Origin of the sequence: Aeromonas sp. FDAARGOS 1419 (genome assembly GCF_019047045.1) — a bacterium.
Lineage (GTDB): Bacteria > Pseudomonadota > Gammaproteobacteria > Enterobacterales > Aeromonadaceae > Aeromonas > Aeromonas veronii.
Genome location: NZ_CP077209.1, coordinates 4,015,001 through 4,241,339, shown reverse-complemented (window position 1 = coordinate 4,241,339; position 226,339 = coordinate 4,015,001). Strand labels below are relative to the sequence as shown.

Genomic DNA, 226,339 nt, shown 5'->3' with positions numbered 1-226,339 from the left:
ATCGACTATCACTACCGCCCCGCCAATCGCCAGCAGTGGCTGGAGCCGCAGGTCGGCGCCGTGGTGCTCGAAGCGCTGGCCGAGCAAGATGGCAGCCTACTGGTCTTTCTGCCGGGACAGGGTGAGATCGAGCGGTTGGCGCAGTGGTTGGCAGACAAACTGCCGGACGACGTGACCCTCGCCCCCCTCTACGGCCGCCTCGACATGGCGGCGCAGCAGGCAGCCATCGAACCGGCACCAGCGGGCCACCGTAAGCTGGTGCTCACCACCAATGTGGCGGAGACCTCCCTCACTATTGAGGGGATTTCGGTGGTGATCGATAGCGGGCTGGAACGACGGGCCTCCTATGATCTGAAAAGCGGTGTCACCCGACTGGAGACCCGCCAGATAGCCAAATCCTCCGCCACCCAGCGGGCAGGCCGTGCTGGCCGTCTCGGCCCTGGTATCTGCTACCGGCTCTGGAGCAGCGAGGTGCAGGAGCGACTCGCCGAGCAGAGCCCGCCAGATATCCTCACTCAGGAGCTGACCGGCCTGCTGCTGGACGCCGCCCAGTGGGGGGCAAAGGTGGAAGATCTGCCGCTGCTGGACATGCCCCCAGCCGCTGCGGTGGCCAGCGCCCAGCGGCTACTGGTGGCCCTTGGCGCCATGAAGCCGGAGGGTGAGCAACAACTCACTCCCGCTGGCCGCGCCATGGCCGCCTTCGGTACTCACCCTCGCCTTGCACGCATGCTGCTGCGCGCCCGCGAGCTGGAAGCTGAAGGTCTGACAGGGATTGTCGCCGATGCCGCTTATCTGGTGGCGTTGCAGGAAGAAGATCTGCGAGGATCGGAGCGCCTCTCTGTGTTGTTCCACCGCCGTCAAAGCGCCCTGCGCCAGAACGCTGCCCGCTGGTTTGAACGGCTTGGCGCCCGCCCTGCCAGTGCGCAGGGTCAGTGGCTCGGGCTACTCTGTGCCCTCGCCTGGCCGGATCGCATCGGCAAACTGCGCAGCGGCAGTCGCTATCAACTCAGTGGTGGGGTGAGCTGCGATCTGGTAGAAGGTCATCCCTGTCAGGGACAAGCCGCTCTCATCGCCATCGAGATGGGGCAGAACGATCGCGGCAGCCGCATCTTTATCGCCGAACCGGTCGATCTGGACGAGCTGGTGCGCCTGCTGCCAGAACTGGTGAGCGAACGGCAGTGGTTCGACTGGGATGAGCGGGAAGAGCGAGTACGCGCCGAACGCCAGCAGGTGATCGGCGAACTGGTGCTGAGCCAGCGACCGCTGACCGAACTCTCTGACGAGCAGAAAGGGCGCTGCCTGCTGCAAGGCATTCGCCGCAAGGGGCTGCATGTGCTGCCGTGGGACGAGAGCAGCGAAGGGCTGCTGGCCCGCCTGCGCTGCGCCCGCGACTGGCTGCCCGATGAGGGGTGGCCCGCGATGGATGACGAGAGCCTGCTGGCCACGCTGGAACAGTGGTTGCTGCCAGCGGTGAGCGGCATGACCCGGCTGGAGCAGTTGAAAAAGCTCAACCTCGGCGACATCCTGCGCCAATCCCTGCCCTGGCCGTTGCCCAAACGGCTGGACGAGGCGCTGCCGAGCCACTTTGCGGCGCCCACCGGCAGCCGGGTGCGGATCCGCTATCAACCGGGGCAGGCACCGGTGATCCCAGTGCGCATTCAGGAGATGTTCGGGCAAGGTTCGACCCCCTGCGTGGCCGATGGCCGGGTACCGCTGGTAGTGGAGCTGCTCTCCCCCGCCCAGCGACCGCTGCAGATCACTGCCGATCTGGCCGCTTTCTGGGCTGGATCCTACGAACAGGTGAAGAAAGAGATGAAGGGGCGCTATCCCCGCCACTACTGGCCGGATAATCCGCTGGAGGCGATGCCGACCAGGGTCACCAAGAAGAAGATGGGCATCTAGGTTCGATGGGTTAATCCCGATCGGACGTTCGCGAATGCGACATAACAAGTAGAAAGGAAAGCAAAGAGGATTTATGGCAACCCAACGACGCAAGCGTGCCCCCAAGAAGGCAGCGCCCAAACGCACCATCTGGCGCAAGCTGTTCTGGCTTGGCTTCAAGCTCTCCCTGGTGGTGGCGGCCTTTATGGTGGTGTTTGGCATCTACCTCGATACCAAGGTGCGCGAGCGCTTCGATGGCGAGAAGTGGCAGCTGCCGGTGATGGTCTACAGCCGCCCGCTGGAGCTCTACCCCAGCCAGCGCCTGTCGCGGGACCAGATGCTGCGCGAGCTCAACATGCTGAGCTACAAGCAGGTGCGCCAGCCTCACACGCCGGGTGAATACACCATCAATGGCAATCGCATCGAGCTGATTCGCCGCCCGTTCGAGTTCTATGACGGCGCCGACGGAGCCCGTGGCCTGCGCCTCACCTTCAACGGCCCGCGCCTTGAGGGGATCCAGTCGCTGGAGAACCAGCGCCAGCTCGGTTACGCCCAGATGGACCCGGTGCTGCTCGATCGCCTCAATACCGAAGATCGGGAAGATCGCCTGCTGGTGCGTATCGCCGAAGTGCCCGACAGCCTGCTGGTGACCCTGCTCACCACCGAAGATCGCGACTTCTACCAGCATGGCGGCGTCTCGCCAGTGGCCATCATGCGCGCCATGTTCGCCAACCTGATCGCGGGTCGCACCGTGCAGGGGGGCAGTACCCTCACCCAGCAGCTGGCCAAAAACTTCTTCCTGACCCGTGAGCGCAGTCTGTGGCGAAAACTGCAGGAAGCCTATATGGCGGTGCTGATCGACTATCGCTACAGCAAGGACGAGATCCTCGAGTCCTACCTCAACGAGGTCTATCTGGGGCAGAACTTCTCGCAAGGGGTCTACGGTTTCGGGCTTGCCTCCTACTTCTACTTCGGCATTCCGGTCAACGAGCTGGATATCGATCAGGTCGCCCTGCTGGTCGGTCTGGTGAAAGGCCCCTCCTATTACGACCCATGGCGCTTCCCGGAGCGGGCCAAGACCCGCCGCGATCTGGTGCTGAAGCTGCTGATGGATCACGGCAGCCTGACCCAGGCCGAATATGAGCTGGCCAGCCGCCAGCCCCTTGGCATCATCGCCCGCGGCCAGATGAGCTATGGCCGCACCCCGGCCTTTATGGGGCTGCTCAAGCGGGAGATCCAGAGCCGCTTCGGCGCCGATCTGCTCAAGCAGTCTGGCCTCAAGATCTTCACCAGCCTCGATCCCATCGCCCAGCACGCGGCCGAGCGGGCGGTCGAATCGGGCCTCGCCGATATCGAGAAGCTGCGCGGCAAGAAGAAGCTGGAGGCGGCCATGGTGGTCTCCGACTGGCACAAGGGCGAAGTGGTGGCGCTGGTGGGTGGCCGCGATCCCCGCTACGCCGGGTTCAACCGGGCGCTGGATGCCCGCCGCCAGATCGGCTCGCTGGTGAAACCGGCGGTCTACCTCACCGGTCTCTCCAACGGCCTGACCCTGGCGACCCCGCTCAAAGATCAGCCGATCCGTATTCGCGGTCAGGATGGTCAGGTCTGGACTCCGCAGAACTACGATCGCAAGTTCCGCCAGAGCGTGCCGCTGATGGATGCGTTGGCCAGCTCCCTCAACGTGCCGACCGTCAATCTGGGTCTGCAAGTGGGACTGGAGAAGGTTGTCGACACCCTGCACAAGCTGGGAGTCCAGCAGGAGATCCAGCCCTATCCGTCGCTGGTGCTGGGGGCGGTCGCCCTCTCCCCGCTGGAGGTGAACCAGATGTATCTGCCCATCGCCAATCAGGGGCTCACCCAGCCGCTGTCGGCCATTCGCGCCGTGGTGAACGGAGATGGCAGCCTGCTCTATCAGCATGACCAGACCGCCAAGCGGGTCACCGACCAGCAAGCAAGCTGGCTGACCCTGTTCGCCATGACCAAGACGGTGAGTCAGGGCACAGCCCGCGCGCTCAGTGCCAAGTTCCCCGGCGCCACCATGGCGGCCAAGACCGGCACTACCAACGAGCTGCGCGACTCCTGGTTTGCCGGGATGGACAACAACGAGCTGGTCAGTATCTGGGTCGGTCGCGACGACAACACCCCGGCGGGCTTGACCGGAGCCAGCGGTGCTCTGCAGCTCTTTAGCGGCTACATGAGCCAGCGCGGCGTCAACAGTCTGGGATTGAAGATGCCGGAAGGGGTCACCTGGGCCAACTTCTCCCGCGCCAGCGGCACCCGCGTCACCAGCGACTGCCCGGGCAGCCTGCAGGTGCCGGCTAAAGCCTCCACCATGGGCTCCCCGGCCGGTTGCGCCAGCAGTGCGTCGCCGCGCAGTGCGCTGGATGACTGGTTCGGCGGTTTCTTCAACTAGATCAACGACACGGGCAGCACAGGCTGCCCGTTCACTATGCTGCTGACAAGGAAACACCATGACCTTTCCGCTGTTTGACGCCATCCACCATGTGGCCATCATCGCCAGCGATTACCCACGCTCGCGCCACTTCTATCACGAAGTGCTGGGGCTGCCCATCATCGCCGAGACCCTGCGCGAAGCGCGCCAGTCGTGGAAACTGGATCTGGCCCTGCCGGACGGCAGCCAGCTGGAGCTGTTCAGCTTCCCCTCGCCTCCCAAGCGCCCCTCCCGCCCCGAGGCGTGCGGCCTGCGCCATCTCGCCTTTCGGGTCAGCGATCTTGACCGGGTCATCGCCCACCTGCTGGCCCATCGGGTCGAGGTAGAGCCGGTGCGGGTGGACGAGCTGACCGGCAAGCGCTTTACCTTCTTCGCCGACCCCGACGGCCTGCCGCTGGAGCTCTACGAAGCGCCGCGCTGAGCCTGCATCGACCAAGCAATCAGCCAAACAAAAGCCGCCCGGTTGCAACTGGGCGGCTTTTCTTATTGCTCCAGGTTATCAGGCGGTAGTCAGCATAACGACAGCCAGCGCCATCACCATCATGCCAGCCCAGCCGATGGGCTTGAGCCGCTCACCGAAGAAGAGCAAACCACCCAGCGCCGTACCGACGATGCCGATAGCCCCCCAGGTGGCGTAGGCAACAGCCAGGTCAATCTGGCCGCCACTTACCGCTTCCGAGAGCAGGGTAAAGGCGCCGAGTACCAGCATGATCCCTAGGAATCCCCACCCCTTGTAACGAAACCCCTTGGAGCGGTTGATGGCCATGTTGGCGCCGATATCGATCAGTGCGGCGCCCAGTACAATCACAAACGGACTCATGCAGTGGCCTCCGCTTCTACTGACTTGTCTGCAGGCTCATCATGGGTCTCCCCCATGGTCACCATAACAATCCCCACTATCGCGAGAGCCAGGCCAATCAGCTCCTGAACGGTCACATCGTAACCAAGGAACATGACCGACACTATGGTGATCAGGGTGATCCCGAGCCCCTCCCAGAGCGCAAACGCAATACCAATGGAGATTGTTTTGGCGGCTTTCGCCAGCAACCAGTACGAGAAGCCGATCAACAGCCACATCGGGATGTAATTCATCCAGCCAGCTCCCTGCTCGGGGATCATGGCCATGCTGGAGGTACCGGCGACCTCGGTCACGATGGCGCCGGTCAAAAACAGCCGGGCCAGAAACATACGACTTAATAACATATAAGATGCCTTTGTTGCTTCGACGGGAGAGATGGTAAACGGGGAGAAGCAACTCGCGACAATCGCTCAGCGTCGATTATTCCGACGCCACAGGTTTGCCTTGCCTTGGTTCGGCACGCTAAGGTGATGGTGAAAAAATCCGTCATGGCCTGTAAAACATGAAGCTATATCAGATAGAACTCTTTGTAGAGTCAGCCAATAGCGGCTCTATTGCCAACACCGCCCGTCGCCTCGGCAAAAGCCGCAGCGCCGTCAGCACCGCCATCGCGGCGCTGGAAGTTGAGCTTGGCGTCGAACTTTTTGAACGAGGCGCCAATCAGAGTCGCCTGACCGAGATCGGCGAGCTGGTGCTTGATGATTGCACTCGCCTGCTGCAGGCAGCCAACAGCCTGCAGCAGAAGTGCAAACATTACGCCTCGGGGGCCGAAGTGGCGCTGCGGGTTGCCCGCGATGACGCCATTCCCGAGCCGGTGTGGCGCGAGATGCTGGCCAGCCTGCACAATCAGTTTCCCGGTACCAGTATCTCGCTGGTGCTCGCCTCCCCGCCCGAACTGCCGGCGCTGGTGGAAGAGGGATTCGTCGATGCCGCCTTTGGCCTTATTACCGAAGATCAGGAGCGCAGCGGCCTCAATATCGACATGCTCAACCCGATCCGCACCCTGATGGTGGTGGCACCCAGCCATCCGCTGGCCGGACTGAAGCGGGTCAAACAGCAGGATCTGACCGATCACACCCAGGTCACCCTCTCGTATGTAGATGAATTTTCGGTAAAAAGCCTGCTACCTGTGGGAGGCCAGCATATCGGTCTCTCCAGCTTCGAGTTGATGCGCAATGCGGTGCTGGACGGACTGGGCTGGGCGGTGCTCCCCTCGCCACTGATCCAGAGCCAGCTGCGACAAGGCTCCCTGCTGACTCTGAAACACAAGTTCAGCCTGCAGTGGCGGGATTACGGGGTCTATCTGGCGGAAAACGCCTATCACGGCAAGGTGTTGGCCTGGTTGAAGAAGTCGATCCAGGGGTATCTGGAACCTTTCGAGTAGCGATAAAGAGGCGGAGCCAGCTCACGATATCTACTTATCCTGATGATCCGAGCGGATGTGATCGTGCATACTGTTCACATACTCATTGAGCGCCGGAGGCGTAACCGATATGAGCAGTGCCCAAGACAAGGACGATATCTTGCTGGACGACGACATCATCGAACTCGATGATGAGGAGGTCGTGGTCCCCAAGGCACTCAACCCATGGCAAGTGCTGATCGTGGATGATGAGCCGGATATCCATCATGCCACCCGCCTGGCCCTCTCCAACATTCATTACAAATCCCGTCCGCTGGAGCTGCTCAATGCCTACAGTGGCGCCGAAGCTGGCCGTATGCTGGAGGCCAATCCCAGGATTGCACTGATCCTGCTCGATGTGGTGATGGAGACAGAAGACGCAGGTCTGCGGCTGGTACACCGGATCCGCAACGAAATGCATAACTCGCTGGTGCGGATCGTGCTGCGTACCGGCCAGCCCGGCCAAGCACCCGAGCAGCGGGTGATCCTCGATTACGACATCAATGACTACAAGACCAAGACCGAACTGACGGTACAAAAGCTCTACACCACCGTCATCGCATCCCTGCGTTCATACGAAACCCTCAGTGCCATCGACAAGAGCCGGCAGGGGCTCGGCAAAATTCTCGAAGGGGCGGGCGATCTCTACCATCTTCATTCACTCAAGGAGTTTGCCTCCGGCGTGCTGAAACAGATCAGCGCCATTCTCGATGTGGGCACCGAAGGGGCTATCTGTGCCGAGCGCCGTCCCGGCGAACAGGGGCTGGAGATCCTCGCCGCCACCGGCGACTACGAGACTCTGCTGGATGATGGCAAGATCACCGACTTTCCCACCCTCAATGACTCGGTCATGAAGGCTCTGGCGGCGCGCTGCAACCGCTTTGAACACCCACAGGACTCCCTCTATATCGCCGCCCAGAATGGTCGCGAGTTCGTGCTGAGTTTTACCCCGACCCAGCCTCTCGATCCCCTCGAATGCGATCTGCTGGATGTCTTCTGTCAGCGCATCTCGGCGGCCTACGACAACCTCTATCTCTACAACCAGTTGCTGCGCGCCCAGGAGGCCACCGTGGTGGCGCTGGCGGCGCTGGCGGAGTTTCGCGACTCCGATACCGGCGAGCATGTCTTGCGGGTGCAGAAACTCTCGGATGCCATCGTGGCCGAATTGAAGCAGATGGCGGCCTATCCCGAGCAGCTGACCCCGGAGTTTGTCGAAATGATCGGCATGGCCTCCATCCTGCACGATGTGGGCAAGGTGGGCACCCCGGACCATATCCTGCACAAGCCCGGACGTTTCGACCCGGAAGAGCGGGCCATCATGGAGCAGCACGCCGGTATCGGCGCCAATATCCTGCACAAGGCGGGTGAAATGGTGGAGGGAACCAGCTACCTCTCTCTCGGCGCCGAAATCGCTCGGGGCCACCATGAACACTTCGATGGCAAGGGCTACCCGCAGCAGCTGGCTGCTCAGCAGATCCCGCTGTCGGCGCGGATTGTGGCGGTAGTCGATGTATTCGATGCCCTGCTCAGCAAGCGCCCCTACAAGGAGCCCTGGACGCTGGCGCAGACCATGGAGTATATCCAGTCCCGCTCCGGCACCCAGTTTGACCCTCATGTAGTGACAGCCCTGTCGCGACTGGTCAACGAGTCGAGACTCCCCTACTCGCTCTGACCATCTTTGCTCGCAACTCCACATGCCCTGCCGGTGACCAAGGTCAGCGGCTGGGCATCAAAACAGCCGTTTTGTTGCATCCCGCACACATCAAAGTGCCGCAAAGCGGAAACATCCCCCTTCTTTGTTAGCGATAGCCGCTGAAATATGGTCATTTAACATCACATCGCTATAATATCGGCCTGCAAACCTGATACTAACAACGAAGGAATTATCATGAGCCTGAACCTGGTACCGGCCGGCAAGAGCCTGCCCGACGATATCTATGTCATCATCGAAATCCCGCAGAATGCCGACCCGATCAAATACGAAGTCGACAAGGACAGCGGTGCTATTTTCGTCGATCGCTTCATGTCTACCCCGATGTTCTATCCGTGCAACTACGGCTACGTGAACGCGACCCTCTCTCTGGATGGTGACCCCGTCGACGTACTGGTTCCGACCCCCTACCCGCTGCTGGCCGGTTCCGTCATTCGCTGCCGCCCGGTTGGCGTGCTGAAGATGACCGACGAATCTGGCGAAGATGCCAAGATCGTTGCTGTACCGCACTCCAAGCTGACCAAGCAGTACGACCACATCCAGGATGTGAACGATCTGCCGGAACTGCTGAAAGCCCAGATCCAGCACTTCTTCGAGCGCTACAAAGAGCTGGAAGCGGGCAAATGGGTCAAGGTGGAAGGTTGGGGCGACAAGGCCGCTGCCGAAGCCGAGATCAAGACCTCTGCCGAGCGTTACGCTGCCAAGTGAGCGTCACTCGGTTTGTAAAAAAAGGCGCCTTATGGCGCCTTTTTTGTCGGTGTTTGCGGCAGCTGACCGGTCGCATCTCCAGCAGGATTGCCCTGAATGTATATTTCACGACCATCTTTCTGGTAGGGACGATAGTAATCACCGCCACAGCGATAGCCGCCGCCCGGCTGGCTCATCAGCTCGCAGTTGACTGGCAACACCTCCAGCCACTTGATCGCCTGCTGGTAGCGCAGCCACTCCTGCCATTCGTGTTCGCGCGCCAACTGATCACGCAGGGCAAAGGTATCCGCAATGGACATCCCCTTGTTGACGATCACCTGACCCGCCATGGCTGGCAGGCTGAGCAGCCCAAACAGCACTATGATCCAAGGCTTCATAACCCCTCCAGAGTGACTTAATTTCACAATTAAATTAAAAGTCACATCAATCTGTTATCCAGATCACAAAACGAAACATCACCAAAGTGGTGCCGGCTCACCTAGTTGTTAATTATCGTCCACGGCAGGAAGCACCACCATGAAGCTGACCCCCGCGCTGTTGCTCAGCCTCACTCTCTGCACCACTCTTGGTGCTACAAGCAACGCCAGCGAAATCAACATGAGCTGGCAGTGGCAATCCACCGATGGCCAGCGCAAGCACTTCCAGCTGACCACCGACGATCAGGTGATGGCCGCCAGTCGCCACGAGATGAGCCTGCTGAAGGCCTCTCTCACCAATCCGCTGGAGACCCTTTACGCCTATATCAGCCCACGGCTCTACAACAGCATCAACCTGATCAATCAGAGCAGCCCCGAGACAGCTACCAAGTTTCGCAATCTGGAGCAGGCCTTCACCCTGCGGGACGACAGCATGGAGTCGCTGCTGTTCTGGCAAGCCTACCAACAGTATCAGGAGGATGCCTTCTACCAGATGAGGGTGATACCCTGCGTCCATCCTGCCAATCGCAAACTGCCTTGCGTACGCCCCGATTACTCCCAGCTCTTCTACCACTTCAAAGGGCACCTCAAGCCACTGGCGCAGCAGTTTGCCGCCAAGGATCTCGCCACCAGTGTCAGCCTGATGCAAGAGTGGCTAAACGCCATCCCCACCCAGCCGGAGCAGCTGGATCACTTCGCGCCGCCGCTGCAGGCACTGCAAGATAACAAGGCCGACAGCGATGAGAAGGCTCTGCTGATGGCCAGCCTGCTGGCAGAGCTGGCCCCGCAATATGTGCTCAGCATCATCTATCCGGATATCAGCATTGGCAGCGTCTCCCCTGCCTGGCTGGCCATTACGGCAGACAGTGGCGTACCCGGTGATGTGGTGGTGATCAACAATCAGCGCCATGTGCTGCTGACCGGTTCGTCCCTGCTGGCCCAGCAGATGACCATGGCCAAGATCCCCCTCATCAGCGAGTCGCTCTACTGACGCAGACAGCTCAGACCAGCTGCCAATTCATTGATTTTTATCGATGTCATGCCATCCTAGCCGCCCTTGCCAGCCAACCACCTGACTGGCGGGGCGCCGACGCTTCTGAATTGAGATCTTATTTAACACTTTTTAAACAGATCCGATCAGTTTAGGATGAAGCTCGCCCATTCCCTCAATCCGAAACTCGTTATAACATAACAAATGGAGTGTCATCAGGATGAAACATCTCGTACTTACTTTGGCGCTGCTGCCATCTCTGGTCTTTGCTCACAACTTCAAGGATGGCAACCCGGTGCCGCTGGTCAATGTCAGTGACAAGGGCGAGCTGGTACTGAATGGCAAGGATATCGGCTACCAGCCGTGGCAGAGCACCTCGCTCACCGGCAAGGTGTTTCTGATCCAGCATATTGCCGGCCGCTCCAGTGCCAAGGAGCTGAACGCCCCGATGATCGAGGCGATCAAGGCCGCCAAGTTGCCGCAAGACAAGTACCAGACCGTTACCGTCATCAACAGCAATGACGCCATCTGGGGCACCTCCGGCTTCGTGAAGAGCAGTGCCGAGGACAGCAAGAAAGAGTTCCCCTGGTCCGCCATGGTGCTGGATGCCAAGGGGATGGCGCGCAACGCCTGGGATCTGACGCCGGAAAGCTCGGCGATCATCCTGCTGGATAAAGAGGGCAAGGTGCTGTTTGCCAAAGATGGCCAGCTCGATGCCAACAACATTGCTACCGTGATGGGGCTCATCAAGTCCCATCTCTAAGTCAGAGAGAAAGGGCGCTGATGGCGCCCTTTCCATAAGGGTCTATGGGTCGTATCAAGCTGAAAATCTGGATCTTGCTGCTGGGCTGGTTATGGCTGCAGCCTGCCCTTGCCCAGCACCAGTTTGAATCTGCCCTGCCCGGCCACGACGACCATCACTGCCTGGTTTGCGCCCTCCATCTGGATGGCAAGCAGGTCATCACCGCCACCCCCTATTGTTTCCCCGGTTCGACCTCTGTTCTGCCCGCAGTTGCAATCATGCAACGCTCGGCGGATACCGCCACGCTTCACAGCTATGCCATCCGTGCGCCGCCCGCCTCTGTTTTTCTCTATCCCTTTGTTTAATTTCGCTATTTGTTTTGAAAAAAGGATTAAAGATGAAAGCAGTTACTCTGTTGCTGGCCGCAGCGGCCTTTGGCGCACACGCAAATCACGACGAACACGAGAGCCACAGCCACGGCGCCCACGAGCATGGCCACGGCCACCTCAATCTGGTGGTCGATGGCGACCAGTTGATGATCGAACTGCAGGCCCCTGCAGCCGATCTGGTGGGCTTCGAGCACGCCGCCAAGAGCGATGAAGAGAAGGCGCAGTATGCCAAGGCGGTCGCCCGCCTCAAGCAGCCTGACGCCCTGTTCCGCTTCGACCCGGCCGCTGGCTGCAAACTGACCCAGCAGGAGCTGCAAGCCGCCAAAGAAGAGCATGATCACGATCACGACCATGACCATGACAAGGCTGCCAGCGACAAACATGAAGACCACCATGATCATGACGAAGCGGGTCACGCCGACATGGGGGCCATGTACACCTACACCTGCGCCACCCCGGCCAAACTGACCGGCCTTGAGGCGACCCTGTTCAGCGTCTATCCGAGCCTTGAGAAGCTGAGCGTGCAGGGCATTCTGCCTACCGGCCAGACCGCGGGCGAGCTGACCCCGTCCGCCAACAAGCTGAGCTGGTAACGCCATGAAAAAAGCCGTGGTTGAGATCCGCGATCTGGCCTTTGCCTGGCCAGGTGGCGACGCTGTACTCGATCTGCCCGCCCTCACCATCCGCGAGGGTGAGCGGGTCTTTATCAAGGGTCCATCGGGCTCTGGCAAATCGACCCTGCTCGGGTTGCTGGCCGGGATCCAGACCGCCAACCACGGCACCCTGGAGGTGCTGGGCCAACCATTGGCCCGGCTCTCTGGCCGTGCCCGTGACCACTTCCGGGCGGCCAATCTGGGTTATATCTTCCAGCAGTTCAATCTGCTGCCCTTTCTCTCGGTGCAGGACAACGTGACCGCTGCCCTCACCTTTTCGCCCGCCAAACGGGCTCGCCTGCAAGGGAGTCCGGAGCAGGAGGCGCGCCGTCTGCTGGCGGAGCTGCAACTGCCGGATGACGCGCTGCATCGCCCCGTCCATGCCCTCAGCATCGGCCAGCAGCAACGAGTTGCCGCCGCACGGGCGCTGATCGGCTCGCCACCGCTGGTGATCGCCGACGAGCCCACCTCGGCCCTCGACACCGACAACCGGGCGGCCTTTATCAAGCTGTTGTTCGAGGAGTGCGACAAGCAGGGCTCGACCCTGATCTTCGTCAGCCACGACCCTTATCTCGAACCCCTGTTCCCGCGGGTCGAAAACCTGCAACAGCTCAACCGGAGGGCATCATGCTAAAGCTAGCCCTGCAAAGCCTCTGGGCCCGCCGCCTTACCGCCGGGCTCACCCTGCTGGCCGTCGCCATCAGCGTCACCCTGCTGCTCGGGGTGGAGCGAGTGCGCACCCAGGCCCGCGAAAGTTTCTCCAACACCGTCTCGGGGACCGACCTCATCGTCGGCGCCCGCTCCGGTCAGGTGAACCTGCTGCTCTACTCGGTGTTTCGCATCGGCAACCCCACCAACAATGTGGGGTGGGACTCCTATCAAGCCATCAAGCAGAAACCCGGCGTCGCCTGGACCATCCCGCTCTCCCTTGGCGACTCCCACAAGGGATTTCGGGTGCTCGGCACCAATGGGGACTACTTCACCCACCTGAAGTACGGTCAGCAGCAGTCGCTGCAACTGCGGGAAGGGCGGCCGTTCGAGACGCCGTTTGAAGCGGTACTCGGCGCCCAGGTGGCCGAGAAACTCGGCTATCACCTTGACCAGTCCATCGTCATCGCCCACGGTGCTGGCAACACCTCGTTCAGCCAACACGACAACCTGCCATTCAAGGTGGTGGGTATTCTGGCGCCGACCGGCACGCCCATCGATCGCACCATCCATGTGCCGCTGGCGGGGATAGAGGCGATCCATCTTGGTTGGGATACCGGCCGCCACAGCAAGAACGTGACACCGGAGCAGGCGCTGGCGCAGGATCTCACCCCTAAAACCATCACCGCCTTTATGGTTGGCTTGAGTAACCGGATCCTGGCGTTCCAGCTGCAACGCAGCGTCAACACCTATCCCAAAGAACCGCTGATGGCGATCCTGCCGGGCGCCGCCCTGCAGGAGCTGTGGAGCCTGATGAGCGTGGCGGAAACCGCGCTGTCGGTCATCGCCGGTTTTGTGGTGGTGGCGGGCCTTATCGGCATGCTGACCACCCTGCTGGCAGGGCTTAACGAGCGGCGCCGGGAGCTCGCTATTTTGCGATCCCTCGGCGCGGGCCCTGCCCACCTGTTCCTGCTGCTGGCGCTGGAGGCCATGGCGCTGACCACGGTCGGCATCGCCCTCGGGGTCGCCGTGCTCTATCTGGGGCAGGGGCTTGCCTCGCCCTGGCTGCTCAGCCACTATGGCCTGCAACTGAGTCTGGGGCTGCCGAGCACCTACGAGTGGCAGTTGCTGGGGGTAGTCTGGCTGGCAGGCATGGTGATCGGCCTGCTCCCTGCTGCACGCGCTTACCGCTACAGCCTGAGCGATGGCATGAGCATTCGCGTCTAGCGAGACGCCCAAAATAGAAACAGAAGGACAGATGATGAAGTGGAAAATTGTGGCGCTGCTCGCCAGCCTGCTGGTGCTGCCCGCCCTGGCCGCCGATTACAAGACCATCGACTGGGATGTGCTCATCCCGGAAGGGGAGAAACTGCTGCCACCGCCCCAGGTCAATCACGAAGATCCCATGTCGGTGCCGCAACCAGTGGGCGGGGTAAACAAGAAGCTGGACAACCAGGATGTGCGCATTCCGGGCTTCGTGGTGCCGCTGGAAGGGGATGCCAAGAAGATCACCGCCTTCCTGCTGGTGCCCTACTTCGGCGCCTGCATCCATGTGCCGCCGCCCCCCACCAATCAGGTGATCTATGTGAGCTACCCCAAGGGTGCGCCGGTGGATGATCTGTGGGATGCCATCTGGGTGAAAGGCAAGATGCGCACGGTCAGCTCCAGCCACGAGATGGCCACCGCCTCCTACTCGATGGAAGCGGTCGAGGTGAGCGTCTACGAGGAGTAATCCTTCCGTTGCAAAAAAAGCGGCCTCCACGGAGGCCGCTTTGTTATCTTGGCATCCCGGTTGGAGTAACATTCAGCTCCAGAACCTGTGCGAATGGAGTCAGCATGGCAGACCTCCCCCCCCCGAAAAAAGAGAGTTCGATCCTGAGCAGCCAGGAGCAGACCCTGCGTCTGGCCCGCAGCCGCGGTATCGACGGCATGCTCACCCGCAATACCGACAGCACCTTCGAACAGCGCGCCACCTTTCGCCATCTGGCGGATCAGGCCGCCCGCCAGCGCAATCTGGAAGCCATCATGGTGATGGCCTCCCGCCACTGCGAAGAGACCGCGGCTGGCGGCGAGATGGACAGCGACTGGCTGACCCGCTTCCTGCAACTGGCGGAAGATATCAGCATGGTGCCGATGCAGCAGCTGTGGGGGCGGATCTTCGCGCTGGAAGTCGCCACGCCGGGCCGCTTCTCCATCCGGGCGCTCGCCACCCTCAAAGAGATGACCCAGCGCGAGGCCCAGCTGTTTCAGCGCATCTGTTCACTGACTTGCCACTACACCGGCAGCGACGAGCAGCGACTGCTGCTGGGGCTGCACAAGGGGGCCACCCTGCTGAGTCGTGCCAAGGCAACGCGCCTTGGCCTTGGCAAATACCGACTGCCCTACAACGCCCTGCTGCAACTGTTTGAGCTCGGGCTGCTGCATCGCGCGGAGCTGGAATCCGGCCCGCTGCCTGCCGATGGGGTCGAGCTGGAGTTCGGCAACCAGCGCTGGCGGCTGCAGTGCAAGCAGAACAACATCACCCTGCTCTACTACCGCCTCACCCCGGTGGGCAACGAGCTCGCCCAGCTGCTGCAAGAGTCGCCGCTGGAGGAGTACCTGCAGGATCTGAAAACCGTGCTGGTGCAGGGGATCCAGATTGAAGTGATGCAGCTCGTCAGCGCCCCCTCCTCACCCGCTCCCGACCCTCTCCCCTGATCTCTGGCGGGGCAGCGGATGCCCCGTCGGTTCATGGCTCCTTCGCATCAAGCTGCTGGCTCCAAGCTTATGGGCTTGTCCAGAATAGGTTGCAAATTGCAGATGCCGCAGAGGCACACCCCGTCAGATCCGTTGCATATTGCAAACAACCACGCGCTTTTCCTCTCCAAACCTCGCTAATAACACATCAATCATTAGTTTTTGCCAGCTGGCCCGCCCCTTGCACATGTCTTGATGCAGATCAAAATTTAACCACCACAGCTCGGGAGCAAGGCCATGAGAATCAATCAACCGGTTACCCAAAGAGAACGTCTCTATCCAGACCACCAGAGCCTGATCTCCACCACGGATCTGGAGAGCCGCATCACCTACGCCAACGATGAGTTCTGCGAGATAGCAGGCTTCTCGCTCGACGAGCTGAAGGGGGAACACCACAATCTGGTGCGCCACCCTGACATGCCGAAACAGGCCTTTGCCGATCTGTGGGGTCACATCAGGGATGGCAAGAGCTGGATGGGACCGGTGAAAAATCGCAGCAAGAATGGCGATCACTACTGGGTCAGCGCCTTTGTCACCCCCATCAAGGATGCCAGCGGCCGGGTGGTGGAGTATCAGTCGGTGCGCACGGCCCCGAGCGAGGAGATCAAACAGCGGGCCGAGAAGGTCTATGCCGACCTGCGCAACAACAAGCTGCCGCTGGCGCTCAAGTTGCCCACCTTCTCCCATACCCTGACCATCAACCTCTGTCTGCTGCTGAGCCTGCTCGCCATGTTTGCCCTGGGCTACAGCCACGACATGAACTGGCAACTGGCGCTGGCCGCCCTGCCGCTGGCGATAGCGGCCATCACCCTGAATGCCCTCTCCCGTCGCCTCGGCAAGCTCAACAAGATGGCCCGCAGCCGCTTTGACAACCCATTAATGCAGCTGCTCTACACCAACAAGGTGGACAATATCGCCGCCATCGAACTCTCGATGGTGATGAATCAGGCCGAGTTCAACGCCGTGCTGGCCCGCACCCAACAGACTTGCAGCAAGATCCTGCAGGCCGCTGAGGGGGATCTGCGCAACGCCGAATCCATCACCGACAACCTGCAACAGCAGCAGGCCGAAACCAATCAGGTAGCGACCGCCGTGACCGAAATGTCGGAGTCCATTCGCGAGGTGTCACAAAGCTCGACTGACTCCTCCAGCCTGCTGGATGAAACGGCCGTGCTGTTCAAGAGCGGCAACAGTAGCGTGGCCGAAACCGTGGCTGCCGTGGCGGGCATGAACAGCGAACTTATCACCTCCAAGAGCGTGATCAGTGCGCTGGTCGGCCACTGCCGTGATATCGACGGCATCCTCGATGTGATCAACAACATCGCCAACCAGACCAACCTGCTGGCCCTCAACGCCGCCATCGAAGCGGCCCGGGCTGGCGAAGCGGGTCGCGGCTTCTCGGTAGTGGCCGATGAGATCCGCACCCTCGCCATCAAGACCCAATCCTCGACCAGCGAGATCCAGAAGATGATCACCGAGCTGCAAAACAGCTCTGGCGAGGCTGAGCAAGCGATGGAGAAGGGCTGCCAACTTGCCGACAGTTGCCAGCAGAAGGCCACCGCGACCGGCAACATTCTCCAGCAGATCAACAACATGTTGCAGCAGGTGGCCTCCGGCAGCAGCCAGATTGCCCAGGCGGTGCAAGAGCAGTCCCACGTTACCGCCGAGATCAACCGCAACGTGCTCAGCATCAAGACCCTGGCCGATGACTCCAGCGTTGGCAGCCAGCACGCCGTGCACGGCATCACCCAGCTGGTAAACCAGTTAAGCGATCTCGACCGGCTGGTACGCCAGTTCCAGAAGGGGGCTCCGGCAAGCCAAAGCCGCTACGAAGTGGCCGCCACCCGCGCCGTGCCGGTTCGCCAAGCCAGATAACCACTACCCAAACAATCACCGCAGACAAACCCTATGGGCCCTTGGGCCCATAGGGTTTTTTAATGCCCGCCAACAAGAGGACGACATCCTCGCTTCACTATCCGATTTCCCTCTGCGCTGATGGGCCCAAGTGGTTGAGTGACCACATTTAAACCCATTAATGATTAATTTATTGATCTCGCTCAGAAAACCGCCCGCTTGCGCTTTTCACCCCAGCCCCGTTCGGTAACATAGCCGCTTGGCAACCCCTCGTTGGAGTCAGCCATGAACCAAACCAGTGCCAAAACGCCGGTAAAAAGCAGCAAACTGGAGGCTGAAATTCAGGGGCGGTAGCGTGGTTTTTGCAGGTTGGCGCAGAACGTAGCGAAGACCAACAGACAAGTTCTTCAGCGTTAAAGGGAAAAATATGGATGTCATTAAGGCTTTAGAAATCATCTCAGCATTGTCAGAAGGTGTTAATCCTGAAACCGGTGAAGAGTTATCTGAAGAAAGCTGCTTCAATCAACCCAAAGTCATTCGAGCTTTATTTATCGCAAAACAGAGCCTCGAAGCATCAATCATTTCTGAAAAGCGTAAATCTGATTTACCAGAAAATGCTGGTAAGCCATGGAAGCCAGACGAAGATGAGATATTAGCAAATAGCTTTGACTCAGGCTTAGGTATTGATGAATTATCAAAAATCCACAAAAGAACAAAAGGATCCATTGCATCCAGGTTAGTTCGTTTAGGTAAAATAAATGAGCGTTCCGATATTTATACTCGGTAGCCTCGCTTTTGTTGGTCGGCGCAGAACGTAGCTAAGCCCAACATACGAGATATCATTGCTTCTAGTTGAATATTTTATATGTATTAGCATTAAATTACCCTCGGGATAATCAAATGGAAATAAACTCCGTTCAAGAGCTTCTTGAACAGCTTGAAAGAATAAAAAAAGACCAAACCAAAACAATTTGGTATAGAGGACAAGGCTCAAAAGAATGGTCTCTAACACCATATTATATGCGCCTTGACGGGACAAAATCCGAGTCTACTTTTCTTAAGCGATTCAAACAAAGTGCTGCAATGCTAATAGATACTAATCCAAAGGGCTCTTTTGATTGGTTATTTCTCATGCAACATTATGGCGTACCTACGAGATTATTGGATTGGAGTGAAAGTCCTTTAGTAGCCCTCTACTTTGCAGTTGAAAATTTAGAAAAACATGGCGCTGATGATGGAGCATTATGGTTACTATATCCATCTGAGCTAAATAAAAATGCTAGAATAAACAATAAAGAAGAAGAGGGCTTCATTCCTTCCTTTGATGATGAAGAACTAGAAAGCTATTCTGTCGAGAGCTTGAAAAACAACGCAAGAATTCAATTGCTCCCTGTAGCGACAATTGCAACTAGAAATAATCCAAGAATACAAGCTCAGTTAGGCGTTTTTACCATACATCATCATGAAAACATCCCTATAGAAGATGTAGGAGATAAATCACACACAATTAAGCTTGTTATTCCAGCCAAATCCAAGGAACATATTAAAAATCAACTAGCGCTTCTGGGATATACTAAATTCCAACTTTTTCCAGAGTTGTCTAGCATCGGCGATATTATTAAGGAAGGTGTAAAATGAGTTATATTGAGACCTCTCCTCTTAAAAACACAACAACAATGCTTATATATGCGGAAAGGGATGAGATAAAACTTGACCCACCTTATCAGCGGATGGGCGATGTATGGCCATTAGAAAAAAGACAATTACTGATAGATTCTATTTTAAATGACTATGACATACCTAAAATATATTTCCATATTTATGATAGAGAAGAGAAATCAGAAACAGGTATTTCATACTCGGTTATTGATGGAAGACAACGACTAGAGACAATCTGGAAGTTTATAGAAGGTGACTTTACTCTATCAGATGATTTTGAATATCAGAGAGACCCGACAATTAAATTATCAGGTCTAAGCTATGAAGATATAGCAAAAGAACACCCTAGGATTAGAATTCAATTCGATTCTTTCGTACTTCCTATTGTCGGTGTTAGTACTGATGATGAGGACTTAATTGAAGATATGTTTTCACGGCTTAATGAGGCCGTACCACTGAATGCAGCAGAAAAGAGAAATGCATTAGGTGGTGCAGTTGTACATGCTATAAGAAGTATAGGAAATCATGAGTTCTTTACAAGCAGAGTAAAATTTAAAAACAATCGCTATCAGCATATGGAAGTTGCAGGAAGAATACTTTTAACAGAACATAGCCTATCAACAACAAATAAATTAATAGACACAAAGAAAGCTTACTTGGATAGCTTTGTCAAAAGAAACAAGACAGAAAGCAAAGAGCTGTCACATGCATATGACAATGTCATATACATTATGAACCACATGACGAAATCATTTATCCAGTCCGATGACTTATTAAGAGCACAAGGTAATATAGTCCTATACTACATGCTATTTAAAAGAGCATTAGATTTAGGAGAAGAACATAAAATCACAAGAAGAAAACTAATCGATTTTAGAGAAAAACTATCGACAAATAGGAAAGCTGCAGAAAATGACTATTCTGAATCAAACTTTGACTTGTTAGAATATGATCGTCTATCACAACAAGGCACTAATGACGCATCCAATATAAGAGAGCGTTTCAGAACATTAGCAAGCGAAATGAATCTAAGCCACGTTGACATATAAAACTGTCCATATGTTCGAATAGCGCAGCGTATTCGGACAATAGCGAATAACCCCGCCGCGATATAAGCAAGGATCGGAAGATCCTTTTGCGGAGTTACGATCGACCCCCCTTGGGGTGGCTCAAGACTCGCCGGTGCCACTATAAGCTGGATTTATGGGTTTTCCGATAATGACCCAACTTTTGCTTATGGTGGCTGCCGCCAGTCCAGCAGCGCCTGTGATGGCCAACTGGCCAGCCGCCGGGCGCTTGTTATACGTTTTTCCGATCCAGCTACAGGTAGTTCCCCTGCCGCAGGGCGGTCAGCAGCTCATCCACCAGAACTTCCACCGATTTACCGGCATTCAGCAGATGAATTTCCGGACTTTCCGGTGCCTCATAGGCGGAGTCGATACCGGTAAAGTTGCGAATTTCCCCTGCCCGCGCTTTTTTATAGAGCCCCTTGGGGTCGCGCTCTTCGCAGATGGCAAGCGGCGCATCGACAAACACCTCGACAAACTCCCCTTCGCCCAAGAGATTGCGCACCAGCGCCCGCTCGGCACGAAATGGCGAGATAAAGGCGGTGAGCACGATAAGGCCCGCATCCACCATCAGTTTTGCCACTTCACCAACCCGGCGGATATTCTCCTGCCGCGCAGCATCATCGAAACCGAGATCGCCACAGAGGCCGTGGCGCACATTGTCCCCATCCAGCAGATAGGTGTGCTTGCCTTGTGCCGCCAGCGCCTGCTCCAGCGCCCCTGCCAAGGTCGATTTGCCCGCCCCCGACAGCCCGGTAAACCAGATCACCAGCGGCTTTTGTCCTTTAAGCTCGGCCCGGCTCTGTTTATCCACGGCATGCTTGTGCCACACGATATTACTCATCCAACACTCCTTGATTGGCGCTCACGCCTCAAAACTTAAACTGTCCGGCACCACGGGGAGCCGCCTCGTACTATCCGCCGACAACGTGCTGGTGCCATGGCATTGCTCATCCAACACTCCTTGATTGGCGCTCACGCCTTAAAACGGAAACAGCAGGGGCACCATCACAATCACCCCGAGGCTATAGGCCAGCGAGACCGGCAGGGCCAGCTTGAGGTAGTCCGGCATCTTGTAGTTGCCCGCGGCATAAACCATCAGGTTGGTCTGGTAGCCGTAGGGCAGGATAAAGCTGGAGCTGGCCCCGAACAGCACCGCCAGAATAAACGGCATGGTCGAGACATCCATGCTGAGCGCCAGCTGGTAACCCATGGGGAAGGCCAGCGCAGCGGCCGCGTTGTTGCTCATCAGCTCGGTCAGCACCAGGGTAAAAACATAGATACCGATAAAGGCGATGATGGGGCTGGCACCATTGAACTCCCCCATCAGCCAGTCGGCGATAAGCTTGGCCAGCCCGCTTTTTTCCAGCTGATCGGCGATGGCGAGCGCCCCGCCCACCACCAGCCAGATATCCAGCGGAAAGCGGCGGCGGATCTCGTCCAGGGTCAGAATGCGGGTGAGCAGCAGCGCCACCAGCATCAACAGCAAGCCCTTGAACAGCGGCACCAGCTCGAACACCGAGAGCGCCAACACCCCGAGAAACCCCAGCACCACGGCGGCGCTGCGCTTGCCATCGAGACGGGTGGAAGCTTCCAGCCCGCTCACCACCACAAACTCCCGCCCCAACGACTTGTTGCGGGCAAACTGGGGGCCGGGGGCCAGCAGCAGGGTATCACCGGCGTGCAGCTCAATCTGGCCGAGGCCGCCGGTAAGCTGGGTTTCGCCGCGACGCACCGCCAGCACCACCGCATCGAAGTGGGTGCGAAATTCGGCATCCTTGATGGTCTGACCCACCAGCCGCGAGCTGTGGCTGACGATCACCTCCACCAGATGCTGGCCGTTGAGGCGGTGCTGGCCGTAGAGATCCAGCCCCTTCATCTCCTGCAATACGCCGACGCTCTCCACGTCGCCGCAAAACAGCAGCACGTCCCCTTCGTGCAGTTCGTGTTCCGGCTGCACCGGGCAGATCACCTGCTCGCCGCGAATGATCTCCGCCAGATAGAGACTTTTCAGGCTGCGCAGGCCGTTCTCCTTGACGCTGCGCCCCGCCAGCGGCGAACCGGCGCCCACCTTGGCTTCGAGAAAGTAGCCGGATTCGCGGCTCATCTCGGTGTCCTGCTCCGGCAGGTGACGGGCAAACAGCAGCACGGCCACCAGACCGGTCAGCAGGGTGCCCGCTCCCACCATAAAGAAGTCGAACATGCCGAGCGGCGGCGCCCCCATCTTGATGAGGAAGCTGTTGACGATAAGGTTGGTGGAGGTGCCGATCAGGGTCAGCACGCCGCCAAAGGTGGCAGCGAAGCACATGGGCAGCAGCAGCCGCGACGGCGCATGGTTGGGGTTGCGTTTGACCGCTCCCAGCATGGAGGCTACCACGGCAGTGTTGTTGACGAAGGCAGACAGGAAGGCAGTGGAGAACCACACCTTCACCAGAACCTTGTTGAATGAACCCGTGCCCACCAGATTGGCGAACCAGCTCATGATGCGGGTCTTCTCCACCGCCAGCGACACCAGCAGCAACAGCACCAGCGTCAGCAGGGCGCTGTTGGTGTAGCCCGCCACCACGGCATTGATATCCGCCAGCCCGCTCAGGTAGGTGATGAGCACGGCGCCCGAGAAGAGCAGCGCCGGGCGGAGTTTGCCCTGGATCAGCAGGGCCACGAGAGCAGCCAGCAGACCCAGCACCAGGAATTGTTGCCAGGTCATGGGCTTACTCCTTGCTTGTGTCGTTACCGATGGCAAGGGCTTGCCAGTGCGGGAAGTGCTTGCGCACCAGCGCATTGAGCTCGATCTCAAACTCGCTGTAGTGCCCTTTTGCCACTTTCGCGGCCAAGCCCTCGACTATCATGCCCGCGCCGACGGTGACATTGGTCAGCCGGTCAATCAGGATAAAGCTGCCGGTATCGCGGATCTCCTGATACGGGTCGAACGCCACCGGGTCGGTGAGGCTCAGCTCGCACAGGCCGATCTCGTTGAGCTTGAGCTCGCTGGCGGGCAACTCGTCCAGCTTGTTGATCTCGATGCGGTGGCGGATGGCCTCCACCTGGCCGCGACTCTTCTTGGTGGCCAGCTTGACGTCGTAGACCCGGCCCGGTTGCAGGGACTCCTCCCCCATCCAGACGATATGGGCCAGCAGGTTCTGGGTCACTTGCGGCCGCTTGGCGGCATCCACCAGCAGATCGCCGCGGCTGATGTCGATCTCGTCGGCGAAGGTGACCGTGATGGCCTGACCCGGCAGGGCGTACTCCAGATCGCCGTCGAAGGTGACGATGCGGGTGACTGTGCTCTCTTTGCCCGACGGCAGCACCGCCAGCTTGTCGCCCACCCGCAGAATGCCGGAGGCCAAGGTCCCCGCGAAGCCGCGAAAATCGAGATTGGGGCGGTTCACATACTGCACCGGCAGGCGCACCGGATGACGCTCCAGCTCGCGCTCCACTTCAGCTGTTTCAAGCAGGGAGAGCAGGGTTTCCCCCTGATACCAGGCCAGCTTGTCGCTCGGGTTAACCACGTTGTCACCGTCCAGCGCCGAGACCGGCACGATATGGATGGTGTCGACGCTGAGCTTCTTGGCGAACTCGCGGTAATCGGCACTGATGCGCTCGAACACCTCCTGACTGAACTCCACCAGATCCATCTTGTTGACCGCCACCACGAACTGCTTGATGCCGAGCAGGCTCGCGATAAAGCTGTGGCGACGGGTCTGATCCAGCACCCCTTTGCGGGCGTCGATCAGAATGATGGCCAGATCGCAGGTGGAGGCGCCGGTGGCCATGTTGCGGGTGTACTGCTCATGGCCCGGAGTATCCGAGATGATAAATTTGCGCTTGGCGGTGGAGAAATAGCGGTAGGCCACGTCGATGGTGATGCCCTGCTCGCGCTCCGCCTGCAAGCCATCCACTAGCAGCGCCAGGTCCAGCTTCTCGCCTGTGGTGCCGAGCTTCTGGCTGTCGGACTCCAGCGCTTTGAGCTGATCTTCATAAATCTGCTGGGAGTCGTGCAGCAGGCGACCGATAAGGGTGCTCTTGCCGTCATCCACGCTGCCGCAGGTGAGAAAACGCAGCAGACTCTTGTGCTGCTGGGCGTGCAGATAGGCTTCGATGCCCTGTTCGGTGATGGCGGTCTGAATATGGCTGTTCATGCTGACGACTCCTTAGAAATATCCCTGACGCTTCTTCTGCTCCATGGAGCCGGCCTGATCGTGGTCAATCAGCCGCCCTTGCCGCTCGCTCGAAGTGGTGAGCAGCATCTCTTCAATAATTTCCGGCAAGGTGGTGGCATCGGATTCGATGGCCCCGGTGAGCGGGTAGCAGCCGAGGGTGCGGAAACGCACCAGCTCCTGCTTCACTTCGTCTTCCGGGCCTATGGGCATACGATCGTCATCCACCATGATCTTGATGCCGTTGCGCTCCACCACCGGACGGTAAGCGGCGAAGTAGAGCGGCACTATGTCGATCTTTTCCAGATAGATGTATTGCCAGATATCCAGCTCGGTCCAGTTGGAGAGCGGGAACACCCGGATACTCTCCCCCTTGTTGACCTGGCTGTTGTAGACGCGCCACAGCTCGGGGCGCTGGTTCTTCGGATCCCAGCGGTGGGACTTGTCACGGAAGGAGTAGACCCGCTCCTTGGCGCGGGACTTCTCCTCGTCGCGGCGGGCGCCACCGAAGGCGGCGTCAAAGCCGTATTTGTTGAGCGCCTGCTTGAGCGCCTCGGTCTTCATGATGTCGGTGTGCTTGCCGCTGCCGTGGACGAAGGGGTTGATGCCCATGGCGAGCCCTTCCGGGTTCTTGTGGACGATGAGATCCAGCCCGTACTTCTTGGCTGTCTCGTCGCGGAACTTGATCATCTCCTTGAACTTCCAGTCGGTATCGACGTGGAGCAAGGGGAAGGGGATCTTGCCCGGATAGAAGGCCTTGCGGGCCAGGTGCAGCATGACGGAGGAGTCCTTGCCGATGGAGTACATCATCACCGGGTTTTCAAATTCGGCAGCCACCTCGCGGATGATATGGATGCTCTCGGCTTCCAGCTGCTGCAAGTGCGTCAATCTTTCACGGTCCATGTTGGTCCTCGGGTCATTGCTTATGCGCCTGCTCGGGGCGCTGGGTGGTTCAGTGCGCGGCCGCACCAGCAGCCGCATCAAATATCTCTTTCTCGGTCAGGCCAGCTGCACCAGCTTGAGGTCGCAGCCATCGAGATCCGGGTTAGCGCGCTGCTGCTCGCCGCTTTTTTCTCCAAACCAGGCCAGCCGCTCGCGCAGGGCGACCACTTCGCCGATGACGATAAGCGACGGGCTCACCGCCTGTTTGGCCAGCTCCGCCAAATCGGCCAGCGTGCCGGTCAACACCCGCTGACGGGATGTGGTGCCGCGCTCGATGATGGCGATGGGGGTGGCTTGGCTTCGGCCGTGATCCACCAGCTGCTGCTGGATATGCTCGGAGCGCATCAGCCCCATGTAGATGACCAGGGTCTGACTGGTGGCGGCCAACTGCTGCCAGTCGGGCTCCTTGCCCTCTTTCTGGCAGTGGCCGGTAATAAAGACGGCGCTCTGGGCGTAATCACGGTGAGTGAGCGGAATGCCGGCATAGGCGGTGGCCCCGGCGGCGGCCGTGATGCCGGGCACTACCGAGAAGGGGATGCCTTCATCGGCCAGCACTTCCAGCTCTTCGCCGCCACGACCAAACATAAAGGGATCGCCCCCTTTCAGCCGCACCACCCGGTTGCCCGCCTTGGCGTATTCCACCAGCAGGCGATTGGTCTCCTCCTGCGGCACGCTGTGGGCACCCGCCTTCTTGCCGACCGACACCAGAGTGGCATCGCGGCGTACCAGATCGAGAATCTCAGGCGAGACCAGCTGGTCGTAGAGCACCACTTCGGCCTGTTGAATCTGTTGCAGCGCCTTGAGGGTCAACAGGCCCGGATCACCGGGGCCCGCGCCGACCAGCACCACCTCGCCCACTTCGCTTTTCGCCTGGTCGAGACCATCGCTCAGCCACTGCTCGGCACCTTGCCAATCCTCTTTCTCAATCAGGCTGGCGAGGGTGTTGGAGGCAAAGGCGCGCTCCCAGAAGCGGCGACGGTCGGATATGGAAGAGAGCACCCGCTTGGCCTTGTCACGCACCCGGCCGGAGAGCTCGGTCAGTCCGCCGAGATGGCGCGGCAGCAGGCTCTCCAGCCGCTCGCGCAGCAGGCGCACCAGCACCGGCGCCTTGCCGCCGCTGGAGACCGCCACCATCAGCGGCGAGCGATCAATGATCGAGGGGAAGATAAAGCTGGAGCGCTTGGGGTCATCCACCACGTTGACGAACAGACCCAGCTGGTTGGCGCTCTGATAAACGAGGGCGTTGACTTCGAGGTTGTCGGTCGCCGCCACCACCAAAATCTGGCCTGCCAGATGGGCCGGGGTGAAGCGCTCCGCCAGATGGGTAAAACGACCGGTGAATTCCGCAAATTCCGGTTCAAGCTCCGGGGAGACCAGGGTCAGCCGGGCACCGGCTGCCAGCAGCAGGCGCGCCTTGCGCAGGGCAACCTCGCCCCCGCCCACCAGCAGTACCGGGCGGCCTTCCAACTTGGCAAACATAGGTAAATAATCCATTTCGGCCCATCCCTCGGAACACGACTAATATGGGGCGACTATAGGCAGGGCAGCTTATCCCTCAAAATAATAAAAAATGCTTTTTAATGCGTTTTGGTAATTAGCAAAGCCAATTCATGACAAAGGCGTACAAAGTCACTTGTGGTACCTGACGCCAGACCATAGGCTAGGGACTGTGTTTCATAAGGAGCTAAATGATGAATGAATCATTGATTGTGCTAGGGATTTTCGTGTTCCTGGTGCTCGCCACCCTGAGCGCGGGCATCAAGATCGTGCCCCAGGGCTACAACTGGACGGTGGAGCGCTTCGGCCGCTACACCCGCACCCTGACCCCGGGTCTCAACCTGCTGATCCCCTATGTGGATCGGGTCGGCCACAAGATCATCATGATGGAGCAGGTGCTGGATATCCCGGCACAAGAGGTGATCTCCCGCGACAACGCCAACGTCACCATCGATGCCATCAGCTTTGTGCAGGTGGTGGATGCCCGTAAAGCGGGCTACGAGGTCAACGATCTCACCAGCGCTATCCGCAATCTCACCATGACCAACATGCGGACCGTGCTCGGCGCCATGGAGCTGGACGAGATGCTCTCCCAGCGCGACACCATCAACGAGAAGCTGCTGCGCACCATGGATGCCGCCACCGCCCCCTGGGGCATCAAGGTGACCCGTATCGAGATTAAAGATGTGCGCCCGCCGCTGGCACTGGTCGAGGCGATGAACGCCCAGATGAAGGCCGAGCGCCAGAAACGGGCCGAGGTGCTGGAAGCCGAAGGGGTGCGCCAGTCCAAAATCCTGAAAGCGGAAGGCGAAAAGCAGTCCCAGATCCTCAAAGCCGAAGGTGAGCGTCAGGCCGCCTTCCTCGCCGCCGAAGCGCGGGAGCGGGCAGCCGAGGCGGAAGCCAAGGCGACCCATATGGTTTCCCAGGCAATTGCGGAAGGAGACCTGCAGGCCATCAACTACTTCGTGGCTCAGAAGTACACCGAGGCACTGGCCCGCATCGGTGAAGGCCCCAACAGCAAGATCATCATGATGCCGCTGGAGGCGGGCAGCCTGATTGGCTCGGTGGCTGGCATGGCCGAGCTGTTCAACAAAGATGGCAAGGGCAGCAAGTCATGACAGCCCTGTTAGAGGGGCTGACCCACTGGCACTGGCTGGGGCTCGGCTTCATTCTGCTGGCCATCGAGGTGCTCGGCTCGGTGGGCTTTTTGCTCTGGACCGGCATCGCCGCGCTGGAAGTGGGGCTACTGCTGCTGATCTGGCCCTTTGGCTGGCAGGCGCAGTTGCTGCTGTTTGCGGTGCAATCCCTGCTCACCACCTGGGCCTGGTGGCGCTGGCAACACCAGCGTGACAACTCGGGTCAGGATGCCGCCAGCACCATCAACGAGCGGATGCAGAGCTATATGGGCCGCGAGCTGACCCTGCTGGATGATGTCGCCCAAGGCACCAGCCGGGTACATCTGGACGACACGGTCTGGACGGTGCGCTGCGACGAGTCGCTGCCAGCTGGCAGCAAGGTCAGGGTGGTGGGGGCCGACTCCCACATCCTGCTGGTTGAACCCCGCAACTGACGCAACTCTGCCATCGAGTCATAAAAAAGCCCGCGATCGCTCGCGGGCTTTTGTCTCTCTGGCGGCTACTCAGGTACGCAGCCGATCGAGCTGACTGGCCAGCGCCGTGGCTGCTTGCTCCAGCGCTTCGCTCAGTTGATGGCTGGAGCTGGCCTCCTGCCCGATCACGTTGGCGGTATCACCGATCCGCATCAGGTTCTGGTTGATGGTATCGCTCACCGCACTCTGCTGCTCGGCAGCGGTGGCCACCTGACTGATGTGGTCGTGGATCTGCTGGATCTGGGCCACCACCCGATTGAGCGCCTCGAACGCCTGCTCGGTGCCCTGCACCGTGGTGGTGGAGCGCTCGATGCCGGTATTCATCAGACGCTGGCTGCTGCTCACCTCGGTCTGCAAACTGCCAATCAGCTGGCCAATCTCGTCGGTCGATTCACGAGTTTTGTTGGCCAGCGCCCGCACCTCGTCCGCCACCACCGCAAAGCCGCGGCCCATGTCACCCGCCCGCGCCGCTTCGATGGCGGCGTTGAGGGCCAGCAGGTTGGTCTGCTCGGCAATGGCGCGGATCACATCGAGGATCCGGCTGATATTGGTACTGCGCTGGGCCACCAGCGCCACCGCTTTATCCGCCTCATGCATATCGCCGACCAGAGTATGGATCTCGTTGCGGGCATTGCTGAGGGTCTGCTGGGCGGTATTGATATGGTGGGTCGCCGCTTCCGACTCCTGCGCCGCCTGCTCGGCATAACCCGCCACGCTGACTGCCGTGGTGCTCATCTGATGCATAGCGCTCACCACGCTCTCCAGCTCCAGATTCTGCTCGTCCAGACTGTTGCGCATGGTGTCGGCGGTATGTTTCATCTCCCGCGCCTGCTGGTAGACCTGCTGGCCGATCCCCTTGCTCATTTGCACCATACCCCGCAGCTTGCCGAGGAAGGCATTGAGCTGAGAACCCAGATCGATCAGCTCCTGATGGGTGTCGATCTCCATCTGCTGGGTCAGGTCACCCTCGTTGCTGGAGAGATGGCCCACATGGCGGCTGATAAGAGAAAGCGGCGCTGTGATGGTCTGGATAAACCAGACCAACAGCCCCAGCACCAACAGGGTAATCCCGCCCATGGCGATGATCTGCTGCCGCTGGGCATCCACCAGCAGGGTGCCCAGTTCATTGCTGATGGCGTGCGCCTTGCTCAGCGCCAGCGCCTTGGGCACCTTGATCATCAACCACCACTGGGTATTGGCTGCCTCAACCCGGATGGGTTGATGAAGAATGAAGTCACTGTCGCTGCTGACCGGCTGACCGTCAGGCAGGGTCAGGCCCACCTCCTTGAGTGGACGGCCCAGCTTGTCGGCATAGCGGTTGCTGCCCACAATCAGCCCCATCTTGCTGACCAGGGTCACATCCGCCTTGTTGTCATAGAGGCTCTTGCCAAGGTTTTCAGCCAGTTGCTGGAAGATGGGCAGGTTCATATCCACCCCGGCCAGCCCGACAAACTTGCCGTCACGCAGCACGGGCACCGTCAGACTGGTCATCAGCATCTTGTTGCCCGGGCTGATTTCGTAGAGGTAGGGCTCCATCAGGCAGGGCTGGCGGGTATCGCGACCACAGAGATACCACTCGCTGTTGCGAATGCCGAACTCGTTGAGGGAGGTATCAAACTTGGCCTCGCTGGCGGCGGCGTCCACCGCTTGCTGAGCGACGGCCCCTCCCTGATCCTTGGTGAAATAGACCTCCAGACTCCCCTTGCCTGCCACCGAGTGGCTGGCCCCGCCCAGCCAGTTGCCATCCTCGCCATCATAGCCATCCGGTTCAAACTGGGCATAAATGGAGCTGATCCCGCTCGCCTGCTGCAGGCTGCTGCCGAGCAGAGACTCCACTTGGGGCCGCGACAACCGCAGTTCCGGTTTGGCCATACCGGCTTCAATCTGGGCGGTCACGGTCAGGGGGATCTGATAGGAGTTCTGCATCAGCGAGGCAATCTGGATGGCATAACGCTCTGCCTGATACTGCAGGCTGCGGGAGACCTCCTCTTCCAGTGCATCGCTGGTCTGGGTCATCACCATGTTGCGAAGGGAGCTGAAAGAAGCCGATTGCAACAGGGTCATGGCCAGCCCGGTCAGCAGAAACAGCCCCATGGTAAGGCACAACAACTTGAACTTGAGGGAACGTTGCTTCATGCGACAACTCCTTATGGCAGAATAACAACGAATTACTTGAGTATATTCGCCCACTTGCGCTTCACCCGATTTGTTGATGGGTTTGTGACAGGCTTATGGTTATAATTTTTGCCTTCCCGAGCGTTGATGGAACAGTCGCAATGAACAATGCACTGAGCAGTGTCCCGCCGGTAGTCGCGATGGACTACCCCTTTCCGGCCAAACCTCTTCCCCTGAGTGCCGAGCAGAGAACGACCTTGACCACAGAAATCAAGGCGCTGCTCAAGGAGCGCAAAGCGGTACTGGTTGCCCACTACTACACGGATCCCGAGATCCAGGCGCTGGCCGAAGCCACCGGCGGTTTCGTCGGTGACTCGCTGGAGATGGCCCGCTTTGGTCGCGATCACGAGGCGCAGACCCTGATTGTCGCCGGGGTGCGCTTCATGGGGGAAACCTCCAAGATCCTGAGCCCTCACAAACGGGTGCTGATGCCGACTCTGGAGGCCGAATGCTCCCTCGATCTGGGCTGTCCCATCGAACAGTTCTCCGCCTTCTGCGATGCCAATCCCGACCATACCGTAGTGGTCTATGCCAATACCTCGGCCGCCGTCAAAGCGCGGGCTGACTGGGTGGTGACCTCCAGCATCGCACTCGAGATCGTCGAACACCTCGACAGTCTGGGTCACAAGATCATCTGGGGCCCGGATCGCCATCTGGGTGCCTATATCGAGAAGAAGACCGGGGCGCAGATGCTGCGCTGGCAGGGCCACTGCATCGTCCACGACGAGTTCAAGGCCCGCGCCCTGCGCGAGCTGAAAGAGCAGAATCCGGATGCCGCCGTGCTGGTTCATCCGGAATCCCCCGCCTCGGTGATTGAGCTGGCCGATGCGGTGGGCTCCACCAGCCAGCTGATCAAGGCGGCCAAGGAGCTGCCCCAGCAGAAGCTGATCGTGGCGACCGATCGGGGCATCTTCTACAAGATGCAGCAGGCTTGTCCGGAGAAAGAGATGGTGGAAGCACCGACCGGTGGCGATGGCGCTACCTGCCGCAGCTGCGCCCACTGCCCCTGGATGGCGATGAACGGTCTGGTGGCGATCAAGGAAGCGCTCACCGATGGTGCCGAGCGCCACGAGATCCATGTCGATGAAGCGCTGCGGGTAAAGGCCCTCATCCCGCTCGATCGGATGCTCAATTTCGCCGCCGAACTCAAGCTCAAGACCCAGGGCAACGCCTGATTGCCGCCGTCACGAGATGCAAAGAGGGCTCCCGCGGGAGCCCTCTTTATTTATCTGAATCTCATCCTGCTCAGATGATCACGGTAGAGAGACTGTGCTCTTCATCCGGCGCAACGGTCACCCCCGCCTCGCCAGCGATGGCGGCCTCGACACACAACATAGTGCGATAGCCATCGTCGCTCATGTCGGCCATGGCGGTGGCCCCTTCCAGCCAGGGGGTCCAGACCACCACGCTGTCGTGGTTGCCGCTCACTACCCGGGTCTCACGCTTACCATCCTGCACGCTCACCAACGCCTCTGGCTGCCAGTAGACCCGATCCAGCGGCCCGCTCAGGGTCAATGCAGCCTGCTGCTTGGCATCCTGCCCGGTCAGCTTGTCGGCATAGGGCTCGCCCAGACCGGTGACGCTCACCGCTTCCGGCGCACTGATTTGCAAATAGGTATGCAGCGCACCGCTATAAGTCAGCGGCTGGCTACCGGTGTTGCGAGTGGTCAGCACCAGCGAAAGCTCTTTGCCCACCAGCACGTCCAGTTCCAGCTCGAAGGGGTGATCCCACAGGGCGCGGGTCGCATCGCTGTCGCGCAGGGAAAGATGAACAAGCGTGCCGTCAGCGTGATCGGAGACCCCGTCCAGCATCCAGAGGGTGGTACGGGCAAAACCGTGGGAGGGCTTGCCGCTACCGACGCGGGCGGGCGCCGGGCCAAACCAGGGCCAGCAGATCGGGATACCACCGCGAACAGGCTTGCTGCCATCCAGCACCGCCTTGTCACTCAGCCAGATGGAGGCCGGCTCGCCATGACGCTGATAGCTCAGCACATGGGCGCCAAACAGGCTGATCTCGGCCTTGGCATAGTCGTTATTAATGGTGAGAACCGGCAGGCCGGCCGCATTGTTGGCAAGCTTGCAATTGGCTGTCAGGGGACGAATGGATTGCATGTGGACTCCTGTCATCAGGGGAAACCGAAAAACAAAAAGGCGGCCAATGGCCGCCTTTTTCAAGCTACGCGATTGCGCATCCCAAATTACTTGGAGATGTGAGCGATCAGGTCCAGAACTTTGCTGGAGTAGCCCATTTCGTTGTCGTACCAGGATACAACTTTAACGAATTTGTCGTTCAGCTGGATACCAGCCTTGGCGTCGAATACGGAGGTCTGACGCTCACCCAGGAAGTCGGTAGATACAACTTCGTCTTCGGTGTAGCCCAGAACGCCTTTCATAGCGCCTTCGGAAGCAGCTTTCATCGCTTCGCAGATTTCTGCGTAGGTGGCAGCTTTCTTCAGGTTAACGGTCAGGTCAACAACAGACACGTCCGGAGTCGGAACACGGAAAGCCATACCGGTCAGCAGGCCTTTCAGTTCCGGGATAACTACGCCAACAGCTTTGGCTGCACCGGTAGAGGACGGGATGATGTTCTGAGCCGCACCGCGGCCACCGCGCCAGTCTTTGGCAGACGGACCATCAACGGTCTTCTGGGTAGCAGTGGTAGCGTGAACGGTGGTCATCAGGCCAGACTCGATACCGAAGGTATCGTTCAGAACCTTGGCGATCGGAGCCAGGCAGTTGGTGGTGCAGGAAGCGTTGGAAACGATGTCCTGGCCAGCGTAGGTAGAGTCGTTAACACCCATTACGAACATCGGGGTAGCGTCTTTGGACGGGCCAGTCAGAACAACTTTCTTGGCACCAGCAGCGATGTGCTTACGAGCAGTCTCGTCGGTCAGGAACAGACCGGTAGCTTCAGCAACAACGTCAACACCGATTTCGCCCCACTTCAGGTTGGCCGGGTCACGCTCAGCGGTAACACGTACGGTTTTGCCGTTTACAACCAGGTTGCCGTCTTTAACTTCAACGGTACCGTTGAAACGACCGTGAGTTGAATCGTACTTCAGCATGTAAGCCATGTAGTCAACATCGATCAGGTCGTTGATACCAACAACTTCGATGTCTGCACGCTCGCAAGCCAGACGGAATACGAAACGACCGATACGGCCAAAACCGTTAATACCTACTTTGATAGTCATATTTAGTTACCTAACTGTTCAGTAGTCAAAGAAAATTCCGCTTGTAAATTTACTAGAACTCTCCGGTGAGTCAACCAACATTCTGTCTGAAATTGCGCTATATCATGAAAAACTGTGAAATTAATTTTCTGTTTATGTAACTGATTACCACGTTTTGACGAAAAAAGTGCCAGATCGTGGCATCGCGCAGATATCAACAATAGTGCCTACTCGGTCACACAACCATTCACTGAGATATGTAAAAATGTGCGCGGTTTAGCATGGCCAAAGAGCCACTGTTCAAGTACCACCCCATAAAAATCAAACAAAATAGTATAGATAGAATCCACAGCGGGAATTCTCAAACTATGACCACCCTGATTGAACAGCTGGCTGCCGCAAAAGGTATCGCCAGCGAGTATGTCGATGCCTGGGGCCACCCGGCCCAGGTATCAGAAGAGAGCAAGGCCGCCATGCTGGGCGCCATGGGCTACCGCGTCGATGACGAGGCCGCACTGGTGCAGCAGCTGGAAGAGGAACATCGTCAGCACTGGCTGCGGGCGCTGGATCCTGTGATGGTGGTTCGCACCGGCGACGCAGTTACCCTTGAGGTTCGCCTCCCCATCGAATTCGTCAACGACGCCCTCACCTGGCAGCTCCAGCAGGAGCAGGGTGCAGTGCTGTCCGGTCAATTCACCCCCATCGAGGGTGAGCTGGTCGGCGTGGCCGAATTTGAAGAGATGGAGTGCCAGGCCTATCGCGTCACTCTGGATATGGCCCCGGAGCTGGGTTATCACCAGCTGGTGCTGCTGGAAGAGGGCAATGACGAGCCGTTGGCCACCATGCGCCTCATCGTTGCCCCCAAGGCCTGCTACAAGCAGGCGCCGATTGCCGATGGCCGCAAGGTATGGGGCCCGAGCGTGCAGCTCTACTGCCTGCGCAGCCGCCACAACTGGGGTATCGGTGATTTCAGCGATCTGGGCCAGCTGGTCGAGAAAGCGGCCGCCTGGGGTGCCCACTTCGTCGGCCTCAACCCTATCCACGCCCTCTATCCGGCCAATCCGGAGAGCGCCAGTCCCTACAGCCCCTCTTCCCGTCGCTGGCTCAACGTGGCCTATATCAATGTGGAAGCGGTGCCCGAATTCCAGCAGAGCGATCGCCTGAAAGCGGAAGTGGCAAGCCCTGCCTTCCAGCAACATCTGGCCGATCTGCGCGCCAAAGAGAACGTCGATTACACCGGCGTGATCCAGACCAAACTCGGCATGCTGCGTCAGGTGTTCGACGAAGCCACCCTGAGTGTCGAGCGTCAGGCCGCCTTAGATGCCTTCGTGGCCGCCGGTGGCGACAGCCTGCAACAGCAGGCAGCATTTGATGCCCTGCAGGCCCACTTCTATGCCAAAGGCGAAAATGCCTGGGGCTGGCCGGTATGGCCGCAGGAGCTGCGCGATTACCACAATCCTGCCGTTGCCGCCTGGATGGCCGCGCACCCGCAAGATGTCAACTTCTACCTCTATCTGCAGTTCCTGGCCGACGAGCAGCTGGCGCAAGCCGATGCCCGTGCAAAGGCTGCTGGCATGGTGATGGGGATCTACCGGGATCTGGCAGTGGGCGTCTCCGAAGGCTCCACCGAGATCTGGGCCAACCAGGATCTCTACTGCCCGAAAGCCTCGGTCGGTGCGCCGCCCGATATCCTCGGCCCGCTTGGTCAGAACTGGGGCCTGCCCCCGATGAACCCGAACAAGCTGTTCGAAGCGGCCTACCAGCCGATGGTGGACTTGTTCCGTGCCAACATGCGCTCCTGCGGCGCACTGCGCATCGACCACGTGATGGCCTTGCTGCGCCTGTGGTGGGTACCGCCCGGAGCGTCCGCCGCCAAGGGCGCCTACATCTACTATCCGGTCAACGATCTGCTGGGCATTCTGGCCCTCGAATCCCACCGTAATCAGTGCCTGCTGATCGGCGAGGATCTGGGCACCGTGCCGGAGGGGATCGACGTGACTTTGAAAGAGAACGGCGTTCACTCCTACAAGGTGTTCTTCTTCGAGCGCTCCAAGGAAGATGGCGGCTTTATCTCCCCGGCGCACTACACCGAGCAGGCGATGTCGGCCCTGACCACTCACGACATGCCGACCCTCAAGGGCTTCTGGCACTGCGACGATCTGGCACTCGGCCGTCAACTGGGTCTGTATCCGGATGAAGATGTTTTGAAGACTCTGTATGCTGATCGCCACCAGGCCAAACAGCGGATCCTCGACAGCTTGCATGCCCACAAGGTCATCTCTGACAACATCAGTCATGACGTGAACTGGGTCGGCATGAACACCGAACTCAACCACGGTCTGCAGATCCACATGTCCCGCGGCAGCTGCGCCCTGTTCAGTACCCAGCTGGAAGACTGGCTGGAGATGGACAAGCCGGTCAACGTACCGGGCACCAGTTACGAATATCCCAACTGGCGCCGCAAGCTTTCCGCTGATCTGGAAGATATTTTTGCCAATGAGGCACTCAAGGCACTGGCTGGCAAGATGAGCCAAGCCCGTGATGAGGCCAGTCGTTGAGACGCTGTCTCCCACAGCGCTCTCACCTAAATCCACTCCGGCTTCGGCCGGAGTGGATGCTCTGTCATGAAAGGAAATCTCGATGCTCGTTGAACGTTTGGTTGCTGCCCGCTGTTCCGATCCCTTCTCTCACTTAGGCCTGCAGGCCAATCCGGATGGGCCCGGCCTCAAACTGACCGCCTGGTTGCCTGATGCCCTCGAAGTCCGCGTCAAGGATCTCAAGTCGGGCAAAGTCGTTGCCACCCTGGCGCCCACCGATGAATCGGGTCTTTTTGAAACTGTTTTCACCCGCCGCAAAAACTCCTTCCCCTATCAGCTGATCGCCAGCTACCAAGATGCCACCACCGAGGTCATCGACCCCTATCAGTTTCAGGATGCCGCCTGGGCAGGCCTGGCTGAACTGACCGCCCAGCCGGAAAACCTCTACCACACCCTTGGCGCCCAGCTGCGCACCGTGGAACATCTTGGCCAGCAAGTGGAAGGGGTGCGTTTTGCGGTCTATGCGCCGAGCGCCACCGCCGTGAGCCTCATCGGCGATTTCAACTTCTGGGATGGCCGCCGCCACCCGATGCAGCGCAGCCTCTGCGGTCACTGGGTGCTGTTTGTGCCGGGCCTCAAGGCCGGGGATCGCTACAAGTTCGAGCTCAAGGACCCCATGGGCAACCGGCTGCCCCACAAGAGCGACCCTGTCGGTTTCTACTGTGAGCAGTATCCGTCGTTCGCCTCCGTGGTCTATGACCACGCCCAGTACCAGTGGCAGGATGCCGAGTGGATTGCCAGCCAGCACAACGACAAGCGCGAGCAGCCGCTCTCCATCTATGAGCTGCACGTCGGCTCCTGGAAACGCCACCCCAACGGCGACAGCCTGAGCTGGCGCGAGCTGGCAGTGGAGCTGGTCGCCTACGTCAAGAAGATGGAGTACACCCACATCGAGCTGCTGCCGGTCTCCGAGCACCCCTTCAGCGGCTCCTGGGGCTACCAGCCGGTGGGTATGTTCTCCCCCACCAGCCGCTACGGCACCGCAGATGATTTCAAATACTTCGTCGACCAGTGCCACCAGGCCGGCATCGGCATCATTCTGGACTGGGTGCCCGCCCACTTCCCGTCCGATGCCCACGGCCTGGCCCGTTTCGATGGCACCCCGCTCTACGAGTACGAGGATCCGCGCCGTGGCTGGCACCCGGACTGGAACTCCTACATCTATGACTTCGGCCGCGACACCGTGCGCCAGTTCCTGGTGGCGAGCGCCCTGTTCTGGCTCGACAAGTTCCACATCGACGGCCTGCGGGTGGATGCGGTCGCCTCCATGCTCTATCTCGACTACTCCCGCAACGCCGGTGAGTGGGTACCGAACGTCGATGGCGGCAACCACAACTACGAGGCGATCAGTCTGCTCAAGTGGACCAACGAGGAGGTCTACGGCAAGTATCCCCACGCCATGACCATAGCCGAAGAGTCCACCGCCTTTGCCGGTGTCTCCCGCCCCACCTTCCTCGGCGGCCTCGGCTTTGGCTTCAAGTGGAACATGGGCTGGATGCACGACACCCTCACCTATATGCAGAAAGAGCCGATCCACCGCCGCTATCACCACAACGACATGACCTTCTCCATGGTTTACCACTATGACGAGAACTTCATCCTGTCGCTCTCCCACGACGAGGTGGTGCACGGCAAGCACTCCATGCTCTACAAGATGCCGGGCGACGAGTGGCAGCAAGCCGCCAACCTGCGAGCCTACATGGGCTTCATGTACGCCCACCCGGGCAAGAAGCTCAATTTCATGGGCACCGAAATCGCTCAAAGCAACGAGTGGAACCACGACGCCCAGCTGCCGTGGCACCTGCTGCAATATCCCAAGCATGCCGGTCAGCAGCGGCTGATCCACGATCTCAACCACCTCTACCGTCATGAGCCTGCCTTGTATCAGGCCGATTATGAGCAGACCGGCTTCCGCTGGCTGGATCATAACGATGCCGACAACAGCATCTTTGCCTGGCTGCGGGCGGACAAAGAGGGCAAGCAGGCTATTGTGGTGGCTTGCAACTTCACCCCGGTGCCCCGTATCGAATATCGGATCGGCGTCCCTGCGGCGGGCCACTATCGGGTGGTGCTCAACACCGACAGCGAGTATTACTGGGGTAGTAACTATGATGTAGGTCTGGTGTTCGCTGCCGAGCCGACCCCCTGGCAGGGGATGGCGCACAGCATAGTGCTGGATCTGCCGCCGCTGGCGACCTTGTTTATCAAACAGGAGTCTTGATGCTTGTAATGGAAAAAGGGGTGGGCCACCCGCTGGGGGCCCGCCTTGACGAGAACGGTTGCCACTTCTGCGTCTGGGCCCCCCAGTCGGACAAGGTGGAGCTCTGCCTGTACGACGAGCAGGAGCAGGAGCTGGCGCGGCTGGAGCTGCCCGGCCGCCGTGGCCAGTATCGCTTTGGCTACGTGCGCGGCGTAAAGGCCGGTCAGCGCTACGGCTATCGGGTCTATGGCACCCCGCAGGAGGGGATGCTGTTCGATCCGCAAAAACTGCTGATTGACCCCTACGCCAAGGCGCTCAGTCGTCCCACCTACTGGGATGAAGCCCTCTATCAGGGTGACAGTGCAGGGATGATTGCCAAGTCGGTGGTAGTGGATGACAGTTTTGACTGGCAAGGGGTTGGCAAACCCGGGATCAGTCCGGCCCGCACCATTATCTACGAGACACACGTCAAGGGCTTTACCAAGCAGCACCCGGGGATCCCCAAAGCGCTGCAGGGCACCTACCTTGGCATCTGTCACCCGCTGGTTATCGAGCATATGAAGAGCCTCGGCATCACCTCGGTGCAGCTGATGCCGGTGGCCGCCTTCATGTCGGAACCGCGACTGGAGCAGCTGGGACTGACCAACTACTGGGGCTACAACCCCATCGCCTTCTTCGCCCCGGAGCCACGCTACAGCACCAGGGCCGACGAGGCGGTGACCGAGTTCAAGACCATGGTGCGCGAGCTGCACCGGGCCGGGCTCGAGGTGATCCTGGATGTGGTCTACAACCACACTGCCGCCTCTGGCTTCGACGGCCCTACCCTCTCGTTCAAGGGCTTTGACAACGCCGGTTACTACGCCTTCGAAGCAGGCCCCCACGGCCCGGACTACACCCGTCACGCCAACGTGACCGGCTGTGGCAACAGCGTCAATCTGGATCACCCCAACACCCTGCGACTGGTGCTCGATGCTCTGCGTTACTGGGTCACCGAGATGCAGGTGGACGGCTTCCGTTTCGATCTGGCGGTGACGCTGGCGCGGGAAGCGGGAGAGTTCGAGCCCATGGGAGCCTTCTTCAAGGCGGTGATGGCCGACCCTGTGCTGTCACAGGTCAAGCTCATCGCCGAACCCTGGGATATCGGCCCCTTCGGCTACCGGCTGGGTCAATTCCCGAGCCAGTGGCAGGAGATCAATGACCGCTACCGCGATACTGTGCGCGCCTTCTGGCGCGGTGATGCGGGCAAGATGGGGGACTTTGCCACCCGTCTGGTCGGCTCGCGAGATATCTTCCCGAAGAACTGGCGCTCGCCTCACAGCAGCGTCAACTACCTCTGCTATCACGACGGTTTCACCCTGGAGGATCTGGTCTCCTACAACCAGCGCCACAATCAGGCCAACGGTGAAGACAATCGGGACGGCCACGGCAACAACCTCTCCTATAACCACGGGGTAGAGGGGCCGACTCTGGATCCGCGGGTCAACAGCCTGCGCCAGCAGCAGAAGCGCAATCTGATTGCCACCCTGCTGCTCTCCCAAGGGACACCCCACTTCCTCGCCGGGGACGAGATGGGCCGCAGCCAACTTGGCAACAACAACGCCTACTGTCAGGACAACCAGATCAGCTGGGTCAACTGGCAGTGGCGACCGGAGGATGAGCGGCTGTTCGCCTTCACCCAGCAGATGATGGCGCTGCGGGCGGAGTCCTGCGTCTTCTCCAACCTGCAGCTGAGCGACGACAGCTGGAATGGCGCACCGTCCAGCTGCCATCAGGTCAACTGGTATCACCCGGACGGCCACCAGCTCACCGATCAGGATTGGCACGCCCCCATGGGGCAGGCGTTCGCCATGGATATCGGCATGATCAACTGTGTCGGCGAGCGCTGGTACGTGCTGTTCAACGCCAGCGATTATGACATCCAGTTCCGCCTGCCACCGCCGGGGGAAGGGCTGGAGTGGATCCAGACCATCGACACCGCCACCAACGATGGGCTGCCCTTCCTGCCGGATGACATCAAACGGCAGGTGGCAGTCGGCCGGGCCCACTCCCTCAAACTGCTGGAACGGGTGGCACTGGCCAGCACGGCGGAGGATGCCCAGCCACCGCAGCAGGAAATTCTCCCTGCATCCGGTGAGGAGATGGTTGCCACCTCGATCACAGATACAGGCAAAGCATAAGAGGCATGCTGGAGTCAGCTTTACGGAGCCGCTATGCTGGGCTCCGGTATGGATGGCAAGGAGTCGGTATGAGCAGTAACAATCCGGAACAGTGGCGCAGTAAACTGACCGCCGAGCAGTTTCACGTCTGCTGGGAGAAGGGCACCGAGAGCCCCTACAGCGGCGCCCTGCTCCACAATCGCAAGAGCGGCGACTACCTCTGTGTCTGCTGCAAGAGCGTGCTGTTTCACTCAGGAGCCAAGTTTGATTCCGGCTGCGGCTGGCCCTCGTTCGACAAGGCCATCGAGGGGACGGTGGAGTACACCGAGGACAACAGCCATGGCATGAAGCGAGTGGAGATCACCTGCCGCCAGTGCGGCTCTCACCTCGGTCACGTCTTCCCCGACGGACCGACCGAGACCGGCCAGCGCTACTGCGTCAACAGCCTGAGTCTGGATTTCGATCCCGACGCTTAAGCGGCTGACCCATTGCAATAAAAACGGCGCCTCCATCACGGAGGCGCCGTTTTTTATCGGGATTTCACCGGCTTCACGCCAGCAGGATAGCAGCCATCACCAACAGGGCCGCGATGGCCGGCACCGGCAACTTCAACACCCGCAGCAGATAAAAGCCGATGGCCGCCAGCGCCAGATCGGTCGGCGCCAGCACCGCACTCTGCCACACCGGCTGATAGAGGGCCGCCAGCAACAAGCCCACTACGGCAGCATTGATGCCGGTGACGGCCCCCGCCAGACGGGGCTGGGCCAGCCACTGCTGCCAGCAGGGGCCCACCGCCCAGAGCAGCAGAAAGCCGGGTGCAAAGAGCGCCAGAGTCGCCAACAGGGCCCCGATCAGCGGCATCTCGGGCTGCAGCTGGGCGCCAAGATAGGTGGCAAGGGTAAACATGGGGCCCGGCACCAACTGGGCCAGGCTGTAACCGGTCAGAAACTGCTGCTCGTTGAGAGTGTGGCCCACGCTCTCTTGCAGCAGCGGCAACACCACATGGCCACCGCCAAACACCAGACTACCGGCGCGATAGAAGTCGGCAACCAGTTGACCAAGCGGACTGCCGAGCAGCGGCAGACCGATAAAAAGGATGCCAAACAGCAGCAGAGTCGGCCAATGAGGCTGACTGCTGGCGGCAGAAGGCAACTCGGCGGAGGCTGGGCGACTCCCCGCCCCGCGCTGGCTGCGGGCGCAGATCAACGCAGCTCCCGCCAGCATCAACAGTTGAGTCAGCAGACCGGGCTGCCACCAGAGTGCAGCAGCGGTCACCACCATGATCCCTTGGGTCATTCCCGTGGCACAAAACTGACGACTCATGGTGAGCACTGCATCGGCCACCACGATGAGCGCCAACAGCTTGAGGCCGTGCAGCGCCGCATCGAGCCACAGATTGCTGCCCAGCTGACCGATGCCGAACGCAGCCGCCAGTAGCAGCAGAAATGAGGGCAGCGTGAAACCAAGAAAAGCTGAGAGCGCCCCGCCCAGACCGGCGCGATGACGACCGATGGCGAAACCCAGCTGGCTGGAGGCGGGCCCCGGCAGCAGCTGGCACAGCGCCAGCAAGCGGGCAAATTCGGCCTGTGTCAGCCAGCCGAGCCGCTGGACGAAGGTGCGCTGGAAATAGCCGATATGAGCGGCCGGGCCGCCAAAACTGATGCATCCCAGCCATAAAAACTGAATAAATACCTGTCCCACGCTCTTCTCCCTCATCCCTCTCCTCCCGATAGAGAGGGGATATTATGACAGCGCGATGATCGTTTTATGACAATCAGGCTGATTCGGCCGACACCATGGGCATATCACCCGGCAGATAGCAGCGCCCCGCCAGCCAGCAGGCGATGGACTGACGGCTGGCGTCGAAATGGGGCTCGGGCAACGCGCGCGGATCGCACCAGACCCAGCCTTCGCACTTCTCCGGCTCCAGCAGCTGCGGTTCGCCATCGGCCCGAGCATGCAGCGTCACCGAGATATAGTGCAGCCCGCTCTCTCGCCAGGTCTCCAGATTGTTGGTCACCGCCACCACCTCGGGCCCTTGGATCTCAAGTCCCGCCTCCTCGGCCACCTCGCGGATCGCCGCCGACTCGAAGCTTTCCCCCAACTCCAGATGACCACCCGGGATCGACCAGTAGGGGGCATGGCTCCCCTTGCGTTTGCCAAGCAGCACCTGGCCTTGGGGGTTGGTCAGGATGACGCCGACCCCGACGCGGGGATAAAGAGTGGACATGAAAACGCTCCTTCAATCAGGCAATAAAACGGCCCCACCTTAGGCCCAAGGAGGGCACAGGGCAAGCCCCGGCTGCACGGCACCTGCGCCTGTCTGTGGCCCCTCCCCTTGCCCCTTAACCGGTTATCACTGATGCTGGGGAGTGAAGCCCGGATGGAGAGGTCATCCCCATCCTCTCAGTCCCCCATCACCCCGAGGAGTCCGCCATGAAAAAATTGCTCCCCCTGTGCGCCCTGCTGCTCACGGCTTGCCAAACCACGCCGCCCCCCAACTCGCTCGCCATCGATGATGCCGACGCCTGGCAGGCTATTTGCAAAGATGGCACCCGGGTTCGCGCCGTGGTGGCAGAGGGGATCTGTGGGGATCATCGCGGGGTAGCCATGTGGACGAATAAGCCAAGAGCTGAACGGATGGCAGAAGAAGCCGCCAAATAGTGTGATCCAAGCACCATAAAATGACACTGCTGGCCAATTGGCCGGATTTTTTCGCGATCTCGCCAGCACTTTGCCACCTTGTTCATGGTGCGCTCAGTTTTCTGTTCCCATACTGGCCCTACAGTTCCAAAAGAGGAGAGACAAGATGCAAACATCCATCGTCGGGCTCTCCATTCTGTGGGGGCTAGCCAGTTTTGGTGTTCAGGGGGATTTCATCGAGAGCCGTGATTCCGTTGCGCCATCCTGGCAAGCCGAGTCCAGAGTGGAGATGGAAGGTTATCTGATTGAATCGCTTGGCGAAGATCGCTGGCTGTTCGACAACGGCAGCGAGAGCCTGCTGGTATCCCTGCCCGAGGGGCAGTGGGTGCCGACCGGCGAGCGGCTGCGGGTCAGCGGCGAACCGCAGCAGGAGCAGAGCGGCTGGCTGCTGCAGGTGGAAGACATCAGCCAGGTCAGCGTCTGACCACGGCAGTCACCCCGTCACCGCGACAGCTTATCCAGACCCGATAACCACGACCGAATAGCAAAAGAGGAGGCCACTGGCCTCCTCTTTCTGTTTATATAAGCGGTTTGCGCGGGCTCACCCCAGATGGTTGAGCGGCAGCGCCGTCTTGTGCTTGATGCGGCGCAGCACGAAGCTGGAGCGCACCCCGGTCACCCCCGGAATATGGGTCAGCTTGTCCAGCAGGAAGTGCTGGTAGTGCTCCATGTCGCGCACCACCACCTTGAGCTGGTAGTCGGCATCGTTGCCGGTGATGAGATCACACTCCAGCACTTCGGGCAACTCGCTGATGGCGCGATCGAAGTTTTCGAACCGCTCGGGCGTATGTCTGTCCATGGAAATGTGAATGTAGGCGGTGAGGGTGAGGCCAAGCTGGCGGGCGTTGAGCAGAGTAACGTGGGTGTCGATGAGACCGGCATCCTCCAGCGCCTTGACCCGGCGGGAGCAGGGGGACGGCGAGAGCCCGACCAGCTCGGCCAGTTCCAGATTGCTGATGCGGCCATTCTCCTGCATCAGCTCGAGAATATGTCTGTCTATGCGATCAAGTTTCAGCATTTACCCTTCCTCGTTGCAATGACTAATCCACTTTTCCTAGATTAAGGGTGAACTATTGCAAAAACAACCGAAATAAGTGGTTACTTTGCAACCACTCACCGGCACGGGAGGGATACTATGGTTACATCTTCCGGTGGCAAAGCAGATACCTGACCGGGTCTCTGCGGTGAAGGACCTTACCGGGTCAAGAGCCCCATCAGCCGTCTTACCTTATCGGGAAACGACGGGCTGGAACGAGAGAACCCCCTCCCCGAAGGCAACAAAGCAGGCATCCCGGCGCCTGCTTTGTTGTTTTTGGGCGTTTGACGAAATCAGAGCGCGGGCGGCGTGATGCGATAGAGGCAGCGATGCGCCCCCTCCAGCAGATATTGCTCCCGCTCTACCGTCGCTGGCGCCAGCAGCTGGCGAAACAGCGCCAGTTCGCTGCGACAGAAACCGCGGCAGGTACGCGCTGCCGCACAGATGGGGCAGTGGCTCTCCCACAGCAGCCAGCTGCCATCCTCTTCGCGGCGGATCTCCGCCATATAGCCCTCGCGGCTGCGCAGCTCCTTGAGCGCCACCAGCCGGCCAGAGAGGCCATGGGACCCCAGCGCCTCCTGATAGCGAGCAAGCATCTGCTGCTCCCGCTGCTGGATCAGCCGCTCCATCCCCTCCTCGCCAAACAGCTCGCGCACGTTGTCGATCAGTTGCACGGTCAGGTCGCTATGGCTATCGGGGAAGCGCTGCCAGGCCTGCTCGGTGAGCTGCCACAGCCGCACGGGACGACCGCGCCCGCGCGCCTCGTCGCTGAATGTGACCCACCCCTCCTGCTCCAGCGTGAGCAGGTGCTGGCGGGCGCCCATGGAGGTCATCTGCAACTGCTCCCCCAGCGCGGCGGCGCTCTGCGGGCCATGGCTCTTGAGCAGAAACAGGATCTTGTCGGTGCTTGCGTTCATGGTCTCATTATGGGGATCGCCCTTTATTAAATCAACAATTCACTTTACTTAATCCCATCTATGAATCAGCATAAATAAACCAATAACTTTACTTAATGGGTGCAACATGGAGAAACACGGGCACAAAAATCCCCTCTGGGTGCTGGTCATGACGGTCACGCTGGCAGTTGCAGGTTTCAGTCTCCCCTCCCCGGTGTTGGCACCTTTGCTGCTGGATCCGGCCCACGGCATGCTGACGCCGGATGCCTCCGACTGGAGCCGCAAGGTGTGGCTGGGGGTCATCATGGGGCTCTACCCGCTGTTCCAGCTGGTGGGCAGTCCCTGGCTCGGTCGCCTCTCCGACCACTATGGCCGCAAGCCACTGCTGTTGCTCTCGCTGGCGGGGGTGCTGGCAGGCTATGCCCTGATGGCACTCGGTATCGCCTGGCGCTCCCTCCCCCTGCTGCTGCTCAGCCGGATTGTGGAGGGGCTATGTAACGGCAACATCGCCATCGTGCAGGCGATGGCAGCGGATCTCGCCGGCAAGGAGCACAAGGCCCGCAGCTTCGCCTGGATCAACATCGGCATGAATCTGGGCTGGGTCGTGGGGCCGATGATCGGGGGCTACGCCGCGGTGATCTCGGGGGATTACAGTCTGGCCGCCTGGCTGGCGGTAGGAATGACCCTGCTCAACCTGCTGCTGGTCTACTGGCTGATCCCCTATAGTCCGCCGGTGGCGGTCGCCCGGGAGGCTGCGACCCTCTCCAGCCGCCAGTTGCTGCTGCAACCGGCCCTGCTGCCCTACTTCGCACTCACCCTGATCAGCTATGGCGCCGTGCAGCTCTATTTCACCTACTTCAATATCTGGCTGGTGGAGAGGCTGGCCTGGGATCCGGCCCAGCTGGCGCAGGCGGCGGTGCTGGTGAGCCTGCCCATGATGGCGGGCTCCTGGCTCGGCTCTCGCATCGCCCGCCACTGGCGCGGCAGCTCCCTCGGGATTGTCGGCCATCTGGTGATGGCGAGCGGCATGCTGCTCTTTATCCTGCCCGTGCACTGGTGGGGGCTGGCGCTTACCTTCGTTCCCGCTGGCATCGGCATGAGTCTGGGGGAGCTGGCCACTTCGGTGGCGATCTCCAACCGCAGTCACCCGGAGCAACAGGGGCAGGCGATGGGGCTCTACCGCGCCCTCGCCGTGGGCAGCGAGATCCTGGCGGTGCTGCTCGGCAGTCTGGTGCTGCTGGCCGGTACCGAGTGGCCCTTCTATCTCGCCACCCTCTGCTCCCTTGCCAGTGCCGCCGGTTTCTATCTGCTGCGCCGCCGTGCCGACCGTCGTCAACAGCTGGCCAGCTGCACCTGAGCCACGAAGGGATCACAGTTCGGCGCTTCGGCCACGGGCAAGACTTGCATCGGAGCGCCGGGTCTGGGACGGTAAGGCTCTTTGCGGATTTGTTCGATGCTGGAGGAGCTATGAGTGAGTACAAGGCCATCGCGCTCGATATGGATGGCACCCTGCTGACCCGGGATCACAAGATCTCGTCGGCCACCCGGGCAGCACTGGCGCAGGCCCGCGCCCACGGCATCAAGGTGCTGCTGGTCACGGGGCGCCACTACATGACGGCGCGTCCCTTCCACCACGAGCTGGCCCTCGACACCCCCCTCATCTGCAGCAACGGCGCCTATCTCTATGATCCGGTGCAGAACCGGATCATCAGCGGCGACCCGCTGGCGGCTGCCCCGCTTACCGAGCTGCTGGCCGCGGTCGAGGCACAGCAGATGGGCGCCCTGTTCCATCTGAGCGAGGGGATCGGCTACATCGGCTGTGAAGAGCATGTCACCCGCATCCGCCACTGGTCGGCCAATCAGCCGGATCACCTCAAGATCACCATCCATCCGGTTGAGGAGCTGGCAGGCTGGCTCGACAACCCGGTCTGGAAACTGGAGCTGTTCAATCAGGATCCGGCGCGCCTGCACACCTTTATGGGCGAGGTGGTCGAGCAGATGCCCTTTACCCGCGACTGGGCGGCCCCCTATGCGGTGGAGCTGGTACAGCCCGGTTGCAGCAAGGGCAACCGGCTTGCCCAGTGGGCCGCCAGCGAAGGGATTGAGATGGATCAGGTGGTGGCGTTTGGTGACAACAACAACGACATCAGCATGTTCGAGCAGGTGGGGCTGGCGGTGGCCATGGGCAATGCGGCCCCGCAGATCCAGAGCCATGCCCATCGGGTCACGGCCGACCACAACGAAGATGGTATCGCACTGGCGCTACAGCGCTGGGTACTGCCCTGAGCTGACAAGATGCAACATGGCCAGCACGCGGGCTGGCCATGAAGAGAGGGATTAACCGCCGAAGGAGAACTGGATCACCCGATCCGGATAACGCAGACGGTTGTACTCCCGGCGCAGGGATTCGTAGTGGCGAATGGCCCGATCGCGCTTGGCGCGGTAATAGTCACGCTGTTCAGTGTTGGTTTCGTTGCGGATGCTGCGCTCCAGCGTATCAATATCACGCTCGGTACGCTCCAGCTCGTCGCTGATCTCCCGCAGGCGAGCGGCCAGTTTGTACTCTTCGTAGCCACGCTGATACTGCTTGAGGAAGCTGGCGTCATTGGGGCATACCCCCAGATAGGCCTGCCCCTCCTTGCCCTTGCTGTAAGCCAGCTCGGGAATGCAGTAGAGCTCCAGCCCCTTGTCGTAGCCCCGTTTCCACTCGGCTTCATCCACTTTGAGGCCATATTCGCTGCAAGACGAAACGTAATCGCGGGTCGCCTGACGGGTTTTGCCCTCCGATCCATCCTGATAACCCAGGTTGTACCAACTCATGGTTCGGCACTCATCTTCTGACAGGGCACTGCATCCCGCCAGCAATACCGGCAGGGTCAGCAACAGGATTTTGGGGGACATGGACAGACTCCGGAAAAGATAGTGAGCGGCATTCTAGAGAGGATAAAAGGCCATAACAAGGGATGCGCTCCCGTGCGGTCTGGTGCGGTTTATTTGATGTTTTTGTCACTATTCAACGCCGTGCCAGACGGGCAGCCAACCCGCTTTCCTTGTTATCAGGTGCAAGGTAAACTGCGCCATCTTTTAACTGGCGCGCAACAAAAACAATGAAAGTCCTGACCGTCGATTACCGCTCACCCGATGCGGCCCAACGTTTCACCGAATCCCTGCGAACCACCGGCTTTGGCGTGTTGACCAACCACCCCATTCCGAAAGAGCTGGTGCAGTCCATCTACGACAACTGGTATCGCTTCTTCATGAGCGAGCAGAAGCAGGATTTCCTGTTCAACCGCGAAACCCAGGATGGCTACTTCCCGCCCTCGGTCTCCGAGGTGGCCAAGGGCCATAGCCAGAAAGACATCAAGGAGTACTTCCACATCTACCCCTGGGGCCAGATGCCGGAAGAACTGAAGGAGCAGGCGATGGAGTACTACCGCCTCGCCAACGGTCTGGCCGCCGAGTTGCTGGGCTGGGTGGAGCAGTACACCCCGGCCGATATCGCCGCTCACTACAGCTGCCCCCTCTCCTCGATGATCGAAGAGAGCCAGAAGACCCTGCTGCGGGTGCTGCACTATCCGCCGTTCGATGGCACCGAGGAGCCGGGTGCCATCCGCGCCGCCGCCCACGAGGATATCAACCTGCTCACCATTCTGCCCGCCGCCAACGAGCCGGGGCTGCAGGTGAAGGGTTCTGATGGCGAGTGGATGGACGTGCCGTGCGACTTTGGCACCCTCATCATCAATATCGGCGACATGCTGCAGGAAGCCTCTCGCGGCTACTACCCTTCCACCACTCACCGCGTCATCAACCCGACCGGTGGCAGTGCCAGCAAGTCACGTATCTCGCTGCCGCTGTTCCTCCACCCGCGCCCGGATGTGGTGCTCTCCGAGCGCCATACCGCCCACAGCTACCTGATGGAGCGGCTGCGGGAGCTCGGGGTGATCTAGTCCGCCGACGAGCAGTTGTCAGAGACCAAACCGGAGCAATCTCACTCCGGTTTTTATTTGGTGGCAGGATTGGGCAAAAAACAGAATTAAATTAGCCAATCGTGCCAATAAATCGCATTTATGCCTGATAACCGTCGTAGTGATTGCGCCGTGACCTCCGTAACATGAGCGCCATTCTGCCCCTGCCTAGGGGCGCTCGATTGGAGTTCTTATGAAGCAGTCCCAATGGTCATCCCGACTCGGCTACATCCTCGCCGCAGCGGGTTCCGCGGTCGGTATCGGCGCAATCTGGAAATTCCCCTATGTCACCGCCGTCAACGGCGGCGGCGCCTTCCTGCTGGTCTTTCTGCTGTTCAGCTTCACCCTGGGGGTGGCGGTACTGATGGGGGAAACCCTGCTCGGCAGCATGAGTCGCCGCGGGGTAGTCGGAGCCTTCTCCGATCTGCTCGGCAAACAGTGGCGCTGGGTTGGGGTAATGGGAGTGATCTCTACCCTGCTCATCTACTGCTTCTACAGCGTGGTGGGCGGCTGGACCCTGGGTTATACCGGCATGGCCCTCTCCGGTCAGCTCAACCATGGGGATGCGGCTGCTCTCACCGCCCGCTTCAATGACTATGTCAGCGGCGACGTCTGGCCAATCCTCACTCACCTGCTGTTTGCCGCCCTCACCTGGATGGTGGTGCAAGGAGGCATTCAGAAAGGAGTGGAGCGCACCTTGCGCTGGATGATGCCGGCCCTGTTCCTGATGATCCTGATGCTGGTCGCCTTTGGCCTCACCCTGCCCAATGCGATGGCGGGAGTACGTCACTTCCTGATGCCCGACTTCAGCAAGCTGGGGATGTCCGGCGTGCTCGATGCCATGGGGCTGGCCTTCTTCTCCCTCTCCATCGGTCTGGGCATTCACACCACCTACGGCGCCTATCTGCCGACCAGCGAAGGGGTTGGTCGCTCCAGCCTCTGGGTGGTGCTGCTGGCCAGCATGGTGGCGGTACTGGCGGGGCTGATGATTTTCCCGGTGCTGGCCTCGACCGGTATCGACCCGGCCTCTGGCCCCGGTCTCACCTTTATGACCATGCCGGCGGTGTTTCAGCTGCTGCCCTTCGGTCAGGTACTTGAGGTGATCTTCTTCGCCCTGCTGGTCTTTGCGGCACTCTCCTCGGCCATCTCCCTGCTGGAGCATTTGCAGTGCTTCCTGTGCGAGACCTGGGGCTGGTCACGCCGCACGGCCTGCAGCGCCATCACTGGATTCGTCATGGTTAGCGGTGTTCCGGTCAGCCTGTCGTTTGGCCCGCTGCAACACGCCACCCTGTTTGGCAAAACCATCTTCGAGCTGCTGGACTTTGTCACCTCCAACCTGATGATGCCGCTGTTCGGCCTGATGCTGACGCTGCTGCTGGGCTGGAAGCTGGGACGCAAGGCGCTGCCGCAGGGGATTGCCAGCCACTGGCATCACTTGCTGATGAACTGCTGGCGCTGGATTGCCCCCTTGCTGATCGGCGGGATCTTGATTCGCGGTCTGGTGTGACGGTTACTCTTCGCGGGTGGGCTCATCGGCCCGCCCCTGGGCGGCTCTGACGGCCTCCAGGGCATGCTGCCAACGGGTGATCTCGGCATCATCCGTTCCCTTGGAGAAGACGATATAGAGACCGGCCTGATGGAGCAGCACGCCACTGCTGACGATGCTGCGCCGGGATAACCCCATCTTGTCGAGGGTGGCCTCCATCACCAGCTCCGCCATCGGCAAGGCATCGATCTTGCCCAGCATCAGCCGCTCTATCGCCTCCCCGACTGTCTTGTAGCGCACCAGATTGGTGTAGCCCTCATGGGTCAGCCGCACATCATCGGCATTGCCCAGCACGACCCCCACTCTGGGCAGATCTCGCAGCTGCGCCAGCGAGGTCAGCGGGTGGCGACTATCCGGCGCCTGATAGATAAAGACCCGATTGATAAAGAGCGGGCCAACCCATTTGAAATGAGACTCCCGCTCCGGGAGCCGCTGTACCACGAACAGTCCATAGCCGGGCTCGACCCGTGCCAGCGCCAGCGCCCGCTTGAGCGGGTAAATCCGCACCGGATAGCGGGTGCCAAGCTCCTCCTGCACCTCATCGATCAGGCGAATGGCAAATCCGTCGAGCTTGCCGTCGCGGTATTCGGTAAAGGGGGGTAAATCGTGACTCAGCAGGGTTAATCCGGGCTGCGCCGACACACTCAGGCTGATCAGCAACCAGGGCAGCATCATCCATCTCATACGACATCCTGTCTCATCGTTGTCCCCGTCAGTGCCATGTCGCGGTCACTAGTTCCAGAAGAAGCTACGTCGATTATCGCCCAGTAAATAGCCACAAGGTAGAAAAGATGCTGCCCTGCGAGGTTCCCCACATTGAGTTGTACGTACAGTCAGAGTGGTGACAGCGGCACACATAAAAAATTTTTGATTTTATGTGTCAATTATTCTTTCCATGGTTTAGGCTGTTCCCTCATTCATTAGTCAGGTTGCCACCTCATGTCTGCCATCCTCGTGCTGTTTGGTCGATTTTTTAGCTCGCAAGAGAGGTGACCTTGCACGCACAGTTTTTCTGAATGTTCATTGCAAAGGTCGCCTCAGGCGGCCTTTTTTATGGTCTGTCGTTTATTGCTACAGAGGAGTATTGCTTCGATGTCGTGTTACCCGGAGGTTGTATGAGCCAGGTTCAGTGGTCTTCCCGTCTCGGTCATGTGCTGGCCGCAGCAGGCACAGCGATTGGCCTTGGTGCCATCTGGAAGTTTCCCTATGTGACCGCCACCAATGGCGGTGGCGCCTTCCTGCTGGTGTTTCTGCTGTTTAGCTTCACCCTGGGGGTAGCGGTACAGGTCGGCGAAACCCTGCTCGGCAGCCATAGCCAGCGCGGGGTGCTCGGCGCTTTTCGCAAACTGGTGGGGCCGAACTGGCGCTGGATGGGGTATATGGGGATCGCCTGCGGCTTCTTTATCTACAGCTTCTACAGCGTGGTGGGCGGCTGGACCGTGGGTTACGCCGCGCTGGCGATGGCTGGCAAGCTCAACCTGAGCGAGGGGAGTGCCCTCACCGCCCTGTTCAACGGCTATGTCAGCAACCCCTGGTGGCCGGTGCTGACCCATCTGATTTTCGCAGGCCTGACCTGGTGGTTCGTGCAGGGGGGTATTCAGAAAGGGGTTGAGCGGGCACTGCGCTGGATGATGCCCGCGCTCTTCATCATGATGTTGCTGCTGGTTGGGGTCGGTCTCTCCATGCCGGGCTCCATGGCGGGTGTACGCCAGCTGCTGCTGCCGGACTTCTCCATGCTGACCGGCCAGAGCGTGCTGGACGCGCTGGGACTGGCCTTCTTCTCCCTCTCCATCGGGCTAGGGGTACACACGACCTATGGCGCCTACCTGCCCAATAGCGAAGGGGTACTGCGCTCCGGGGTCTGGGTCGTCACCCTGGCAAGCCTGATCTCGGTACTGGCAGGGCTGATGATCTTCCCGGCGCTGGCCTCCACCAATATCGACCCTACCGCAGGGCCCGGGCTCACCTTTATGACCATGCCTGCCGTGTTCAGTCATCTGCCGTTCGGTCAGGGGCTGGGGGTGATCTTCTTCCTGTTGCTGCTGGTCGCCGCTCTCTCCTCCTCCATCTCCATGCTGGAGCATCTGGTGCGCTTCACCACCGAGGAGTGGGGTTGGTCGCGTCGTGGCGCCTGCCGGGTACTGACCCTGCTTATCATGGCCTCCGGCATTCCGGTGAGCCTGTCGTTCGGCCCATGGAGCGATCTGACCCTGTTTGGCAAGACCATCTTCGAGCTGCTCGACTACCTCACCTCCAACCTGATGATGCCGCTGTTTGGTCTGGTACTGACCCTGCTGCTGGGCTGGCGATTGGGTGATGCCATATTGCCTGCGGGCCTGTCACCCGCCCTGCGTCTGGCGCTGCTCTGGTGCTGGCGCGTGGTGGCGCCGCTGCTGATCAGCGGGATCCTGATCCGCGGGATCATGTAGCACCTTGCGCATCTTTGCGGGCAGGCCTTGCCTGCCCTTTTTATTGCTGGCGTTTACTTTATTACAGGCGTTCATATAAGCAGCATCACGATGGACAGGAGTGAAGTCAGTGGCCGTCGAACAATCTAGGAAGAGCAGGATGAAGAAGGATCGGTGTGGCAGAGTGGCACAATAAGAGGTGGCGTTCGGCTCGCCACACCGGCAACAGAAGAAGTTGAAGTACTGAATTGCGGGCAAAAAAAATCCCCATCTGAGTGGGGACTTTCTCTGCAACTGAAGCTGATATCTCAGCCTCGCTTGCGAATATGGTGGTCGTTACTGGGATCGAACCAGTGACCCCCTCCTTGTAAGGGAGGTGCTCTCCCAGCTGAGCTAAACGACCTGGGATTCTGAAATGATGGTGGGTCGTGCTGGATTCGAACCAGCGACCAATTGATTAAAAGTCAACTGCTCTACCGACTGAGCTAACGACCCATCTAAATCATTTTTTCTACAAACTGGTGGTCGTTACTGGGATCGAACCAGTGACCCCCTCCTTGTAAGGGAGGTGCTCTCCCAGCTGAGCTAAACGACCTGGGATTCTGAAATGATGGTGGGTCGTGCTGGATTCGAACCAGCGACCAATTGATTAAAAGTCAACTGCTCTACCGACTGAGCTAACGACCCATCTAAATCATTTTTTACAAACTGGTGGTCGTTACTGGGATCGAACCAGTGACCCCCTCCTTGTAAGGGAGGTGCTCTCCCAGCTGAGCTAAACGACCTGGGATTCTGAAATGATGGTGGGTCGTGCTGGATTCGAACCAGCGACCAATTGATTAAAAGTCAACTGCTCTACCGACTGAGCTAACGACCCATCTAAATCATTTTTTCTACAAACTGGTGGTCGTTACTGGGATCGAACCAGTGACCCCCTCCTTGTAAGGGAGGTGCTCTCCCAGCTGAGCTAAACGACCTGGGATTCTTGAAATGATGGTGGGTCGTGCTGGATTCGAACCAGCGACCAATTGATTAAAAGTCAACTGCTCTACCGACTGAGCTAACGACCCATCTAAATCATTTTTTACAAACTGGTGGTCGTTACTGGGATCGAACCAGTGACCCCCTCCTTGTAAGGGAGGTGCTCTCCCAGCTGAGCTAAACGACCTGGGATTCTGAAATGATGGTGGGTCGTGCTGGATTCGAACCAGCGACCAATTGATTAAAAGTCAACTGCTCTACCGACTGAGCTAACGACCCATCTAAATCATTTTTTTACAAACTGGTGGTCGTTACTGGGATCGAACCAGTGACCCCCTCCTTGTAAGGGAGGTGCTCTCCCAGCTGAGCTAAACGACCTGGGAATTCTGTCTCCACCGAGTGGAGAAAATGGTGGGTCGTGCTGGATTCGAACCAGCGACCAATTGATTAAAAGTCAACTGCTCTACCGACTGAGCTAACGACCCTCACCACGACCAGTTCCGACTGCATTACTGCTTCGGCTCTGACGGCGGCCTATATTACGGATTTAAATTTCCGGTGCAACAGAAAATTCGTAATTTAAATCCGTTTGCTCACTGTGCGTACAAATGCAGGCTGTTTTTACAGTAGCGTTACGAAAACAGTGACATACAGCAATGTTACAGCTTGGCCAGACTCTGTTTGGCCAACTGGGCCGGCGAAGTGTTGGGATAACCCTTGATCACCTGCTCATAGAAGGATTTGGCTTCCGCCTTCTTGCCATCCAGCTGCGCCAGCATACCCAGCTTCAGCAGCGCATCGGCTCGCTTGGGGGATTTGCTGTATTTGTTGGCCACGGTCGAAAACTGGGCCGAGGCACCGGCTCTGTCACCCTTGTTGAACAGCAACTGGCCGAGCCAGTAGTGTGCATTGGGAACATAGCCCGAATTGGGGTACTGCTTGATGAAGCCCTGGAAAGCCGGAATGGCTTTGTCGTAGTTCTTCTCTTTGAGCACCATGTTGACCGCTGCGTCGTAGGCCTGATTCTCATCCTGATTGGTTGAGTAATTGGCCGCAGCAGCCGGTGTAGCGGCAGCAGCAGGGGCCGCGGCGGCCGGTGCAGCCTGCTGGCTGCTGGCAACCTTGTCGAGCTCCTGATAGAGCTGACGCTGGCGCTCTTGCGACTGTTCCATCTGGTAGGTCTGCTGCTCCAGCTGACCACGCAGCTCGGAAACCTCCCCTTGCAGGGAGTCGACCTGTTGCTGCAATTCAGCTTGCAGTCGCAGACGGGCATTGAGGGTGCGCTCCAGCAGGGCAACCCGATCTTCCAGGCTACCGGTGGGCACGATAGCGCCGTTGTTGCCACTAAGGACAACGCCACCACCCGAGTCACCGCCCAGATCGCTGACAGGAGCCGCAGCTTGCGCATTCAGAGCAACCATTACGGCCAGCGCAACGACAGCTTGCTTGTACACAGATTTCATTCGGATCAAACCTTAGCGTTTAGTACAGATAAAACGGCCAGCGCCATCGTCGCTCGCATATGCAGATTTCATTCGGATCAAACCTTGGCGTTTAGTGCAAATAAAACGGCCATCGAAATGGCCGCTTGCATATAAACGAACTTCGTTCGGTTTAAACCTTAGTAAACCAGAACCGCGCGGCGGTTTTTGGCAAAGGCATCCTCGGTGTGGGACATGTCCAGCGGCTTCTCTTCGCCATAGCTGACGATAGAGAGCTGCTCGGCCTGCACACCCAGGGTTTGCAGATACTTGGCAACAGCCTTGGCACGACGCTCGCCCAGGGCGATGTTGTACTCCGGAGTACCGCGCTCATCGGCGTGACCTTCGATCAGGACTTTAACGCTCGGGCGCTCGCGCAGGTAGCTGGCGTGGGCATCCAGCAGATCAGCGTACTGACCCTGGATATCGTAACCGTCGAACGGGAAGTAGATCACGTTGTCACGCTGCAGTGCTTCGAACTTCTGACGCATCTGCTCTTCCGGGGACAACATGCCGTTGGCGCCGCCGGTTTGTACACCGCCCATGCCGTCGGTCATACCTGATTCAGCGCCAGCGGCGTCGGAATCAGAAGAAGAACTACAAGCGGCCAGGGTGAACAGTGGCAGTGCGATGGCCAAACCCTTGAGCAGTTTATTGAGTTGCATGCTATTTCCTTAAACCTTTATAACAAAACAAAAAACAATTGGATTTTTATCAATTCAAGAAGGGCGACCAAGCTGGTGCACGAATTTCACCGCTACTGGTCGGAAGCACAGCCTTGAAGCGACCATCAGTCGACACCAACGCGAGACTCTTACGACCCTGATAGATGGTGGCATAAATGATCATGCTGCCATTGGGAGCCACACTTGGCGACTCATCCAGAGCACTCTGGGTAAGGACCAACAGGGCATTGTTTTCCATGTCCTGACGGGCAATACGATACTGTCCCTGAACACGGGTCACCATCACCATGATTTTGCCATCAGGAGTGATGGATGCACCCTGGTTGGATTCACCTTCCCAAGTCATCCGGCGAGTCATACCAGTCGCCAAATTTACGCTATAAATCTGGGGTTTGCCACCACGTTCAGAGGTGAACAACAAATTTTGCCCATCCGGCATCCAGGAGGGTTCAGTGTCGATCACACGGCTGGTTGTGACGCGGGTCAGCTGCTTGCTAGCGACATCAACCACATAGAGGTTCGGTGAACCATCTTTGGAGAGAACGATAGCCAGACGACGACCATCCGGAGACCACTCCGGCGCCCCGTTGATACCGCGGAAACTGGTGATCAGGCTGCGCTGCTGGGTGTAGATATCCTGCACGTAGATTTCGGACTTCTGGTTCTCGAAGCTCACGTAAGCCAGCTTGCTGCCATCCGGCGACCAAGCCGGAGACATCAACGGCTCGCGGGAGCGCAGCAGGGTCTTCTCGTTGTAACCGTCGTAGTCAGAAATACGCAGCTGGTACGGGAACTGGGTACCCTGCTGGACGGAGACGTAAGCCAGACGGGTCAGGAAGGCACCGCGCTCGCCAGTCAGACGCTCATAGACGATATCTGAGATACGGTGGGCAAACTGGCGCATCTGGGCACCCGGGATGGTCGCCATGCGGCTATCCAAAATGTAACCGTTGCTCTCGCCACCTTGCGCCTTGGCCAGCTGGCCTTTCAGCACATCGACCAGCTCGAAGTTGACCTTGTAGGTGCCATCACCGACTGCCGAAATGGAACCCACCACCACGGCTTCAACCCCTTGGGAGGCCCAGGGAGCGAAGTTGATCTCGCTGCTGCTGCTCGGGGTTTGCGGCATCTGGCCACGGGCCAGCGGCTTGAACTTGCCACTGCGCATCAGGTCGTTGGAGACCACTTCCGCGATGTCCTGCGGCAACTGTCCGTTACCTTCCCACTTGAAGGGGGCGACGGCGATGGGGCGTGCGCTATCAATACCGCCGGTGATGACGATGTCCAGGGCCGCCTGGGCACTCTGGCCCAGCAACAAACAGCCAACCAAAGCAAAAAATACTTTTCTGATCATGGCTTAAATACTCGGTTCCAATATAGATGAGAGGTTAAATTCCTTTCTCGGCGAGAGGTTGCCAACCGGAGGCAAGCAACCTCGTTTTATCACGCTTAGATACTCGGTTCTAACTTCAGGTTAAATTCCTTCAACATCTCGAATGCCGCAGGATCCTTGGGCACAGGCAGCTGATTGGCTTTCAGAACAGCCGCCTTACCGGAACGACAAACCGCCGGGTCACCCTGGCCGTTATCTACCGATATGACAAAGCCACTGCTCGCAAGACGTACGCCGATAGTACATGTTTTGCCCCGCATGGTGGGATCCAAAATCATATACCGCTCAACAGTGGCTTTGATGAGCGCCGCATATTTGTCGACTTCGCCCTGGGCTGCGGCCGATGCCGCCTGACTGCGGGCATTGGCCTCAGCCGACAGCTGCTGCTGCATCATCTCTTCCATCTCTTTTTGCAGCTTGGCCTGCTCGGCCGCTTTACGCTTGCGCTCAGCCGCGATCTTGGCCTGCTTTTCGGCCTCTGCCTTGGCTTTCTTCTCTGCGTCAGCTTTTGCCTTTTTCTCAGCCTCTTCCTTGGCCTTCTTCTCGGCCTCGGCTTTGGCTTTTTTCTCTGCTTCTGCCTTGGCTTTTTTCTCTGCTTCTGCCTTGGCTTTCTTCTCGGCTTCGGCTTTGGCCTTCTTGTCAGCTTCCGCTTTCTTGGCCTTGGCTTCTGCCGCCTTTGCCTTCTCTTCGGCCTCTTTCTTCTCTTGTTCCTTTTTCTTCTTCAGCGCCAACGCCTTGCTCTCGGCTTCCGCCGCTTTACGCTCGGCTTCGGCCTTCTTGGCCTTCTGTTCTTCCAGCTTGCGGGCTTCCTCGGCTTTTTGGGCCTTCTCTTCCGCCTGCTTCTGCTCGGCAACCTTCTTCTGCTTCTCGGCCTCGGCCTTGCGAGTCGCCTCTTCGGCCTGCTTGCGCTTGGTCTCGGCGATGCGAAGCTGCTCCTGTTTCTGAGCCAGCTCACGCTTGGCGAGATCCGTGTCTTCCTTATCCTTCTCTTTCTCTACCTTTTGAGGCTTGGGCTGAGATTTCTGCTGCTGGATCTGCTTGGCCTGTTCGTTGAGGAAGTTCTCATCGAGCATGACGGCATTGACGATCTGCCCCTTCGATTCGGGTCGTTTCGGTTTGCTGAAATCGAGCCCGACAAACAGGATGATGCCGATGATCAGGTGCAGCAGAAACGACGCGATGAGATAACCGGAAATACCACGCTTCACATCCATCTCCGTTAGTTCACCGGATCTGTCATCAGGCCAACCTGAGGCACACCCGCATTCTTGAGGGCCACCATCAACAGGATCACCTCTTCGTAGCGCACGGCCTTGTCACCCGCGACCACCACGGGGGCATTCTGGTTGATAGCCAGATAGCCCATGGCTTTTTCGGTGATGTATTGCTGCATCGCCTCTGGCGTGCCGCTTGGCACCGGCTCGTCATCGGCTTCGCCAGCCTTGATGACATACTCGCCTTCGGTATTGACGCTGACGATGAAGGGTGGCTTGGCATCTTCCGGCAACTGCTCGGACTCAGCCTGTGGCAGATCCACCTTGACCCCTTGCGTGATCACCGGCGTGACCGCCATAAAGATGATAAGCAGCACCAGCATGACGTCGATATAGGGAACCACGTTGATCTCGGCCACCTTCTTGCGCCGGATCCGCTGATAGGTTTGCATTACTGATCACCCTGCTGCTGTGCAATTTGACGGTTCAGAATGGTAGTGAACTCGTCCATGAAGTTGGCGTAGGCGTTCTCTAGCCGCTCGACCTTGTTGGAGAAGCGGTTGTAGAAGATAACCGCCGGGATAGCGGCAAACAGACCCATGGCGGTAGCGATCAGCGCTTCCGCGATACCCGGTGCCACCATCTGCAGGGTGGCCTGCTGCACCTGACCCAGGGCGATAAAGGCGTTCATGATCCCCCATACGGTACCAAACAGACCGATATAGGGGCTGATGGAACCGATGGTCGCCAGCACCGGCAGGTTGGATTCCAGGTCATCCACCGCGCGGGAGAGGGAGACGCGCATGGCGCGGTAGGTACCATCCATCACCGCATCCTGACCACGGGCACCGGCCTTGAGCAAGCGGGCATACTCCTTGAAGCCGGAGTAGAAGATATCTTCCATGCCTTCGATATCATCGCGGCGGGAAGAGGACTCTTGATAGAGGCGATTGAGATCGACCCCTGACCAGAAGCGATCTTCAAACTGTTCCGATGCGAGATTGGCCGCCTTGATCGCCTTTGAACGCTGGATAATCAGCGCCCACGAGACAATAGACATGCTCATCAGGGTCATCATGACCAGTTTTACCAACAGGCTGGCTTGCCAAAACAGGCCAATAAACGAAATTTCAGCGTGCACTTAACAGCACTCCCTTGATTTTTTCAGGTATAGCTACAGGTTTCATTTGCGGATGACTGACACAGGCTATCTGTACCATGGCCTGGGTGATCAGTCGTCCATCAGCCGCCAGGATCTGCTGCGAAAAGCGCAGGGATGCGCGTTTCACTTCAATCACTTGCGTTAATACATTCAATAGTTCATTAAAACGGGCCGCCGAGCGGAAATCGATCTCAGTTCGGCTCACCACGAAGGCATATCCCTCCTGCAGCCAGACGTCCTGTTCGACCCCTTTGGCACGAAGAAACTCGGTGCGAGCACGTTCCATAAACTTGAGATAATTGGCGTTGTAGACGATGCCCCCGGCGTCGGTGTCTTCGTAGTAGACACGCACCGGAAACTCAAAGACTTCCCCCATAACAATCTGTGATCCATTCGACAGTCAGATGGGGGGCTATCATAGCGCAGGGCTGAATAGGAAAGAAGCAGGGGGAGACAGGGAAATCCTGCCTCCCCCCGTTTTTTATGAAAGGAAATATGAATGTGTCAGCCAGAGGCCATACAACAAACTGGGCCAGGCGAGCCAGGGGTTGAACAGCACACGTCCGGGCAGGCTTTTCAGATGAAAGCCAAGCCCGTTAAGTACGCCACAACAGACGGCCCACATCAGCCAGGGAGCAAGCCAGAGACCATGCTCGCTGGTGTTGGCCGCGATCAGATTGGGGGCCTGTAAAATAGCGACGGCCAACAAGGCCGCCGCGAGTAACATCAACCCCTGCCACGGCTGCCGCTCCAGTGGAGCGGCCAGCCTGGCGAGTCGATCACTTGTTTTCATCGATCTGACGATCCATGTTCTCGGTGTGTTCCAGCCACAGCGCATTGATGATGCCAAATGCACAGGCCAGCAACAGCCCCAGGATCCAGGTGAAATACCACATTGTCAGCGCACCTCTTAATAGAGAGATTGTTGGTTATCTTCGATGTGCTTGTTGGTTACCCGGCCAAACATCTTGATGTAAGTCCAGATGGTGTAACCCAGCACAATCGGTACGAAGACTGCAGCAGCCACAGTCATCACCTGCAAGGTGTTGAAAGAGGCGGTAGCATCCCACATGGTCAGGCTCAGTGACGGCTCAAGGCTTGAGGGCATCACAAACGGGAACATGGAGAAACCGGCAGTGAGGATAACCCCGGCAATCGCCAGCGAGGAGCTGGTAAACGCCAGCCAGCCGATGTTCATGCGGGCAAACAGCGCAGTCAGCAGGCTCATGGCCAGGCCCAGTACAGGAGCAGCCACCATCCACGGATAGAGGGTGTAGTTGTTCATCCAGGCGCCAGCCTGCAGGACAACTTCCTTGTTCATCGGGTTGGATACTGCGTCAGTCGCGGCAGCCTTGACGATGACATACCCTTCCATACCGCTTACCCACCAACCCGCGGCAGCAAACAGCACCAGGGTCAGCAGTGAGCAGATCATGGCGGCAGTGCGGGAACGTGCCAGCACTTCACCGTCGGTCTTCATCATCAACCAGGTTGCGCCCTGGGTGAGCAGCATGAACAGGCTCACCAGACCAGCCAGAATGCCGAACGGGTTAAGCAGACCAAAGAAGTTGCCGTGATAGGTCAGCATCATGAACTGGTTAAACTCGAACGGAACGCCTTGCAGCAGGTTGCCAAAGGCCACACCAAAGACGATGGGCGGTACGGCGCTACCGGCGAACAAGGCCCAGTCCCAGTTGCTGCGCCATTTGGCATCAGCACGCAGAGAGCGGTACTTGAAACCGACCGGACGCAGGAACAGCGCCATCAGCGTCAGGATCATGGCGATGTAGAAGCCGGAGAAGGTCGCGGCATACACCATCGGCCAGGCGGCGAACAAGGCGCCACCGGCAGTGACCAGCCACACCTGGTTACCTTCCCAGTGCGGCCCCATGGTGTTGAGCATCACGCGGCGCTCGACATCTTTCTTGCCGACGAACGGGAGCAGTGCGCCTACCCCCATGTCGAAGCCGTCAGTGATGGCAAAACCGATCAGCAGCACGCCGACCAGAGCCCACCAGATGACACGCAGAGTTTCGTAATCAAACATGGTCGCTCTCCTTATGCCTTGATCTGTTCAAAGTGATACTTGCCAGTCTTCAGGCTGCTGGGGCCAAGACGGGCATACTTGAACATCAGGTACATCTCGATAACCAGAAGTACGGTATAGAACAGGCAGATACCGATCAGAGAGAACCAGATCTCGGCTGCAGGCAGGTTGGATGCAGAGAGGGAAGTCGGCAACACCTCTGCAATGGTCCAGGGTTGGCGACCATATTCAGCAACAAACCAGCCAGCTTCGATAGCGATCCACGGCAGCGGGATACCCCACAGCAGACCCTTGAGCAGCCACTTGCGCTTGCCGATCTGGTGGCGGGCACTGTCATAGAAGGCCATACCAATCAGCACCAGCATCAGCATGCCGACGGCAACCATGATGCGGAAGGCGAAGAACAGCGGCAGTACCTGCGGGATGGAGTCATCCACGGCGGCCTTGATCTGCTCGTCTGTAGCATCGGTCACGTTGCTGGTGTAGCGCTTGAGCAGCAGACCGTAGCCCAGATCCTGCTTCACTTCGTCGAAACGAGCGCGGGTCTCGTCAGACTTGTCACCGGATTGCAGCTTGGTCAGCAGGTCGTAAGCGGTCATACCGTTGCGGACGCGCAGTTCGTGCTCGCTCTTCAGATCCTTCAGACCGGTTACCTGACCGTCCAGAGAACGGGTCGCGATAATGCCCAGTGCATAGGGGATCTTGATGGCGTAGTCGGTGCGCATCTCTTCCTGATTCGGAATACCGAACAGGGTAAAGGCGGCCGGAGCAGGTTCAGTTTCCCACTCGGCTTCGATAGCGGCCAGTTTCACCTTCTGCACTTCACCGGTCTCGTAACCGGATTCGTCACCGAGGATCAGCACGGACACGATGGAAGCCATACCGAACGCGGCGGCAATAGCGAAGGAGCGACGGGCGAACGCCACATCACGATTCTTCAGCAGATAGTAGGAGGAGATACCCAGCACAAACATGGCGCCACAGGTATAACCAGCCGCCACAGTGTGGACGAACTTGACCTGAGCAACCGGGTTGAGCACCACGTCAGCGAAGCTCATCATCTCCATTCGCATGGATTCGAAGTTGAACTCGGCACCGACCGGGTTCTGCATCCAGCCGTTGGCGACCAGGATCCAGAGGGCGGAGAGGTTGGTACCCAGCGCCATCAACCAGGTGGCAGCCAGATGCTGATGCTTGCTCAGACGATCCCAACCAAAGAAGAACATACCGACGAAGGTGGACTCCAAGAAGAAGGCCATCAGCCCTTCGATAGCCAGCGGGGCCCCGAAGATATCGCCGACATAATGGGAGTAGTACGCCCAGTTCGTCCCGAACTGGAACTCCATGGCCAGACCTGTGGTGACCCCCAAGGCAAAGTTGATACCAAACAACTTACCCCAGAATTTGGTCATGTCCCGGTAGATGGTGTTGTTGGTCATCACATAGACGGATTCCATGATAGCCAGGAGAAAGGCCATTCCCAGCGTCAGGGGTACAAACAAAAAGTGATAAAGGGCCGTCGCAGCGAACTGGAACCGCGATAGGTCTACCACATGCTCAGCAATCATGATGTTTCCTCACCGATTATTGGCACGGCTATTTTAAGTTTTAAGCACAAAGCTTCCGTTGGAGGTTAGCGAATGAGCCTTATTGGGACGTGTCACAACAAAACGCGTTCAGTAACCACTGGCATTAACAACAAGGCAATACGAGAACACAAATAAAGCTAATGTTTAACAATTCCAAAACAATCAGCCTAAATTTATTCTCGCCCATGATGACCGGGTTTTTATATCACCTTTATTTGATTGAAATCAATGTAAAAGGACCCGCCATACATGGCTTTGAAAGGCATTTTTAATCTATTTCACGATTATTGACGCGAGCCAGATCACAAAACACGATAAAGCGTAAAACATTGATTTAAATCAATTTAAGAATTTAACATCCCGCCACTCGGTTTAATTTGAAAAGCGTGAATGACGCGCCTTTTTCCATGTTATCCGAGTCAGGCAATCTGATTCGAAAACTCAATTTAAAATTGCAAAGAATGCATACTCATGCGAACCAATTTCATCAATAAAGACATTAGATAAACTAATTTGAAGAGTACAATTTTTCTTGTTTGCCGGGGTCGATTCGAACTCCTACAATGCGCCTCGCAGTGAGGGCATACCCTTGGATACAGGCCGGTTAATCCGGGTTCACGGTACGTATTCGACGATCAATTTGAACCTGTCTATTGGAATCGAAGATGAAAAAGTTTGTTGCTAAAACCATCCGTTACTACAAGCTTTCCTTTGTTCAGCTCTATCAACTGAACCGACTCTGAGAGCTAGCGACGGCTCACCTGTTTATTTTCCGGTCTGTGTCCAGACGCACTCACTGTCTGTGAACATCCATCCTGAATTGTCTTTGCCCACCGCATCCGCCGTGGGCTTTTTTTTTGCCCGGATAATAAAAAACCGCCTTTGACGGCGGTTTCATGTTCAAACGACTGTTTTTACTTCTCATCTGGTCGCTGAAGACCGAAATGAGCGTAGGCTCGTGTGGTCGCAATCCGTCCTCTGGGTGTACGTTGCAGATACCCTTGCTGGATCAGATAAGGCTCCAGCACATCTTCGATAGTATCTTTCTCTTCCCCGATCGCGGCGGCCAGATTATCGAGACCCACCGGGCCCCCCATAAACTTGTCTATCACAGCCAACAATAACTTGCGGTCCATGAAGTCAAAACCTTCATTATCGACATCCAGCATGTCCATGGCGCGGGCAGCAATGGGGCCGTCGATCCGGCCATCGGATTTCACCTGGGCAAAGTCGCGCACCCGCCTTAACAAACGGTTAGCAATCCGCGGCGTGCCGCGAGAGCGACGGGCGACCTCAATGGCACCATCTTCCGTCATGTCTAGCCCCAGACAACGGGCACTGCGGGAGACGATATCGGTCAGGTCCTTGACGTTGTAGAACTCCAGCCGCTGGACGATGCCGAAGCGATCCCGCAGCGGGCTGGTCAGTGAACCTGCCCGGGTGGTAGCGCCAATCAGGGTGAAGGGAGGCAGATCCAGCTTGATGGAGCGAGCTGCGGGTCCCTCCCCGATCATGATGTCGAGCTGGTAATCCTCCATCGCTGGATAGAGCACCTCCTCCACCACAGGGCTGAGGCGATGGATTTCATCGATGAACAGCACATCGTTCGGTTCGAGGTTGGTGAGCAGCGCGGCCAGATCCCCTGCTTTCTCCAGTACCGGGCCGGAGGTGGTCTTGATATTGACCCCCATCTCGTTGGCGACGATGTTGGCGAGGGTAGTCTTGCCCAGACCCGGCGGGCCGAAGATCAACAGGTGATCGAGCGCTTCACCCCGCTGACGGGCCGCTTCGATAAAGATCTCCATCTGTTCGCAGACGGTATCCTGACCGGTGTAGTCAGCCAGCTTCTTGGGGCGGATAGCCCGGTCAATAATGTCATCCTCACGGGCGGCACTGGCCGAAATGAGGCGGTCTGCTTCAATCATCAACTACCTCATACCAGGCTACGCAGGGATTCACGGATGATATCTTCCACCGACATCCCCTCTTTGGCGATCTTGCTGACAATCTGACTCGCCTGCTGCGGCTTGTAACCTAGGGCCACCAGCGCACTGGCCGCCTCCTCGGTCACATCCGGTGCCCGCAATTCGGGCTCACTGGCTGGCAAGGTGACCATGGCCGGGGAGAAGAGGTCGTGACTAACCCACCCTTTGAGGCGATCCTTCATCTCCACCACCAGACGCTCGGCGGTCTTCTTGCCGACTCCCGGCAGTTTGACCAAAGAGCTTATCTCTTCACGTTCGACACTCAGCACAAACTGGGTAGCTGTCATGCCGGAGAGAATAGCCAGCGCCAGCTTGGGGCCGACTCCGTTGGTCTTGATCAGCTCGCGGAACAGTGCCCGCTCCTGTTTGTGGTTGAAACCATAGAGCAACTGGGCATCTTCCCGCACCACGAAGTGAGTATGGATGGTCGCTTCCTTGCCGATCTCCGGCAAATCATAGAAGCAGCTCATCGGCATCTGTACCTCATAGCCAACCCCGCCCACTTCCAGCAGGACCTCGGGGGGCTGCTTTTCAATGACAATGCCTCTCAAGCGACCAATCACGGCTCTCTCCTCACCAATACAACTATTCGTAAATTGGCTCATAGCATAAAGAATAACTGGATAAGTATCCAGCATAGGGCAGCAACACCCTTGTGGTCAGAGAGGCTTTTTATCCAATTTTCCACCATGCTTGATCGGGTGCAGCCAGTGCACGGGATGTTTCAGCGCCGCACCGGCCCCCGAGCGGGGGATAAACCACTACACTAAACCCGTTCGGAACCGAAACTGGTGCCAATGTCGATACCAAGGAAGGCCATCACATGAAAATTGTTACCACCTCCAATCTGGGTCTTGCCATATTGCTCGGCTGTACGCTGGGCATGGGGGTCGTTGGCTGGTATGGCAGCCAGCGGCTAGCCAATCTGCTCTCCTATGTCCTGGGCGCCGCCTGGCAGACCGCTGACGGTGCCATGGAGGGCTCCATAGAGCTGGGCAACCAACAGCTACAGATTCAGAAGATGCAAAACGGAACCCCGCTCAATCGCGCCGAACTCGATGCAGCCAAGGCTGCGACCGATGACGCGCTGGCCCGGGTCAGCCAGGGGCAACTCATTGATGGTGCGGCCCTTGCCACCATGGAACAGCACAAGCAGGATTATCAACAGCAACAAGAGAAGCTGCTGGCGCTCTATCACGCCTATACCGAGGTCGATCAGGCCCTGCATCATAACGCCGATCTGATGGCCCGCCTCTCGACCCAGCTGGAGGTGATCGGCGATGGCGCGGTCGAGGCGCTGACCCAATCCCCCGACCAGACCATCAGCTGGAACAGCGGCCTCTCCACCCGTTGGGAGGCGGCCGACGGGGGGATGGAATCCAACATAGGCTTTTTGCGCCAACTCTATGCGCTGGAGAAGATGCGCAGACAAGGAGTCACAGAGGCGATCAAGGTCGAGTTGAAAGAGGCGACCGATTTCTACCACGAAGCGATCGACAGCATGCTCGGCACCGGGCTGTTCGATATCGAGGGAACCGGCGAATTTGCCGGCAAAACACTGTCGGCAGAGTATCGCGCCCTGTTGGCCCGGCATCAGCAACTGATGGGACAGTGGGTCGATGCGCTCGGCAGCTATCAGGCCCAGCAGTCCGCCTATGAGGTCAGTGCCGATGAGCTGCGACAACAGCTGGTTGCCATCGAGGAGAGCGGCGATGCCACCGTCGAGGATCAGGTGGCCCAGCTCAACGGCATCATCAGCCAGACCCGAACCCTGCTGCTGGGTGGCCTGCTGCTGAGCCTGATCATGGTCACCCTCTGCGGCTTCTGGCTGACCCGCAAGCTGGTGACCCCGCTGCTGCAAGTGGACAAACGAATGCAGGATATCGCCGCCGGCGAGGGAGACCTCAACGCCCGCATCAACCTGCAACGTGATGACGAGATAGGCTCGCTGGCAAACAGCGTGGATCGTTTCATCGAGAAACTGCAGAAGATGATCAGCTCCACCATGGACAACAACCAACACATCAGCGAGCACGTTCACACCTCGGTCAACCGGGTGGAGGCAATCAGCCAAAGCAGCCGCCAGACCGCCGAACATGCGCTGGCCCTGCACCACGACAGTGAACAGATGGTGCAAGTCGCCACCGGTATCTCGGACAACTGCAGCATGGCGGCCCACAATGCCAATGAGGTGCGCCAGCTGACCACCGAGAGCAGCCAGTATGTCGCCTCCGCCAGCGCGGGCATGCAACGGGTGGTACAGGAGGTGAGCGAGTGTGCCATCGCCATCAACTCCCTCAAGGAGCAGGCAGGTCAGATTGGCCAGATTATTTCCACCATCAGCGGTATCTCGGAACAGACCAACCTGCTGGCCCTCAATGCGGCCATCGAAGCGGCCCGCGCGGGGGAGATGGGGCGTGGCTTTGCGGTGGTTGCGGACGAGGTGCGCACCCTAGCCAATCGCACGGCGACATCAAGTGCCGAAATTAGCCAGGTGATCAGCAGTATCCAGCAGCAGACCGAGACCGCCTATCTGATGATGCAGCGCAACCTCAAGACGGTAGAGTCCGGCATGCAGGACTCCGAGAATACCAAGCAGATCCTGTTCAAGGTGGAAGGCGCCATCGACCAGCTGGCCGACATGGTGCAGCAGGTGGCCGTGGCTACCGGGCAACTGTCACACACCCTGAGCCACTCCTCTGACAAGGTCTCCGGTATCAGTCTACAAGCCAGAACCGGCGAACAGGAGGCACAGGAGTGCCTGCAGCTCGCCTCCTCGCTCCATCAAGCTAGCCTGATGCAACAGCGCCTGCTTTCCCAGTTCAGGGTCTGACCCCTTTCAATAGCAAAGATGCCACTCATGTGAGTGGCATCTTTTTGTTACCAGTCGCTCATTCCTGCCGCCTTAACTTCCTCAACGTCCTATGGCCAGTTGAACAGCCAGGCTCAGCATGATGATGCCAACCAGCAGATCGATCCCCTGCTGCACCCGGCCGCGGGCCAACCAGGGCGCCAGTGCCGCAGCACCCAGCGCCAGCGAGTAGAACCACACCAGCGAGGCCAGCATGGCACCCGCAGCAAAGGCCGGACGCAAGGACTCGCTTACCTGACTGCCAAGGGAGCCGAGCAGCATCAGGGTATCGAGATAGACGTGAGGATTGAGCAGCGTAACTCCCAGCGTCATCGCCAGCACGCTTTTGGCCCCCATCTGCTGAGCAGAATCGGCAAGTCCTTCCCCTTTACCGCGCCAGGCACTGAGCAGGGAACGGCCACCAAACCAGCCGAGAAACAGCACGCCTCCCCAGGTGAGCAGTGCCATGCCGAAGGGGCTGGCGGCCAGCACATTGGCCCCGCCAAATACGCCGATAGCAATCAGGGTGAGATCGCAGAAACTGCAGAGCGTGGCCGTCAGCAGATGGTGATTGCGATGGATGCCCCGACTCAGCACAAAGGCATTCTGGGCGCCGATGGGGATGATCATGGCCAGACCGATGGTGAAGCCTTGTAATGTTGTTGCGAGCATCATGGAGAGCACCGTTCGAAATGATGAATGAGCGGCACTATAGCGATGGCGGTTCCTTCTTAGAAATTCATTGATTTACTGATTGATTCATTTTGCTAATAAAAACCGGCATACCCAGCCGCTGTTCCAGCCCTTGTCAATTACCGGATCTGACAATTGTGACCCTCAGAGTGCGGCAGGAGAATCTGTTGCGCCTGCGGGCTCAGCCTACTGCAGCAATCTGGGGAAGTTGGTAACCACGACTTGCTCCAGATTGGGTAGCAACAGCCCCGTACTAACCCCTTTGGCAATGGCCTGATAGCGGTTCATTGAGCCGGTTTTGCGGGTGACCTGATTGAGATGGTAATTGACCGTGCGCTCCGTGATCCCGAGGATGCAGGCGATCTCGCTAGAGGTCTTCCCTTCGCTGGCCCAGAACAGGCACTCGGTCTCGCGCTCGGTCAAGGGGTCTTTCCCCGCACTGTCCATCATGCTGAAACGCACCACCCGAATGGCCGCCTCGAAGATGTAATTGGACATCCAGGAGAGGATCGGCGAGGACTCCAGCAGCAGGTCGCTCGAGGCCCGCTCGGAGGTGATGAAGGAGAGAATACCGTTCTCCCCGGCTGCACCGTGCAGAGGGAAGGAGATGCCGTTACGCAACCCGAACTCGGCGGCCAACCCCATCACGTCCATGGTTCCCTCCTGCAGAAAACTGGCCCGCTCATCGAGGCGGTTCCAGTAAATGGGCAGCGTCTGCTTGCGTGCCAGCCGGATCACCGGATCGCACGCCAGCATGTTGTTTTCGGTATAGGCCTGCACCCAGGAATCGGGGCACTGGTTGAACAACACCACCTTGGGCCTTTGCATCGACATCGGCAGGATCAGGGCGAAGCGATAGTAGTCATAGCCCATCCCGAGCGTAAAGCGACCGATCAGTTCGGCCAGACGATTGCCGTCCGTCACCGAAGTGAAATGTTCGAGGTACTCAAGCAGTTGGTCTCTGTTCATATGAAAGCCCCCTTGGCCAGACATGTGATTATAACGGCGAATAGCAAGATAGAGGGTCCATAATGTTGGTTTTTAAAGGAAAATTGAGAGAACATCCACGAAACGAGGTGGAGAATGAACTCTATCGCTTTCGAAATCGCGTCTTTTCCGACCGGCTAGGCTGGGATGTCGAGTCTCATCGGGGCTTGGAGCGTGACAGCTTCGACACGCCAGACACCCATTGGGTGCTGATCGAGGACGAACAAGGGCTGTGTGGCTGCATTCGTCTGCTCAACTGTGCCGATGCCTATATGCTGCCCACCATCTTCCCCACCGCCCTTGCCGGTGAAAGCGCACCACGCACCCCCGATGTCTGGGAACTCACCCGTCTGGCTATCGATGCCCAGCGCGCACCGCGCATGAGCAATGGCGTCAGCGAACTCACTTGCGTCATCTTCCGCGAGGTCTATGCCTTCGCCCATGCCCACGGGATCCGGGAGCTGGTCGCCGTCGTCAGCCTGCCGGTGGAGCGCATCTTCCGCCGACTTGGCCTGCCCATCGAGCGGCTCGGTCATCGGCAGGCAGTCGATCTGGGTGCGGTAAGGGGCGTTGGCATCCGCTTCCATCTGGATGAGCGCTTCGCGCTGGCGGTCTCCCAACCTCTGCTGGGCCATTATCAAACCAGCCATTATCCACTGCAGCAACCGTCACCGGTGCTGGCAGTTCACTCATAAAAAATCCCGGGAAAACAGACCCGGGATAAAGATGTCGCTACGATCTGCGCAGGGCTACCCCATGCGGCACCAGAGAGTATCCTCCCTCAATGGCCTGACCACTACTGTCAAAAATCACAGCGCAACGCCCCTTCCACCGCCCATTGTTGTCCCCTGCCGAGTGACGTAGAGTCAGCCCTTGGGCAACGGAAGGGGGAGAAGATGAAAGAGCTGGACTACAAACTGCTGCGGGCGCTGGATGCGGTACTGCAGGAGCAGAACTTCGATAGAGCGGCCAAGTCGCTCCATATCACCCAGTCGGCCATCTCCCAGCGGATCAAGCAGTTGGAGCAACAGTTTGCCGAGCCGCTGCTCATTCGCAGCCAGCCGCTGCAGGCCACCGCGCTCGGCCAGAAGCTGCTGGCCCACTATCGGCAGGTACATCAGCTTGAGCTCGAACTGGCGGGGGAGCTGACCCCCGACCAGCCGCAAGAGCCAATCCGGATCAGTATCGCCGTGAACGCTGACAGCCTGGCCACCTGGTTTTTGCCCGCCATTGCCCCCTTGTTGAAACAGCACCCCATCGAACTCAACCTGCTGGTCGATGACGAGAGCCGCACCCTCGACAAGGTCCGCGAGGGTCAGGCCTTTGGTGCGGTCAGCCTGCATCCCCAGCCGCTGGCGGGTTGCTGCGTCGACGAGCTCGGTGAGATGAACTATCTGCTTACCGCCAGCCCCGCGTTCGTGGCGCGACACTTCCCCCACGGTCTGACCCGGGAGGCGCTGGCCAAAGCTCCGGCAGTGGCCTTCGATCAACGCGACGACATGCATGTCAGCTTCATGACGCAACACTTCGGGCTGGAGCCCGGCGGTTATCCCTGCCATACGGTCCACTCGTCAGAGGCCTTCGTCGCCATGGCAGAACAGGGGCTGGCCTACTGTCTCATTCCCGAATTGCAGATAAGAGGCCAGCTGGCTGGCGGGTCACTACTCAACCTCAGTCCCGACCACGTTCTGACGGAACGCCTCTACTGGCACCGCTGGGTACTGGAAAAGGGGGTGCACAAGCAGCTCTCCCAACGTCTCATCGACCATGCCAGATCTCAGTTGAAACCACGCTGAGCAGGCCATTCACCTTGGCTTTGCAGGGCTAAAAACGTATAGTGCTGGGCGATCCTTCATCAGGTCTCCACCCAGGTTTTCACTTCAGGTTCCTCACTTATGTTCCAAGACAATCCGCTGCTGGCCCAGCTCAAGCAACAAATCCGCGAAAACATCCCCAAGAAAGAGGGTGTTATCCGCGCCTCGGACCGGGGCTTCGGCTTTCTGGAAGTCGATGAGAAGACCAGCTATTTCGTGCCGCCTCCCTACATGAAGAAGGTGATGCACGGTGACCGGGTGACCGCCCTGATCCGCACCGAAAAAGAGAAGGAAGTGGCCGAGCCGGATACCCTGCTGGAGCAGTCCGTCACCCGCTTCGTGGCCCGGGTCAAGATGTTCCGTGACCGCCTCAACGTGGTTGCCGACCATCCGCTGATCAAGGATGCCATCAAGGCCCGCGTCAAGAAGGGTCTGGATGAGAAAGAGTTCAAGGAAGGTGACTGGGTGGTAGCTACCCTCAAGCGCCATGCGCTGGTCGACGGCAACTTCTCTGCCGAGATCACCCAGAAGATTGCAGCCCAGGAAGATCACAACGTACCCTGGTGGGTGGTGCTGGCCCGCCACAATCTGGCCCAGGTCGAGCCGGCTGATTTGCCGGAGTGGAAGGTGATCGAAGAGGAAGAGCTGCCTCGTCGCGATCTGACCGCAGTCCCCTTCTTCACCATCGACGGTGCCAAGACCAAGGATATGGACGATGCGCTGGCCATCACCAAGCTGGACAACGGCTGGGAGCTGCTGGTCGCCATCGCTGACCCGACCGCCTATGTGGCCGAAGGGAGCGAGCTGGACAAAGAGGCCGCCCAGCGCGCCTTTACCGTCTACATGCCGGGCCGCAACGTGCCGATGATCCCGCGCACCCTCTCCGACGAGCTCTGCTCCCTGAAAGAGGGTGAGGAGCGTAACACCCTGTGCGCCCGTCTGCTGATCGCCGAAGATGGTCTGCTGCTGGAGGAGACCGAGTTCTTCGCCGCCCGCATCTGCTCCCACGCCCGCCTCAACTATGACGATGTCTCCGACTGGGCCGAACATGGCAAAGAGCTGTCTATCGACGCAGGCGTACTGGCCCAGCTGCCGCTGATGAAGGCGATGACCGAAGCACGCATCGCGTGGCGCACCGAGCATGCGCTGGTGTTCCCGGATCGTCCCGACTACGACTTCGAGCTGGGCGAGAATGGCGAAGTGCTGGCCATTCACGTCGAGCCGCGCCGCATCGCCAACCGCATGGTGGAAGAGTCGATGATCGCCGCCAACATCTGCGCCGGTCGCGTGCTGGGCAAGAGCGTCGGTTACGGCATCTTCAACGTTCACACCGGCTTTGACGAAGAGTCCCTCGACGGCGCCATCGACCTGCTGAAGAGTGCCGAAGCCCCGTTCGAGCGCGACGAGATCGCCAGCCTCTCCGGCTTCTGCGCCCTGCGCCGCTGGATCGACAACCTCGACACCCGCTGGCTGGATGGCAAGATCCGCCGCTTCCAGAGCTATGCGCTGATGTCCTCCGAACCGGGCGCCCATTACGGTCTGGGTCTGGATGCTTACGCCACCTGGACCTCCCCGATCCGTAAATACGGCGACATGGTCAACCATCGTCTGCTCAAAGCCGTCATCGCCGGCAAGACCCCAGGTGAGCGCCCGAGTCAGGAGCTCACCGAGCATCTGACCGCCTGCCGCCGCCTGCACCGCATGGTGGAGCGTGACATCGGCGACTGGCTCTATGTTCGCTACCTGAAAGCAGCGGCTGGCACCGATCAGGTATTCAACGCCGAGATCATCGACGTGATGCGTGCCGGTCTCAAGCTACGTCTGCAGGAGAACGGCGCCGTGGTCTTCCTGCCTGCCCGCCATATTCTCGACAACAAGGATCGACTGGAGTGCAACTGGGACAACGGTCGCGTCTATCTGGACAAGACCGAAGTGGTCTACGAGCTCGGCCAGATCATCGAGGTGAAGCTGACCGAAGCGGTGGAAGAGACCCGCTCCCTTATCGCCAAACCGGCTGTGGATCTGGTGCCGGGCCCGGCACCGGAAGCCCTGGCGACCGAGAGTGCGCCAGCCGATAGCAGTGAAACGCCCGCTGAGGCTGCCCCCAAGGCAGAATAAGCCACGTAGAATCATCTGATCTGCCCGAGAGCCCGCCATCGTGCGGGCTCTTTTTTGCCCGGCATCCCGCCCTACAAGCTGCCATATATACTGTTATGGCACACAGTTCTATCCACGATTGGCAGAGAACACAGTGAATGTCTCCAACAGCAGGGCTGAAAGCAACCATTATGTGCGCCGCCTCTCCTTTCTGACATATTAATCAAGGAGAAATATGTCTATACTCGCTTGGGTACAATCCAAGGGATATTGGTATGCAGGAATGGGACCCGGAACACTTCACCAACTTCGCTCAGTTATGCGAAGTGAGCCTCGCCACCATCCGTGAAAAGACCGATGCCGAACGCCTCTACCTCTGGCTGAAAGCCCCCGAGCCGCAGCTCTACAGTTTTCAGCTCGATCACGGGCTGACCACGCTTGATCTCGCCCATCTCGGTCAACTGACCCTGCCCCACCACCTGATCGACAAGGCGATGGAGAAGGGACAACTGGTGATCGAACAGCTCCAAGCACCGCCGGATCCCGGCGAAAATGTGGAGCCCGCCCAGCCGCAGTTACGCGCCTGTTTCCCTCTCAAGCGTCACATGAAACTGGAAGGGGTCATCTATCTGGAGACCCGCCGCCGCATCGACCGCCTCTCCTCCCACCAGCGTCAGGGAATCCAGCTCCTTATCCACTATCTGACTGCCGAGCTCAGCAATCACCTGCTCTCCAGCCAGGTCAATCAGGAGCGGGACCAGCGGCTCCATACCCAGACCGATCTGGTACAGAGTCAGGCACTGCAGGGCTCCTTCCTCACCATGTTGCAGGCGCTGCACATGGTCAGCGTCACCCTCTCCCGCAGTCGCAGCGAGAACGATCTGCTGCGGGATGCCGTGCTGCTGGCCCGCAAGGAGCTGCAATTCGATCGGGTCGCCATCTTCCTGATCGAACCCGATGGCAAAACCATGCGCGGCACCTGGGGCACCAGCGAGGACGGTGAGCTGATGGATGAACACAACTTCATCAGCCCCATTCCGGATCACCCCACGGTGCAAGAGGCGCTCAGGCGCAAGGATTACGTGCTGGTGATGGAAGATACCCCCCTCTACTACGAGAAGCAGCAGGTGGGCCGTGGCTGGAACGCCATGGTATCGCTGTGGGATGGCACCACCCCCATCGGCTGGATCGCCGCCGACAACCTGCTCTGGCACCGTCCGCTCAAAGCCTATCAGAGCGAGATCTTCAAACAGTACGCCGCCATCCTGTCACAACTGCTGATCCGTCAACGTACTCAGGAGCAGCTGGAAACCCTCAACCGCCAGCTGGAGGCCCGAGTCGCCGAGCGCACCATGCAACTGGCCGAGACCAACCGTGCGCTGGAGGAGGCCAATCACCGCCTCTCCCTGCTGTCGCTGGAAGATCCCCTCACCGGCATCGCCAACCGGCGCCAGTGGGACATCACCATGCAGCGGGAGTGGGAGTGGGCACGACGCACCCAGAACCTGCTGGCGGTATTGATGATCGACGTCGACGAGTTCAAGGCCTACAACGACCACTTCGGCCATGCCAGGGGGGATCTCTGCCTGCAACAGGTGGCCCATGTGCTGCGGGATGCAGAGCGGCGCTGCACCAATCTGGTCGCCCGTTACGGTGGCGAGGAGTTCGTCATTCTGCTCTGCGCCCCCCAACCCGGTGAGGCCGAACAGCTGGCCGGACGGATCCACGATGGTCTTGCCCGCTTGAAAATGCCCCATCCCGCCTCGCGGGTTGCTGATTTCATTACGGTTAGCATAGGCTTTAGCTATCTGGTTCCCTCCCAGGACGGAGCATGGCAGACCCTGACCGAACAGGCTGACCAGGCGCTCTACCACGCCAAGTCACAAGGGAGGGCCCGCACTCTGGCCTATCGGTGATCCCATGCTGTTGCGTCGCTACCCCATCTTCAATCGTCGCCTGGCTCTGGTGGCCTACGGAATCGACTATCAGCTCAGCTCACCGGCCGAATGGCCTTCACTGGCGCAACATTGCCGCCTGCTGGCGCAGGGGCGTCAATATCTGGTGCCCTTCACCCACGAACAGCTCGATGAACAGCGTCCCCTGCTGCTGGATCAGGACGCGATCCCGCTGGTTGAAGCCTCTAGTGAACGCCAGCCCAACTCGTTCCCGGTGCTGGAGCAGTGGCGTGACAGCCGGCGCAGACTGGCGGTGCATGGCGCCAACCGGGATCCGCGCTGGCTCGGCGCCAGCCGCTTGCTGGTGTACTGGATGGGGGAAGAGGGGATCTGCCAGCCCACCGAGCACAAGCGGATGGCGCTTAACATCGAAACCTGGGCGGATTTTCTCCCGCTGCGGGAGGCGGGGGTCGACTTCTTTGCCGGCGGCTTTCTCGCCCGTCCCGAGCTGGTCAATCAGCGGGCCAACCAGCCCGATATGGCGCTGGTACAGCAGATCCTCCAGCTCATCTGCCACGAAGAGTTCTCCTTCGCCCAGGTAGCCCGCCTGCTGGAGCAGGATGCCTGGCTGCCCGGCCTGCTGCTCACCTACGTCAACGCCCCCGGCTTCGATCATGCCGCCCCCATCACCTCGGTGCCCCGCGCCCTCTCCTATCTGGGGGAGCAGGAGATTCGCAAGTTCGTACTGATCAACGGTCTGGCCCGGGTAAGCCAGCATATGCCCGAAGCCTGCACCCGCATGGCCATCGCCCGCGGCCGCTTCTGCGAGTTGATTGCCCTCACCGCCCTCGGTAAAGCGGAGGCAAGCTGGGCCTTTCTGGTGGGACTGGTGCTCGATGGCTCCCTGCTGTCGGAACCGCTGATGGCCCACCTGCCCAAGAGCGTGCAGCGCGCCATCGAACTGCACGAAGGGCCACTCTTTCATCTGTTTCAGCTGGTCAGCACCTATGAACAGGGCAACTGGGCCCTGTTGGAACAGCTTGCCCCCAAATATCAACTCGATCCGGCCCAGCTCACCCCCGTCTATTTTCAGTCACAAATGTGGGGGCAAGCGTTTCTCACCAGCTAGGTGATGGCGAGGCGGGGAGCCACTGGCTAGAATGGGTTCCCTTTTTTCAGAGACTGACCCGCACCATGACGCTTTCCGGATACCAAGGCCTGGTCTTTGACCTTGATGGCACCCTGGTCGACTCCATGCCGCTGCACCTCGCCGCCTGGGAACACACTGCCCGCGAGTTTGGCTTTCACTTCGACGCCGACTGGTTCTATGAGCTGGGGGGCATGCCGAGCCGCAAGATAGCCCTGCTGGTCGCACAGGAGCAGCAGCTCCCCCTCGATCCCCTCGAAGTCACCCGCTGCAAGACAGCCCACTATGTGGCCAACCTGCACAAGGCGACCGTCTTTCCGGCCATGCAGGCGCTGGTCGAGCGCTATCATGGCGTCATCCCGATGGGGATCGGCACCGGCTCGCCCCGCGTCAACGCCGAGGCTGTGCTGCGCAACACCGGGCTGGATCGCTACTTCTCCGTGGTGGTCACCGCAGACGATGTGGAGCTGCACAAGCCCAATCCGGACACCTTCCTGCTGGTCGCCAGCAAGCTGGGGGTCGAGCCATCAGGCTGTCTGGTGTTTGAAGATACCGGTATCGGGGTTCAGGCCGGAGAGGCGGCGGGTATGCAGACCTGCATGGTCAAAGAGGGCAAGCCGGTCGGCATAACAGCGTAGTGCGGAAAAAATATCGCCCTGAAAGAGGCGATAACCGGAACCGGCTCTCATACGGGACATGAATGAAAATGAGAGCAGGTTCCGTCAGCCGCTGACGCAGGGCGCGTCAACGGGGAGTGCGAGGCAGGCGATTACTCGTTGTTGCCGCCGCCCTGATTGTCGTCATAACGACCCGGCGCACCGTGGGGGCGCGGCGCCATGGAGACACGCGGCTTGCGAGCACGCTGGATGTTCACCTGCGGACGGCCGGTGTGCATGGCGATGGTGGAGATCTTGGCCTTGTAGACCAGCTGCTGGTTACCATGAGCATCGGTCAGCAGCACGCTGTACTGGTCGAACCCGCTGATGGTGCCTTCCAGCTTGATGCCGCTCACCAGAAAAATAGCGACCTGACTGCGGTTCTTGCGCAACCAGTTGAGGGCAGAATCTTGCCCGTTCCCGAGGGAGAAGGCTTGCTCAATCGTGGAGTAGCTGGGGGATTCAGTTGTCATAAATTATTGTCCCGCGGAAAAAAAGTGGCGTTTGATTGTGCTAAATGGGCACTGGCTTGTCAAAGTCATTCTCACTCCCGCCAGCAATAGCGGCCTCCGGGGGCTGGTCGCTGACCAGCACAACTGCGATAATCGCCAGCTCTGGCTCTACCACGGGCCTTATCTGGGGTTTTATCTTGCATCCGGTTTCACACCAACACCATACCACCTATGTCCATGATGCCACTGCCTGCGAAGAGTGTGATCTGCTGATACCGGCCACACCGCTCGAGGTGGGACAGGCCAGCTGCTGCCCCCGTTGCGGACACACCCTGAGTCGCCACCTGCCGCAGCAGGAGTTGCGGCCGATCTCCTACGGGTTCGCGGCACTCATCATGTTCGTGCTCGCCAATGCCTTTACCTTTATGTCCTTCTCGGCCAAAGGGGTGGGCCAGGAGATGACCTTTTTGCAGAGCATCACCACCCTGGTGGATGAGGGCTATCTGTTTCTCGGCGCGGTACTGAGCCTGACCCTGATCGGCCTGCCGCTGGTTTATATGGGCTCCATCATGCTGGTGCTGTGGCGGATCGATAAAGATCTGCACAGCAATGCCCTGCGCTCCCTCGGCCGTCTGCTCTGCCGGATCAAACCCTGGCTGATGGTGGATGTCTTTCTGGTGGGGGTGCTCATCTCGCTGGTCAAGCTGATGGGGATGGCCGACATCAAGATGGGGCTGTCATTCTGGGCTTTCGTCGGTTACACAGTACTGCTCATCAAGATGATCTCCTCACTGGATCAGATGTGGCTGTGGCAGCGGCTGTTCGGCCCTACCGAGGAGCGGGATATCGACCCGGAAGCGGGCGCGCTGGAATCAGGTCTGGTGGGCTGCCATATCTGTGGCGCTCTGAGCGAGGTGGGCAGCCACAGCTGCTCCCGCTGCGGCGGCAAGCTGCATGCGCGCAAGCCGGGCGGCCTGAACCGCACCTGGGCGCTGCTGTTTACCTCCGCCATTCTCTACATTCCGGCCAACGTCTATCCCATCATGGATACGGTGTTTCTCGGTGATGACAGCCCCGCCACCATCCTCGGCGGTGTGGTGCTGCTCTGGGCCATGGGCTCCTACCCCATAGCGGCGGTGATCTTTTTCGCCAGCGTGGTGGTGCCGCTGGTGAAAATACTGGCGCTATTCTGGCTTTGCTATATGGTGCAGCGCGGCAATGTCACTTCCCCCCTTGGCAAGCTCAAACTCTATCGCATGACCGAATTTGTCGGACGCTGGTCGATGATCGACGTCTTCGTGGTGGCCATTCTGGCGGGCCTGATCCGGCTCGACAATCTGATGACCATCTATCCCGGCCCTGCGGCCGTCGCATTTGCAGGTGTGGTGCTGATCACCATGGTCGCCGCCATGAGTTTCGACTCCCGCCTGATCTGGGATTTACAACAAGGAGAACGCGAACGTGAGTGAGCGTAAAAAAAGGTGGAAACCGGGCTCTGACTTTCTGAGCTCTGCCGCCGCAATCTGGATGGTGCCCCTGCTGGCACTGTTCATCGGTCTCTGGATGCTGTTCCAGCACTGGTACTCCCAGGGCCCGAGTTTCACCCTGACAGTCGCCACTGCCGAGGGCATAGTCGCTGGCAAGACGGTGATCCGCTCCCGCGAAGTGGACGTCGGCCGTATCGAGGCCGTCGAGCTGAGCGATGACTACAGCCATGCCGTGCTGAAAGGACGGCTGACCAATGCTGCCTCCGGCATGCTGCGCGGTGACAGCCAGTTCTGGGTGGTCAAGCCCAGAGTGGGCCGTGAAGGGGTATCGGGTCTGAGCACCCTGCTCTCCGGCGCCTATATCGAGCTCGCCCCCGGCAAGAAAGGTCGGGCGCGGGACGAGTACGCCATGCTCGATAAACCGCCACTCGCCTCCCTCGATGCCAAGGGGCTGCGTCTCACCCTCAGCAGTCGCGACACCCGCGCGCTGGGAGAAGGCTCCCCCATCAACTATCAGGGCTTCACCATAGGTCAGGTGGAAGAGGCGAAGTTCCTGCCGGAAAAGAGCGAGATGCAGTATCAAATCTTCATCCACGCCCCCTATGACATTCTGGTGAGCAGCAACTCCCGTTTCTGGATGACCCCGGGCTTCGAGGTCTCCATGAGCAGCGAGGGGATGAAGGTGAAGATGGATTCGCTGGAGAGCCTGATCGATGGCGGCATTACCATGGGTCTGCCACCCGGCTGGGCGCCTGGCGAGCCGGTCAAACAGATGGAAGGGTTCACCCTGTTCCAGGATGAGGCGAGCGTGCTGGCCGGTAGTCTGGATCAGTTCATCGACTACGTCTTCCTGTTCGATGACAACGTGGGTGGCCTGCACCCGGGCGCGGCGGTGCAGTATCGCGGCATTCGGGTCGGTACCGTCATCTCCGCCCCCTACCTCATCGAGGACAAGGGCGTGCAGATCTTCAAGAGCCGCCAGATCCCGGTGCTGGCCCGCATCGAGGTGCAGCGCCTCTCCCACCGCTATGCCAAAGCGGAGAAGGATCAGTGGCGTGCCCTGTTCGGCAAGCAGTTCAAGGAGGGGTTGCGTGCCAGCCTCAAGACCTCGAGCCTGCTGACCGGCGGCAAGATCATCGACCTCAACTTCTATCCGGACGCGCCACGTTTCGAACAGGCCAAGCTGGCCGGTTATCAGGTCTTCCCCACCGTGCAGGGCGGGTTGGATCAGATCGAGCGCAAGGTGAACCTCATCCTCGACAAGTTTGTCGACATGGACATGGCGACCACCCTGACCAAGGTCAACGGGTCACTGACCACCCTGGATGGCACCCTGAAGAACATCAGTGCAGTCAGCGCCAACCTGAACAAGCTCACTGCCAAGGATTCCACCCAGCAGCTGCCCGCCTCGCTCAACGAGAGCCTCAAGCAGTTGCAGGAGACCCTGCAGGCCTATGATGCCCAATCGCAGACCAATCAGGATCTGCGTCAGTCGGTGCAAACCCTCAATCAGTTGATGCGCGAACTGCAGCCGCTGGTGCACTCCCTCAACGAGCAGCCCAGCTCGCTGATCTTCGATCGCGCGCATCCATCGGACCCTGAGCCCAAGCGAGGCAAACAATGAAAAAAGAGATCCTGACGCTGGCCCTGTTGGGCCTGCTGGCGGGTTGCAGCAGCCAGCCAAGCCTGCACTACTACTCGCTCGATGCCGACAGCCAGCAACCCGTGACGGCCCCGGCCCAACCGCAACACCAGTTGGTGCTGCGCCCGGTGGCACTGGCCAGCCAGCTCGACCGGATCAGTCTGGTCTATCAGCTGGAAGGGCAAGAGCTGCACTTCACCGAGTACCATCGCTGGGCCGGTGCGCTGGACGATCAGCTCAACCAGCTCACCCTTAGTGGCCTCTCCACCCGCCTGCCGGGCTGGGTGGTACGGCAGGATGGCGCCCGCAAGGGGCCGGTGCTGACCATTCTGGTGGAGCGCTTTCAGGGCCGTCATGACGGCAGCGCCGTGCTGAGCGGCCGCTGGCGCCTGCTGGCGGAAGATGGCACCGTGCTGCGCGATGCTCCCTTCCGTCAGGAGCGGGTGCTGCCGGCCGATGGCTACAACGCACTGGTGAACGAGCTGGGTCAGGGCTGGCAACAGCTGCTCGACCAGATCGCCGCCGAGGTGCGCCAGAGCGCCAGCTAATCGCCCATCCGCCGATTGCAGAGATAAAAAAACGACGCCAGCTGGCGTCGTTTTTTTGTGGGCAAGAGTCGGGGGCGACTTATGCCTTGGCGGGCAAGCTCAGGCGGGCAACCGCTTCGACGTGCATGGAGTGCGGGAACATATCGACCGGTTGCACCTCGTCCAGCACGAAGCCCTGCTTGACCAGCCAGGCGAGGTCGCGGGCCAGGGTCTGCGGGTTGCAGGAGACATAGACCAGACGGCGGGGCGCCATGGCGACCAGGGTCTGCAATACGGCCTTGTCACAGCCTTTGCGGGGCGGATCCATCACCACCACGTCAGCGGTCACGCCCTGGGCGTGCAGCTCTGGCATCAGCTGCTCCGCCTTGCCGACGTGGAATTCGGTGTGCTCGATGCCGTTGAGGGCAGCGTTGCGACGGGCATCGCTGATGGCGCTCTCCACCGACTCGATCCCGACGACCTTGGCGGCCTTGCCAGCCAGGAACAGGGAGATGGTGCCGATACCGCAATAGATGTCGAACACCGTCTCGTTACCGGTCAGCTCGGCATAATCGAGGGCGCTGGAGTAGAGCACATCGGTCTGGGTCGGGTTGTTCTGGAAGAAGGAGAGCGGCGAGATCTCGAACTCGAGTTCGTGGATCTTGTCGCGGATCACCCCTTCGCCGAGCAGCACCCGGTTGGTGGCACCCAGAATGCGGTTGGTGCGCTCATCGTTGATGTTCTGCACCAGGGTTGTGACTGGCAGATCGCTCAGGGCTGCCAACAGTTCGGCTTCGAACGGCAGCGCCTCACCCAAAGTGACCAGCACCACCATCAGCTCGCCGCTCTTGAAGCCCTTGCGGGTCATCAGGTTGCGCACGCAGCCGCTGTGGTTCACTTCGTCATAGGCAGCGATGTCATGCGCGCGCATCCAGTTGCGCACCCGGGCGTTGAGCTCCACGTGCAGCGGATCCTGCACCGCACAGTCATCGGCGGTGATGAGATCGTGAGAGTGCTTGCGATAAAAACCGATCTCGGCACCGGCATCGCAGCCACGCACCGCATATTGCGCCTTGTTGCGATAGGCGAACGGGCTTTCCATGCCAAGGATATCCTTGACCGGGGTGTCACCCAGCCCGGCCTGCTCCAGTGCGCTCTGCACCAGTGCCTGCTTGAGCTTGAGCTGGGCCGGATAGGCCAGCGGACGTACCTGACAGCCACCGCACTCGGTGTTGGGGCAGAAATCGGCAACCCGATCGGCAGAGGGCTGGAGCAGCTCGGCAACCTTGCCGTGCAGATAGTTCGGCTTGACCTCGGTCAGCTCCACCAGCGCCTGCTCACCGGGCAGCAGACCTTCGACAAACAGGGGGCGATCGAACAGGCGTCCTTTGCCATCTCCTTTGTCGGTCAGTTCCAGGATCTCGATCTGGTGTTGATGTCCCACTAACGGCATGAGCGGCTCCAAAAGTACTAAAAAATGGGGGTGATGGACGCGGAAAAGCCATGCCCATCGAGAAAAGGTGGCAGAGTTTAGCGGAGATCCGGCCAAATTGCAGGCATAAAAAGCCTGCTTGTTGCAATGGTCATTACCCTTGGTCATCTGCCGGGCGTTGCCACCTTTCGGGCTGCGGCAAATTTAGCCCTTGGGCCGCAACGCCCAGCCTGTTAAAATTCCGCCCTTGAAATTATCCTGGGCCCCGCGCCCGTTCTAGCTAAGGTCTACCGCGATGCGTACCAGCCAATATCTGCTTTCCACTCTCAAGGAAACCCCCTCCGACGCTGAAGTTGTCAGCCACCAGCTGATGCTGCGCGCCGGGATGATCCGTAAACTGGCCTCCGGCATGTATGCCTGGTTGCCAACCGGTCTGCGGGTACTGAAGAAAATCGAGAACATTGTTCGCGAAGAGATGAACAATGCTGGTGCCGTCGAAGTCTCCATGCCGGTAGTGCAACCCGCCGAGCTGTGGCAGGAGTCCGGCCGCTGGGATGACTACGGTCCCGAGCTGTGCCGCCTGACCGACCGTCACAACCGCCCCTTCGTGCTGGGCCCTACCCACGAAGAGGTGATCACTGCGCTGGTACGTTACGAAGTGAACAGCTACAAGCAGCTGCCGCTCAACCTCTACCAGATCCAGACCAAGTTCCGCGACGAAGTGCGCCCCCGTTTCGGCGTGATGCGCGGCCGCGAATTCCTGATGAAGGATGCCTACTCCTTCCACATCGACAAAGAGTCTCTGGTCGATACCTACGAGAAGATGCACGCCGCCTACTGCAAGGCGTTCACCCGCATGGGCCTCAACTTCCGTCCGGTGCAGGCCGATACCGGCTCCATCGGTGGTACCGGTTCCCACGAATTCCAGGTGCTGGCCGAGAGCGGTGAAGATCTGATCGCCTTCTCCGATAGCTCCGATTACGCCGCCAACATCGAGATGGCCGAAGCGCTGGCACCGGCTGGTGAGCGCGCTGCCGCAACCGCAACCCTGACCAAGGTTGCCACCCCGAACGTCCACACCATCGACGAAGTGGCCGCTTTCCTGAGCGTGGCACCGACCGCCATCGCCAAGACCCTGCTGGTACTGGCAGAGGAAGATGAGCACGGCAAGCAGGCCGTCATCGCGCTGGTACTGCGTGGCGACCACGAGCTGAACGAGATCAAGGCCGAGAAACTGGCTGGCGTTGCCAACCCGCTGACCTTCGCCAACGACGAGCAGATCAAAGCTGCCGCCGGTTGCGACGCAGGCTCCATCGGCCCGGTCGGCTTTGCCGGTCGCATCATCGTCGATCGCAGCGCCGCCCATCTGGCGGACTTCGTCTGCGGCGCCAACGAAACCGGCTTCCACCTGACCGGTGCCAACTGGGATCGCGACATCGCTTCTTACGAAGTTGCCGATCTGCGCAACGTGGTGGAAGGCGACCCGAGCCCGTGCGGCCAGGGCAAGCTGCTGCTCAAGCGCGGCATCGAAGTGGGCCACATCTTCCAGCTGGGTACCAAGTACTCCGAAGCGATGAAGGCGAGCGTGCTGAACGAAGCTGGCAAGTCCGTCACCATGGAGATGGGTTGCTACGGTATCGGGGTTTCCCGTCTGGTGGCCGCCGCCATCGAGCAGAACAACGACCAGTACGGCATCATCTGGCCGGACGCCATCGCCCCGTTCGAAGTGGCCATCGTGCCGATGAACATGCACAAGTCCGAACGCGTGGCCGAGCAGGCACAACAGTTCTACGCCGAGCTGAAAGCCGCTGGTGTGGACGTGCTGTTCGACGACCGTAAAGAGCGCCCGGGCGTAATGTTCGCCGACATGGAGCTGCTGGGCATCCCGCACGCCATCGTCATCGGCGATCGCGGTCTGGACAACGGCGTGGTGGAGTACAAGTGCCGCCGCACCGGCGAGAAGCAGGAAGTGGCCATCAGCGACATCATCGCCATCCTCAAGGCCAAGCTGGGCCGTTAATTCCGCCCTCTTCCCGATATAAAAAAGCGCGCCATTTGGCGCGCTTTTTGTTTCTGTGTGCTGACGACGGCAACCGGATGAAGGGTTGCCTCAGGGATTGCGACCGATAAAGAGGTCAGTCACGTGGCAGCTGCTTCTGGCTTCCAGTGCGTCGAGCATATAGGCCGCCGCATCTTCCGGGGTCATGAAACCGCTCGGGTCCACGTGATCCGAGTTATCCCAGAATTCGCTGCGGATCCCGCTCGGGTAGAGGTTGACCAGCCGCAGTGGCGAGCCTTTCAGCTCGGCGCGCAGTGACTCCAGAAAGCCGCGCATCCCCCATTTGGAGGCGCAGTAGAGACTCTCGTTGGCCTTGCCCACCTGCGCAGCGGAGGAGAGCACATTGGCCAGCACTCCGCCTTTCTCCCCGATAAGCCGCACCGTCTGCTGGGCCACCAAAATGGTGGAGATAAGGTTGCTCTCCACCACCCGGCGGATCTGCTCGGCGGTGTAGACACCGACCGGGCCAAACTCGCCGACCCCGGCGCAGTGGATCACCATGTCGGGCTGCCCGCCCCACTCCACCGCAGCGGCGAAGGCAACATCGACCTCTTCATGGTGCGCCAGATCGGCCGCGATGCCGATCACCGCGCTGCCGAGCAGTTGTTCCTGCTCCTGCAGTCGCTGATAACGGCGCCCCATCATGGAGACCTGGTGGCCCCGCTCAACCAGACCTATGGTCAGCGCCCGGCCGAGACCAGAACCGGCGCCTGTCACTATGATGTGGCCCATTATCGCTCCTCGTCGTCAGTCGACGGTCAGATTAGAAAGTGAATTCATCGCCCATGAACCATCCATCGACAGAATACTCTGATAGATGTTGGCGAAGAATATCACCCCCGTTGTCAGACAACGTCAGATTAGAAGGTGAATTCGCCGCCCATGAACCAGCCATCGACAGACTGATCGATATTGGCGAAGTCGACTTTGGCTTCACGCCAGCCGGCACGCAGCTTGATCGGCATGGAGGAGAACTTGTAGGAACCACCCAGACGGTAGTCATAGTTGTCCGCATCGTGAGTGCGCAGATCGCCGAAGAAGGCGATGCCGGTGCCCGGGATCTTCACTTCGCTGCCGGCATAGGCCATCAGGGTATCTTCGTCATAACCCTTGCGACCGAAGTAGACCTGCTCGCCATCGTAGTGACGGCCGGTCATACCCAGATCGATCTTGAACAGATCGTTGTTGAACAGACGGTAGTAGAGGCTCAGATCGTAGGCAGTCAGATCGTTCTTGAAGTTGCCGCCGGAGGTGCTGAAATCGGAGACTTCAAACTTGGCGTTCGGCAGGAAGATGATGCCGTGTTCCAGTTGCAGATAGCCGTTCCAGTTGTAGCTGTCGTCATAGCTGCCATCAGCACTGGTGCCATAAGCCTGACCACTGCCCTTGGCGGCCCATACGTCGGCACCGGCGGCAAAACGCCAGTCGTCAGCGGCCATGGCACTCTGGCTGCACAGAGCCAGCACAAAACCGGCAATCAGCGTCTTTTTCATTACGTCACTTCCTCTTGCATACATGGAAAAGAGCACTATTTTACTCGGTGCAGCCAAAATACCCAGCGTCAATCCTGAACAAACGACGACAAATGTCAGTGCTTCATATGCTTCATCTCTGCCATCGGTTCAATCGGCTTCACCGGCAGTGACAGATCCAGCTTCTGACCATCATCCATGGTGAGGGTGAGCGGGAAAGGGGTCTGCTCGGAGAGCGTGCCCACCTCGAACAGCATGATGTGCAGGCTGCCCGGTTTCAGCACCGCCTCGCCCTTGGCCGGGATCTCGATATTCTCGACCTGACGCATCTTCATCACGCCATTTTCGTGCAGGTGAGTGTGCAGCTCGGCACGCCCGGCCGCAGCAGAAGCCGCCGCCACCAGCTTGACCGGCTGGTCGGCATCATTCTTCAGCACCATAAAGGCGGCGGTGTTGGGGGAGCCCGGCGGCAACAGGCGCACATAGCCGTCGACAGCCTCGACCTTGGCCAGTGCAGGCGCAGTCATCCCCAGAACCAGCAGAGAATAAAACGCACGTTTAAACATGGTTGAAATCCTTTTATGATGTTGTTAAACGGCGCCAAGGTTACCCCAGCAGCAACCTTTTTTGCACCTTTCAATAACAAGGATTTAGACATGGCCCCCATTCTCATTGCCGAGCAGCAGGATGGCTTGCTCACCCTGACCCTCAACCGCCCCAACAAGCGCAACGCCCTCAACACCGAGCTCTATAAGCAACTGGTGGCAGCGCTGCGAGAGGCGGCAGCCGATGAGGAGGTGCATGTCCTGTTGTTGCAGGGGCAGCAGGATTGCTTTACCGCGGGCAATGATCTGGCCGACTTTATGGGCAAGAGCTCGCTGGAGCCCGATGACCCCATCCTGCAGTTCCTCCACACCCTGGCCGATTTCCCCAAACCCGTGATCGCCGCCGTTGCAGGCCCGGCTGTGGGGATCGGTACCACCATTCTGCTGCATTGCGATCTGGTCTATCTAGGGGATAACGCCCGCTTGCAGCTCCCCTTTGTCGAGCTGGGACTGGTGCCGGAGTTCGCCTCCAGCCTGCTGCTGCCACGTCTGGTGGGACACCTCAAGGCAGCGGAGCTGTTGCTGCTGGCCGAGGCGATGGATGCCGAGGAGGCGCTACGTCTCGGGCTGACCAACAAGGTGGTGGCGGCCGATGGAGTGCTCTCCTTTGCCCGCGAGCAAGGGCTGAAGCTGGCGGCCAAACCGCCCAGAGCGCTGCAAAAGAGCAAGGCTCTGCTGAAACAGGAGCTCAAACAAGCGGTGCACTTTGTCATCGATCTGGAGGCGCGCGCCTTCGCCCAGGCACTGCAAGGGGAAGAGGCGCAGCAGCGCATCGCCCAGAAACTCAAACGGCGGGGCTGAGCCGCGCCCCAATCCGTTCAGTTGAGGCGAAAACGGCCGATCAGCTCGCAGCCCTGCACCTTGTCCTGCAGCTGGATCAGCCGGGCAATTTCCGGATTGGGGTGGCGCTTGAGAAAGGCGAGCAGGGCACCGCGACAGCAACCCAGCTCGCTGATCAGCGCCTCGCACTCCCGGTTCGGGCATTGTGGCACCAGCGCAGTCACCAGCTCGGAGGCAAGCTTCAGGTAGCGCAGCTCATAAGTCGGCTCATCCATCGCCCGCCAGAAGTCAGCCAGCCGGTGACAGGTGGCGACCCGCATGGTGGCCAGTTCGGTCAACTCCACCTGGGTCATCTCGTAAACATCCCCCAGCGCCTGCTGATAAAAGCAGATCGCCGCCCCCAGCGAACCGGCCTGCCAGGCACGCTCCGCCTCCAGCATGTATCGTTGCCAACTTTGCGGTGTCATCTCGCTCTCCCGAATCCGTCATGGTGGGAGTGTTATCATGGCTAATTGAGAATAAATATCAACCAGAGGGTTAGTGCAGGATCTCGCGCAACCTTGGCAAACCCGGCGCCCGACCTTATGATCGTGCCCTTCCCCCTTCTTTGGAGCACACCACAATGCGACCTCGCCTCCCGCAGATGCTGGGCTGCTCCCTGCTCTGCGTGCCCCGCATGCTGGTCTGGATCTATTAGCTTCGCTCACGCGAACGCAACCCATCCGATCCATTCAGCAAAGGAGTACCAACATGACCCCCTGCCAACACTGGTCGCAGGTCGAATACCTGCACCTGACGGTGACCAACCCCAATATCTGCCTCAAAGGGCAGCACAGCTACTACTCGGGTGCCTGGGATGGCCCCTTCGAAGAGGTGGCGGTGCGCTACCTCCATGGCGATCCCTTCAGCCGCAGCCCGGAAACCGGCTGGGAGCCGCTCTGGCATATCGACCGGCTCCATATTGGCGACTATGTGCAGATTGCCGCCGGAGTGAAGATCATCATGGGTGGCAACCACACCCACAACACGGCCTTCATCAGCACCTATCCGTTCGCCGATCTGGCGGCGCTCCAGCGCAGCTACCGCCCCGCAGGCGATACCCGCATCGGCAACGATGTCTGGATCGGCATGGAGGCGATGATCATGCCCGGTGTCACCATCGGCGACGGCGCCATCATCGCCGCCCGTTCGCTGGTCAATCAGGATGTGCCGCCCTATGCCATGGTGGCGGGCACCCCGGCCAGGGTGGTGCGAATGCGCTTTGGCGAGGAGGAAATTGCCCGGCTACAGGCCCTCGCCTGGTGGGATTGGCGGGATCAACAGGTCAACGATCTGCTACCGCTGATCCAGCAAGGTGACGTCGCCCTGCTTGAACAGGCGGCTGCCCGCTGGGCGGAGCGCCATGAGTGACCACCACTAGCCAGCAGTAACAAGCTGACAGCATAAGGGCGACCCTAGGGTCGCCCTCTTTTATCTCCGGCATGCTCTGGATGCCGTCATCGCACATCCACTCATTGCGCGCTTTTGGATTGGTTGAGGCTGCACTGCTTGCCGGGATAACCGGGCAAGTCACTGGCATCGCTGCCGCAGGCGAGCCGTTTGGCCTGTTGCAGGCGGGCCGCCAGATTGGCGCTGTCCACCGGCATCCATTGCATCTGCTTGCCGAGCCAGCTGGCCCAGGCAAACTCGACGAAATAGACCTGTTTGTCCTTGCGAAAGTAGCCCGCATTCTGCAGCAGTCCGGCGAGGGTGCGATAGGGGTAATCAGGCAGCTTGTCGATGCTGGTCGGCAACTGCTCCGGGGTCAGTGGTTGCCCCTTCTCATCCTTGAGCCAAGCCCAATGGTTGTTCTGCATCTGGCTCCAGAAGTTGGCTTTGTCCTGCAGACGGCCAATCACCTTGACCCGGGCATCCTTGATGCCCTGCTGCCACAACGCCTTGGTGAGATGGTGGCGGTCCACCAGCCAGTAGCTGCCATCCGGCGCAATCACCACGGGGATCTCTTTCTTTTTCATTAACTTGTCGAGCTGCTTTGCGCCCATGCCCGCCAATGTGGCCTGGGTCTCATCGACCTGGATCTGGCCGACGCCCCCCTGAGTCGGGTGCAAGGCATCGATGCCGATCTCGCACCAGTTGCCCACCGCTGTGTCGCTCTGGCACGGGGCCAACGCCCAGGCACTCTGGCTCAACACACCGGCCAGCAATAACCATGCTTTCATCGTTTGACACTCCTCACCACATTGAACTGCACAGACGCCGGGAACGCTCTTCTACCCCGATTGGGAGTGAGAGTCGAATGCTGGCGGTCAGACCAGCAAACGGGATATCATGATTTCCCATCTGTCGGCGATATTTTCTCGCCGAGTTTTCTCCCCGCTTCACACTATTTGAAGGATCCGACCCATGAAAGGATGGAGCCCCTTGCTGGCCCTGCTGGGCTGTGCTGCTGTCCAGGCTGCCGATATTCCCGCCGGAACACAACTCGCCGCCGAGCAGATTGTCGTTCGCCACCTCAAGGATGAACCTGCGAGCCTGAGCCCGCTCAAGCTGGTCGGCCTGCCGGAGTTGCAGGTACTGCGGGATCTGTTCGAGGGGCTGCTGACCCAGGGGCCGGATGGCAAACCGGTTGCCGGGGTGGCGGCCAGCTGGGAGAACAAGGGCAACCAGTTCTTTACCTTCCATCTGCGCCCGGATGCGCGCTGGTCCAACGGCGATCCGGTCAAGGCCGGCGACTTCGTCTACGGCTGGCGCAAACTGGTCGACCCGAAAGAGGCGGCCACCTTCGCCTGGTTTGCCCAACTGGCCCGTTTCGACAAGGTGGACGAGATCGTGGCTGGCAAATTGCCTGCCAGCGAGCTGGGGGTCAAGGCCCTCGATGATCACACCCTGCAAGTGACCCTCTCCCAGCCGGTGCCCTACTTCCTGAACCTGCTGAGCCACCCCAGCCTGTCGCCGCTCCACCAGGCCAGCATCGAGCAGTACGGCAACCAGTGGACTCAGCCCGGCAAACTGGTGGGCAACGGTGCCTTTGTGCTGAACAACCGGGTGGTCAACGAGAAGCTGGAGCTGACCCCCAACCCTTATTACTGGGATCGGGCACATACCGTATTGACCAAGGTGATCTTCATGCCTATCAATCAGGAGAGCGCGGCCACCAACCGCTATCTGGCGGGCGATCTGCATATCACCGAATCTTTCCCCAAGGAGCAGTACGACAAGCTGAAGCAGCAGATCCCGAATGAGGTCTACACCCCGGATCAGCTCGGCACCTACTACTACGCCTTCAATACCCGTCAGGCACCACTGAACGATGTGCGAGTGCGCAAGGCGCTCTCCTACACCATCGACCGTGCCCTGATCGCCGACAAGGTGCTCGGTACCGGCGAGAAACCGGCTTATCACTTCACTCCGGATGTGACCGCCAGCTTCACCCCAACCGCCAACCTGCTCTCCACCAGCAGCCAGCCGGAACTGGACAGCAAGGCCAAGGCCCTGCTCAAGGAGGCCGGTTACGGCCCGGACAAGCCGCTCAAGCTGACCCTGCTCTACAACACCGCGGAAATTCACAAGAAGATGGCGCTGGCCATCGCCAGCATGTGGAAGCAGAAGCTGGGCGCCGAGGTCGAGCTGACCAATCAGGAGTGGAAAACCTATCTCGACAGTCGCCAGAGCGGTCAGTTCGAGGTGATCCGCTCCTCCTGGGTCGCCGACTACAACGACCCGTCAGCGTTCCTCGGCCTGTGGGGCTCTCGTCACAGCGGCAATATGGCAGGCTTTGCCAATGCCCGTTATGACCAGCTACTGGCAGAGGCGGCCAGCACTCAGGATGCCGCCAGCCGCAGCAAGCTGTTTGGCGAGGCGGAAGCGATCCTGCTGGATCAAACCCCCATCGCCCCCATCTACCAGTACACAAATGCCCGCCTCATCAAGACATGGCTCAAGGGCTACCCCATCAACAACCCGGAAGATGTGGCCTACAGCCGCCAGCTGTACCTCGTCAAACACTGACTCCGGCCACAACGATGCGAGGCCCCGCAGGGCCTCGCTATTGATACTGTTCACACCTCGATTTCCAGCCTAAAATGCCGCCCCTTCTGTTCAATTAATCTTCAATACCCAGTCAGACATGCGTTATTTGATACTGCTCTCGTTGTTGTGGACCCTGCCTGCGCAGGCCAATAGCGAATCCCAATGCCAGCAAGAGTTTGTCGGCTGGATGCTGCATCAGCAGCAACAGTTCAGCGATCGCAAGTCTGACAAGATGGAACGGCGCCGGGCCGAGCGGGCCATCGAGTTGGCTCGTCAGGAGTACGACAAGCAGGCCAGCTTCTGCAAAACCATGCAGCTTGTACATGAGTACAAAGATGATGATCCTCGCCTCGCCCCAAGAAAGGGTGAAGTTCACGATTTCACACCGGCCAGCTGACCCTCACTTCATCAATTCATTGTGTTGATTAATTGACCCAAGCCAAGTTCGGGTCACTGAAGAGCCTTAGAATGATTAACTGAGAACGACAATAAAAAACATAGTTATCAGTTATTTGGCTTTTTCAGGAACGACACATGACCAAACTCCATCAGGAGGGGGAGATACACTTCCCCGACAACATCGCACTCATCTCGACCACGGATCCCGCCAGTCATATTACCTATGCCAACCAGCATTTCTGTGATGTGGCCGGGTATGGTGCGGCCGAAATGGAAGGGGTACCCCACAATCTGGTGCGACACCCCGACATGCCCAAGGCGGCCTTCGCCGACATGTGGCAGCGGCTGCGACAGGGCAAAAGCTGGATGGGGCTGGTCAAGAACCGCGCCAAAAGCGGTCAGTTCTATTGGGTAAACGCTTACGTCACCCCGATCCTCAATGCGCAGAAGGAGATCGTCGAGTTCCAGTCGGTGCGCACCAAACCCGCCGCCAGCGATGTGGCCTGGGCCGAGCAGCTCTATGGCCTGCTGCGCAGCGGCAAGGCACTTCCCTGGCTGAGCCGGTGTCACATTGAACCGGGTCAGCTGACTCTCTGGCTCTCCGTTTCTGCCTTGCTCACCACCCTTGCTACCTTTGCCACCGGCAACCTGTTATGGCTGCTGCCCACCGCCTTGTTACTGTTGGCACAGGCAATCCACGGCTGGCGATTGCAACAGCGGCTGTCTCATCTGCTCACCCTTGCCGATCAAGACAAGGGAACCCGCCTCTGTCAGGTGCTCTACACCCGACGGCGCGATACCCTGGCGGCCGTCGAACTGGCCCTGCGGATGAAGCAGGCCGAGCTCAAGGCCGTGGTCGGGCGCAGCGCCGACACCAACCAGCAGATCCTGCAGGCTGCCGAAGATGACAGGGGCAATATCCAGACCATTGATACTCATCTGCAGCAGCAGCGCGCCCACAGCGAGCAGCTGGCGACCGCCATCACCGAGTTGAGCCACTCCATTCGGGATGTGGCCCACAGTGCCCATGAGGCGAGCAATCTGGTTATAGAGGTACAGCAGGTTTCCGACGAGGGGCTGCAAGCATTGGCGACCACCCGTTCTGCCGTCAACCAACTCCATCAGGAGCTGGATGCCAACCATGCCGTGTTGGCCCAGCTCACCAGCGACAGCCAGAAGATCAGCGGTATTCTGGAGGTGATCAGTCAAATCGCTGACCAGACCAACCTGCTCGCTCTCAATGCGGCCATCGAGGCCGCCCGGGCTGGCGAACAGGGGCGCGGTTTTGCCGTGGTGGCGGATGAAGTGAGGGCGCTGGCCCAGAAGACCCGCGCCTCGACCAGCGAGATCCACGAGATGATCCAGGCGCTGCAACAAACTACACGACAGCTGTCGGACGGGATGACGCAAGGGGCGCAGACCTCGGTACGCTGCCAGCAGCACGCGGGCACCACCGCCGACGTGCTCACCCAGATCAACCGGATGCTGAGGCAGGTAACCCGCACCAGCGACGAGATCGCCCAGGCGGTGAGTCAGCAGGCCGACGTGACGGCGACCCTCGATGAAGGGGTACACCAGATCCACCAGCTGGCCAGCCACACCGCCGACAACAGCAGGCAGGCCCTCGATGGCATCACCCTGCTGGTAGAGCGGCTGCAGGACCTCTCGCGGCTGATCAACCAGTTCAGATATTGAAGCGACAGTAATAAAAAAAGCGCGTCAACTGACGCGCTTTTTGGCTGCTCTTGCCTTGGCACAACTGGCTTATTCGGCCGTCTCGCTGGCGGTAAACTCCGGCACCTTGGCCATGGCATCCAGCACCACCTGAATATCCGCCCCCGGCTTGCAGGCGTTCTCACTCAGGTGACGACGCCAGGCGCGCGCCCCCTGCATGTTCTGGAACAGCCCCAGCATGTGGCGGGTCATGTGGGAGAGGTAGTTGCCCTTGGCCAGCTCCTGCTCGATATAGGGCAACATCATCCGCACCACTTCATGGCGGCTCGGCACGGCGTTATTCTGGCCGAACACCAGGTTATCCACCTGCGCCAGAATGTAGGGGTTCTGATAGGCTTCGCGCCCCATCATGACGCCGTCCACGTGTTGCAGGTGCTCAAGGGTCTGCTCCATGGAGGTGACACCGCCGTTGAGGGCGATGGTGAGATCCGGGTAATCCTGCTTGACCCGATAGACGCGAGGATAATCGAGGGGCGGGATCTCGCGGTTCTCCTTGGGACTCAGGCCGCTCAGCCAGGCCTTGCGGGCATGGACGATGAAGGTGTCACAACCGGCATCGCGCACCTGTTCGATAAAGGCCTGCAGAAATTCGTAGGAGTCCTGATCGTCGATGCCGATACGGGTCTTCACCGTCACCGGAATATCGACCACATCGCGCATCGCCTTGACGCAGTCAGCCACCAGCGCCGGTTCACCCATCAGGCAGGCACCAAAGCGGCCATTCTGCACCCGATCGGAGGGGCAGCCGACGTTGATGTTCACCTCGTCATAGCCACGCTCCTCGGCCAGCTTGGCACAGCGCGCCAGATCGGCCGGATTGCTGCCACCCAGCTGCAGGGAGATGGGATGCTCCTGCTCGCTGTAACCCAGATAATCCCCCTTGCCGTGGATGATGGCGCCGGTAGTCACCATTTCGGTATAAAGCAAGGTCTGGCGGCTCATCAGTCGATGAAAGTAACGGCAATGCCGATCAGTCCAGTCCAGCATGGGGGCGATGGAAAAACGCTGCGCCTGCATAAAAATCATCCGGGTTGGCTAAAGAAAGGGGCGGATTTTATCACAACGTGAAGCAGCCCCAGAAAATGAATTTTGTCGCCGCGCCATGCGAGGCCCTGTGATAGTATCCGGCTAATAGAAAGGGTATCTGCGCGATCATGAATCAAGACCAACTTTTACAACGAGCCGAGCGACTCTGTATACAGCGAGGGATCCGCTTCACCCCGACCCGACGTCAGGTATTTCGCCTGCTGGCTGCACACGGCAACGCCATCAGCGCCTATGATTTGTTGGCCCAGTTGCAACAAACCGAAGCCAATGCCAAGCCGCCAACCGTCTATCGGGCACTCGATTTTTTGCTCGAACAGGGCTTTGCTCACAAGGTGGAATCTCTCAACGCGTTTATCTTCTGCTGCCACTTCGATCACGCTCACCCGATGCAGTTGCTGATCTGCGACGAGTGCGGGGATGTGGTCGAGCTTCACGATACGGCGATCGATAGCGCGTTTTCCGAGCAGGCCCACCTGCATGGTTTTACTATTACCAATAAGACGATAGAGGCACATGGCCAATGTGCCCGTTGTACGCCCACTGTAGGAAGTCATCATGAAGGCTGATTTTGTAAATCCGTTCCTGCTATCCCTGCTCAATGTGCTCTCGACCATGGCACAGCTGGAACTCAAACCGGGCAAACCGAAACGCAAGATGGATGAGCTGGCGCGCGGCGACGTCTCCGGCCTGATCGGCATGGTCGGCCCGCAGACCCGAGGTTCCCTCTCCATCAGCTTCGAGAAGGGGCTGGCACTGGAGATCATGCGCCGCATGCTGGGGGAAGCTCCCGCCTCCATCAACGAAGAGGTGACCGACATGGTCGGTGAAATCACCAACATGGTGACCGGCGGTGCAAAGCGGATGCTGGGCGAGAAGGGCTACGAGTTTGACATGGCGACCCCCATCATCGTCTCCGGCCCCAACCACACCATTACCCACCGTGCCGATGGCACCAAGATCATGATGCCGTTCGAATCGGATTTCGGTCGCGCCACTATCGAAATCTGCTTCGAGTAACCCTATGTGGAAAGCATTGAAATGGATTTTCATCTGCTGGGCCCTGCTGTTGATCCTGTCGGACATTCAGATCAGCACCTCCCTCTACAAGTACGAAGATAACCGGGTGCTCATCAACTTCCCGCGCTGGGAAGCCAAGCAGCCCTGGGGCACCTTCGAGTGGCATGCCGGACGGGTAGAAACCCACTGGTATGGTCTGGAGGGAAAACCCAAGCCAAAAGGCCCGCAAATCTGATCCGGTAACGGATCCGGCAGAAACAGAAGAGGCCAGCAGCTGCTGGCCTCTTTGCTATCTCGTTGTTCCTGAATCAAGCCGCTTCGGCAGCCAACTTCCCGCTTGGTCGCACCAGGATGCCGACGATGCAGGCCAGCAGAGTCGGCAGCAGCCAGGCAAGCCCCTTGTCGAACAGCAGCAGGAAGGCAAAGCCGTCCATCGCCATCCCGGCAGCCCCCAGCCCATCGAGGCAACCAAACAGAAAGGCGACCGTCAGCATGCCGCGAAACGCCAGCCGTGGCTGGGCAAACCATCCCTTGAGGAAGGTCACCAACACCAGCGCGATGGCAACCGGATAGATGGCCACCAGCACCGGGATGGAGAGGCCGATCAATTCGCTCAACCCCACATTGGCCACCAGTGCGCAGAGCGCCCCCAGCAGGATCACCCAGTTGCGATAGGCCCAACCTGTCAGGCCATGGAAGTAGTCGGCACCGGCACAGAGCAGGCCGACCGCACTGGTAAAACAGGCCAGGGTGATGATGGCAGCCAGAATAAACTGACCCGGTTGACCAAACAGACTCAGGACGTAGGCATTGACGATGGCGCCGCCGTTGCTGATATCGCTCGCCACCCCACCGGCGCTGTTGCCCAGCTGAAAGAGCGAGACATACACCGCCGACAACCCGACCGCCGAGATCAAACCTGCAATGGTGAGGTATTTGAACTGGCTGCGATAATCCTCGATCCCCTTCTGGCGCAGCAACCCGATGATCAGGGCGCCAAACATCAGGGAGGCCAGGGTATCCATGGTGTTGTACCCCTCCAGCATTCCTTTGGTCAGGGCTGCATCTATGTACTCACCGCTGGCATCAGGCATGGTGCCCTGCGGCGTCATAAAGACCCCGACCGCCAGAATAAGCAGCATCGCCATCAGGGCTGGGGTCAGATACTTGCCGACCGCATCGAGCAGCTTGCCCCGATCGAGCGCTACCAGGATCACCAGCGCAAAGAAACTCAGGGTGTAGATCAGCAGCCCCTCATGACCGACATCGCCGAGCCAGGGCTTGAGCCCCATCTCGTAGGCGACCAGACCGGTGCGGGGAATGGCAAAGGCGGGTCCCATGATGATATAGATGGCGATGGCCAGCGCCGTCGCCCCCCCGGCGGGCAGATAGCGGGTCATTCCGGTCCAGCCACTCGCGCCGCCCCCCGAACTCCCCTTGGCCACCGCAATCAGGGTGATCAGCGGCAAGCCCACTGCCGTTAGCAAAAAGCCGCACATGGCGGCCAACAGATGCTCACCAGCCATAAAACCGGCCAGCGGCGGAAAAATGATATTGCCAGCCCCCAGATAGAAGGCAAACGTCATAAACCCCAATCCGAATACGTCGGACAACTTCAATGATTTCGTCAAACTCAACCTCATCTGCCTTATCAGCTTGTTATTGATTGCACCCACTGCCTGGCAGATAACCGGTAACAATACCTCTCGCCCCCACACGGCCCGCGGACCGGATGAGGCGCACCACCTTTAGCATAAAGAAGAGGAGTTCGATCTCAATCACCAATTAATATCTTGAAACAATTTACCGCTGTGGAATTAATCGCCGAACAACTCGGCGCTCCATAAACAGGTGTCACACGTGGCGTATTGGAGGCAAGAAGAGGGAAACCGGTTATAGCGGCAAGATACGACGGCTCAGATGCTATCTGCGTACGGTGACAATTACGGCAGCAAAGCGAGGCGAGAAGCTAGGCTCACAGAAAACAAAAGAGCCTGCACGGGGCAGGCTCTTGGCAATATCAGATCGGGTGTGATCAGGCAGCTTCGGCAGCCATCTCGGTCGGACGCACCATCACGCCAACTACGCAGGCCAGCAGGGTCGGCATCAGCCAGGCGAGGCCCTTGTCGAACAGCGGCAGGAAGGCAAACGCATCCATCTTCATACCGGCAGCACCCAGACCATCCAGGCAACCGAACAGGAAGGCAACCATCAACACCCCACGGAACACCAGACGGGGACGGCCGAAATAACCCTTCAGGAAGGTGACCAGTACCAGCGCCACAGCAACCGGATAGATGGCAACCAGCACCGGAATGGAGAGGCTGATCAACTGGCTCAGGCCCACGTTGGCCACCACGGCACAGATAACGCCCAGCAACACCACCAGCTTCTTGTAAGCCATGCCGGTCAGATTGTGGAAGAAATCAGAGCAGGCAGAGATCAGGCCCACGGCAGTGGTAAAGCAAGCCAGAGTGATGATAGCCGCCAGAATGAACTGACCCGGCTGACCAAACAGGCTCAGTACGTAGGCGTTGACGATGGCGCCACCGTTGCTGACATCGGTCGCAACGCCGGCTGCAGTATTACCCAGCTGGAACAGGGAGACGTACACCACGCTCAGACCAACGGCAGAGATGAGGCCGGCAATGGCCAGATACTTGAACTGGCTCTTGTAATCGTTGATGCCTTTCTGGCGCAGCAGGTCGACGATCAGGGCACCAAACATCAGGGACGCCAGGGTGTCCATGGTGTTGTAGCCTTCCAGGATCCCTTTGACGAAGGGGCTGTTCTGATAGTCACCGGACGCATCCGGCATGGAGCCTTGCGGTGCTACGAATACACCGATCGCCAGAGTCAGCAGCAGCAGCATCAGTACCGGAGTCAGGTATTTGCCGATGGCGTCCATCAGCTTGCCCTGGTTCATGGAGACCAGAATGGCCACACCAAAGAAGATCACGGTATAGACAGCCAGACCCGCTTGCCCCATGTCACCGATGAACGGCTTGAGGCCCATCTCGTAGGCAACCAGACCGGTACGGGGCGCGGCAAAGGCCGGACCTATGATGATATAGATGGCAACGGCCAGCGCAGTCGCGACACCGGCAGGCAGCAGCTTGGTCATGCCAGCCCAGCCGTTACCGGCTTTCGCCACGGCCAGAATGGTCACCAGAGGCAGGCCCACGGCAGTGACCAGGAAGCCAAACATCGCCAGGGAGAGGTGCTCACCAGCCATGTAACCGGCCAACGGCGGGAAAATGATGTTACCGGCGCCCAGATAGAAGGCGAAGGTCATAAACCCTAATCCGAGTACATCGGACAATGTGAGTGATTTCGTCAAGTTCAACCTCGTCTGTCTTGTAAATTATTGCTTGTTATAGTTTTTATCGGTCGCTGACCGGGTGTGTTCAGGGGGTATAAAAAAAGAGCCCCGCATGTTTTTTCATCGCAACCAGTGGTTTTAGCTGGTCTGGAGCGGGCGCTCGATCTGGAACCAGCATAATGGCGTGAAAAAATAGTTCAAGACGAAATTTACATCTTCAAATAGAAGGGGTTGGTCAGTTGGATATATCTGTCGGAATAGGCCCCATCAGCAGAATGGATCACAATTTCACCCCTCTCACACCTGTTTAATCTTCTGCCAAGTAGCAATAAAACACGATTTGCCTCTTTACCCTCTCTGGTGATAACAGCTGTATAACAAATGCCATGCAGATCATAATTCGCCGAAATGCATAAAATTTCATCGGCCATCGCCGTCGGCAGCACCAGCGCCACCTGCCCGTTCGGGCTCAGCAAACGATCGCAGGCCGCCAGTAATGCGGGGCTGTCGAGGGCACCGGTATGGCGGGCCAACGCCCGCGCCGGATCGCTAAATGACTGGCCTGCCACGAAATAGGGAGGGTTGGAGACGACAAGATCGTAAGGGGCGGCCTGATAATCCTGAATGGCACTCTCTATGACGGTTACCCGATCGGCCCAGGGAGAAGCAGCCGCATTCTCCCGCGCCTGACTGGCCGCATTAATATCCAGCTCGACCGCATCAAGACGGCAGTCAGATCTGCTGCGTTGGGCCAGCATCAGGGCGATCAGGCCGCTGCCGGTGCCGATATCGAGCACTCGTCGCGCCTGTTCGACCGGCGCCCAGGCACCGAGCAAAATGCCATCGGTGCCCACCTTCATGGCGCAGCGATCGTGATTGATATGGAACTGTTTGAAGGTAAATCCGCGACTACGTCCCATCTGGCCCCCGTCATCTGCAAAAATGGTGGGCGATTATAGCGGCTAAGACACACTCACCAATAGGAGCCGACGAGATAATCGCCTATAATCTGCCGTTTCCTTAATGACCGAGTATTGCCATGAGCCAGTCCTTTGATGATTTCGACCTGCACCCAGCCCTCAACCGGGCCTTGGCCGAGATGGGATTCACCCGCCCCACCACCATCCAGCAGATGGTGCTGGAGCCAGCCCTGGACGGCCGCGATATTCTGGCATCCGCACCGACCGGTACCGGCAAGACCGCCTCTTTCCTGCTGCCGGCACTCCAGCACCTGCTGGACTTCCCGCGCCGCAAGCCGGGCCCCTGCCGCATGCTGATCCTGACCCCGACCCGCGAGCTGGCGCTGCAGGTGACCGCACACGCCAAGGCGCTGGCGGCTCACACCAACCTCAGCATCGAGACCATCATCGGCGGCGTCAGCCATGAAGAGCAGTTGCCTGCTCTGACCAAGACCACCGACATCGTGGTCGCCACCCCGGGCCGTCTGCTCGAGTACATCGAGAAAGAGGAGTTCGAGAGCCACGACATCGAAGTGCTGGTGCTGGATGAAGCGGACCGCATGCTGGACATGGGCTTTATCAAGGATGTGAACCGCATCGTGGAAGAGGCGCGCTACCGCAAGCACACCATGCTCTTCTCCGCCACCCTGGAAGGGGCCGGCCTTGAGAAGTTCGCCAACGAAATCCTCAAGGATCCGGTGGAGCTGCATGCCGAGCCTCCCCGCAGCGAACGTCGCCCCATTACCCAGTGGATCCATCTGGCCGATGACGCCGCCCACAAGCTGGCGCTGCTGACCCATATCCTGAAAGATCCTGAAACTCAGAAAGCCATCATCTTCGTCAAGACCCGCGAGCGTCTGGCGGAGCTCTCCGGCCAGCTACAGGCGGCAGGTATCTCCTGCGCCTGGATCCGTGGCGAGATGGAGCAGAGCAAGCGTATCGAGTCGATCCGCAAGTTCCACGAAGGGGAAGTGCCCTTCCTGATCGCCACCGACGTCGCCGCCCGCGGCATCGACCTGCCGAACGTCAGCCATGTCATCAACTACGACATGCCCTACGGCGCCGACGTTTACGTCCACCGGATCGGTCGTACCGGCCGCGCCGGCAACCGTGGCTGCGCCATCAGCCTGGTAGAAGCCCACGACATGGCGATGGTCGCCAAGATCGAGCGCTACACCGAAGAGCGCCTCAAGCGTCGGGTGATCGACGAGCTGCGCCCGAAACACAAGGAAGCGCGGGTACCGGTGAAGAAGAAAAAGCCGGTCGACAAGAAGAAGTCCGCCAAGAAGAAAAAGAAGAAGTGATCGCCTGGCGATAAAGAGAAGGGCCATCCCGCGGGATGGCCCTTCTGCATTCTGTCTATCTGGCCAATCGGAGCTGTATTGCTCCGGGCTCGCCACCGCCGTTGCAGGGCTATTTGCAGCCAGAACGGCTCACTATAAATTTAATTTATGGGTTTTAGCTAAATGCCCTAACCAAAACTTATAGTGAACCTCATCCGATCATCAGGGCATCAATTTGCCCGTCAGACCCCCTGTCGGGCCATCGCCCGATCCGGGCAATGAATCACGCGAATGCTGCCGGCCTGTCAGGCCACCGTCTTGCGCATGCCGATATGGGGGATATCGTCCTCGACATACCCCTCCCCCTCGGCCACAAAACCGTGCTGGCCGTAGAAGCCTTGCAGATGGGCCTGCGCCCCCAACCAGATGCTGTGGGTCGGCCAGCGCGCCTCGCACGCCTTGACCCCCTCGCCGATCAGCTGGTGACCGAGACCACCGCCGCGCGCCTTGGGTGAGGTCACCACCCGACCGATGGCGGCGCCACTCTCGTCGCCGATGCCGGGCGCCATGATCCGCGCATAGGCGGCCAGCAGATCGCCCTGATAGCCGAGCAGGTGCCAGACCCCTTCGCGGCGATCGAGCCCGTCCAGATCCTGAAAGGGGCAGGTCTGCTCCACCACGAACACCTCGGCCCGCAGCGCCAGCAACTCATACAACTCGTCAGTGGTCAGTTCAGACCAGGGTTTCAGGATCCAGTTCATAGGCAACTCCTTATCAGTTCGGCCTGCCAGCATAATCGTGGCGCCAGCGCCCTGCATTAACCTTTGTTAAGTTCTTTCAGTCGCTTGCGAATGCGGCTCAGGCTGATGGGAGTAATGCCAAGATAGGCGGCGATCTGGTGGTCGGGCACTCTGGCATCGAGTGCGGGAAAGCTGTCGAGAAAGTGCTGATAGCGCGCCTGCGGGCTGCCGGTCAGCAGCAACTGCTCCTTCTCCTCCTTGATGCGCAACTGCACCTCCAACAGGTGCTGATACCAGCGCGGCCAGCCGGGCAGCTGGCGCAGGTCGGCCAGACTGAACAGCTGCAGATGGCAGGGTTCCAGCGCCTCCACGCTGTAGCGGGCTGGCTCGCCACTAAGCAGGTGGTGGAAGTCGAGAAACTCGTCCCCCTCCCAATAGAACTCCTTGATGTACTCGCGGCCATCCTCCAGCACCAGCTTGGCCCGCAGCAGCCCATGCTCCACCCTGACCAGCAGATCCGGGCTGTCACCGGCGTGCCAGAGGCAGCTTTTCGGGCTGAGGGTCAGCGGACGGGCAAAAGAGAGGAGGCGCGCGGCCTCCTCTTTATCTGCGACCTGCGCCCAATCGAAGGGGGGCCTGTCAGTCAGCATGATTAACCGCGACGCTGACGCACGGCTTCAAACAGGCAAACGCCGGTTGCCACCGAAACGTTGAGGCTGGATACCGCCCCTGCCATCGGGATGCTCACCAGCTCGTCGCAATGTTCGCGGGTCAGGCGACGCATACCTTTACCTTCGGCCCCCATCACCAGCGCCATCGGGCCGGTCAGTTTGGCCTGATAGAGGTCGTGATCGGCCTCGCCAGCGGTGCCGACAATCCAGACGCCGCGCTCCTGCAATTCGCGCAGGGTGCGGGCCAGGTTGGTGACCTGAATGAGCGGCACCACTTCGGCTGCGCCACAGGCAACCTTGCGCACGATTGGGGTCAGGCCGGTGGCCTTGTCCCGCGGCACGATGACAGCATGAGCCCCGGCAGCATCGGCGCTGCGCAGGCAGGCGCCGAGGTTGTGCGGATCGGTCACGCCATCCAGCACCAGCAGGAAGGGCTGGCTCTGTTGTGCCGCTAGCTCGTCCAGCAGACTGGCCAGATCGTGCTCGGCCAACTTCGGTGCTTCGATCACCTTGGCCATGATGCCCTGGTGATTGTTGCCTTCCGCTTTGTCATCAAGGGTCTTGCGGTTCACGCTCTGCACCTTGAGGCCGAGGGATTCCAGCTCGGCCAGCAGGGGTTGCAGCCGGTCGTCATCCCGCCCCTTGAGGGCCCACACTTCGATGAAGCGCTCGGGAGTGCGCTCCAGCAGCGCGGTGACAGCGTGAATGCCGTAGATCAGTTCAGTACTCATTTAGTGCTCTTGGCCTTATCGCGAGCCTTTTTGCCCGGTCGTCTGTTGCTCGGTTTGGCGCGGCCACCCTTGTCGGATTTGCCGTGATCCTTGCCCTCTTTACGTTTTTCGTGGCGTTGGGCGCTCTTGGCCTTCTCTTTCTTGATCTCGGCCTGCTTCCGCGCCATCTCTTTCGTGTTCTTGCCGGTAGCCTTGAGCGGCTCTTCAACCATCACGAAGTCGATCTTGCGATCATCCAGGTTCACGCCCATCACCTTGACCCGCACCTTGTCACCCAGACGGTAGCGACGGCGGAAGTTCTCGCCGATCAGCTGCATGTGCAGGGGATCAAACTGGTAGTAGTCGTTGGTGAGGGTGCTGACGTGCACCAGACCATCGATGTGGATCTCGGCCAGACGCACGAAGAAGCCAAAGCCGGTGACGCTGGCGATGACGCCGTCGAACTCGTCACCCACGTGATCCAGCATGTACTCGCACTTGAGCCAGTCGGCCACATCGCGGGTCGCATCGTCGGCACGGCGCTCGGTCATGGAGCAGTGCTCGCCCATCGGGTCCACTTCTTCCAGCTGGTAGTGATAACCACCGCTCGGGGTCCACTTGTGGCGCAGGTTGCCCTGTTGCTCCTTGGCTGTCTGATACTTGATCGCCCGGTGCAGGATCAGGTCGGGATAGCGACGGATTGGCGAGGTGAAGTGGGCGTAGGACTTCAACGCCAGACCGAAGTGACCGATGTTGTCAGCCTGATAGATGGCCTGACGCATGGAGCGCAGCAGCATGGTGGAGAGCAGCTCCGCATCCGGGCGCCCTTCAAACTTGGCTGCCAGCTCGGCAAAGTCTTTCGGCTCGGGCTCGAGACCGCCTTTGAGCTCCAGACCCAGTTCGGCCAGGAAATCGCGGAAACCGGTCAGACGCTCTTCGCCCGGACGGTCGTGGACCCGGAACAGGGCGGCGGCTTCGTTCTTCTCGATATAACGAGCAGCAGCCACGTTCGCCTGGATCATGCACTCTTCGATGATCTTGTGGGCATCGTTGCGCACCAGCGGCACGATGCGGTCGATCTTGCGCTGGGCGTTGAAGATGAAGCGGGTCTCCTCGCTCTCGAACTCCACCGCGCCACGCTGGTGACGGGCATGCTTGAGCGCCTTGTAGAGGTTGTTCAGCTCTTCGATGTGGCCCACCAGCGGATCATACTGCTGGCGCAACTTGGGATCGCCATCGAGGATCGCGGCAACCTTGGTGTAGGTCAGACGGGCGTGAGAGTTCATTACCGCTTCGTAGAACTTGTAGCCGGACATGCGGCCAGCGGCGGAGATGGTCATCTCGCACACCATGCAGAGACGGTCAACTTGCGGGTTCAGGGAACACAAGCCGTTGGAGAGCACCTCCGGCAGCATGGGCACCACGAACTCGGGGAAGTAGACGGAGTTGCCGCGCTGATAGGCTTCGGCATCCAGCGCCGTGCCGGGCTTCACATAGGCGGAGACGTCAGCAATGGCAACCCACAGGCGCCAGCCGCCACCACGCTTGGCTTCACAGAAGACGGCGTCATCGAAGTCACGGGCATCTTCCCCGTCGATGGTCACCAGCGGCAGAGCGCGCAGGTCGATGCGGCCCTCTTTGGCTTTCTCCGGCACCTGCTCACCGAGACCGGCAACCTCTTTGGTCACCTCTTCCGGCCAGGTGTGCGGGATACCGTGGGTACGTAGGGCAATTTCGATCTCCATGCCCGGCGCCATGTTCTCGCCCAGCACTTCCAGTACGGTACCGACGGCATTGATGCGGGAGGTGGCGCGCTGGTTAATCCGCACAACCACGACCTGGCTCTGGCGAGCCCCTTTGTTTTCCCCTTCCGGGATGATGATGTCCTGGCCGATACGGCTGTCATCCGGCACCACGAAACCAACGCCATTCTCGACGAAGTAACGGCCGACAATGTCTGCCTCACGGGACTTGAGCAGGCGCACCAGACGCGCTTCCTGACGACCCTTGCGGTCAATCTCGGTCGGCTGCACCAGCACGTAATCGCCATGCATCAGGCGTTGCATCTCTCGGTTGTTCAGATACAGATCCGGACCACCACCTTCCGGACGCAGAAAACCGAAGCCATCCTTGTGGCCGATTACATAACCTTTGACCAGATTCAGGCGATCCGGCAGGGCATAACATTGGTTGCGAGTGAATACCAGTTGTCCATCACGCTCCATGGCGCGCAGACGACGACGCAAGGCTTCCAACGGCTCTTCATCTTTCAGCTTGAGGACCTTGGCCAACTCTTCACGGGACATGGGCTTTTCATGGCCCTTGATGAGTTCCAGGATCAACTCGCGACTGGCGATGGGGTTATCGTATTTTTCGGCCTCGCGTTCGAGGAAAGGATCTTTTTGAGACATAAGCAGGCCTTAGGGTAGGTGGTAACGGTGCCATTATATCGGAGGGGGGGGCGAATGGCATCCATCGGCTGCCTTTTGGCCAATCTCTCTGTCATACTATCTTCAGTTCGCTGGCATGATGAGACACAGAACTCATGAGTAAGGACACATTTGCCCAATCCGCCGCCTATCTCAAACAGGCGGTCCCTTTGATGATCAAGTACCAGATCCCCACGACGCCGGACAATTACCACCTGTGGTACAACTATGTCTCGGCCAGCATGCCCGAGCTCAACCAAGCGATCGATCAGGCAGTCAAAATGCAGGGAACCTGCTCGCTCACCACCTGCGAGCGACTCTATCACCAGTATCTGGCCGCTCAGGACGAGAAGCAAATGGAGGCGATGAAACTGAGCCTCGCCGCCATGGCCAACGAGCTCGGCCACTCCATGCAGGACGCCATCTCCGATACCGGCATGTTTCAGGAGATGCTCGACAAGAGTTTTGACAAGCTCAGCCGCATTGATGACGAGGGCTTCAGCCTAGAAGACACCATGGGGATCCTGCGAGAGCTGGTGCGCGAATCGCGGGATGTGCGCATGTCCACCATGCACTTTCGCAACCAGCTCAGCAATGCGGAAAAAGAGATCAAGGAACTGCGGGCGGCGCTCAACGAGACACGCAAACTGGCCAACGAGGATGCCCTCACCAACCTGCTCAACCGCCGCGCCTTCGATCTGGAGCTGGAGGGGTTGATCCGCAGCCAGCACCCCTTCTCGCTGATCCTCGCCGATATCGATCGATTCAAGAACTTCAACGACGAGTACGGTCACCTGCTCGGCGATCAGGTGCTGCGCGCCTTCAGCAAACGGCTGCGCGATGCCTGCAAGGAGGGGGTCACCGCCTATCGGCTGGGTGGGGAGGAGTTCGCCATGCTGGTCCCCCATCGCTCGCTGGCGTTGGCCAGACAGATGGCGGAGAGCATGCGCCGCGCCATCGAGCGGATGTCGATTCTGGATCGCAAATCGGGCCGCCGCATCGACCACATCACTGCCTCGTTTGGCGTGGGTGAGTTCAACGGTCAGGAGAGCGCAGACTGTCTGGTCGAACGTACCGACAAGCTGCTCTACAAGGCCAAGGAGCTGGGGCGCAACCGGGTGATGCCGCTCCCTTCCTGATTTAGTCCCCTGCCCGACCGCAATGCCAATGTAAAAAGCCAGTCAGATCAACTGACTGGCTTTTTGGTCTCTCTTGCTCCGACAGGGGCTGTTCATTCCAGCCCCATTAGAGACCTTGTCAGTGTGAAGGATTACTCCTGCACCTCGCTGACACCTTCGACTTTCACATCTACACGGCGATCCGGAGCCAGGCAGACGATCAGCTCACGCTTGGACTTGCTGACGCAGCTGTCGCCGGTAACCGGTGAGGATTTACCACGCCCTTCCACATTGATCTTGGCGGCCGGGATCCCTTTACCAACCAGATAGTTGGCAACGGTCTGGGCACGCTGCTCGGAGAGCTTCTGGTTGTAGGCATCAGAACCGATACGGTCGGTGTGACCAATTACGGTTGCCACGCCATCTTTGGGTCGTGCTTCTTCAATCTGGCTATAGAGGCTATCCAGTGCCTGGCTGGCCTCTGGCTTGAGGGTCGCCTTGTTGAAGTCAAACAGCACATCGGAGCTCAGGGTAAACTGCTTCTCAACCATCACAGGTACAGGAGCAGGTTCCGGAGCCGGGGCGGGCGCCACAGGGGCAACCTGACCAAAGCGATAAACCGCTGCCAGCGAGAGCAGGCCGTTATCCATTCTCAAACCGGTATCATCACGACTGCCATACGGGGTGGTGTACTGATACTCTAGGCGAGCGGCCCAGTCGAGATTGAACGCATACTCGGCACCCAGTGCACCGACCATGACAAAGCGGCTGTCATCTTTGTAGACATCGCTCTTGGTATCAGCCCAGCCATAACCGCCACCGACACGACCATACAGATCCAGATTATCGGTAACCGGGAAGCCCAGTTTCAGGGTCAGTTGAGCCAGCTGTGCTTTTACTTCATCACTGAAAGCGCCAGCCGCCGTAGTGGCATCGTATTTGTAATTGCCCAGATAGTCGTAACCCAGCTCCAGCCCCAGATTCTTGTTTATCTGATAACCGCCAAACACGCCTGCACCCAAGGCATCGTTGGTCTCATTGCCAAGGGTCAGGGCATTGCTTTCATCAATGCCGTAGAAGTTGGACCAACCCAGTTTGGCACCGCCATACCAGGTGTTGTCTTGACCGGCAGCCTGGGCATTGGCCGCCAGCAAGCCGGTAACCAGCAAGGTAATCAATGATTTTTTCATGTTTGAGCCTCTGCAACTTTATGTAGGAGGAGGTTGATTGATATCACCTCGTCTTATAGGTGCAACCACCCAAAAGCGATCGCAGCATATCAACGTTAGCCTATTTTCAAGTCACTGATATCAATTAACAAAAAACACTCTAACGCAACCACGTTACAAAAACAGCAACAAACGTTTGTTATTTGAACTGGATGTGACGCAAAAAGACGCACAGATGAGGGCTGAAAGGGAAAAAAGGCCAGCAACATGCTGGCCCGAAGCGATATCAGTGACGAACAAACTCGTAGTGCTGATCAATAAAGTCAGCAACACGCTGGCTCAATACCTTGTGCACCGTCTTGGTCGGATGCACCTGATCCCAGAACATATGCTCATCGCAGTTGAGAGTCGCTGCTCGCCCTTTTGCCTGCCCGCTCACCACCGCCTGCGCCAGGATCGGGTTACCGGCAATAGCCACTCTTTCGGGGACACTCAAAGCCGGGGTCGCAGCCACCTCGGCGGCGCTGCCGGAGAACGGCTTCCACGTATAGCCGCCACCGTAACAGGCGTGTTCTGTGTCACTCAGCCCGAACAGCTGGGGATCGCGCATCATCTCGTCAAACTGCTTGTCCACTTCGAACAGCTTCACAATGCCAAGGGGAGCAAGCTCGCGAGTGAGGTTCTGCAACTTCTGGTTGTGGTAACTGGCCACATGGCGCACCTTCTCCACCACCTTCATGCTGCGGGCTGACGGGGTCTGCCCCAGATCAGGAATGTTGAACAGCAGGATCTGCTGCGCGCCGTTGAGCACCAACCGGTTGGATGCCAGCCGGATGGTATCGATCACCCTATCCGCATCCCGCTCGGTGTTCCAGCCATAGGCCAGATAGTCGTTGGCACCGACCCAGATCACCACCAGATCATCGGGGCGGAACTTGTCCTTTTTCAGGAACTGATCGATCTCGTAATCGAGGTTGTTGATCACCTGATATTTGGGATCCCAGGACCAGAAACCGAGCCAGCCGTTCAGGGCGCCCAGATGGTTATAGGCCACCGCGGTTGCACCGCCTTCCGCCTCGTTGGCCACGACCAGACCGGGAAAACGCTCGTCACCCAACTGCTCCAACCACACCGGGCCGTTGCTGAAGCGCCCGTTGAAGTAGGGTGGGCTGGAGGGGAGATACCCCCGCATCTTTTTGTACATCTTGCCGGTGTCGGAGAGGCTGTCACCAAACATCACAACCCGGGAAAAAGGTTGGCGTCCCTCTGCCGCTTGCGCGGTCAATGCCATTAACCCCAATAAACAAACAAGCCATTTTTTCATATTGTTATGCTCTTCGATTAAGCAGGTGAGACCTGCGGACTTCTCCTCGAGTGGCGACAGGCATGGGAAGAGTCTGCTGCCACTGACTTCTGGTGAAGGCGACAGATTACAGTTCCAGATGAAATCACACATGTTCCGACACCGATGAAATCGCTTGCGCTCACAAAACAGACAATCACACCAGTCTATTTCTTTCACGCTTGTTTCACGCCCCCCCCGGCACAATGCCCCCATACCAACGACAGGAGTATGAAATGAACAAGGCAAGCGCAAGCGTAATCGGACTGTTGACCCTGATGTCTGTCTCCTCTTTTGCCATGGCGGCCTATACCGGCCCGCAGGAGCAGAACAAGGTTTCCGTTGCTCAGCTGAAAGATCTGGCCGATGACAGCTGGGCCACCCTGGAAGGGAAACTGGTCAAGCACCTGGGCGGCGAGAACTATCTGTTCCGCGATGCCAGCGGTGAAGTGGAGGTCGAAGTGGATCAGGATGTGTGGCGTGGCACCGAAGTGGGCCCGGATGATCAGATCCGTATCCGTGGTGAAGTGGACCACAGCTGGAACAAAACCGAAGTGGAAGTGAAAACCCTGGAGAAAGTGGGCGCGGCCCCGCAGACCAAGGGCGGCTTTATCGCCAAATAAGGCCACTTCAACGACGAACTGGCCAGACGTTAAAAGGGCGCTTGATATCAAGCGCCCTTTTGCATGGTTAACCCAGCGTCACCGCTTAACCGGCCCGACTGGAAAAGGCTCTCTTGAACCCCTTCTCGGCCTGATTGACCTTGTAGAGGTAACGGCGCGCCTCCTCTTTGGGATGCTGCTCGGTCAACACCTGATAGACCGCCTCGGGGGAGAGTCGGTTGATCCGGCCCGGCGCCGCCTTGCGATCGCTGGAGAAGGTATTGAGCACCCCGCCAGCGCCACCGTTATAGGCGGAGATCACCGCATAGCGACGGGAGCGCGGATCCTGAATATCCGCCAGATAGACGGTCTGCAACAGGTGCAGATAGGCGGTACCAACATCGATGTTGTAGGCCGGGTTGAACAGCTCCTCCCGGGTCGGCTGGCCGTTCTTGCCCTTGACCCGAACATAGACGTCACGACCGGCGGTAGCCGGGATCACCTGCATCAGGCCATAAGCGTTGGCATGGCTCACCGCATAGGGGTTGAAGCTGCTCTCGGTCTTGATCACCGCATAGATCAGGCTCTCCGGCACGCCGTATTTGCGCGACGCTTCCCGGATGATCCCCGCATACTTGTAGCCCCGTCGATCTTCATGGTTGGCCACCATGGGAATATCGACGAAGAAGATGGTGCGAATCCCCAAAGTGCGCTTCTTCATCGCCGTGTTGAGCAGGTAATCGGCATAACGCTCGGCGCGCCAGGAGGCGCGGATTGGCTGGCGCTGATTGTCCAGCACCTGACCGTAGAGGAAGGGCTCGCCGCCGGTCAGAATTTCCCGGTCGGAGTAAAGATCCACTTCGGCCGGATCGTCCGGCGTCAGCAGGGTCTCGATGATGGCGCGACGCAGGTGAGCGCGGGGATCGATGCCCGAGACCGTCTCCACCATGATGTGGCCGCTGGAGAAGTCGATGTGGGCCCGGCTCTTGTACTGATCCGTGTATTTGACGTAGTCAAACTTGCCCGCAAACAGCGCCTCCCGCCCCCATATCTCGTTCACGTTATGGGAGAGCGCGCTGATCATGTGTTCAAAACCGCGGATGTCCTTGCCGTTGACCAGATCGTCATCCTCACTCCCGCTGGGCTTGGGGGAGGATGAGCAGGCAGAGAGAAACAGCAGGGTGCACAGCAGCCAAAAAATTCGGCCCATAGGATCCTCAAACCGGGCAGCAGAGCTGCCCATCATTCATTTGCTGCGACTTCAGGAGCGGTCACGCCAGTGTGGCGCCATTCCCGCACCTGTTCACACGTACAACAGCCGGAGAGCTTACTGGGCAGGCGGGGTGTAACCTTCGATCTGCACTTCACCTGCATCAAACAGGTAGCTGACCATCTCTTTTTCCAGCAGTTGGCGATGCTCAAGATTCATCATGTTGAGCTTTTTCTCGTTGATCAGCATCACCTGCTTCTTCTGCCACTCGGCCCAGGCTTCCTTGCTGATGTTGTCAAAAATCCGCTTGCCGAGCTCACCGGGATAGAGTTGGAAATCCAGACCCGGGCCCTCTTTTTTCAGGCGTTGGCAAAATACAGTACGGCTCATGTTGACCTCTATGGTTGTAACTCTGGATAGGCGAGCAGACGGGCCGTGGCGGCCGCCAGCCCCACCTCGGCAGGATGGCGTAAGTTATACCAGAGTCGGTTATCTGCTTCCATGAGCCGCAGCGGCTGCGCCTCATCAATGTCAATCAGCAGCGGCTGAATATCGAGATGGAAGTGGCTGAAGGTATGGCGAAAACCGGCCAGTTCACGATAACTGTGATGGCTCAGGCCGAGGGACGCCAGCAGACCATCCACCTCCGCCAGCGAGGCCACCTGCGGGAAGCAGTAGAGCCCGCCCCAGATCCCCTGTGGCGGCCGCTTCTCCAGCAGCAACTCATCGCCGTGGCGGATCAGCAGCATGATGCCATCGCGAGCCGGAATGCTCTTCTTGGGCTTGCTGTTGGGATAAGCGGTAGGCTTGCCTTGCGACAGCCCCTGGCAATCGGCCCGCACCGGACAGCGATCACAGGCAGGCTTGCTGCGGGTGCAGATAGTGGCCCCGATATCCATCATTGCCTGATTGTATTGCGCCACGCCCAGCTTGGGGGTGAGCCGGATGGCGATCTCCCACAGCTCGTTCTCCACCTGTTTTTGGCCGGGCCAGCCCGGCAGCGCCAGCCAGCGGGTGAGTACCCGCTTCACGTTGCCATCAAGGATGGCGTGGGGCTGACCCAGAGAGAGCGACAACACGGCCCCGGCGGTAGAACGACCAATCCCCGGCAGCGCCATCACCTCGTCAAAGCGCTCGGGAAAGAGACCGTGGTGGTGATCGCGGATCTGCTGGGCCGCCTTGTGCAGGTTGCGGGCCCGGGCGTAGTAGCCAAGCCCGGTCCAGTGGTGCAGCACCTCGTCGACAGGGGCATCGGCCAGCGCCACCACATCGGGGAAGCGCGCCATAAAACGCTGGTAATAGGGGATGACTGTGGCGACCTGGGTCTGCTGCAGCATGATCTCCGAGACCCAGACCCGGTAAGGGGTCTTCTCCTGCTGCCAGGGCAGGGTTTTGCGGCCATGAAGCTCGTACCACTCCAGAACCCGGCTTGCGAAGGTTGATTGATTCACGTTGTTCTCATGTCGTTGATATAAGGGGAACTCTGCGGTTCCTTCGGCTCATCTGGCCTGCGTGGGCATAAAGTCATCCCGCAGCACAGCGCCAGCTGTCTGGTGCGGCAGCGTAAGGCCTCGTCACGCCCAAGTCAAAGCCGCGCTGACTGACGCTGCGGGCAGGTGGTGCTCAGGCAGCAAAGCGGTAACAAAGACGATATACTCGGCCCCACGATTGATGACGGGAGAGACGGTTTGCAGACTTATCTGGTTGGGGGCGCAGTGCGGGATCGCCTGCTGGGATTGCCGCAGGGCGACAGAGATTATCTGGTGGTCGGCGCCACCGTGGAACAGATGCTGGCGCTGGGTTTTACCCAGGTCGGCCGCGACTTTCCCGTGTTTCTTCACCCCAAAACCCAGCAGGAGTATGCCCTCGCCCGTACCGAACGCAAACAGGGTCAGGGCTACACCGGTTTTGTCTGCCACGCCGCCCCCGATGTGACGCTGGAACAGGATCTGCTGCGCCGGGATCTCACCATCAACGCCATCGCCGAGGATGATCAGGGCCAACTCCACGATCCCTACGGTGGCATCGAGGATTTGGAAAAACGGCTGCTGCGCCACGTTTCCCCTGCCTTTGCCGAAGATCCGCTGCGCATCCTGCGGGTCGCCCGCTTCGCCGCCCGCTTCCACGCTCAGGGCTTTACCATAGCGCCGGAGACCCTCGCCCTGATGAGCGAGATGACGGCCGCTGGCGAGCTGGCCCACCTCACGCCGGAGCGAGTCTGGAAGGAGCTGGAGAAGGTGCTGCTGGGGCCGACCCCGCAGATCTTTATCGAGGTGCTGCGCCAGTGCGGCGCCCTCAAGGCACTCTTCCCCGAAATCGACGCTCTATTCGGCGTCCCCGCCCCGGCCAAGTGGCACCCGGAGATCGACACCGGCATCCACACCCTGATGGTGCTGGAGCAGGCGTGCCGGATCTCCCCGGAATTGACCGTCCGCTTTGCCGCCCTCTGCCACGACCTTGGCAAGGGAGTGACCCCCAAGGAGTTCTGGCCAAGCCATCACGGTCACGGCCAGAAAGGGCTGCCGCTTATTCGCGCTCTGTGCGAGCGGTTCCGGGTACCAAATGAGTGCCGGGATCTGGCGCTGCTGGTGAGCGATCTGCACACCCACATCCATATCGCCTTTGAGCTCAAGCCCGCCACCCTGCTCAAGGTGTTCGACAAGGCTGATGCCTGGCGCCGCCCCGAGCGCTTTGCCCAGCTTCTTGATGCCTGCCGCGCCGACTTCCATGGCCGTACCGGTTTCGAGGAGCGGGTCTATGCCGAGCCGGACTATGTGGCCGAAGCGCTGGCTGCCGCCCAGGCGGTGCCGGTGAAAGAGATAGTGGCGGCCGGTTACAAAGGGGAAGAAATCAAGGAGCAGCTCGCCAAAAAGCGGACCGATGCCATCAGCCGGGTCAAGGATGAGTGGACCTTTATCGAAGAGTAACCTCGGCCCCATAACAGACGGCCGCCCTGATGATGAGCTCCGCAAGGAGAGCATCGCCAGGGCGGCCGTTTTGCATCCAAGTTTATATGTAAAGGGGCGCTAACCCCTGCTGGTGCGGTTATGCCGGACCAATTCGCTCCATCAGGCTCATATGGGATGAGCCATCGTGGCGCTTGAGGTTCTGGCGATACTCGAACTGGCGCTGACTCTCCTGCTTGAGCCCCAGCATCAGCGAATAGCACATCGCCAACATGATCACCGAGAAGGGCAGCGCGGCTATGATGCTGGCCGCCTGCAAGGCTGCCAGGCCGCCGGAGACCAGCAGGATAGCGGCAACCAGCCCCTGCCCCAGACCCCATACGGCGCGGTGCAGTACCGGCGGCTCCTGATCACCGATGGAGAGCAGGGTCGTAATCACGAGCGTGCCCGAGTCACTGGAGGTGATGAAGTAGGTGCAGATGAGCAGGGTCAACACGGCCTTGGCGATCCAGCCGAAGGTATCCCAGTGCAGCAGCTCGACCGTCTTGTAGAGCGCCTGCGTCACATCCTGATTGACCGCAGCGACCACGCCACCACCGCCAAACAGCTCCAGATTCATCGCCGTACCGCCAAACACGGTGAGCCAGAACATGCCGAGCAGCGAGGGTACCAGCAGCACACCGAGCACAAACTCGCGAATGGTACGCCCCTTGGAGATGCGGGCGATAAACATGCCGACAAACGGCGCCCATGCAATCCACCAACCCCAGTAAAACGCAGTCCAGCTCGACTGCCAGGCCGAAGTGCCGTTGGCCTCGGTGTTGGTCCAGAAGCTCAGTTTGACGATGTTCTGCAGGTAATCACCGATGTTCTGTACATAGGCGTTGAGGATATAGGTAGTCGGCCCCAGCACCAGAAAGAGCGCGAGCACGAAAACACTCAGCCAGATATTGAGCTCGGAGAGGAGCTTCACTCCGCGCCCGACCCCGGAAACCGCCGAGAGGGTGGCGATCAGGCTGATGCCGCCAATCAGCCAGAGCTGGTTGGACTGCGACACCGCCATACCAAACATCTGGTTGAGGCCGGTATTCATCTGGGAGACACCCAGTCCAAGGGAAGTCGCCACCCCGAAGACGGTGCCGAACACGGCCAGTACATCGGCCGCATGGCCCCAGAAGCCGTAGATCCGCTCGCCGAGGATAGGGTAAAGCACAGAGCGGATCGCCAGCGGCAACTTGCGCCGATAGCTGAAAAAGGCCAGTGACAGGCCGACGATCACATAGATGGCCCAAGGGTGCAGGCCCCAATGGAAAAAGGTGAGGCGCATGGCGATCTGGGCCGCTTCCGGGGTCATCCCTTCGGAAATGAACGGATTGCCCTGTAGATGGTTCATCGGCTCGGCGATGCTCCAGAACACCAGACCGATACCCATGCCTGCGCTAAAGAGCATGGAGAACCAGGCGAAGTAGCCAAACTCCGGTACCTGGTCGTCGTCACCCAGCCGGATGCTGCCAAAACGGCTGAACATCAGGTAGACAGCGAAGAACAGGAACAGGGCGACCACCAGAATGTAGTACCACTTGAACCCGGCAATAATCTGATCCTTGGCACCGACAAACCAGGCGGCCGCGGTATCGGGAACAAATACGCCAAAAAGCAAAAACAGGGTGATCACGGTGAGGGCCGTCATGGCCATGGTGGGGTTGAGGCCTTTCAATAGCCCTTTGCTTGCTCGCATCCAGCCTCCTTAGTCGTTGTTGAAAAAGTCTTCGCCCACATGATCACCGGCCCCGCCGATGGCGCGATAGACCAGTTTGCCAGCCGCTTGTTCGCGGTGATCCACCAGCGAAACCGAGGGCTGGCCATTCACGGCGTGACGCTTGCCAAGGAAGATGGCCATGGGGACGCCCAGATTGGAGATACCGCTGGTGATCCAGAGGCGGTTGAAGTCGTAAGAGCCACCAATGAACTCCAGCTGGGCCAGGCCGGTATCGAGGCCGGTCAGATAGAAGTTCATGGCACTTTCGTCAGGAAAGAGGTGCACCAGCACATAGGCGTAGCGTAATTCATTCACCAACTCCTTTAGGTTGAAAGTACCTGTCTCACTGCAAGAGAGGGGTAACTCACCATCATAGTGGTGTACCTTGAGGTTGTTGGGGTCTTCATCATAGGCAGGCTGATAGCGCACAAATGCCGAGGTATCAGGCAGTTCATAGCGCACTCTGACCACACGTAACTCGGCCACCAGAGACTTGATATCCAGCTCGTCATTCATCATTTCGCTCCTCAAATGTCAGGGTGAATTCCGTGAAATGCCCGTCAACCTAACACAAAATTAGTTAGAGCAGAAATTATTACAGCAAAAACCATATTGACCTTGTGACGAATTAGGCGGAAAATTTTGCCCCTCTCCATAGCCCTCCAATGACGCACACCCCATGGAAAAACATGATGAAGTGCTGGTCGCCCTGCGCCAGATTATTCGTGCCATCGACATGCACTCCAGGCGCTTGATCAAAGAAGCCGGGCTCACCTCCCCGCAACTCTTGCTGCTCAAAGGGATCGACGAGCTGGGACAGATCTCCATGCGTCAGCTGGCCGATCACACCAACATGAGCCAGGCCACCGCCACCACCATCATGGACCGATTGGAGAGCCGCCAACTGGTGCAGCGCGTTCGCAGCAATACCGACAAGCGCAAGGTTCACGCGACACTGACTGACGCAGGCCGCGCCTTGCTGGCCCAGGCCCCGACCCCGCTGCAAGAGCGTTTTATCCAACGTTTTCAATCCCTTGACACCTGGGAACAGACCCTGCTGCTCTCTTCCCTGCAACGCATCTCATCCATGATGAATGCAGACGAAATCGACGCGGCCCCGGTGCTGAGCGTCAGACCCCTCACCGAAGAGCAGGCATAAGCTGCTGAACAATTTCAGGCATAAAAAAAGCTCCCGAAAGGGAGCTTTGTTCTATCAGGGGTCGTAGAGGATTACTCTTCCAGGCTGATCCCGATATTGGAGACGCCATCCTGAGAGGCGAATGTTCTGATGGCCAGGATACGATCGCTGTCGCGCTCATGGGCAACCCGCTTGAGCAGTTCAACCTGGAACTCCAGCTCGGCTTCCATGTACTCGTGCTCGTAGAGCTCATCTTCGGTCAGATCCCGTTCTTCCAGCAGCTCGATAAAACCGGCCACGGTACCGACTGACGCATGGCTGGCATCGTTGGCCTCTTCGCCGACCCGGCAGATCACCGAGTTGTAGGCGCAGCCCAGCGCAACACAGGCATCCAGCGCGGGATAGGCACCGTAGGATTCAAACTTGCGGGGATCCGGAATGTGAGACTCGAACTCTTCGAGAATGGCCCCCAGATTGACCCGGGATCCCTTGACGGTGAGGTAGACCCACATCTGATCCAGCGCATGCCGGAAAGCGCCAGCATTGCCAAAGCCGGAGGCCTGACAGAACAGGGCATAGTTGGGGTACATGCGCTCTGCCAGCGCCAGGGTGTAGACGGTCTGTTGCCAAGGCTGTAGCTCGGCCAGTCGCTTATAAAACTTGTCACCAAACACTGGAGTCGGATCCTTTGCAAAATGTGGGGCAGATTGTAGCCCACGAGGCGCGCGGCGAAAACGAAAAAGCGCCCTGGTCGGCTATGTTGCGATATGAAGTCAGGTAAGATGGGTCGAGAGCGGCATCTTGTTGCGCCGCAAATTCTGATAAGGAACAAGAGTATGAGCCAACGTACCCTTCTTTTGCTCAGCCAGGATAATGCTCACTACGAACGGCTGCTCAAGGCCGCCAATCTCCCCCATCTGCGCATTCTGCGAGCCGATAACCAGAGCGATGCCGAGAAGCTGATCGGCGAAGCCCATATTCTGATGGCCGAACCGGCCCGTGCCAAACCGCTGCTGCCCAAAGCCAACAAGCTGAGCTGGTTCCAGTCCACCTATGCGGGAGTCGATGTGCTGCTCGACCCTGACAGTCGCCGCGACTACCAGCTCACCAATGTGCGCGGCATCTTCGGCCCGCTGATGAGCGAGTATGTCTTTGGTCATCTGCTCAGCCTGATGCGCCAAATCCCCCTTTATCGGGAACAGCAGAAACAGCGACTGTGGCAAAGCCACCCCTATCAGGGCCTCAAGGGGCGCACCATGCTGATCTTGGGGACCGGCAGCATTGGTCAGCATATTGCCCACACCGGCAAACATTTTGGCATGAAGGTGCTGGGCATCAGCCGCAGCGGTCGGGAGCGAGCCGGGTTTGATCAGGTTTATCAGCTACCTGCGCTCAACAAAATGCTGGCGCAGGCCGATGTCATCGTCAGCGTGCTGCCAGCCACCCGCGATACCCGTCATCTGTTCAATGCCGCCCGCTTCGAACATTGCAAACCGGGCGCCATCCTGTTCAACGTTGGCCGTGGCAGCGCCGTGCACTCTGGAGATCTGCTCACCGCACTGCGTACCGGCAAGCTGGCGATGGCGGTGCTGGATGTGTTCGAGCAGGAGCCGCTGCCCGCCGACAGTCCGCTGTGGGGCCAACCCAACCTCATCGTCACCCCCCATAACAGCGCCTACAGCTTCCCGGATGATGTGGCCCAGATCTTTGTGCGCAACTACATCCGCTTTATCGATGGCCAGCCACTGGATGGCAAGATCGACTTCGACAAGGGTTATTGACCCTCACTGCGCATGTAAAAAGGCCCCGCCAATCTGGCGGGGCCTTTCATTTCAGGCTGTGACGACAGGAATCAACCCGCTGCCAGCTCCTTGCGATAGCTCTTCACCTTGGCAAGGAACTGACGACGCTCCTTGCCGCTCAGGGGTTCAGCCATAGGCAGCTTGGCGGTCATGGCATTGACCGGGCGGTTGTTGATCCGCAGCTCGTAGTGCAGGTGAGCACCGGTCGAGCGACCGGTGTTGCCGGAAAGGCCGATCTTGTCGCCCATCTTCACTCGCTGACCGGTTTTGACCAGCAGCTTGCTCAGGTGCAGATAACGGGTAGAGAGAGTACGGCCATGCTTGATGACGATATAGGTGCCCGCCAGCGGGTGGCTGGTTGCCTTCTGGACGATACCATCACCGGTCGCCAGCACTGGCGTGCCCACCGGCACCGCGAAGTCGGTGCCCTCGTGAGGACGCACCATACCGGTTACCGGATGTTTGCGCGCCGGGTTGAAATTGGAGCTGATCCGATAGCGGCTGTGGGTCGGGTAGCGGCGGAATCCGCGCTCCAGACTGTTGCCCTGACCGTCGTAGTAGTTGCCGTCATCGGAGAGCCAGGCCGACACCGTCTTGCCCTGGCTGGTCACTTCCACACCTAGCAGCTGGCTGTTACCAGTGCTCTTGCCTTCCACCGTCTCCTGGCGTACCAGCACTTTGAACTTGTCGCCCTTCTGCAGATCCTTGGCGAAATTCATTCGCCACTGGAACAGGTTGGCAATTTTCTGGATATGGTTGGCTGGAATCCCCGCATTGCGGGCACTGACATAGAAGCTGCCGTTGATCACGCCGTTGTAACGCTGCGGTTGCCACTCGACCTTCTCATTGATCATGGAGGCGGTATAGGCATCATCGCTGCGTGCCATCACCAGCGTCTGCTTGATGTTCAGGCGGATTTTGAGTTGCTGCAGGATGTTGTCCTGATCGATCAGCAGTTCGATATTCTGGCCCGGCTTGAGGCGCGCCAGATAGTTCTTGTTGTCCGCGTCCAGCACCTTGTAGAGGGTAGTGGTGGAGAGACCGAGATTGTTAAAAATGGCGGTCAGGTTTTCGCCGTTGCGAACCCGGTAATCCTGCCACTGGGGGGTGGTGTCGACCGGGATGTCGTCATCCGGCGCACTCTGATCAACCAGTTCGTGATCGGGAATTTCGTTAAAGTCGGTGTTGTTTTCGTTAGTTGCCGTACCTGCGGTATCAATGGGCAACTCAAGACGCAGCGGCCGCTCGAGGATGTCACCCGGAGCTGGCAATAATGCCACTGCTGACAAGGTCATGGCCGTCAGCATCAGCATGGCGTAAAAGTGTTTGCGGGGAACCGGTGGTTCCCAATTGGCAGCCTGTACTACCAAGGGACGGAGACGTTTCATCCGCTATCCTGTATTTAGCTCTAAAGAGTGTGAGTTGCGATGTCAGTTGTGACAAAACCGTATAAAACTGTTTGTTGGACACAAATAGTTACAAATAGTTCATCACAATCTGCATGAACCTCACATTTTATGCATAACCCGCCCGGATGGGCAGAAATGATCGTCTTTTTTAACCATTTTTTCCTATTTTTAAGAACCGGGTCGGATTCGATACTGAATAGAAACCTAAAATGTTGCGATAACTTTTCCATGGAGTGGATATGTCGTTAGCAAAACTGTTAATCAGAATAATTGTCGTCCTGTTCCTGATCGGTGCAGCGCTGCTGTTTGCACTGGAAGTCACGACGGTCCGCCAATCCATCCTCGACCAGATGTCAGCCAACTTGGAAACCGCCATCACCGCTCTCGGGCTGGTGCTGCAAGGAACCCTGCTCAATGACGACAATGTGCTGGCCGAAACCATCGTCAATGCCATGTTCGACGGCGGCTTCGTCAGCTCGGTCATTCTGGTGGATCCGGATGGTCAGGTGCTGTTTCAGAAGGTATTCCACTCTACCCAACAAAATGTCCCCGGCTGGCTTCCCTCGGTTATCGGCATGCCCCCCGTCAAAATTGAGCAAGAGTTGACCGATGGCTGGCGCATGCTGGGCACTCTGACCCTTGAGGGGCATAGCGGCTACGCCTATCAGCATCTGTGGAATGCCATCAGTCGCACCGGTCTGGCGCTGCTGGCGGGCCTCGTCGTATTTACCCTGATCATCTCCCTGGTGTGCAAACGCCTGCTGCAGCCCCTGGAGCAGATCAACCTGCAGCTGATCCGTATCCGCAAACACCAGTTCAACAGCACCCTGCCCACTCCATGGTTGCAAGACCTCAAAGAAGTGGCACTTTCCATCAACCAATTGGTTTCCGAACGCAAACGGGATCTGCTGCAACAACGACTCAAAATCACCCAGCTGGGAAAACAGCTGCCACTGACGACCCCACAGCCGCTGCAAGGAGTAAGCCCGCTGTCGGAAGGTGGGCAACTGCAAAAATTTGTCTCCACACAAGGGGAGATCGCGCTCTATCAGCGTTTCTTGCCCAGTCAGCACCTCGGTGCCAACAGCGATCTCGCGACCATCCAGAGCGCCCTGCAACAGTGGCAGCACTCTCATATAGAAGGGGTCTTGCTGCCCCTCTCCCTGCTCAATCATCCGCAATGGTCAGAAATCGCTCCTCTGCTAAGCCAGGGTCGCGGCAAGACACTGGATTGGCGCTGGGATGTGGTCACCTTTCCCGCCCACGGCCAAGCCACATTGGCTGCGTTGCAGGAACAGGGGTGTGAGCTCGCCTTCAGCGCCATTCCCCTCAATGCGGATACCTTCAATCAACTTGACCCGCTCAATCCCATTTTTATCAGCTGTCAGCTGACCGATGAGCCGCTCTACTGGAATCTGCTCTCCCAAACCATGCATGCCGCCGGTTATACCCTGCTGGCAGAATCGGGAGAGTGTCGCGACATCGACAAACTGCGGACCTGGGGTATCGATGGTTATGCCAAGGAGGCGCAATCATGAAGAAGCTCGCCATGCTGTTGCCCCTGCTGTGGCAACCCGGCCTGATGGCTGAAACCGTCACTATCACCACCGGGGGTGAGCAGGGGATTTATCACCAGATAACCAAAGAGTTTTGCCGTCTGGCTCATGAGGTCGACGAGCAACTTGCGTGCACACTGCAGAGCTCATCGGGTTCAATAGAAAACCTGACGCGGCTGAAGAGTGGCGAGTCATCCTACGCCATGGTGCAGTCAGACTGGCTGTATCAGGCAAGCCAGGGCTTGGGCCCTTTTACCACCCAGCCGCAACCTGAGCTGCGCGCCCTGTTTGCCACCCATGCCGAGCCCTTCACCATAGTGATCCGTGCCGATGGCGATATCACTTCACTGGAACAGCTCAAGCTCGCCCCCATCGACATGGGGTTGAAGAACTCGGGAACCCGCCAGACGGCCCTAGCCCTGTTCAACATCTTGGGAGCGAAAGAGCAGGATCTCGATCTGAAGAGCATGGCCAACCTGCCGGATGCGCTCTGCAGCAAGCAGATCGACGCATTTGCACTGGTGATGGGGCATCCTAACCGGATTGTGCTCGACACCGCCAAACGCTGCGCGGTCAGTTTCCTCCCCATCGATGGGGCCACCCGTGATCAGCTACTCAAGGGGGTCAAATATTACCAACGTAGTCAGGTGCCCGCCCGCATCTACCCCGGCAATCTGAAGGCAACGCCCACCTTTGCCATTGCCGCCACCCTGGTCACCAATGCCACCATGCCGGAAGAGTCTGTCTATCGCCTGACCAAGGCCATGCTGACCCAGCAAACCAAGTTCAATGAGCAAACTTATGGCTACGCCAATATGTTTCACCGGGCACGCAATAAAACCGGCCCGGTGCTGAGTATTGAGCAGCATCCGGGCGCAGCGAAATATTTCGATGAGTTGAAGGCGGCGGGCAAGCTATAACTGACGACGAGGAGAGCGCAGTTGCTCGCTGGAGAAACGGGTCTTCATCGATGTCCACTGCGCCAACCGATCGGCACTCCCCGCCAGCGTCCCTTCCCGCCGTGACTTCATGATCCAGATGCTTTTGGCATCGAAACTGTAAACGGGAATGAGGTCGGTACGCTTGCTGCCTGGCAGGATCCGGCTGTTGATGTTGTCGAGCACCAGTGGATCAGCCTTGGGCGTCGGGAAGTAGAGCGTCACCATGTGGAATTGGTTGTAACGCACCGCCTTGACGTAGGCCAGCCGCAGCTTCTTCTCATCCACCCCCAGCTCCATCAGGGTGTAGTACTTGGAGATGCTGTAATCCTCGCAATCCCCACCCCGGGCACCGATGAACTCCAGCGGATTGGCCCAGTAATCCTCATCTCCCCACAGCTTGGGATCCTCGCTATAGGTGAGATTGTTGAAGTAGTTGTTCACCAGCTCGATCTTCTGCTGGTCAGTTGTACCCGCTCTGGGGGTGAGCAGGCGAGAGAATGCCTCGGCCCGTTGAATGGCGCGGCCACCATACACTTCCTGCAGCTTGGCCCGCAGATCCGGACTGGCAATATATTCGGAAAGACGCGAAGCCTGCACGTTGGCGCAACATAGCGCCAACGTGCAGGCCGGGATCAACAACCATTTCATACCGGACACTCCATGTCAGATGCTGGAGGTCAGTATAGCCCCTCCGGATGAGAGACTCAGCCGCTGATCAGCGACATTGGGCAAATGCGTCTGCCAGTTGCTGCATGAATTGGGGATAACCATCCGGGCTGAGCGGTACCTGTTCACCCACCTCATCAAGCAACAGCACCTTGGCGCCGGTATTGCGTGCCACCGATTCGATCACAGCCGGTGAGAATTGCGGCTCGGCATAAATGCAGCTCGCCTGCTTCTCTTCCAGTGCCTTGCGAATATCCACTAGCGTCTTGGCGCCAGGGCGACGCTCAGGGCTCACGGTAAAGTGACCCTTTGAACTCATGCCGTAGTGGCGCTCCCAGTAGCCATACGCCTCGTGGAATACAAAGTACCCCTTCTCATTCACCGCCTTCATCTGGCCGGCAATCACCTTGTCTTTGGCATCCACCTTGGTATCAAATGCCGCGAGGTTGGCGTCATAGCGAGCCTGATTGGCCGGATCCAGCTTGCCCAATTCACTTGCGATCGCCTTGGCAATCACTTTGGACTGCGTCGGGCCAAGCCAGATATGGGGATCGACCCCTTCGTGATGATGTCCTTCATGCCCTTCATCATGGTCACCGTGCTCGTGGGCGGCATGATCGTGATCATCATGGTCATGGGAATCGTGACTATCCTGAGTCGCGTAGTTGAACAGCGGCATCCCCTCAACCTGAGTCAGGGCCAGAGCATGGGGATGGTTGGCCAGCGGCTTGGCCATAAAACCTTCCAGCTCGGGGCCAACCCACACCACCAGATCGGCACTGTTGATGCTGCGAATATCGGACGGACGCAGGGAGAAATCGTGGGGAGAGGCACCGGTCGGCAGCAATACCTTGGGCTCGCTCACCCCGTCAGTGATCGCCGCGGCAATGAAGCCAAGGGGCTTGATGGTGGTCAGTACCTCAATGGCACGAACAGGCAAACTCACCGCCAGCAGGGCAGTGAAAAGCGCAATAATTCTCATTGGTGAATCTCGTCAGGGGGTGAGTATGTGATAATATAACAGCTGCTTTTTGTTATATTATAACTCTCACTGGCTGTAAACCCCGGAGTTGTCATGAGCCAACTGGTAGAGCTGAAAGAGGTCTCTCTCTCGTTTGATGGACGCTCTGTGCTCGACAAGGTCTCCTTTACCCTCAATAAAGGCAAAATCACCACACTAGTCGGCCCCAACGGGGCGGGCAAGAGCACCCTGAGCAAGCTGGTGCTGGGTCTGCTCACCCCGGACTCGGGCAAGATCACCCGCAGCCGCGATCTGAGAGTCGGCTATGTGCCACAGCGCCTCTATCTGGATCCCACCCTGCCGCTGACAGTGCGACGCTTCCTGCAACTGGGCAAAAATAGCCGCCTCTCCATCGAGGAAGCACTGGCTCGGGTGGGCGCAGAGGGATTGCTGGAAAACCGGATGCAAAAACTCTCCGGCGGCGAGATGCAGCGGGTGCTGCTGGCCCGCGCCCTGCTGGTCAAGCCCGAGCTGCTGGTACTGGACGAGCCGGTGCAAGGGGTCGATATCACCGGCCAGATCGAGCTCTACGCCCTCATCGGTCAGCTCGCCGCCGAGTTCAATTGCGCCGTGCTGATGGTATCCCACGACCTACATCTGGTGATGGCCAGCACCCACGAGGTGATCTGCCTCAATCGCCACGTCTGCTGTCATGGCGAGCCGGAAAGCGTGGCCCGCCACCCCGAATTTGCCCGTCTGTTCGGACGACCGGAGCAGGAGGTGCTGGCGGTCTATACCCACCATCACCACTGCGACGGCGAACACCATCATCATGAACCGCAGGCTCCCGTCATCCGCCTGCCCTCTCGCAACAACGCTCACAGCAAATAGCGCAAGCAACAGGACATTCAAGTGGACAGCTTTCTGTTATACGCCCTCGCGGCCGGTCTCGGCATCGCCCTGCTGGCCGGCCCCCTCGGCAGCTTCGTGGTATGGCGCAAGATGGCCTACTTTGGCGACACCCTCTCCCACGCCTGCCTGTTCGGCATCGCGCTGGGCATCCTGCTGCAGGTCGATCTCACTCTGGCGGTAGTGGTCTGCTGCCTCGCCATGGCGATGCTGCTGGTGATCATGAGTCGCAACCAGCAGGTGGCGACCGATACCCTGCTCGGCATTCTGGCCCACAGCGCCCTGTCCCTCGGTCTGATTACCTTGAGTTTTATGGATAACGTGCGGGTGGATCTGATGGCCTACCTGTTTGGCGACCTGCTCTCGGTACAACCGATGGATCTGCTCTGGATCTACGGCGGTGGCGCTCTGGTGCTGCTCACCCTGTGGCGACTGTGGGATCCCCTGCTCTCCATGACCATCTCGGAAGAGCTGGCTCGAGTTGAAGGGGTTCGGGTCGATGTGCTGCGCTGCGTGCTGATGCTGCTGATCGGGCTGGTGATCGCCGTAGCGATGAAGTTTGTTGGCGCGCTGATAATCACCTCCTTGCTGATCATCCCCGCCGCTACCGCCCGCCGTTTCAGCCAGACGCCGGAGCAGATGGCCGGCTTTGCCGCGCTGATCGGCTGCCTCGCCGTGCTGGGTGGATTGACCCTCTCCTGGTATCAGGACACCCCGGCGGGCCCGTCAGTAGTGGTCTGTGCCACCAGCCTGTTTGTCCTAAGCCAGTTCAAGAAGGCTTGATACCACGCTAGAGAGGCATGCTCTGGCGTGTCTCCATCATCAGCCACTGGCGTAACCGGTTGATGGCGGGCTCATGGGCCCGCGAGCGCTTGCAGGTAAAGTAGAAGGCATCCCCCGTCTCCAGCTGGTGTACCGGCAAGGCCACCAGCTGGGGATCATCGGGCCGCAGCATGTAGTCATTCACGAACGCCACCCCCTGATCCCAGGCCGCCGCCTCCATCGCCAGCAACACATGGCTGAAGTGGTGCATCCGCGCCTCGTCAGGGATCACCAAGCCACCCGCCTTGGCCCAGCGTTGCCAATCCTCCCCCCGCGCCTTGTAAATGGACTGCACCGAGAGCAGCGGCAGTTGCCAGATTGCATCTGGCCACTCCCCCTCCACTTGCTGCAGCAGGCGGCGGCTGCAAACCGGAAAGAGCCGCTCCTGATAGATAAGGTCGTGGCAGTAGCCCCGCCCGTGTGGTGAAACTGTGATAAAACAGTCGGCCACCCGATCGGAGAGCTCGGGATCCTCCGCCACCATCTCCAGACTCAAATCCAGCTCGGGATAGAGCTGGCGCAATCCGGCCAACCGCGGGATCAACCACTTCACCGCAAACGAGCTGTAGACCGCGAGGCGCAACCGCATCTCGCCGCCCCCGCGCAGCTGCTCGCTGCTCTGGGCAATCTGGCCGAGCCCGGCTGCAATCCCCTCGAAATAGCTCTCGCCCTGTGTCGTCAACGAAAGCAGCCGCCCCTGACGCAGCAGCAACCGCTCCCCCAGAAAATCCTCCAGCAGGCGGATCTGGTGGCTGACCGCACTCTGGCTGACGTTCAGTTCAAGGGCGGCGCGGGAGAAGCTGAGCAGCCGGGCCACCACCTCGAAATATTGCACCGCACGCAGGGGAGGAAGCTTCATTATCTAAATATCTCATGGGTGGTCATTTTTTATCATTTTACTGGATATCAACCGGCACGCTACCCTCCCCTCATCTGAAGTGGGAGGTGGTATGAATGCAGTGGGGATCGGCATCCTTTATCTGGTGCTGGGCAATATGGTGGCGGTTTTTTCCGATGCGCTGGTCAAGGTGCTGGAGCCGGATCAGCCCATCTTCCAGTTTGTCTTTTTCCGCCAGGTTTCTGCAGCCCTCCTGCTGATGCCCTGGCTGCTCTGGTCATGGCGCCGCAACCCGCCGGTGGCCATCAAGTGGCACCTGCTGCGGGCCCATATCTGGGCGGTCGGTGTCTGCCTGATGGTGGTCGCCCTCACCCGCTTGCCGCTCGCCACTGCCAACGCCCTCTTCTATGCCGCGCCCCTGATGATGGTGCCGCTGGCAGTGTGGATGGCAGGAGAGGCGATCTCGCGCCAGAAGGTGCTGACTGCGGTTATCGGGTTTATCGGGGTACTGATCGTGCTGCGCCCGACCGAAGTGAACTGGGCTGCGCTGGCCGCGCTCGGAGTGGCGCTGTCGATGGCGCTCAACAATCTGCTGATCAAGCGCATCCCGCTCAAGCAGCCCATCGCCCAGACCCTGTTTTTCACCAACGTGCTGAGCATGCCCTTCATTCTCGCGCTGGCCTGGTGGGAAGGGGGCGACTGGCAGTGGCAGATGTGGTGGCCCGCCTTTGGATCCTCGGCGCTGATCATGGTCTATGCGGGATTGTGCGTGGTGGCCTATCGCAAGGCGGAAGCGAGCAAGATCGCCTCTGCGGAATATACCGGTCTGCTGATGGCCGTCGCCATCGGGGTATGGCTGTTTGACGAGCAGCCGGGTCTGCCGCTGCTGCTGGGCTGTATCTGCATCGTCCTGCCGCTTATCGCCATGGCGCGCAGCAAGCCAAAGCCGCTGGCCGAGCCAGCGGTCTAATACTCAGGGTCGTTTCAGCAAAGGGGCGACCCTTTGTTGCAGATGAGGGATGACCTCCTGCTCGAACCAGGGGTTCTTTTTGAGCCAGAGGGTATTGCGCGGTGAAGGGTGAGGCAACGGCAGCCAGCCGGGGCCATAGTCGGCCCAGCTGCGCACCGTGTCGGTGAGCGATCCCTTGGCTGCCCCCCGCAGATAGTAGGCTTGTGAATATTGGCCGATCAGCAGGGTCAGTTCGATATTGGGTAGCAGCATCAATACCTTGTCGTGCCAGTTAGGCGCGCACTCGGGTCTGGGCGGCAGATCGCCGGATTTTCCCCTGCCGGGATAGCAGAGGCCCATCGGCATGATGGCGATGCGGGATTCGTCGTAAAAGGTGGCCTTATCGACCCCGAGCCACTGGCGCAGCCTGTCACCGGAGGGGTCATCCCACGGGATACCACTGGCATGCACACGAGTGCCGGGGGCCTGACCGATGATCAGCAGGCGGGCACTCTCGGCCCCGCGGATCACCGGACGAGGCCCCAGCGGCAGATGTGCCTCGCACAGACGGCAGGCCCTGATTTGCTCAAACAACTTATCGATTCGCTGCATGACGTTGATAGTACCAGCATTTCCCTGTTTTCCCTCTTGTGGAAACAGGGCGCACCCCCTACTATCGCCATGAGTGTTTAATTTAATAAACGGATAATAATGAAAAACTGGCTAGGTACCGGCACCGCGACCCTCTCCTTCATCCTGTGGGGGATGCTGCCGCTCTATTATCAATTCATGCCCGAGGTCAACATGTGGGAGCTGATCTCCCACCGGGTGCTCTGGTCTGTGGTGCTGCTGGGTGCCCTGTTTTTGCTGTTTGGCCACCAGGTGCCGTGGGCACGGTTGCGCAGTGAGCCGCGCCAGCTCGGCCTCATTCTGCTGGCGGGCCCCGTCATGTCCATCAGCTGGTGCATGTTCACCTGGTGCCTCACCACCGGGCAAGTATTGACCACCAGCCTCGCCTTCTTTATGACCCCGCTGTTCAATATCGTATTCGCCGTCATCTTCCTCAAAGAGCGACTCACCCCGCAAAAGCATCTGGCGGTCGCCCTGGCGCTGGCGGGGCTCGCCTACATGCTCTTCTGCTACGGCCAACTCCCCTGGTTCTCCCTCATCATGGGGGCCAACTTCGCCTGCTACGGCCTTATCAAGAAGAAGATCCACTACGACACCGGCACCAGCCTCTATCTGGAAGCCATGGTGCAACTGCCCGTCGCGCTGATCATCATCGGCACGCTGGCGTGGCACGGGGAAGGGGCATTCGTGAACGGGGATCTGGCCGACAAACTGCTGCTGATGGGCAGTGCGCCCGCCACCCTGTTGCCGGTCGGGCTCTTCTGTTACGCGGTGGCGAGAACCCGGATGAGCACTGTGGGACTGCTGCAATATATCGAGCCCAGCCTCGCCTTCCTGCTCGCCATCTACTGGTTTGGTGAAACGCCGGATCCCATCAAGACGGTCGGCTTCGCCTTCGTCTGGGCGGGCTTGCTGGTGAGTCTGGTGCCGCTGCACCGCCTCAAGCGTCAGCCTCAGGGGGCGCCGCGATAGGACTCGAGGATCTTGTGCCAGGCGGGGTCCCGATCCATCTGCTCGGCAATGTCGTTGAGCCGGGCATGAAGTTCGGGGCGGGACTTGGGCACCAGAATGTGGCGGGTATAGCTGGACTGGGCAAAGGGCGAGACGAACAGCTTGCCCTCATAGTCCGGGACGTGGGTGAAAAATGCGAGGGCCGAACCGGGCACCAGGGTGACATCGATGCGGCCGCGCACCAGCAGATCGAGATTGGTCTTCACCTTCTTGGCATCGTGGCGCTCCAGTTCACCCCGGGCCGCAGCATCATCGATCCCCAGATAGCGATAGCCCTCCACCCCGCCAAATACCATACCCTTGAGGGAGTCAGGGCCACGATAGATAACCGGATGCTGGCGGCTTGAAATGAGCTCGTTGGTGTCGCGCATGATGGGGAAAGTCCAGAGGTATAGCTCGCGCTGGGGATCCCCGACCCAGGCCGGGTTGACCCAGGCGACCAGACCGTTGAAGGCAGGATCCGACATCTCCAGCGCCAGTCTGGCGCGATTGACCAGCCAGAGCTCGATCCTGGGTTCACCTCCCAGCCTTTCATTGAGATACTTCACCAGTTCGCTGCTCAAACCGGCATTCACCCCGGTGTTGAAAGGGGGGTGCTGGTGGTAATCATAGAGACGGATCGTCTCCCCCAGAGCCGGAACCGACAACAGCAACCACAACCAGAACCAGACTCTCATCGCACCTCCTTGAGCTGCTTTTGAGTTTGGCACAGAGAGTTCGAATGAGAAAACCCCCGACCGGGGCTCCGGCATCGCCATCCACCCCGCCCTCCTGCTGGTCAATCTATATGGTGCGCACCGCTGCAGGCCTGCTCTATACCGGGATCAGCACGGCGCCGGAGCGCCGCCTGCGCCAGCATCAGAGCGGCAAGGGCTCTCGCGCCCTGCGCGGCAAGGGGCCGCTGGCACTGGTGTGGCAGCAGGAGGTAGGCGACAAAGGAGCTGCCCTGCGCCTCGAATATCGCCTCAAGCAGCAGCCCAAGGCGTTCAAGGAGCAGCTCATCACCCGCCCCGATCTCTGGCTGCCGTGGAGCCTGCGCTGGCTCAATCCCGACAACGCAGAACCATAAAGGCAAAGCCGGGCCATAAAAAAGGCTATGTCCCAATTACGTGTTGCATGGGGTGCCCCAGTGCCTCATGCAAACACGCTTTGATATTCACTCCCCTCCCGTAACGCTCCAGCATCCTGCGCCAACCCAGGTAGTTCTTCAGGTAGTGCGTCGCCACGCCATGGAAACGTACCATCCACTCTTTCAACCGATGGTGATACCCGTTCACGTGCTGAATGTGATACGCGCCGGCTACTCGCTCACCCTGACGATTGCGTACCACTTGATGCGTCACACCCTGTACTTTGCTGAAGCTGGCATACACACCCGCACCATCGCTACACAGCACGGCATCCGGCGAGACAAGGGGCTTCAACACCGCGATGACCGTCTCGGCATTCATCTCTTCCAACTGAAAATCTGCATGGTGACCTGCACGGTCCAGCACCACCATCACCGGTATATAATCCCGTCCGGTTCCCCGGGTTCGTCCCTTGCCACCACGATGCCGCGGCGGACGCGGCAATCCCCGCTGCCCCTTGAATGACTCGAGGAAGAAGGTCTCATCCACCTCAACGATGCCTTCTTCACGAGTGGCTTGATGAGTGGCCATCGCGCGCAAGAAACGGTGCCGCCAGAGGAACGCGGTGTTTTTGCTGACCCCGCAACGCATCGCTGCCTGGCGGACGGTCAGCCCTTCGATGAGGGCTTGCGCGTAGTCTTCCCAGCACTGGGCTTTACGCAACCGGGCCAGAGGCGTCCTGGTTAGCACCGAGCTGGTGCGCAGACACAGTTTGCAGCGGTAGCGACGTAGTCCACGACTCCAGCCCCAAGGTGCCAGCTGGGCGGCATCGGCGTGACAATGAGGACAACTGCGGCATGCCGGTAACTGGGTATTGAGCGAGGTAATGGCATGGGGTGCGGTGAGCTCCTGTTGAGCAACACGGCGCTGGCGCAGGGTTAACTGGGGAAAGAGGGATAACAGGTGTTGAAAGGCTGGGGTATCCATGATGGTAGCCCTCAAGGTGATGGCCTGTTTCAAGATTAGCCTTTCAACACGTAATTGGGACAGAGCCATAAAAAAGGCCACCTCACGGGTGGCCGACAAAAGGGAGTTCAGGGATAACGACACGACTTGCAGTGATTACAGATAGGTATTGGACCGCCTGCTGCGATGGCTGATAAGCCAGCAGACCACCAGCACCAGCAGCAACCAGGGGGCCAGCTTGATGATCAGGGCAAGCATGCCGCCAAGCAGCCCCAGCAGCACAAACACGCCGCTCACCAGCAGCATGGCCACCAGGGTAAAACCGGTCAGCGCCATCACCAGCAACACTCCCAGCAATATGAAAAATTCCAGCATAACTTGCTCCTTACAGGCACTCTGTGCCGCCGGGCTGCCTTGCGGTCAATCCAGCCAGCGTTTCAATTCATAACGGGGCGGCATCACCAGCACCGCCAGCAGATAGGCAGCCAGAGCCAGCGGCGGCACCAGGATCAGGGCGAGCAGGGCCACCACTCGCACCGTCACTCTGGATATCCCCAGCCGTTTGGCAATGCCGGCGCAGACGCCGGTCAGCTTGCGATGGACAAGATCCTTGGGCCAGGGAGTCATGGTTATGCCTCCACCTTCTGACCCTTGAGACGGGCCAGCTCGCGCTCTATCTCGTCATTGAGCTCCAGCTCGCGGAACTGCGCCTCCAGCGAGGGATTCTGCCCCAGAGTGGCCGCCTCCAGCTGGGCTTCCAGCTGATCGACCCGCCCCTGAAAGCCTTCGAAGCGGGCCATCAGCTCATGCATGCGCTGGTTGTCCACCTGAGCGCGGGCACGAATGCGGCTATGGGCTGTCTGCTCGCGCAGAGTCAGCAGTTTCTGCTTCTCCCGCGCCTCGGTCAGCTTGGCGGCCAACCGTTCACTGTCGGCGGTAAGCTGGGCAAGCACCTCGGCGACCCGGGCCTTGTCCTGCTCCAGCTGTTCACATTTCCGAGCCTCGGCCAACTTCTCGGTCAGCGCGGCGCGGGCAAGATCCTCACGCCCCTTCTGGATGGCAAGCTCGGCCTTGGCCGACCACTCCTGGATCTGCACCTGCAACGCCTGCTGATGGCGCTCCAGCTGTTTTTGCTCGGCGATGACGCGAGCGGCCTGGGTGCGCATATCGACCTGCACCTGCTCCATCTCCTCGATCATCAGGCGCAGCATCTTCTCGGGCTCTTCACTCTTGTCGAGCAGGCTGTGCAGGTTGGCATTGATTACGTCGGTCAGGCGGCTGAACACGCTCATGGTCTGGCTCCTTGTGGATGGGATGGCTATCTCTTCCCATTGCATTACAAGAGCCGTGCCAATAAAAATTATTGTTGTTTTACAAATAGATGGGAATTTAACGAGGGAATCCAATAACGGTTTGTTGGTGAAAAAAACCAATGGCGTGGTGATTTTTACCAACAAAAAGGGGAGCCCGTGGCTCCCCTTTCAATGCACTTATGATGGCGTTCAGGCGGCGTGATGGCGACCCAGCTTGCCATCCAGTTCGGCCAGTTTGGCCTCCATCCGGGCACGGCACACCTCGGAGAGCTCGCGAATGCCGGCGGCACCGTGCTCTTTGCTGCAGACCGGGGCCATCACCTCCAGCAGCACCTCGCCGTTATCCCAGCGGTTGAGGTCGATCTGGCCGAAGTAGCTGGAGCAGACGATGGGCACAACCGGCACTTCAGCCTGCACGGCGGTATGGAAAGCACCCGCCTTGAACGGCAGCAGGCCACGCCCCTGCGAGCGGGTCCCTTCCGGGAACATCCAGATGGAAGTGCCACGCGCCTTGATGCGCTCCACCACCTGACCAATGGTGCCAATGGCGCGAGAGCGGTTGGAGCGGTCGATCAACACGTTGCCGGAGAGCCAGAAGATGAGGCCGAAGAAGGGGAGCCACAGCAGGCTCTTCTTGCCCACCGCGACCACGCCGGGCTGCACCGCACCGGTCACGGTGAAGATGTCATAGTTGCTCTGGTGGTTGCAGACATAGACCGCAGGCCCGACCGATTTCACCTCGTCGGCTACCGTCACCTTGACCCGGACCCCGATCAGCGGGCAGACCGCGTGATACATGCGGGCAAAGACATAGACGTTGTTGGGGTGGCGCGGACGAACCAGACAGAGCAGCAGGCCGAACAGGAACCAGAAGATGAGCAGCAGACCAAGCAGCAGCACACGGGCAATTTTGAGCATCGAACACCTCGAATTTTAACTCGGCGCAGTATACTGATCCCCCTTTTAGCGAACAAGCGTTCGCCAAACAGAACCGACCACACGGCGCCAGCCTCAGCGCTCATAAAACGGCCGGCAACTTGCCCCACCCGCCATTGGCCGTTAGGATGTGGCCATCTTGATGAACGGGGCGAGCATGATTCACCAACAACGCGTGGCGAAAAGACTCCTGCTGCTGGTCTGCCTGCTGGTGCTCAATTGCGCGGCACAGCCGCTGGCCCGGCTGGCACTGCTCGATCACGCCCTCACCTGTCAGGCCCTGCCCGTTCAGAGCATCGATGATGAGCAGAACGACGGCAAGCCGGTCAGCCCGCAGCCCACCAGCTGCCAGCTCAATGGCAAATGGCTGAGCGCCGCCACCCTGCTCTGCGTCGAACAACTCTTCTTTGCCGTCGCCCTGCTGATTGCCCTGCTGGCACCACTCTGGCGCTATACCCCTCCCTTACCACCGCCAAGGGTTATCTCACCACCCGAGCGGCGACTTCACCTCACGCTCTGCGTCTGGCGGGAATGATTCCGGCCTTTTTCCATTCGCCGTTACTCATTTTTTGCGAGACCAGACAGATGACAAACTTTTTCAAGGCAGCCCTGCTTATGGCCTGCCTGCTGTGGCAATCCACGGGATTGGCCAGCGATACGGGCTGGCTCACCAGCCCACAGAATGATCACGCCAGGGTGCGACTGCAGGCCGACCGCAGCGCCCCTGACCACACCCGCATCCTGCTCGACGTAGCCCTCGAGTCCGGCTGGAAGACCTACTGGCACAGCCCGGGCGAAGGGGGCATTGCCCCCCAGATCCTGTGGGATGAGCCGGTCGGCGACTTCCAGTGGCGCTGGCCCGCTCCGCGCCACTTCGAGGTGGCCGGACTCAGTACCCAGGGTTATCAGGGGGAGGTACGCTTCCCTCTGAGCCTCAACTACCCGACCGGCCAATCGCTCAAGGGCACCTTGCGCCTCTCCACCTGCAGCAACGTCTGCATCCTGACCGACTTCCCCTTTACCCTGGCGGTAGATGGGCAGACTCCGGCTGGTTTCGACTTCAGCTGGGCCAAGGCCATCAGCAATTTGCCCCAACCGCTGCCCGCCGACACCCGGGTCGAGCTCGGTTATCAGCACAACCAGCTGCAACTGCGCGCCGAGCGGGCAGAGGGCTGGCAATCACCGGCCCTCTTTATCGACGCTCTGGAAGGGGCCGAGTTTGGTAAGCCGGTGCTCGAGGTTGAGGGCAACACCCTGATCGCCCGGGTTCCGGTGAGCGATGGCTGGCAGGGGGATGCGCCAGATCTGCGCGGCCAATCCCTCGGCCTGCTGCTCACCAGTGGCGAACAGGCGTGGCAGACCAAAGGCTCGATTGGCGAAGCGCTCGTATTGCCAGCGCCGAGCCAACCCCTCTTCTGGTTGCTGGGGGCGGCGCTGCTCGGCGGCCTTATCCTCAACCTGATGCCCTGCGTGCTGCCGGTGCTGGCGCTCAAGTTGGGGTCTGTGCTGCAACATCAGGAGCGTGAACAGGGAACCGTGCGCAAACAGTTCCTCGCTGCCAGCGCCGGGATCATCGCCTCCTTCTGGGTGCTGGCGGCCATGAGCAGCCTGCTGCGCGCCACGCAAGGGGCCGTCGGCTGGGGCATCCAGTTCCAGAGCGCCGGTTTTATCGCCTTTATGGTGCTGGTCACCCTGCTGTTTTGCGCCAACCTGCTGGGGCTGTTCGAGATCCGCCTGCCGAGCAACCTCAACACTCGCCTTGCCACCAGCGGCGGCAATGGCCTCGGCGGCCACTTTCTGCAGGGAAGTTTCGCCACCCTGCTGGCGACTCCCTGCTCGGCCCCTTTCCTCGGCACCGCGGTGGCCTTTGCGCTGGCGGCCCCCCTTGGTCAGCTGTGGCTTATCTTCACCGCGCTCGGAATTGGCATGAGCCTGCCCTGGCTGCTGGTAGCAGCCCTGCCACGGCTCGCCCTCTGGCTGCCCAAGCCGGGTCGCTGGATGGGGCGCCTGCGCATCCTGCTCGGCCTGATGATGCTGGGCTCCAGCCTCTGGCTGGCGAGCCTGCTTGGCAGCCATCTGGGCAACATGCAGGTTTACTGGCTGATGGCCGCCATGCTGCTGGCACTGCTGATTGGCATCATCTGGCGTTATGGCATGCGCGGCTTCACGCTGGCTCTCTCCCTCTCGGCGCTTGTCGGCGCAGCCCTGCTGCTGGGGGGCGCCTTCACCGCGCAGGGGGCAGGCAGCATAGACCGGGTGGTCTGGCAGCCCCTCTCTGAACGCGCCATCACCGATGCCCTCGCCCAGAACAAGCGGGTCTTCGTCGACGTCACCGCCGACTGGTGCGTCACCTGCAAGGCAAACAAATACAACGTGTTGCTGCGTGATGAGGTGCAAACAGCCCTCTCGGCCCCCGATGTGGTGGCCCTGCGCGGCGACTGGAGCAAACCGGACGACACCATCGCCGCCTTCCTGCGCCAGCGCGGGGCGGCAGCCGTCCCCTTCAACCAGATCTACGGCCCCGGCCTGCCACAGGGAGAGATCCTCTCCCCCCTGCTGGACAAGGCCGATCTGCTTACCCTCTTGAATCAGGCCGGTCTGATCCAGACCAACGCCACCCATTTTTAAGGAGAACTCCATGAACCTGCGCTCCATCGCCCTGTTCACCGCCCTGTTTGCGGGCTCGCTGACTGCTCCGGCCCTGCACGCCGCCCCCTTCACCCCGGAGCAGGAGGCCCGCATCAAGGAGCTGATCCGCGAGACCCTGATCGCCAACCCCAAGATCCTCGACGAAGCGGCCGAATCCTGGGAGAAACAGAACGCGGCAGCCCAACAGGCGCAACTTGGCAACTTCATCAAGGGCAACAAGGATGTGCTGTTCAACAGCCCAACCAGCCCGCGCCTCGGCGCCAAGAACCCCAAGCTGACGCTGGTGCTGTTCACCGACTACAACTGCGCCTACTGCAAGCAGTTCGATCCCCGGCTGACCAAGCTGCTCAAGGCCTATCCGGACGATCTGGGGCTGGTGATCAAGCTGCTGCCGTTCAAGGGACAGAGTTCTGCCAAGGCGGCCCAGTACAGTCTGACCCTGTGGCAGCAGGATCCGGCTCGCTTCCTCGCCCTGCATGACAAGCTGATGAGCAAGCAGGGGATGCTGACCGAGGCGGATATCAACAAGGCGCTGGCCGCCACCGGCAACGTGGCGCTCAAGCCCGTGCCGAAGGCAACCGAAGAGCTGCGCAACAGCCTGCGTATCGGCACCATTCTGGGGGTGCAGGGCACACCGGCGACCCTGATCGGCAACCAGCTGGTGCCGGGCGCCGTTCCCTATGAGGAGCTGGAGCAGCTGGTGAAGGCCGAACTGGCCAAGCTGGGGTAAGGGATGAGCACCAACCCTCAACCCCGCTGGCGACGCTGGAGCAAGGAGGCACTCTGGCTGCTGTTGCTGGCACTGGTCATCTCGACCCTGCTCGATCTGTGGCGCAGCCCAACTCTGCCAGAGGGAGCGATGAGCGCCCCCGTCACCCTGCAGGATGGCAGCAACACTGATCTCGCCACCCTGAGCCGCGGCAAGCCGCTGCTGGTTTACTACTGGGCCAGCTGGTGCGGGGTGTGTCGTTTCACCACCCCGGCCGTGCAGCAGCTCTGGCAAGAGGGGGAAAACGTGCTGACGGTGGCACTGCGATCCGGCAACGCAGAGCAGCTTGGTAAGGGGATGAGCAAGAAGGGGCTCACCTTCCCGACCCACAACGACGAGTCGGGAGATCTGGCCGCCAAGTGGCAGGTAGGGGTCACCCCGACGTTCCTCGTCATCAGGGATGGGACGCTTGTGAGCAGCACCACCGGCTGGAGCTCGAAGTGGGGCTTGCATCTGCGGCTCTGGTGGGCGTCGCTCTAGCCACGCGGCATCGTTGCCTGCAACAGGGCCATCCCAACCGGATGGCCCTTTTTTATGCCGACATCAGGCGGTGAGCTGCATCCCGCGTACCTGCTCCAGCAGGGCGGTGACCGCTGCCGAGCGCAACGCATCGGGGGCGTAGCAGAGCCCCACCCGCCGCTTGAAGGAAGAGGCCGCCAGCTCGGCGACCGAACAGCCGGGCGGACAAAGCGAACGGGGCAACCAGCCGATCCCCGCCCCGGCGGCCACCATAGTCGCCGCCAGTCGCAGCGACCCCGCCCGCCGTGGATAGAGCGGCGCCTGACTGCCGAGGATGGCGATCAACCGCAAGTGAGATTCGTGGCGCGGGCAAGTGACCCAGGGTTCATCCGCCAACGCTGCCGGGGTGAGCGCCCCCTTGCCCGCCAGCGGGTGATCCGGCGGCAGCACCAGCACGAGCTCCTCCTCCAGCAGGGGGATAAAGAGCTCGTCGCCACAACGCAGGGATTCGCAGCCCAGCCGCACATCGCCACAGCAGCCCTCCTCCAGAGTCAGCAGGATCTCCTCGTGGGCGAGCGCCCCTTGCACCAGCGCCCCCACCACGCCATCACCCAGATCAGCCTCAATTCCCACCGTCACCTCCAAACAGGGGGAGGTTTCACGAAACTCGCGGGCGAGGGAGTCGGTATCGGCGATCAACCGCTTGGCGCGGGGATAGAGCCGGTGCGCCGCTTCGGTCCCCTCCACCCCGCGCGCCTGCCGCACAAACAGGGTCACCCCCAGCTCATCCTCCAGCGTTTTGATGGTGGTGGAGAGGGTGGGTTGGGTAATGAAGAGGCGGGTGGCTGCCGCCGTGATGTTGCGCTCCTCGAAGACAGCCACAAACGCACGCAGGGTTCGCACATCCATAGGGTTCACCTATACCAGACAGTCATAAAAGCCATTTTTCACGGCGACACGGGGCAAATATAGTGGCTTACCTGCCACAAGGCATCCCAATTTTCTATATCAGCGTCTATCAACACCGTCAGGAGCCATCATGCGCCATCTCTCTGTCATCGGCCTCGGGGCCATGGGCTCCGCCCTCGCCACCACCTTGCTCAAGGCGGGCCATCCGGTCACCGTCTGGAATCGCAGCGCCGCCAAGGCGGCCCCGCTGCAGGCGCTGGGTGCAACACTCGCCCCCTCGGTTGGCGCAGCCATCGCCGCAAGTGATATCACCCTTGTCTGCGTCGATAACTACGCCGTCAGCCAGCAGTTGCTGGATGAGGCGAGCGACGCCGTGGCGGGCAAGCTGCTGGTGCAGCTCTCCACCGGCAGCCCGCAGGGGGCCAGAGCGCTGGAGAGCTGGAGCCACGCCCGCGGCGCCCGTTATCTCGATGGCGCCATCCTCTGCTTCCCGGATCAGATCGGCACCACTGATGCCAGCATCATCTGCTCGGGAGCCAGCGCTGCCTTTAGCGAGGCCGAGCCGGTGCTGCGCCTGCTCGCCCCTACCCTCGACCATGTGGCCGAGGCGGTGGGCGCCGCCGCGGCGCAAGATTGTGCCGTTGCAGCCTACTTTGCCGGTGGTCTGCTCGGTGCCCTGCACGGCGCGCTGATCTGCGAGGCGGAAGGGCTACCGGTGGCCAAGGTGTGCGCCCAGTTCAGCGAGCTCTCCCCCATTCTCGGTGGCGATGTGGCCCACCTTGGCAAGACGCTGGCGAGCGGCGATTTCGATCACCCCTACGCCAGCCTGAAAACCTGGAGCGCCGCCATCAGCCGCCTCGCCGGTCATGCCACCGATGCCGGGATAGACAGCCGCTTCCCGCGTTTTGCCGCCGATCTGTTTGAGGCAGGGGTGGCGCAAGGGTTTGGTCAGCAGGAGGTGTCAGCCCTTATCAAGGTGCTGCGGGCACGCAATGGAGCGGCACAATGAACGAGCTGACCAACCAACCCCAAATTGCACTGGTCACCGGCGCCGTTGGCGGGATTGGCCGCCAGCTCTGCATCGGGCTGGCCGAGGCGGGTTATCGGGTGATCGCCACCGATCTGGCCCCTCACGCTTTTGACCATCCCGAGATCCACTTTCACCCCCTCGATCTGCGGGACGAGCAGGCCATCGAACGCCTCTTTGCCGAGGTGCGCGAGCAGCACGGCGGCATCCATCTGCTGATCAACAACGGCGCCATCAGCAAGTTCCACACCCGCTTCGAGGAGCTGAGCGCAGCCCAGTTCGATCAGGTGATGACGGTCAATGTGCGCGGTGCCATGCTCTGCGCCCGCGCCTTTGTGCAGGCCAACCGCGGGTTGTCCTATGGCCGCATCATCAATATTGCCTCTACCCGCTGGCAGCAGAACGAACCGGGTTGGGATGCCTACGGCGCCTCCAAAGGGGCGCTGGTCGCCCTCACCCAGTCCCTCGCCAACTCGCTGGCCGACCATCCCGTCACGGTCAATGCCATCAGTCCGGGCTGGATCCAGGCGGAGGATTACCACACCCTGACCGAGGCGGATCACCGCCAGCACCCGAGCGGCCGGGTTGGTCGCCCCGACGACATCACCCGCGCCAGCCTCTTTCTGGCCGATCCTCGCAACGACTTTATCAACGGTGCCAATCTGGTGGTCGATGGCGGGATGAGCAAGAAGATGATCTACCACACCTCCGCCTCCTTCTGGGAGGAGTAACCCCAGCGGCGGCAGCCTCGCCCCGGCCTGCCGCCCGCCCCTTTTCTGCCCGTTTTTTCATCGCTTTTGCCCCGCTGCCCTTGCACTGGCCAGACCGACTGGCAACAATAGGCACTCAACTGACCCCTCTTCATCTAGCCCGTTAATTGATCGCCCAACTCATCGCGTTGGCGGGCTGTTTCCGTTAAAATGACGGGTTTTTGCCGTGCCTGATTTGCCAATCCCCACCATCAGGCACTCGCAGCGTGAATCCTATGATGCCAGTGATGCAGGATCTGCCATGAACAACTACTTTCGGGTGCTGGGCGTCAAGTCCAACGCCAGCGAAAACGACATCAAGAAAGCCTATCGTCGGCTGTCGAACCAGTACCACCCCGACAAGCTGCACGGGGCCAGTGAAGAAGAGAAAGAGCAGGCAGCCATCAAGCTGCACCAGGTAAAGCAGGCCTATGAAGTGCTGTCCGATCCGAAACAGCGGGCCGCCTTTATCAAGGATTTCAACAACGTCATCGTGACCGACCCCGCCTCCGCCATGCAGGAGATGTGGGATCAGTTCTACCCCTGAAACAGCAGGCAGAAAGAGCAACTATGCAAAAGAGATGGGACCAGGCGCGGCTCAAGTCGCTGCAAAGCGATGCCAGCGAAAACATCGAATCCTACCGGGATCAGGACGACCCCAAGGGGCTGGAACAGTTCACCGACCAGATGAAGAGCCTGCTGCTGGCCGATATGAGCATGCTGGAGTTTATGCCCGAGTATCTGCCGCTGGCCCTCTATGGCCGGGTGCAGTTCCCGGCCAAGGCCAAGTCGCAGTGGAACAAGTGGCTCACCAGCGGCGAGCAGCCGAGCTGGGACGAGTTCAAGGTGAGCGTCGGCTTCAACAATGCCGCCCTGCCGCTGGTCAAGGCGGTGCGGGCCCAGAGCGAAGATCAGCTGATGGAAGCCTGCGCCGTGCTGTTCCTGCTCGATAACCCGCTGCCGCGCGGCAGCCACCGCAGTGATGACGACTATGAGCTGCGCGACGAAGAAGATGAAGACGGGGAAGATGCCGACGCCGACTACCATGGCGGCAGCGACCGCTATGGTGATGACGACGGCGATCAGGATATGTACGACGAAGTCCGTTTCTAATTGGGGCAAGGCATGAGCAACAGTCTGATAGAAATTACCGCCATCGAGATCAAAGAGCTGGCCGTTATCGAGCCGAAGCAGGCCAGCGAGAAGTTCGAGCTGATCGCCAAGACCATGTCTGACGACCAGCTGGCAGAAGTGATTGAAAACATTGATATCGTTACCCTAACCCAGATTAACGGCCAGCACGATATCTCCTTCCCCTCCATCATCTCCGAGCTGATGACCCCGGAGCGGATCCGCGATATCGTCTGCCAGCAGCCGCTCTACTGGGAAGAGGCGATCAAGAACAACGCCGACGAGCTGCAACAGCACACCTTCGACTTCCTCAACTACCTGATCCGCACCCAGGATAGCGAAGCCAAGCAGCGCGAGATCCTCGAGTGCGTGGCCGAAGATCCGGCCGGTCTCTTCTACCTCGCCATCCCCTTTATCGAGTTCTATCGCGGCGATCGCTATGAAGAGGACGAAGGCTATCGCGACGTGCTGCATGCCGAAGAGGAAGATCTCGAAGAGTCCCTGCGCTACAGCGAGCGCCAACAGAGCGAGGATGTCCACGACTACGCGCTGGATGACCCGCGCAGCCTCTTGATGCTCATTCGCGAGCTGGCCCCCGAGGTGGAGAAAGCCATCAAGGCGCTGCTGCGCAACGAGCACTCAACCTGGGACGGCATCATCAACAAGTTTGCCGCCGAGCTGGTGATGCAGGCCAAAGAGAAGAACAAGGTCGAGGAAGACGAGTACGGCGACGTCGACGACATGTTCAGCTTTCTGGATTAAGGAGCCCATTCATGCAGTTAGTCATTCGCGATGCCAACCAGGGCCCCTTTCTGACCCAGGTGCTGCGCTTTGGCCGCGACAATGAACGTTTGAGCGAGCAACAGCTGGCCGCCATCAAGGGCAAGGCGGTGCTGATGAGCCTCAAATTCGCCGACAAGTACTACAACAAGTACAAGATGCACCTGCTGGAGCAGGCCGCCCACGACGTCATCGGTGTGGTGAGCCTCGGCCTGCAGGAGCTCTCGGCGCGGGATCCGGCCAAGGCGCTGGCGCTGCTGCAGGCGCCGGAAGGCCCCATCAAGCCGTTCCAGAAGGGCTGGTCGATGCTTATCACCGTCAGCCCCAAGCAGGCTGGCAACAGCCTCTACGGTGACGTGGATGCGCGCCTGCTGGACAAGATCTCGAGCCCGCCCGATGTGGAGGAGTGGCAAGGGTGGCAGGAGTACGAGAAGGCACTGACCGAGCACAACAAGAGCCGCCTGATGGAACTCATCGACCAGCACTTCTTCGCCTGCGAGAGCGACCACCCCACCATGGAGGACAAGCTGGCCGAAGCACTGCTCTACCGCATCCTCTGCGGCAAGGGCAGTGGCGCCGCCCCGCTCAAGGTGAAGCAGGATCTCAAGCGCAAACTGGCGCGGGAGATTGAGCTCGACGAGGGCTGGTATGACACCGACTATCTCGCCGCCCAGCTCGCCCTGATGCTGAGCGCGCTACCCGCCGACATGGCCGCCGCCCTGCGTCAGGAGCTGAGCCCGGGCTTTGTGCCCAACCTGCTGCACACCCTCGGCTTTGTGCGCCAGTACCAGCTGCTGCAAAAAGAGAACGCCTCGCCGGAGAAGCTCGACAACATCGAGATGCGCGCCGGTCTCAAGCACCCGCTGCTCGGCTGGCCGCTCTACCACGACTTCTAAGGCCGCTTTCGCCGCCTCTTTTGTTGCGCCCCCATGTGGGATAACTCAACGCCCGGCCCGCCGGGCGTTGTTATATCCGGGATGTTCCCCTCACCCCGACCCTCTCCCAAAGGGAGAGGGGACAAGCGCAAGCCTCCCTCGGGCTGCCAAGCAACACATAGGGGGCGCCAAGCACCGCGCATTGCACCGGCAATCTGGGAACAGCTCAGTGGTGCAATTCACTCTGTTCATTGCCCTCTGTGGCCCTTGTCACTGCGCAGGGGCATACGCCAATCCCGGATAATTATTCATTCAAAGGGTGAAACTGAATAAATAAGCTGCCACTCAACATGCTGGCGGCAATGGCGAAAGAGCAGCCAAAAGCGGGATGGCGATCTCACTATCAAATCAGTTCATGTCAAAAAGGGCTCCATTCAACCCCAACTGCTCTGATACCTACCCAGCCAGCACTAGCTTCTCAGCAGCCAAAACCGCATAAAAAACCGGAATAGATCAATAAAAGACAATTAATCTCGCCAGATTAAATTTCAGGTATGGCTATTTGCACCGCTTGGCCGCTAAATGACAGACCGGCCTTCAGACCAGCATGGAAGCGCACAAGGCTAGCCGGCAGCAGACCGGTACGCTCTCAGGACGAGTTATGACTTTCTTCTCTCACAGGAGACAGACCGTGAGCGCTTCGAATCAACACCCCACCATTCCCCCCGGCTCCGGGGCGCTGTTCTTTATCCAGACCTTCTCGACCCTAGGGTTTGCCGTGCTCTACTCCACCCTGGTGCTCTACGCCACCAAGCGGCTCGGCTTCAGCGAATCCCAGGCCAACGCCATGATGGGGGTCTTCGGAGCCTTCAACTATGGCCTGCACCTGTTTGGCGGTTATCTCGGCGGGCGCTACCTCAGCAACCGCAACCTGTTCGTGATGGGGATGGTGCTGCAGGTGATCGGCTGCTACTTCATCGCCGAGATGGGGATCACCGGCCTCTACTGGGGGCTCGCCATGTTCCTTACCGGTAGCGGCCTCAACGTCACCTGTCTCAACATGATGCTGACCCAGCGCTTCGCCCCGGATGATCACCGCCGCGAGAGCGCCTTCCTGTGGAACTACGCCGGGATGAATCTGGGCTTCTTTATCGGCTTCACGGTGGCGGGCTACTTCCAGCTCACCGAGGATTACCGCACCCTGTTCCTGTTTGCGACGCTGGGCAACATCATCGCCATCATCGCCACCTTCGCCTGCTGGCCCATTCTGGCGGATATCAGCACCCCGCTGCGCCATGTCAAAGGAAGCGGCTTCTACCGCCGCATGCTGGCCGGGATCGCCATTCTGGCCATGCTGGTGCCGGCGCTGCGCCTGCTGCTGACCCACGCCAGCTTCAGCGGCAGCTTCGTGCTGATCCTGGGGGCCGTGGTGCTGGTGCTGCTCTGCGTGATGACAGCCCGCCACCCGGACGCCGCCGAGCGCAGCCGCATGGTGGCCTACCTGATCCTCGCTCTCGGCTCCCTCATCTTCTGGTCGCTCTACCAGCTGGCGCCCATGGGGCTGATGCTCTTCTCCGAGCACAACATCAACCTCAACGTGTTCGGGCTGCGGGTTGCTCCCCAGTGGATCCAGAACATCAACACCCTCGTCATCGTCATCGGTGGCCCCCTGATGGCGCTGCTGTTCAAGCGACTGCGCGAACAGGGGTGGAATATCGACATCCCCTCCCAGTTTGCCGCCTCCCTGTTCTGCATGGGATTGGGGATGCTGGTGCTGCCGCTCGGCATCCATCTGGCGGGTGCCGACGGGCTGGTCGCCTTCAAGTGGATCGCCATCAGCTATGTGCTGCAGAGCTTTGGCGAGCTGCTCATCTCCCCCATCGGTTACGCCATGATTGGCAAGCTGGCCCCCGCCAGCCTGCAAGGCCTGCTGATGGGTTGCTGGATGATGGTGACCGGCGTTGCCTCGGTGCTGGCGGGCTATGTCTCCAGCGCCATGCCGCAAAATATCGGCAGCTCTCCGGTGGCCACCAACCCGGGCTACAGCTCGGTGTTCAACATGCTCGGCTGGGGCTCGATGGCGGGCGGGATCGTCCTGCTGTTGCTGGTGCCCCGTCTGCGCCTGCTGATCGCCTCGAAAATCACCCCGCAACCGGCGGCGACAGCTATCCCCGTCTGATGGGCTTGCACCGCCTGCAATGATGGCGGCGTGATCAACAGGCAAGAGCAAGGGCCCCGCAACTCCGGTTGCTGGGCCCTCTTTTACTGACCGTCAGGCAATAGACCGAGCCGTAGCACTGCCTTGGCTTTCCTCTGATAGTTCAGACCTGGAATCAGTAGTCACCCCTGTTTCAGGCGAAGTCAACGATCCCCAGCTGCTTGGCCATGGCCAGCTCGTTGCGCTCGACGATCTCCTCCACCACCTTGCCCTCGGCGTTGAATCTGAAATAGGTCAAGGCACTCCAGGTCACATCCTTGCCAGTAACATCGAATCCTTTCCAGGTATTTGAGCCTTTGGCGACGTGGGTCAATGCAACGAATACCTCGTCTTCCGAGCTCATTATTTTCTGAAAGGTGGTTTCAATAGACTCATAACGATCGACCACACAGGCTGACAATGACTTTTTAAATTGCTCAAGGGTGGTAATAGGCTCTGCGCAGTCAGGTCTGAATATACAAAGATCTTCCGAGAAATATTCACTCACCCGTTCAACATCCTTGCCATCTACGCAATATTTAAAGTAATTAATGACTGTATCGACGTTATTGTTCACAGGCGACTCCCGTTTTATTAATTGACATCCAATTTAACTAGAAAATATGATGCATGAAATATCTGTTACTGCCAGACGGGGCCATAGTACAAATCCGGCAGGAGATGATAAATGCAATAACAGGAAATCTCTTTTATAAAATCAGGAAAAATCCATGGATAGATGGACTGAATATGAAGTCTTTGTGCAAGTGGTCGAATTGGGGAGTCTCAGCAAGGCCGCAGATGCACTGGGCTTGTCCAACCCTGCAGCCAGCAGGCATCTGGCCGCACTGGAGCAGCGACTCAATGCACGGCTTGTCGAGCGAACGACCCGGCGCCTGTTTGTCACTGAAATCGGTGAGCACTTTTATGCCCGCTGCAAAACAGCGCTGAATGAGATGCGAGAAGCCATCGATGAAGTCAGTATCAAAACGGGAATGCCAACCGGGGTCTTGAAATTGACGGCTTCGCTGTCACTGATGCTGAATGTCATCTCCCCCTTGATACCGAAATTCATGGCAAAATATCCCGGCATTCAGGTCGAGTTGATTGCCAATAATCGCTATCTGGATATTATCGAAAACAATATCGACATCAGTATTCGCTCAAGAGAGTCTGAGCCGGACTCCAGCCTTATTATTCAACCTCTGGCTACGGCACCGCGTATTCTGGCGGCCTCTCCGGAATATATTGAGCATTATGGCGAACCGGAAACGCCGCACGATCTGAAAAAACACCAACTGTTGCTCTACAGCTATCACAATCCCGGAGAGCTGACCATGATGAAGGACTCGATAAAATTACGGGTGCCAACCACGCCCACCATTGAGTCCAACGATGCCCAGATCCTGCTCGCCAATGCCAAAAACGGCATGGGGATCCTGGCACAGCCCGTTTATGCCATTTATGACGAATTGCGCAGCCAGCGCCTTAAACCTGTACTCACCGACTGGACACTGCCCGACCTCTCCATCGGCATGGCCTATGCGAACAGAAACTTTATTCCGTCCAAGACCAGGGTGTTTATCGAATTTATCAAGGAGGAGTTTCAACAGTTCGATTATGAGCAGCGCTGGCGCCACGTCTGCGCCTGCTGATCGTCTCGAAAATGGCCCCGCAATCATGGATTGCGGGGCCTCTGCTTTTGGCGGGATGGCAGGTTCGTTTCAGGCTGGCGGTGCGATGCCTATGGTCATTTTTGCACTAAAGAAACCAATCTATTTTTTACTGTCGCACTGATGAAACAATCGCGCAGATCGGGGTGTAAGGGGAATCGGCACAGCGTCAGCCGCCCGGTAGGTATTTCCCGCCGACAGGGGTACGATGAGTGAAGTCGGAGCCATATAGCGACGGCTGTTAGCCGGGTCGCCCTGTGCCGCCCGCCATATACTCAAAGCCTTGTGAGCCCGACTCACCACGATAAGGAGAGACGAGATGTATATGTTTTTACCCTTCCTGCTGGCGCTGATAACGGGGATCAGCATCTTGCTGAACAAGCGTGGCGCCTCCTATCTGCTCTGGGCCCTGTTGCTGGTGGTGACCCTGCTCTCCTTTATGCACCATGTGACCGACCCGCTCACCCTCTCGTTCTAGGAGCCCGCCATGAGCCTTTCGACCTCTGCCACCGCCGCGAAGAGTGACCTGCCCCAGCTGCTCGATACGCTGGGGCTGGCGGGTATCTGCCTGACCCTGATCGTCGCCTTCTATTACCAGCTCTATCTGGCCGAACTCCCCTGCCCCTTGTGTTTATTGCAGCGGGTCGGCCTGGTCGTCGCCGGTTTCGGCTTTATGTTCAACCTGCAATTTGGCGCAAAAGGGGCCCACTACGGCATCGTGATTGTCGGTGCCCTGACCACCGCCATGATCGGCGCCCGGCAGGTGCTGCTGCATATTCTGCCCGGCGATCCCGGCTATGGTTCCACCTTTCTCGGGCTGCACTTTTATAGCTGGTCGCTGGTCAGCGCCCTGCTGATCATCCTGGCTGTCGCCCTGATATTGATGGTGCGGGACGGGCTCGCTATTGCGCTGCCCAAGCTGGATCTGGCGCGCTGGGGGCGTATCGCCTCCCTGCTGTTTGTCTTGCTGATTGCGGCAAACCTGATCTCTACCGTGCTGGAGTGCGGCACGGGACAGTGCGCCGATAATCCCGTCATCTATGACCTGCTGAGCCTGCGTTAATCACCCTCAAGGTGGCGGCCAGTCCGCCGCCTTCTATTGCCGAAAGGCGCAATAAACCCGGCCCGTTGCAGCGGCAACCTCGCGGATTCAATAGCGGTGCAATTTCATTGCACCCTACGGTTACCTCCCCTCACCCTGACCCTCTCCCAAGGGGAGAGGGGACTGTATCGAACCTGCCTAGTGCTCTAGCTGCCTTCTTCTAAGCCACGCATCACCAGCCGCTTATGTCACCGCCATCCGATTTTGCTACGAGCGGCGCTCCCTTCTCCCCTTGCGGGAGAAGGGTCGGGGATGAGGGGGAACAAACCATCACAACAGAAGCCACCGACAAGCAGCAGAACGTTAAAGAAAACAGAGAGAAGTAGGGTCGATTAGCAAAGCGTAATCGTCCGTACCGCAATCTCGGTGGCTATGGATATAGAGAAGAGATCAGCTGGAGCACCAGCAGAATTACGGCGACCTGTTTTCGCGATCGTCTGATTACGCTGCGCTAATCAGACCTACGGCACTGTACGTGTTATTTTTCAATCATTTGACTTCATGGCATCTATTAATAGACCACTTAGCAAGTTATATTTAACCATTGTTTTAATTTTCACATCCAATTGAAAATATAAATAAACTAGGAGTAACAGATGAATGCTAAATTAGCAATGCTAAAAGAATCACTTGAGAACTTATCGAAAGCTATTTCACAAAAAGACTTACCTGACCAGACATTTGATACAAGCTATGGTTGGAATTCCTTTCACATCGCTCCAGTAGATATACTAAACACAATTTCAAATATAATTACAAAACTCAATAGTTACTCAGAACCAGAAATTCCAAATGGATTATATTCAACCATTGACGAGCTTGTTGAAAATATAAATAAGCAGGCTGCGAATGTCACATCATATCTTGCGAATGATGCGGGAAGAGTTTCTGTTATAATCCCATCAATATTATTTCTTTTGCAAGTAATAGACAATGAGATAGAAACAGAATTATTCTCATGGGCTAGTATACAAAGCAATAAACTTGTCCCGAAAAACCTTAAAAATAGACTCAGAGCGCTAAACTCTCAGCTTGATAGCCTAGAAAGTGGATGTGGTAACATCGATGGAAAAGTCAAAGCCATCAATAACGCTTATGATACGGCGGAATCCTTGCCAGCTGTAATACAAGATTTAAATGATGCAAAAGAAAAACTTGCCTCAACAATAAGTGAGACAAGAGATGAAATAAATAAATACAAGAATGAAATTAATGCAATAAAAGATAATATAACTATAGCAAAATCGAAGTCGATTGCTATGCACGATGATATTAAAGAGCGACTTTTAGAGGCCGAGAATTGCGCTGAAAGGGCATCTAGCCTCGTAAACCAATGTGATGATGCATTGCAGATAACAACAACCCAGGGTCTTGCCGCTGGCTTTGATCAAAAGGCAAAGGAACTTCAAAAATCCATCTGGGTTTGGATTGCTGGACTTTTAATTGCCCTTGCTTTTGGTATTGGAATAGGCTCAAGTAGAGTTGCTGATTTTACAGAGGCATTAAAGGGTGATTTGACAGCTGGCCAAGCAATTCTACACACGATAATCTCTATTTTTTCTATTGGCGGACCTCTCTGGCTTGCTTGGATTTCGACACAACAAATAAACCAGCGATTTAAATTATCAGAGGACTACTCTTATAAAGCGACTGTTGCAAAAGCTTTTACTGGATTTAGAAAAATATCAGAAGACTTCAATCAAGAAACCAGTGAGCGGCTTTTCAACTCTACATTAGACCGGTTTGATGAAATGCCATTAAGATTAGTTTCAGGGAAAGATTATAACAGTCCATGGCATGAATTTATTGACTCTGAGGCTTTTAAAAAGGCTATTGATATGGTTCCAGCACTAGCCAAAGAAGCCGGTCGCTTTGCTGAAAACACCAAATTGAATAAAAATATTCCTGTACCTAAAAGTGACGAGAAGCCAGTAAAAGTAAAACAAGAAGAAAAAGCCACAGCTGAAACCGAGTAATATCTAAAACCCAAATAAAGAAGGGCGCTTTCGCGCCCTTCTTTATTAATTACCCTTCCTGATTTTCCCCGGCTACCGGCTCGGCACCGGCGGCGGGTTCAATCTCGATGCGATCAACTCGCTGCAAACCGCGGGGCAACTTGGCGCCGCGGCGGCCGCGCTCGCCGCGGTAGTAGTCGAGATCGGACGGTTTGAGGGTCAGCTTGCGCTTGCCGGCAAACAGGGTGACCGACTGGCCCTGCGGGATGACGGCGGCCATCACCACAAACTCCTCCCGCGCCTTGACGCGAGCAGAGGGGATACTGATGAGCTTGTTACCCTTGCCCTTGCCGAGCACCGGCAGGGTGTTCATCGGGAACAGCAGCATGCGCCCCTCGTTGGAGATGGCCATGCAGAGATCGGTCTCCGGCGAGCCAATCTTCTGGGGTGCCATCACCAGCCCCCCTTCCGGCACGGTGAGCAGCGCCTTGCCGTTTTTGTTCTTGCCGATCAGGTCGTCATAGGTGCAGACAAAGCCGTAACCGGCGTCGCTGGCGATCAGATACGGCTCGCCTTCGTTGCCCATCACCAGATGACGTACCTCTTCACCGGCGCCCAGTGCAAAGCGGCCGGTGAGCGGCTCGCCCTGACTGCGGGCGGAGGGCAGAGTGTGCGCCTCCAGCGAGTAGGTGCGACCAAAGCTCGACAGGAACACCGCCTGCTGGTTGCTGCGGCCAAAGGCGTGGGTGAGGTAGTTGTCCCCCGCCTTGTAGGAGAGCCCCTCGACATCCACGTCGTGGCCCTTGGCGGCGCGCACCCACCCCTTGTCGGAGAGGATGACGGTGACCGGCTCGCTCGGCACCAGCTCTTTCTCGGTCAGCGCCACGGCGGTGGCACGCTCCACCAGCGGGGTGCGGCGATCGTCGCCGTACTTCTCGGCATCGGCCAGCAGCTCTTTCTTGAGCAGGGTGTTGAGGCGGCGCTCGGAGCCCAGGATCAGCTCCAGCTTGTCGCGCTCTTCGGCCAGTTCGTTCTGTTCGGCGCGCAGCTTGAACTCTTCGAGCTTGGCCAGATGGCGCAGTTTCAGCTCGAGGATCGCTTCGGCCTGGGTCTCGGTAATGTTGAAGCGCTCCACCATCACCTTGCCTGGCTCATCCTCGGTGCGGATGATCTCGATCACCTCGTCGATGTTGAGATAGGCGATCAGCAAGCCTTCGAGGATGTGCAGGCGAGCCAGCACCTTGTCGAGGCGGAACTGCAGACGGCGACGCACCGTCTCGCGGCGGAACTGGATCCACTCGCTGAGGATGGTCTTGAGGCACTTCACCTGCGGCCGGTTGTCGAGGCCAAGGATGTTGAGGTTGACCCGGTAGTTCTTCTCCAGATCCGTGGTGGCGAACAGGTGGGCCATCAGCCCCTCTACATCCACCCGGTTGGAACGCGGCACGATCACCAGACGAGTCGGGTTCTCGTGGTCCGATTCATCGCGCAGGTCGGTCACCATCGGCAGCTTTTTCGCCACCATCTGGGCGGCGATCTGCTCCATGATCTTGGCGCCGGAGGCCTGATGGGGCAGCGCCGTGATGACGATGTCGCCATCCTCCTCGCTCCAGACCGCCCGCTGCTTGATGGAGCCCTTGCCGGTCTCGTAGATTTTGCGGATGTCATCGCGCGGCGTGATGATCTCGGCGTTGGTCGGGTAGTCCGGCCCCTGAATGTGCTGCATCAACACATCGAGTCCCGCATTGGGGTTGTCGAGCAGCTCGGCACAGGCGTAGGCCACTTCCCGCGCGTTGTGGGGCGGGATGTCGGTCGCCATGCCCACCGCGATACCGGTCACCCCGTTGAGCAGGATGTGCGGCAGGCGGGCAGGCAGCACCACGGGTTCTTTCATGGTGCCGTCGAAGTTCGGCGTCCACTCCACCGTGCCTTGCCCCAGCTCGGAGAGCAGCAGCTCGGAGAAGCGCGACAACCGCGCTTCGGTATAACGCATGGCGGCGAAGGATTTGGGATCGTCCGGCGCCCCCCAGTTACCCTGACCATCCACCAGCGGGTAGCGGTAGGAGAAGGGCTGGGCCATCAGCACCATGGCTTCATAACAGGCGCTGTCGCCGTGGGGGTGGTACTTACCCAGCACGTCACCCACGGTACGGGCGGATTTCTTGTGCTTGGAGAGCGCCGACAGACCCAGCTCGCTCATGGCGTAGATGATGCGCCGCTGCACCGGTTTGAGGCCATCGCCGATATGCGGCAAGGCCCGATCCATGATGACGTACATGGAGTAGTTCAAGTAAGCCTGTTCGGTAAAGGTGCGCATTGGCTGGCGCTCTACCCCGTCCAGACTGAGCTCGATAGCATCACTCATGTGATTTTCTCTTTCGGTTCGGGAGCCGCCACAGGGCGACTCCGGCTAAATGCTTGCCGGCCCCGACAGGGCCGGCCGACGGCTTAGATGATGGCGAGGTTGCCCTTCTCTTCGAGCCACTCACGGCGATCGCTCGCCCGCTTCTTGGCCAGCAGCATGTCCATCAGCTGCAGGGTCTCGTCAGCCGCATCCCCTTCACTCTCCCCTGCCGGATCCATGGTGAGCTGCACCAGACGGCGGGTGTTGGGATCCATGGTGGTTTCCCGCAGCTGTTTCGGGTTCATCTCGCCCAAGCCCTTGAATCGGGTCACCATCACCTTGCCCTTCTTCTTCTCGGCTTCGACCCGCTGCAGCACGCCGTTCTTCTCGTCCTCGTCGAGGGCGTAGTAGACCTCTTTACCGATATCGATCCGGTAGAGGGGCGGCATGGCGACATAGACGTGGCCCTTCTCCACCAGCGCGCGGAAGTGCTTCACAAACAGGGCACAGAGCAGAGTGGCGATGTGCAGACCGTCCGAGTCCGCATCCGCGAGGATGCACACCTTGCCGTAGCGCAGACCGCTGAGGTCGTTGGAGTCGGGGTCGAGGCCGATGGCCACGGAAATATCGTGCACCTCCTGCGAGGCGAGCACCTGACCGGCCTCCACCTCCCAGGTGTTCAGGATCTTGCCGCGCAGCGGCATGATGGCCTGAAACTCGCGATCCCGCGCCTGCTTGGCACTGCCGCCCGCAGAGTCACCCTCCACAAGGAACAGCTCCCCCTGCATGGGATCGGCGCAGCCACAGTCGGTCAGCTTGCCGGGCAGCGCCGGGCCTTGCGTTATCTTCTTGCGCACCACCGTCTTGGCGGCACGCATCCGGCGCTGAGCGCTGGAAATACAGAGCTCGGCGATCTGCTCCGCCAGCTCGGTGTTGCTGTTCAGATAGAGGCTGAAGGCATCCTTCACCACGCCGGAGACAAACGCCGAGCTCTGGCGGGAGGAGAGGCGCTCCTTGGTCTGACCGGCGAACTGAGGATCCTGCATCTTGATGGAGAGGATGTAGGCGCAGCGATCCCAGATATCTTCCGGAGTCAGCTTGACCCCGCGCGGCAGCAGGTTGCGGAACTCGCAGAACTCGCGCATGGCGTCGAGCAGCCCCTGACGCAGACCGTTGACGTGAGTACCGCCCTGCGCAGTGGGAATGAGGTTCACATAGGATTCGGCAAGGCATTCGCCCCCTTCCGGCAACCAGCAGAGTGCCCAGTCCACCGCCGACTGTTCAGAGCTGAACGAGCCGATAAAGGGCTGCTCCGGCAGGCAGGTGAACTGCTTGACCGCGTCGATCAGGTAATCCTTGAGGCCATCTTCGTAGCACCACTCCAGCTTGATGCCGGTGTTCTTGTCGAGGAACTTGATGGTGAGGCCGGGGCAGAGCACGGCCTTGGCTTTGAGCAGGTGCTCCAGCTTGGTGACCGAGAATTTGGGCGAATCGAAGTAGCTCGCCTGCGGCCAGAAGCGTACCCGGGTGCCGGTGTTGCGACGACCGCAGGTGCCGGTGATGGTCAGCTCCTGCACCTTCTCGCCACGCTCGAAGGCGATGTCATAGACCTGACCGTCGCGACGTACCGTCACCTCGACCCGATCGGAGAGGGCGTTTACTACCGAAATACCCACCCCGTGCAGACCGCCGGAGAACTGGTAGTTCTTGTTGGAGAATTTGCCGCCCGCGTGCAGCTTGCAGAGGATCAGCTCCACCCCGCTGACACCCTCTTCCGGGTGGATATCGACCGGCATGCCGCGGCCGTCATCGATCACTTCGAGGGACTGGTCTTCATGCAGGATCACCTCCAGATTGCGGGCGTGACCTGCCAGCGCTTCATCGACGCTGTTGTCGATGACCTCCTGGCCGAGGTGGTTGGGCCGGGTGGTGTCGGTATACATGCCGGGGCGGCGACGCACCGGTTCAAGGCCATTGAGGACCTCAATGGCATCCGCATTGTATTGAGTAGACATGGAGGGCCTTGCGAATTGACGTTTGGAGGGAATCTTAACTGCTAGGCGGGGGTAGAACAAACTCCCCGCACCGAAAGCTTGATCTGGAGAAGAACAAGCAGGGCGAGACCGCCCTTATTGACTCAAACCTGACTATAACCCGAGGAAACGGATGATCTGGGCGGGGTAGCGCTCGAACGCCACAAAGGCATGGTTGCCACCGCACTCCAGCGAGAGGCGGGCAAAGCGGTATTCGTCCAGCGCCTTGCGATAGTCGAGCACCTCATCCCCCTGCTGTTGCAGGATCCAGAGTAGCTCCGGCGCCGTCACCGGTACCGCCAGTGCCCGCAGCTCATCCATATGTTCAGGCAGCAGTTCGTACTGCTCACCCGTATAGGGATTGGTCTGGGGGCCGAGGTAGTCACAGAGCAGCTCGTGCGGGCGCACCGCCGGATTGATCAGCGCCGCGCGGCAGCCGTACTGCTCGCTCACCCGGGTCGCCATAAAGCCGCCGAGGGAGCTGCCCACGGCGCCGAGCTTGTATTCACTACCATAACGACCCTGCAGATCGGCAATGGTCTGCTCGATAGCCGCCCAAGCCGCCGCTGGCGTATTGGGCTGGGCCGGAATGATCACCTCGATGTCGGGCCGGTTGGCGGCCACCCAGGCAGCCATCTGCTGCGCCTTGGCGGAACCGGGTGAGGAGTTGAAACCGTGCAGATAAAGGAGAACCGACTTCATGGAATGCTCTCCTCAATAACCGGTGGCGTTGGGGTCGGGCACAAACTGCCCCACCGGCAGGCGCCACACCTCGCTGGCCACCCGCCCATCAGGATAGAGGGTGAGATAGCGCCAGCCCGGGCCGGACTCGTCCAGCGCGAAGCCGTCGGATAGCGGTTTGAACTGAATGCAAGTCGATGGGCTGGCAATCAGCCGCACCCCGCGGTGCACCTCGTCAAACTCCTGATGAACGTGGCCAAACAGGATGGTCTTCTGCTGCGGATGACGAGCCAGCACGGCAAACAGATCATCGGCATTCTTGAGATTGTGTTGATCCAGCCAGGCACAGCCCACCGGCACCGCCTGATGGTGCAGGGTGATAAGAGCGTGGCGATCAGGATATTGGCGCAGGGCGCGGTCGAGGGCGGCCAGCTGGTGATCGCCAATCATGCCGTGAGGTTTGCCGCGCACCTGGGTGTCGAGCAGGATCACCTGCCAGTGGTCGCCCACCAGCTGCTTGGATTCACTGATCCCGGCGGCATGGAGATATTCGGTCATCAGCGGGCTGTCATCGTGATTGCCGGGCAGCCAGTAGATGGGGCGACCCAGGGGTGCCATCATGGAGGCGAAACGCTGATAGGATTCCGGGCTGTGATCCTGCGACAGATCGCCGGTCGCCAGAATCACCTCGTAGGGGTGTTCATTGGCCTGCACCTGTTCCAGCACGGCGGCCAGACTCTCTGCGGTGCGCACAGCCAACAGCCGCCCTTCGGCACTCGCGAAGAGGTGGGTGTCGGTAATTTGCAACAGGCGCACACTGCCGTCCTGCGCCTGGGGGAGCTCTGTTTCCAAAATCACGCTTCTTTTTATTTGTTCAACTGGAGATATTGATCGGGCTGGTACCATGTCTGAGACAAAATTTTAGCCATTCGGCCAGAAACAGATTTACCTGCTCCTTTTCGTCCCGCTGGTGCATCTTTTTATTGGGATAATCATAACGTGGTTGCAAACGGGAAATCTGTTGCGCTGCACACACTTCCGCCATCCGCACATCATGATACAAACGAATCTCTATCTGAGCTTGTAAATATTCGGGCAATTCGGGGTTGTGCTGGCTCAGGATCACCTGATTGGTGAAGCGACTCTCGCCAATGATGGTGAGCTGGAACTGCAGATCGTTGCCGACCCGATAGCGGCGCTCGGCCCCGACTTCCCCATCTGGCGGCAGCAGTTTCATTAATGCCATGTAGTTGACCTCGCAGGTACGCTGCAAGGACATCAGATCAGGCACATAGCGCCTGCTCTGTTGCAGGGTCAGCGCCACCTCAGCGATCCGCCAGCCAGCGGGCGCGCAGCTCGCCGTGGTTGAGAGCCAGCCACTGCAGGGCAATGACCGAGGCCGCATTGTCGATGCGTCCCTCTTTGAGCCAGGCGTTGGCCTGTTCGCGGCTCACCACGTGCACCCGGATATCCTCGCCTTCATCCGCCAGCCCGTGCAGTCCCTCGGCCTTGCTGGCATCCACCTCGCCCACAAAGACCTCGATCCGCTCGGTGCTACCGCCCGGGCTCACCAGATAGCTGATGGCATGCTCGCAGCAGGCAACCTCGATACCGGCCTCTTCCACCGCTTCGCGACGCACCACTGCCTCGGCGGTCTCCCCTTCGTCAATGATGCCGGCCACCAGCTCCAGCAGCCAGGGAGTCGGGCTGGTCTCCATCGCGCCGATGCGGAACTGCTCCACCAGCACGATCTGGTCGCGTACCGGATCATAGGGCAGCAGCGCGGCAGCATGGCCCCGCTCGAACAGCTCGCGCACGATGGGCTGATTCCAGCCGCCAGCAAATAACCGATGCTGCAAACGATAGACATTCACCTTGAAGAAGCCGTTATATCCAGCTGATTTTTCAATGATTTTCACATCATCGGCGGCGTAATGCCGATCTTGCGGCAAGGGTTGCTGCGACATCCGGGGCTCCCGTCAGCTTGACTTGTATCAGTTTGACCATAAAATCCGAGGAACATGAATGAACGTTCATTCACTCGGCGTGCCATGGTAATGAGGGGTGGATTTTAGCAGCCACAGACCATTTGGCTAGGCGCGCGGGGATAAAACTGCGTCCGGTTCTTGACGTTCCCGTCACCGGACCTGAGACTCTTAGCATTAAATTTTGCTTATAGTAGAGTGATTAAGCTGCAATCAAGCTTGGTCGGTGACAATATTTGCCTCTCCAGCAACCAGTTTGGGTTACTACATAAGGTTAAAACGATCTATGAAAAGAACACTTTTGTCAGTCATGGTGTTGCTGGGCGTCAGTGCCGGTGCCCATGCCGAAAACCTGCTCGACATCTACCAGCAAGCCCAGATCAAAGACCCGCAGTTGCTGCAGTCCAAAGCCGTTCGCGACCAGGCCTTCGAGAAGATCAACGAATCCCGTGCCCCTCTTCTGCCCCAGATCGATCTGGGTGCCGGGCTCAATTATCTGCAAAACAAGAACGATACCCAGAGCAATACCAACGCCAAGGGTGAAGTGACGCTGTCACAATCCCTCTATCGTCGCAGTAACTGGGTCAATCTGGATATCAGCGAGAAGCAGGCCACCCAGTCAGATGTCGCCTACAACCTCGAGATCCAGAACCTGATGGTGCGCACCGCCAAAGCCTACTTTGATGTGCTCAAGGCGATGGATACCCTGGAGTTCGTCCGTGCCAACAAGGTTGCGGTAGAGCGTCAGCTGGAGCAGACCCAGCAGCGTTTCGAAGTGGGCCTGACCGCCATCACCGACGTCCATGAAGCAGAAGCCTCCCGTGACCAGGCGCTGGCTGACGAAATCAATGCAGAAAACTCTCTGGACAACAGCTACGAGACCCTGCGCGAGCTGACCGGTATCGATCACCGCAATCTGGACGTGCTGAACACCGATCGTTTCAGCCCGCAGAAGACCGCCTTCGGCTCCGACAAGTGGCTGGAGCTGGCGCTGGACAAGAACCTGCAACTGCACAGTGCCCGCATCAGCAAGGACATTGCCAAGGAGCAGATCGATCTCGCCAAAACCGGCCATGAGCCGACGCTGGATCTGGGTGCCGGACTGCAAACCAGCAATACCAATTACAAGCTGGATAGCATGCCGGGCGGCAATGACAACCAGGCCAATATCGGTCTGACCTTCAAGCTGCCCATCTACAGCGGTGGCGCCACCAGCTCCAAGGTGAAGCAGGCTCAATACAACTACGTAGCAGCCAGCGAACTGCTAGAGAAGAACTTCCGCTCTGTGCAGAGCACAGTGCGCTCCTCCTACAACAACGTGAACGCCAGCATCGGCTCGGTACGTGCCTACAGCCAGTCTGTGGTCTCCGCCGACAGCGCCCTGAAGGCGACCGAAGCCGGTTACGAAGTGGGTACCCGTACCATCGTCGACGTGCTGGACTCCACTCGCAAGCTGTACGAGGCCAAGCAGAAGCTCTCGGAAGCCCGTTACAACTACATCCTCAATATCCTGAGCCTGAAACAGGCTGCCGGTATTCTGGAAGCGCAGGACCTGGTGGAAGTGAACCAGGGTCTGATGCCTGCCACGGCAAAAGCCAAAGGCTGATAGCCGCTATCGGGAATGAAAAAGGCGACCGCAAGGTCGCCTTTTTGTTATCCGTATTTCGGTCGGATTGCAGCCGCCGATAGTGAGCCCCGCCAGATTGCGGGGCCAGCAGAACGTTAGCCGCGCTCGCGGATCGTCTTGATGATGTCGGTGGTGGAGCAGCCATCCTCGAAGTTGAGAACGCGTACCTCGCCGCCGTTGGCAGTCACCTCGGCGTAACCGGCGATATCTTCCGGCTTGTAGTCACCGCCCTTGACCAGCAGATCCGGCAGGATCTCGGCGATCAGGCGCTGCGGGGTATCTTCACCAAATGGCACAACCCAGTCCACCGCGCCCAGCGCAGCCAGTACGGCCATGCGACGCTCGGTCGGGTTGACCGGACGACCCGGCCCTTTCAGACGGCGCACCGACTCGTCGGTATTGACCGCCACGATCAGGCGATCCCCCAGCTTGCCGGCGTTGGCCAGATAGGAGACATGGCCGGCGTGCAGGATGTCGAAACAGCCGTTGGTCATCACTACCTTCTCGCCGCGCAGACGGGCGGCACGAACTGCCACTTTCAGCTGGGCTTCCGACATGACGCCAAAACCGGTCTCCTGCTCGGTGTAGAGGGCGTTGGCCAGCTCGACCGGACTGACGGTAGAGGTACCCAGCTTGCCGACCACAATACCGGCGGCGGTATTGGCCAGTGCGCAGGCTTCGTCCAGGCTCTTGCCTGCCGCCAGCGAGGTGGCCAAAGTGGAGATGACAGTATCACCGGCACCGGTCACATCGTAAACCTCGTGAGCCTGAGCCGGCAGATGCAGCTCCGGCTGACCTTCGCGGATCAGGGTCATGCCGTTCTCGGAACGGGTGACCAGCAGGGCATCCAGCTCGAAGCGCTTCACCAGATCCAGCCCCTTGGCGACCAGCTCCTCTTCGCTCTTCACCTTGCCCACCACGGCCTCGAATTCGGACATGTTGGGGGTCAGCAGGGTGGCACCGCGATACTTCTCGAAGTCGGTCCCCTTGGGATCGACCAGCACCGGAATACCGGCGGTACGGGCGCGCTGGATCATGCCGGGCACGTCGTTGAGAGCACCCTTGCCATAGTCGGAGAGGATCATCACGTCGCTATTCGGCAGCGCCTGCTCGACCTTGCTCATCAGCAGGGTGGCATCGACGGAGTGGAAGGGCTCTTCAAAGTCCAGACGCAGCAGCTGCTGGTTGCGGGACAGCACCCGCAGCTTGGTGATAGTAGGGAAGTCGGCCAGACGAACGAAGTCACAGGCCACCTTGACGCCAGCCATCTGGCCAGCCAAGGCATCGGCAGCCTCGTCCTGACCGGTCAGGCCAAGCAGCACAGCGTGAGCGCCAAGGGCGGCGGAGTTAAGGGCCACGTTGGCCGCGCCACCGGGACGCTCCTCAATGTGTTCAACCTTGACCACGGGCACCGGCGCCTCGGGGGAGATCCGACCGGTGGGGCCATGCCAGTAACGGTCCAACATGACATCGCCAACGACCAGAACGCGGGCTTTTTCAAAATCGGGCAGGGTGATCTTCATCTGTATCGACTCTCAAAACCTGAAAAATCAGCGGGCGATTTTATCACACTCTTTTATCCGGTGTAGAAAAAGCCGACCGCAGTTGCCGCCGCTGTCACGCTAACCGGACGCGGGTTACCCCTCTGACCAGCACACAGCCATTCGCCCCCGCCCCCCCTTTTCGGCTAGAATCCCCCGATTGTGTTTGCGAACAAGAGATTAGCCATGGCCCATGACAACGCTCCCCGCCTGGAGCCCCGCCTGTTTCATCCCCGTTACTGGGCCAGCTGGTTCGGCCTCGGCCTGCTCTGGCTGCTGACCCTGCTGCCGTGGCGTAGCCAGATGTGGCTGGGCCGTCAGCTCGGTCGTCTCGCCGCCAGGATATTGAAGTCCCGGGTCAAGATTGCCCGTCGCAATCTGGAGCTGGCGATGCCCGAGCTGACCCGGGATGAGCGGGAGAAACTGCTTAAGGCCAACTTCGAGAGCGTGGGCTGCGCCGTGTTCGAGGTGGGGATCGCCTGGTTCTGGCCAGACTGGCGGATGCGCAACCTGATGAAGGTGGAAGGGGAAGAGCACGTCATCGCCGCCATGGAAAAAGGTCAGGGCATGCTGCTGCTCTCCTGCCACTTCCTGACGCTTGAACTCAACGCCCGCTGTTTCGGGCTGGTGCGCCCCGGGGTCGGGGTCTATCGCCCCAACACCAACCCGGTGCTGGAGTATGCCCAGTACCACGGTCGCTGCGCCTCCAACAAATATCTGGTGGACCGGATGGACGTGAAGGGGATGATCAAGGCGCTGCGCAACGGTGACGCCCTCTGGTACGCGCCGGATCACGACTACGGCAGCCACGCCAGCGTGTTCGTGCCTTACTTCGCGGTAGAGCAGGCCGCCACCATCACCGGCACCGCCACACTGGCGCGGGTGAAGAACACCGTCACTCTGCCCTGCTACAACATCCGCACCAGCGAGGGTTACACCCTGCATATCGGGGCGCCGCTCGCCGACTACCCGAGCGGAGATGACATGGTTGATGCCGCCCGCGCCAACCGCGAGATTGAAGCCGCCGTGCGCAAGGCGCCGGAGCAGTACATGTGGCTCCATCGCCGCTTCAAGACCCGCCCCTCCCCCGAGGATGCCGGCTTCTACTAAGCCGCAGCCCCCGACGGGGGATAACTCGTAAAAACCGACAAACCGCCTGCTGGCGGTTTGTTTTTATCTGCTATCAACCCTGCGCGGCAAGCAAGCGCTCCGAACATCTGCCGCTCGATAACATCCGGCATGTTGGCGCCCATTCCCATCAGCCAGCAGCAAAAGAGACCTTATCACCAACCATAAAAACTGAAAGCGGGTTACAAATTTATTGATTCATTGGTAAGCAATGGAGTGTTTCGATAGATCCATCGCCACTACCCACTGATGAGTAATTGAGTGATTTGTCCCATTCGAATACAAAAACTGAATTTGTGATGCAAATCACCTTTTCACGAAGGGGCGGCAAAGCTGAATTGGTGATCTAAACCACAAAAAATGGTCATTCAAAACAGAAAAGATCGAAATGTAGCCGAACTACAGCATGCGAATGTGACGCAGGTCACTGGTTATGGAGGGGGTACCGCTGGGTATCTGAGAGCTGGATCACAATACACCCCGTTTTCAGCCTAATTTGATCGCAAGCTGGTAGATTGAAGTTGCTTAGACGACCGGGATGGCGGTTCGGCAAAACCGGCCATCCCGACTACCACTTTTAATCAAACAGGCTTAAAACGGGGTCCCGACATGTTATCACCGGATACCAAAGTCAAGATACAGAATTTTGGACGCTTCCTGTCCAATATGGTCATGCCCAACATAGGCGCCTTTATCGCCTGGGGCTTTATTACCGCCCTCTTCATCCCCACCGGCTGGCTGCCCAATGAAACCTTGGCCAAGCTGGTCGGCCCCATGATCACCTACCTGCTGCCGCTGCTGATTGGCTACACCGGCGGCAAACTGATGGGCGGTGAGCGCGGCGGCGTGGTCGGTGCCATCACCACCATGGGTGTCATCGTGGGAACTGATATCCCCATGTTCATGGGCGCCATGATGGTCGGCCCGCTCGGTGGCTGGGCCATCAAGCGCTTCGACAAGGCGATGGACGGTCGCGTCAAGAGCGGCTTCGAGATGCTGGTCAACAACTTCTCCGCCGGGCTTATCGGCATGCTGCTGGCGATCCTCGCCTTCTTCGTGATTGGCCCCTTCGTCAAGGTGCTCTCCGGCCTGCTTGCCGGTGGCGTCGGCTTCCTGGTGGATAACCACATGCTGCCGCTCACCTCCATCTTCGTCGAACCGGCCAAGATCCTGTTCCTCAACAACGCCATCAACCACGGCATCTTCTCGCCGCTGGGGATCCAGCAGGCGACCGAGCACGGCAGCTCCATCTTCTTCCTGATTGAAGCGAACCCGGGCCCGGGCATGGGCGTGCTGCTGGCCTACATGGTGTTCGGTCGTGGTGCGGCCAAGCAGTCCGCGGCTGGCGCCTCCATCATTCACTTCTTCGGCGGCATCCACGAGATCTACTTCCCGTACGTGCTGATGAATCCGCGCCTCATTCTGGCGGTGATCGCCGGCGGCATGACCGGGGTCTTTACCCTGACCCTGTTCAATGCTGGTCTGGTCTCCCCTGCCTCACCGGGTTCCATCTTCGCCGTGCTGTTGATGACGCCGAAAGCCTCCCTGATCGGAGTCGCCCTCTCCATCATCAGCGCCACCTTGGTCTCCTTCCTGGTCGCCGCCGTGTTCGTCCGCGCCCAGCAGCCGGAGGCTGACGAGGCCGATGCACTCGGTGAAGCCACCCGCAAGATGAAAGCCATGAAGGGCGGCAAGCCCGAAACCGCAGCGGCCAAGAAGCCGGGCGGCGAACTGATGGCGGTACGCAATATCGTGGTTGCCTGCGATGCGGGCATGGGCTCCAGCGCCATGGGCGCCGGCATGCTGCGCAAGCGGGTGCAGGCCGCAGGGCTCGATATCAGCGTCACCAACCGCGCCATCGATCAGCTCGACGATCAGGTGGACTGGGTCATCACCCACAAGGATTTGACCGAGCGGGCCCGTCGCCATGCGCCGCATGCCCACCATATTTCACTGACCAACTTCCTCGACAATGGCCTCTATCAGGAGCTGGTTCAGAGCCTGACCCAGGCCGCCAACGATGACGTCGCCAACCCGCAACTGCTGGTGGCCGCCAACGACGACAGCTACGAGCCGCAAGCGGCCGAAGTCTTTACCCTGAGCCGTCATGACGTGCATCTTGGACTGAAAGCGGACAGCAAGGAGGCCGCCATCCTGACCGCAGGCCGACTGCTGGCAGAGCGCGGCTACGTGGCGCCCGACTACGTCAACGCCATGCTGGAGCGCGAGCAGCTGGTCTCCACCTACCTCGGCGAGTCCATCGCCGTGCCCCATGGCACCATCGCCGCCAAGGAGTTTGTGAAGCGTACCGGCATCGTCATCTGCCAGTACCCGGCCGGGGTCGCCTTTGGCGAGGCTGCCGATGAGGTAGCGCGGCTGGTGATCGGCATCGCCGCCCGCAACGACGAACACATGCAGGTGATAACCCGCCTGACCAATGCACTGGATGAACCCGGTCTCATCGACCGGCTGGCCAGCACCACGGATCCCCAGGCCTTCCTGGATCTGCTGGGTGCCGAACAGGCTGCGTAATCATCTTTCATCGTCTTTGGTTCAAGAGGTTAATATCATGAAAACATTGCATTTTGGTGCTGGTAACATCGGTCGCGGCTTTATCGGAAAAGTGCTGGCGGATGCCAGTCATCAGGTCACCTTCGCCGACGTCAACGACACCCTGATCGATCAGCTCAACCACCGTCAGGAGTACAAGGTCCATGTGGTAGGTGCGGATCAGAAGCTGGACGTGGTACGCAACGTGGCGGCGGTGAGCTCCGCCGGTCACGAGGTGATCGCCCGTATCATCACCGCCGATCTGGTCACTACTGCGGTCGGCCCCAACATTCTCGACAAGATTGCCAGCACCTTGGCCAAGGGGCTGCAGGCCCGCTTCGATGCCGGCAACCTGACCCCCCTCAACGTCATCGCCTGCGAAAACATGGTGCGCGGCACCAGCCACCTCAAGCAGGAGGTACTCAAGTACCTGCCGGTCGCGTATCATGCCACGCTCGAATCCTGCATCGGCTTCGTCGACTCGGCGGTGGATCGCATCGTGCCGCCCGCTGCGGCAGCCAACGATGACCCGCTGGAAGTGACGGTCGAGAGCTTCAGCGAGTGGATCGTCGACCAGACCCAGTTCAAGGGGGAGCTGCCACAGGTGGCGGGCATGGAGCCCACCGACAACCTGATGGCCTTCGTCGAGCGCAAGCTGTTCACCCTCAACACCGGCCACATCGTCACCGCCTACCTCGGCAAATTGCGGGGCTACCGCACCGTGCGCGAGGCGATCGAAGATCCGGTGATCCGCAGCAAGGTACGCCGCGCCATGGAAGAGAGCGGTGCCGTACTGGTGAAACGCTACGGCTTCGACCCGCGCCTGCACGCCGCCTACATCGAGAAGATCCTGGCCCGCTTCGCCAACCCCTATCTGGTGGACGAGATTGACCGGGTCGGTCGTCAGCCGCTGCGCAAGCTGGCGGCGGGAGATCGACTGGTGAAGCCGCTGCTGGGCACCCTGGAGTACGGCCTGCCGAGCGATCAGTTGCAGGAGGGGATCGCCGCGGCGCTCCACTATCGCAATGCCGATGACCCGCAGGCGGTGGAGCTGCAAGCCCTGCTGGCGGAGCTGGGCCCGGCCAAAGCGCTGGCCCGCGTCACCGGACTGGATGCAGAGAGCGAAGTGGTTCGCGCCATCGTCGCCCGTTACGAAACCCTGTAATGACCCTGCTTGCGGCGCATTCAGCCACCACTGAGAGCGCGCCAAGCGCTTGAATGGCAAGGGAATGTGCCCCATATGATAAAAACCGGGAGAGAGGCTGACTCTCTCCCTGTCAGCTGGACCCAATGCACCTATGACCACACACCAGGAAGATGAAGTACTGGAACGACTGAACGAGCAGGATGGCCCCCGCGGCTTCTTTCTCGAAGCCGTGACCATCCTGGAAGAGGCGGTCGACTCCCTGATGCGACGCGCGTTCCGTCAGGAGGAGTATGCCGTCAAATACGCCATCGAACCCCTGCTCAACCAGAGCGGCCCCCTCGGCCAGCTGGAGGTGCGCCTCAAGCTCATCTTCGCCCTCGGCCTCATCTCCCTCGAGCGCTATCAGGATATCGAAGCCTATATCAAGATCCGCGACTTTCTGGTGCGCGATCCCAAGGATTACCGTTTCAGCGACAAGCCGATCCGCGATCTGCTCGACCGCCTGCACGGGGTCAATCAGGGCGGCATGATGAAGCTGGAGCCCCCCGCCAGCGAAGAGGATTGGGCCTTCTACCAGATGCAGCTCAACCGGCTCGATCAGATGGTGCGCTCCGCACTGGTACTGGCGCTGGCCGACTGTGTCGGCGAGCTCCACAAGGAGAGCCCCATCTAATCCGGCCCCAAGGCCACCCCGTCACCACGGTTGGCGTCTGGCTGGCGCCCTTTATACCACCGCCAGCCACCATGACGCCGACTGTCGCACATCTCCCCATACCGGCCATGACGCACGCTCCTTCGGGTGTCAATCTGACCAACTTAGCCACTACACTAGCTCCATACTCACTGCCTGAATCGAGGTCTGCATGATTGCCCTCTCTCTGGCCGGGATCGCCCTGGTCTCCGTGCTGGCCCAATGGCTTGCCTGGTCGCTGCGGGTGCCCGCCATCCTGTTTCTGCTGCTCACCGGCCTGACCCTGGGCCCGGTCAGCGGCCTGCTCGACCCCGATGCCCTGCTCGGGGATCTGCTGTTTCCGCTGGTCTCCCTGTCGGTGGCCATCATCCTGTTCGAGGGGGCACTGACCCTCCATCTGGCCGAGCTCAAGGGGATCGGCAAGGTGGTGCGCAATCTCTGCTCCACCGGCATGCTGGTCAGTTTCGCCGTCATCGGCAGCGCCGGTTACTTCCTGCTGGGGCTGGACTGGCGGGTCGCCACCATGCTCGGCGCTGTGCTGGTGGTAACGGGCCCGACGGTGATCGCACCCATGCTCAACGTGATCCGCCCCACCCGGGAGGTGGACCGCATCCTGCGCTGGGAGGGGATCGTCATCGACCCCATCGGCGCCCTGTTTGCGGTGCTGGTGTTCGAGGCGGTGCGCCTCGGCAGTCAGGGGGATCTCATCAGCCATACCCTGCTGGCACTGGCCAAAACGGTGGGGGTCGGTTCCCTGATCGGGGTGGCGGCAGGCTGGCTCACCACCCTGCTCATTCGCAAGGACTGGCTACCGGTCAGCCTGCACAAGTTCGGGGTGCTGGCGCTAGTGCTGGTCACCTTCAGCCTCTCCAACTGGCTGAGCCACGAATCGGGCCTGCTGGCAGTGACCGTGTTCGGCATCTGGCTCGCCAATCAGGAGGGGCTGGATCTGGAGGAGGTGCTGGCGTTCAAGGAGGATCTCGCGGTCATCCTTATATCCAGCCTGTTTATCCTGCTGGCGGCGCGCCTCGATCTGGCCCAGCTCTGGCAACTCGGCCCCATGGTGCTGGCGCTGCTCTGCGTGGTGCAGTTTGTGGCGCGCCCGCTCTGTATTCTGGTCTCGACCTGGGGCTCGGATCTCTCCTGGCGGGCTCGCGCCCTGCTGAGCTGGATCGCCCCGCGCGGCATAGTCGCGGCGGCGGTCAGCGCCTCGTTCGCCATCAGCCTGCATCAGGCCGAGATCCCCGATGCCGACAAGCTGGTGCCGCTGGTATTTGCGGTGATCATCTCCACCGTGGTGTTGCAGAGCCTCACCTCGGCACCGCTGGCCAGCCTGCTCAAGATGCGCCAGAGCGCCCCCAACACCTGGCTCATCATAGGGGCCAACTCGGTGGCGCGGGCCATCGGCCGGGCGCTGGCGGATCAGGGGGTGCCAGTGCAGCTCTGCGATCCCGCCTGGGAGTTCTGCAAACAGGCGCGGATGAGCAACCTCCCCTGCTACTTCGGCAACCCCCAGTCGGAACATGCCGAGCTGCACCTGCCGCTCACCAGCATCAGTACCGTGCTGGCGCTCTCCCCCAACCGCCACAACAACGCCCTCGGGGTGCTGCACTTTGCCCACCTCTACGGCGAGGAGCAGGTCTACTCCCTGCGCTCCAGCGAGCAGCACGGCAAGGCCAACCGGGAGAGCGCCACCTTCCGCGCTCGCCAGAACCTGTTTGGGCCCGATATCAACTATGCCCGCTTAAGCGGTCTGCTGAGCCGGGGCGGCCAGATCAAGGCGACCCGCCTGAGCGAGGCGTTCGACTGGGCCCAGTATCAGGCCGCCAATCCCGGCGCCATCCCGCTGTTCATCATGGATGGCAAGGGCAAGCCCCAGATCGTTACCGGCCCCGTCACCCCGCAGGCGGGTGAGCTGCTGATCGCCCTGCAGCCGCCCAGAGAGCAGGGCGCCGAATGAACGAAGCCAACCATAATCCGCTGATCGCCCCTCTGCTGGTGCTATTGCAACAGGCGGCGGGCAGCTACAAGGTGCATGAACTGATGGCTGCTCTGCGCCAGCAGGGGGCGATCCCCCGGCTGGCCGACGACGAGCAGCTGCAGCTGTTTCGGGTCAACTTCCTGATCATGAACGCCCTCTACCAGCTGCAGGCCGAGCTTTATGAAGAGGGTTGGTGGCTGGTGATCAGCACCCTGGATATCCGGCTCGAACCGCTGGCCGGGAACCAGGAGGTCAACCACGGCTTTGCTGTTGGCGAAAATCTGCGTAGCTACTATCTCGACTGGCAGGTGTTCTGGCAGACCGACCGTGCCGAAGTTGAGGCCCTGCTCAACCGCTTCTGGCGCGCTTATGACGGGGAGGGGCACAAAGCCGAGGCGCTGGCCCTGTTCGAGTTGAATGAGGGGGCGAGTCAGGAGGCGATCCGCCGCCGCTGGCGGGAGCTGGCACTGCAGCACCATCCGGATCGGGGCGGCAATGCCGAGACCTTTATCCGTATCCGCTGGGCATGGGAGGTCCTGCGGGGATGATCCCGTTGCCGCACCACTGTTGCCGCACATAAAGGGCAGGCATAGACTGGAGCTGGATATTCCCCACAGGAGAGCATCATGACAGTCAGTGAACTTCGTAAGCTCTATCAGCAACAGATCCTGCAAGAGGCTGAAATCCTCCACGATGTGGCTATTCCCGGCTGGCTCATCGAATTCAGAGGCAAGGATGGCGCCCTCTACGAGCTGACCGACACCCTCGGCTGCCCGGTCAGTTTCGGCACCGTTGAGCAGGCCCGCGAACATCTGCATCAGGTGGCCGACTGCCCGGTTCAGGTGGAGCACCTCTACCGCTTCTTCGAACGCTAGCCCCACCCACCGCACAGTAAAAAGGCTCCCGAGGGAGCCTTTTGTTATTCCGGTTGCTTTCTATTCCGGTTGCAGCGGTTCCGCCACCTTGCCCTCCAGCTTTCTGACCGGCTTTTGCAGGATCAGGTTGGCCGGATAGGTGACCAGATCGCCGTTGTCATCACGCACCCGCACGTAGAAGAGGCCGATCTCGGTGATGACGCCGGTGACCGAATCATCCTTGTCGAGGATGCGGATCCGGTCGCCAATCTTGTAGGGAAAGGCGAAGAAGATGGTGATGCTGGCGGTGATGTTGGAGAGGATCGACCACTGGGCGACCATGGCTACCCCCAATACCGCAAAGAAGGAGGAGGCGAGCACTACCAGTCGGGAGAAGTCGAGCCCCCACACCCCGGCCAGCACCAGCAAGGTGGCACAGCCGAGCAGGAAGTGGAACACATGGGCCACGTAGAGCACCCGGTTCTCGCTCACCTGCCTGCTCTGGCCGAGCGCCAGCAGGCTCTTGTGAATAAGCCGCCGGATCAGGGTATGACCCAGCAACAGCAGCAGGGTCAGGCCAATTGATTGCCACATGGGTTATGCCTCCTTACCACCAGCGCCGATGTTTGAGCCAGATTGCCAGCCCGCTTGCCAGCGCCACCAGCGAACCACAGAAGACCCAGAATGCTGTCGGATTCTCGGCACCGGGGATACCGCCTAGGTTGATGCCAAACAGACCGGTCAGGAAGCTGGCAGGCAAAAAGAGCAGCGCCATCACCGACATCTGGTAGGCGCGGCGATTGGTTGCCTCCGCCATCAGATTGTTGATCTCGTCTGCCAGCACGGCGGTGCGCGCCACCCCGGCATCGAGGTCATCGAGCCAGCGCCGCAGCCGATCGGCGATATCGAGCAGACGACGGCGGTCATCCTCATCCAGCCAGCTGATCTTCTCGTTGGCCAGCCGCGCCACCAGATCCCGCTGCGGCGAGAGGTAGCGGCGGATCATGATGAGCTGCTTGCGGATCAGCGCCAGTCGGCCATTGGCGGGCATGTCGCGCATCAGCACCATCTCCTCAAGATCGAGGATCTTGTCGTGCAGCTCCTCGACAAACTCCCCCGCCCGATCGGTCAGGGCATCGCAGATCTCCACCAGCCAGTCGGCCGGGGTATCGGCGCCGCCCCCCAGCTTTAGCTGGTTGAAGACATCCTGCTCGGAGAGCAGCGGACGACGACGGCTGCTGATGATGAGATCCGGGGTGATGAAGATGCGCAGCGCCACCATCTCTTCGGGCTTGTGATCCTTGTTGTGGTTGATGCCGCGCAGGATCAGCAGCACCGTCTCCCCCATCCGCACCAGCTTGGGACGATTGCTCTGGCCGAGCAGCGACTCCCTGGCCGCCTCGCTGAGCAAGGGAGTCTGCAACAGCCAGCGCGCCGAATCGGGATTGCCGTAATCCAGATGCAGCCAGCCGGGATGTGCCGTCGGGACTTCGCTTCCCGCCGTCAGCGGCGCCATGCCACCCTTGCCATCCAGGGTCAGGGCATAAATCACTTCACCGGGCACCCGATCCATCTCGTCTCCTTCTCGTTTCATATGCTGGCCCCAGCTTACACCAAAGGCAGGGCCGACTCAGCCCCGCGCCGGGAAGGGAGGCCTGTGTTAACATGGCCGCTCTCGTTTTCTATCCGCTTTCACTACAGGAAACCATGCCATGCCCATCTGGGTTGATGCCGATGCCTGCCCCATTCCGGTCAAGGAGATCCTCTACCGCGCCGCCCACCGCGCCCAGGTCGTCACCACCCTGGTGGCCAATCAGGGGTTGCGGGTGCCCCCCTCGCCTTTCATCAAAACCCAGCAGGTGGAGAAGGGATTCGATGTGGCAGATCATGTCATCGCCCAGCAGGTTCAGCCCGGCGATCTGGTGATCACTGGTGACATCCCCCTCGCCTCCTGGGTGATCGATGCCGGTGGCGAGGCGCTCAATCCCCGCGGCGAGATCTACACTCGCGAGACCATCAAGGCACGGCTCGGCATGCGTAACTTTATGGAAGAGCTGCGCTCGGCCGGAGTACAAACCGGTGGCCCCGCCCCCTTCAATGCCGCCGACAAACAGCGATTCGCCAACGCCCTCGACAAGTGGCTGGTCAAAGGCAAGCTGTAAAGAGACCCTAAAGGCGCCCTACCTGGGCGCTTTTTCGCCGTAACATCCTGATTTTTAAAATAAGAGCTGACCACAACCGTCAGGCTGGTAAGATGCGCCGCCATCTTGTCCACGCCGTAATCATCATGACCGCCCAAGGGCACCTGCTCTTCTCCGTTACCTGCACCCTGATCGCCCATAAACTGCAGCTCACTCCGGCGCTGGCCGATGCCAGCCTGTGGCAAACCATCCCTGCTGCGCTGGCCAGCGCCCTATTGCCCGACCTCGACCACCCCAAATCGGTGCTGGGGCAGCGCCTGCCGTGGATCTCGAAACCTCTGTCGCGACTGTTCGGCCATCGCGGCTTCACCCACAGTCTGCTGGCAGTCGCCGCCGCTGTCTGGGGGCTGAACCAGAGCCTGCCGCCGGGCACCCTGCCCGTGGGGGTCAAGGATGCGCTTATCGTCGGCTACCTCAGCCATCTGCTGGGGGACTGGCTCACCCCGGCGGGCATTCCGCTCTTCTGGCCCATCAAACGCCGTTACCGCCTGCCGGGCTGGCCGCTGCGCAGCGGCGGTGCCATCGAAACCGGCTTTTGCACCCTCACCCTGCTGGTTGCTGGCTGGTGGTGCGGCTGGCGGCTGTGAGCCAGAAAAAAAAGCCCCTGACGAGGTCAGGGGCTCAAACCGTGGCGGGTGCCGCCAGAGGATCAGATCATGATGCCAGCGATAACAGCAGAGAGCAGGCTGACCAGGGTAGAACCGTAGACCAGCTTCAGACCGAAGCGGGAAACCATGTTGCCCTTCTCTTCGTTCAGCGCTTTTACCGCACCGGCGATGATGCCGATGGAGCTGAAGTTGGCGAAAGAGACCATGAAGATGGAGAGGATGCCGACGGTGCGCGGAGAGAGCTCGGCAGCCACCTTGCCCAGATCCATCATCGCCACGAACTCGTTGGTCACCAGCTTGGTCGCCATGATGGAGCCGGCTTGCAGCGCTTCACCACTCGGGATGCCCAGGATCCAGGCGATCGGGTAGAAGAGGTAACCCATGACGAACTGGAAGTTCACGCCAAATGCCATCTCGAACAGATAGTTGATCAGGGCAATAAGGGCTATGAAGCCCACCAGCATGGCACCCACGATCACGGCAACGGTGAAACCGGCCATGATGTACTCGCCCAGCATCTCGAAGAAGTTCTCTTTCTTCGGCGTGTGGTGCTCGTCACCTTCGGCAATGGCCTTGATGTCGGTCACGGAGTTATCCGGCTCGTAGGGGTTGATCAGCGACAGCACGACGAAGGTACTGAACATGTTGAGCACCAGCGCGGCAACCACGTAGCGCGGCTCGATCAGCTGCATGTAGGCACCGACGATGGACATGGAGACGGTAGACATGGCAGTCGCAGCCAGGGTGTACATCTGCTTCTCGTTCAAGTGCGGCAGGATGTTCTTGAGGGCGATGAAGTTCTCGGACTGGCCGACGATCATCGAGCTGATGGCGTTGAAAGACTCCAGCTTGCCCATGCCGTTGATCTTGGCCAGCACGGTACCGATACCGCGGATCACCAGCGGCAGCAGGCGGATGTACTGCAGAATACCGATCAGCACGGAGATGAAGACGATGGGCATCAGCACCATCAGGAAGAAGGAGAAGGCCCCTTCGTTGACCAAGCCACCGAACACGAAGTCGGTACCCTGTTTGGCAAACTCCATCAACTTGGTGAAGCCGGCCGCGAAACCACCCACCACCGCCAGACCCACTTCCGAGTTCAGCATGAACCAGGCCAGCGCCAGTTCGACCACCAGCAGTTGGCCGATATAACGCAGTTTGATCTGTTTCCAGTTGTGGCGGTTCGCCAGCAGAGAGAGAGCGAGGACCATCACCAGTCCGAGCACAAAGTGAACGTATTCCATACCTGTAGCACCTGAGTAAATTGTAATTTTTGACCGGCGCCATCATAGACATTTGCACATTTAAAAATCAGATAGCCATCACAATCCCGCGCAATATTATGGAGGCAGGATAATACAAACGTTTTTAAATTAATTGTGCAATGAACTGATATTAATCGCGCAACACAGATATCATAAATCCTTTTAAAACATAATGTTGAGTAGTGGTGTCGCCGTTTTCATATTCTTTGAAAATATTTCATCAGCATTTTCGCAACATTCCCTGTGGCGCAGTAACTGCTCGCAGAATATTTTCCAGTCATTATATTAAAATACTGAAAATAGAAAACGTTTATCCGCGATAAATAATTAGATGTGTGTTTGAAAAATAGTCCTTATTACATTGTCAGTGCTCGCCCGCGATCGGTTTGGCAACAAATGAACCTTTCATGGCCCCTCGTGACCTGCCGTTCAAAAATCCGCCACATCCGGTGCCACATTCTGGTATGATGCGCGGCCTTAGCGCTCGCGCATCCCCGTTTTCTCCGAAATAGAGTCCTTTTGTGAACAACAGCGAATTTAGCAGCCTCAATCTCTCCCCCGCCCTGCAAGAGAACCTCATCAGCCTGGGTTACCTGCAGATGACCCCGATCCAGGCCCAGAGCCTGCCCCTGGTGCTCGATGGCAAAGACCTGATCGCCAAGGCAAAAACCGGCAGCGGCAAGACCGCCGCCTTCGGCCTCGGCCTGCTGGCCAAGCTCAACGTCAACCGCCTCGAAGTGCAGGCGCTGGTGCTCTGCCCGACCCGCGAACTGGCGGATCAGGTGGCTCAGGAGATCCGTCGTCTGGCGCGTGCCCTGCCCAACGTCAAGCTGGTCACCCTGTGCGGCGGTACCCCGACCGCACCGCAGTCCGCCACCCTGAGCTTTGGTGCCCACATCGCCGTTGGCACCCCGGGTCGTATTCTCAAGCATCTGGAGCAAGGCACGCTGGAACTCTCCGGCCTCAAGACGCTGGTGCTGGACGAAGCGGATCGCATGCTGGACATGGGCTTTGGCGAAGATATCAACCGGGTCATCAGCTATGCCCCCCAGCAGCGTCAGACCCTGCTCTTCTCCGCGACCTATCCGGAAGGGATCGCCCAGATGAGCCGCGGCGTGCAGCGCAATCCGGTCGAGGTGAGCGTGGAGTCCCTGCACGAGGGGAGCGCCATCGAACAGAAGCTCTACGAAGTGCCTGCCGGTCAGCGCCTCGACGCCCTCACCTGGCTGCTGAGCCACTACCAGCCAAGTTCCTGCGTGGTGTTCTGCAACACCAAGCGCGCCTGTAACGACGTGGCCGACCACTTAGCCGCCAAGGGCTTCTCGGCGCTGGCGCTAAACGGCGATCTGGAACAACGCGAGCGGGATCAGGTGCTGGTGCGCTTTGCCAACGGCAGCGCCACCATTCTGGTGGCCACCGATGTGGCGGCCCGCGGTCTCGACATCAAGGAGCTGGGCGCCGTCATCAACTACGAGCTGACCTACGATCCGGAAGTGCACGTGCACCGCATCGGCCGTACCGGCCGTGCCGGCCAACAGGGTCTGGCCCTGAGCCTCTATCAGCCGAACGAGGCCCAGCGCGTCAACTTTATCGAAGAGTACCAGCAGGCCCCGATGCCGCTGGGTGATCTCGACAGCATCGGCCGCGACATCAAGCCGATCGCCCCGCAGATGGTGACCCTCTCCATCGATGCAGGCCGCAAGACCAAGGTGCGGGCCGGTGACATTCTGGGCGCCCTGACCGGTGAAGGCGGCATTGCCGGCGCCGGCGTGGGCAAGATCCAGATCTCCGAACAGTACTCCTACGTCGCGGTGAAGCGCAGCGTGGCGAGCGCCGCCCTCAAGCGGTTGCAGGAAGGCAAGATCAAGGGTCGCAGCTACCGCGCCCGCAAACTGGGCTAAGGTTCTTTGCAAGCCGTTAGCCAGACCACAGGCGCCTGACAGGCGCCTGTTTCATATCTCCGATGCCGCCATGCGGCAAGACAGGCACCATGACCCAAGCAATCCAAACCGAAGTGAGCTGCCAGAACTGCGAAGCCTGCTGCTGCCGCCTCGAAGTGATGCTCTTTACCGATACCGGCGTGCCGGACCGTTATGTACTGGAACGGGAAGGCGAGATACCGGTTATGCGCCGGCTGGACGATGGCTGGTGCGCCGCCCTCGACCGCAACACCATGATGTGCCGTATCTACGAGGTGCGACCGCTGATCTGCCGCGAATTCGAAATGGGTGAACCCGACTGCGTTGACGAACGGGACAAGTGGTTTATCAAGCTGGAATGAATCCGAGCCAGCCAGGATGCGGGGTGGTCAAGCACCTGTCGGTTCGCAGGGAGTGGTGTTGAGCTGCTCCCCCAGCCACTGGATGGCCGCAGCCTCCTGCTCGAAGTAACGTACCGCCCGAAAGGGCAATCCCTTGAAGATGTTATCCGCCAGATAGCGCTTGAAGCCCCCTACGAAAACCACCGCCAGAAACTGACAGCCACTCTCGGCACACCAGCCAAACTGGCGACGAAAACGGGCCAGCACCTCGGGCCCGGCCGCTTCAAACTCGGTCGCGACCTCGACAATCCCCCAGGGGCCATCCATCAATCCGGCCAGTTCGTGACGAAAGCGCGCCTCATAGGCCATGGCACCAGCCAGATTGAAGGGGCCACTCGGGCGGCAGATCAGCATCTGACCCCTGCGCTCCATGTCAAATTGCCCATGTGGCTGCATGACTGCTCCCATTCCGTTACCACCACCATCGCCTGCAAATTGTTACCACAAGGTAATAATTTATAAGGAAAAGTCCAGCAGCAAACAGGCTTTTCCCAAAGCGTGCTCATCCTATCCGGCAAACCGTTGGCACCTCATGTTACCGACATCCCGCACCGAACCGATCTCAAGATGTGTGATTGCAGTTAACGAAACGTTACTGCTATTATCCGCGCCGCCACAAACATTCCACCAGCCGAAAGGTTTGGCACCCCAACAAGGATGTGCAATGAAAAACAGGGACTCGAGTCATTACCAACGGATCTGGCGCTGGCACTTCTACGCCGGTCTCTTTGTCGCCCCTTTCCTGATCCTGCTGTCACTGACCGGGATCGTCTATCTGTTCAAACCCCAGCTCGACAACCTGATGTACCCCGAGCTGATAAAGGTCACCCCAGCCAGCCAGACCCTGAGTGCCGACCAGCTGCTGGCCAAGGCGATGATGACCATGCCCGATGCCAGCCTGCGCAAATACCTGCCGCCTGCCGCTCCCGACTTGAGCGCTCAGTTCATCGTCAATCGGGGTGAGCAAGAGCTGACCCTGTTTATGGATCCCGCCAGCGGCGCCTTGCTCGGCACCATGGACAACAAGTGGAATCTGCAAGCGGTGGCTCGCTCCCTGCACGCCGACCTGCTGCTCGGCACCACGGGGGATCGGCTGATAGAGCTGTCTGCAGGCTGGGGGCTGGTACTGCTGCTGAGCGGCCTCTACCTCTGGTGGCCACGCAAGGGGCCCGGGGTGGGCGGTATTCTCTGGCCCAGAATAAGCCTGCGCGGACGCCTCTGGTGGCGGGATCTGCACGCCGTGGTCGGCTTCTGGGGCGCCGGTTTCCTGCTGCTGTTGCTGTTGAGCGGCATGACCTGGACCGGCTTCTGGGGCGATCAGTTTGCCGCAGTCTGGAACCGCTTCCCAGCCGCCATGTGGAATGAGGTGCCCAAGTCGGCACCGCTGGCCCGCACTCTGAATCAGGCCCATGAGCAAACCGTCCCCTGGGCGGTTGAGAACACCCCTATGCCCAGCTCGCAGCCGGTCGATGAGGGGCACGATCACGGTGCCATGAACCACGCCGAGCACGAGGGAATGGTGATGGCCAGCCAGCGGATCCCGCTGCAACAGGTGGTCGAGATCGCCCATGAGCGGAGAGTCCAACCGGGTTACAGCATCACCCCGCCGGTCGGCGCCACCGGCATCTACACCATCGCCCTGTTTGCCGACGATCCGCGCAACGACGCCACCCTGCATATCGATCAATACAGCGGCAAGGTGCTGGCCGATGTGCGCTGGCAGGATTACGGCCCGGTCGCCAAGACGGTAGAGAGTGGCGTCATGCTGCACATGGGCAAGCTCTACGGCTGGCCCCATCAGCTCGCCATGCTGCTTATCTGCCTGATGGTGCTGGCCAGCGCTGTGAGTGGTCTGTGGATCTGGTGGTGCCGCCGTCCGCAGGGCCGTCTCGCCGCGCCGCCACTGCCCACCAAACTCCCGCCGATGCGCGGTGCCATCGCCCTGCTCATTTTGCTGGGGATCGCCTTCCCGCTGGTCGGCGCCTCCATGGTCGCCATCTGGCTGCTGGATACCCTGCTCTTCTCCCGCCGCATGCTCAAAGTGGCTCGAGCCAGCTAAACCGGCCAAAACCAAAAAGGGCTCCCATCTCGGGAGCCCTTTTCATTATTCGCCTTGGCGAGCTGCGACCAGCTGTCAGGAGAGCGCCAACCCGAGGGAGAGCAGCAGACTGAACAGAAAGGCGCTGATGGCGGTCTTCTTGAGGGCACCGGTCAGCACCTCGCCATCGTAGCTTTCGCGCAAGGTGCGGGCCGCATCGCTGAGGGGCTTCATGGCGGGCAGGAAGATCCACGGCCAGAAGCTGGCGGGCTGGATCAGGATAAAGGAGATGGTTGCCAGCAACGCCGCCCCCAACAGTACCCAGTGATAAGCGATGGCGCGGTTGCGGCCAAGGCGCACCGCCAGGGTGATCTTGCCGCTGGCGGCGTCGGTCTCGATGTCGCGCACATTGTTGATATTGAGCACGGCGGTTGCCAGCAGGCCACAGGCGGTGGCGGGCAGCAGCAGATCCCACTCCAGCGTCTTGGTGAAGAGGTAGTAGGAGCCGAGCACCCCGAGCAGGCCGAAGAATAAGAACACCGAGATATCGCCAAACCCGCGATAACCGTAGGGAGTCTTGCCGACCGTGTAGGTCACCGCCGCGACAATGGCCGCGCCACCCAGTACCACAAATGCCAAAATCTGCAGCCACTGGCCACCAAAGGCACAGCCCAGCAGCAGCAGGCCACTGGCCACCGCCGCCAGCGCAGTCAGCCCCATCGCCACGCACATCTGCTTTTTGGTGATAAGACCGGAGACCACCGCCCGCTGTGGGCCGATCCGCTCGCCGTTGTCGGCGCCGGAGACCGCATCGCCGTAATCGTTGGCCAGATTGGAGAGGATCTGCAGCAAGATGGCGGTCAGCAGGGAGAGCGCCATGATGGTGCCATCGAAAGCGCCACGACTGGCAGCCAGCCCCGAGCCCAGCAGGATGGAAGAGCAGGCGAGCGGCAGTGTTCGCAAACGCGCCGCCAGCAACCAAACAGAGAAGGTATTTGTCATTTTGTGATGGCCAAACAATCGGATATTGATCGTGTTAAGGGTTATCGAACCGGATTTGGGTATACTTGGCCCCGGAGAGTGAAGCTCCCGCGGGCGATTTACATGGACGAATGGGCAGATAATATATAGGAAATCATCGCCCTTTGGCATAAACCTACGGCATCCAGCTACCGGATCGCTCGTTACTACCCGGCTCAGACAAGAATCCATGTTGGCTCAGACCCATATCAAGCAACAACTGGACGCCCTGCGTCACAGCAACGTCAGCGGCTTCGTACGGTTGCGAGTGGCGATCGAAATCCGCTCCTTTCTGGGCTGGCTCGCGGCGCAAACCCTCTATCCCCGCATCTACTGGCAGGCCCGTGGAGAGGCTCGTCCCGAGTATGTCGCGCTGGGCGCCATCCATGAACTGACCGAGCCGCACGCCATCAAGCAGGTGTGCACTAACACAGCCAACCAGCATCATGACGACAGCCCTCGCTACTATGGCGGACTGGCGTTTGATCCGGCCCAATCAGGCTGGCAAGGGTTTAGCCCCTGCCGTTTCGTGCTGCCCCGCATCGAGCTGGTGCGCCGTGGCGAGTGCGTCAGCCTCTGCCTCAACCTCTGGCTGGATGAAAACAATCTCGAGGCCGAACTGCAGGAGGCAGAAGCCGCCCTCGATGCCCTGCGCCCGGAAGCCCCGCTGCCCGCCCTGCAAAAGCAGCCCTGGCAGCGACAGGATTGCCCCGGCCCCGCCCAGTGGCAGACGCTGGTGGAGCGCGTCACAGCCCCCGATTTTCAGGCCCACACCCCCAAGGTGGTGCTGTCGCGGGAGAGCCTGCTGACCAGTCCGAACCACGATGCGGATATCAATCCCTGGGCCATGCTCGACCAGTGGGCCCGCCACGCCCAGGACTGCTTCCACTTCGGTTTTCAATTCTCCCCCGAGCAGGCCTTTATCGCCTGTTCTCCCGAGCGGCTCTACCGCCGGGAAGATCGCCACCTCTTTACCGAGGCGCTGGCGGGCACCATCCGCCGCTCCGGCGATGAAGAGGTGGATGCCCAACTGGCCGCCGAGCTGCTGGCCGACAGCAAGAACCGGCTGGAGAACCGGCTGGTACATGCCGACATCCTCAGCCGTCTGGCGCCACTGACCCACGATGCCACCCTGACCGAGCCGCGCATTCTCAAACTGCGGCTGCTGCAACACCTCAAGTGCGATATCGAAGCCGAGCTCAAGCCCGGGGTCTGCGACTGGCAGCTGCTCGACGCCCTCCACCCGACGCCGGCGGTGGGTGGTGCCCCGCGCGAGGCAGCGCTCGCCTTTATCCGCGAGTTCGAGCCCTATGATCGGGGCTGGTACGCCGGTGCCTGCGGCATGCTGAGCCGGGAGACGTCCGAGTTCTCGGTCGCCATTCGCAGCGCCCGCATTCAGCCGGGCAGCGTCACCCTGTTTGCCGGTGCCGGCATTGTCGCCGGTTCCGAGCCTGTCGCCGAGTGGGCCGAGCTCGACAACAAGATCGCCAATGTGCTCTCCCTGCTGGGATAGTCATTCACCCTTTTCACGCTACGAGAGCCCCTATGCCCACCCGTAAAGAGCCTGCCAGCGAAGAGTTTGCCTGCACCCCGTTTTCGAGCCAGCACGCCACCTTCAACCACGTCTGGTCCTCCCTCTTGCTGGAGGAGCTCTTTCGCCTCGGGGTGCGCGACATCGCGCTGGCCCCCGGCTCCCGCTCTGCGCCGCTGACCATGGCGGCTGCGGCCCATCAGGGCTTTCGTCGTCACCTGCACTTTGACGAGCGCGGTCTCGGCTTTATGGCGCTGGGGCTGGCCAAGGGGAGCAACCGGCCGGTGGCGGTGATCATGACCTCGGGTACTGCGGTGGCCAACCTCTGGCCCGCCGTGGCAGAGGCCCAGCTCACCGGCGTGCCGCTGATTATTCTCTCCGCCGATCGCCCTCACGAGCTTATCGACAACGGCGCCAATCAGGCGATCGACCAGCAGGGGATCTTCGGCCGCTACCCCGTCTATCAGCAGAACCTGCCGAGCCCCACCCCGACCATTCCGGCGGCGTTTGTGCTGAGTTCGGTGGACCAAGCCTTGGCCAAGCAGGTGCTCACCCCCGGGGTGGTGCACTTCAACTGCATGTACCCCGAGCCCCTCTATCCGGGCGAGCACTATCAGGATTTCTCCGACTATCTGGCCCCCCTCGGTGACTGGCTCGGCTCGCACAAGCCCTGGAGCCCGTGGCAGCAAAGCGAGCCGAGCTGCCCACCTCAGGCGGAGTGGGAAACCTTTCGGCAACAGCACGGCATTATTGTCGCCGGCAGGATCACTGACCCCGAACAGGCACAGGTGGTCGCCGAACTGGCAGAGCAACTTGGCTGGCCGTTGCTGGCAGATCTGCAGAGCCAGATCCGCTTCGACAGCCGCAACCTCATCCATATGGATATGGCGCTCAACGACCCTGAATTCGTCGCCGAGCTGGGCCGCGCCGAGGTGCTGCTGCAATTTGGCGCGCGGCTTGTTTCCAAGCGGCTCGGCCAGTTCATCAAGCACCATTCATGGCAGGATTACTGGCTGGTGGATCCGCAACCGGCGCGGCTGGATCCCGACTACCGGCTGCGCAACCGGCTGCTCTGCAGTGCCAGCGCCTTTGCTGCGGCCCATCCGGTCACCACACAAGCCCCTTGGCACACATTGGCCGAGCGGCAATACAACGCCAGCCAGCAGATCGCCGCTGCCTGCGAGCACTTCTCCGAACTTGGGGTCTGCCATCGCCTCAATTCCCTTATCGAAGGACAGCTGTTTGTCGGCAACAGCATGCCGGCACGACTGATGGATATGCTCGGCGAAACGGGCAAGGGGCCGAGCCGGGTGATGACCAACCGCGGCGCCTCCGGCATCGATGGCCTGATCGCCACCGCCTACGGGTTTGCCCAATCGATAGAGCCGGGCAGCGATGAGCCCACCACCCTGCTGCTTGGGGATCTCAGCGCCCTGCACGATCTCAATAGCCTCGCCCTGCTCAGCAAGGCGAGCCGACCGCTGGTGGTGATCCTGCTCAACAACGATGGCGGCAGCATCTTTCGTATGTTGCCGGTGCCCACCGAAGGGGAGCTGCTGGAGAGCTACTACCGGCTGCCCCACGGCCTCAGTTTTGAACATGCTGCAGCCATGTTTGGTCTCGCCTATCGGGCGCCGACCACCCTGCCCGAGTTCGAACGCGATTACAGCGCCGCCCTCCAACATGGCGTTACCTTGATCGAGATCCGGGTGCCGAGCGAGCAGGTGGCCGATGATCTCAAGGCGCTGGGGGCCGCCATCCGTGGCAAATAAAAATGCCCATGTGCCGCTGGTGCTGCTGCACGGTCTGCTGGGGGATGGCGGCGACTGGCAACCGGTGATCGACCGGCTGCCCGCCATCCGCTGCATCGCCCTCGACCTGCCGGGCCACGGCCAGCATAGCGCTCTCAACGTCAGCGACTTTGAGCAGAGCCACCAGTGGCTGGTCGCCGAGCTGGCCAGCCGCAACATTGAACGCTATCTGCTGGCGGGTTACTCGCTGGGTGGGCGACTGGCCCTCTATCACGCCAGCCGCGAGCCAGCCGGGCTGCAGGGGCTGCTACTGGAGAACTGCAACCCGGGACTACCGGCCTGTGAACGGGCCGCCCGCATCCAGCACGATGAACAGTGGGCGCGGCGCTTTGAGCAGGAACCACTGGCTGACGTGCTGGCAGATTGGTACCGGCAAGGGGTGTTTGCCGATCTTGACGATGCGGCCCGGGCCCGCCAGATCGCCAGCCGCCTTGGCAACGACGGTCAGGGCATCGCCACCATGCTGCGCGCCACTTCGCTCGGCAAGCAGCCGGATCTCTCCCCCTGGCTCATGGCGAGCCAGCTGCCGGTTACTTATGTGAGTGGCAAGCGGGATCACAAATTCCATCAGCTGGCTTGCCAGCTGGCGAACCAGGATCGCAGAATCAACCACTTGGTGCTGGATGGCGGCCATAATCTGCATGCCCATCAGCCTGATAACTTTGCCCGACTCCTCGCGGAGTGGGTCAACCAACAAGAAGAGACGAGTCATGATTGAAGCAATGACGGAAGCTGAACTGTATGCACCTGTTCAACATGCCAGGATTGCTCAACTCAGAGTTCAACTCGGTGCTCAACTGCACTCTCCCAGATCAGAAGGAAAAAACCATGATTGAAGCAATGACGGAAGCGGAACTGTACGCTCCGGTTGAGTGGCAGGATTGCTCCGCCGGTTACGAGGACATCCTCTATCACAAGTCCAACGATGGCATTGCCAAGATCACCATCAACCGTCCCCAGGTGCGCAACGCCTTCCGCCCCCGTACCGTCAAAGAGATGCTGCAGGCGCTGGCCGATGCCCGTTATGACGATCAGATCGGCACTATCATCCTGACCGGTTTTGGCGAGAAAGCCTTCTGCGCCGGCGGCGACCAGAAGATCCGTGGCGACTACGGTGGATACCGCGATGACGAGGGAACTCACCACCTCAACGTGCTCGACTTCCAGCGCGACATCCGCACCTGCCCGAAACCTGTGGTTGCCATGGTAGCGGGCTACGCGGTCGGTGGCGGCCACGTGCTGCACATGATGTGTGACCTGACCATCGCCGCCGACAACGCCCAGTTTGGCCAGACCGGCCCGAAAGTAGGCTCCTTCGACGGCGGTTGGGGTGCTTCCTACATGGCTCGCATCGTCGGCCAGAAGAAAGCCCGCGAAATCTGGTTCCTCTGCCGCATGTACGACGCCCGGCAAGCCCTCGACATGGGTCTGGTCAACACCGTCGTGCCGCTGGCGGATCTGGAGCGTGAAACCGTGCGCTGGTGCCGCGAAATGCTGCAAAACAGCCCGATGGCGCTGCGTTGTCTGAAAGCGGCGCTCAACGCTGACTGTGATGGTCAGGCAGGCTTGCAGGAGCTGGCGGGCAATGCCACCATGCTGTTCTACATGACCGAAGAGGGTCAGGAAGGCCGCAACGCGTTCAACGAAAAGCGTCGCCCCGACTTCTCCAAATACAAGCGGAACCCCTGATGACACTAGCCCTGTATCGCTATCAACTGCCTTTTACCCAGCCCCTGACCTTTCACGGCAAGGTGGAGGTGGCGCGAGAGGGGCTGTTGGTGCGCATCAACGACGGCTGGGGGGAAATCGCCCCCCTGCCCGGCTTCTCGAAAGAGAGCCTGCAACAGGCAGAGGCAGAAGCCCTTGCCGCGCTGGCGGCCCTGGCCGCCGGCGACACCCCGAACCCCGTGCTGCCGTCGGTGCAATTTGGCCTCGACTGCGCGCGCCGGACATGGCCCGAGCAGCGCAACCCGCTGCCGGAGCCCTATCCCCTCATTCAAGGCTCCCCCCAGGAGCTGCTGCGCAACTGGAAAGAGTGGCTGCACCGCACGCCCGGCAAGGCCAAGCTGAAGGTGGCACGCTACCCGATGCGTGACGAGCTGGCGCTGATCCGCCTGCTGTGCGATCGCCTCCCCTCCCTCAAGCTGGTGCTGGATGCCAACCAGGGCTGGACCCGCGAGGAGGCGTGGACCTTCTGCGGCCACCTCGACCCGAATCGCATCGAGTATCTGGAAGACCCCTGCGCCGACTTTGCCGACATCGCCTTTGTCGCCAACCGCACCGGCATGCCGGTGGCGCTGGACGAACTGCTGGCGCAAGGCAAGCCGTGGGAGCCGATCCCGCAACTGCGAGCGCTGGTACTCAAACCCACCCTACTCGGTTCGCTGGCCAACTGCGAAGCGCTGATCGCCCGCGCCCGCGAACTGCGGCTCAAGGTGATCATATCCTCCTGCTTCGAATCGGATCTGGGCCTGAACCAGCTGTTTCATCTGGCTGGCGAATGGGCTCCCGAACAGGCACCAGGTCTGGATACCCGCCGCTGGATGGCTGGCAACCTGCTGGGGGAAGATGGCAAACCGGATCTGAGCCGACTGGAGCAACTGTATTACCGTGATTGACCCTTCCCGTTCACCCGAACAGACACCTTGCCCGGTACGCCACCGGGCAATCACAGCACCGAACCGCATTGCCATCCACGCCGCCTCGCCTCTCAGTTATCGCCAGCTCGATGCTCGCCTCAACAGCCTGTGCCAACAGCTGGAACAAGCCGGAGTGCGTCGTGGCGCTCATCTGGCGGCGGTGGTGCGCGGTGCGCTGGAAGATGTGCTGCTGGCGTGGGCCTGCGTGCGCAGCGGCGTGGTGTTCTGCCCGCTCAACCCCGCCTTTCCTCTCGAAAAGCAGCGCGAGCTGGCGGTGCAACTCGATGCCGATGCCTTCTGGTCGGCAGGGGAGATCCCGACAGGCAACTGGCAGCCCTTGCCGATCGACTTCACGCGCGAACTGCCAGCAAGAGAGGAAGCGTGGCCGCTGGAATCGACCCAACTCAACAATATGATCCTCACCTCCGGCTCCAGCGGCACGCCGAAAGCGGTGGTGCACCGGCTCTGCAACCACCTTGCCTCGGCACGCGGCTCTGCCACCCTCATTTCCCTCGATGAAAAGTCCGGCTGGCTGCTCTCCCTGCCGCTGTTCCATGTGGGCGGCTACGCCATCCTGTTTCGGGTCTTTCTGGCGGGCGCCACGTTGGTGCTAGACGATCGCAGTCAGCCGCTCAAGGCGCGGCTTGAACAGCAGCCCATTACCCATCTCTCGCTGGTGCCGACCCAGCTCTGGCGACTGCTGGCAGAGGGTTTTGACCCCGCCCGTACCCGCCTGCGCGAGCTGCTGCTCGGTGGCGCCGCCATCCCGCAGCCGCTGGTGAGCCGCCTCTGCGCCATGGGGCTCGAACCCAAGGTGAGTTATGGTCTCTCCGAGATGGGCAGTCAGGTCTGCACCGCTATCCCCGGCGATGCAGGCGTAGTTGGCAAACCGCTACCGGGGCGGGAAGTGTGCATCAGGGAGCAGGAGATCTGCGTGCGCGGCGCCACCCTGTTTGCCGGTTACTACCGCGATGGAACTCTCGATCTGCCCCTTGATGCTGACGGTTGGTTTCATACCCGCGACAAGGGCCACTTCAGCGAGAACGGCGAACTGGTGGTAGAGGGGCGACTCGACAACCTCTTTATCTCGGGGGGCGAAAATATCCAGCCCGAGACCATCGAGCAGCGGCTGGTGGATCACCCGGCCGTCGCCCAGGCACTGGTGGTGCCGGTACCAAGCGACGAGTGGGGCCAGCGCCCCGCCGCCTTTATCGACTGGCACGGCGAGCCGGTTCCCTACCCCGAGCTGGCAGTCTGGATCCGCGCCACCCTGCCCGGCTTTATGGTGCCCGACCGCTGGCTCCCCTGGCCCGATCTCGGCGGTAATCTCAAACCCCAGCGCAAACTGTTTCAACAGTGGGCCATTGAATAACCGAAGAGCGGTGGTTGACCCAACCGACGGGAGTAACACCGGCAACCGGATGTGATGTTGCTCCCATTTTCGTGATTTCACTCCATACATGAGAATGTCTCATGTGAGCCTTTACTACTGCTGAAGCGCCCTCATACCACTCACCCGAAATATAAAGTACATCTTATTGATTTTTATCTTTTTTAAATCACCATTGATGTTCTTTTGAATCCCTATAAATTGCCTATCGGTTACAACGCAGACAATAACAAGGGATAAAAATGAATCGTTCAGGTTCCGGGTGGCTGCTATTGGCAGCACCTCTGCTTTTTGCCTCCTCAACACAGGCCAACTACTCCCCCAGCGGCTGGCGACAGTATCAGCTGACTGGCGAATCGAGTCGGCAACTGGCCGCTCGCATCACCGAGATCACCTACGAGCTCAAGGCGCGCAGCAGCAATGCACCCTATCAGCAGCTTAGGGTCTACCGCCGCTTCGACTGGCAGAGCAGCGATCTCGCCGCACTGGCCGAGCAACAGTGTGGCGAGCCGCAGCTCAAGGTAGATGCGGGCTGGCGGATCCGCTTCGTGCGCTGTGAAGATCGGATTCCGGCGGGCAAGCTGATCCCGGCCAGCAGTTATGACTTTGGTTATGGCCTCAAGCAGGGTCGCTGGGAGCAACTGGCGGGCACGCCGACCGCCCAGCGGCAGGATCGTCTGCCGCTGCCGCAAGCCATCATCCTGGGTCAGAGCGAAAGAGAGCTGGATCGCTGCGAACTCAACGCGCAGGGCCGCTGCGCCGAGTCGGAGTGGCACTATCAACCGCAGGATTGGCAGCAGTTGCAGGTACTTGAAGAGACCCCGAGTGAGCGGGATGGCCGGTTGGAGCAGATCTTCTTCCGTCTGCAACCGGTGGCAGGCAGTCAGGCGGCCGCTCAGGTCAGCGAGATCCACGTCTGGCGCCGCTATCAGTGGCAGCTGGATCAGCTCACGCCTCAGCAGGAGTGTGATGAGCCGCAGGAGCGCAAGGAGGGGAGCAACACCATCCGCTATCGCATCTGCCGTCAGGTGATCCCCGCTGGCAGCGAGGTTCAAGTAACGTTGCAAGATAGCGGTTACCAATACCCGGTCGCTGGCGGCGAGTGGCAACCCCTGCCAGAGAGCAAAGAGTGGCAGGAGAGCCGGGTGCTCAATCGCCCCATCGTGCTGGCCAGCAAGGAGGAGCAGCTGGAGTGCCGTCGCGCCAACGGTCGTCTCTGCTCCGAGCCAGAGCAACCCGATGTGGATCTGCTCGACAGCGATGCCGCCAAACTGGTGGCCGACGTGAGCGGCCAGAATAGCCCTGCCTGGCAGGCGGATTACGGCCACGATGACGCCAAGCTGATGGCGGTGGTGCGCGGCATGCGTGCCCTGCTGGCGGCCAACCAGCCGACCCATCCGGCAATGGACAAGCTGCTCTATTATGTGCGCGCCCACAACTACCACGGCGGCGTTGGCAAAGAGAGTGATCAGGCCGCCCGGGCTCTGGCCGGGGTGATGATTGATCTGCTCAACCACCCATTGCTGCTGGGAGCTGAACCGCAGGATCAGGCTGGCACAGTGCTGGAAGCCTGGAGCGTAGCGGCGCAGGGACAACTTGGGCAAGCCGCCTTCCGCCAGAGTGCCGCCCCCATGCTGGCCCAGCTCAACCAGGCGCTCGGCTATGCGGTGCAACATGCGGCGCAGCTCAATGGCCACAAACCCTGGGCCGATGGCCTGTTCGAGCTGCTCAATCTGGTCGATCAGAGCGCCTCTTACGGTCAGCAGGCTGACTTCAGCGCAGCTGTGCTGCAACAGGAGGCGGCATTGCGCCAGAGCCTGCTGCAACTGGGCCTGAGCGAGCTGGCCCTCTGGAAACAGCGCGATGGCTCACGGGATCTGTTTATCTTCAACAACATCCTCGATGCCCATAGCCGCCTCTACCAGATGATGCGCTACCTCCATCACACCAGCCCGGATAAGGCGATCGCCTATCGCCAACAGCTGGATCGCGATGTCATCGCCATCATGCGCCAGCAGGGGCTTGTTCCGGGCGGCCAGCATCCGGCAGCCATGCTGGAAGAGGTATCCCTGACCCTCTCCAGCTACTACCTCACCTACACGGATCGCACCAGCGAAGCCTGTGTCAGCGGCGAGTTCGCCGGGCTTTGTACCCCGATCCGCATGGAAGATATTCTGCCGTTCGAGCACACCTGCTCACCCACCCTGCGTCTGCGCGCTCAGGATCTGACCCAGGCTCAGGCCGAAGGGATCTGCCGCGAGCTGGGTGATGAAGAGCAGCGCTTCCACCAGCAGATGGAGACAGGCTGGCAACCGGTGGCCGATGATCACAACGAGGCGCTGGAGCTGGTGATCTTCAACTCCTCCGCCGACTGGGGCCGCTACGGCAGCGCGCTGTTTGGTGTCTCCACCGACAATGGCGGCATCTATATCGAGGGGGATCCGGCTCGCCCCGGCAATCAGGCCCGCTTCTTCGCCTATGAGGCGGAGTGGAAACGCCCCGCCTTCCAGGTGTGGAACCTGCGCCACGAGTACGTTCACTATCTGGATGGCCGCTTCAACCAGTACGGCAGCTTCGGCCACTATCCGCTCAACCGCACTACCTGGTGGGCCGAGGGGATTGCAGAGTACATCGCCCACGGCCAGTGCTTTGCCCGAGGTCTGGATAACGTGGCAAATCGCCCCGCCAACCAGCGTCCGACACTGGCGGCGATCCTCCACCTTGACTACGACCAGGGTGGCGAGATGGTCTACTCCTGGTCCTATACCGTGCACCGCTTCCTCAACGATACCGGTCGCGGCGCCAGCTGGCTGGCGCTGGCACAAGCGCTGCGCAATCCGGATCGGCAGCAGGCGATGAGCGACTTCGAAGGGGAGCTGGACCGCCTGATCGCCAACGACAGCGACGCCTATCAGGCGTGGCTCGCCCGGGATCTGCTGCCCTGGTGGCAAGCCAACAAGGAGTCAGACGCCTGCAAGGGTAACGACTCCGCCCACTGATAAACCTTCACCGACCAGAGGGGCTGCCACCGCTGCCCCTCTCTTCATCCTCCCGATCTCCCGGCCTCTGCTGCGACAACCTCTGCCCGAATGAGGTGCCCGCCCGTTATCAAGCCTGACGCCAGCGGCCGAGTTGTAATAGAATGCCGATAGCCACTCCCAACTTCAGACCCTGACCGCACCGCGCATGAAGAAGTTTGCCAAGATCCTCCTCGCCTGCCTCGTTTTGCTGCTGGCCCTGATTGCCATGCTGCTGGGCTACAGCGAGTGGATCGTCTCGGATGCCCGTCACTACACCTACGATCGGGTGGACAAGGTGCCCTACAACCGGGTTGCGGTGGTGCTGGGTACCTCCAAATATCTCTCCGGTGGCGGCCCTAACCACTACTTCAAATACCGCATCAAGGCGGCGGCCGAGCTCTACAACAATGCCAAGGTGGACTTCATCATCGTCTCCGGTGACAACGCCACAGTGCAGTACAACGAGCCGCGCCAGATGCGCCGCGCCCTGATCAAGGCGGGTATCCCCGCCTCCGCCATCTATATGGATTTCGCCGGATTCCGCACCCTCGACTCAGTGGTTCGCGCCAAGGAGGTGTTCGGCCAGGAGCGCTTTACCGTGGTCTCCCAGGGCTTTCATAACGAGCGGGCCATTTTCATCGCCCGCCATTTCGGTATCGATGCGGTCGGCTTCAATGCCGAGGATCCCAGCGCCTATCAGGGGATACGCACCCGGGTGCGGGAAGTCTTTGCCCGCCTGATGGGGTTGCTCGACCTCTATGTACTGGACAAGGGGCCCAAGTTCCTCGGGGCACCGGTCCCCATCGGCCTGCCTGTGCCTTGCCAGTCACTGAGTACCATCGGCAGTCTGCAACCCTGCCTAAAACAACCCAAACCGGCGCTGGATGAGGCCAAGCCAGCGGCAGTCTCTGCCGCGGTTGCCACCGAGTCAGCAACTTCGTCTGCCTCGGCCACGACTGAACAAGTCACTCCTGCTTTATCCGCAGCAGCAACGACTGATCCGGTCACTCCCGCCAAATCCGCGGCAGAAACCACCGCAGAGGCGCCCAGCGCGGCCTTGCCCACATTGCCGGTGGCCTCTTCAGCCGCCAGCGCCAGCACAGCCACACCATAAACAGACGACCCGCCAACTGGCGGGTCCTGTTATTGCAGCGCAGGTTGTGGCGGCGATCCTGCACACCCATACCCAGCGACCAAGTCAGCCTATCGCCGCCTGATAGCGGCGGGCCACTTCGGCCCAATCCACCACCTGATAGAAGGCTGCGATATAGTCAGGACGCTTGTTCTGGTACTTGAGATAGTAGGCGTGCTCCCACACATCCAGCCCCAGGATCGGGGTATGGCCATGCATCAGGGGACTATCCTGATTGGCACTGCTCTCCACCTGCAATCTGCCTGCCTTGTCCACCACAAGCCAGGCCCAGCCGCTGCCGAAGCGGCTCAGGGCAGCCTGAGTGAAGGCCTGCTTGAAGGCATCGAATCCCCCCAATTCCCGCTCGATGGCCAGAGCCAGTTCACCACCCGGCTCACCGCCCCCCTGCGGGCTCATCACCAGCCAGAACAGGGAGTGATTGGCATGGCCGCCACCATGGTTGCGTACCGCCCCCTGCAGGGCGGTTGGCAGGGTGTCGAAGCGGCGCAGCAGCTCCTCTACCGGCAGTACGGCCAGCTCGGGCGCCGTTTCTAGTGCGGCGTTGAGGTTGTTGATATAGGTCTGGTGATGACGGTTATGGTGGATCTCCATGGTCAGGGCATCGATATGGGGTTCCAGTGCGTCGTAGGCATAGTTCAGGGCTGGCAGGGTATGGCTCATGATGACCTCTGTTCGGATTAATGGAGCTGGGATGAGGGCTCGCTCTGACACAGGCAGTGACCGAGCGAACGCATGATCCCGGCGTGGCTGCCGTGGCGCTGAACGAACGTCAGCAACTCGGCACGGGTTGTTCGGGTATGGCGCAAAGCCGCCTCTCGCAAGCGAGAGGAGCAAGCGGGGGAGTGACAGGTCGCCAGCAGGCAGTCGTGCACATAGCAGAGCAGATCGGCGGCGCGATCGGGCAGAGTCATGGCCACCAGCAGATCCGCCAGATTGTGGTGAGCCACGACCAGCGCAGCCACCGCCTCATCCGCGTCGTGCCATTGCACCAACTGCTGACGAGCCAGCCAGAGCGCCTGCTGATAATGAGCCAGCGCATGATGATACTCGCCGCAATCAAACAGCCGGCTGCCCTCTCGGGTCTGCTGTTTCCAGTGACTCATGCTGCTGCCACCTTCGGTCGACTCGACCCACCCCTTCACCCAGGTTGCTGTCATATGCTTTACACCAACAAATGATAATAATTATCATTACATGAATCATATCCGGGAGACAAGGGGCGTCGGGATCGCAGTAAACAGCCAAAACAGCGCGGCCACTCCTTGGCAAGGAGTGGCCGCTTGAGGCACCGGTCAGTGGATTCGACCGGCTAATTGGAAGTTAACGGCAGGTCAGATGTTGTTGGCGGGCGAGGGTGGGGCAATCCCCAGCAGCATATGATCCATCATCCCCACCATGCGCCCTATCTCGGGCTTGGTGATGGTATCGTTGGCCCCCAGTTGCAGCGCTTTCTGACGGTTGTCATCGCTCATCAGGGAGGAGAACATCACGATGGGCATCTCCTTGTAGGAGGGGGTATCCCGCAGCCGCTTGAGCAGGTGCATGCCATCCATGCGCGGCATCTCCACATCGGTGATCACCGCGTTGACAAAGCCGGTCACCGGCATTCTCTCCTCCTGGGCCAGACGATCGAAATCCGTCATCATCTCCAGTCCCTCTCCCCCATCCTTGGCCGTGATCACGTTGTAACCAGCGGTGCGCAGGGTGGTCTCGATCATCTTGCGGATAAAGGCCGAGTCGTCCACCACCAGAATGGTCTTGCCCTGACGCAGCGCCATCATGCGATCGTCGATAAGCACCTTGCGATCCTGGGTGACGTCGTACTTCTCCATGCTGAGCTCGGGGTTGATATCGGCGATGATCTTCTCGAAATCGAGGATCATGATGAGGTTGCCATCGCGCCTGACCACGGCCACCACGCAGTCGTTCTCCCCCGCCTCCAGAAACTGGCTGGGGGACTCCACATCCTCCCAGGAGACCCGGTGAATCCGGCTGACGCTATCGATCAGAAAACCGTTGGCCATCTTGTTGAAGTCAGTGACGATCACCACCTTGTGGCTGGGGTCAGGGTTGGTCTTGATGCCGAGCCAGCCCGCCAGATCCACCAGCGGGATGAGGCGATCCCGCAGGGAGAATACCCCCACCATATGACGCTGGGCATTGGGGTAATCTGTGGTCTCCGGCACCCGGATCACCTCGCGTACCTTGGCGACGTTGATCCCGTAATAAGCGGTTTTTTCACGACCGTCCGGTAGCTGCTTCTTGAGGTGAAACTCGATGATCTCAAGCTCGTTGGTGCCACTTTCGGTCAGGATAGATTTACGCTCTTCCCCATCTTTGGACATCATGGTGACTCTCATTCTGGTTGCGCGGGCAGCAGACCGCTGCGGTTTTCCCTCAGTATAGGAATGGAATTCACCCAACGGCTCGGATCTCGGCAAGATTGCATCGTTAACCGCTTGATCCCGCAGGCTGGCGGGATCGTATCTGCCAATCAGGACAACATTGGCGGATGGTGAAATCCATCATGTACTCAAAAGGAGCCTTAGATGAGTAAAGGTATCGTCGTAATTGGCGCTTCTGGCGGTATCGGGGCGGCTCTGGTGACACACTGGTTGGCGGCGGGTGTCGGGCCAGTGATTGCCATCAGCCGTCAGCCCGCACCTGCTGGCCTCTCATCGCCGGGTCTGCACTGGCTATGTTGTGATTACAGCGATGAGAAGATGGCAACTACGGTAGCCCGCATCGCGGAGTTGGCACCGAGACCGCATCGGGTGGTGATCTGCAACGGCATCCTGCATCAGGGGGAGATCCAGCCAGAGAAGCGACTCGAAGCAATCAATCTCGATGCCATGACCCGCGTCTACCAGACCAATGCCTTGCTGCCGCTGCGCTGGATCAGCCAGTTGTTACCGCTGTTTGGCCGCGAGCCTTGCACTCTGGCCGTTCTCAGCGCTCGGGTCGGCAGCATTGGCGACAACCGAGCGGGCGGCTGGTATGGCTATCGCGCATCCAAGGCCGCCCTCAACATGCTGCTCAAGTGTGCCGCCATCGAGCTGGCCCGGCGGGCCCCAGGCGTCAAATTGCTGGCTTTCCACCCCGGCACAGTGGATACCCAACTCTCTCGCCCGTTTCACGCCAATGTACCGCCAGGAAATGTGCAGAGTCCCGAGCTGGTAGCCGACCATCTGATTAACCAGATGAACCGGCTGCAACCGGATGGCGAGCTGAGCTTTCTCGACTGGCAGGGCAAACCTATCGAGTGGTAGAGGAGATCAGGAGACGCGCCAGCAGCGCCCGCAGCGCCTTGATCACGGCGGGCTTGCCCGCCAGTTGCAACCTCGCAGCCAGCGCCCCCCACTCTGCGTACTGCCAGATGGGGGCGATCAGCAGATAACGCTCGTCAGGAGTCAGTGAAGCCAGCACAGCCAGATGGCGTGCCAGCCATAACTGCAAGCTGGATTGGCTCAGTTCAAACGGCTTGTGATGCAGGGCAAAGCACTCAACCTCATCGCGCTCGAACTCGTCAAGCTCAGCCGCGGTGACGGTGCTGCCTTGCAGGCATTGCCATACCAGCTCGGGCTCCAATCCTTTCAGCTCGCCCGCCAGCAGGGTCGGCAACTGGCGAATGAAACGCTGCTGCCACTGATCCAACTCGGGCTCATGTTCGGGTTTCAGCGCCTTTAGCAGCAGGGCTGCGTGGCAGCCGCTGGCGGCATCCCGTTGCAGGCCGATGCGCAGCACCGTCAGTCCTGCCTTGCGCCAGAAGGGGAGCAGGTCGGCGCTGGCCGAAAAAGCCGAGCCAAGGTAATCGATCCCCGCCTGACGATAATGTTCTTCAAGCCTGCCAAGCAGCAGCGACCCCAGACCGTGCCGGTGCAGCTCGGGATGGATGGCGATACGCATCACCCGGGCGTAGCTGCGCCCCCCCGCCGTTTTGAAACCGGCGTGGGCCAGCAACGACTGGGGCAGCAGATGGCCGCGCGGACGGCGACGCCCGGCCCAGATCGCCTCGGCCAGCTCGGGTTCTATTCCCCCTTCCCGCGCCACCAAGGCCACTCCCAGCAGGCTCGCATCCTGCTCCAGCAGATGGATGTCGAGATCCGGGCTCTCCAGCAGGGATCTGAGATCGCTCGGCGTAGTCTGGTAGTGAGCCAGCACCAGCAAGCCGAACAGCTGGTTGAGCAACGTCTCATCGCTCTCCAGCGCCTCCTGACTGACCAGACGCCAGCTCGGGTTGGTCGGCGACATAGGCGCCGCCACTTCGGCATTGAGGCCGAGCAGGCGGAAAATCAGCAGCTCCAGCGGATCACGCTCACTCCAGCGAATGGGCTCAGAGAGGCGGATCTCCTGCCACTCCGGGGTCTGGCTATCGAGCACCCGCTTGAAGCGCAGGTGAAAACCGCGCCCCGTCCCCTCGTAACCGTGCTCGGTGGTGGCAAACACGATGCGGCTGTGGCGGGCCAGCATGGCCTCGAGCAGCGGGGTCGGAATGGCGGCCGCTTCATCCACCAGCAGCAGATCGGGATTCATCGCCTCGTGCACCAGCCGATCCGGCGAGCAGTAGCTCAGTCCGGTCAGCTGTTCCGGCGTAGTATCTAGCCCGCGAGCGGCGTGGCCAAACAGGGTCGCTACCGTTGCCTGCGAGGGGGCCGTCACCACTATGTTCAGCGAGGGTTGCTGGCGCAGCAGCTCGGCGGCAGCCAGCCCCAGCAGCGCACTCTTGCCTCGGCCGCGGTCGGCGCTCAGCACCAGTGGCCGACGACGATGGCCGTGCAACACCTTGTGGATGGCGGGCAGTGCCCGTGTCTGATCGCAGCTCAGCCTGCGCTCCGGCCCAATCGGTTGCCACGGCTGCGAGCAAACCGGCGGCTCCAGAGAGAGGGCTGGATCACCTTCCAGCAACCGCACCTGTCGGGCGATAAAGCCGTGACCGGCCCGACCCGCCTCCTCCGGCTGGGCCACCAGCCGGATCCTGTCAGGATCCGGCCATGAAGGCCACTCTACTCTGGGCGGCGTCAGCAGCAACAGCAAGCCACCGGCGCATAGAGTGCCAGCCAGCGCCCCGAAGGCGTCGGGATGAAAGCCGCTGAAGGCGTTGAACACCAGCGTGTCGCACTCCTGACCGAGCCGCTGTAGCGCCTTGGCGGCGGGTTGCGGGGCATAACTCTCGGGCCCGGCGCCCAGCCAGAAGACGGTCTCACCGAGCAGGGATTGGGCGCGGGCAATGCACTCGGCCTCCTCCCCCTCCAGCCAGATCAGGCGCCGCTCACCGGCGCGGGCCAGCGCATTGCGCAGGCTGTTGAGCTCAGGCGGCGTCATGAAGCCTGGCTGTCAGCCGGTTTGCGGGGCTCGAACATGCGATCTCCCATCTGATCGATAAAGGTGTGGGCCTTCTGCACCATGAAACGCTCGGCATCGGCCGGATTGGCAAACAGATCGGAGCGGATGAAACGGTGGGTTTGCAGCACGCCGTCCAGCTCTTTGGTGATGCGGCCAGCCAACCGATACTGACCCCCTTCTGCCATGGGCTCCGGATAGATGAGATAGCCAGCATATTCGGTGGGAGTGACTTCCGGCGCCTTGGTCGGCTCGCCCCCGAACAGGGCGCTGAACAGTTTCTTGAGCATGGTGATCTCCTTTGGTTGCCAGTATTGTCCCCAAGGGGTTACACAGTGGCAAGCAGGGGATCTTATTACCAATGGTTATTTGCACTACGAACCATTCTCATTTAGATTTCATCTCATTCCACAAGAGGTGACCATCATGTACGTCTGTTTGTGCCGCGGCATCACAGATACCCAGATCCGCAAAGCGGTGCAGTCAGGTAAAAGCGAATTCCGCCAGCTCAAGCAGTCGCTCGAGGTGGGCGCCCAGTGTGGCAAATGCGTGCGCATGACCATGGAGATCATCGCCGCAGAACTCGACAAGCTGGAGCAGGAGCAACCCGTGCTCTACTACGAAGTGGCGTGATCCGGACACCTCTTTTCTGATGCGACCCGCCAACAGGGTCACCCCTTTTCTCAGGCGAGCTGGCTCGCCAGACCTCTTGTTGTCACTTTTCTGGACTAAGCTCTAACGATCGGAGCCTCAGGCACGAACCAAGGAGCACTGTCGATGAAAGGAGACCCCAAGATCATTGCCCACCTCAACAAGGTGCTGGCCAATGAGCTGATTGCCATCAACCAATACTTCCTGCACGCCCGCATCTACGATGACTGGGGCCTCAAGGCGCTCGGGCACAAGGAGTACCACGAATCCATCGACGAGATGAAGCACGCCGACGAGCTCGTCAAGCGGGTGCTGTTTCTCGAAGGGCTGCCCAATTTGCAGGATCTCGGCAAGCTGCGCATCGGTGAAACCGTGGAAGAGATGCTGCGCTGCGACCTCTCGCTGGAGATGGATGCCATCCCCGACCTCAAGGTAGCCATCGCCTATGCCGAGTCGGTGCAGGACTACATCAGCCGCGACCTGTTCCAGGAGATCCTGGAGGATGAGGAGGAGCATGTGGACTGGCTGGAGACCCAGCTCGATCTTATCGATCGCATCGGGCTGGAGAACTACCAGCAGTCGCAACTGCACCACGGTTCATCATGAATAGTTATGGCATGAAAAAATGATTAAAAAACCCGCTCAGGCGGGTTTTTTAATGTCTGGCTGCATAGCTTTCCACACCACTTATCAGCATGAAAAATAAGCGTATTTTTGCTATTCAGATCGCAAAAACAGACGCTTGGGAGTTGCACTATTGGGGCCCCTCACAGGGACATACAATAACAACATGTGAAAGGACTACATCATGCACTTCCTACCCAACAAGCTCGCGCTAGCCTGCGCCATTGCCCTGTCTCTTGCCGCCTGCAATGACAACAGCTCGAACGCACCTGCAGACCCCGCAGCCACCAAAACATCCCTGATGCAAACCATGGATGAGGCCCTGCGCGAGAGCCAGTCGCTCGACCCCTACGGTTTTGCCATCGATGCCACCAGCATCGCCAAGCGCAAAGCACTCGACAGTTCACTGCTCCAACGACTGAATGCTCTGGATCCCACGGTGCTAAGTGAGCGGGATCGGCTGTTCTACGATATGATCCGCTGGGACTTGCAGATCAATCTTGAAGGATACGATTTACCCCAATCCCAGATCCCGATCCATCACTTCCGCAACCGCGTGGTGGATCTGGCAGATGACGTCGGAGCAGCCCCTGCCAGCGGCAAAGCGGCTCGCACCGTCAGCAGTGGCTTCGACTATTTCGAGCACAGCTCGGCCGACAGGGTCACGCCGGGTGATGGCGCATGGCGACGGGATCTCGACCGCACAGACACAGCGCCGGCACTTGCAATGGCAACTCGAGCAAAGACAACAATGACCCCGCTGGCCTGGTATCAGGAACACCTCACCTGGCTCAAGGCCTATGATGTCTATCTTGCCGAGGTGAAACACCAGTTCGAGCTGGCCAGTATTCAGGGCAACACCTTGCCTGATGAGCTGGTAGACCGGCTGCTGGCCCAGCTCAACAGCAAGCTGGATGGGGAGGCGATCGCCGGCTCCTACCTCGGCTGGCAGCAGTTGCCGGGGGATGCCGATGCCACACTGCGAGCAGACTACAAAGCCGTGTTGGACAGCATCAACAGCCGTTATCTGGCGCTGCGAGACTATCTGGATTACCAGCATGGCGGCGCCTATGCAGTGCGCTTGGGTAGTGGCGAGTGTGGCGACGGTTTCTGTGGCATGACCAACGGGCGAGACTGGTATCGCTGGCTGCTGAAGAAGCACACCACCACCAATATGACACCCGAGCAGATACATGAGCTGGGATTGAGCGAGGTAGAGCGGATTTTCGCTGCCATGGTCAAGGTATGCCATACCGTCGGCAAGTGTGACAGCGACGACGTGAGCCAGAGCAAGCAGAGCGGCCAAATCTACGCCTTCTTCCGCTATCTGAACGATCCAGCATTCTTCTATCAGAACCCGCTAGAGGTCTGGTCCGCCGGCCTCAACCCGGACAATGCAGCCGGGGCGATGCTGAGCGGGCCACAGCAGCAGGCGCTGGCCGAACACGAGCGGGCACTGCAGGAGTACAACATCTTCAAGAGCAAGGCTGCACTGGTACTGCCGGACTTCTTCGATGCCGAACGTACCATTCCCAAACTGGATTACGAGGTGGTGCCCGTCTCCTATGAAGATGCGCCATACGGCGGGGTGGCCTGGTATCAGGACGGCAACCCGCAGACCGGCCGCAAGGGGCAGTTCTTCCTCAACACATACTACCCCTATGGTCTGCAGAGCTGGAACATCAGCACCCTGCTGGCCCACGAGGCGGCGCCGGGTCACCACTTCCAGATCACCATCGCCCAGGAGCTGGCCGCCAAGGACCCCGACTTCCCGCAGTACGTGGCTAACGCCTCCTACACCGCCTATGCGGAGGGCTGGGCGCTCTACACCGAATACCTGGCGGATCACGACATGGGGCTCTATCAGGGACGGGGCCTCTATGATCCGGCGGTGGGAGACGTGAAGGTCGAGGGATCATCCGCCTTCAACAACCAGTTGCAATACTTCGGTCGCCTCAACGAGGAGATGCTCAGGGCGATGAGGCTGGTAGTGGATACCGGTATCCACTGGTATGGCTGGAGCCACGATCAGGCTGTCAACTACATGAAGGAGAACTCGGCGCTGGGGGCGGGGGACATCAGCTCCGAGGTGCCGCGCTACATGGCCTACACCGGTCAGGCGACCTCCTACAAGGCAGGCCAGCTGGCGCTAATCCGGATGCGGGAGTCGGCAGAGCAGGCACTGGGCGGAGGCTTTGACCTCAAGGAGTTCCACCACCATGTGCTGGAATACGGCATGTTGCCCATCTCGGTGCTGGAGCAGAAGAACAAGCAGTGGATTGAACAGTCGAAGTGATCACAGTTACGGCGCCCGGCAAGGCAACGGGCGCCGCTTTCGATTAGGATACGGCTCTCTTCCAATAACAATGCTACGGACGATTTCCATGGAACAGATTGCACGCGAGATGGCGCCCCACAAACGGGTGGCACTGGTGGCTCACGACAACATGAAGACCCCTCTGCTGAACTGGGTGATGCGCCGCAAGGAGGAGCTCAAGCTCCACCATCTTTACGCCACCGGCACCACCGGCACCATGCTCGGCAAGCAGGCACAACTGCCCATCACCTGTCTCTTCTCCGGCCCCATGGGGGGCGACCAGCAGCTCGGCGCCCTGATCGCCGAAGGGAAGATCGACGTGCTGATCTTCTTCTGGGATCCCCTCAATGCGGTGCCGCACGATCCGGACGTGAAGGCGCTGCTGCGCCTCGCGGCGGTCTGGAACATCCCGGTCGCCACCAACGAAGCGACCGCCGACTTCATCATGGACAGCCCCCATATGCGGCAAGCGTTCAGCGTGCAGATCCCGGATTACGCCGGTTATCTGAAGGCGCGCACCGAGTGATCGGCTAACCCGTCATACAAGAGGGCCGCAACAAGCGGCCCTCTTTAATTGGGAAAATGAATCAGCCAGGGACACAAACCTGCGCCGGCTTATAGCGCGCGGGCGAGAATGCGTGCCACCCGATCCGGATCGATATCCTGCTGTTCACCGAGCGCGGTGCGCCCCACCCGCTTGAGATTGGAGCAGACCGCCGGAATGCAACTTTCGCTGAGGCCATAGTCAGCCAGCCGGGTACCCAATCCCATCTTCTGGAAGAATTGCTCGGTGCGGATGATCGCCTCTTCGATGCGCAGGGCCTTGTCCTCGCGGGTCGAATGCCACACCCGTTCGGCAAACTGAGCCAGCTTGTCTTGCTTCTGGCTCGCCCGCTCACGCAGCAGTGAGGGCAGCACCACCGCCAGACTCTGGCCGTGGTCGAGCCCGTAGAGCGCCGTCAGCTGATGGCCGATGGCGTGAGAGGCCCAATCCTGCGGCACTCCGCAACCGATAAGCCCGTTGAGCGCCAGACTGGCCGCCCACATCAGATTGGCCCGCACCTGATAGTTGGTCGGCTCCGCCAGCGCCTTGGGGCCGTTCTCCACCAGCACCTGCAGCAAACCTTCCGCCAGCCTATCTTGCACCTCGCCGCCGACCGGAAAGGTGAGGTACTGCTCGGCAATATGGACGAAGGCATCCACCACTCCATTACCGGTCTGGCACGGCGGCAGGCTGTAGGTGGTGGTCGGGTCGAGCACCGCAAATTGCGGCTGCACCAGCGAGCTTCTGAAGGAGATCTTCACATCCCCGCGGCTCACCACCGAGGTGGGATTGCTCTCGGAGCCGGTGGCTGGCAGGGTCAGCACACAGCCCATCGGCAGCGCCTTGTGCACACTCGCCTGTTTACCGCAGATATCCCAGGGATCATCCCCCTCATAGCAGGCGGCCGCCGCGACAAACTTGGTGCCATCCACTACCGAGCCGCCACCGACCGCCAGCAGGAAGTCGATGCGCTCGCGCTTCACCTGCGCCACCGCCTCCATCAACAGCTCGAATCTGGGGTTGGCACCGATGCCGGAAAACTCCTGCCACGTCACCCCCTCCAGCGCTCGGGTCAACTGCTCATACACCCCGTTCTGCTTGATGCTGCCACCGCCGTAAAGCACCAGCAGCCGGCTGCCGGGCGGGATCAGTTCTGGCAGGCTGGCGATCTGCCCCTCGCCGAAACAGATGCGGGTCGGATTGGCATATTGGAAGTTGTACACGGCGGACTCCTCGACTGGCTCAATGCGCGGACATTGTGCGCCTGTGGGGAGGTGAGGTCAAAAGAGGTGGCAGAAGCTTGCCCATCGGCGGTCGACACTGGCCCATCTGTGCCGACCGGGTATCTCTCACAACAGTGACGGGATCAGGCGGTTTTGGCCTCATCTTTGGATGAGCTCTTCTTGCCGGTCAGGCGATCCATCGCCTCCTTGAGCATCGCCTCTCGCTGTTCGTTGAGCGGCTTGCTCTGCTCGGCCCGCTCTTCCGGGGTCAGCTTCTTGTTGTCGGCGATAGCCTTGAGTTTGTCTTCTATTTCGTTGAATTTCTTGCGATCAAACCCGAGCGCCTTGTCCACCAGCTGCTGCACCACGCCCCCCTTGTCGGAGCTCATATCGAGCGCCGGCGGCAGCTTGCTGTTCTTGGCCAGATGTTCATAGGTCAGCACCTGCTGGGCCTGACCGGTCATGCGCTGGGTGGAGAGGCTGACCATCTCCTCCCAGCCCCCCCCCTGACCACCGCTACTGGCACTGTTGAGGGTGGCGAGGGCGCGGTTGTTGGAGGCGCTCTGGGCAAGCTGCTGGCTGTAGGGTTTGATATCCATGGGGGCTCCAATTCAGTGCGCATCTGCGGCAATGGGCACAGGCTGATCCGGTCACATGGGGCGTCATGCCCCACCATTATCAATTAAACCAGCAAGTTACAGGCCAACTTGTCAGATTGGATGAGATCCCCGCGCTGGCAAGCTTGCCAGCGGTTACAGCCCCGACACAGCGTCAGAATCATGACTCATCCGCTGCTTTTACCCCGATTTCCGACACATACCGCTGCCCCACAAACACTGCACCATATAAACCGCAGGAACGCTCCATCGATCACAAAACAAACAACCACTCAGGAATACAATTTTGGCGCACATCACAACCAGCCAGCCGTGTCATGGATGATCTGTTCGAAAAACCAATAACAGGCAGACCAATCTGTCGTGCTCACTCCGCTGCCAGTTCGGAGTTGCAGCCTCCCCACACCTCATCCCCTCGTCTGACTCTCACTCACCGCAATCCTTCGGGTACACCTATGAAAAAACACACCTTGAGTCTTCTCTCCGCCACCCTGCTCACCCTGCTTGGCACCAGTGCCGACGCCTGTACCGGCCTCATCGTCGGCAAGGGGGCCAGCGCCGACGGCAGCGTGATGATCGCCAGAAACGAGGATTTTGGCGTCAACAACTGGAACAAGTACCTCGCCTTCCGGCCCGCGCAGCAGAACGAGGGCAAACTCTGGAAGCTGGGCAACGGGCTGGAAGTGCCGATGCCCAAGGCATTTTTCGCCTACTCCTCCATCCACGACTGGGATGCCACAACCAGCGACCCGGCAGGCAAATATTATGAAGAGCGCGGCATCAACGAGTTCAACGTCGCCATCTCGGCCACCACCAGTGCCGAGGTCAACGACAATGCCCAGAAAGCCGATCCGCTGATCGAGAAGGGGATCATTGAGGCCATCATCCCGACCCTGATCCTGCCGCAGGCCAAGACGGCCAAAGAGGGGGTCGAGCTGCTCGGTCGCTATGTGGAGCAATATGGCGCCGGTGAGGGTAACAGCCTCTATCTGGCGGATGTGAACGAGGCCTGGCTGATGGAAATTGGCTCCGGCCACCACTGGATTGCGGTACGGGTACCGGACGACAGCTACGCCATGGTGGCCAACGGCCTGCGCATCCACGGCGTCAATCTCGACAGCGCCGATGTGCTGCACTCACCCAAGCTGCTGGAGTTTGTACGCGAGCACAAACTGCTGGATAACGCCAACCCGAAAGATTTCAACTTCGCCAAGGCGTTCGGGGTCATCGCTGACCCGTATAACGTGGATCGGGAGTGGCTCGGCCAGAAAATGTTGACCGCCTCCCACAAACAGGCGACCCGGCAGGCGCAATATCCACTGTTTATGAAGCCGGATGCCCCCATCGCCGTGCCGGACGTGGCCAAGGTGCTGAGCGCCACCTATGACGGCACGTTGCTGGCGGGCAAGGCGGAACGGCCGATCCGCGTCGATCGCCAGCTGGAATCCCACGTCATCCAGCTGCGCAAGGAGATGCCCAAAGAGCTGCAGGGATTGATCTGGCAGAGCTACGGCGTGCTGGCCGAATCTGTGATGGTGCCGCTCTACAACACCCTGGAAAACTATCCCCTGCCCTATCGCACCGGCAGCGACAGCTACTCCGATGATTCCGCCTACTGGCAGTTCCGCAGCCTGACCGCGCTGGCCAGCGCCGCTCCAGACAAATACCTGCCGCTGCTGCGCGGCGTCTGGAGCAAGGAGAGCAACAAGCTCTACAAGGAGGTCGCCGTCCTCGACAAGAGCCTCAAGCAGGCCTATGCCAGCGACAAGGCTACCGCCATCGGGCTGGCCGCCGACTACTCCTATGGCCAGTTGGAGCAGACCTATCAGATGGCCAAAGATCTGCGCTACAAGCTGATGACGGATCTCACCAAGCGCACCGAGAAGAAGTATTCGCCGGAGGAGTTCAAAAAGATCATGAGCCTGTAATCGGCTCGCCAACGCAAAGAGGCTCCCAAGGGAGCCTCTTTCGTTTCAGCCAATGCAGCGATCAGCGGCGGCTGATATTGAGCGGGCCGAAGGTCTGCGCCACCGGCATGATCTCGATGCTGTTGATGTTGACGTGGGCCGGTTGCTGGCTCACCCAGAGCACGGTATTGGCGATATCTTCCGGCTGGATCGCCTCCACCCCCTGATAGACGGAGGCCGCCTTGGCATCGTCACCGTGGAAGCGCACGTTGGAAAACTCAGTGCCGCCGCACAGGCCCGGCTCCACGTTGGTGACGCGAATGGCGGTGCCTGCCAGATCGGCACGCAGGTTGAGGCTGAACTGCTTCACGAACGCCTTGGTGGCGCCGTAGACGTTGCCGCCCGGATAGGGGTAAGTGCCGGCGATGGAGCCGATGTTGATGACATGGCCGCGATTGCGCGCCACCATGCCCGGCAGCAGCAGGCGGGTGAGCAGGGTCAGACCGCTGATGTTGGTGGCGATCATCTGCTCCCAATCTTCCAGATCCGCCTTGTGGGCCGGCTCCAGCCCCAGCGCCAGACCGGCGTTGTTGACCAGCAGATCCACCTCGTTCCACTCGGCTGGCAGGCCGGCGATGGCGGCGCGGGTGGCCGCCTTGTCCTGCACGTCGAATGCCAGCGGCAGAAACTGCTCGCCCAGCTCGTCAGCCAGCGCAGCCAGCCGCTCGGCGCGGCGACCGGTACCGATCACCTTGTAGCCCGCCTGCACCAGCTGGCGGCTGATGGCTTCACCAAAACCGGACGAGGCGCCCGTTACCATTGCAATCATCTGAACCTCCATTATCTCAACCGATATTGTTATTTATGTTGTTGAAACCAATCTGATTTATTCATCGCTCAATTCACGTCCGGTCGCCTTGCGCCAGACAAACACCAGCAGATGGAGCAGCAACAAGCCCGAGCCACCCAGCGCAAACAATAGGCCGGTGAGGGCGTTGACCGAAGTGTCGGCACCGCACCACCACCAGACCAGCCAGCCACTCAGGCCGATGACAAAAGTCTGGATGGCGCAGACCGGACAGCGCCCCAGCTTGGCCCTGATGGCGGTGGCAAGACAGTTGTCGCAGCTCATCCTGCTCCTCGATTCTGCTCGTTCAACATGATCAGTTGGCCCTTGAAGACGGCTTGCGAGCCACTCTGCGCCGCTCACGCTCCTCGTCGCTCACCAGCGGCAGCACCAGCCGGTGGGCGTGCTGGTCGCGGCCATAGTAGTCCGCCAGCCGCTGCTGGGGACGAAATCCCAATCCCTGATAGAGCGCCAGCGCCTCTTCGTTGGCGTCCGCCACCTCCAGCCGGATCGCCCCCCAGCCAGCGGCCTTGCCCTCGCGGATCACCTGCTCCAGCAGACGGCGGGCCCAGCCCAGACGGCGCACCGTCCAGCGAATAGCCAGCGCCTGAATGACCAGCCGATCCCAGCCTCTGTGCTCCAGCAGGCAGAGATAGCCCATCAGCTGATGTTTCTCGTCCAGCAGCAACAGGGTGCGCCCCTTGGCATGGGCCAGCAGATAGTGCCAGCGGCTGCGGCCAAAGGCGACTTCGGGGGGAAAACAGTAGCGTTCCAGATTAACGATGGCGCCCAGATCATCGGTTCGGGCCGCACGTACGGTCAACACGGGGAGTCCTTGTTCGGTTATTTATCCTCAGCACCAAAAATGCGACTTGTATCACAAGTTACCAAGGCGTCATATTAGGCACTGTAACCTCTTGTTTCCCCTCGCGCCATTGTCGTGCTTGTCGGTGCATCGAAGCCCACTGGGGATCCTGCCTGTTCAGGCAGTCTGATCTGTGGAGCCGAAAATATGAGTACCTATGTCATCGTCGAAGAGCTGGGCGACTGGCCTTGCCATGCCGATTATCTGCTGACCGCCCGCACCTATCTGCAACATGGCGTGCCGACTACCGGCGGCCGACCCCGCATCATCAACCTCTGCCGCAATCTGGAGCACCTGAGCGCAGGCTACTACTGCTCGCTACTGGCCCAGGCCCGCGGCCACCACTGCCTGCCTGGTCTGCAGGCCATCAGCCGACTGCAACCCCAGCAGCCACCGGCCAAGCTGTGGCGCAAGGCACAGGGGTGGCTGGCCCAGCAGAGCGAGGATCGGATTAGAGTGCGCGCCATCTTCGGCCAGTGCGAACAGAGCGAGCTGGCGGGACTGGCCCGCTACTACTATGGCCTGAGCCAGCTGCCGCTGCAGGAGCTGACCCTCAAGCGCGGCCGCCACGGCTGGTCGGTGCGCCAGCAGCAGAGCCTGTCGCCGCTGGAGCTGAGCCCAAGCGAGAAAGAGTTGATGCTGCACCACGCTCAGGCGCTGGTGGGCACCGGTGACGAGGAGCAGGCTGCGCCGCTCTACCAGCTCGCCATTCTGGTCGACCCCGATGATGGCCGTGCCAGCAGTGACGGGCTGGCGCTGGAGCGCTTTATCCGGGCTGCCGCCGCCCAAGGCATCCGGGCCGAGATCCTGCCACCGTCGGCCATCGAGCGGCTGCCGGAGTTCGACACCCTCTGGCTGCGGGCCGAAACCGCAGTCGGCCACTACACCTTCGAATTTGCCCACCGTGCCGAGCAGCTCAAGATGCCGGTGCTCGATAGCTCCCGCGCCATCCTCGCCTGCAGCAACAAGCTCTACCTCTACGAGCTGATGGTGCGCAGCGGCGTGCCCATGCCGCCCACCATGGTGGTAACCCGCCGCGGCCGCCACCATGTGGATGAGCTGGTACAGCGGCTCGGCCTGCCGTTGATGGTGAAGGTGCCCGACGGGGCACAGGGGCGCGATCTCGCCATGGCCAGCGACGATCAACAGCTGGCCCGCCTGCTGGACGAGGGGCTGGGCCGCTCCGCCCTGCTGCTGGTGCAGAGCCGGATCCCCGCCGAGTTTGACTGGCGCATCGGCTTTCTCGACGGCTCGCCGCTGTTCGCCTGCCGTCGCTACCGGCCCGAACCCGGCAACCGCATTCGCCGCCGCAAGCACCCCCTCGACATGAGCCGCATCGAGGCGCTGCCGCTCAACGAGGTGCCGGAGCGGGTACTGCAGACCGCCCGCCGCGCAGTGCATCAGCTCGGCAATGGCCTCTACGGGCTCGATTTGCGCCAGCAAGGGTGTGACTGCGTGCTGCTGGAGATCGTCGACAACCCCTGGATCCGCGGTGATATCGAAGACAAGGAGGCGCAGGATCTCTACGAGCGACTGGCCCGCGCCTTCCGCCAGCGGCTGGAAAACCGGGGCCAGACCACCGCATAACCCCGCCATGACTGTGTCGCCCACTATGACAGAGAGGGCCCCGCGACGGGGCCCTCTCTCATATCAAAGCGTGCTGTGGCTGACTTATTGCAGACGCAGGAAACGCCCGCTCAAGGGCGGTATCTCCACCGTCACGCTGCTGCCGCCGATAGCCAGACTCTCGCCACTTTGCAGATCCACCAGCGCACTGCCGCTGCGCAGCTTGCCCGCCGACAGGTTGTAGCTGAGCGCCGTGGTGGAGAGGTTGAGCAGGTAGACGACTTGCTCGCTCGCCGTCTGCTTGATGTCACCATAGAGGCTGCCATCGGCCACCAGTTTGACTCGCTCTCCCTGATAGAGGGCGGGGTGGGCAGCACGCATCGCCAGCAGCTGGGCGAGCCACTCTTTCAACTCAGCCTGTTCGCTACCCGGCACAAAACCGGTGACAGCAGGCACCTTGCCGTCGCTGCGGGCCACATGGTCGTCGCACAAGCCCTGCGCTGCACAGTCACCGCTGACCTTGGCAGCAAAGCCAGGCACCTCGTCGCCAAACTCCTCGCCGTAGTAGAGGGTGATGGGGCCGGAGCGGGCCGCCATAAAGCTGAAGGCCGCCTTGTGGCGCTGCCAGTACTCGGTCGATTGAAAGTTGCCGCGCTCCAGCAGATCGCCAAAACGCACCAGATCGTGGTTGCCCAGCATCAGGTTCGGCATGGCGTGATTCGGGTAGTTCTCCACCTTGTTCCAGCTGGCATCGAGCACGCTGGCCCCCTGCCCGCCCTTGCCGGACTCCTCGACCGCCAGCGCCTGCACAATGCCGTAGCGCAACGGGAAGTCAAAGGCTGAGGAGAGCGCCGGATTGTCGCTGCTGCCATAAGCCTGGGCGCGAATGTCGTCAGCCCCCTTCCACACCTCGCCCACCATGTAGCCAAGGGTGTCCCACTGCTGACCGGCGGCCTTGCGCGCCGCGCTGGCCTGATCCACCTCGCTGCGAATGGCGCGCCAATCATCCAGCCCAAGCTGATAGGCCTGATCGAGGCGCCAGCCGTCGATGCCGTACTGCTCGACCCAGTAGCGGGCCACCTCCTTGAAGTAGGCGAGGCTCTCCGGCTTGCTGTAATCCACCAGCTGGCCGGGATAACCGGCACCGCCGCTGGTGAGGGCTGGCAGACGCCCCTCTGGCGAGGGCTTGCTCACCCCCACCTTGTTGACGTGGCCAAACACCCCGTCGAGGAAGACATAGAGGCCGCGCTGGTGCGCCCCGTCCACCAGCTGTTTGAGCTTGGCATTGCTGCCAAAATTGGGATCTACGGTGAAAAAGTCGCAGGCGAAGTAGCCGGTGGCATCAAGCTTGTTATCGCCGCCTTGCCCCGCGCAGGAGTCGAACACCGGAGTGAGCCAGATGGCGTTGACGTTGAGACTCTTGATGTGGTCGAGGCTGTCGATGATCCCCTGCAGATCGCCGTTGTGCTGGGAGGGGCCATAGCCGACGCCGTAGTTGGCACTGCCGTCACCATCGGCAAACGACTCCACCATTACCTGATAGATGCGCAGGTTGCAGGCGGGTTGATCGTCGCCATAGCAGGCACGACTGGCCGTGGCGACCGGAGGGTGGGTGACCGGCGGATTGACAACGGGGGGAGCGCTCTCCCCTCCGGAACTACCGCTGCCGCCGCAAGCCGCAAGTAACAGGGCGGCCCCGAGCAGGCCGCCATAGCGTAACGTTCCCTGTTTCATTGTTATGTTCCCGCTGTGAGAGCAGGCGTCTGATACGCCTGTTTTTCACCATGATAGCGATGCTCACACAGCGGTGTCTGTGATTGAAAACGTTATCTGACTCAACTGGTTAGAGCACCCCTGCCGAGGCAAAACGGTAGTTGAGCGAGAGCCAGTAGGAACGGCCCGGCTCGGGGATGCGGCCGCTCTGCTCGTAGCCCAGCCCGGCCTGACTGGCGTGCACCGACTTGGAGAGGTGCTCGTAGTAGAAGGTGTCGAACAGATTGTCCACCCCAGCCGAGAGCTGCCACCCCTTGGCAAACTGCCAAGCGCCACTCAGGTTCATGGTGAAGAAGCCCGGAGTCTCCCCCTGATCCTGACCCGCAACGGTACCGGACCAGAGATCTACCCGATCCTGCGCCGCCACCGCGCGCCCCAGCAGGGTGAAGTTCAGTGCCTCATTTGGCTGCCAACCAAGGGCCAGCTTGCCATCGAGCGGCGGCATCTGGGCCAGCGGCTTGTTGTCGCTCTGGTTTTCGCCGTAGACCACCGCCAGACCACCATCGAGACGCCACTGCTCGGCAAACTGCCAGCGCCCCTCCAGCTCGCCACCCCGGGTCTGGGCATCGATATTGCGCACCTGGTTCGACTTGCTGTTGTAGAGCAGGTAGTCCTTGATATCGGAGCTAAAGAGGGAGAGGGTCAGGTCCAGCTCGCGACTGCGCAAAGCCAGCCCCGCATCCCACTGGCGACTGCGCTCTGGGTTGAGGGTGAACGGGGTACTGTCCTTGCTGCGCTCCCAGTAGTCCGGCGCACGCTCTGCCTGCCCCCAGGCCAGATAGCTGGACCAGCGGGGCGACCACTGGTACTCGTAGCGGCCAAACCCGCTGTTCAGGGTCAGGGTATCGCTGTAGAGGGTCTGTTCACCGGCGCCATAGCGGGTGGTCTCGACCCTATCCTGACGGTAACCGCCCTTGTAGCTGTGAGCCCCCTGCTGACGACCCAGTTCGGCGAAGCCGCCCTGCTGCTCGAAACGCAGGGTGCGCTGGCGATCCTTGGTGGCATAGTCGACCCCACTCCGACTGCGGTGCTGATCCCGGTTGCTGTCGAGCCCGGCGGTCAGCAGCCAGTCTGCTGGCAAGGCGATGTCGTTGGCCCAGCGACCGCCGGTGTTGCGGCGATCCGGGTTGGAGAGCATCTTCATGCCGCTGTTTTGCCGCAGGCTGAAGTTGTCCATGATGTGGTCGATGTAGTTGTCCCACAGGGTCAGCTCGCTGCGCTGCCAGTGAGTGGTGATCTGCTCCTGCTTGAGCTTCAGCCCGAAGGATTCGCGATCAAACATGGGGCCATCCATGGTGCGGTCCGCATAGGCGGCACGGGCATTGCTACGCTCGGCGGTGAGTTCCAGCCAAGTGTGCTCCCCCGGCGTCCAGCCCAGCTGGGCGGTGCCGTTCTCGCGACGATAGAAAGATCGCACCTTGTCACCGTGGCCATCGCGGTAATCGTCGCTGTCGGAGTGGGTGAACTGACCGCGCAGATAGCCATCGGTCGAACCCGCCGTCATATCCACCATCTGGTCATCGCGGCCGAAGCTGCCATAGAGGGCCGAGGCATCGGCCTTGAGACCCGGTGCGGTGAACTCGGGCCTGTCCCGCTCGAACAGCACGGTTCCCGCCAGGGTGGCACCCTGCTCCAGGGATTGCGACCCCTTCAGCACCCGGATCCGGTCAAAGGATTGGGGAAACACATAGGCCGTGGGCGGGTCCATTCGGCCACCACACCCACCGGCCAGCATGCCGCCATCCATCTGCACGTTGAGGCGGGACATCCCCATCCCCCGCAGTACAGGGTCGCCACCGAGCCCCCCTTTGCGCACCATGCTCATGCCGGTGACATTCTTCAGATAACCGGCGCCATCGGCAGCGGGCATGGGGGAACCGGGCTTCTTGGGATCCAGCGTCACTTCAAGTGTGCTGGCGGGGCGGGTTGCCACCACCACCATGGGATCCAGCTGTTGCACCGATTCCTGACCGGCAGCGCCGTGACAGGCGAGCCCGCCCACCAGCAGGGCAAGAGGTGTGCGCATATGACAAGCCATACATTTTCCTTATGTATTTGTTTATTTTGTTATTTTCATTCAACCGACCAAACCTTTCAGCAAGGGAAAGGTTTGCCATCAGGCCGCAAAAAAGGCCTGCGGCGCGAAAGCGGCAAGCCTCTGTCAGGTGAAGCGAAGGCAAGTTGGCAAAATGTTGCGCAGGTTTTACCCAAGTTGGCTCAGAAAGGCAAACGGGCAAACATTCCAGTAACAGGAATCTGGCGTTGGCTCACAAAAAATGGGGATTAGCTGAAGGCTTCCCGCTCATCGATGGGAGAGATGAGGTGATAGACCTCATGGGCAGATAGCGTGCAGCCAACAGGCCACTCCAGCTGGTGGTGACGGTTGATGAAGACCCGGGCGCAGTGACGCTCGCTCTCCAGCTTTGCAAACAGCGGCTGGGTTCGCCAGGGGGTCAGATCCAGCACCCCCGTGGTGCCATCCGATAACACCAGAAACAGGCGCCATCCCCGCACATACTCGACATCGATAAAGACCGGCATCCCTTCGGCTCCGATTGAGATAATTCGCGGTAATTATAAACACCCACCCCCCATCCATACGCGCTGTGGCTCACATTTTATCCAGCAGGTTATGCTGTGCTCATTAAGCGCGCGACATCACATTTTTAGATGATAAATGTGTTAATTCCGGCTTTTAACAAAATTGAATGCAACCTTAACCAGTTCGATCTGTCATAACCTCACAACAAGTAAAAAACGTCTGTGGACAGGCGCTTACAGTCTCATTCAGGAACAAAAATGACAGATCTAAAACAGCGACTCGGCCCGTTCTGGCCCTTCGCCATCTTCTGCGCGCTCGCGCTTTTCTCTCTCTCTTTCAGCCGAATCGCCCTCGGTATATGGCAACTGGAACGAGTGGATGCCGTGGCCGGTTGGCAGGAGATGCTGCTGCAAGGGATCCGGGTCGACTTTGCGACCCTCTGCTGGGTCTGGGGTGTCCCCGCCATGCTCACTCTGCTGCTGGCAGGCCCCCATGCCATCGGCCGGGGCTGGCTGCAACTGATGCGCGTCTGGCTGACCGTCGGACTCTGGCTGATGCTGTTCCTCGAGATCTCCACCCCCTCGTTTGTCACCGAGTATGGCGTGCGCCCCAACCGTCTCTATGTGGAGTACCTCATCTATCCGAAAGAGGTGTTCGCCATGCTGTGGGCGGGGCGCAAGGCCGAGCTGCTGCTGGCGTTACTCTTCAGTGGCGCCGTGCTGACCGGCGGTTGGTGGCTGAGCGGCCGTCTGGTACGTGGTCTCTGCTTCCCCCGCTGGTATCTGCGTCCGGCCTTCGCCCTGCTCATTCTGGCCATAGGTTTTCTCGGTGCCCGCTCCAGTCTCGGCCACCGCGCCCTGAACCCGGCCATGGTCGCCTTTGCCGAGGATCCGCTGGTCAACTCGCTCACCGTCAACTCCGCCTACTCCCTCTTCTTTGCCATCAAGCAGATGGGCGCCGAGGAGGATGCCGGCCAGTTCTACGGCGAGATGACGGAGCAGAAGGTGCTCGAGGTCATGCGCAAGGAGAGTGGCCGTCCGGCCAGTGATTTCAACTCCGAGCAGCTGCCCAGCCAGACCTTCAACGAGGCGAGCTTCCAGGGTAAACCGAAGAATCTGGTGATCCTGCTGCAGGAGAGTCTGGGCGCCCAGTTTGTCGGCTCCCTCGGTGGCCTGCCGCTCACCCCCAACATCGATGCCCTGTCGCAGCAGGGTTGGGCCTTCGAGCAGCTCTACGCCACCGGCACCCGCTCGGTGCGCGGTATCGAGGCAGTACTGACCGGCTTCACGCCGACCCCGGCACAGGCGGTGGTCAAACTCGGCAAGAGCCAGACCAACTTCTTCACCATCGCGGATCTGCTCAAACAGCGGGGTTACGACACCAGCTTTATTTATGGCGGCGAAAGCCACTTCGACAACATGCGCAGCTTCTTCCTCGGCAACGGCTTCACCACCATCGTCGAGCAGAAGGATTTCGACAATCCAGTGTTCAAGGGCTCCTGGGGCGCCTCCGACGAGGATCTGATGGCCAAGGCCGACGAGACCTTCAAGGCGCTGCACAAAGAGGGCAAACCCTTCTTCAGTCTGGTGTTCAGCTCCAGCAACCACGATCCGTTTGAATTCCCGGACAACCGCATCGAACTGTTCGAGCAGCCCAAGCAGACCCGCAACAACGCGGCCAAGTATGCGGATTACGCCATCGGCGAGTTCTTCAAAATGGCGAAACAGTCCGAATACTGGAAGGATACCCTGTTCCTGGTCATCGCCGACCACGACAGTCGGGTCGGTGGCGCCAGTCTGGTGCCCATCCCCCGCTTCCATATTCCGGGGGTTATAGTGGGCGACGGTATTGCACCGAGAAAGGATCCGCGCATCGTCAGCCAGATCGACATGGCGCCGACCCTGCTCTCCCTGATGGGGATCAGTGCCGACTACCCCATGCTCGGCAAGGATCTGACCCGCATGCCTGCCGACTGGCCGGGGCGCGCCATCATGCAGTACGACAAGAACTTCGCCCTGATGCGCGGCAAGGATGTGGTGATCCTGCAACCGGAGCGGGCGGCAGAGGGCTATGTCTACGACAATGCCAGCGAGAAGCTGACTCTGGCGGCGCAGCCGGACGCCTTGAAGGAGGATGCCCTCGGTCTTGTCCTGTGGGGCAGCATGGCCTATCAGAAGAGCCTCTATCAGACGGCCAAGGATGAACGCACCGCCGCCAATTGAGCCAACTGTGCTGATTCAGCCGATAGCAGAATAGAAAAAACCGCCAGCTGGCGGTTTTTTCCATCTATCCATACCGTCGGCCCACTGGCCATTATGGCTGGGGAAAGCAGGGCAGGGAGCGGCTGAACTTGTGCTCGAACACCAGCGAGGTTTCGAGGTGCACCACCTCTTCGCGGGAGGTGAAGTGATCGAAGACGAAGTTGCGCAGGTGCTCGGTATCGGAGACACAGAGGTGCACCAGAAAATCATCCTTGCCCCCCATGTGGAACAGGCTGATCACTTCGGGCAACGCCAGAATGGCATCGCGGAAGGCATCGATGATCTGGCGGCTGTGACGGGCCAGCTGCAGGGAGACCATGGCCTGAATGTGGCCACCGAGGGCCTGATAATCCACTTCGCAGTGCGCCCCCTTGAGCACGCCATCCTGCTGCAACTTGCGCACCCGCTCCAGACAGGTGGAGGGGGCAACGCCCACCCGCGCGGCCAGATCCTTGTTGGTCATGCCCGCATCCCGAAACAGATGGGCCAGGATATCCAAATCCAGTTGATCCAGGTTTCTCATCTTAACTCCTTGAACCGCTCAATTTTTTAGACTCTGCCCGTAAACCGGGGCAAACACAACGGCCATTGACATCCCCCTTGCCCCGCCTATCCTTGGCGCCATTCACCGGTCGCAGCCCTGCGGCCACCACGCGAGGATCCGCCATGCACCCGTATCACCCTTTCTGGAGCCTTGAGGTTCCCCGTGTCGATGGTCAGCTGCTGCTGACCCCCTGCCCCGGCACCCAGCAGGTGCCGCTGACCCTGGCGCTCGATCAACTGCGGCTGGCCGGTGCCCACGGGGTGGTGACCCTGATGACAAGCGCCGAGTTGATCCGACTCGAACTGGCGCAGCTCGGCCAACAGGTCGAGCACGAAGGGATGCGCTGGTTCCATCTGCCCATCGAGGATGATCTGGCCCCCGACACCGACTTCGAGGCGGCCTGGCAACAGGCGCTGCCACAGCTGCGCGAGCTGCTGGGCGATGGCAAACATCTGGTCATCCACTGCAAAGGGGGCAGCGGTCGTACCGGTCTGGTCGCCGCCGCACTGCTGATGACCCTCGGCCAGCCACAGCAAGAGGCGATGGCCGCCATCAAGGCCCACAGACCCAAGGCGTTTACCCTGGCCTGCCACCGCCAATGGCTAGACCAGCTGGCCGAGCGGCTGGCGCAGGGCGACTGACTATTTACCTCCCTGGTCGTAGGTGAAGACCTTGCCGATATCTTCCACCCGATAGCTGGTGAGCTGATAGACGTAGTAGTTGAGCCAGTTGGCAAACAGCAGATGACCATGGCTGCGCCAGCTGGCGCGCGGCGTCCGGCTCGGATCATTATTCGGGTAGTAGTTGACCGGAATGGCCGGGTCGAGCCCTGCCGCCAGATCCCGCTGATACTCCCCGTCCAGCGTCAGGGCATCGTACTCCGGGTGCCCGGTGACAAACACCTGACGACAATCCTTGGTCGCCGCCAGATAGACTCCCGCCTCTTCTGACTCGGCAAAAATCTGCAAGTCGGTCTGGGCACGGATCAGATCGCCATCAAACGCCGCGTAACGGGAGTGCGGGGCGACAAACTCGTCATCGAAACCGCGCAGCAGCGGCTCGTGCTCATCGAGGCGATGGTGGCGGTAAACCCCGGAGAGCTTCTCGCCGTGGGTCTGCTTCTCCATACCATACAAGGCTTTCAGCGCCGCCTGCACCGCCCAGCAGAGGAACAGGGTGGAGGTGACATGCTGATGGGACCACTCGATGATCTCGACGATGCGCGGCCAGTAGACCACCTCCTCGAACTCCACCAGCCCGAGCGGCGCCCCTGTGATGATCATGCCGTCGTAGTTATTGCCACGCACCTGTTCGAAGTCGTGATAGAAGTTCTCCAGATGGGCCTGAGGCGTGTTCTTTGACTCCCTGTCATCGATGCGCAGCAGATCCACATCCACCTGCAGCGGCGAGTTGGAGAGCATCCGCATCAGCTGGATCTCGGTCTCAATCTTCTTTGGCATCAGGTTGAGGATGAGCACCCGCAGCGGGCGGATGTTCTGGGTGACGGCCCGGGATTCCGTCATCACGAAGATGTTCTCCTGCCCCAGCACTTCGGCGGCGGGTAACTGATCCGGGATCTTGATCGGCATGCTTACTCCCTGTACTGCATCAGTAAATATGTCTGGACATCCAGAAGCCTATAATAAAGCTCTTGCCCTGTCATCAGATACCTTTTGTATTCACCCCCGCCTTTGACTAGCATACGGCTCAGTGTGTCTCCTGCTTCCAAGATAATGACCGGTATCAAGATTTCCGTAGATCGACTGCAAGTCGGCAACTATGTATCCCTGCCACTGGGGTGGCGCGAACACCCGTTCCTGTTTTCCAGCTTCAAGATCAAAAGTGAAGAAGAGATCGAGCTGATCCGCCGTCTCGGCCTGAAACTGGTCACCATCATTCCCGACAAGAGCGACGTCCCGCCCAAGCCCCTCAATCAGGTACAACCTCAGCAACAAGAGAGCGCAGACGCCGCCCAGCGTCAGGCCCAGATGCAGCAGGAGAAGGATCGCCGCATCGAACAGTTGCAACTCTATCGCCGCAACCTGCAGCAGTGCGAGAAGCAGTTCCAGCAGTCGCTGGCGCAGGTGCGCAGCGTGATGAGCAAGATCCAGTCCCGCCCCCTCAATGCCATCGGCGAGGCGCAGGAGCTGGTCAATGCCATGACCGAGCAACTGCTCTCGGTGGACGAAATGGTGCTGCACCTGGTCTCCGACAGCGAGGATGGCAACAACCTCTACTTCCACTCCCTCAATGTGAGCGTGCTCAGCATGCTGCTGGCCAAGGAGTGCTGCATGACGGCCGACGAGATCCGTCAGGTCGGCATGGGGGCCCTATTCCACGACATCGGTAAATTGAAGATCCCGAGCCAGATCCTGCGCAAGACCGAGCCGCTGACCAAGCCGGAGCAGAATCTGATAGCCCAGCACCCGCGCTACGGGCTGGATCTGCTCAATCTGGCCAAGGATTTCCCGGCCGAGGCGAAGGGGATCGTGCTCCATCACCACGAATATCTCGATGGCAGCGGGCCGGAAGGGCTCAAGGGTGGCCAGCTCGATCCGCTGACCCAGATGGTGTCGCTGATCAACGAGTACGATAACCTCTGCCACATGCAGGCCAAGGTGCCCTACTCGGCCCTGAGCGGCCTCTACAAGCAGCGCAAGGCGCAGTTCAATCCGGAGTACCTCAGCATGCTGATCCGGTTGATGGGGATCTATCCCCCCGGCAGCGTGGTGCAACTCTCCAACGGTCAGGTGGGGCTGGTGATGTCGGTCAACGCTTCCCGCCTGCTCTACCCCTCGGTGCTGGTCTACGATCCGCGCATTCCCCGTCAGGAAGCGGCCATCATCGACCTGCAGCAAGCCGAACTGTCGATCGCCAAGGTGATCCACCCCAAACGGCTGCCGCCCGCCGTGTTCGAGTACCTCAATCCGCGTACCCGGATCAGCTACTACTTCGAGCACAGCAAAGCCTGATTGTGTTGGCTCGAGGCCAACCGTTGCCACCCGTTTAATCCAAGGAGCCTGCCATGCGTATCGAGATCATCAGTACCGGAGACGAGATAGTGACGGGTCTGGTGGTGGATACCAACGCGGCCTGGCTCAGCGCTCTGCTGCTGGAGCAGGGCTGGCAGGTGCGCCGTCGCCTGACGGTAGGGGACAACCTCGCCGACCTGAAAACGGTGCTGCAAGAGAGTGCCCGCCGCGCCGAGGTGGTGTTGGTGTGTGGCGGGCTCGGGCCCACCGCCGACGACCTCACCGCTCAGGCGGCAGCCGAGGCCTTTGACCAACCGCTCACCCTCTTCCCCGACTGGCTCGCTACCATCGAAGCGCGCTACGCCAGCCGTGGCCGCCCCATGGCACAAAGCAATGCCAAACAGGCCTGGCTGCCACAGGGGTGCGAGATCCTCGACAACCCGGTCGGCACCGCCTGCGGCTTTGTGGTGCGAAGTGGCCAGAGTCAGCTCTTCTTCACCCCGGGCGTGCCGTTCGAGTTCAAGCAGATGGTGCGCGAGCAAATTCTGCCGCGCCTCAAACAGCTGGCCGGGGCACAAGTCGATACCGAGCTGCGTCGCTTTTACACCTTCGGTGTCTCGGAGTCGGCGCTCAGCGATATGCTGGATGCCGAACCCTGGCCAGCCGGCATCGAGCTGGGTTACCGCTCCTCCATGCCCCTTATCGAGCTGAAGCTGATCGGCCACGGCGCCAGTGCTGCTGACATGGAGAGCGCCGAGCGCCGACTGCTGGATACGATCCGACCCTGGCTGGTTGGCAGCGGAGATACGGAACCTGCGCAGCAGATCCTCGCGCTGCTGCAAGGCAAGCCTCTGGCTCTGCTGGAGGGGGAGAGTGGCGGTGTGCTGCTGGCGCTTTGTCACGGCCATCCCCAGCTGGAGGCCAACTTCAGCACGCAACTGGCCGATGAGCTGGCGCAACTACCGATAACCGATGCGGGCCTGCAACTGACCATAGGGCGAGAGGGCGCAGAGGGGGTGCCACTGCTGCTCAGCGCCGATGGCATGCACATCGGTCAGACGGTCAAGGTCAGCCACCCCGACCCGGAGAGCCGCCGCAAGATCCTCGCCTTTGCCGCCCTCGACATGCTGCGCCGCCATATGCTGGGTGAGCCGGTACTCGGCGATTACCTCACCCTGGCCAGAACAGCCCAGCGCAGCTGATAACTACCGCCCCTGCCAGCGACCCTATGTTGCTGGCGCTGCGATCCGCCATTTCACGCCATTGCCAAACAGCACCCATATTTATCCGGCCGCCATCACCGATTTGACTTCAATTCATTGACCATTCAGAGGAAATATCTGAATACTGCCCACTCTCAGGGTTGGTGACTCGCTTTATTAATCATTGAGAGATTAAATGACAGTAAAGGAGCGAGCCGATCGCTCCGTTCTCATCCAGCAAGGAGATGCGGTGTTAAGCAAAGAGTGGTTGCTGCTATCAAGCGATATGGAACTGGTCTGCCTGCGGATTGCCGCCGGTCTCACCAAACCTGTCACGGAACAGGATGTGCAGGCTCTGCTGCTCGCTTCCAACTGTCGCCGCTATCAGCCGCTGCCCGAGGGGATCAAACAGGCCATCAGCCTGCTCAATACCCTGCTCACCAACCCTGCCGCCCCCGTCCCCGCCAACCCCATCCCTGTCGGCAAGCGTCAGGATGCCCGACTCACCGTAATCGTGGAGAAGGATCGCATGAGCGCCATCGCCCAGATCACTGCCGACTGGGGGGGCAAATATGTGACGCTGGAACAGCTGAAAGAGGCGATCGCCATCAGCGAAATCAAACAGGGGGTGAGTGAGCAACTGCTCATCGCTGCCATTCAGTCGGCCAAGGAGGCCGCCCCCGGCAGTCAGCTCAAGCTGGTGATTGCCAACGGCCAGCCTGCCGTCAATGGTCAGGACACTCGCTATGAGCGGCTGGTGGAGACCCCGGCCGAACGGATCCTCAAACCGCAGGAGCTGGGTCATGGCAAGGTCGACCTGCGGGATCTCGGCTCCATCGTCACCGTCAAGGCAGGCGCTCCGCTGATGCGCCGTCATCCGGCCACCGTCGGGGTACCCGGTTTTACCGTGACCGGTCAGGATCTGCCCGCCAAAGATGGCAAAGACAGCCCGATGAGTGCTGGCGAGGGCACCTTTATCTCCCCCGACGATCCCGACCTGCTGATTGCCGGTCGGGCTGGCCTGCCCTGTCAGGAGAAAGCGGGCATGAAGGTGGACGAGGTGCTCAGCGTCAAACAGGTAGATGCCCGCCACGGTCACATTGATTTTGAAGGGGGCTTAATCGTCAGCGGCGACGTCAACCCGGGCATGAAGATCAAGGTCAGCGGTGACATCGTCATCGGCGGCTTTATCGAAGGGGGCTGGATCGAGGCGGGGGGCAGCATCACGGTACGCCACGGCATCATTGGCCGCCGCAACGAGCAGGGGGAGTACCTTTGCCAGCTCAATGCGCAGGGGGAGATCCACGCCAGCTACGCCCAGTATGCCCAGCTGGAAGCGGGGGGGGATATCCAGATCCAGAGCCAGCTCAGCCACTGCTACTCCCGCAGCGGACAAGATATCAAGGTGGGCGATAGCAACATGCGCAAAGGCACACTGCTGGGGGGCACCAGCATTGCCAATCGCCTGATCATGGCCCCCAGCCTGGGGGCCGAGGCCGCCAACCATACCCGGCTGCAGATCCTTGGCGGCTACTTCACCCACAAGGAGCAGGAACACCAGCTCAAGCTGCGCCAGCAGGCGTGTCAGGCCCAGCTGGAGAAAATCAAGGAGCTGGTCATGAAGTTGCTGCAACTGCCCGGCGACAAGCGCAATCCGGATACCCTGCGCAAGCTCAAACCGATCCGGGACCATCAGCTGGCCGAACTGGCCCAGCTCGATGAGCAGCTCACCGCCAACCAGGAGGAGCTGCGAAACTTGATGGCTCAGATGGAGGTCATTGCCACCCAGCACCTCTACTCCGGCATCGAGGTCGAGATGGCCAGCTTCAAACGCAAGGTTACCATCACCCGAGGCCCTACCCGTCTGACCATCCATGATGAAACCCTGGAGATGACCCCTTACGAGGGACACAAATAGCTCAACCGGCACGGACTGCTCGCTGTATCGTCCGTGATCCCGCCGTCGATTTTCGCTACACTCGCCACTTCCTTGGCCCCACCGGGCGGGCCACCCAGACTCAGGTAGTGAGAGATGTACAAGCTGATCGCATTGGATATGGATGGCACCCTGCTCAACCCGCAGGGCCAGATTACTCCCCGCACCCACGCCGCCATCAGTGCCGCGCGCGCCAAAGGGGTAACCGTAGTGCTGGCCTCCGGCCGCCCGCTGGAAGGGATGAGCCGCTATCTGGAAGAGCTCGGCCTCACCACAGAGCATGACTACGTCATCTGCTACAACGGCGCTCTGGTGCAACAGGTGGCCGATCAGCGCATCATCCGCAGCCAGCTGCTGACCGGTAGTGACGCCAGCGCCGTCGCCAAACTGGCTGATGAGCTGGAAGTGAACGTCCATGGTTTCTCGGTCACCCGTGGCCTGATCAGTCCCCGTGTCAGCACCTACACCGAGCACGAATCTCGCCTGATCGGCATGCCGATCAATCTGATCGACTTCGCCACCCTGCCTGCCGACGAGCAGATCATGAAGGTGATGATGATCGACGAGCCGCCCCAGCTCTCCCGCGCCATCGAGCGACTACCTGCAGAGCTCTATGAGCGCTATACCGTGGTACAGAGCGCCCCCTTCTTCCTCGAGTTCATGAACAAGCAGAGCAACAAGGGAACCGGCGTGGCCGCACTGGCCGAGCACCTGGGCCTGACCGCCGCTCAGGTGATCTGCGTCGGGGATGCGGGCAACGATCGCCACATGATCGAATACGCAGGCCTCGGGGTTGCGATGGGCAATGCCACCGACGAGATCAAGGCTCTCGCCCAGCACACCACTGCCCACAACGATGAAGATGGCGTGGCTCAGGTGATCGAGCAGTTCGTACTGAACGCCTGATCGCAATCGAGCGCTGCTGCGTCCGATGAGGAAATAAAAACGGGGAGGCTGTCAGCCTCCCCGTTTTTTCTGGTTAGTTATCTGCGTGATGAGCGGTAATTCGCTCGCATCACTGGTTCGCCAGACACTGGGTGTGGGAGCCAGGTTGCAGGTAAGGTGTCAGCAGGGGAGCCATTCCCTTGAGCACCTGCACCGGCAGTGCCGAGGTGAAGCGGAACTTGTCAGACTGGCTACCCGGCACATAGGCGGTCAGGGTACCGAAGTGATCCTCACCCAGATAGAAGACGAAGGTTGCGGTACGGTTGCGCGCCAGCGAGCTGGTCACGTTGCCATAACGGCCCACTGTTTCAATCCGGTTATCCCCGGTCCCGGTCTTGCCCCCCATCTGCAGCACAGTGCCATCCGGCAGGGTAAAGGCACCGGCGATACGTCTTGCCGTGCCCCCTTCGACCACCTTGGAGAGCGCACTGCGCAGGGCGGCCGCCACCTCTGCCGGCATCACCCGGGTTCCCTCGGTGTGCTGCGGCTCAAACTCGGTCTCGAAGGGCGTCCCCTTGGCGAACGAGAGGTGCTCGATACGCAGGGTTGGCGAGCGGACACCGCCATTCTGGATAATCCCCATCAGCTCGGCCAGTGCAGCCGGACGGTCACCGGAGCTGCCCAAGGCAGTCGCCAGCGAAGGCACCAGATGGTCGAACGGATAACCGAGCTTGGCCCAGCGCTGATGGATATCGAGGAAGGCTTCAACCTCCAGCATGGTGCGGATCCGGCTGTCACGGGCACTGCGATGACGGGTCTTGAACAGCCAGCTGTAGACCTCCTGCCGCTCGTCACGACTGGCCGCCACCGCGTCGGCAAAGGTCGCCTTGTCGAACTCCTTGAGATAGGCCAGCAGCCACAGCTCCAGCGGGTGAACCCGGGCGATGTAGCCCTGATCCGGCAGTGAATACTTGCCCGGGCCATAGCTGACGTAGAGCTGATTGATCCGTTTCGCACTCAGCTTCTCGCGCGGCAACCGCTCCGCCAGGAAGGCAGCAAATGCGGCTTCGCTGGCTTCCGGCATCAGGTAGCGGTGAACCGCCGCCAGACGTACCGCACTCGGCTTGAGACCGTCGAGGAAGGTATCGAGTTGCTCCTCGGGAGTCTTGCCGCGATATTTGCGCCAGAAGCGCAGCAGATAGGTCTGGCCCTCTTTGTCGGCAAATTTGGCCAGATACTCCTGACGACGGGGATCCTTGTCGTCCTTCAGCAACTGGGCACGGTTGCCCTCCTTGTAGAGGCTGTAGCGCACGATATCGCGCATCAGCCGCACAAAGGGCAAGTTAATCGACTCACGTAGAGAGTCACGCAACGTCGGAATACGATTGTTATCCTCGCGGCGGAAGTTGTTGAAGGTGTGCATGCCGCCACCGGTAAAGAACCCCTCATTGGGGCTGGCGGAGTATTTGCGATCCAGCGCCGCTTCCAGCATCACAGGCAGGCTCTTGTCCTGAGCCGTCATCAGATAGGAGATAGCCCAACGGCTGAGGTTGTCCTGAGAGACGGCAGCCAGCTTGCGCAGATTCTCGACCGGCATCCCGGCATAGTTGTCGTGCAGCTCGGCCACGATCTCCAGATAGGTGGTCAGCACCCGCAACTTGGCGGTTGAGCCCAACTCCAGCTTGGAACCTTCGTTGATATCGAACGGCTGATCGGTGTTGTCGGTCTGCACCCGCACCTTGAACCCTTCCGGCGACTTCTCGAACAGAGTGAAACTGTAGCGCACATCGCCGGTCTTCTCCGGCGAGAGCAGGCGCTCACCAAACAGCCCTACCTGGGCGGCAAACGTCGGGTCGGCCAGCTGTTGCAGATAACGGGAGATTTCGTTCTGCAGCGGCATGTTGAGGCTGGTATCGGCGGTCAGATCCATCCGGTCAAGGTCATAGAGCTGCACCCCGAGCTGGCGGCTCAGGCGAGTACGGGCAACTTGCAACCCCTTGTTATTGTTCACCCGGGTGATAGCCGGGGACTGCAGGAAGTCACGGAACGTAATCTTGGCCTTGAGCGCCGCCTCCATCAGAGGTGGCGTGATCATCCCCTCCTGCACAAACAGGCGCAGGTAGCTGTCGGTCAGGGTAGCCAATGCCTCTCGCCCCTGAGCCAGATAGTAAGAGGGACGGCGGTGCGCAATCATCAGCGAGACAACCTGACGCAGGGCAAGTCCCTGTTCGGCCAGCGGCGCATTCTGGTTGCGGGCGGGATCCAACAGACGGTTCACATCATCGACGTTGGCACCAAACCAGACCCAGAGACCATCTCCCAGACCATGGACTTCACCATATCCTGGCGCAGCCGAGAGCGGTACCGAGTTGAGGTAGGCCCAGGCGACCAGTTTGCGCGCTTCGAGGGTTTCCGGCCCGAGACGATAGGCCCGCACGCTGGCAGAGGCCATCTGACGGATCTTCTCGGTCGGCGACAGGGTCAGCCCATCCGGCGAGTGGCGATACTTCTCCACCTGGGTCGCCAGGGTACTGCCACCGGCAGATTGATCCTGCATATCGAGCGCCTTGCCCACCTGGGAGAGCGCCGCCTTGGCAAAACGGGGCCAGTCGACCGCCGGGTTGGCCAACGGCTCTTCATTGCTCAGCAAGTCACGGTTCTCGATAAACAGCAGCGACTGGATGACAAGAGGCGGAATGGAGTCAAAATCCGGATAGTGATGAGTCGGATACTTGAATTGATAGAAAGGTTCTGCGCGGCAATCGTGCAATGTCAGGCCAGCCTGCACCTTCTCGGTATAGGGCACGAAGAAGCCACGACTGGCGTAGTCATAGAGCGCGTCGGAGAAATGCACCTGCTTGCTGACTTCATAGCCCCGCTGAAGCAAACGTTCCTGCATCATCGGCAGTTGCACATAGCCGAGCCGCTTGTCGAACGGGCCATCCTCAGGGAAGGCGATCTGATTGCTCTGGCCAGGCTCGACCTGATAGGTGAGCTTGGCAGCATAGCGGGAGATCTCCTGAGATTGCAGCTTCGAGGTTTTCATCTCATAGCCAACCAGAGCGATCACCGCCCCCAGGCACAATAAAAAGAGAAAACAGAACAGCCAACGCCACCAGGGACGACGCTTGCGCTTTGGGTTCCCGTCCGAGGTCTGGACAGATGAATCTTGAGATGCCACTTGTGTCAAATCCGTCTGTTCTGATGCGCCCATATCAGCCCCACCATGGTTGCGCAATTTATTGTGTTTCACTCAAGCTTAGTCTTTTCAAGTCAATGGCTTGAAACTATTGACCGCTTTGTAGTGATGGTAACAGGGCAATTCTAAAAAGGGGAGCCGATTGTTGCAGGAGTGGCAGAGATCAGAGCTGATAACAAAACACCGGCCAGTGGCCGGTGTCTCTTAAGCGAAAGCGCAACGCTTATTTGTGAGAGCTCATGCCCTTCAGTTTGGTGCTCAGCTCTTTACGCTCTTTGGAAAGCTCGGCGTTCTTGATGATGTGGTCATCCACGCGCTCTTCATAGTCGGCACGCATGTTGGCGATGATCGCCTGCACATCATCAATACTCATGCCCGGCTTGATGTAGTCGCTCAGGTTGTCGAGCAGCAGCACGCGCTTCTGGTTGTCACGGATCTTTTTCTCGTTATCCGCAATTTCACGCTTGAGTTTGTTCTGGCGACGGGACATACGCACATATTCCAGTACATCGCTGAAGGTGGACTTGTTTACTTGTTCCATATCGATACCACTGACTTAAGGTTGATAAAAACTGGCCAAGTTACACCTGGAACCCGGCAAACTCGGCGCGGGACAGGCAAACTCAAGATGCCCTTACTCTACCGAGTTATAAGCGAGATACAACCCTAATCGCGCGCCATGAACAGAGTTTGGCCAAAAGTAAACCAGTTAAAATAGCCAGTAATCCATCAGATAAGGGCTTGATATAGATAGAAAATGGAGGAAATGACAGGATTTTTAGTTCTCTTCCTGCAGATAAATGCTAATACTGGCTGTTTAACACGCTAAAAACACCAACGCGTGGTCGTGAGACTGGGCTTTGTGTTGGTTCTGGTGTGCAAACCAGTGGGACTTATGGGCAAAAACCGCCCATAGCAAAAAGGCCTTCCCATCAGGGAAGGCCTTCAAATTAGTGGCGGAGCGGACGGGACTCGAACCCGCGACCCCCGGCGTGACAGGCCGGTATTCTAACCGACTGAACTACCGCTCCGCATTCGGTTAGCTTTCGCTAAATCTTCTGCTGCATCTTCTGAGGTGTCACCCCCGCAGCTAGTGACGTGATTCTTCACATCACCGTTTAATTGGGTGCCTGGCAGTGTCCTACTCTCGCATGGCGAATGCCACACTACCATCGGCGCTACCGCGTTTCACTTCTGAGTTCGGCATGGGATCAGGTGGTTCCACGGCGCTATGGCCGCCAGGCAAATTCTTCATCGATTTGTCCGGAACAAATCGAAACCGCCGTAGGCGGGCCCGAAGGGTGAGGTTCAGGACGAACCGAATAATCTAGAAAGCTGACGTGAATAACGATGTTGCTCGTTGCTTGTCGTTATCACTGAATTCGTAGTTTCGCTTAGGTTTGCTACAAGCCTTAGAACACTTCTTGGGTGTTGTATGGTTAAGCCTCACGGGTAATTAGTACGGGTTAGCTCAATGCATCGCTGCACTTACACACCCCGCCTATCAACGTTGTGGTCTCCAACGGCCCTTTAGGACCCTCAAGGGGTCAGGGATGACTCATCTCAGGGCTCGCTTCCCGCTTAGATGCTTTCAGCGGTTATCGATTCCGAACTTAGCTACCGGGCAGTGCCACTGGCGTGACAACCCGAACACCAGAGGTTCGTTCACTCCGGTCCTCTCGTACTAGGAGCAACTCCCTTCAATCATCCAACGCCCACGGCAGATAGGGACCGAACTGTCTCACGACGTTCTGAACCCAGCTCGCGTACCACTTTAAATGGCGAACAGCCATACCCTTGGGACCGACTTCAGCCCCAGGATGTGATGAGCCGACATCGAGGTGCCAAACACCGCCGTCGATATGAACTCTTGGGCGGTATCAGCCTGTTATCCCCGGAGTACCTTTTATCCGTTGAGCGATGGCCCTTCCATTCAGAACCACCGGATCACTATGACCTACTT

At 59.7% G+C, this 226,339-nt stretch carries 212 protein-coding genes, 13 tRNA genes and 2 rRNA genes (2 of these 227 cut by a window edge); 115 read left to right on the top strand and 112 right to left on the bottom strand.

The window, feature by feature from the left end:
- The 3 genes from hrpB to I6L49_RS19460 form a co-directional block, all read left to right on the top strand.
- Positions 1 to 1,902: the 3' portion of an ATP-dependent helicase HrpB gene (hrpB, locus tag I6L49_RS19470; RefSeq protein ID WP_151287396.1), read on the top strand. It extends 546 nt beyond the left edge of the window; the window shows 1,902 of its 2,448 coding nt (coding positions 547-2,448); its start codon lies beyond the left edge, outside the window; the stop codon is at positions 1,900 to 1,902.
- 73 nt (positions 1,903 to 1,975) lie between these two features.
- Positions 1,976 to 4,294, top strand: a complete 2,319-nt coding sequence (gene mrcB / locus I6L49_RS19465; protein WP_005335656.1) for a penicillin-binding protein 1B — start codon at positions 1,976 to 1,978, stop codon at positions 4,292 to 4,294.
- A gap of 58 nt (positions 4,295 to 4,352) precedes the next feature.
- Positions 4,353 to 4,754: a VOC family protein gene (locus I6L49_RS19460; RefSeq protein ID WP_064335476.1), complete on the top strand. Its 402-nt coding sequence runs from the start codon at positions 4,353 to 4,355 to the stop codon at positions 4,752 to 4,754.
- Positions 4,755 to 4,832: 78 nt separating this feature from the next.
- Here I6L49_RS19460 and I6L49_RS19455 read toward each other — a convergent pair whose 3' ends face one another.
- Positions 4,833 to 5,153, bottom strand: coding sequence for an SMR family transporter (locus I6L49_RS19455; RefSeq protein WP_005335659.1), 321 nt, complete (start codon positions 5,151 to 5,153; stop codon positions 4,833 to 4,835).
- The gene (locus I6L49_RS19450; RefSeq protein ID WP_005335660.1) at positions 5,150 to 5,536 is read right to left on the bottom strand and encodes a multidrug efflux SMR transporter; all 387 of its coding nucleotides are present in this window, start codon (positions 5,534 to 5,536) and stop codon (positions 5,150 to 5,152) included. The genes I6L49_RS19455 and I6L49_RS19450 overlap by 4 nt, the downstream gene beginning before the upstream one ends.
- A gap of 158 nt (positions 5,537 to 5,694) precedes the next feature.
- Here I6L49_RS19450 and I6L49_RS19445 point away from each other — a divergent pair, with 158 nt between their 5' ends.
- The 3 genes from I6L49_RS19445 (at position 5,695) to ppa (ending at position 9,013) form a co-directional block, all read left to right on the top strand.
- Positions 5,695 to 6,576: a LysR family transcriptional regulator gene (locus tag I6L49_RS19445; RefSeq protein WP_204385067.1), complete on the top strand. Its 882-nt coding sequence runs from the start codon at positions 5,695 to 5,697 to the stop codon at positions 6,574 to 6,576.
- A 109-nt stretch (positions 6,577 to 6,685) separates the two neighbouring features.
- A complete protein-coding gene (locus I6L49_RS19440; RefSeq protein ID WP_216950183.1) occupies positions 6,686 to 8,266 on the top strand; it encodes a DUF3369 domain-containing protein in 1,581 nt (526 codons plus the stop codon).
- Positions 8,267 to 8,482: 216 nt separating this feature from the next.
- Positions 8,483 to 9,013 (top strand): inorganic diphosphatase, encoded by a 531-nt coding sequence (ppa, locus tag I6L49_RS19435; RefSeq protein WP_005335667.1) that lies wholly within the window; start codon positions 8,483 to 8,485, stop codon positions 9,011 to 9,013.
- Positions 9,014 to 9,042: 29 nt separating this feature from the next.
- On the opposite strand, the gene I6L49_RS19430 is transcribed toward ppa, so the two are convergent.
- The gene (locus tag I6L49_RS19430) at positions 9,043 to 9,390 is read right to left on the bottom strand and encodes a hypothetical protein (RefSeq protein WP_040068283.1); all 348 of its coding nucleotides are present in this window, start codon (positions 9,388 to 9,390) and stop codon (positions 9,043 to 9,045) included.
- Positions 9,391 to 9,529: 139 nt separating this feature from the next.
- Here I6L49_RS19430 and I6L49_RS19425 point away from each other — a divergent pair, with 139 nt between their 5' ends.
- The 12 genes from I6L49_RS19425 (at position 9,530) to I6L49_RS19370 (ending at position 20,150) form a co-directional block, all read left to right on the top strand.
- On the top strand, positions 9,530 to 10,420 hold the full coding sequence (locus I6L49_RS19425; RefSeq protein WP_216950182.1) for a hypothetical protein: 891 nt from the start codon (positions 9,530 to 9,532) through the stop codon (positions 10,418 to 10,420).
- 220 nt (positions 10,421 to 10,640) lie between these two features.
- Entirely contained in the window at positions 10,641 to 11,183 is a 543-nt protein-coding gene (locus I6L49_RS19420; protein WP_005343253.1) for a YtfJ family protein, read from the top strand.
- A 44-nt stretch (positions 11,184 to 11,227) separates the two neighbouring features.
- Positions 11,228 to 11,527 carry a DUF2607 family protein gene (locus I6L49_RS19415; protein WP_123172375.1) on the top strand — a complete coding sequence of 100 codons (300 nt, stop codon included), beginning with the start codon at positions 11,228 to 11,230 and terminating at the stop codon, positions 11,525 to 11,527.
- Between the two features lie 32 nt (positions 11,528 to 11,559).
- Positions 11,560 to 12,144 (top strand): DUF2796 domain-containing protein, encoded by a 585-nt coding sequence (locus tag I6L49_RS19410; RefSeq protein ID WP_216950181.1) that lies wholly within the window; start codon positions 11,560 to 11,562, stop codon positions 12,142 to 12,144.
- 4 nt (positions 12,145 to 12,148) lie between these two features.
- Positions 12,149 to 12,838, top strand: coding sequence for an ABC transporter ATP-binding protein (locus I6L49_RS19405; RefSeq protein WP_005335686.1), 690 nt, complete (start codon positions 12,149 to 12,151; stop codon positions 12,836 to 12,838).
- Positions 12,832 to 14,079 (top strand): ABC transporter permease, encoded by a 1,248-nt coding sequence (locus I6L49_RS19400; RefSeq protein WP_005354695.1) that lies wholly within the window; start codon positions 12,832 to 12,834, stop codon positions 14,077 to 14,079. Before I6L49_RS19405 ends, I6L49_RS19400 begins: the two co-directional genes overlap by 7 nt.
- 31 nt (positions 14,080 to 14,110) lie before the next feature.
- Positions 14,111 to 14,584 carry a DUF3299 domain-containing protein gene (locus I6L49_RS19395; RefSeq protein WP_026034852.1) on the top strand — a complete coding sequence of 158 codons (474 nt, stop codon included), beginning with the start codon at positions 14,111 to 14,113 and terminating at the stop codon, positions 14,582 to 14,584.
- Positions 14,585 to 14,688: 104 nt separating this feature from the next.
- Entirely contained in the window at positions 14,689 to 15,549 is an 861-nt protein-coding gene (locus tag I6L49_RS19390) for a TIGR03899 family protein (protein ID WP_047439578.1), read from the top strand.
- A gap of 276 nt (positions 15,550 to 15,825) precedes the next feature.
- Positions 15,826 to 17,463, top strand: coding sequence for a PAS domain-containing methyl-accepting chemotaxis protein (locus I6L49_RS19385; RefSeq protein WP_216950180.1), 1,638 nt, complete (start codon positions 15,826 to 15,828; stop codon positions 17,461 to 17,463).
- 406 nt (positions 17,464 to 17,869) lie between these two features.
- The gene (locus I6L49_RS19380; RefSeq protein ID WP_216950179.1) at positions 17,870 to 18,229 is read left to right on the top strand and encodes a hypothetical protein; all 360 of its coding nucleotides are present in this window, start codon (positions 17,870 to 17,872) and stop codon (positions 18,227 to 18,229) included.
- A gap of 113 nt (positions 18,230 to 18,342) precedes the next feature.
- On the top strand, positions 18,343 to 19,080 hold the full coding sequence (locus tag I6L49_RS19375; RefSeq protein ID WP_216950178.1) for an FRG domain-containing protein: 738 nt from the start codon (positions 18,343 to 18,345) through the stop codon (positions 19,078 to 19,080).
- Positions 19,077 to 20,150: a DUF262 domain-containing protein gene (locus I6L49_RS19370; protein ID WP_216950177.1), complete on the top strand. Its 1,074-nt coding sequence runs from the start codon at positions 19,077 to 19,079 to the stop codon at positions 20,148 to 20,150. Before I6L49_RS19375 ends, I6L49_RS19370 begins: the two co-directional genes overlap by 4 nt.
- A 271-nt stretch (positions 20,151 to 20,421) precedes the next feature.
- Here I6L49_RS19370 and cysC read toward each other — a convergent pair whose 3' ends face one another.
- From cysC to cysG, 5 genes are all read right to left on the bottom strand, one after another.
- Complete coding sequence (gene cysC, locus I6L49_RS19365; RefSeq protein WP_216950176.1) at positions 20,422 to 21,012, bottom strand: adenylyl-sulfate kinase; 591 nt, start codon at positions 21,010 to 21,012, stop codon at positions 20,422 to 20,424.
- A gap of 138 nt (positions 21,013 to 21,150) precedes the next feature.
- Positions 21,151 to 22,875 carry an SLC13 family permease gene (locus tag I6L49_RS19360; RefSeq protein WP_216950175.1) on the bottom strand — a complete coding sequence of 575 codons (1,725 nt, stop codon included), beginning with the start codon at positions 22,873 to 22,875 and terminating at the stop codon, positions 21,151 to 21,153.
- A gap of 4 nt (positions 22,876 to 22,879) precedes the next feature.
- The gene (gene cysN, locus I6L49_RS19355; protein WP_216950174.1) at positions 22,880 to 24,307 is read right to left on the bottom strand and encodes a sulfate adenylyltransferase subunit CysN; all 1,428 of its coding nucleotides are present in this window, start codon (positions 24,305 to 24,307) and stop codon (positions 22,880 to 22,882) included.
- A gap of 12 nt (positions 24,308 to 24,319) precedes the next feature.
- Entirely contained in the window at positions 24,320 to 25,228 is a 909-nt protein-coding gene (gene cysD, locus I6L49_RS19350; protein WP_088868555.1) for a sulfate adenylyltransferase subunit CysD, read from the bottom strand.
- A 96-nt stretch (positions 25,229 to 25,324) separates the two neighbouring features.
- Entirely contained in the window at positions 25,325 to 26,761 is a 1,437-nt protein-coding gene (gene cysG, locus I6L49_RS19345) for a siroheme synthase CysG (protein ID WP_069529720.1), read from the bottom strand.
- A 197-nt stretch (positions 26,762 to 26,958) separates the two neighbouring features.
- Here cysG and I6L49_RS19340 point away from each other — a divergent pair, with 197 nt between their 5' ends.
- On the top strand, positions 26,959 to 27,882 hold the full coding sequence (locus tag I6L49_RS19340) for an SPFH domain-containing protein (protein WP_005335703.1): 924 nt from the start codon (positions 26,959 to 26,961) through the stop codon (positions 27,880 to 27,882).
- Positions 27,879 to 28,334, top strand: a complete 456-nt coding sequence (locus tag I6L49_RS19335; RefSeq protein ID WP_005354718.1) for an NfeD family protein — start codon at positions 27,879 to 27,881, stop codon at positions 28,332 to 28,334. Before I6L49_RS19340 ends, I6L49_RS19335 begins: the two co-directional genes overlap by 4 nt.
- Before the next feature lie 69 nt (positions 28,335 to 28,403).
- Here I6L49_RS19335 and I6L49_RS19330 read toward each other — a convergent pair whose 3' ends face one another.
- Positions 28,404 to 30,509: a methyl-accepting chemotaxis protein gene (locus I6L49_RS19330; protein WP_216950173.1), complete on the bottom strand. Its 2,106-nt coding sequence runs from the start codon at positions 30,507 to 30,509 to the stop codon at positions 28,404 to 28,406.
- Between the two features lie 140 nt (positions 30,510 to 30,649).
- Here I6L49_RS19330 and nadA point away from each other — a divergent pair, with 140 nt between their 5' ends.
- The gene (gene nadA / locus I6L49_RS19325) at positions 30,650 to 31,723 is read left to right on the top strand and encodes a quinolinate synthase NadA (protein ID WP_216950172.1); all 1,074 of its coding nucleotides are present in this window, start codon (positions 30,650 to 30,652) and stop codon (positions 31,721 to 31,723) included.
- A 70-nt stretch (positions 31,724 to 31,793) separates the two neighbouring features.
- Here nadA and I6L49_RS19320 read toward each other — a convergent pair whose 3' ends face one another.
- Positions 31,794 to 32,660, bottom strand: a complete 867-nt coding sequence (locus tag I6L49_RS19320) for a D-hexose-6-phosphate mutarotase (protein WP_111900206.1) — start codon at positions 32,658 to 32,660, stop codon at positions 31,794 to 31,796.
- Between the two features lie 86 nt (positions 32,661 to 32,746).
- The gene (gap, locus tag I6L49_RS19315; RefSeq protein ID WP_005335708.1) at positions 32,747 to 33,742 is read right to left on the bottom strand and encodes a type I glyceraldehyde-3-phosphate dehydrogenase; all 996 of its coding nucleotides are present in this window, start codon (positions 33,740 to 33,742) and stop codon (positions 32,747 to 32,749) included.
- Positions 33,743 to 34,089: 347 nt separating this feature from the next.
- Here gap and malQ point away from each other — a divergent pair, with 347 nt between their 5' ends.
- The 4 genes from malQ to msrB all read left to right on the top strand — a co-directional run bounded on the left by malQ (position 34,090) and on the right by msrB (position 41,150).
- On the top strand, positions 34,090 to 36,279 hold the full coding sequence (gene malQ / locus I6L49_RS19310; RefSeq protein WP_216950171.1) for a 4-alpha-glucanotransferase: 2,190 nt from the start codon (positions 34,090 to 34,092) through the stop codon (positions 36,277 to 36,279).
- A gap of 82 nt (positions 36,280 to 36,361) precedes the next feature.
- A complete protein-coding gene (glgB, locus tag I6L49_RS19305; protein ID WP_216950170.1) occupies positions 36,362 to 38,539 on the top strand; it encodes a 1,4-alpha-glucan branching protein GlgB in 2,178 nt (725 codons plus the stop codon).
- Positions 38,539 to 40,695: a glycogen debranching protein GlgX gene (glgX, locus tag I6L49_RS19300; protein ID WP_216950169.1), complete on the top strand. Its 2,157-nt coding sequence runs from the start codon at positions 38,539 to 38,541 to the stop codon at positions 40,693 to 40,695. Before glgB ends, glgX begins: the two co-directional genes overlap by 1 nt.
- Before the next feature lie 68 nt (positions 40,696 to 40,763).
- Positions 40,764 to 41,150, top strand: coding sequence for a peptide-methionine (R)-S-oxide reductase MsrB (gene msrB / locus I6L49_RS19295; protein WP_216950168.1), 387 nt, complete (start codon positions 40,764 to 40,766; stop codon positions 41,148 to 41,150).
- A gap of 73 nt (positions 41,151 to 41,223) precedes the next feature.
- Here the strand turns inward: msrB and chrA are convergent, their stop codons facing one another.
- Positions 41,224 to 42,390, bottom strand: coding sequence for a chromate efflux transporter (gene chrA, locus I6L49_RS19290; RefSeq protein ID WP_216950167.1), 1,167 nt, complete (start codon positions 42,388 to 42,390; stop codon positions 41,224 to 41,226).
- 58 nt (positions 42,391 to 42,448) lie between these two features.
- Entirely contained in the window at positions 42,449 to 42,904 is a 456-nt protein-coding gene (locus I6L49_RS19285; protein ID WP_216950166.1) for an NUDIX hydrolase, read from the bottom strand.
- Positions 42,905 to 43,110: 206 nt separating this feature from the next.
- On the opposite strand from I6L49_RS19285, the gene I6L49_RS19280 reads away from it, so the two are divergent.
- The gene (locus I6L49_RS19280; RefSeq protein WP_005335715.1) at positions 43,111 to 43,338 is read left to right on the top strand and encodes a hypothetical protein; all 228 of its coding nucleotides are present in this window, start codon (positions 43,111 to 43,113) and stop codon (positions 43,336 to 43,338) included.
- Positions 43,339 to 43,483: 145 nt separating this feature from the next.
- Positions 43,484 to 43,801 (top strand): hypothetical protein, encoded by a 318-nt coding sequence (locus tag I6L49_RS19275; protein WP_005343224.1) that lies wholly within the window; start codon positions 43,484 to 43,486, stop codon positions 43,799 to 43,801.
- A 117-nt stretch (positions 43,802 to 43,918) separates the two neighbouring features.
- On the opposite strand, the gene I6L49_RS19270 is transcribed toward I6L49_RS19275, so the two are convergent.
- Together I6L49_RS19270 and I6L49_RS19265 are read right to left on the bottom strand one after the other, a co-directional pair.
- The gene (locus I6L49_RS19270) at positions 43,919 to 44,395 is read right to left on the bottom strand and encodes an Lrp/AsnC family transcriptional regulator (RefSeq protein WP_005304871.1); all 477 of its coding nucleotides are present in this window, start codon (positions 44,393 to 44,395) and stop codon (positions 43,919 to 43,921) included.
- A gap of 311 nt (positions 44,396 to 44,706) precedes the next feature.
- Positions 44,707 to 45,330 (bottom strand): metalloregulator ArsR/SmtB family transcription factor, encoded by a 624-nt coding sequence (locus I6L49_RS19265; RefSeq protein WP_216950165.1) that lies wholly within the window; start codon positions 45,328 to 45,330, stop codon positions 44,707 to 44,709.
- A gap of 106 nt (positions 45,331 to 45,436) precedes the next feature.
- Here I6L49_RS19265 and I6L49_RS19260 point away from each other — a divergent pair, with 106 nt between their 5' ends.
- Both I6L49_RS19260 and I6L49_RS19255 read left to right on the top strand, forming a co-directional pair.
- Entirely contained in the window at positions 45,437 to 46,666 is a 1,230-nt protein-coding gene (locus tag I6L49_RS19260) for an MFS transporter (protein ID WP_106844409.1), read from the top strand.
- Positions 46,667 to 46,776: 110 nt separating this feature from the next.
- Complete coding sequence (locus tag I6L49_RS19255) at positions 46,777 to 47,595, top strand: Cof-type HAD-IIB family hydrolase (protein ID WP_216950164.1); 819 nt, start codon at positions 46,777 to 46,779, stop codon at positions 47,593 to 47,595.
- 51 nt (positions 47,596 to 47,646) lie between these two features.
- On the opposite strand, the gene I6L49_RS19250 is transcribed toward I6L49_RS19255, so the two are convergent.
- The gene (locus I6L49_RS19250) at positions 47,647 to 48,210 is read right to left on the bottom strand and encodes a DUF2799 domain-containing protein (RefSeq protein WP_005362971.1); all 564 of its coding nucleotides are present in this window, start codon (positions 48,208 to 48,210) and stop codon (positions 47,647 to 47,649) included.
- Positions 48,211 to 48,416: 206 nt separating this feature from the next.
- Between I6L49_RS19250 and I6L49_RS19245 the strand changes: the two genes are divergently transcribed.
- Together I6L49_RS19245 and I6L49_RS19240 are read left to right on the top strand one after the other, a co-directional pair.
- The gene (locus tag I6L49_RS19245; RefSeq protein ID WP_108612566.1) at positions 48,417 to 49,256 is read left to right on the top strand and encodes an isopenicillin N synthase family oxygenase; all 840 of its coding nucleotides are present in this window, start codon (positions 48,417 to 48,419) and stop codon (positions 49,254 to 49,256) included.
- A 211-nt stretch (positions 49,257 to 49,467) separates the two neighbouring features.
- Positions 49,468 to 50,781: a sodium-dependent transporter gene (locus tag I6L49_RS19240; protein WP_202005356.1), complete on the top strand. Its 1,314-nt coding sequence runs from the start codon at positions 49,468 to 49,470 to the stop codon at positions 50,779 to 50,781.
- Positions 50,782 to 50,784: 3 nt separating this feature from the next.
- Here I6L49_RS19240 and I6L49_RS19235 read toward each other — a convergent pair whose 3' ends face one another.
- Positions 50,785 to 51,504: an ABC transporter substrate-binding protein gene (locus tag I6L49_RS19235; RefSeq protein WP_069529694.1), complete on the bottom strand. Its 720-nt coding sequence runs from the start codon at positions 51,502 to 51,504 to the stop codon at positions 50,785 to 50,787.
- A 431-nt stretch (positions 51,505 to 51,935) separates the two neighbouring features.
- On the opposite strand from I6L49_RS19235, the gene I6L49_RS19230 reads away from it, so the two are divergent.
- Positions 51,936 to 53,249: a sodium-dependent transporter gene (locus I6L49_RS19230; RefSeq protein ID WP_216950163.1), complete on the top strand. Its 1,314-nt coding sequence runs from the start codon at positions 51,936 to 51,938 to the stop codon at positions 53,247 to 53,249.
- Between the two features lie 306 nt (positions 53,250 to 53,555).
- On the opposite strand, the gene I6L49_RS19225 is transcribed toward I6L49_RS19230, so the two are convergent.
- The 25 genes from I6L49_RS19225 to ruvA form a co-directional block, all read right to left on the bottom strand.
- Positions 53,556 to 53,631: transfer RNA gene (locus I6L49_RS19225), tRNA-Val, on the bottom strand.
- Positions 53,632 to 53,647: 16 nt separating this feature from the next.
- Positions 53,648 to 53,723 (bottom strand) — tRNA-Lys (locus I6L49_RS19220).
- A gap of 24 nt (positions 53,724 to 53,747) precedes the next feature.
- Positions 53,748 to 53,823: transfer RNA gene (locus I6L49_RS19215), tRNA-Val, on the bottom strand.
- Between the two features lie 16 nt (positions 53,824 to 53,839).
- Positions 53,840 to 53,915, bottom strand: a tRNA-Lys gene (locus I6L49_RS19210).
- Between the two features lie 22 nt (positions 53,916 to 53,937).
- Positions 53,938 to 54,013 (bottom strand) — tRNA-Val (locus tag I6L49_RS19205).
- Positions 54,014 to 54,029: 16 nt separating this feature from the next.
- Positions 54,030 to 54,105: transfer RNA gene (locus I6L49_RS19200), tRNA-Lys, on the bottom strand.
- A gap of 24 nt (positions 54,106 to 54,129) precedes the next feature.
- Positions 54,130 to 54,205: transfer RNA gene (locus tag I6L49_RS19195), tRNA-Val, on the bottom strand.
- Positions 54,206 to 54,222: 17 nt separating this feature from the next.
- Positions 54,223 to 54,298: transfer RNA gene (locus I6L49_RS19190), tRNA-Lys, on the bottom strand.
- 22 nt (positions 54,299 to 54,320) lie between these two features.
- Positions 54,321 to 54,396 (bottom strand) — tRNA-Val (locus I6L49_RS19185).
- Between the two features lie 16 nt (positions 54,397 to 54,412).
- A tRNA-Lys gene (locus I6L49_RS19180) sits at positions 54,413 to 54,488 on the bottom strand.
- 23 nt (positions 54,489 to 54,511) lie between these two features.
- Positions 54,512 to 54,587 (bottom strand) — tRNA-Val (locus I6L49_RS19175).
- A gap of 31 nt (positions 54,588 to 54,618) precedes the next feature.
- Positions 54,619 to 54,694: transfer RNA gene (locus I6L49_RS19170), tRNA-Lys, on the bottom strand.
- A gap of 174 nt (positions 54,695 to 54,868) precedes the next feature.
- Entirely contained in the window at positions 54,869 to 55,672 is an 804-nt protein-coding gene (gene ybgF / locus I6L49_RS19165) for a tol-pal system protein YbgF (protein ID WP_042052426.1), read from the bottom strand.
- A gap of 158 nt (positions 55,673 to 55,830) precedes the next feature.
- The gene (gene pal, locus I6L49_RS19160; RefSeq protein WP_005304908.1) at positions 55,831 to 56,355 is read right to left on the bottom strand and encodes a peptidoglycan-associated lipoprotein Pal; all 525 of its coding nucleotides are present in this window, start codon (positions 56,353 to 56,355) and stop codon (positions 55,831 to 55,833) included.
- A 49-nt stretch (positions 56,356 to 56,404) separates the two neighbouring features.
- Entirely contained in the window at positions 56,405 to 57,730 is a 1,326-nt protein-coding gene (tolB, locus tag I6L49_RS19155) for a Tol-Pal system beta propeller repeat protein TolB (protein ID WP_005335728.1), read from the bottom strand.
- Between the two features lie 95 nt (positions 57,731 to 57,825).
- Entirely contained in the window at positions 57,826 to 58,983 is a 1,158-nt protein-coding gene (tolA, locus tag I6L49_RS19150; RefSeq protein ID WP_216950162.1) for a cell envelope integrity protein TolA, read from the bottom strand.
- 5 nt (positions 58,984 to 58,988) lie between these two features.
- The gene (gene tolR, locus I6L49_RS19145; protein WP_005335733.1) at positions 58,989 to 59,435 is read right to left on the bottom strand and encodes a protein TolR; all 447 of its coding nucleotides are present in this window, start codon (positions 59,433 to 59,435) and stop codon (positions 58,989 to 58,991) included.
- Positions 59,435 to 60,124, bottom strand: a complete 690-nt coding sequence (tolQ, locus tag I6L49_RS19140; RefSeq protein WP_005335735.1) for a protein TolQ — start codon at positions 60,122 to 60,124, stop codon at positions 59,435 to 59,437. The genes tolR and tolQ overlap by 1 nt, the downstream gene beginning before the upstream one ends.
- Positions 60,114 to 60,521 carry a tol-pal system-associated acyl-CoA thioesterase gene (gene ybgC / locus I6L49_RS19135; RefSeq protein ID WP_005335737.1) on the bottom strand — a complete coding sequence of 136 codons (408 nt, stop codon included), beginning with the start codon at positions 60,519 to 60,521 and terminating at the stop codon, positions 60,114 to 60,116. The genes tolQ and ybgC overlap by 11 nt, the downstream gene beginning before the upstream one ends.
- A 105-nt stretch (positions 60,522 to 60,626) precedes the next feature.
- Positions 60,627 to 60,938: a cyd operon YbgE family protein gene (locus I6L49_RS19130; protein WP_041202810.1), complete on the bottom strand. Its 312-nt coding sequence runs from the start codon at positions 60,936 to 60,938 to the stop codon at positions 60,627 to 60,629.
- Positions 60,925 to 61,041: a cytochrome bd-I oxidase subunit CydX gene (gene cydX, locus I6L49_RS19125; RefSeq protein WP_005304933.1), complete on the bottom strand. Its 117-nt coding sequence runs from the start codon at positions 61,039 to 61,041 to the stop codon at positions 60,925 to 60,927. The genes I6L49_RS19130 and cydX overlap by 14 nt, the downstream gene beginning before the upstream one ends.
- A gap of 14 nt (positions 61,042 to 61,055) precedes the next feature.
- Complete coding sequence (gene cydB, locus I6L49_RS19120; protein ID WP_139408789.1) at positions 61,056 to 62,192, bottom strand: cytochrome d ubiquinol oxidase subunit II; 1,137 nt, start codon at positions 62,190 to 62,192, stop codon at positions 61,056 to 61,058.
- A gap of 11 nt (positions 62,193 to 62,203) precedes the next feature.
- On the bottom strand, positions 62,204 to 63,760 hold the full coding sequence (locus tag I6L49_RS19115; protein WP_005335743.1) for a cytochrome ubiquinol oxidase subunit I: 1,557 nt from the start codon (positions 63,758 to 63,760) through the stop codon (positions 62,204 to 62,206).
- A gap of 935 nt (positions 63,761 to 64,695) precedes the next feature.
- Entirely contained in the window at positions 64,696 to 65,706 is a 1,011-nt protein-coding gene (gene ruvB, locus I6L49_RS19110; RefSeq protein WP_005335744.1) for a Holliday junction branch migration DNA helicase RuvB, read from the bottom strand.
- Between the two features lie 8 nt (positions 65,707 to 65,714).
- On the bottom strand, positions 65,715 to 66,329 hold the full coding sequence (ruvA, locus tag I6L49_RS19105; protein WP_005335746.1) for a Holliday junction branch migration protein RuvA: 615 nt from the start codon (positions 66,327 to 66,329) through the stop codon (positions 65,715 to 65,717).
- Positions 66,330 to 66,589: 260 nt separating this feature from the next.
- Here ruvA and I6L49_RS19100 point away from each other — a divergent pair, with 260 nt between their 5' ends.
- Positions 66,590 to 68,599: a methyl-accepting chemotaxis protein gene (locus I6L49_RS19100; RefSeq protein ID WP_216950161.1), complete on the top strand. Its 2,010-nt coding sequence runs from the start codon at positions 66,590 to 66,592 to the stop codon at positions 68,597 to 68,599.
- Positions 68,600 to 68,680: 81 nt separating this feature from the next.
- On the opposite strand, the gene lysE is transcribed toward I6L49_RS19100, so the two are convergent.
- Together lysE and I6L49_RS19090 are read right to left on the bottom strand one after the other, a co-directional pair.
- Complete coding sequence (lysE, locus tag I6L49_RS19095; protein ID WP_127006164.1) at positions 68,681 to 69,289, bottom strand: L-lysine exporter; 609 nt, start codon at positions 69,287 to 69,289, stop codon at positions 68,681 to 68,683.
- 207 nt (positions 69,290 to 69,496) lie between these two features.
- Complete coding sequence (locus I6L49_RS19090) at positions 69,497 to 70,279, bottom strand: LuxR family transcriptional regulator (RefSeq protein WP_005335753.1); 783 nt, start codon at positions 70,277 to 70,279, stop codon at positions 69,497 to 69,499.
- 62 nt (positions 70,280 to 70,341) lie between these two features.
- On the opposite strand from I6L49_RS19090, the gene I6L49_RS19085 reads away from it, so the two are divergent.
- From I6L49_RS19085 to I6L49_RS19060, 6 genes are all read left to right on the top strand, one after another.
- A complete protein-coding gene (locus I6L49_RS19085) occupies positions 70,342 to 70,992 on the top strand; it encodes an acyl-homoserine-lactone synthase (protein ID WP_182963238.1) in 651 nt (216 codons plus the stop codon).
- Positions 70,993 to 71,193: 201 nt separating this feature from the next.
- Positions 71,194 to 72,093 (top strand): LysR family transcriptional regulator ArgP, encoded by a 900-nt coding sequence (locus I6L49_RS19080; protein WP_216950160.1) that lies wholly within the window; start codon positions 71,194 to 71,196, stop codon positions 72,091 to 72,093.
- A 99-nt stretch (positions 72,094 to 72,192) separates the two neighbouring features.
- Positions 72,193 to 74,229 (top strand): exoribonuclease II, encoded by a 2,037-nt coding sequence (locus I6L49_RS19075; protein WP_216950159.1) that lies wholly within the window; start codon positions 72,193 to 72,195, stop codon positions 74,227 to 74,229.
- Positions 74,230 to 74,483: 254 nt separating this feature from the next.
- Entirely contained in the window at positions 74,484 to 76,124 is a 1,641-nt protein-coding gene (locus I6L49_RS19070; protein WP_216950158.1) for a sensor domain-containing diguanylate cyclase, read from the top strand.
- Between the two features lie 4 nt (positions 76,125 to 76,128).
- A complete protein-coding gene (locus tag I6L49_RS19065; RefSeq protein ID WP_064335439.1) occupies positions 76,129 to 77,232 on the top strand; it encodes an EAL and HDOD domain-containing protein in 1,104 nt (367 codons plus the stop codon).
- Positions 77,233 to 77,297: 65 nt separating this feature from the next.
- Positions 77,298 to 77,888: an HAD family phosphatase gene (locus I6L49_RS19060; RefSeq protein ID WP_216950157.1), complete on the top strand. Its 591-nt coding sequence runs from the start codon at positions 77,298 to 77,300 to the stop codon at positions 77,886 to 77,888.
- Positions 77,889 to 78,019: 131 nt separating this feature from the next.
- On the opposite strand, the gene hfq is transcribed toward I6L49_RS19060, so the two are convergent.
- Positions 78,020 to 78,379, bottom strand: coding sequence for an RNA chaperone Hfq (hfq, locus tag I6L49_RS19055; protein WP_005335772.1), 360 nt, complete (start codon positions 78,377 to 78,379; stop codon positions 78,020 to 78,022).
- 176 nt (positions 78,380 to 78,555) lie between these two features.
- On the opposite strand from hfq, the gene I6L49_RS19050 reads away from it, so the two are divergent.
- Genes I6L49_RS19050 through I6L49_RS19040 form a run of 3 tightly spaced genes read left to right on the top strand, consistent with a single transcriptional unit; the run spans position 78,556 to position 82,035 of the window.
- Positions 78,556 to 79,827: a paraquat-inducible protein A gene (locus I6L49_RS19050; protein ID WP_216950156.1), complete on the top strand. Its 1,272-nt coding sequence runs from the start codon at positions 78,556 to 78,558 to the stop codon at positions 79,825 to 79,827.
- On the top strand, positions 79,820 to 81,469 hold the full coding sequence (pqiB, locus tag I6L49_RS19045; protein ID WP_005335774.1) for an intermembrane transport protein PqiB: 1,650 nt from the start codon (positions 79,820 to 79,822) through the stop codon (positions 81,467 to 81,469). The genes I6L49_RS19050 and pqiB overlap by 8 nt, the downstream gene beginning before the upstream one ends.
- Complete coding sequence (locus tag I6L49_RS19040; protein ID WP_216950155.1) at positions 81,466 to 82,035, top strand: membrane integrity-associated transporter subunit PqiC; 570 nt, start codon at positions 81,466 to 81,468, stop codon at positions 82,033 to 82,035. Before pqiB ends, I6L49_RS19040 begins: the two co-directional genes overlap by 4 nt.
- 79 nt (positions 82,036 to 82,114) lie before the next feature.
- Here the strand turns inward: I6L49_RS19040 and rlmD are convergent, their stop codons facing one another.
- On the bottom strand, positions 82,115 to 83,467 hold the full coding sequence (rlmD, locus tag I6L49_RS19035) for a 23S rRNA (uracil(1939)-C(5))-methyltransferase RlmD (RefSeq protein WP_216950154.1): 1,353 nt from the start codon (positions 83,465 to 83,467) through the stop codon (positions 82,115 to 82,117).
- 274 nt (positions 83,468 to 83,741) lie between these two features.
- Here rlmD and I6L49_RS19030 point away from each other — a divergent pair, with 274 nt between their 5' ends.
- A complete protein-coding gene (locus I6L49_RS19030) occupies positions 83,742 to 85,466 on the top strand; it encodes a proline--tRNA ligase (RefSeq protein WP_216950153.1) in 1,725 nt (574 codons plus the stop codon).
- A 90-nt stretch (positions 85,467 to 85,556) separates the two neighbouring features.
- Here the strand turns inward: I6L49_RS19030 and I6L49_RS19025 are convergent, their stop codons facing one another.
- The 3 genes from I6L49_RS19025 to I6L49_RS19015 form a co-directional block, all read right to left on the bottom strand.
- The gene (locus I6L49_RS19025; protein ID WP_042052437.1) at positions 85,557 to 86,237 is read right to left on the bottom strand and encodes an SDR family oxidoreductase; all 681 of its coding nucleotides are present in this window, start codon (positions 86,235 to 86,237) and stop codon (positions 85,557 to 85,559) included.
- Between the two features lie 128 nt (positions 86,238 to 86,365).
- Positions 86,366 to 86,998 carry a TIGR04219 family outer membrane beta-barrel protein gene (locus I6L49_RS19020; protein WP_005354809.1) on the bottom strand — a complete coding sequence of 211 codons (633 nt, stop codon included), beginning with the start codon at positions 86,996 to 86,998 and terminating at the stop codon, positions 86,366 to 86,368.
- A gap of 95 nt (positions 86,999 to 87,093) precedes the next feature.
- Entirely contained in the window at positions 87,094 to 87,543 is a 450-nt protein-coding gene (locus I6L49_RS19015) for a copper chaperone PCu(A)C (protein WP_005335782.1), read from the bottom strand.
- A gap of 90 nt (positions 87,544 to 87,633) precedes the next feature.
- Between I6L49_RS19015 and I6L49_RS19010 the strand changes: the two genes are divergently transcribed.
- A complete protein-coding gene (locus I6L49_RS19010; protein ID WP_216950152.1) occupies positions 87,634 to 88,383 on the top strand; it encodes an enoyl-CoA hydratase-related protein in 750 nt (249 codons plus the stop codon).
- Positions 88,384 to 88,400: 17 nt separating this feature from the next.
- On the opposite strand, the gene I6L49_RS19005 is transcribed toward I6L49_RS19010, so the two are convergent.
- The gene (locus tag I6L49_RS19005) at positions 88,401 to 88,829 is read right to left on the bottom strand and encodes a DUF2753 family protein (protein ID WP_005335785.1); all 429 of its coding nucleotides are present in this window, start codon (positions 88,827 to 88,829) and stop codon (positions 88,401 to 88,403) included.
- 283 nt (positions 88,830 to 89,112) lie between these two features.
- On the opposite strand from I6L49_RS19005, the gene I6L49_RS19000 reads away from it, so the two are divergent.
- Positions 89,113 to 89,772, top strand: coding sequence for a CatB-related O-acetyltransferase (locus I6L49_RS19000; RefSeq protein ID WP_216950151.1), 660 nt, complete (start codon positions 89,113 to 89,115; stop codon positions 89,770 to 89,772).
- A 101-nt stretch (positions 89,773 to 89,873) separates the two neighbouring features.
- Here the strand turns inward: I6L49_RS19000 and I6L49_RS18995 are convergent, their stop codons facing one another.
- A complete protein-coding gene (locus I6L49_RS18995) occupies positions 89,874 to 90,581 on the bottom strand; it encodes a ParB-like protein (RefSeq protein WP_216950150.1) in 708 nt (235 codons plus the stop codon).
- Between the two features lie 184 nt (positions 90,582 to 90,765).
- Here I6L49_RS18995 and I6L49_RS18990 point away from each other — a divergent pair, with 184 nt between their 5' ends.
- The 3 genes from I6L49_RS18990 to I6L49_RS18980 all read left to right on the top strand — a co-directional run bounded on the left by I6L49_RS18990 (position 90,766) and on the right by I6L49_RS18980 (position 94,485).
- Positions 90,766 to 92,370, top strand: coding sequence for an ABC transporter substrate-binding protein (locus I6L49_RS18990; protein ID WP_216950149.1), 1,605 nt, complete (start codon positions 90,766 to 90,768; stop codon positions 92,368 to 92,370).
- Between the two features lie 118 nt (positions 92,371 to 92,488).
- Positions 92,489 to 92,788, top strand: coding sequence for a hypothetical protein (locus I6L49_RS18985; protein ID WP_013723462.1), 300 nt, complete (start codon positions 92,489 to 92,491; stop codon positions 92,786 to 92,788).
- A 137-nt stretch (positions 92,789 to 92,925) separates the two neighbouring features.
- Positions 92,926 to 94,485: a PAS domain-containing methyl-accepting chemotaxis protein gene (locus tag I6L49_RS18980; protein ID WP_216950148.1), complete on the top strand. Its 1,560-nt coding sequence runs from the start codon at positions 92,926 to 92,928 to the stop codon at positions 94,483 to 94,485.
- A gap of 69 nt (positions 94,486 to 94,554) precedes the next feature.
- On the opposite strand, the gene dusA is transcribed toward I6L49_RS18980, so the two are convergent.
- Positions 94,555 to 95,541, bottom strand: coding sequence for a tRNA dihydrouridine(20/20a) synthase DusA (gene dusA / locus I6L49_RS18975; RefSeq protein ID WP_106844089.1), 987 nt, complete (start codon positions 95,539 to 95,541; stop codon positions 94,555 to 94,557).
- Between the two features lie 137 nt (positions 95,542 to 95,678).
- Here dusA and zur point away from each other — a divergent pair, with 137 nt between their 5' ends.
- The 3 genes from zur to I6L49_RS18960 are packed head-to-tail and all read left to right on the top strand — an operon-like array spanning position 95,679 to position 96,823.
- On the top strand, positions 95,679 to 96,137 hold the full coding sequence (zur, locus tag I6L49_RS18970; protein ID WP_005335805.1) for a zinc uptake transcriptional repressor Zur: 459 nt from the start codon (positions 95,679 to 95,681) through the stop codon (positions 96,135 to 96,137).
- Positions 96,127 to 96,588, top strand: a complete 462-nt coding sequence (locus I6L49_RS18965) for a chemotaxis protein CheX (protein WP_005343179.1) — start codon at positions 96,127 to 96,129, stop codon at positions 96,586 to 96,588. The genes zur and I6L49_RS18965 overlap by 11 nt, the downstream gene beginning before the upstream one ends.
- A 4-nt stretch (positions 96,589 to 96,592) precedes the next feature.
- Positions 96,593 to 96,823, top strand: a complete 231-nt coding sequence (locus I6L49_RS18960) for a hypothetical protein (protein WP_005335809.1) — start codon at positions 96,593 to 96,595, stop codon at positions 96,821 to 96,823.
- 73 nt (positions 96,824 to 96,896) lie between these two features.
- Here I6L49_RS18960 and brnQ (I6L49_RS18955) read toward each other — a convergent pair whose 3' ends face one another.
- From brnQ (I6L49_RS18955) to I6L49_RS18945, 3 genes are all read right to left on the bottom strand, one after another.
- Positions 96,897 to 98,174 carry a branched-chain amino acid transport system II carrier protein gene (gene brnQ / locus I6L49_RS18955; RefSeq protein ID WP_254127612.1) on the bottom strand — a complete coding sequence of 426 codons (1,278 nt, stop codon included), beginning with the start codon at positions 98,172 to 98,174 and terminating at the stop codon, positions 96,897 to 96,899.
- A 449-nt stretch (positions 98,175 to 98,623) separates the two neighbouring features.
- On the bottom strand, positions 98,624 to 99,883 hold the full coding sequence (gene brnQ / locus I6L49_RS18950; RefSeq protein WP_234917841.1) for a branched-chain amino acid transport system II carrier protein: 1,260 nt from the start codon (positions 99,881 to 99,883) through the stop codon (positions 98,624 to 98,626).
- A 236-nt stretch (positions 99,884 to 100,119) separates the two neighbouring features.
- A complete protein-coding gene (locus tag I6L49_RS18945) occupies positions 100,120 to 100,830 on the bottom strand; it encodes a tRNA1(Val) (adenine(37)-N6)-methyltransferase (protein ID WP_216950146.1) in 711 nt (236 codons plus the stop codon).
- Between the two features lie 119 nt (positions 100,831 to 100,949).
- Here I6L49_RS18945 and srmB point away from each other — a divergent pair, with 119 nt between their 5' ends.
- A complete protein-coding gene (gene srmB, locus I6L49_RS18940; protein ID WP_005335816.1) occupies positions 100,950 to 102,173 on the top strand; it encodes an ATP-dependent RNA helicase SrmB in 1,224 nt (407 codons plus the stop codon).
- A gap of 284 nt (positions 102,174 to 102,457) precedes the next feature.
- On the opposite strand, the gene I6L49_RS18935 is transcribed toward srmB, so the two are convergent.
- Genes I6L49_RS18935 through rnr form a run of 4 tightly spaced genes read right to left on the bottom strand, consistent with a single transcriptional unit; the run spans position 102,458 to position 106,684 of the window.
- On the bottom strand, positions 102,458 to 102,913 hold the full coding sequence (locus tag I6L49_RS18935; RefSeq protein WP_042032604.1) for a GNAT family N-acetyltransferase: 456 nt from the start codon (positions 102,911 to 102,913) through the stop codon (positions 102,458 to 102,460).
- Positions 102,914 to 102,969: 56 nt separating this feature from the next.
- Complete coding sequence (locus I6L49_RS18930) at positions 102,970 to 103,542, bottom strand: Crp/Fnr family transcriptional regulator (RefSeq protein ID WP_216950145.1); 573 nt, start codon at positions 103,540 to 103,542, stop codon at positions 102,970 to 102,972.
- A 2-nt stretch (positions 103,543 to 103,544) separates the two neighbouring features.
- Positions 103,545 to 104,294, bottom strand: a complete 750-nt coding sequence (gene rlmB, locus I6L49_RS18925; RefSeq protein WP_216950144.1) for a 23S rRNA (guanosine(2251)-2'-O)-methyltransferase RlmB — start codon at positions 104,292 to 104,294, stop codon at positions 103,545 to 103,547.
- Positions 104,291 to 106,684 (bottom strand): ribonuclease R, encoded by a 2,394-nt coding sequence (gene rnr / locus I6L49_RS18920; protein WP_216950143.1) that lies wholly within the window; start codon positions 106,682 to 106,684, stop codon positions 104,291 to 104,293. Before rnr ends, rlmB begins: the two co-directional genes overlap by 4 nt.
- A gap of 134 nt (positions 106,685 to 106,818) precedes the next feature.
- Here rnr and I6L49_RS18915 point away from each other — a divergent pair, with 134 nt between their 5' ends.
- On the top strand, positions 106,819 to 107,841 hold the full coding sequence (locus I6L49_RS18915; RefSeq protein WP_019445736.1) for a GGDEF domain-containing protein: 1,023 nt from the start codon (positions 106,819 to 106,821) through the stop codon (positions 107,839 to 107,841).
- 131 nt (positions 107,842 to 107,972) lie between these two features.
- Here the strand turns inward: I6L49_RS18915 and ompA are convergent, their stop codons facing one another.
- Both ompA and I6L49_RS18905 read right to left on the bottom strand, forming a co-directional pair.
- Positions 107,973 to 109,010, bottom strand: a complete 1,038-nt coding sequence (gene ompA / locus I6L49_RS18910) for a porin OmpA (RefSeq protein WP_182963220.1) — start codon at positions 109,008 to 109,010, stop codon at positions 107,973 to 107,975.
- A gap of 265 nt (positions 109,011 to 109,275) precedes the next feature.
- Positions 109,276 to 110,313 (bottom strand): SGNH/GDSL hydrolase family protein, encoded by a 1,038-nt coding sequence (locus tag I6L49_RS18905; RefSeq protein WP_216950142.1) that lies wholly within the window; start codon positions 110,311 to 110,313, stop codon positions 109,276 to 109,278.
- A 254-nt stretch (positions 110,314 to 110,567) separates the two neighbouring features.
- Here I6L49_RS18905 and I6L49_RS18900 point away from each other — a divergent pair, with 254 nt between their 5' ends.
- Complete coding sequence (locus I6L49_RS18900) at positions 110,568 to 110,954, top strand: YgiW/YdeI family stress tolerance OB fold protein (RefSeq protein WP_005335826.1); 387 nt, start codon at positions 110,568 to 110,570, stop codon at positions 110,952 to 110,954.
- Positions 110,955 to 111,039: 85 nt separating this feature from the next.
- Here I6L49_RS18900 and mltC read toward each other — a convergent pair whose 3' ends face one another.
- The 3 genes from mltC to mutY all read right to left on the bottom strand — a co-directional run bounded on the left by mltC (position 111,040) and on the right by mutY (position 113,594).
- Positions 111,040 to 112,143, bottom strand: coding sequence for a membrane-bound lytic murein transglycosylase MltC (mltC, locus tag I6L49_RS18895; protein ID WP_031227922.1), 1,104 nt, complete (start codon positions 112,141 to 112,143; stop codon positions 111,040 to 111,042).
- A gap of 117 nt (positions 112,144 to 112,260) precedes the next feature.
- Positions 112,261 to 112,533, bottom strand: a complete 273-nt coding sequence (locus tag I6L49_RS18890) for an oxidative damage protection protein (protein ID WP_005335828.1) — start codon at positions 112,531 to 112,533, stop codon at positions 112,261 to 112,263.
- Between the two features lie 8 nt (positions 112,534 to 112,541).
- Complete coding sequence (mutY, locus tag I6L49_RS18885) at positions 112,542 to 113,594, bottom strand: A/G-specific adenine glycosylase (protein ID WP_139495088.1); 1,053 nt, start codon at positions 113,592 to 113,594, stop codon at positions 112,542 to 112,544.
- A gap of 237 nt (positions 113,595 to 113,831) precedes the next feature.
- Between mutY and I6L49_RS18880 the strand changes: the two genes are divergently transcribed.
- Positions 113,832 to 115,070 (top strand): multifunctional CCA addition/repair protein, encoded by a 1,239-nt coding sequence (locus tag I6L49_RS18880; protein ID WP_216950141.1) that lies wholly within the window; start codon positions 113,832 to 113,834, stop codon positions 115,068 to 115,070.
- Positions 115,071 to 115,188: 118 nt separating this feature from the next.
- Here the strand turns inward: I6L49_RS18880 and I6L49_RS18875 are convergent, their stop codons facing one another.
- Positions 115,189 to 116,787, bottom strand: a complete 1,599-nt coding sequence (locus tag I6L49_RS18875; RefSeq protein ID WP_216950140.1) for a BCCT family transporter — start codon at positions 116,785 to 116,787, stop codon at positions 115,189 to 115,191.
- A 9-nt stretch (positions 116,788 to 116,796) separates the two neighbouring features.
- The gene (locus tag I6L49_RS18870; protein WP_005335836.1) at positions 116,797 to 117,324 is read right to left on the bottom strand and encodes a hypothetical protein; all 528 of its coding nucleotides are present in this window, start codon (positions 117,322 to 117,324) and stop codon (positions 116,797 to 116,799) included.
- 163 nt (positions 117,325 to 117,487) lie between these two features.
- On the opposite strand from I6L49_RS18870, the gene I6L49_RS18865 reads away from it, so the two are divergent.
- Positions 117,488 to 117,967 carry a MarR family winged helix-turn-helix transcriptional regulator gene (locus I6L49_RS18865; RefSeq protein WP_216950139.1) on the top strand — a complete coding sequence of 160 codons (480 nt, stop codon included), beginning with the start codon at positions 117,488 to 117,490 and terminating at the stop codon, positions 117,965 to 117,967.
- 71 nt (positions 117,968 to 118,038) lie between these two features.
- On the opposite strand, the gene I6L49_RS18860 is transcribed toward I6L49_RS18865, so the two are convergent.
- Positions 118,039 to 118,620 carry a YjaG family protein gene (locus I6L49_RS18860; protein WP_103251888.1) on the bottom strand — a complete coding sequence of 194 codons (582 nt, stop codon included), beginning with the start codon at positions 118,618 to 118,620 and terminating at the stop codon, positions 118,039 to 118,041.
- A 162-nt stretch (positions 118,621 to 118,782) separates the two neighbouring features.
- On the opposite strand from I6L49_RS18860, the gene I6L49_RS18855 reads away from it, so the two are divergent.
- The gene (locus I6L49_RS18855) at positions 118,783 to 119,727 is read left to right on the top strand and encodes a D-2-hydroxyacid dehydrogenase (RefSeq protein WP_005363043.1); all 945 of its coding nucleotides are present in this window, start codon (positions 118,783 to 118,785) and stop codon (positions 119,725 to 119,727) included.
- Positions 119,728 to 119,798: 71 nt separating this feature from the next.
- Here the strand turns inward: I6L49_RS18855 and mepM are convergent, their stop codons facing one another.
- The gene (gene mepM, locus I6L49_RS18850) at positions 119,799 to 121,136 is read right to left on the bottom strand and encodes a murein DD-endopeptidase MepM (protein ID WP_005354854.1); all 1,338 of its coding nucleotides are present in this window, start codon (positions 121,134 to 121,136) and stop codon (positions 119,799 to 119,801) included.
- Positions 121,137 to 121,396: 260 nt separating this feature from the next.
- Between mepM and I6L49_RS18845 the strand changes: the two genes are divergently transcribed.
- Together I6L49_RS18845 and I6L49_RS18840 are read left to right on the top strand one after the other, a co-directional pair.
- The gene (locus I6L49_RS18845) at positions 121,397 to 122,695 is read left to right on the top strand and encodes a LapD/MoxY N-terminal periplasmic domain-containing protein (RefSeq protein WP_216950138.1); all 1,299 of its coding nucleotides are present in this window, start codon (positions 121,397 to 121,399) and stop codon (positions 122,693 to 122,695) included.
- Complete coding sequence (locus tag I6L49_RS18840) at positions 122,692 to 123,633, top strand: TAXI family TRAP transporter solute-binding subunit (RefSeq protein WP_216950137.1); 942 nt, start codon at positions 122,692 to 122,694, stop codon at positions 123,631 to 123,633. The genes I6L49_RS18845 and I6L49_RS18840 overlap by 4 nt, the downstream gene beginning before the upstream one ends.
- Here I6L49_RS18840 and I6L49_RS18835 read toward each other — a convergent pair.
- Both I6L49_RS18835 and znuA read right to left on the bottom strand, forming a co-directional pair.
- Positions 123,628 to 124,302: a transglutaminase-like cysteine peptidase gene (locus I6L49_RS18835; RefSeq protein WP_005335848.1), complete on the bottom strand. Its 675-nt coding sequence runs from the start codon at positions 124,300 to 124,302 to the stop codon at positions 123,628 to 123,630. The two genes, I6L49_RS18840 and I6L49_RS18835, sit on opposite strands and share 6 nt — an antisense overlap.
- Before the next feature lie 67 nt (positions 124,303 to 124,369).
- On the bottom strand, positions 124,370 to 125,302 hold the full coding sequence (gene znuA / locus I6L49_RS18830) for a zinc ABC transporter substrate-binding protein ZnuA (RefSeq protein ID WP_216950136.1): 933 nt from the start codon (positions 125,300 to 125,302) through the stop codon (positions 124,370 to 124,372).
- A 93-nt stretch (positions 125,303 to 125,395) separates the two neighbouring features.
- Here znuA and znuC point away from each other — a divergent pair, with 93 nt between their 5' ends.
- Both znuC and znuB read left to right on the top strand, forming a co-directional pair.
- Entirely contained in the window at positions 125,396 to 126,172 is a 777-nt protein-coding gene (znuC, locus tag I6L49_RS18825; protein WP_005354861.1) for a zinc ABC transporter ATP-binding protein ZnuC, read from the top strand.
- A gap of 21 nt (positions 126,173 to 126,193) precedes the next feature.
- Positions 126,194 to 126,973, top strand: coding sequence for a zinc ABC transporter permease subunit ZnuB (gene znuB / locus I6L49_RS18820; protein ID WP_216950135.1), 780 nt, complete (start codon positions 126,194 to 126,196; stop codon positions 126,971 to 126,973).
- Between the two features lie 7 nt (positions 126,974 to 126,980).
- Here the strand turns inward: znuB and I6L49_RS18815 are convergent, their stop codons facing one another.
- The gene (locus tag I6L49_RS18815) at positions 126,981 to 127,871 is read right to left on the bottom strand and encodes a LysR substrate-binding domain-containing protein (protein ID WP_042032621.1); all 891 of its coding nucleotides are present in this window, start codon (positions 127,869 to 127,871) and stop codon (positions 126,981 to 126,983) included.
- A gap of 91 nt (positions 127,872 to 127,962) precedes the next feature.
- Here I6L49_RS18815 and I6L49_RS18810 point away from each other — a divergent pair, with 91 nt between their 5' ends.
- Positions 127,963 to 128,820 carry a DMT family transporter gene (locus I6L49_RS18810; RefSeq protein ID WP_041209234.1) on the top strand — a complete coding sequence of 286 codons (858 nt, stop codon included), beginning with the start codon at positions 127,963 to 127,965 and terminating at the stop codon, positions 128,818 to 128,820.
- 3 nt (positions 128,821 to 128,823) lie between these two features.
- Here the strand turns inward: I6L49_RS18810 and I6L49_RS18805 are convergent, their stop codons facing one another.
- Positions 128,824 to 129,411 carry a uracil-DNA glycosylase family protein gene (locus I6L49_RS18805; RefSeq protein ID WP_216950134.1) on the bottom strand — a complete coding sequence of 196 codons (588 nt, stop codon included), beginning with the start codon at positions 129,409 to 129,411 and terminating at the stop codon, positions 128,824 to 128,826.
- Between the two features lie 99 nt (positions 129,412 to 129,510).
- On the opposite strand from I6L49_RS18805, the gene rarD reads away from it, so the two are divergent.
- Complete coding sequence (rarD, locus tag I6L49_RS18800) at positions 129,511 to 130,401, top strand: EamA family transporter RarD (RefSeq protein ID WP_216950133.1); 891 nt, start codon at positions 129,511 to 129,513, stop codon at positions 130,399 to 130,401.
- On the opposite strand, the gene I6L49_RS18795 is transcribed toward rarD, so the two are convergent.
- Complete coding sequence (locus tag I6L49_RS18795; protein WP_216950132.1) at positions 130,383 to 131,117, bottom strand: ABC transporter substrate-binding protein; 735 nt, start codon at positions 131,115 to 131,117, stop codon at positions 130,383 to 130,385. The genes rarD and I6L49_RS18795 overlap by 19 nt on opposite strands.
- 44 nt (positions 131,118 to 131,161) lie before the next feature.
- On the opposite strand from I6L49_RS18795, the gene I6L49_RS18790 reads away from it, so the two are divergent.
- Positions 131,162 to 131,509, top strand: a complete 348-nt coding sequence (locus I6L49_RS18790) for a GIY-YIG nuclease family protein (protein ID WP_182926264.1) — start codon at positions 131,162 to 131,164, stop codon at positions 131,507 to 131,509.
- Positions 131,510 to 131,534: 25 nt separating this feature from the next.
- Here I6L49_RS18790 and I6L49_RS18785 read toward each other — a convergent pair whose 3' ends face one another.
- The 4 genes from I6L49_RS18785 to pspA all read right to left on the bottom strand — a co-directional run bounded on the left by I6L49_RS18785 (position 131,535) and on the right by pspA (position 133,768).
- Entirely contained in the window at positions 131,535 to 132,497 is a 963-nt protein-coding gene (locus tag I6L49_RS18785; protein WP_216951665.1) for an IS1595 family transposase, read from the bottom strand.
- A gap of 135 nt (positions 132,498 to 132,632) precedes the next feature.
- Positions 132,633 to 132,851 carry an envelope stress response protein PspG gene (gene pspG, locus I6L49_RS18780; RefSeq protein ID WP_156853627.1) on the bottom strand — a complete coding sequence of 73 codons (219 nt, stop codon included), beginning with the start codon at positions 132,849 to 132,851 and terminating at the stop codon, positions 132,633 to 132,635.
- A 45-nt stretch (positions 132,852 to 132,896) separates the two neighbouring features.
- On the bottom strand, positions 132,897 to 133,103 hold the full coding sequence (locus I6L49_RS18775) for a PspC domain-containing protein (RefSeq protein WP_033115086.1): 207 nt from the start codon (positions 133,101 to 133,103) through the stop codon (positions 132,897 to 132,899).
- Positions 133,104 to 133,105: 2 nt separating this feature from the next.
- Positions 133,106 to 133,768, bottom strand: coding sequence for a phage shock protein PspA (gene pspA / locus I6L49_RS18770; protein WP_216950131.1), 663 nt, complete (start codon positions 133,766 to 133,768; stop codon positions 133,106 to 133,108).
- A 22-nt stretch (positions 133,769 to 133,790) separates the two neighbouring features.
- On the opposite strand from pspA, the gene I6L49_RS18765 reads away from it, so the two are divergent.
- Positions 133,791 to 133,991, top strand: coding sequence for a hypothetical protein (locus tag I6L49_RS18765; RefSeq protein WP_216950130.1), 201 nt, complete (start codon positions 133,791 to 133,793; stop codon positions 133,989 to 133,991).
- Here I6L49_RS18765 and I6L49_RS18760 read toward each other — a convergent pair.
- On the bottom strand, positions 133,979 to 134,707 hold the full coding sequence (locus tag I6L49_RS18760; RefSeq protein WP_033115089.1) for a 1-acylglycerol-3-phosphate O-acyltransferase: 729 nt from the start codon (positions 134,705 to 134,707) through the stop codon (positions 133,979 to 133,981). The genes I6L49_RS18765 and I6L49_RS18760 overlap by 13 nt on opposite strands.
- A gap of 175 nt (positions 134,708 to 134,882) precedes the next feature.
- Between I6L49_RS18760 and I6L49_RS18755 the strand changes: the two genes are divergently transcribed.
- From I6L49_RS18755 to I6L49_RS18740, 4 genes are read left to right on the top strand one after another with little or no spacing between them, the layout of a single operon-like run.
- Positions 134,883 to 135,260, top strand: coding sequence for a hypothetical protein (locus I6L49_RS18755; RefSeq protein ID WP_033115100.1), 378 nt, complete (start codon positions 134,883 to 134,885; stop codon positions 135,258 to 135,260).
- A gap of 50 nt (positions 135,261 to 135,310) precedes the next feature.
- Positions 135,311 to 137,353: a protein-disulfide reductase DsbD gene (locus tag I6L49_RS18750; RefSeq protein WP_216950129.1), complete on the top strand. Its 2,043-nt coding sequence runs from the start codon at positions 135,311 to 135,313 to the stop codon at positions 137,351 to 137,353.
- Positions 137,354 to 137,363: 10 nt separating this feature from the next.
- Entirely contained in the window at positions 137,364 to 138,104 is a 741-nt protein-coding gene (locus tag I6L49_RS18745; RefSeq protein ID WP_198505733.1) for a DsbA family protein, read from the top strand.
- 3 nt (positions 138,105 to 138,107) lie between these two features.
- Positions 138,108 to 138,623 carry a protein disulfide oxidoreductase gene (locus I6L49_RS18740; protein WP_216950128.1) on the top strand — a complete coding sequence of 172 codons (516 nt, stop codon included), beginning with the start codon at positions 138,108 to 138,110 and terminating at the stop codon, positions 138,621 to 138,623.
- 63 nt (positions 138,624 to 138,686) lie between these two features.
- Here I6L49_RS18740 and I6L49_RS18735 read toward each other — a convergent pair whose 3' ends face one another.
- On the bottom strand, positions 138,687 to 139,511 hold the full coding sequence (locus tag I6L49_RS18735) for a LysR family transcriptional regulator (protein WP_216950127.1): 825 nt from the start codon (positions 139,509 to 139,511) through the stop codon (positions 138,687 to 138,689).
- 130 nt (positions 139,512 to 139,641) lie between these two features.
- Here I6L49_RS18735 and I6L49_RS18730 point away from each other — a divergent pair, with 130 nt between their 5' ends.
- The 7 genes from I6L49_RS18730 to I6L49_RS18700 all read left to right on the top strand — a co-directional run bounded on the left by I6L49_RS18730 (position 139,642) and on the right by I6L49_RS18700 (position 146,252).
- Positions 139,642 to 140,520 carry an NAD(P)-dependent oxidoreductase gene (locus I6L49_RS18730; protein ID WP_216950126.1) on the top strand — a complete coding sequence of 293 codons (879 nt, stop codon included), beginning with the start codon at positions 139,642 to 139,644 and terminating at the stop codon, positions 140,518 to 140,520.
- Positions 140,517 to 141,269, top strand: coding sequence for an SDR family NAD(P)-dependent oxidoreductase (locus I6L49_RS18725; RefSeq protein WP_216950125.1), 753 nt, complete (start codon positions 140,517 to 140,519; stop codon positions 141,267 to 141,269). Before I6L49_RS18730 ends, I6L49_RS18725 begins: the two co-directional genes overlap by 4 nt.
- Before the next feature lie 280 nt (positions 141,270 to 141,549).
- A complete protein-coding gene (locus I6L49_RS18720; RefSeq protein ID WP_005343121.1) occupies positions 141,550 to 141,834 on the top strand; it encodes a DnaJ domain-containing protein in 285 nt (94 codons plus the stop codon).
- 23 nt (positions 141,835 to 141,857) lie between these two features.
- Entirely contained in the window at positions 141,858 to 142,400 is a 543-nt protein-coding gene (locus I6L49_RS18715) for a hypothetical protein (protein WP_128834221.1), read from the top strand.
- A gap of 12 nt (positions 142,401 to 142,412) precedes the next feature.
- A complete protein-coding gene (locus I6L49_RS18710) occupies positions 142,413 to 143,180 on the top strand; it encodes a hypothetical protein (protein ID WP_005335887.1) in 768 nt (255 codons plus the stop codon).
- Positions 143,181 to 143,191: 11 nt separating this feature from the next.
- The gene (locus I6L49_RS18705; RefSeq protein WP_216950124.1) at positions 143,192 to 144,094 is read left to right on the top strand and encodes a hypothetical protein; all 903 of its coding nucleotides are present in this window, start codon (positions 143,192 to 143,194) and stop codon (positions 144,092 to 144,094) included.
- Positions 144,095 to 144,764: 670 nt separating this feature from the next.
- Positions 144,765 to 146,252 (top strand): peptide MFS transporter, encoded by a 1,488-nt coding sequence (locus I6L49_RS18700; protein ID WP_233267776.1) that lies wholly within the window; start codon positions 144,765 to 144,767, stop codon positions 146,250 to 146,252.
- A 172-nt stretch (positions 146,253 to 146,424) separates the two neighbouring features.
- Here I6L49_RS18700 and I6L49_RS18695 read toward each other — a convergent pair whose 3' ends face one another.
- Positions 146,425 to 146,847 carry an ester cyclase gene (locus I6L49_RS18695; RefSeq protein ID WP_104016601.1) on the bottom strand — a complete coding sequence of 141 codons (423 nt, stop codon included), beginning with the start codon at positions 146,845 to 146,847 and terminating at the stop codon, positions 146,425 to 146,427.
- A gap of 154 nt (positions 146,848 to 147,001) precedes the next feature.
- On the opposite strand from I6L49_RS18695, the gene I6L49_RS18690 reads away from it, so the two are divergent.
- The 4 genes from I6L49_RS18690 (at position 147,002) to I6L49_RS18675 (ending at position 151,021) form a co-directional block, all read left to right on the top strand.
- A complete protein-coding gene (locus tag I6L49_RS18690; RefSeq protein ID WP_216950123.1) occupies positions 147,002 to 147,925 on the top strand; it encodes a LysR family transcriptional regulator in 924 nt (307 codons plus the stop codon).
- A gap of 337 nt (positions 147,926 to 148,262) precedes the next feature.
- Positions 148,263 to 148,421: a DUF5993 family protein gene (locus I6L49_RS18685; RefSeq protein ID WP_005343116.1), complete on the top strand. Its 159-nt coding sequence runs from the start codon at positions 148,263 to 148,265 to the stop codon at positions 148,419 to 148,421.
- 9 nt (positions 148,422 to 148,430) lie between these two features.
- Positions 148,431 to 149,006 (top strand): disulfide bond formation protein B, encoded by a 576-nt coding sequence (locus I6L49_RS18680; protein ID WP_216950122.1) that lies wholly within the window; start codon positions 148,431 to 148,433, stop codon positions 149,004 to 149,006.
- A 635-nt stretch (positions 149,007 to 149,641) separates the two neighbouring features.
- Positions 149,642 to 151,021: a hypothetical protein gene (locus I6L49_RS18675; RefSeq protein ID WP_216950121.1), complete on the top strand. Its 1,380-nt coding sequence runs from the start codon at positions 149,642 to 149,644 to the stop codon at positions 151,019 to 151,021.
- 49 nt (positions 151,022 to 151,070) lie between these two features.
- Here I6L49_RS18675 and parC read toward each other — a convergent pair whose 3' ends face one another.
- The 6 genes from parC to nudF form a co-directional block, all read right to left on the bottom strand.
- Positions 151,071 to 153,365 carry a DNA topoisomerase IV subunit A gene (gene parC / locus I6L49_RS18670; RefSeq protein WP_043826057.1) on the bottom strand — a complete coding sequence of 765 codons (2,295 nt, stop codon included), beginning with the start codon at positions 153,363 to 153,365 and terminating at the stop codon, positions 151,071 to 151,073.
- An 83-nt stretch (positions 153,366 to 153,448) separates the two neighbouring features.
- Positions 153,449 to 155,359 (bottom strand): DNA topoisomerase IV subunit B, encoded by a 1,911-nt coding sequence (gene parE, locus I6L49_RS18665; protein WP_005343111.1) that lies wholly within the window; start codon positions 155,357 to 155,359, stop codon positions 153,449 to 153,451.
- Positions 155,360 to 155,491: 132 nt separating this feature from the next.
- Positions 155,492 to 156,079, bottom strand: coding sequence for a YqiA/YcfP family alpha/beta fold hydrolase (locus I6L49_RS18660; protein ID WP_216950120.1), 588 nt, complete (start codon positions 156,077 to 156,079; stop codon positions 155,492 to 155,494).
- A 12-nt stretch (positions 156,080 to 156,091) separates the two neighbouring features.
- The gene (gene cpdA, locus I6L49_RS18655; RefSeq protein WP_041202814.1) at positions 156,092 to 156,910 is read right to left on the bottom strand and encodes a 3',5'-cyclic-AMP phosphodiesterase; all 819 of its coding nucleotides are present in this window, start codon (positions 156,908 to 156,910) and stop codon (positions 156,092 to 156,094) included.
- 22 nt (positions 156,911 to 156,932) lie between these two features.
- On the bottom strand, positions 156,933 to 157,382 hold the full coding sequence (locus I6L49_RS18650) for a DUF1249 domain-containing protein (protein WP_005335899.1): 450 nt from the start codon (positions 157,380 to 157,382) through the stop codon (positions 156,933 to 156,935).
- Position 157,383: 1 nt separating this feature from the next.
- Positions 157,384 to 158,025, bottom strand: coding sequence for an ADP-ribose diphosphatase (nudF, locus tag I6L49_RS18645; RefSeq protein ID WP_216950119.1), 642 nt, complete (start codon positions 158,023 to 158,025; stop codon positions 157,384 to 157,386).
- A gap of 304 nt (positions 158,026 to 158,329) precedes the next feature.
- On the opposite strand from nudF, the gene tolC reads away from it, so the two are divergent.
- On the top strand, positions 158,330 to 159,649 hold the full coding sequence (tolC, locus tag I6L49_RS18640) for an outer membrane channel protein TolC (protein ID WP_216950118.1): 1,320 nt from the start codon (positions 158,330 to 158,332) through the stop codon (positions 159,647 to 159,649).
- Between the two features lie 116 nt (positions 159,650 to 159,765).
- Here tolC and hldE read toward each other — a convergent pair whose 3' ends face one another.
- Complete coding sequence (hldE, locus tag I6L49_RS18635; RefSeq protein ID WP_149152143.1) at positions 159,766 to 161,193, bottom strand: bifunctional D-glycero-beta-D-manno-heptose-7-phosphate kinase/D-glycero-beta-D-manno-heptose 1-phosphate adenylyltransferase HldE; 1,428 nt, start codon at positions 161,191 to 161,193, stop codon at positions 159,766 to 159,768.
- A gap of 204 nt (positions 161,194 to 161,397) precedes the next feature.
- Between hldE and lpxL the strand changes: the two genes are divergently transcribed.
- The 7 genes from lpxL to I6L49_RS18600 all read left to right on the top strand — a co-directional run bounded on the left by lpxL (position 161,398) and on the right by I6L49_RS18600 (position 169,583).
- Positions 161,398 to 162,321: an LpxL/LpxP family Kdo(2)-lipid IV(A) lauroyl/palmitoleoyl acyltransferase gene (lpxL, locus tag I6L49_RS18630; protein ID WP_021231687.1), complete on the top strand. Its 924-nt coding sequence runs from the start codon at positions 161,398 to 161,400 to the stop codon at positions 162,319 to 162,321.
- A gap of 627 nt (positions 162,322 to 162,948) precedes the next feature.
- On the top strand, positions 162,949 to 164,871 hold the full coding sequence (locus I6L49_RS18625) for a PTS mannitol transporter subunit IICBA (RefSeq protein WP_216950117.1): 1,923 nt from the start codon (positions 162,949 to 162,951) through the stop codon (positions 164,869 to 164,871).
- A 37-nt stretch (positions 164,872 to 164,908) separates the two neighbouring features.
- A complete protein-coding gene (locus I6L49_RS18620; RefSeq protein WP_216950116.1) occupies positions 164,909 to 166,054 on the top strand; it encodes a mannitol-1-phosphate 5-dehydrogenase in 1,146 nt (381 codons plus the stop codon).
- 133 nt (positions 166,055 to 166,187) lie between these two features.
- Positions 166,188 to 166,709, top strand: a complete 522-nt coding sequence (locus I6L49_RS18615) for an MltR family transcriptional regulator (RefSeq protein WP_005335907.1) — start codon at positions 166,188 to 166,190, stop codon at positions 166,707 to 166,709.
- 190 nt (positions 166,710 to 166,899) lie between these two features.
- Positions 166,900 to 168,687: a sodium:proton antiporter gene (locus tag I6L49_RS18610; RefSeq protein ID WP_216950115.1), complete on the top strand. Its 1,788-nt coding sequence runs from the start codon at positions 166,900 to 166,902 to the stop codon at positions 168,685 to 168,687.
- Positions 168,684 to 169,256, top strand: a complete 573-nt coding sequence (locus I6L49_RS18605; protein ID WP_216950114.1) for a DNA-J related domain-containing protein — start codon at positions 168,684 to 168,686, stop codon at positions 169,254 to 169,256. The genes I6L49_RS18610 and I6L49_RS18605 overlap by 4 nt, the downstream gene beginning before the upstream one ends.
- A 78-nt stretch (positions 169,257 to 169,334) precedes the next feature.
- On the top strand, positions 169,335 to 169,583 hold the full coding sequence (locus I6L49_RS18600) for a hypothetical protein (RefSeq protein WP_005363113.1): 249 nt from the start codon (positions 169,335 to 169,337) through the stop codon (positions 169,581 to 169,583).
- Positions 169,584 to 169,643: 60 nt separating this feature from the next.
- On the opposite strand, the gene I6L49_RS18595 is transcribed toward I6L49_RS18600, so the two are convergent.
- The gene (locus I6L49_RS18595; RefSeq protein WP_005354921.1) at positions 169,644 to 170,156 is read right to left on the bottom strand and encodes a mechanosensitive ion channel domain-containing protein; all 513 of its coding nucleotides are present in this window, start codon (positions 170,154 to 170,156) and stop codon (positions 169,644 to 169,646) included.
- A 13-nt stretch (positions 170,157 to 170,169) separates the two neighbouring features.
- Complete coding sequence (gene zntB, locus I6L49_RS18590) at positions 170,170 to 171,135, bottom strand: zinc transporter ZntB (protein ID WP_216951684.1); 966 nt, start codon at positions 171,133 to 171,135, stop codon at positions 170,170 to 170,172.
- Positions 171,136 to 171,274: 139 nt separating this feature from the next.
- Here zntB and I6L49_RS18585 point away from each other — a divergent pair, with 139 nt between their 5' ends.
- Positions 171,275 to 171,724, top strand: a complete 450-nt coding sequence (locus I6L49_RS18585; RefSeq protein WP_005335916.1) for a YaiI/YqxD family protein — start codon at positions 171,275 to 171,277, stop codon at positions 171,722 to 171,724.
- Positions 171,725 to 171,849: 125 nt separating this feature from the next.
- Positions 171,850 to 172,350 carry a metal-dependent hydrolase gene (locus I6L49_RS18580; protein WP_201995202.1) on the top strand — a complete coding sequence of 167 codons (501 nt, stop codon included), beginning with the start codon at positions 171,850 to 171,852 and terminating at the stop codon, positions 172,348 to 172,350.
- Between the two features lie 62 nt (positions 172,351 to 172,412).
- On the opposite strand, the gene I6L49_RS18575 is transcribed toward I6L49_RS18580, so the two are convergent.
- Complete coding sequence (locus I6L49_RS18575) at positions 172,413 to 173,618, bottom strand: NupC/NupG family nucleoside CNT transporter (protein WP_005363118.1); 1,206 nt, start codon at positions 173,616 to 173,618, stop codon at positions 172,413 to 172,415.
- Between the two features lie 542 nt (positions 173,619 to 174,160).
- On the opposite strand from I6L49_RS18575, the gene dbpA reads away from it, so the two are divergent.
- Together dbpA and I6L49_RS18565 are read left to right on the top strand one after the other, a co-directional pair.
- Positions 174,161 to 175,540: an ATP-dependent RNA helicase DbpA gene (dbpA, locus tag I6L49_RS18570; protein WP_216950113.1), complete on the top strand. Its 1,380-nt coding sequence runs from the start codon at positions 174,161 to 174,163 to the stop codon at positions 175,538 to 175,540.
- An 89-nt stretch (positions 175,541 to 175,629) separates the two neighbouring features.
- A complete protein-coding gene (locus I6L49_RS18565; protein WP_021231680.1) occupies positions 175,630 to 175,920 on the top strand; it encodes a YkgJ family cysteine cluster protein in 291 nt (96 codons plus the stop codon).
- A gap of 27 nt (positions 175,921 to 175,947) precedes the next feature.
- Here I6L49_RS18565 and I6L49_RS18560 read toward each other — a convergent pair whose 3' ends face one another.
- Positions 175,948 to 176,355 (bottom strand): hypothetical protein, encoded by a 408-nt coding sequence (locus tag I6L49_RS18560; protein ID WP_216950112.1) that lies wholly within the window; start codon positions 176,353 to 176,355, stop codon positions 175,948 to 175,950.
- 268 nt (positions 176,356 to 176,623) lie between these two features.
- On the opposite strand from I6L49_RS18560, the gene I6L49_RS18555 reads away from it, so the two are divergent.
- Positions 176,624 to 178,018, top strand: a complete 1,395-nt coding sequence (locus I6L49_RS18555) for a PepSY domain-containing protein (RefSeq protein ID WP_216950111.1) — start codon at positions 176,624 to 176,626, stop codon at positions 178,016 to 178,018.
- Positions 178,019 to 178,093: 75 nt separating this feature from the next.
- Here the strand turns inward: I6L49_RS18555 and I6L49_RS18550 are convergent, their stop codons facing one another.
- Positions 178,094 to 178,999, bottom strand: coding sequence for a 1,4-dihydroxy-2-naphthoate polyprenyltransferase (locus I6L49_RS18550; RefSeq protein WP_216950110.1), 906 nt, complete (start codon positions 178,997 to 178,999; stop codon positions 178,094 to 178,096).
- 208 nt (positions 179,000 to 179,207) lie between these two features.
- On the opposite strand from I6L49_RS18550, the gene I6L49_RS18545 reads away from it, so the two are divergent.
- The 8 genes from I6L49_RS18545 to I6L49_RS18510 all read left to right on the top strand — a co-directional run bounded on the left by I6L49_RS18545 (position 179,208) and on the right by I6L49_RS18510 (position 190,522).
- Positions 179,208 to 180,530 (top strand): isochorismate synthase MenF, encoded by a 1,323-nt coding sequence (locus I6L49_RS18545; protein WP_216950109.1) that lies wholly within the window; start codon positions 179,208 to 179,210, stop codon positions 180,528 to 180,530.
- Positions 180,531 to 180,562: 32 nt separating this feature from the next.
- Positions 180,563 to 182,320 carry a 2-succinyl-5-enolpyruvyl-6-hydroxy-3-cyclohexene-1-carboxylic-acid synthase gene (gene menD / locus I6L49_RS18540; RefSeq protein ID WP_216950108.1) on the top strand — a complete coding sequence of 586 codons (1,758 nt, stop codon included), beginning with the start codon at positions 180,563 to 180,565 and terminating at the stop codon, positions 182,318 to 182,320.
- Positions 182,280 to 183,077, top strand: coding sequence for a 2-succinyl-6-hydroxy-2,4-cyclohexadiene-1-carboxylate synthase (menH, locus tag I6L49_RS18535; RefSeq protein WP_216950107.1), 798 nt, complete (start codon positions 182,280 to 182,282; stop codon positions 183,075 to 183,077). Before menD ends, menH begins: the two co-directional genes overlap by 41 nt.
- A 122-nt stretch (positions 183,078 to 183,199) precedes the next feature.
- Positions 183,200 to 184,048: a 1,4-dihydroxy-2-naphthoyl-CoA synthase gene (gene menB, locus I6L49_RS18530; protein ID WP_206525820.1), complete on the top strand. Its 849-nt coding sequence runs from the start codon at positions 183,200 to 183,202 to the stop codon at positions 184,046 to 184,048.
- Positions 184,048 to 184,977 carry an o-succinylbenzoate synthase gene (gene menC / locus I6L49_RS18525; protein ID WP_216950106.1) on the top strand — a complete coding sequence of 310 codons (930 nt, stop codon included), beginning with the start codon at positions 184,048 to 184,050 and terminating at the stop codon, positions 184,975 to 184,977. Before menB ends, menC begins: the two co-directional genes overlap by 1 nt.
- Complete coding sequence (locus tag I6L49_RS18520) at positions 184,970 to 186,370, top strand: AMP-binding protein (RefSeq protein WP_216950105.1); 1,401 nt, start codon at positions 184,970 to 184,972, stop codon at positions 186,368 to 186,370. The genes menC and I6L49_RS18520 overlap by 8 nt, the downstream gene beginning before the upstream one ends.
- Before the next feature lie 260 nt (positions 186,371 to 186,630).
- Entirely contained in the window at positions 186,631 to 189,387 is a 2,757-nt protein-coding gene (locus I6L49_RS18515; RefSeq protein WP_216950104.1) for a collagenase, read from the top strand.
- Positions 189,388 to 189,574: 187 nt separating this feature from the next.
- Positions 189,575 to 190,522, top strand: coding sequence for a vancomycin high temperature exclusion protein (locus tag I6L49_RS18510; protein ID WP_216950103.1), 948 nt, complete (start codon positions 189,575 to 189,577; stop codon positions 190,520 to 190,522).
- 84 nt (positions 190,523 to 190,606) lie between these two features.
- Here the strand turns inward: I6L49_RS18510 and I6L49_RS18505 are convergent, their stop codons facing one another.
- The 3 genes from I6L49_RS18505 to I6L49_RS18495 all read right to left on the bottom strand — a co-directional run bounded on the left by I6L49_RS18505 (position 190,607) and on the right by I6L49_RS18495 (position 192,909).
- Positions 190,607 to 191,221 carry a superoxide dismutase gene (locus I6L49_RS18505; protein ID WP_216950102.1) on the bottom strand — a complete coding sequence of 205 codons (615 nt, stop codon included), beginning with the start codon at positions 191,219 to 191,221 and terminating at the stop codon, positions 190,607 to 190,609.
- Positions 191,222 to 191,238: 17 nt separating this feature from the next.
- Positions 191,239 to 191,718 (bottom strand): hypothetical protein, encoded by a 480-nt coding sequence (locus I6L49_RS18500; RefSeq protein WP_216950101.1) that lies wholly within the window; start codon positions 191,716 to 191,718, stop codon positions 191,239 to 191,241.
- Positions 191,719 to 191,892: 174 nt separating this feature from the next.
- Complete coding sequence (locus I6L49_RS18495; protein WP_005335957.1) at positions 191,893 to 192,909, bottom strand: chemotaxis protein; 1,017 nt, start codon at positions 192,907 to 192,909, stop codon at positions 191,893 to 191,895.
- Between the two features lie 201 nt (positions 192,910 to 193,110).
- On the opposite strand from I6L49_RS18495, the gene I6L49_RS18490 reads away from it, so the two are divergent.
- Complete coding sequence (locus I6L49_RS18490) at positions 193,111 to 193,830, top strand: SDR family NAD(P)-dependent oxidoreductase (protein WP_216950100.1); 720 nt, start codon at positions 193,111 to 193,113, stop codon at positions 193,828 to 193,830.
- On the opposite strand, the gene I6L49_RS18485 is transcribed toward I6L49_RS18490, so the two are convergent.
- Together I6L49_RS18485 and I6L49_RS18480 are read right to left on the bottom strand one after the other, a co-directional pair.
- Positions 193,817 to 195,883, bottom strand: a complete 2,067-nt coding sequence (locus I6L49_RS18485) for a tRNA(Met) cytidine acetyltransferase TmcA (protein WP_216950099.1) — start codon at positions 195,881 to 195,883, stop codon at positions 193,817 to 193,819. The two genes, I6L49_RS18490 and I6L49_RS18485, sit on opposite strands and share 14 nt — an antisense overlap.
- Positions 195,880 to 196,191 (bottom strand): HlyU family transcriptional regulator, encoded by a 312-nt coding sequence (locus I6L49_RS18480; RefSeq protein ID WP_005354958.1) that lies wholly within the window; start codon positions 196,189 to 196,191, stop codon positions 195,880 to 195,882. The genes I6L49_RS18485 and I6L49_RS18480 overlap by 4 nt, the downstream gene beginning before the upstream one ends.
- Positions 196,192 to 196,327: 136 nt before the next feature.
- Here I6L49_RS18480 and I6L49_RS18475 point away from each other — a divergent pair, with 136 nt between their 5' ends.
- The 4 genes from I6L49_RS18475 to I6L49_RS18460 all read left to right on the top strand — a co-directional run bounded on the left by I6L49_RS18475 (position 196,328) and on the right by I6L49_RS18460 (position 200,019).
- Positions 196,328 to 196,534 carry a bacterioferritin-associated ferredoxin gene (locus I6L49_RS18475; protein ID WP_111901511.1) on the top strand — a complete coding sequence of 69 codons (207 nt, stop codon included), beginning with the start codon at positions 196,328 to 196,330 and terminating at the stop codon, positions 196,532 to 196,534.
- 144 nt (positions 196,535 to 196,678) lie between these two features.
- Positions 196,679 to 197,158: a bacterioferritin gene (bfr, locus tag I6L49_RS18470; protein ID WP_005335967.1), complete on the top strand. Its 480-nt coding sequence runs from the start codon at positions 196,679 to 196,681 to the stop codon at positions 197,156 to 197,158.
- 202 nt (positions 197,159 to 197,360) lie between these two features.
- Entirely contained in the window at positions 197,361 to 199,472 is a 2,112-nt protein-coding gene (locus tag I6L49_RS18465; protein WP_216950098.1) for a DUF885 family protein, read from the top strand.
- 88 nt (positions 199,473 to 199,560) lie between these two features.
- The gene (locus I6L49_RS18460; protein ID WP_005354960.1) at positions 199,561 to 200,019 is read left to right on the top strand and encodes a methylglyoxal synthase; all 459 of its coding nucleotides are present in this window, start codon (positions 199,561 to 199,563) and stop codon (positions 200,017 to 200,019) included.
- A gap of 89 nt (positions 200,020 to 200,108) precedes the next feature.
- Here the strand turns inward: I6L49_RS18460 and I6L49_RS18455 are convergent, their stop codons facing one another.
- Entirely contained in the window at positions 200,109 to 201,260 is a 1,152-nt protein-coding gene (locus I6L49_RS18455; RefSeq protein WP_216950097.1) for an iron-containing alcohol dehydrogenase, read from the bottom strand.
- 143 nt (positions 201,261 to 201,403) lie between these two features.
- Positions 201,404 to 201,859 (bottom strand): hypothetical protein, encoded by a 456-nt coding sequence (locus I6L49_RS18450; protein WP_213387774.1) that lies wholly within the window; start codon positions 201,857 to 201,859, stop codon positions 201,404 to 201,406.
- Between the two features lie 473 nt (positions 201,860 to 202,332).
- Here I6L49_RS18450 and I6L49_RS18445 point away from each other — a divergent pair, with 473 nt between their 5' ends.
- Complete coding sequence (locus I6L49_RS18445; RefSeq protein WP_216950096.1) at positions 202,333 to 203,805, top strand: C69 family dipeptidase; 1,473 nt, start codon at positions 202,333 to 202,335, stop codon at positions 203,803 to 203,805.
- Between the two features lie 61 nt (positions 203,806 to 203,866).
- Here I6L49_RS18445 and I6L49_RS18440 read toward each other — a convergent pair whose 3' ends face one another.
- Genes I6L49_RS18440 through I6L49_RS18430 form a run of 3 tightly spaced genes read right to left on the bottom strand, consistent with a single transcriptional unit; the run spans position 203,867 to position 205,457 of the window.
- Entirely contained in the window at positions 203,867 to 204,613 is a 747-nt protein-coding gene (locus I6L49_RS18440) for an SDR family oxidoreductase (RefSeq protein ID WP_216950095.1), read from the bottom strand.
- 57 nt (positions 204,614 to 204,670) lie between these two features.
- On the bottom strand, positions 204,671 to 204,916 hold the full coding sequence (locus I6L49_RS18435) for a DUF3624 family protein (RefSeq protein ID WP_216950094.1): 246 nt from the start codon (positions 204,914 to 204,916) through the stop codon (positions 204,671 to 204,673).
- 31 nt (positions 204,917 to 204,947) lie between these two features.
- A complete protein-coding gene (locus I6L49_RS18430; RefSeq protein ID WP_216950093.1) occupies positions 204,948 to 205,457 on the bottom strand; it encodes a GNAT family N-acetyltransferase in 510 nt (169 codons plus the stop codon).
- Between the two features lie 186 nt (positions 205,458 to 205,643).
- Between I6L49_RS18430 and I6L49_RS18425 the strand changes: the two genes are divergently transcribed.
- Entirely contained in the window at positions 205,644 to 207,083 is a 1,440-nt protein-coding gene (locus tag I6L49_RS18425) for a RimK family protein (protein ID WP_216950092.1), read from the top strand.
- A gap of 84 nt (positions 207,084 to 207,167) precedes the next feature.
- Here I6L49_RS18425 and I6L49_RS18420 read toward each other — a convergent pair whose 3' ends face one another.
- Together I6L49_RS18420 and I6L49_RS18415 are read right to left on the bottom strand one after the other, a co-directional pair.
- Complete coding sequence (locus I6L49_RS18420) at positions 207,168 to 208,796, bottom strand: alpha-amylase family glycosyl hydrolase (RefSeq protein ID WP_216950091.1); 1,629 nt, start codon at positions 208,794 to 208,796, stop codon at positions 207,168 to 207,170.
- A 109-nt stretch (positions 208,797 to 208,905) separates the two neighbouring features.
- Entirely contained in the window at positions 208,906 to 210,873 is a 1,968-nt protein-coding gene (locus I6L49_RS18415; protein ID WP_216950090.1) for a TonB-dependent copper receptor, read from the bottom strand.
- Here I6L49_RS18415 and I6L49_RS18410 point away from each other — a divergent pair.
- Entirely contained in the window at positions 210,862 to 211,122 is a 261-nt protein-coding gene (locus I6L49_RS18410) for a hypothetical protein (RefSeq protein ID WP_141108901.1), read from the top strand. The genes I6L49_RS18415 and I6L49_RS18410 overlap by 12 nt on opposite strands.
- Here the strand turns inward: I6L49_RS18410 and I6L49_RS18405 are convergent.
- Positions 211,119 to 211,376 (bottom strand): DUF2442 domain-containing protein, encoded by a 258-nt coding sequence (locus I6L49_RS18405; RefSeq protein ID WP_005335997.1) that lies wholly within the window; start codon positions 211,374 to 211,376, stop codon positions 211,119 to 211,121. The genes I6L49_RS18410 and I6L49_RS18405 overlap by 4 nt on opposite strands.
- Positions 211,377 to 211,634: 258 nt before the next feature.
- Here I6L49_RS18405 and I6L49_RS18400 point away from each other — a divergent pair, with 258 nt between their 5' ends.
- Positions 211,635 to 213,599, top strand: a complete 1,965-nt coding sequence (locus tag I6L49_RS18400; RefSeq protein WP_216950089.1) for an LTA synthase family protein — start codon at positions 211,635 to 211,637, stop codon at positions 213,597 to 213,599.
- 91 nt (positions 213,600 to 213,690) lie between these two features.
- On the opposite strand, the gene I6L49_RS18395 is transcribed toward I6L49_RS18400, so the two are convergent.
- Positions 213,691 to 214,161 carry an Lrp/AsnC family transcriptional regulator gene (locus I6L49_RS18395; protein WP_216950088.1) on the bottom strand — a complete coding sequence of 157 codons (471 nt, stop codon included), beginning with the start codon at positions 214,159 to 214,161 and terminating at the stop codon, positions 213,691 to 213,693.
- 143 nt (positions 214,162 to 214,304) lie between these two features.
- Between I6L49_RS18395 and I6L49_RS18390 the strand changes: the two genes are divergently transcribed.
- The gene (locus I6L49_RS18390) at positions 214,305 to 214,823 is read left to right on the top strand and encodes a cyclin-dependent kinase inhibitor 3 family protein (protein ID WP_040067125.1); all 519 of its coding nucleotides are present in this window, start codon (positions 214,305 to 214,307) and stop codon (positions 214,821 to 214,823) included.
- On the opposite strand, the gene metA is transcribed toward I6L49_RS18390, so the two are convergent.
- Complete coding sequence (gene metA, locus I6L49_RS18385) at positions 214,824 to 215,771, bottom strand: homoserine O-succinyltransferase (protein WP_042053667.1); 948 nt, start codon at positions 215,769 to 215,771, stop codon at positions 214,824 to 214,826.
- A 144-nt stretch (positions 215,772 to 215,915) separates the two neighbouring features.
- Here metA and I6L49_RS18380 point away from each other — a divergent pair, with 144 nt between their 5' ends.
- From I6L49_RS18380 to yidA, 4 genes are all read left to right on the top strand, one after another.
- Complete coding sequence (locus tag I6L49_RS18380) at positions 215,916 to 217,154, top strand: DUF3391 domain-containing protein (RefSeq protein WP_216950087.1); 1,239 nt, start codon at positions 215,916 to 215,918, stop codon at positions 217,152 to 217,154.
- A 53-nt stretch (positions 217,155 to 217,207) separates the two neighbouring features.
- Positions 217,208 to 218,356, top strand: coding sequence for a CinA family nicotinamide mononucleotide deamidase-related protein (locus tag I6L49_RS18375; RefSeq protein WP_216950086.1), 1,149 nt, complete (start codon positions 217,208 to 217,210; stop codon positions 218,354 to 218,356).
- A gap of 250 nt (positions 218,357 to 218,606) precedes the next feature.
- Positions 218,607 to 220,274, top strand: coding sequence for a DUF342 domain-containing protein (locus I6L49_RS18370; RefSeq protein ID WP_216950085.1), 1,668 nt, complete (start codon positions 218,607 to 218,609; stop codon positions 220,272 to 220,274).
- 114 nt (positions 220,275 to 220,388) lie between these two features.
- Entirely contained in the window at positions 220,389 to 221,198 is an 810-nt protein-coding gene (yidA, locus tag I6L49_RS18365) for a sugar-phosphatase (RefSeq protein WP_216950084.1), read from the top strand.
- Positions 221,199 to 221,307: 109 nt separating this feature from the next.
- Here yidA and I6L49_RS18360 read toward each other — a convergent pair whose 3' ends face one another.
- The 5 genes from I6L49_RS18360 to I6L49_RS18340 form a co-directional block, all read right to left on the bottom strand.
- Positions 221,308 to 224,391, bottom strand: coding sequence for a transglycosylase domain-containing protein (locus I6L49_RS18360; RefSeq protein WP_216950083.1), 3,084 nt, complete (start codon positions 224,389 to 224,391; stop codon positions 221,308 to 221,310).
- Between the two features lie 208 nt (positions 224,392 to 224,599).
- Positions 224,600 to 224,917, bottom strand: a complete 318-nt coding sequence (gene tmaR / locus I6L49_RS18355; protein WP_005336024.1) for a PTS system regulator TmaR — start codon at positions 224,915 to 224,917, stop codon at positions 224,600 to 224,602.
- A 413-nt stretch (positions 224,918 to 225,330) separates the two neighbouring features.
- A tRNA-Asp gene (locus I6L49_RS18350) sits at positions 225,331 to 225,407 on the bottom strand.
- Between the two features lie 97 nt (positions 225,408 to 225,504).
- A 5S ribosomal RNA gene (rrf, locus tag I6L49_RS18345) occupies positions 225,505 to 225,619 on the bottom strand.
- 192 nt (positions 225,620 to 225,811) lie between these two features.
- A 23S ribosomal RNA gene (locus I6L49_RS18340) occupies positions 225,812 to 226,339 on the bottom strand (it continues 2,362 nt past the right edge of the window).

Bases quoted from the DNA above. Each gene is read 5' to 3' on its own strand.
- mrcB (WP_005335656.1), top strand. From the start codon at position 1,976: ATGGCAACCCAACGACGCAAGCGTGCCCCCAAGAAGGCAGCGCCCAAA.
- I6L49_RS19460 (WP_064335476.1), top strand. From the start codon at position 4,353: ATGACCTTTCCGCTGTTTGACGCCATCCACCATGTGGCCATCATCGCC.
- I6L49_RS19455 (WP_005335659.1), bottom strand. From the start codon at position 5,153: ATGAGTCCGTTTGTGATTGTACTGGGCGCCGCACTGATCGATATCGGC.
- I6L49_RS19450 (WP_005335660.1), bottom strand. From the start codon at position 5,536: ATGTTATTAAGTCGTATGTTTCTGGCCCGGCTGTTTTTGACCGGCGCC.
- I6L49_RS19445 (WP_204385067.1), top strand. From the start codon at position 5,695: ATGAAGCTATATCAGATAGAACTCTTTGTAGAGTCAGCCAATAGCGGC.
- I6L49_RS19440 (WP_216950183.1), top strand. From the start codon at position 6,686: ATGAGCAGTGCCCAAGACAAGGACGATATCTTGCTGGACGACGACATC.
- ppa (WP_005335667.1), top strand. From the start codon at position 8,483: ATGAGCCTGAACCTGGTACCGGCCGGCAAGAGCCTGCCCGACGATATC.
- I6L49_RS19430 (WP_040068283.1), bottom strand. From the start codon at position 9,390: ATGAAGCCTTGGATCATAGTGCTGTTTGGGCTGCTCAGCCTGCCAGCC.
- I6L49_RS19425 (WP_216950182.1), top strand. From the start codon at position 9,530: ATGAAGCTGACCCCCGCGCTGTTGCTCAGCCTCACTCTCTGCACCACT.
- I6L49_RS19420 (WP_005343253.1), top strand. From the start codon at position 10,641: ATGAAACATCTCGTACTTACTTTGGCGCTGCTGCCATCTCTGGTCTTT.
- I6L49_RS19415 (WP_123172375.1), top strand. From the start codon at position 11,228: ATGGGTCGTATCAAGCTGAAAATCTGGATCTTGCTGCTGGGCTGGTTA.
- I6L49_RS19410 (WP_216950181.1), top strand. From the start codon at position 11,560: ATGAAAGCAGTTACTCTGTTGCTGGCCGCAGCGGCCTTTGGCGCACAC.
- I6L49_RS19405 (WP_005335686.1), top strand. From the start codon at position 12,149: ATGAAAAAAGCCGTGGTTGAGATCCGCGATCTGGCCTTTGCCTGGCCA.
- I6L49_RS19400 (WP_005354695.1), top strand. From the start codon at position 12,832: ATGCTAAAGCTAGCCCTGCAAAGCCTCTGGGCCCGCCGCCTTACCGCC.
- I6L49_RS19395 (WP_026034852.1), top strand. From the start codon at position 14,111: ATGATGAAGTGGAAAATTGTGGCGCTGCTCGCCAGCCTGCTGGTGCTG.
- I6L49_RS19390 (WP_047439578.1), top strand. From the start codon at position 14,689: ATGGCAGACCTCCCCCCCCCGAAAAAAGAGAGTTCGATCCTGAGCAGC.
- I6L49_RS19385 (WP_216950180.1), top strand. From the start codon at position 15,826: ATGAGAATCAATCAACCGGTTACCCAAAGAGAACGTCTCTATCCAGAC.
- I6L49_RS19380 (WP_216950179.1), top strand. From the start codon at position 17,870: ATGGATGTCATTAAGGCTTTAGAAATCATCTCAGCATTGTCAGAAGGT.
- I6L49_RS19375 (WP_216950178.1), top strand. From the start codon at position 18,343: ATGGAAATAAACTCCGTTCAAGAGCTTCTTGAACAGCTTGAAAGAATA.
- I6L49_RS19370 (WP_216950177.1), top strand. From the start codon at position 19,077: ATGAGTTATATTGAGACCTCTCCTCTTAAAAACACAACAACAATGCTT.
- cysC (WP_216950176.1), bottom strand. From the start codon at position 21,012: ATGAGTAATATCGTGTGGCACAAGCATGCCGTGGATAAACAGAGCCGG.
- I6L49_RS19360 (WP_216950175.1), bottom strand. From the start codon at position 22,875: ATGACCTGGCAACAATTCCTGGTGCTGGGTCTGCTGGCTGCTCTCGTG.
- cysN (WP_216950174.1), bottom strand. From the start codon at position 24,307: ATGAACAGCCATATTCAGACCGCCATCACCGAACAGGGCATCGAAGCC.
- cysD (WP_088868555.1), bottom strand. From the start codon at position 25,228: ATGGACCGTGAAAGATTGACGCACTTGCAGCAGCTGGAAGCCGAGAGC.
- cysG (WP_069529720.1), bottom strand. From the start codon at position 26,761: ATGGATTATTTACCTATGTTTGCCAAGTTGGAAGGCCGCCCGGTACTG.
- I6L49_RS19340 (WP_005335703.1), top strand. From the start codon at position 26,959: ATGAATGAATCATTGATTGTGCTAGGGATTTTCGTGTTCCTGGTGCTC.
- I6L49_RS19335 (WP_005354718.1), top strand. From the start codon at position 27,879: ATGACAGCCCTGTTAGAGGGGCTGACCCACTGGCACTGGCTGGGGCTC.
- I6L49_RS19330 (WP_216950173.1), bottom strand. From the start codon at position 30,509: ATGAAGCAACGTTCCCTCAAGTTCAAGTTGTTGTGCCTTACCATGGGG.
- nadA (WP_216950172.1), top strand. From the start codon at position 30,650: ATGAACAATGCACTGAGCAGTGTCCCGCCGGTAGTCGCGATGGACTAC.
- I6L49_RS19320 (WP_111900206.1), bottom strand. From the start codon at position 32,660: ATGCAATCCATTCGTCCCCTGACAGCCAATTGCAAGCTTGCCAACAAT.
- gap (WP_005335708.1), bottom strand. From the start codon at position 33,742: ATGACTATCAAAGTAGGTATTAACGGTTTTGGCCGTATCGGTCGTTTC.
- malQ (WP_216950171.1), top strand. From the start codon at position 34,090: ATGACCACCCTGATTGAACAGCTGGCTGCCGCAAAAGGTATCGCCAGC.
- glgB (WP_216950170.1), top strand. From the start codon at position 36,362: ATGCTCGTTGAACGTTTGGTTGCTGCCCGCTGTTCCGATCCCTTCTCT.
- glgX (WP_216950169.1), top strand. From the start codon at position 38,539: ATGCTTGTAATGGAAAAAGGGGTGGGCCACCCGCTGGGGGCCCGCCTT.
- msrB (WP_216950168.1), top strand. From the start codon at position 40,764: ATGAGCAGTAACAATCCGGAACAGTGGCGCAGTAAACTGACCGCCGAG.
- chrA (WP_216950167.1), bottom strand. From the start codon at position 42,390: ATGAGGGAGAAGAGCGTGGGACAGGTATTTATTCAGTTTTTATGGCTG.
- I6L49_RS19285 (WP_216950166.1), bottom strand. From the start codon at position 42,904: ATGTCCACTCTTTATCCCCGCGTCGGGGTCGGCGTCATCCTGACCAAC.
- I6L49_RS19280 (WP_005335715.1), top strand. From the start codon at position 43,111: ATGAAAAAATTGCTCCCCCTGTGCGCCCTGCTGCTCACGGCTTGCCAA.
- I6L49_RS19275 (WP_005343224.1), top strand. From the start codon at position 43,484: ATGCAAACATCCATCGTCGGGCTCTCCATTCTGTGGGGGCTAGCCAGT.
- I6L49_RS19270 (WP_005304871.1), bottom strand. From the start codon at position 44,395: ATGCTGAAACTTGATCGCATAGACAGACATATTCTCGAGCTGATGCAG.
- I6L49_RS19265 (WP_216950165.1), bottom strand. From the start codon at position 45,330: ATGAACGCAAGCACCGACAAGATCCTGTTTCTGCTCAAGAGCCATGGC.
- I6L49_RS19260 (WP_106844409.1), top strand. From the start codon at position 45,437: ATGGAGAAACACGGGCACAAAAATCCCCTCTGGGTGCTGGTCATGACG.
- I6L49_RS19255 (WP_216950164.1), top strand. From the start codon at position 46,777: ATGAGTGAGTACAAGGCCATCGCGCTCGATATGGATGGCACCCTGCTG.
- I6L49_RS19250 (WP_005362971.1), bottom strand. From the start codon at position 48,210: ATGTCCCCCAAAATCCTGTTGCTGACCCTGCCGGTATTGCTGGCGGGA.
- I6L49_RS19245 (WP_108612566.1), top strand. From the start codon at position 48,417: ATGAAAGTCCTGACCGTCGATTACCGCTCACCCGATGCGGCCCAACGT.
- I6L49_RS19240 (WP_202005356.1), top strand. From the start codon at position 49,468: ATGAAGCAGTCCCAATGGTCATCCCGACTCGGCTACATCCTCGCCGCA.
- I6L49_RS19235 (WP_069529694.1), bottom strand. From the start codon at position 51,504: ATGAGATGGATGATGCTGCCCTGGTTGCTGATCAGCCTGAGTGTGTCG.
- I6L49_RS19230 (WP_216950163.1), top strand. From the start codon at position 51,936: ATGAGCCAGGTTCAGTGGTCTTCCCGTCTCGGTCATGTGCTGGCCGCA.
- ybgF (WP_042052426.1), bottom strand. From the start codon at position 55,672: ATGAAATCTGTGTACAAGCAAGCTGTCGTTGCGCTGGCCGTAATGGTT.
- pal (WP_005304908.1), bottom strand. From the start codon at position 56,355: ATGCAACTCAATAAACTGCTCAAGGGTTTGGCCATCGCACTGCCACTG.
- tolB (WP_005335728.1), bottom strand. From the start codon at position 57,730: ATGATCAGAAAAGTATTTTTTGCTTTGGTTGGCTGTTTGTTGCTGGGC.
- tolA (WP_216950162.1), bottom strand. From the start codon at position 58,983: ATGGATGTGAAGCGTGGTATTTCCGGTTATCTCATCGCGTCGTTTCTG.
- tolR (WP_005335733.1), bottom strand. From the start codon at position 59,435: ATGCAAACCTATCAGCGGATCCGGCGCAAGAAGGTGGCCGAGATCAAC.
- ybgC (WP_005335737.1), bottom strand. From the start codon at position 60,521: ATGGGGGAAGTCTTTGAGTTTCCGGTGCGTGTCTACTACGAAGACACC.
- I6L49_RS19130 (WP_041202810.1), bottom strand. From the start codon at position 60,938: ATGAAAACAAGTGATCGACTCGCCAGGCTGGCCGCTCCACTGGAGCGG.
- cydX (WP_005304933.1), bottom strand. From the start codon at position 61,041: ATGTGGTATTTCACCTGGATCCTGGGGCTGTTGCTGGCCTGTGCATTT.
- cydB (WP_139408789.1), bottom strand. From the start codon at position 62,192: ATGTTTGATTACGAAACTCTGCGTGTCATCTGGTGGGCTCTGGTCGGC.
- I6L49_RS19115 (WP_005335743.1), bottom strand. From the start codon at position 63,760: ATGATTGCTGAGCATGTGGTAGACCTATCGCGGTTCCAGTTCGCTGCG.
- ruvB (WP_005335744.1), bottom strand. From the start codon at position 65,706: ATGATTGAAGCAGACCGCCTCATTTCGGCCAGTGCCGCCCGTGAGGAT.
- I6L49_RS19100 (WP_216950161.1), top strand. From the start codon at position 66,590: ATGAAAATTGTTACCACCTCCAATCTGGGTCTTGCCATATTGCTCGGC.
- lysE (WP_127006164.1), bottom strand. From the start codon at position 69,289: ATGCTCGCAACAACATTACAAGGCTTCACCATCGGTCTGGCCATGATC.
- I6L49_RS19090 (WP_005335753.1), bottom strand. From the start codon at position 70,279: ATGAACAGAGACCAACTGCTTGAGTACCTCGAACATTTCACTTCGGTG.
- I6L49_RS19085 (WP_182963238.1), top strand. From the start codon at position 70,342: ATGTTGGTTTTTAAAGGAAAATTGAGAGAACATCCACGAAACGAGGTG.
- I6L49_RS19080 (WP_216950160.1), top strand. From the start codon at position 71,194: ATGAAAGAGCTGGACTACAAACTGCTGCGGGCGCTGGATGCGGTACTG.
- I6L49_RS19075 (WP_216950159.1), top strand. From the start codon at position 72,193: ATGTTCCAAGACAATCCGCTGCTGGCCCAGCTCAAGCAACAAATCCGC.
- I6L49_RS19070 (WP_216950158.1), top strand. From the start codon at position 74,484: ATGCAGGAATGGGACCCGGAACACTTCACCAACTTCGCTCAGTTATGC.
- I6L49_RS19065 (WP_064335439.1), top strand. From the start codon at position 76,129: ATGCTGTTGCGTCGCTACCCCATCTTCAATCGTCGCCTGGCTCTGGTG.
- I6L49_RS19060 (WP_216950157.1), top strand. From the start codon at position 77,298: ATGACGCTTTCCGGATACCAAGGCCTGGTCTTTGACCTTGATGGCACC.
- hfq (WP_005335772.1), bottom strand. From the start codon at position 78,379: ATGACAACTGAATCCCCCAGCTACTCCACGATTGAGCAAGCCTTCTCC.
- I6L49_RS19040 (WP_216950155.1), top strand. From the start codon at position 81,466: ATGAAAAAAGAGATCCTGACGCTGGCCCTGTTGGGCCTGCTGGCGGGT.
- rlmD (WP_216950154.1), bottom strand. From the start codon at position 83,467: ATGCCGTTAGTGGGACATCAACACCAGATCGAGATCCTGGAACTGACC.
- I6L49_RS19030 (WP_216950153.1), top strand. From the start codon at position 83,742: ATGCGTACCAGCCAATATCTGCTTTCCACTCTCAAGGAAACCCCCTCC.
- I6L49_RS19025 (WP_042052437.1), bottom strand. From the start codon at position 86,237: ATGGGCCACATCATAGTGACAGGCGCCGGTTCTGGTCTCGGCCGGGCG.
- I6L49_RS19020 (WP_005354809.1), bottom strand. From the start codon at position 86,998: ATGAAAAAGACGCTGATTGCCGGTTTTGTGCTGGCTCTGTGCAGCCAG.
- I6L49_RS19015 (WP_005335782.1), bottom strand. From the start codon at position 87,543: ATGTTTAAACGTGCGTTTTATTCTCTGCTGGTTCTGGGGATGACTGCG.
- I6L49_RS19010 (WP_216950152.1), top strand. From the start codon at position 87,634: ATGGCCCCCATTCTCATTGCCGAGCAGCAGGATGGCTTGCTCACCCTG.
- I6L49_RS19005 (WP_005335785.1), bottom strand. From the start codon at position 88,829: ATGACACCGCAAAGTTGGCAACGATACATGCTGGAGGCGGAGCGTGCC.
- I6L49_RS19000 (WP_216950151.1), top strand. From the start codon at position 89,113: ATGACCCCCTGCCAACACTGGTCGCAGGTCGAATACCTGCACCTGACG.
- I6L49_RS18995 (WP_216950150.1), bottom strand. From the start codon at position 90,581: ATGAAAGCATGGTTATTGCTGGCCGGTGTGTTGAGCCAGAGTGCCTGG.
- I6L49_RS18990 (WP_216950149.1), top strand. From the start codon at position 90,766: ATGAAAGGATGGAGCCCCTTGCTGGCCCTGCTGGGCTGTGCTGCTGTC.
- I6L49_RS18985 (WP_013723462.1), top strand. From the start codon at position 92,489: ATGCGTTATTTGATACTGCTCTCGTTGTTGTGGACCCTGCCTGCGCAG.
- I6L49_RS18980 (WP_216950148.1), top strand. From the start codon at position 92,926: ATGACCAAACTCCATCAGGAGGGGGAGATACACTTCCCCGACAACATC.
- dusA (WP_106844089.1), bottom strand. From the start codon at position 95,541: ATGCAGGCGCAGCGTTTTTCCATCGCCCCCATGCTGGACTGGACTGAT.
- zur (WP_005335805.1), top strand. From the start codon at position 95,679: ATGAATCAAGACCAACTTTTACAACGAGCCGAGCGACTCTGTATACAG.
- I6L49_RS18965 (WP_005343179.1), top strand. From the start codon at position 96,127: ATGAAGGCTGATTTTGTAAATCCGTTCCTGCTATCCCTGCTCAATGTG.
- I6L49_RS18960 (WP_005335809.1), top strand. From the start codon at position 96,593: ATGTGGAAAGCATTGAAATGGATTTTCATCTGCTGGGCCCTGCTGTTG.
- brnQ (WP_254127612.1), bottom strand. From the start codon at position 98,174: ATGACGTTTGCCTTCTATCTGGGGGCTGGCAATATCATTTTTCCGCCG.
- brnQ (WP_234917841.1), bottom strand. From the start codon at position 99,883: ATGACCTTCGCCTTCTATCTGGGCGCCGGTAACATCATTTTCCCGCCG.
- I6L49_RS18945 (WP_216950146.1), bottom strand. From the start codon at position 100,830: ATGGGACGTAGTCGCGGATTTACCTTCAAACAGTTCCATATCAATCAC.
- srmB (WP_005335816.1), top strand. From the start codon at position 100,950: ATGAGCCAGTCCTTTGATGATTTCGACCTGCACCCAGCCCTCAACCGG.
- I6L49_RS18935 (WP_042032604.1), bottom strand. From the start codon at position 102,913: ATGAACTGGATCCTGAAACCCTGGTCTGAACTGACCACTGACGAGTTG.
- I6L49_RS18930 (WP_216950145.1), bottom strand. From the start codon at position 103,542: ATGCTGACTGACAGGCCCCCCTTCGATTGGGCGCAGGTCGCAGATAAA.
- rlmB (WP_216950144.1), bottom strand. From the start codon at position 104,294: ATGAGTACTGAACTGATCTACGGCATTCACGCTGTCACCGCGCTGCTG.
- rnr (WP_216950143.1), bottom strand. From the start codon at position 106,684: ATGTCTCAAAAAGATCCTTTCCTCGAACGCGAGGCCGAAAAATACGAT.
- I6L49_RS18915 (WP_019445736.1), top strand. From the start codon at position 106,819: ATGAGTAAGGACACATTTGCCCAATCCGCCGCCTATCTCAAACAGGCG.
- ompA (WP_182963220.1), bottom strand. From the start codon at position 109,010: ATGAAAAAATCATTGATTACCTTGCTGGTTACCGGCTTGCTGGCGGCC.
- I6L49_RS18905 (WP_216950142.1), bottom strand. From the start codon at position 110,313: ATGAAAAAATGGCTTGTTTGTTTATTGGGGTTAATGGCATTGACCGCG.
- I6L49_RS18900 (WP_005335826.1), top strand. From the start codon at position 110,568: ATGAACAAGGCAAGCGCAAGCGTAATCGGACTGTTGACCCTGATGTCT.
- mltC (WP_031227922.1), bottom strand. From the start codon at position 112,143: ATGGGCCGAATTTTTTGGCTGCTGTGCACCCTGCTGTTTCTCTCTGCC.
- I6L49_RS18890 (WP_005335828.1), bottom strand. From the start codon at position 112,533: ATGAGCCGTACTGTATTTTGCCAACGCCTGAAAAAAGAGGGCCCGGGT.
- I6L49_RS18875 (WP_216950140.1), bottom strand. From the start codon at position 116,787: ATGCGAGCAAGCAAAGGGCTATTGAAAGGCCTCAACCCCACCATGGCC.
- I6L49_RS18870 (WP_005335836.1), bottom strand. From the start codon at position 117,324: ATGAATGACGAGCTGGATATCAAGTCTCTGGTGGCCGAGTTACGTGTG.
- I6L49_RS18865 (WP_216950139.1), top strand. From the start codon at position 117,488: ATGGAAAAACATGATGAAGTGCTGGTCGCCCTGCGCCAGATTATTCGT.
- I6L49_RS18855 (WP_005363043.1), top strand. From the start codon at position 118,783: ATGAGCCAACGTACCCTTCTTTTGCTCAGCCAGGATAATGCTCACTAC.
- mepM (WP_005354854.1), bottom strand. From the start codon at position 121,136: ATGAAACGTCTCCGTCCCTTGGTAGTACAGGCTGCCAATTGGGAACCA.
- I6L49_RS18845 (WP_216950138.1), top strand. From the start codon at position 121,397: ATGTCGTTAGCAAAACTGTTAATCAGAATAATTGTCGTCCTGTTCCTG.
- I6L49_RS18840 (WP_216950137.1), top strand. From the start codon at position 122,692: ATGAAGAAGCTCGCCATGCTGTTGCCCCTGCTGTGGCAACCCGGCCTG.
- I6L49_RS18835 (WP_005335848.1), bottom strand. From the start codon at position 124,302: ATGAAATGGTTGTTGATCCCGGCCTGCACGTTGGCGCTATGTTGCGCC.
- znuA (WP_216950136.1), bottom strand. From the start codon at position 125,302: ATGAGAATTATTGCGCTTTTCACTGCCCTGCTGGCGGTGAGTTTGCCT.
- znuC (WP_005354861.1), top strand. From the start codon at position 125,396: ATGAGCCAACTGGTAGAGCTGAAAGAGGTCTCTCTCTCGTTTGATGGA.
- I6L49_RS18815 (WP_042032621.1), bottom strand. From the start codon at position 127,871: ATGAAGCTTCCTCCCCTGCGTGCGGTGCAATATTTCGAGGTGGTGGCC.
- I6L49_RS18810 (WP_041209234.1), top strand. From the start codon at position 127,963: ATGAATGCAGTGGGGATCGGCATCCTTTATCTGGTGCTGGGCAATATG.
- I6L49_RS18805 (WP_216950134.1), bottom strand. From the start codon at position 129,411: ATGCAGCGAATCGATAAGTTGTTTGAGCAAATCAGGGCCTGCCGTCTG.
- rarD (WP_216950133.1), top strand. From the start codon at position 129,511: ATGAAAAACTGGCTAGGTACCGGCACCGCGACCCTCTCCTTCATCCTG.
- I6L49_RS18795 (WP_216950132.1), bottom strand. From the start codon at position 131,117: ATGAGAGTCTGGTTCTGGTTGTGGTTGCTGTTGTCGGTTCCGGCTCTG.
- I6L49_RS18790 (WP_182926264.1), top strand. From the start codon at position 131,162: ATGAGAAAACCCCCGACCGGGGCTCCGGCATCGCCATCCACCCCGCCC.
- I6L49_RS18785 (WP_216951665.1), bottom strand. From the start codon at position 132,497: ATGGATACCCCAGCCTTTCAACACCTGTTATCCCTCTTTCCCCAGTTA.
- pspG (WP_156853627.1), bottom strand. From the start codon at position 132,851: ATGCTGGAATTTTTCATATTGCTGGGAGTGTTGCTGGTGATGGCGCTG.
- I6L49_RS18775 (WP_033115086.1), bottom strand. From the start codon at position 133,103: ATGACTCCCTGGCCCAAGGATCTTGTCCATCGCAAGCTGACCGGCGTC.
- pspA (WP_216950131.1), bottom strand. From the start codon at position 133,768: ATGAGCGTGTTCAGCCGCCTGACCGACGTAATCAATGCCAACCTGCAC.
- I6L49_RS18765 (WP_216950130.1), top strand. From the start codon at position 133,791: ATGGCTATCTCTTCCCATTGCATTACAAGAGCCGTGCCAATAAAAATT.
- I6L49_RS18760 (WP_033115089.1), bottom strand. From the start codon at position 134,707: ATGCTCAAAATTGCCCGTGTGCTGCTGCTTGGTCTGCTGCTCATCTTC.
- I6L49_RS18755 (WP_033115100.1), top strand. From the start codon at position 134,883: ATGATTCACCAACAACGCGTGGCGAAAAGACTCCTGCTGCTGGTCTGC.
- I6L49_RS18750 (WP_216950129.1), top strand. From the start codon at position 135,311: ATGACAAACTTTTTCAAGGCAGCCCTGCTTATGGCCTGCCTGCTGTGG.
- I6L49_RS18745 (WP_198505733.1), top strand. From the start codon at position 137,364: ATGAACCTGCGCTCCATCGCCCTGTTCACCGCCCTGTTTGCGGGCTCG.
- I6L49_RS18740 (WP_216950128.1), top strand. From the start codon at position 138,108: ATGAGCACCAACCCTCAACCCCGCTGGCGACGCTGGAGCAAGGAGGCA.
- I6L49_RS18735 (WP_216950127.1), bottom strand. From the start codon at position 139,511: ATGGATGTGCGAACCCTGCGTGCGTTTGTGGCTGTCTTCGAGGAGCGC.
- I6L49_RS18730 (WP_216950126.1), top strand. From the start codon at position 139,642: ATGCGCCATCTCTCTGTCATCGGCCTCGGGGCCATGGGCTCCGCCCTC.
- I6L49_RS18725 (WP_216950125.1), top strand. From the start codon at position 140,517: ATGAACGAGCTGACCAACCAACCCCAAATTGCACTGGTCACCGGCGCC.
- I6L49_RS18720 (WP_005343121.1), top strand. From the start codon at position 141,550: ATGAACAACTACTTTCGGGTGCTGGGCGTCAAGTCCAACGCCAGCGAA.
- I6L49_RS18715 (WP_128834221.1), top strand. From the start codon at position 141,858: ATGCAAAAGAGATGGGACCAGGCGCGGCTCAAGTCGCTGCAAAGCGAT.
- I6L49_RS18710 (WP_005335887.1), top strand. From the start codon at position 142,413: ATGAGCAACAGTCTGATAGAAATTACCGCCATCGAGATCAAAGAGCTG.
- I6L49_RS18705 (WP_216950124.1), top strand. From the start codon at position 143,192: ATGCAGTTAGTCATTCGCGATGCCAACCAGGGCCCCTTTCTGACCCAG.
- I6L49_RS18690 (WP_216950123.1), top strand. From the start codon at position 147,002: ATGGATAGATGGACTGAATATGAAGTCTTTGTGCAAGTGGTCGAATTG.
- I6L49_RS18685 (WP_005343116.1), top strand. From the start codon at position 148,263: ATGTATATGTTTTTACCCTTCCTGCTGGCGCTGATAACGGGGATCAGC.
- I6L49_RS18680 (WP_216950122.1), top strand. From the start codon at position 148,431: ATGAGCCTTTCGACCTCTGCCACCGCCGCGAAGAGTGACCTGCCCCAG.
- I6L49_RS18675 (WP_216950121.1), top strand. From the start codon at position 149,642: ATGAATGCTAAATTAGCAATGCTAAAAGAATCACTTGAGAACTTATCG.
- parC (WP_043826057.1), bottom strand. From the start codon at position 153,365: ATGAGTGATGCTATCGAGCTCAGTCTGGACGGGGTAGAGCGCCAGCCA.
- parE (WP_005343111.1), bottom strand. From the start codon at position 155,359: ATGTCTACTCAATACAATGCGGATGCCATTGAGGTCCTCAATGGCCTT.
- I6L49_RS18660 (WP_216950120.1), bottom strand. From the start codon at position 156,079: ATGAAGTCGGTTCTCCTTTATCTGCACGGTTTCAACTCCTCACCCGGT.
- nudF (WP_216950119.1), bottom strand. From the start codon at position 158,025: ATGTCGCAGCAACCCTTGCCGCAAGATCGGCATTACGCCGCCGATGAT.
- tolC (WP_216950118.1), top strand. From the start codon at position 158,330: ATGAAAAGAACACTTTTGTCAGTCATGGTGTTGCTGGGCGTCAGTGCC.
- hldE (WP_149152143.1), bottom strand. From the start codon at position 161,193: ATGAAGATCACCCTGCCCGATTTTGAAAAAGCCCGCGTTCTGGTCGTT.
- lpxL (WP_021231687.1), top strand. From the start codon at position 161,398: ATGGCCCATGACAACGCTCCCCGCCTGGAGCCCCGCCTGTTTCATCCC.
- I6L49_RS18625 (WP_216950117.1), top strand. From the start codon at position 162,949: ATGTTATCACCGGATACCAAAGTCAAGATACAGAATTTTGGACGCTTC.
- I6L49_RS18620 (WP_216950116.1), top strand. From the start codon at position 164,909: ATGAAAACATTGCATTTTGGTGCTGGTAACATCGGTCGCGGCTTTATC.
- I6L49_RS18615 (WP_005335907.1), top strand. From the start codon at position 166,188: ATGACCACACACCAGGAAGATGAAGTACTGGAACGACTGAACGAGCAG.
- I6L49_RS18610 (WP_216950115.1), top strand. From the start codon at position 166,900: ATGATTGCCCTCTCTCTGGCCGGGATCGCCCTGGTCTCCGTGCTGGCC.
- I6L49_RS18605 (WP_216950114.1), top strand. From the start codon at position 168,684: ATGAACGAAGCCAACCATAATCCGCTGATCGCCCCTCTGCTGGTGCTA.
- I6L49_RS18600 (WP_005363113.1), top strand. From the start codon at position 169,335: ATGACAGTCAGTGAACTTCGTAAGCTCTATCAGCAACAGATCCTGCAA.
- I6L49_RS18595 (WP_005354921.1), bottom strand. From the start codon at position 170,156: ATGTGGCAATCAATTGGCCTGACCCTGCTGCTGTTGCTGGGTCATACC.
- zntB (WP_216951684.1), bottom strand. From the start codon at position 171,135: ATGGATCGGGTGCCCGGTGAAGTGATTTATGCCCTGACCCTGGATGGC.
- I6L49_RS18585 (WP_005335916.1), top strand. From the start codon at position 171,275: ATGCCCATCTGGGTTGATGCCGATGCCTGCCCCATTCCGGTCAAGGAG.
- I6L49_RS18580 (WP_201995202.1), top strand. From the start codon at position 171,850: ATGACCGCCCAAGGGCACCTGCTCTTCTCCGTTACCTGCACCCTGATC.
- I6L49_RS18575 (WP_005363118.1), bottom strand. From the start codon at position 173,618: ATGGAATACGTTCACTTTGTGCTCGGACTGGTGATGGTCCTCGCTCTC.
- I6L49_RS18565 (WP_021231680.1), top strand. From the start codon at position 175,630: ATGACCCAAGCAATCCAAACCGAAGTGAGCTGCCAGAACTGCGAAGCC.
- I6L49_RS18560 (WP_216950112.1), bottom strand. From the start codon at position 176,355: ATGCAGCCACATGGGCAATTTGACATGGAGCGCAGGGGTCAGATGCTG.
- I6L49_RS18555 (WP_216950111.1), top strand. From the start codon at position 176,624: ATGAAAAACAGGGACTCGAGTCATTACCAACGGATCTGGCGCTGGCAC.
- I6L49_RS18550 (WP_216950110.1), bottom strand. From the start codon at position 178,999: ATGACAAATACCTTCTCTGTTTGGTTGCTGGCGGCGCGTTTGCGAACA.
- I6L49_RS18545 (WP_216950109.1), top strand. From the start codon at position 179,208: ATGTTGGCTCAGACCCATATCAAGCAACAACTGGACGCCCTGCGTCAC.
- menD (WP_216950108.1), top strand. From the start codon at position 180,563: ATGCCCACCCGTAAAGAGCCTGCCAGCGAAGAGTTTGCCTGCACCCCG.
- menH (WP_216950107.1), top strand. From the start codon at position 182,280: ATGATCTCAAGGCGCTGGGGGCCGCCATCCGTGGCAAATAAAAATGCC.
- menB (WP_206525820.1), top strand. From the start codon at position 183,200: ATGACGGAAGCGGAACTGTACGCTCCGGTTGAGTGGCAGGATTGCTCC.
- menC (WP_216950106.1), top strand. From the start codon at position 184,048: ATGACACTAGCCCTGTATCGCTATCAACTGCCTTTTACCCAGCCCCTG.
- I6L49_RS18515 (WP_216950104.1), top strand. From the start codon at position 186,631: ATGAATCGTTCAGGTTCCGGGTGGCTGCTATTGGCAGCACCTCTGCTT.
- I6L49_RS18510 (WP_216950103.1), top strand. From the start codon at position 189,575: ATGAAGAAGTTTGCCAAGATCCTCCTCGCCTGCCTCGTTTTGCTGCTG.
- I6L49_RS18505 (WP_216950102.1), bottom strand. From the start codon at position 191,221: ATGAGCCATACCCTGCCAGCCCTGAACTATGCCTACGACGCACTGGAA.
- I6L49_RS18500 (WP_216950101.1), bottom strand. From the start codon at position 191,718: ATGACAGCAACCTGGGTGAAGGGGTGGGTCGAGTCGACCGAAGGTGGC.
- I6L49_RS18495 (WP_005335957.1), bottom strand. From the start codon at position 192,909: ATGATGTCCAAAGATGGGGAAGAGCGTAAATCTATCCTGACCGAAAGT.
- I6L49_RS18490 (WP_216950100.1), top strand. From the start codon at position 193,111: ATGAGTAAAGGTATCGTCGTAATTGGCGCTTCTGGCGGTATCGGGGCG.
- I6L49_RS18485 (WP_216950099.1), bottom strand. From the start codon at position 195,883: ATGACGCCGCCTGAGCTCAACAGCCTGCGCAATGCGCTGGCCCGCGCC.
- I6L49_RS18480 (WP_005354958.1), bottom strand. From the start codon at position 196,191: ATGCTCAAGAAACTGTTCAGCGCCCTGTTCGGGGGCGAGCCGACCAAG.
- I6L49_RS18475 (WP_111901511.1), top strand. From the start codon at position 196,328: ATGTACGTCTGTTTGTGCCGCGGCATCACAGATACCCAGATCCGCAAA.
- bfr (WP_005335967.1), top strand. From the start codon at position 196,679: ATGAAAGGAGACCCCAAGATCATTGCCCACCTCAACAAGGTGCTGGCC.
- I6L49_RS18465 (WP_216950098.1), top strand. From the start codon at position 197,361: ATGCACTTCCTACCCAACAAGCTCGCGCTAGCCTGCGCCATTGCCCTG.
- I6L49_RS18460 (WP_005354960.1), top strand. From the start codon at position 199,561: ATGGAACAGATTGCACGCGAGATGGCGCCCCACAAACGGGTGGCACTG.
- I6L49_RS18450 (WP_213387774.1), bottom strand. From the start codon at position 201,859: ATGGATATCAAACCCTACAGCCAGCAGCTTGCCCAGAGCGCCTCCAAC.
- I6L49_RS18445 (WP_216950096.1), top strand. From the start codon at position 202,333: ATGAAAAAACACACCTTGAGTCTTCTCTCCGCCACCCTGCTCACCCTG.
- I6L49_RS18440 (WP_216950095.1), bottom strand. From the start codon at position 204,613: ATGATTGCAATGGTAACGGGCGCCTCGTCCGGTTTTGGTGAAGCCATC.
- I6L49_RS18435 (WP_216950094.1), bottom strand. From the start codon at position 204,916: ATGAGCTGCGACAACTGTCTTGCCACCGCCATCAGGGCCAAGCTGGGG.
- I6L49_RS18425 (WP_216950092.1), top strand. From the start codon at position 205,644: ATGAGTACCTATGTCATCGTCGAAGAGCTGGGCGACTGGCCTTGCCAT.
- I6L49_RS18420 (WP_216950091.1), bottom strand. From the start codon at position 208,796: ATGAAACAGGGAACGTTACGCTATGGCGGCCTGCTCGGGGCCGCCCTG.
- I6L49_RS18410 (WP_141108901.1), top strand. From the start codon at position 210,862: ATGACAAGCCATACATTTTCCTTATGTATTTGTTTATTTTGTTATTTT.
- I6L49_RS18415 (WP_216950090.1), bottom strand. From the start codon at position 210,873: ATGGCTTGTCATATGCGCACACCTCTTGCCCTGCTGGTGGGCGGGCTC.
- I6L49_RS18405 (WP_005335997.1), bottom strand. From the start codon at position 211,376: ATGCCGGTCTTTATCGATGTCGAGTATGTGCGGGGATGGCGCCTGTTT.
- I6L49_RS18400 (WP_216950089.1), top strand. From the start codon at position 211,635: ATGACAGATCTAAAACAGCGACTCGGCCCGTTCTGGCCCTTCGCCATC.
- I6L49_RS18395 (WP_216950088.1), bottom strand. From the start codon at position 214,161: ATGAGAAACCTGGATCAACTGGATTTGGATATCCTGGCCCATCTGTTT.
- I6L49_RS18390 (WP_040067125.1), top strand. From the start codon at position 214,305: ATGCACCCGTATCACCCTTTCTGGAGCCTTGAGGTTCCCCGTGTCGAT.
- metA (WP_042053667.1), bottom strand. From the start codon at position 215,771: ATGCCGATCAAGATCCCGGATCAGTTACCCGCCGCCGAAGTGCTGGGG.
- I6L49_RS18380 (WP_216950087.1), top strand. From the start codon at position 215,916: ATGACCGGTATCAAGATTTCCGTAGATCGACTGCAAGTCGGCAACTAT.
- I6L49_RS18375 (WP_216950086.1), top strand. From the start codon at position 217,208: ATGCGTATCGAGATCATCAGTACCGGAGACGAGATAGTGACGGGTCTG.
- yidA (WP_216950084.1), top strand. From the start codon at position 220,389: ATGTACAAGCTGATCGCATTGGATATGGATGGCACCCTGCTCAACCCG.
- I6L49_RS18360 (WP_216950083.1), bottom strand. From the start codon at position 224,391: ATGGGCGCATCAGAACAGACGGATTTGACACAAGTGGCATCTCAAGAT.
- tmaR (WP_005336024.1), bottom strand. From the start codon at position 224,917: ATGGAACAAGTAAACAAGTCCACCTTCAGCGATGTACTGGAATATGTG.